The organism is Vibrio tetraodonis (assembly GCF_003350295.1).
GTDB classification, from domain to species: domain Bacteria; phylum Pseudomonadota; class Gammaproteobacteria; order Enterobacterales; family Vibrionaceae; genus Vibrio; species Vibrio tetraodonis.
In genome coordinates, this window is sequence record NZ_QLYY01000011.1 from 1 (window position 1) to 195,290 (window position 195,290).

181 protein-coding genes, 1 tRNA gene, 2 rRNA genes and 2 pseudogenes are annotated in these 195,290 nt (G+C 42.0%); 113 read left to right on the forward strand and 73 right to left on the reverse strand.

What is annotated here, in order from left to right:
• The 3 genes from DPF90_RS08135 to DPF90_RS08145 all read left to right on the forward strand — a co-directional run.
• Positions 1 to 92, forward strand: a 23S ribosomal RNA gene (locus DPF90_RS08135); the annotation flags it as partial.
• An 88-nt stretch (positions 93 to 180) separates the two neighbouring features.
• Positions 181 to 296, forward strand: a 5S ribosomal RNA gene (rrf, locus tag DPF90_RS08140).
• A gap of 59 nt (positions 297 to 355) precedes the next feature.
• Positions 356 to 446: transfer RNA gene (locus DPF90_RS08145), tRNA-Ser, on the forward strand.
• A 149-nt stretch (positions 447 to 595) separates the two neighbouring features.
• On the opposite strand, the gene DPF90_RS08150 is transcribed toward DPF90_RS08145, so the two are convergent.
• Positions 596 to 1,072, reverse strand: a complete 477-nt coding sequence (locus DPF90_RS08150) for a peptidase associated/transthyretin-like domain-containing protein (RefSeq protein WP_114785844.1) — start codon at positions 1,070 to 1,072, stop codon at positions 596 to 598.
• 290 nt (positions 1,073 to 1,362) lie between these two features.
• Here DPF90_RS08150 and DPF90_RS08155 point away from each other — a divergent pair, with 290 nt between their 5' ends.
• On the forward strand, positions 1,363 to 2,073 hold the full coding sequence (locus DPF90_RS08155) for an ester cyclase (RefSeq protein WP_114785845.1): 711 nt from the start codon (positions 1,363 to 1,365) through the stop codon (positions 2,071 to 2,073).
• Between the two features lie 20 nt (positions 2,074 to 2,093).
• Here the strand turns inward: DPF90_RS08155 and DPF90_RS08160 are convergent, their stop codons facing one another.
• From DPF90_RS08160 to glnA, 4 genes are all read right to left on the reverse strand, one after another.
• Entirely contained in the window at positions 2,094 to 2,843 is a 750-nt protein-coding gene (locus DPF90_RS08160) for a class I SAM-dependent methyltransferase (RefSeq protein WP_114785846.1), read from the reverse strand.
• 241 nt (positions 2,844 to 3,084) lie between these two features.
• Positions 3,085 to 4,488: a nitrogen regulation protein NR(I) gene (glnG, locus tag DPF90_RS08165; protein ID WP_114785847.1), complete on the reverse strand. Its 1,404-nt coding sequence runs from the start codon at positions 4,486 to 4,488 to the stop codon at positions 3,085 to 3,087.
• Positions 4,489 to 4,516: 28 nt separating this feature from the next.
• Positions 4,517 to 5,572 carry a nitrogen regulation protein NR(II) gene (gene glnL, locus DPF90_RS08170; protein WP_114785848.1) on the reverse strand — a complete coding sequence of 352 codons (1,056 nt, stop codon included), beginning with the start codon at positions 5,570 to 5,572 and terminating at the stop codon, positions 4,517 to 4,519.
• Between the two features lie 178 nt (positions 5,573 to 5,750).
• Positions 5,751 to 7,160 (reverse strand): glutamate--ammonia ligase, encoded by a 1,410-nt coding sequence (gene glnA / locus DPF90_RS08175; protein ID WP_114785849.1) that lies wholly within the window; start codon positions 7,158 to 7,160, stop codon positions 5,751 to 5,753.
• Between the two features lie 483 nt (positions 7,161 to 7,643).
• On the opposite strand from glnA, the gene typA reads away from it, so the two are divergent.
• From typA to DPF90_RS08220, 9 genes are all read left to right on the forward strand, one after another.
• Positions 7,644 to 9,473 (forward strand): translational GTPase TypA, encoded by a 1,830-nt coding sequence (typA, locus tag DPF90_RS08180; protein ID WP_114785850.1) that lies wholly within the window; start codon positions 7,644 to 7,646, stop codon positions 9,471 to 9,473.
• Positions 9,474 to 9,804: 331 nt separating this feature from the next.
• The gene (locus DPF90_RS08185; RefSeq protein WP_114785851.1) at positions 9,805 to 11,481 is read left to right on the forward strand and encodes a peptide ABC transporter substrate-binding protein; all 1,677 of its coding nucleotides are present in this window, start codon (positions 9,805 to 9,807) and stop codon (positions 11,479 to 11,481) included.
• Positions 11,482 to 11,496: 15 nt separating this feature from the next.
• Positions 11,497 to 12,426 carry an ABC transporter ATP-binding protein gene (locus tag DPF90_RS08190; RefSeq protein ID WP_114786015.1) on the forward strand — a complete coding sequence of 310 codons (930 nt, stop codon included), beginning with the start codon at positions 11,497 to 11,499 and terminating at the stop codon, positions 12,424 to 12,426.
• Entirely contained in the window at positions 12,426 to 13,253 is an 828-nt protein-coding gene (locus DPF90_RS08195; RefSeq protein WP_114785852.1) for an ATP-binding cassette domain-containing protein, read from the forward strand. The genes DPF90_RS08190 and DPF90_RS08195 overlap by 1 nt, the downstream gene beginning before the upstream one ends.
• A 34-nt stretch (positions 13,254 to 13,287) precedes the next feature.
• The gene (locus tag DPF90_RS08200; protein WP_114785853.1) at positions 13,288 to 14,256 is read left to right on the forward strand and encodes an ABC transporter permease; all 969 of its coding nucleotides are present in this window, start codon (positions 13,288 to 13,290) and stop codon (positions 14,254 to 14,256) included.
• A complete protein-coding gene (locus DPF90_RS08205) occupies positions 14,253 to 15,161 on the forward strand; it encodes an ABC transporter permease (RefSeq protein ID WP_114785854.1) in 909 nt (302 codons plus the stop codon). Before DPF90_RS08200 ends, DPF90_RS08205 begins: the two co-directional genes overlap by 4 nt.
• Before the next feature lie 81 nt (positions 15,162 to 15,242).
• Positions 15,243 to 16,160, forward strand: a complete 918-nt coding sequence (locus tag DPF90_RS08210) for a virulence factor BrkB family protein (protein WP_114785855.1) — start codon at positions 15,243 to 15,245, stop codon at positions 16,158 to 16,160.
• On the forward strand, positions 16,132 to 16,566 hold the full coding sequence (gene dtd, locus DPF90_RS08215) for a D-aminoacyl-tRNA deacylase (protein WP_114785856.1): 435 nt from the start codon (positions 16,132 to 16,134) through the stop codon (positions 16,564 to 16,566). The genes DPF90_RS08210 and dtd overlap by 29 nt, the downstream gene beginning before the upstream one ends.
• A 52-nt stretch (positions 16,567 to 16,618) precedes the next feature.
• Positions 16,619 to 17,557 carry a bifunctional GNAT family N-acetyltransferase/hotdog fold thioesterase gene (locus DPF90_RS08220; RefSeq protein WP_114785857.1) on the forward strand — a complete coding sequence of 313 codons (939 nt, stop codon included), beginning with the start codon at positions 16,619 to 16,621 and terminating at the stop codon, positions 17,555 to 17,557.
• On the opposite strand, the gene DPF90_RS08225 is transcribed toward DPF90_RS08220, so the two are convergent.
• The 4 genes from DPF90_RS08225 to hslR all read right to left on the reverse strand — a co-directional run bounded on the left by DPF90_RS08225 (position 17,512) and on the right by hslR (position 22,882).
• Positions 17,512 to 19,443: an AsmA family protein gene (locus tag DPF90_RS08225; RefSeq protein WP_162814002.1), complete on the reverse strand. Its 1,932-nt coding sequence runs from the start codon at positions 19,441 to 19,443 to the stop codon at positions 17,512 to 17,514. The genes DPF90_RS08220 and DPF90_RS08225 overlap by 46 nt on opposite strands.
• Before the next feature lie 156 nt (positions 19,444 to 19,599).
• Positions 19,600 to 21,228 carry a phosphoenolpyruvate carboxykinase (ATP) gene (gene pckA / locus DPF90_RS08230; protein ID WP_114785859.1) on the reverse strand — a complete coding sequence of 543 codons (1,629 nt, stop codon included), beginning with the start codon at positions 21,226 to 21,228 and terminating at the stop codon, positions 19,600 to 19,602.
• A 338-nt stretch (positions 21,229 to 21,566) separates the two neighbouring features.
• Positions 21,567 to 22,442 carry an Hsp33 family molecular chaperone HslO gene (gene hslO / locus DPF90_RS08235; protein WP_114785860.1) on the reverse strand — a complete coding sequence of 292 codons (876 nt, stop codon included), beginning with the start codon at positions 22,440 to 22,442 and terminating at the stop codon, positions 21,567 to 21,569.
• A gap of 53 nt (positions 22,443 to 22,495) precedes the next feature.
• Entirely contained in the window at positions 22,496 to 22,882 is a 387-nt protein-coding gene (gene hslR, locus DPF90_RS08240; RefSeq protein WP_114786016.1) for a ribosome-associated heat shock protein Hsp15, read from the reverse strand.
• 252 nt (positions 22,883 to 23,134) lie between these two features.
• On the opposite strand from hslR, the gene gspC reads away from it, so the two are divergent.
• From gspC to DPF90_RS08300, 12 genes are read left to right on the forward strand one after another with little or no spacing between them, the layout of a single operon-like run.
• The gene (gene gspC / locus DPF90_RS08245) at positions 23,135 to 24,001 is read left to right on the forward strand and encodes a type II secretion system protein GspC (protein WP_114785861.1); all 867 of its coding nucleotides are present in this window, start codon (positions 23,135 to 23,137) and stop codon (positions 23,999 to 24,001) included.
• A 39-nt stretch (positions 24,002 to 24,040) separates the two neighbouring features.
• Positions 24,041 to 26,074 (forward strand): type II secretion system secretin GspD, encoded by a 2,034-nt coding sequence (gene gspD, locus DPF90_RS08250; protein WP_114785862.1) that lies wholly within the window; start codon positions 24,041 to 24,043, stop codon positions 26,072 to 26,074.
• A complete protein-coding gene (gene gspE / locus DPF90_RS08255) occupies positions 26,074 to 27,558 on the forward strand; it encodes a type II secretion system ATPase GspE (RefSeq protein WP_114785863.1) in 1,485 nt (494 codons plus the stop codon). Before gspD ends, gspE begins: the two co-directional genes overlap by 1 nt.
• A complete protein-coding gene (gene gspF / locus DPF90_RS08260; protein ID WP_114785864.1) occupies positions 27,558 to 28,781 on the forward strand; it encodes a type II secretion system inner membrane protein GspF in 1,224 nt (407 codons plus the stop codon). The genes gspE and gspF overlap by 1 nt, the downstream gene beginning before the upstream one ends.
• Positions 28,782 to 28,835: 54 nt before the next feature.
• On the forward strand, positions 28,836 to 29,279 hold the full coding sequence (gspG, locus tag DPF90_RS08265; protein WP_114785865.1) for a type II secretion system major pseudopilin GspG: 444 nt from the start codon (positions 28,836 to 28,838) through the stop codon (positions 29,277 to 29,279).
• 36 nt (positions 29,280 to 29,315) lie between these two features.
• Complete coding sequence (gene gspH, locus DPF90_RS08270; RefSeq protein ID WP_114785866.1) at positions 29,316 to 29,915, forward strand: type II secretion system minor pseudopilin GspH; 600 nt, start codon at positions 29,316 to 29,318, stop codon at positions 29,913 to 29,915.
• On the forward strand, positions 29,905 to 30,258 hold the full coding sequence (gene gspI, locus DPF90_RS08275; RefSeq protein ID WP_114785867.1) for a type II secretion system minor pseudopilin GspI: 354 nt from the start codon (positions 29,905 to 29,907) through the stop codon (positions 30,256 to 30,258). The genes gspH and gspI overlap by 11 nt, the downstream gene beginning before the upstream one ends.
• On the forward strand, positions 30,245 to 30,892 hold the full coding sequence (gene gspJ / locus DPF90_RS08280) for a type II secretion system minor pseudopilin GspJ (protein ID WP_114785868.1): 648 nt from the start codon (positions 30,245 to 30,247) through the stop codon (positions 30,890 to 30,892). The genes gspI and gspJ overlap by 14 nt, the downstream gene beginning before the upstream one ends.
• Positions 30,892 to 31,911 carry a type II secretion system minor pseudopilin GspK gene (gspK, locus tag DPF90_RS08285; RefSeq protein WP_114786017.1) on the forward strand — a complete coding sequence of 340 codons (1,020 nt, stop codon included), beginning with the start codon at positions 30,892 to 30,894 and terminating at the stop codon, positions 31,909 to 31,911. The genes gspJ and gspK overlap by 1 nt, the downstream gene beginning before the upstream one ends.
• The gene (gene gspL, locus DPF90_RS08290; RefSeq protein ID WP_114785869.1) at positions 31,874 to 33,085 is read left to right on the forward strand and encodes a type II secretion system protein GspL; all 1,212 of its coding nucleotides are present in this window, start codon (positions 31,874 to 31,876) and stop codon (positions 33,083 to 33,085) included. The genes gspK and gspL overlap by 38 nt, the downstream gene beginning before the upstream one ends.
• 9 nt (positions 33,086 to 33,094) lie before the next feature.
• Positions 33,095 to 33,586 (forward strand): type II secretion system protein M, encoded by a 492-nt coding sequence (locus DPF90_RS08295; RefSeq protein ID WP_114785870.1) that lies wholly within the window; start codon positions 33,095 to 33,097, stop codon positions 33,584 to 33,586.
• 6 nt (positions 33,587 to 33,592) lie between these two features.
• Entirely contained in the window at positions 33,593 to 34,357 is a 765-nt protein-coding gene (locus tag DPF90_RS08300) for a type II secretion system protein N (RefSeq protein WP_114785871.1), read from the forward strand.
• A 69-nt stretch (positions 34,358 to 34,426) separates the two neighbouring features.
• Here DPF90_RS08300 and envZ read toward each other — a convergent pair whose 3' ends face one another.
• Entirely contained in the window at positions 34,427 to 35,740 is a 1,314-nt protein-coding gene (gene envZ, locus DPF90_RS08305; RefSeq protein ID WP_114785872.1) for a two-component system sensor histidine kinase EnvZ, read from the reverse strand.
• Between the two features lie 70 nt (positions 35,741 to 35,810).
• Positions 35,811 to 36,530, reverse strand: a complete 720-nt coding sequence (gene ompR, locus DPF90_RS08310) for an osmolarity response regulator transcription factor OmpR (RefSeq protein ID WP_114785873.1) — start codon at positions 36,528 to 36,530, stop codon at positions 35,811 to 35,813.
• A gap of 180 nt (positions 36,531 to 36,710) precedes the next feature.
• Between ompR and greB the strand changes: the two genes are divergently transcribed.
• Complete coding sequence (gene greB / locus DPF90_RS08315) at positions 36,711 to 37,205, forward strand: transcription elongation factor GreB (protein ID WP_114785874.1); 495 nt, start codon at positions 36,711 to 36,713, stop codon at positions 37,203 to 37,205.
• A gap of 37 nt (positions 37,206 to 37,242) precedes the next feature.
• On the opposite strand, the gene DPF90_RS08320 is transcribed toward greB, so the two are convergent.
• Positions 37,243 to 39,153 (reverse strand): putative ATP-dependent zinc protease, encoded by a 1,911-nt coding sequence (locus DPF90_RS08320; protein WP_205395178.1) that lies wholly within the window; start codon positions 39,151 to 39,153, stop codon positions 37,243 to 37,245.
• A gap of 209 nt (positions 39,154 to 39,362) precedes the next feature.
• On the opposite strand from DPF90_RS08320, the gene DPF90_RS08325 reads away from it, so the two are divergent.
• Positions 39,363 to 41,672 (forward strand): Tex family protein, encoded by a 2,310-nt coding sequence (locus tag DPF90_RS08325; RefSeq protein WP_114785876.1) that lies wholly within the window; start codon positions 39,363 to 39,365, stop codon positions 41,670 to 41,672.
• A gap of 59 nt (positions 41,673 to 41,731) precedes the next feature.
• Here the strand turns inward: DPF90_RS08325 and DPF90_RS08330 are convergent, their stop codons facing one another.
• Both DPF90_RS08330 and bioH read right to left on the reverse strand, forming a co-directional pair.
• Positions 41,732 to 42,199, reverse strand: coding sequence for an ATP-dependent Lon protease (locus DPF90_RS08330; RefSeq protein WP_114785877.1), 468 nt, complete (start codon positions 42,197 to 42,199; stop codon positions 41,732 to 41,734).
• 111 nt (positions 42,200 to 42,310) lie between these two features.
• Entirely contained in the window at positions 42,311 to 43,108 is a 798-nt protein-coding gene (gene bioH / locus DPF90_RS08335; RefSeq protein WP_114785878.1) for a pimeloyl-ACP methyl ester esterase BioH, read from the reverse strand.
• Between the two features lie 62 nt (positions 43,109 to 43,170).
• Between bioH and DPF90_RS08340 the strand changes: the two genes are divergently transcribed.
• From DPF90_RS08340 to cysQ, 4 genes are all read left to right on the forward strand, one after another.
• A complete protein-coding gene (locus DPF90_RS08340; protein WP_114785879.1) occupies positions 43,171 to 43,896 on the forward strand; it encodes a phosphoribosyltransferase family protein in 726 nt (241 codons plus the stop codon).
• Between the two features lie 72 nt (positions 43,897 to 43,968).
• A complete protein-coding gene (nfuA, locus tag DPF90_RS08345) occupies positions 43,969 to 44,556 on the forward strand; it encodes a Fe-S biogenesis protein NfuA (protein ID WP_114785880.1) in 588 nt (195 codons plus the stop codon).
• Positions 44,557 to 44,686: 130 nt separating this feature from the next.
• A complete protein-coding gene (gene nudE, locus DPF90_RS08350) occupies positions 44,687 to 45,235 on the forward strand; it encodes an ADP compounds hydrolase NudE (protein WP_114785881.1) in 549 nt (182 codons plus the stop codon).
• A 27-nt stretch (positions 45,236 to 45,262) separates the two neighbouring features.
• Positions 45,263 to 46,090 (forward strand): 3'(2'),5'-bisphosphate nucleotidase CysQ, encoded by an 828-nt coding sequence (cysQ, locus tag DPF90_RS08355; RefSeq protein WP_114785882.1) that lies wholly within the window; start codon positions 45,263 to 45,265, stop codon positions 46,088 to 46,090.
• Between the two features lie 25 nt (positions 46,091 to 46,115).
• Here the strand turns inward: cysQ and recG are convergent, their stop codons facing one another.
• From recG to gmk, 5 genes are all read right to left on the reverse strand, one after another.
• Entirely contained in the window at positions 46,116 to 48,194 is a 2,079-nt protein-coding gene (recG, locus tag DPF90_RS08360; protein ID WP_114785883.1) for an ATP-dependent DNA helicase RecG, read from the reverse strand.
• Between the two features lie 102 nt (positions 48,195 to 48,296).
• Positions 48,297 to 48,980: a tRNA (guanosine(18)-2'-O)-methyltransferase TrmH gene (gene trmH, locus DPF90_RS08365; RefSeq protein WP_114785884.1), complete on the reverse strand. Its 684-nt coding sequence runs from the start codon at positions 48,978 to 48,980 to the stop codon at positions 48,297 to 48,299.
• A 60-nt stretch (positions 48,981 to 49,040) separates the two neighbouring features.
• Entirely contained in the window at positions 49,041 to 51,164 is a 2,124-nt protein-coding gene (spoT, locus tag DPF90_RS08370; RefSeq protein WP_114785885.1) for a bifunctional GTP diphosphokinase/guanosine-3',5'-bis pyrophosphate 3'-pyrophosphohydrolase, read from the reverse strand.
• Positions 51,165 to 51,203: 39 nt separating this feature from the next.
• Entirely contained in the window at positions 51,204 to 51,476 is a 273-nt protein-coding gene (gene rpoZ / locus DPF90_RS08375; protein ID WP_006957184.1) for a DNA-directed RNA polymerase subunit omega, read from the reverse strand.
• Between the two features lie 116 nt (positions 51,477 to 51,592).
• On the reverse strand, positions 51,593 to 52,216 hold the full coding sequence (gene gmk, locus DPF90_RS08380) for a guanylate kinase (protein ID WP_114785886.1): 624 nt from the start codon (positions 52,214 to 52,216) through the stop codon (positions 51,593 to 51,595).
• A 314-nt stretch (positions 52,217 to 52,530) separates the two neighbouring features.
• Between gmk and DPF90_RS08385 the strand changes: the two genes are divergently transcribed.
• Entirely contained in the window at positions 52,531 to 54,198 is a 1,668-nt protein-coding gene (locus DPF90_RS08385) for a hypothetical protein (RefSeq protein ID WP_114785887.1), read from the forward strand.
• 318 nt (positions 54,199 to 54,516) lie between these two features.
• Here DPF90_RS08385 and DPF90_RS08390 read toward each other — a convergent pair.
• The 3 genes and pseudogenes from DPF90_RS08390 to DPF90_RS08410 form a co-directional block, all read right to left on the reverse strand.
• Positions 54,517 to 55,273 (reverse strand): annotated as a pseudogene (locus tag DPF90_RS08390) (IS3 family transposase).
• A gap of 395 nt (positions 55,274 to 55,668) precedes the next feature.
• Positions 55,669 to 58,665: a sulfatase-like hydrolase/transferase gene (locus tag DPF90_RS08400; protein ID WP_114785888.1), complete on the reverse strand. Its 2,997-nt coding sequence runs from the start codon at positions 58,663 to 58,665 to the stop codon at positions 55,669 to 55,671.
• A gap of 1,476 nt (positions 58,666 to 60,141) precedes the next feature.
• Positions 60,142 to 61,008, reverse strand: a complete 867-nt coding sequence (locus DPF90_RS08410; RefSeq protein WP_114785890.1) for a YicC/YloC family endoribonuclease — start codon at positions 61,006 to 61,008, stop codon at positions 60,142 to 60,144.
• 179 nt (positions 61,009 to 61,187) lie between these two features.
• Between DPF90_RS08410 and rph the strand changes: the two genes are divergently transcribed.
• Together rph and pyrE are read left to right on the forward strand one after the other, a co-directional pair.
• A complete protein-coding gene (gene rph, locus DPF90_RS08415) occupies positions 61,188 to 61,904 on the forward strand; it encodes a ribonuclease PH (RefSeq protein WP_114785891.1) in 717 nt (238 codons plus the stop codon).
• 84 nt (positions 61,905 to 61,988) lie between these two features.
• The gene (gene pyrE, locus DPF90_RS08420; RefSeq protein WP_114785892.1) at positions 61,989 to 62,630 is read left to right on the forward strand and encodes an orotate phosphoribosyltransferase; all 642 of its coding nucleotides are present in this window, start codon (positions 61,989 to 61,991) and stop codon (positions 62,628 to 62,630) included.
• Between the two features lie 72 nt (positions 62,631 to 62,702).
• Here pyrE and lpxM read toward each other — a convergent pair whose 3' ends face one another.
• The 4 genes from lpxM to coaBC all read right to left on the reverse strand — a co-directional run bounded on the left by lpxM (position 62,703) and on the right by coaBC (position 66,586).
• Positions 62,703 to 63,662 (reverse strand): lauroyl-Kdo(2)-lipid IV(A) myristoyltransferase, encoded by a 960-nt coding sequence (gene lpxM / locus DPF90_RS08425; RefSeq protein ID WP_114785893.1) that lies wholly within the window; start codon positions 63,660 to 63,662, stop codon positions 62,703 to 62,705.
• 6 nt (positions 63,663 to 63,668) lie between these two features.
• Positions 63,669 to 64,619, reverse strand: coding sequence for an LpxL/LpxP family Kdo(2)-lipid IV(A) lauroyl/palmitoleoyl acyltransferase (gene lpxL / locus DPF90_RS08430; protein WP_114785894.1), 951 nt, complete (start codon positions 64,617 to 64,619; stop codon positions 63,669 to 63,671).
• 8 nt (positions 64,620 to 64,627) lie between these two features.
• Positions 64,628 to 65,218, reverse strand: a complete 591-nt coding sequence (gene slmA / locus DPF90_RS08435; RefSeq protein ID WP_114785895.1) for a nucleoid occlusion factor SlmA — start codon at positions 65,216 to 65,218, stop codon at positions 64,628 to 64,630.
• 162 nt (positions 65,219 to 65,380) lie between these two features.
• Positions 65,381 to 66,586 (reverse strand): bifunctional phosphopantothenoylcysteine decarboxylase/phosphopantothenate--cysteine ligase CoaBC, encoded by a 1,206-nt coding sequence (gene coaBC, locus DPF90_RS08440; RefSeq protein ID WP_114785896.1) that lies wholly within the window; start codon positions 66,584 to 66,586, stop codon positions 65,381 to 65,383.
• A gap of 223 nt (positions 66,587 to 66,809) precedes the next feature.
• Between coaBC and radC the strand changes: the two genes are divergently transcribed.
• The 5 genes from radC (at position 66,810) to mutM (ending at position 69,675) form a co-directional block, all read left to right on the forward strand.
• On the forward strand, positions 66,810 to 67,475 hold the full coding sequence (gene radC, locus DPF90_RS08445; protein ID WP_114785897.1) for a RadC family protein: 666 nt from the start codon (positions 66,810 to 66,812) through the stop codon (positions 67,473 to 67,475).
• A 276-nt stretch (positions 67,476 to 67,751) separates the two neighbouring features.
• The gene (rpmB, locus tag DPF90_RS08450; RefSeq protein WP_006881432.1) at positions 67,752 to 67,988 is read left to right on the forward strand and encodes a 50S ribosomal protein L28; all 237 of its coding nucleotides are present in this window, start codon (positions 67,752 to 67,754) and stop codon (positions 67,986 to 67,988) included.
• Positions 67,989 to 68,001: 13 nt separating this feature from the next.
• On the forward strand, positions 68,002 to 68,172 hold the full coding sequence (rpmG, locus tag DPF90_RS08455) for a 50S ribosomal protein L33 (protein ID WP_004410866.1): 171 nt from the start codon (positions 68,002 to 68,004) through the stop codon (positions 68,170 to 68,172).
• Between the two features lie 178 nt (positions 68,173 to 68,350).
• Positions 68,351 to 68,836, forward strand: coding sequence for a hypothetical protein (locus DPF90_RS08460; RefSeq protein WP_114785898.1), 486 nt, complete (start codon positions 68,351 to 68,353; stop codon positions 68,834 to 68,836).
• Positions 68,837 to 68,868: 32 nt separating this feature from the next.
• On the forward strand, positions 68,869 to 69,675 hold the full coding sequence (gene mutM / locus DPF90_RS08465) for a bifunctional DNA-formamidopyrimidine glycosylase/DNA-(apurinic or apyrimidinic site) lyase (protein ID WP_114785899.1): 807 nt from the start codon (positions 68,869 to 68,871) through the stop codon (positions 69,673 to 69,675).
• A gap of 24 nt (positions 69,676 to 69,699) precedes the next feature.
• Here the strand turns inward: mutM and coaD are convergent, their stop codons facing one another.
• Complete coding sequence (coaD, locus tag DPF90_RS08470; RefSeq protein WP_114786019.1) at positions 69,700 to 70,194, reverse strand: pantetheine-phosphate adenylyltransferase; 495 nt, start codon at positions 70,192 to 70,194, stop codon at positions 69,700 to 69,702.
• A gap of 110 nt (positions 70,195 to 70,304) precedes the next feature.
• Between coaD and DPF90_RS08475 the strand changes: the two genes are divergently transcribed.
• A complete protein-coding gene (locus DPF90_RS08475; protein WP_114785900.1) occupies positions 70,305 to 71,339 on the forward strand; it encodes a glycosyltransferase family 9 protein in 1,035 nt (344 codons plus the stop codon).
• A 48-nt stretch (positions 71,340 to 71,387) separates the two neighbouring features.
• Here the strand turns inward: DPF90_RS08475 and DPF90_RS08480 are convergent, their stop codons facing one another.
• Both DPF90_RS08480 and DPF90_RS08485 read right to left on the reverse strand, forming a co-directional pair.
• Positions 71,388 to 72,173, reverse strand: coding sequence for a glycosyltransferase family 2 protein (locus DPF90_RS08480; protein WP_114785901.1), 786 nt, complete (start codon positions 72,171 to 72,173; stop codon positions 71,388 to 71,390).
• Between the two features lie 9 nt (positions 72,174 to 72,182).
• Entirely contained in the window at positions 72,183 to 73,265 is a 1,083-nt protein-coding gene (locus tag DPF90_RS08485; protein ID WP_114785902.1) for a glycosyltransferase family 9 protein, read from the reverse strand.
• 136 nt (positions 73,266 to 73,401) lie between these two features.
• Here DPF90_RS08485 and DPF90_RS08490 point away from each other — a divergent pair, with 136 nt between their 5' ends.
• The 3 genes from DPF90_RS08490 to DPF90_RS08500 all read left to right on the forward strand — a co-directional run bounded on the left by DPF90_RS08490 (position 73,402) and on the right by DPF90_RS08500 (position 75,853).
• Positions 73,402 to 74,145 (forward strand): glycosyltransferase family 25 protein, encoded by a 744-nt coding sequence (locus DPF90_RS08490; protein ID WP_114785903.1) that lies wholly within the window; start codon positions 73,402 to 73,404, stop codon positions 74,143 to 74,145.
• A gap of 30 nt (positions 74,146 to 74,175) precedes the next feature.
• Positions 74,176 to 74,886, forward strand: a complete 711-nt coding sequence (locus DPF90_RS08495) for a 3-deoxy-D-manno-octulosonic acid kinase (protein WP_275895326.1) — start codon at positions 74,176 to 74,178, stop codon at positions 74,884 to 74,886.
• A 91-nt stretch (positions 74,887 to 74,977) separates the two neighbouring features.
• The gene (locus tag DPF90_RS08500) at positions 74,978 to 75,853 is read left to right on the forward strand and encodes a hypothetical protein (RefSeq protein WP_114785904.1); all 876 of its coding nucleotides are present in this window, start codon (positions 74,978 to 74,980) and stop codon (positions 75,851 to 75,853) included.
• Between the two features lie 13 nt (positions 75,854 to 75,866).
• On the opposite strand, the gene waaA is transcribed toward DPF90_RS08500, so the two are convergent.
• The 8 genes from waaA to rfaD are packed head-to-tail and all read right to left on the reverse strand — an operon-like array spanning position 75,867 to position 83,860.
• Complete coding sequence (gene waaA / locus DPF90_RS08505) at positions 75,867 to 77,126, reverse strand: lipid IV(A) 3-deoxy-D-manno-octulosonic acid transferase (protein ID WP_114785905.1); 1,260 nt, start codon at positions 77,124 to 77,126, stop codon at positions 75,867 to 75,869.
• Positions 77,123 to 77,911, reverse strand: coding sequence for a glycosyltransferase family 32 protein (locus DPF90_RS08510; RefSeq protein WP_114785906.1), 789 nt, complete (start codon positions 77,909 to 77,911; stop codon positions 77,123 to 77,125). The genes waaA and DPF90_RS08510 overlap by 4 nt, the downstream gene beginning before the upstream one ends.
• Before the next feature lie 38 nt (positions 77,912 to 77,949).
• On the reverse strand, positions 77,950 to 78,966 hold the full coding sequence (locus DPF90_RS08515) for a glycosyltransferase family 9 protein (RefSeq protein WP_114785907.1): 1,017 nt from the start codon (positions 78,964 to 78,966) through the stop codon (positions 77,950 to 77,952).
• The gene (gene waaF / locus DPF90_RS08520; RefSeq protein ID WP_114785908.1) at positions 78,963 to 80,000 is read right to left on the reverse strand and encodes a lipopolysaccharide heptosyltransferase II; all 1,038 of its coding nucleotides are present in this window, start codon (positions 79,998 to 80,000) and stop codon (positions 78,963 to 78,965) included. The genes DPF90_RS08515 and waaF overlap by 4 nt, the downstream gene beginning before the upstream one ends.
• Before the next feature lie 18 nt (positions 80,001 to 80,018).
• Positions 80,019 to 80,546, reverse strand: coding sequence for an acyltransferase (locus DPF90_RS08525; RefSeq protein ID WP_114785909.1), 528 nt, complete (start codon positions 80,544 to 80,546; stop codon positions 80,019 to 80,021).
• Positions 80,521 to 81,777, reverse strand: coding sequence for an O-antigen ligase family protein (locus tag DPF90_RS08530; protein WP_114785910.1), 1,257 nt, complete (start codon positions 81,775 to 81,777; stop codon positions 80,521 to 80,523). Before DPF90_RS08530 ends, DPF90_RS08525 begins: the two co-directional genes overlap by 26 nt.
• Positions 81,746 to 82,891: a glycosyltransferase family 4 protein gene (locus DPF90_RS08535; protein ID WP_338062871.1), complete on the reverse strand. Its 1,146-nt coding sequence runs from the start codon at positions 82,889 to 82,891 to the stop codon at positions 81,746 to 81,748. Before DPF90_RS08535 ends, DPF90_RS08530 begins: the two co-directional genes overlap by 32 nt.
• A gap of 30 nt (positions 82,892 to 82,921) precedes the next feature.
• Positions 82,922 to 83,860 (reverse strand): ADP-glyceromanno-heptose 6-epimerase, encoded by a 939-nt coding sequence (gene rfaD / locus DPF90_RS08540; RefSeq protein WP_114785912.1) that lies wholly within the window; start codon positions 83,858 to 83,860, stop codon positions 82,922 to 82,924.
• 275 nt (positions 83,861 to 84,135) lie between these two features.
• Between rfaD and rfbB the strand changes: the two genes are divergently transcribed.
• Genes rfbB through DPF90_RS08590 form a run of 10 tightly spaced genes read left to right on the forward strand, consistent with a single transcriptional unit; the run spans position 84,136 to position 95,367 of the window.
• Positions 84,136 to 85,200, forward strand: a complete 1,065-nt coding sequence (gene rfbB, locus DPF90_RS08545) for a dTDP-glucose 4,6-dehydratase (RefSeq protein ID WP_114785913.1) — start codon at positions 84,136 to 84,138, stop codon at positions 85,198 to 85,200.
• A gap of 4 nt (positions 85,201 to 85,204) precedes the next feature.
• A complete protein-coding gene (gene rfbA / locus DPF90_RS08550; protein ID WP_114785914.1) occupies positions 85,205 to 86,074 on the forward strand; it encodes a glucose-1-phosphate thymidylyltransferase RfbA in 870 nt (289 codons plus the stop codon).
• Positions 86,074 to 86,640, forward strand: coding sequence for an acyltransferase (locus DPF90_RS08555; RefSeq protein WP_114785915.1), 567 nt, complete (start codon positions 86,074 to 86,076; stop codon positions 86,638 to 86,640). Before rfbA ends, DPF90_RS08555 begins: the two co-directional genes overlap by 1 nt.
• Entirely contained in the window at positions 86,633 to 87,796 is a 1,164-nt protein-coding gene (gene rffA, locus DPF90_RS08560; RefSeq protein WP_114785916.1) for a dTDP-4-amino-4,6-dideoxygalactose transaminase, read from the forward strand. The genes DPF90_RS08555 and rffA overlap by 8 nt, the downstream gene beginning before the upstream one ends.
• Before the next feature lie 3 nt (positions 87,797 to 87,799).
• A complete protein-coding gene (gene wecB / locus DPF90_RS08565; protein WP_114785917.1) occupies positions 87,800 to 88,924 on the forward strand; it encodes a non-hydrolyzing UDP-N-acetylglucosamine 2-epimerase in 1,125 nt (374 codons plus the stop codon).
• 37 nt (positions 88,925 to 88,961) lie between these two features.
• On the forward strand, positions 88,962 to 90,692 hold the full coding sequence (locus DPF90_RS08570) for a hypothetical protein (protein ID WP_114785918.1): 1,731 nt from the start codon (positions 88,962 to 88,964) through the stop codon (positions 90,690 to 90,692).
• A gap of 4 nt (positions 90,693 to 90,696) precedes the next feature.
• Complete coding sequence (locus DPF90_RS08575; protein ID WP_114785919.1) at positions 90,697 to 91,491, forward strand: hypothetical protein; 795 nt, start codon at positions 90,697 to 90,699, stop codon at positions 91,489 to 91,491.
• Positions 91,485 to 92,381, forward strand: a complete 897-nt coding sequence (locus DPF90_RS08580) for a glycosyltransferase family 2 protein (RefSeq protein ID WP_114785920.1) — start codon at positions 91,485 to 91,487, stop codon at positions 92,379 to 92,381. The genes DPF90_RS08575 and DPF90_RS08580 overlap by 7 nt, the downstream gene beginning before the upstream one ends.
• 11 nt (positions 92,382 to 92,392) lie before the next feature.
• Positions 92,393 to 93,652 (forward strand): glycosyltransferase family protein, encoded by a 1,260-nt coding sequence (locus DPF90_RS08585; protein ID WP_114785921.1) that lies wholly within the window; start codon positions 92,393 to 92,395, stop codon positions 93,650 to 93,652.
• A gap of 5 nt (positions 93,653 to 93,657) precedes the next feature.
• The gene (locus tag DPF90_RS08590; protein WP_114785922.1) at positions 93,658 to 95,367 is read left to right on the forward strand and encodes an ABC transporter ATP-binding protein; all 1,710 of its coding nucleotides are present in this window, start codon (positions 93,658 to 93,660) and stop codon (positions 95,365 to 95,367) included.
• A 157-nt stretch (positions 95,368 to 95,524) separates the two neighbouring features.
• On the opposite strand, the gene DPF90_RS08595 is transcribed toward DPF90_RS08590, so the two are convergent.
• The 7 genes from DPF90_RS08595 to DPF90_RS08625 are packed head-to-tail and all read right to left on the reverse strand — an operon-like array spanning position 95,525 to position 100,579.
• On the reverse strand, positions 95,525 to 96,277 hold the full coding sequence (locus DPF90_RS08595; protein ID WP_114785923.1) for a glycosyltransferase family 2 protein: 753 nt from the start codon (positions 96,275 to 96,277) through the stop codon (positions 95,525 to 95,527).
• On the reverse strand, positions 96,271 to 96,600 hold the full coding sequence (locus tag DPF90_RS08600; protein WP_114785924.1) for a cupin domain-containing protein: 330 nt from the start codon (positions 96,598 to 96,600) through the stop codon (positions 96,271 to 96,273). Before DPF90_RS08600 ends, DPF90_RS08595 begins: the two co-directional genes overlap by 7 nt.
• Positions 96,593 to 97,684: a nuclear transport factor 2 family protein gene (locus DPF90_RS08605; protein WP_114785925.1), complete on the reverse strand. Its 1,092-nt coding sequence runs from the start codon at positions 97,682 to 97,684 to the stop codon at positions 96,593 to 96,595. Before DPF90_RS08605 ends, DPF90_RS08600 begins: the two co-directional genes overlap by 8 nt.
• Entirely contained in the window at positions 97,677 to 98,312 is a 636-nt protein-coding gene (locus DPF90_RS08610; RefSeq protein ID WP_114785926.1) for an HAD family hydrolase, read from the reverse strand. The genes DPF90_RS08605 and DPF90_RS08610 overlap by 8 nt, the downstream gene beginning before the upstream one ends.
• A complete protein-coding gene (locus DPF90_RS08615) occupies positions 98,305 to 98,937 on the reverse strand; it encodes a PI-PLC domain-containing protein (protein ID WP_114785927.1) in 633 nt (210 codons plus the stop codon). Before DPF90_RS08615 ends, DPF90_RS08610 begins: the two co-directional genes overlap by 8 nt.
• 46 nt (positions 98,938 to 98,983) lie before the next feature.
• Complete coding sequence (locus DPF90_RS20600; RefSeq protein WP_114785928.1) at positions 98,984 to 100,006, reverse strand: EpsG family protein; 1,023 nt, start codon at positions 100,004 to 100,006, stop codon at positions 98,984 to 98,986.
• Positions 100,007 to 100,009: 3 nt separating this feature from the next.
• Positions 100,010 to 100,579: an FIG domain-containing protein gene (locus DPF90_RS08625; protein WP_114785929.1), complete on the reverse strand. Its 570-nt coding sequence runs from the start codon at positions 100,577 to 100,579 to the stop codon at positions 100,010 to 100,012.
• Positions 100,580 to 100,964: 385 nt separating this feature from the next.
• On the opposite strand from DPF90_RS08625, the gene DPF90_RS08630 reads away from it, so the two are divergent.
• From DPF90_RS08630 to DPF90_RS08660, 7 genes are all read left to right on the forward strand, one after another.
• The gene (locus tag DPF90_RS08630; RefSeq protein ID WP_114785930.1) at positions 100,965 to 101,711 is read left to right on the forward strand and encodes a class I SAM-dependent methyltransferase; all 747 of its coding nucleotides are present in this window, start codon (positions 100,965 to 100,967) and stop codon (positions 101,709 to 101,711) included.
• An 84-nt stretch (positions 101,712 to 101,795) separates the two neighbouring features.
• Positions 101,796 to 102,080, forward strand: coding sequence for a hypothetical protein (locus tag DPF90_RS08635; RefSeq protein WP_114785931.1), 285 nt, complete (start codon positions 101,796 to 101,798; stop codon positions 102,078 to 102,080).
• Between the two features lie 529 nt (positions 102,081 to 102,609).
• Positions 102,610 to 103,185 carry a glycosyltransferase gene (locus DPF90_RS20245; protein WP_162814003.1) on the forward strand — a complete coding sequence of 192 codons (576 nt, stop codon included), beginning with the start codon at positions 102,610 to 102,612 and terminating at the stop codon, positions 103,183 to 103,185.
• An 82-nt stretch (positions 103,186 to 103,267) separates the two neighbouring features.
• Complete coding sequence (locus DPF90_RS08645) at positions 103,268 to 104,305, forward strand: polysaccharide biosynthesis protein (RefSeq protein WP_114785933.1); 1,038 nt, start codon at positions 103,268 to 103,270, stop codon at positions 104,303 to 104,305.
• A 2-nt stretch (positions 104,306 to 104,307) separates the two neighbouring features.
• Positions 104,308 to 105,177 carry a dTDP-4-dehydrorhamnose reductase family protein gene (locus DPF90_RS08650; protein WP_114785934.1) on the forward strand — a complete coding sequence of 290 codons (870 nt, stop codon included), beginning with the start codon at positions 104,308 to 104,310 and terminating at the stop codon, positions 105,175 to 105,177.
• Positions 105,177 to 106,307 carry a non-hydrolyzing UDP-N-acetylglucosamine 2-epimerase gene (gene wecB / locus DPF90_RS08655; RefSeq protein ID WP_114785935.1) on the forward strand — a complete coding sequence of 377 codons (1,131 nt, stop codon included), beginning with the start codon at positions 105,177 to 105,179 and terminating at the stop codon, positions 106,305 to 106,307. The genes DPF90_RS08650 and wecB (DPF90_RS08655) overlap by 1 nt, the downstream gene beginning before the upstream one ends.
• Positions 106,307 to 107,506 (forward strand): glycosyltransferase family 4 protein, encoded by a 1,200-nt coding sequence (locus DPF90_RS08660; protein WP_114785936.1) that lies wholly within the window; start codon positions 106,307 to 106,309, stop codon positions 107,504 to 107,506. Before wecB (DPF90_RS08655) ends, DPF90_RS08660 begins: the two co-directional genes overlap by 1 nt.
• Before the next feature lie 87 nt (positions 107,507 to 107,593).
• Here the strand turns inward: DPF90_RS08660 and wecA are convergent, their stop codons facing one another.
• The 4 genes from wecA to murB all read right to left on the reverse strand — a co-directional run bounded on the left by wecA (position 107,594) and on the right by murB (position 112,187).
• Positions 107,594 to 108,691, reverse strand: a complete 1,098-nt coding sequence (gene wecA, locus DPF90_RS08665) for a UDP-N-acetylglucosamine--undecaprenyl-phosphate N-acetylglucosaminephosphotransferase (RefSeq protein ID WP_114785937.1) — start codon at positions 108,689 to 108,691, stop codon at positions 107,594 to 107,596.
• Positions 108,692 to 108,733: 42 nt separating this feature from the next.
• Complete coding sequence (gene pssA, locus DPF90_RS08670; protein WP_114785938.1) at positions 108,734 to 110,074, reverse strand: CDP-diacylglycerol--serine O-phosphatidyltransferase; 1,341 nt, start codon at positions 110,072 to 110,074, stop codon at positions 108,734 to 108,736.
• Between the two features lie 107 nt (positions 110,075 to 110,181).
• Positions 110,182 to 111,144 (reverse strand): bifunctional biotin--[acetyl-CoA-carboxylase] ligase/biotin operon repressor BirA, encoded by a 963-nt coding sequence (birA, locus tag DPF90_RS08675; RefSeq protein WP_114785939.1) that lies wholly within the window; start codon positions 111,142 to 111,144, stop codon positions 110,182 to 110,184.
• Complete coding sequence (murB, locus tag DPF90_RS08680) at positions 111,144 to 112,187, reverse strand: UDP-N-acetylmuramate dehydrogenase (protein WP_114785940.1); 1,044 nt, start codon at positions 112,185 to 112,187, stop codon at positions 111,144 to 111,146. The genes birA and murB overlap by 1 nt, the downstream gene beginning before the upstream one ends.
• Before the next feature lie 59 nt (positions 112,188 to 112,246).
• Between murB and DPF90_RS08685 the strand changes: the two genes are divergently transcribed.
• Entirely contained in the window at positions 112,247 to 112,666 is a 420-nt protein-coding gene (locus DPF90_RS08685) for a GNAT family N-acetyltransferase (protein ID WP_205395180.1), read from the forward strand.
• Between the two features lie 33 nt (positions 112,667 to 112,699).
• Here DPF90_RS08685 and DPF90_RS08690 read toward each other — a convergent pair whose 3' ends face one another.
• The 4 genes from DPF90_RS08690 to DPF90_RS08705 all read right to left on the reverse strand — a co-directional run bounded on the left by DPF90_RS08690 (position 112,700) and on the right by DPF90_RS08705 (position 116,655).
• Entirely contained in the window at positions 112,700 to 114,910 is a 2,211-nt protein-coding gene (locus DPF90_RS08690; protein ID WP_114785941.1) for a YjbH domain-containing protein, read from the reverse strand.
• Entirely contained in the window at positions 114,910 to 115,638 is a 729-nt protein-coding gene (locus DPF90_RS08695; RefSeq protein ID WP_114785942.1) for a capsule biosynthesis GfcC D2 domain-containing protein, read from the reverse strand. The genes DPF90_RS08690 and DPF90_RS08695 overlap by 1 nt, the downstream gene beginning before the upstream one ends.
• 6 nt (positions 115,639 to 115,644) lie before the next feature.
• Positions 115,645 to 116,301: a YjbF family lipoprotein gene (locus DPF90_RS08700; RefSeq protein ID WP_114785943.1), complete on the reverse strand. Its 657-nt coding sequence runs from the start codon at positions 116,299 to 116,301 to the stop codon at positions 115,645 to 115,647.
• A gap of 96 nt (positions 116,302 to 116,397) precedes the next feature.
• A complete protein-coding gene (locus DPF90_RS08705; RefSeq protein ID WP_114785944.1) occupies positions 116,398 to 116,655 on the reverse strand; it encodes a hypothetical protein in 258 nt (85 codons plus the stop codon).
• Positions 116,656 to 117,386: 731 nt separating this feature from the next.
• On the opposite strand from DPF90_RS08705, the gene DPF90_RS08715 reads away from it, so the two are divergent.
• From DPF90_RS08715 to groL, 17 genes and pseudogenes are all read left to right on the forward strand, one after another.
• On the forward strand, positions 117,387 to 118,523 hold the full coding sequence (locus DPF90_RS08715) for a polysaccharide export protein (protein WP_114785946.1): 1,137 nt from the start codon (positions 117,387 to 117,389) through the stop codon (positions 118,521 to 118,523).
• 62 nt (positions 118,524 to 118,585) lie between these two features.
• A complete protein-coding gene (locus DPF90_RS08720) occupies positions 118,586 to 119,026 on the forward strand; it encodes a low molecular weight protein-tyrosine-phosphatase (protein ID WP_114785947.1) in 441 nt (146 codons plus the stop codon).
• Between the two features lie 38 nt (positions 119,027 to 119,064).
• Positions 119,065 to 121,233, forward strand: coding sequence for a polysaccharide biosynthesis tyrosine autokinase (locus DPF90_RS08725; RefSeq protein WP_114785948.1), 2,169 nt, complete (start codon positions 119,065 to 119,067; stop codon positions 121,231 to 121,233).
• 205 nt (positions 121,234 to 121,438) lie between these two features.
• The gene (gene rfaH, locus DPF90_RS08730) at positions 121,439 to 121,957 is read left to right on the forward strand and encodes a transcription/translation regulatory transformer protein RfaH (RefSeq protein ID WP_240314489.1); all 519 of its coding nucleotides are present in this window, start codon (positions 121,439 to 121,441) and stop codon (positions 121,955 to 121,957) included.
• 483 nt (positions 121,958 to 122,440) lie between these two features.
• Positions 122,441 to 123,442, forward strand: a complete 1,002-nt coding sequence (locus tag DPF90_RS08735; protein WP_114785950.1) for a hypothetical protein — start codon at positions 122,441 to 122,443, stop codon at positions 123,440 to 123,442.
• Positions 123,443 to 123,495: 53 nt separating this feature from the next.
• Positions 123,496 to 124,719, forward strand: a complete 1,224-nt coding sequence (locus DPF90_RS08740) for a lipopolysaccharide biosynthesis protein (RefSeq protein ID WP_114785951.1) — start codon at positions 123,496 to 123,498, stop codon at positions 124,717 to 124,719.
• A gap of 16 nt (positions 124,720 to 124,735) precedes the next feature.
• Positions 124,736 to 125,833, forward strand: a complete 1,098-nt coding sequence (locus DPF90_RS08745) for an EpsG family protein (RefSeq protein WP_162814004.1) — start codon at positions 124,736 to 124,738, stop codon at positions 125,831 to 125,833.
• Positions 125,834 to 126,934, forward strand: a complete 1,101-nt coding sequence (locus DPF90_RS08750; protein WP_114785953.1) for a glycosyltransferase — start codon at positions 125,834 to 125,836, stop codon at positions 126,932 to 126,934.
• A 1-nt stretch (position 126,935) separates the two neighbouring features.
• Positions 126,936 to 127,709 (forward strand): glycosyltransferase family 2 protein, encoded by a 774-nt coding sequence (locus DPF90_RS08755; protein ID WP_114785954.1) that lies wholly within the window; start codon positions 126,936 to 126,938, stop codon positions 127,707 to 127,709.
• A gap of 695 nt (positions 127,710 to 128,404) precedes the next feature.
• Positions 128,405 to 129,571 carry a nucleotide sugar dehydrogenase gene (locus DPF90_RS08760; protein WP_114785955.1) on the forward strand — a complete coding sequence of 389 codons (1,167 nt, stop codon included), beginning with the start codon at positions 128,405 to 128,407 and terminating at the stop codon, positions 129,569 to 129,571.
• Positions 129,572 to 129,582: 11 nt separating this feature from the next.
• Positions 129,583 to 130,593 (forward strand): NAD-dependent epimerase, encoded by a 1,011-nt coding sequence (locus DPF90_RS08765; protein ID WP_114785956.1) that lies wholly within the window; start codon positions 129,583 to 129,585, stop codon positions 130,591 to 130,593.
• Positions 130,594 to 130,711: 118 nt separating this feature from the next.
• A pseudogene (locus DPF90_RS08770) lies at positions 130,712 to 130,984 on the forward strand (UDP binding domain-containing protein); the annotation flags it as partial.
• 2 nt (positions 130,985 to 130,986) lie between these two features.
• Complete coding sequence (locus DPF90_RS08775) at positions 130,987 to 131,730, forward strand: glycosyltransferase family 2 protein (RefSeq protein WP_114785957.1); 744 nt, start codon at positions 130,987 to 130,989, stop codon at positions 131,728 to 131,730.
• Between the two features lie 302 nt (positions 131,731 to 132,032).
• The gene (locus DPF90_RS08780) at positions 132,033 to 133,034 is read left to right on the forward strand and encodes a sugar transferase (RefSeq protein WP_114785958.1); all 1,002 of its coding nucleotides are present in this window, start codon (positions 132,033 to 132,035) and stop codon (positions 133,032 to 133,034) included.
• Positions 133,035 to 133,304: 270 nt separating this feature from the next.
• Positions 133,305 to 133,640, forward strand: a complete 336-nt coding sequence (locus DPF90_RS08785) for a DUF3135 domain-containing protein (RefSeq protein WP_114785959.1) — start codon at positions 133,305 to 133,307, stop codon at positions 133,638 to 133,640.
• A gap of 194 nt (positions 133,641 to 133,834) precedes the next feature.
• Positions 133,835 to 134,128 carry a co-chaperone GroES gene (locus DPF90_RS08790; protein WP_114785960.1) on the forward strand — a complete coding sequence of 98 codons (294 nt, stop codon included), beginning with the start codon at positions 133,835 to 133,837 and terminating at the stop codon, positions 134,126 to 134,128.
• 83 nt (positions 134,129 to 134,211) lie between these two features.
• On the forward strand, positions 134,212 to 135,858 hold the full coding sequence (groL, locus tag DPF90_RS08795; protein WP_114785961.1) for a chaperonin GroEL: 1,647 nt from the start codon (positions 134,212 to 134,214) through the stop codon (positions 135,856 to 135,858).
• Positions 135,859 to 135,932: 74 nt separating this feature from the next.
• Here groL and glpX read toward each other — a convergent pair whose 3' ends face one another.
• Positions 135,933 to 136,940: a class II fructose-bisphosphatase gene (glpX, locus tag DPF90_RS08800; protein WP_114785962.1), complete on the reverse strand. Its 1,008-nt coding sequence runs from the start codon at positions 136,938 to 136,940 to the stop codon at positions 135,933 to 135,935.
• Between the two features lie 252 nt (positions 136,941 to 137,192).
• Between glpX and DPF90_RS08805 the strand changes: the two genes are divergently transcribed.
• Both DPF90_RS08805 and zapB read left to right on the forward strand, forming a co-directional pair.
• Positions 137,193 to 137,603 (forward strand): hypothetical protein, encoded by a 411-nt coding sequence (locus DPF90_RS08805; protein ID WP_114785963.1) that lies wholly within the window; start codon positions 137,193 to 137,195, stop codon positions 137,601 to 137,603.
• 285 nt (positions 137,604 to 137,888) lie between these two features.
• Positions 137,889 to 138,131 carry a cell division protein ZapB gene (zapB, locus tag DPF90_RS08810; protein WP_114785964.1) on the forward strand — a complete coding sequence of 81 codons (243 nt, stop codon included), beginning with the start codon at positions 137,889 to 137,891 and terminating at the stop codon, positions 138,129 to 138,131.
• A 61-nt stretch (positions 138,132 to 138,192) separates the two neighbouring features.
• Here zapB and metF read toward each other — a convergent pair whose 3' ends face one another.
• The 3 genes from metF to DPF90_RS08825 all read right to left on the reverse strand — a co-directional run bounded on the left by metF (position 138,193) and on the right by DPF90_RS08825 (position 142,869).
• Complete coding sequence (gene metF, locus DPF90_RS08815) at positions 138,193 to 139,083, reverse strand: methylenetetrahydrofolate reductase (RefSeq protein WP_114785965.1); 891 nt, start codon at positions 139,081 to 139,083, stop codon at positions 138,193 to 138,195.
• A 208-nt stretch (positions 139,084 to 139,291) separates the two neighbouring features.
• Positions 139,292 to 141,703 (reverse strand): bifunctional aspartate kinase/homoserine dehydrogenase II, encoded by a 2,412-nt coding sequence (locus DPF90_RS08820; RefSeq protein ID WP_114785966.1) that lies wholly within the window; start codon positions 141,701 to 141,703, stop codon positions 139,292 to 139,294.
• Entirely contained in the window at positions 141,700 to 142,869 is a 1,170-nt protein-coding gene (locus DPF90_RS08825) for an O-succinylhomoserine (thiol)-lyase (protein WP_114785967.1), read from the reverse strand. The genes DPF90_RS08820 and DPF90_RS08825 overlap by 4 nt, the downstream gene beginning before the upstream one ends.
• Before the next feature lie 218 nt (positions 142,870 to 143,087).
• On the opposite strand from DPF90_RS08825, the gene metJ reads away from it, so the two are divergent.
• Entirely contained in the window at positions 143,088 to 143,408 is a 321-nt protein-coding gene (metJ, locus tag DPF90_RS08830; RefSeq protein WP_114785968.1) for a met regulon transcriptional regulator MetJ, read from the forward strand.
• 133 nt (positions 143,409 to 143,541) lie between these two features.
• Here the strand turns inward: metJ and DPF90_RS08835 are convergent, their stop codons facing one another.
• Positions 143,542 to 144,816: a malic enzyme-like NAD(P)-binding protein gene (locus tag DPF90_RS08835; protein ID WP_114785969.1), complete on the reverse strand. Its 1,275-nt coding sequence runs from the start codon at positions 144,814 to 144,816 to the stop codon at positions 143,542 to 143,544.
• 238 nt (positions 144,817 to 145,054) lie between these two features.
• Positions 145,055 to 145,273 carry a 50S ribosomal protein L31 gene (rpmE, locus tag DPF90_RS08840; RefSeq protein ID WP_114785970.1) on the reverse strand — a complete coding sequence of 73 codons (219 nt, stop codon included), beginning with the start codon at positions 145,271 to 145,273 and terminating at the stop codon, positions 145,055 to 145,057.
• A gap of 284 nt (positions 145,274 to 145,557) precedes the next feature.
• On the opposite strand from rpmE, the gene priA reads away from it, so the two are divergent.
• The 6 genes from priA (at position 145,558) to DPF90_RS08870 (ending at position 152,738) form a co-directional block, all read left to right on the forward strand.
• The gene (gene priA / locus DPF90_RS08845; protein ID WP_114785971.1) at positions 145,558 to 147,756 is read left to right on the forward strand and encodes a primosomal protein N'; all 2,199 of its coding nucleotides are present in this window, start codon (positions 145,558 to 145,560) and stop codon (positions 147,754 to 147,756) included.
• Positions 147,757 to 148,001: 245 nt separating this feature from the next.
• A complete protein-coding gene (cytR, locus tag DPF90_RS08850; protein WP_114785972.1) occupies positions 148,002 to 149,009 on the forward strand; it encodes a DNA-binding transcriptional regulator CytR in 1,008 nt (335 codons plus the stop codon).
• Positions 149,010 to 149,192: 183 nt separating this feature from the next.
• On the forward strand, positions 149,193 to 149,732 hold the full coding sequence (locus tag DPF90_RS08855; RefSeq protein WP_114785973.1) for an SPOR domain-containing protein: 540 nt from the start codon (positions 149,193 to 149,195) through the stop codon (positions 149,730 to 149,732).
• A gap of 231 nt (positions 149,733 to 149,963) precedes the next feature.
• Complete coding sequence (hslV, locus tag DPF90_RS08860) at positions 149,964 to 150,506, forward strand: ATP-dependent protease subunit HslV (RefSeq protein ID WP_114785974.1); 543 nt, start codon at positions 149,964 to 149,966, stop codon at positions 150,504 to 150,506.
• Positions 150,507 to 150,543: 37 nt separating this feature from the next.
• The gene (hslU, locus tag DPF90_RS08865) at positions 150,544 to 151,875 is read left to right on the forward strand and encodes an HslU--HslV peptidase ATPase subunit (protein ID WP_114785975.1); all 1,332 of its coding nucleotides are present in this window, start codon (positions 150,544 to 150,546) and stop codon (positions 151,873 to 151,875) included.
• 179 nt (positions 151,876 to 152,054) lie between these two features.
• A complete protein-coding gene (locus tag DPF90_RS08870; RefSeq protein WP_114785976.1) occupies positions 152,055 to 152,738 on the forward strand; it encodes a nitroreductase family protein in 684 nt (227 codons plus the stop codon).
• 66 nt (positions 152,739 to 152,804) lie between these two features.
• On the opposite strand, the gene frdD is transcribed toward DPF90_RS08870, so the two are convergent.
• The 4 genes from frdD to frdA are packed head-to-tail and all read right to left on the reverse strand — an operon-like array spanning position 152,805 to position 156,144.
• Complete coding sequence (frdD, locus tag DPF90_RS08875; protein WP_114785977.1) at positions 152,805 to 153,182, reverse strand: fumarate reductase subunit FrdD; 378 nt, start codon at positions 153,180 to 153,182, stop codon at positions 152,805 to 152,807.
• 12 nt (positions 153,183 to 153,194) lie between these two features.
• Positions 153,195 to 153,578, reverse strand: a complete 384-nt coding sequence (frdC, locus tag DPF90_RS08880; RefSeq protein ID WP_114785978.1) for a fumarate reductase subunit FrdC — start codon at positions 153,576 to 153,578, stop codon at positions 153,195 to 153,197.
• Between the two features lie 2 nt (positions 153,579 to 153,580).
• Positions 153,581 to 154,339 carry a succinate dehydrogenase/fumarate reductase iron-sulfur subunit gene (locus tag DPF90_RS08885; protein ID WP_114785979.1) on the reverse strand — a complete coding sequence of 253 codons (759 nt, stop codon included), beginning with the start codon at positions 154,337 to 154,339 and terminating at the stop codon, positions 153,581 to 153,583.
• The gene (gene frdA / locus DPF90_RS08890) at positions 154,339 to 156,144 is read right to left on the reverse strand and encodes a fumarate reductase (quinol) flavoprotein subunit (protein ID WP_114785980.1); all 1,806 of its coding nucleotides are present in this window, start codon (positions 156,142 to 156,144) and stop codon (positions 154,339 to 154,341) included. Before frdA ends, DPF90_RS08885 begins: the two co-directional genes overlap by 1 nt.
• A 386-nt stretch (positions 156,145 to 156,530) precedes the next feature.
• Here frdA and epmA point away from each other — a divergent pair, with 386 nt between their 5' ends.
• The 5 genes from epmA (at position 156,531) to cysE (ending at position 160,768) form a co-directional block, all read left to right on the forward strand.
• Positions 156,531 to 157,502 (forward strand): elongation factor P--(R)-beta-lysine ligase, encoded by a 972-nt coding sequence (gene epmA, locus DPF90_RS08895; protein ID WP_114785981.1) that lies wholly within the window; start codon positions 156,531 to 156,533, stop codon positions 157,500 to 157,502.
• Between the two features lie 111 nt (positions 157,503 to 157,613).
• Positions 157,614 to 158,048, forward strand: coding sequence for a rhodanese-like domain-containing protein (locus DPF90_RS08900; protein WP_114785982.1), 435 nt, complete (start codon positions 157,614 to 157,616; stop codon positions 158,046 to 158,048).
• 134 nt (positions 158,049 to 158,182) lie between these two features.
• Positions 158,183 to 158,650 (forward strand): protein-export chaperone SecB, encoded by a 468-nt coding sequence (gene secB / locus DPF90_RS08905; protein ID WP_114785983.1) that lies wholly within the window; start codon positions 158,183 to 158,185, stop codon positions 158,648 to 158,650.
• Positions 158,651 to 158,854: 204 nt separating this feature from the next.
• A complete protein-coding gene (gene gpsA / locus DPF90_RS08910; RefSeq protein WP_114785984.1) occupies positions 158,855 to 159,889 on the forward strand; it encodes an NAD(P)H-dependent glycerol-3-phosphate dehydrogenase in 1,035 nt (344 codons plus the stop codon).
• 57 nt (positions 159,890 to 159,946) lie between these two features.
• Positions 159,947 to 160,768 (forward strand): serine O-acetyltransferase, encoded by an 822-nt coding sequence (gene cysE / locus DPF90_RS08915; protein WP_114785985.1) that lies wholly within the window; start codon positions 159,947 to 159,949, stop codon positions 160,766 to 160,768.
• A gap of 58 nt (positions 160,769 to 160,826) precedes the next feature.
• On the opposite strand, the gene DPF90_RS08920 is transcribed toward cysE, so the two are convergent.
• From DPF90_RS08920 to argE, 3 genes are all read right to left on the reverse strand, one after another.
• Positions 160,827 to 161,366, reverse strand: a complete 540-nt coding sequence (locus DPF90_RS08920; protein WP_114785986.1) for a PadR family transcriptional regulator — start codon at positions 161,364 to 161,366, stop codon at positions 160,827 to 160,829.
• Between the two features lie 394 nt (positions 161,367 to 161,760).
• Positions 161,761 to 164,394: a phosphoenolpyruvate carboxylase gene (gene ppc / locus DPF90_RS08925; RefSeq protein WP_114785987.1), complete on the reverse strand. Its 2,634-nt coding sequence runs from the start codon at positions 164,392 to 164,394 to the stop codon at positions 161,761 to 161,763.
• Positions 164,395 to 164,598: 204 nt separating this feature from the next.
• Positions 164,599 to 165,735 (reverse strand): acetylornithine deacetylase, encoded by a 1,137-nt coding sequence (argE, locus tag DPF90_RS08930; RefSeq protein ID WP_114785988.1) that lies wholly within the window; start codon positions 165,733 to 165,735, stop codon positions 164,599 to 164,601.
• A 154-nt stretch (positions 165,736 to 165,889) separates the two neighbouring features.
• On the opposite strand from argE, the gene argC reads away from it, so the two are divergent.
• The 4 genes from argC to argH all read left to right on the forward strand — a co-directional run bounded on the left by argC (position 165,890) and on the right by argH (position 171,098).
• A complete protein-coding gene (gene argC / locus DPF90_RS08935) occupies positions 165,890 to 166,894 on the forward strand; it encodes an N-acetyl-gamma-glutamyl-phosphate reductase (RefSeq protein ID WP_114786022.1) in 1,005 nt (334 codons plus the stop codon).
• A gap of 23 nt (positions 166,895 to 166,917) precedes the next feature.
• On the forward strand, positions 166,918 to 167,712 hold the full coding sequence (gene argB, locus DPF90_RS08940) for an acetylglutamate kinase (RefSeq protein WP_114785989.1): 795 nt from the start codon (positions 166,918 to 166,920) through the stop codon (positions 167,710 to 167,712).
• Between the two features lie 59 nt (positions 167,713 to 167,771).
• Entirely contained in the window at positions 167,772 to 168,986 is a 1,215-nt protein-coding gene (locus DPF90_RS08945) for an argininosuccinate synthase (RefSeq protein WP_114785990.1), read from the forward strand.
• A gap of 237 nt (positions 168,987 to 169,223) precedes the next feature.
• Positions 169,224 to 171,098, forward strand: a complete 1,875-nt coding sequence (argH, locus tag DPF90_RS08950) for an argininosuccinate lyase (RefSeq protein ID WP_114785991.1) — start codon at positions 169,224 to 169,226, stop codon at positions 171,096 to 171,098.
• A gap of 171 nt (positions 171,099 to 171,269) precedes the next feature.
• Here argH and DPF90_RS08955 read toward each other — a convergent pair whose 3' ends face one another.
• From DPF90_RS08955 to DPF90_RS08965, 3 genes are all read right to left on the reverse strand, one after another.
• The gene (locus DPF90_RS08955) at positions 171,270 to 171,527 is read right to left on the reverse strand and encodes a DUF3624 domain-containing protein (RefSeq protein ID WP_114785992.1); all 258 of its coding nucleotides are present in this window, start codon (positions 171,525 to 171,527) and stop codon (positions 171,270 to 171,272) included.
• 137 nt (positions 171,528 to 171,664) lie between these two features.
• A complete protein-coding gene (locus tag DPF90_RS08960; protein ID WP_114785993.1) occupies positions 171,665 to 173,137 on the reverse strand; it encodes a dihydrolipoyl dehydrogenase in 1,473 nt (490 codons plus the stop codon).
• Between the two features lie 120 nt (positions 173,138 to 173,257).
• Positions 173,258 to 173,986, reverse strand: a complete 729-nt coding sequence (locus DPF90_RS08965; RefSeq protein ID WP_114785994.1) for a glutathione peroxidase — start codon at positions 173,984 to 173,986, stop codon at positions 173,258 to 173,260.
• A gap of 151 nt (positions 173,987 to 174,137) precedes the next feature.
• Here DPF90_RS08965 and oxyR point away from each other — a divergent pair, with 151 nt between their 5' ends.
• A complete protein-coding gene (oxyR, locus tag DPF90_RS08970; RefSeq protein WP_114786023.1) occupies positions 174,138 to 175,028 on the forward strand; it encodes a DNA-binding transcriptional regulator OxyR in 891 nt (296 codons plus the stop codon).
• A gap of 81 nt (positions 175,029 to 175,109) precedes the next feature.
• On the opposite strand, the gene DPF90_RS08975 is transcribed toward oxyR, so the two are convergent.
• Positions 175,110 to 177,635, reverse strand: coding sequence for a penicillin-binding protein 1A (locus tag DPF90_RS08975; protein WP_114785995.1), 2,526 nt, complete (start codon positions 177,633 to 177,635; stop codon positions 175,110 to 175,112).
• A gap of 141 nt (positions 177,636 to 177,776) precedes the next feature.
• On the opposite strand from DPF90_RS08975, the gene pilM reads away from it, so the two are divergent.
• The 12 genes from pilM (at position 177,777) to trpS (ending at position 188,615) form a co-directional block, all read left to right on the forward strand.
• The gene (pilM, locus tag DPF90_RS08980; RefSeq protein ID WP_114785996.1) at positions 177,777 to 178,700 is read left to right on the forward strand and encodes a pilus assembly protein PilM; all 924 of its coding nucleotides are present in this window, start codon (positions 177,777 to 177,779) and stop codon (positions 178,698 to 178,700) included.
• On the forward strand, positions 178,690 to 179,247 hold the full coding sequence (locus DPF90_RS08985) for a PilN domain-containing protein (RefSeq protein WP_114785997.1): 558 nt from the start codon (positions 178,690 to 178,692) through the stop codon (positions 179,245 to 179,247). The genes pilM and DPF90_RS08985 overlap by 11 nt, the downstream gene beginning before the upstream one ends.
• Complete coding sequence (gene pilO, locus DPF90_RS08990) at positions 179,240 to 179,824, forward strand: type 4a pilus biogenesis protein PilO (RefSeq protein ID WP_162814005.1); 585 nt, start codon at positions 179,240 to 179,242, stop codon at positions 179,822 to 179,824. Before DPF90_RS08985 ends, pilO begins: the two co-directional genes overlap by 8 nt.
• The gene (locus DPF90_RS08995) at positions 179,808 to 180,326 is read left to right on the forward strand and encodes a pilus assembly protein PilP (protein WP_162814006.1); all 519 of its coding nucleotides are present in this window, start codon (positions 179,808 to 179,810) and stop codon (positions 180,324 to 180,326) included. Before pilO ends, DPF90_RS08995 begins: the two co-directional genes overlap by 17 nt.
• A 10-nt stretch (positions 180,327 to 180,336) precedes the next feature.
• On the forward strand, positions 180,337 to 181,695 hold the full coding sequence (locus DPF90_RS09000; RefSeq protein WP_114786000.1) for a type IV pilus secretin PilQ: 1,359 nt from the start codon (positions 180,337 to 180,339) through the stop codon (positions 181,693 to 181,695).
• Positions 181,696 to 181,938: 243 nt separating this feature from the next.
• Positions 181,939 to 182,457, forward strand: coding sequence for a shikimate kinase AroK (gene aroK, locus DPF90_RS09005; RefSeq protein WP_114786001.1), 519 nt, complete (start codon positions 181,939 to 181,941; stop codon positions 182,455 to 182,457).
• 31 nt (positions 182,458 to 182,488) lie between these two features.
• Positions 182,489 to 183,577 carry a 3-dehydroquinate synthase gene (gene aroB / locus DPF90_RS09010; protein WP_114786002.1) on the forward strand — a complete coding sequence of 363 codons (1,089 nt, stop codon included), beginning with the start codon at positions 182,489 to 182,491 and terminating at the stop codon, positions 183,575 to 183,577.
• Between the two features lie 42 nt (positions 183,578 to 183,619).
• Positions 183,620 to 185,113, forward strand: a complete 1,494-nt coding sequence (locus DPF90_RS09015; RefSeq protein WP_114786003.1) for an SPOR domain-containing protein — start codon at positions 183,620 to 183,622, stop codon at positions 185,111 to 185,113.
• 71 nt (positions 185,114 to 185,184) lie between these two features.
• Positions 185,185 to 186,012 (forward strand): Dam family site-specific DNA-(adenine-N6)-methyltransferase, encoded by an 828-nt coding sequence (locus DPF90_RS09020; protein ID WP_114786004.1) that lies wholly within the window; start codon positions 185,185 to 185,187, stop codon positions 186,010 to 186,012.
• 114 nt (positions 186,013 to 186,126) lie between these two features.
• The gene (rpe, locus tag DPF90_RS09025; protein ID WP_114786005.1) at positions 186,127 to 186,798 is read left to right on the forward strand and encodes a ribulose-phosphate 3-epimerase; all 672 of its coding nucleotides are present in this window, start codon (positions 186,127 to 186,129) and stop codon (positions 186,796 to 186,798) included.
• A 4-nt stretch (positions 186,799 to 186,802) separates the two neighbouring features.
• Entirely contained in the window at positions 186,803 to 187,489 is a 687-nt protein-coding gene (locus DPF90_RS09030; protein WP_114786006.1) for a phosphoglycolate phosphatase, read from the forward strand.
• Positions 187,490 to 187,598: 109 nt separating this feature from the next.
• Positions 187,599 to 188,615, forward strand: a complete 1,017-nt coding sequence (gene trpS, locus DPF90_RS09035; RefSeq protein WP_114786007.1) for a tryptophan--tRNA ligase — start codon at positions 187,599 to 187,601, stop codon at positions 188,613 to 188,615.
• A gap of 70 nt (positions 188,616 to 188,685) precedes the next feature.
• Here the strand turns inward: trpS and trmL are convergent, their stop codons facing one another.
• From trmL to DPF90_RS09055, 4 genes are all read right to left on the reverse strand, one after another.
• Positions 188,686 to 189,162, reverse strand: coding sequence for a tRNA (uridine(34)/cytosine(34)/5-carboxymethylaminomethyluridine(34)-2'-O)-methyltransferase TrmL (gene trmL / locus DPF90_RS09040; RefSeq protein ID WP_114786008.1), 477 nt, complete (start codon positions 189,160 to 189,162; stop codon positions 188,686 to 188,688).
• A gap of 81 nt (positions 189,163 to 189,243) precedes the next feature.
• Positions 189,244 to 189,861: a superoxide dismutase gene (locus tag DPF90_RS09045; RefSeq protein ID WP_114786009.1), complete on the reverse strand. Its 618-nt coding sequence runs from the start codon at positions 189,859 to 189,861 to the stop codon at positions 189,244 to 189,246.
• Positions 189,862 to 189,935: 74 nt separating this feature from the next.
• On the reverse strand, positions 189,936 to 191,318 hold the full coding sequence (gene cpxA, locus DPF90_RS09050; protein ID WP_114786010.1) for an envelope stress sensor histidine kinase CpxA: 1,383 nt from the start codon (positions 191,316 to 191,318) through the stop codon (positions 189,936 to 189,938).
• Positions 191,318 to 192,004, reverse strand: coding sequence for a response regulator (locus DPF90_RS09055; protein ID WP_114786011.1), 687 nt, complete (start codon positions 192,002 to 192,004; stop codon positions 191,318 to 191,320). Before DPF90_RS09055 ends, cpxA begins: the two co-directional genes overlap by 1 nt.
• Before the next feature lie 182 nt (positions 192,005 to 192,186).
• Between DPF90_RS09055 and DPF90_RS09060 the strand changes: the two genes are divergently transcribed.
• From DPF90_RS09060 to DPF90_RS09075, 4 genes are all read left to right on the forward strand, one after another.
• Positions 192,187 to 192,684 (forward strand): CpxP family protein, encoded by a 498-nt coding sequence (locus tag DPF90_RS09060; RefSeq protein WP_114786012.1) that lies wholly within the window; start codon positions 192,187 to 192,189, stop codon positions 192,682 to 192,684.
• A 117-nt stretch (positions 192,685 to 192,801) separates the two neighbouring features.
• Entirely contained in the window at positions 192,802 to 193,710 is a 909-nt protein-coding gene (fieF, locus tag DPF90_RS09065; RefSeq protein WP_114786013.1) for a CDF family cation-efflux transporter FieF, read from the forward strand.
• Between the two features lie 281 nt (positions 193,711 to 193,991).
• Positions 193,992 to 194,954, forward strand: a complete 963-nt coding sequence (gene pfkA / locus DPF90_RS09070; protein WP_114786014.1) for a 6-phosphofructokinase — start codon at positions 193,992 to 193,994, stop codon at positions 194,952 to 194,954.
• A 120-nt stretch (positions 194,955 to 195,074) separates the two neighbouring features.
• On the forward strand, positions 195,075 to 195,290 hold a 216-nt coding region (locus DPF90_RS09075; RefSeq protein WP_205395164.1), incomplete at its 3' end, for a transposase domain-containing protein.

Below are 195,290 nucleotides of genomic sequence, written 5' to 3' on the forward strand. Positions count from 1 at the left end.
GTTGTTCGAGACTAGAACGTTGATAGGCAGGGTGTGTAAGCGTTGTGAGGCGTTGAGCTAACCTGTACTAATTGCCCGTGAGGCTTAACCATACAACACCCAAAGGGTTTTGTTGTGGACTCAACTAGAACATTGAATGTGTAAGAACGAAGAAACAGCTTTCCGAATTAACAAATTTTGCTTGGCGACCATAGCGTTGTGGACCCACCTGACTCCATGCCGAACTCAGTAGTGAAACGCAATAGCGCCGATGGTAGTGTGGGGCTTCCCCATGTGAGAGTAGGACATCGCCAGGCTTTGAACAATATCGAACTAAAGCAATTTAAAGTAAGACTTTAGTAAGATTAAAAATTGTGGAGAGATGGCTGAGTGGTTGAAAGCACCGGTCTTGAAAACCGGCATACGTTAATAGCGTATCTAGGGTTCAAATCCCTATCTCTCCGCCACATCTAAAAAGCCGCTGTATAAAACAGCGGCTTTTCTTTTTATTGAAACATAAACCTTCTTTAATGATATTTCATATGACCTCGAGTATTGGTCTGTTTATAAAGAAGAGGTTGACGATGGCAACCTCTTAACTATATCCAAAGGTAAATTAGATTCTTACTAGTTTACTCCGTTGCTGCTCTGTAAGTGTTTCAATGCTAATTACATCCAAAGAATCAGAGGCTGTGATTGATTCTGATAGTTCTATATGCACCTCATCAGGAAGACTGAACATTGCACCTGTTGCAGGATCTACAACTAGCATTCCAATAAATCCTCCAAAAAGAATATTACCGAAGTACCAACCATCTACCGTACTTTCCAATACATAAGTATTGTCAAAGTACCCTTCTTTCTTCAGTTTAAAGGTATAGGTTTCTCCATCAAAAAAGCCAGCGCCAGCGCTGAGAGTAATATTTGAGGGGGTAATACCTTCATACACTATCTGTCCATCTTCATTTGAGATAGTGAAACTCGCACCTTCAGGGTTAGTATGTATACTGACGGGATAATCTGACTCACTAACTATACTTGAGCATCCAGAAAGAGCCATCGATGCCAAAGCAGAAAGTACAACCTTATTCATTACTATTTCCTATCTGTTTTTGTGATTGAATTTGTTTTGGCTATATTATATTGCTATTAGATTTGTTTATGTGTATTTATTAATATTTATAACAAAATTATTTTATATGAGAATACGTTAACTCAAATAATGAATAATTGAGCATACTTAGGACATGAGTTTGAATACTTGATCACTTAAGGGTTACTATTTTTAGTACTATATGAAACAATGATGACTATTGATGAGGTATCAGCTTCTAGATATTATGTGGAGGCTTGTAATCGGGTCAACCCCGAATTTGGTAGAGTATGTATCACAGGGACCCTAAGAGTAAGCTGGCGCGAAGCTTTATGTCGCATGTGTGGCGAGAGCGTCAACATCAAGATTTAGAGGATTTTCTGACCCCTCAAATATTAGTTAAGTCACCCGTTAAGCAAAGTGTTGGTGGTCAGCATCTATCAGAAGCCTTTTCCATGTGGTTTAGAGGTTTCCCTAATCTTGATTACAAAGAGACAGCATTAGAGGTATTGAAAGATAGGGTCAGTATTGAGTGGCAAGTTAAGGGTGATCATTTGGGGGAGTTTTTGGGTGTAGCAGCGACTGGTAAGCCTGTTGTTTATTCGGGGACAACTACGCTAGTAATGTTTGATCAACGAATTCATGCATACTGTGCTGATGTACAAGTTGCATCTGTAATGGGGCAAATCTCCCCTGATCCATATGTGGCGAAAAAGGCAGTTGGGGATGATATGTACTTGACCGTGAATAGGCTACTTCAGTTGAATCTTACTCATCGACAGATTGATTGTTTAGCCTTACTATGTCTTAGATGCGATAGCAGAGTGGTATCATCAAAATTGAACATAAAATATAGCACTTTTAGAACTCATGTGGAGAGAACTCTCCCTTCAATAGGCCTTAGTTCGAGTAAAGATGTTTTTGATTGGGCTCTTTCTTCAAATGCTTTAGAAATTCTGATAAATATTGCTCTGGAAAGAATATGCGCAAAATGTGACTAGCTACTGGGGAGCTGGCTATATTATGAAGCGATAAAAAAGATAGTTTTGTATTCCATAATGACTTCTTTTTTGGTCATTTGATCTGTTAATTCCATATATTTATTAAGCCAAGGTTCAATAAAGCTCTGTCCGTAATGATGATAGTGAGGTAACCAACCCATTATATATCCTTTGAATTCTTCTTTGGTCTGAAAAGTAGCTTGTCTTTCTTCTTCCCACAGTTTTATATTTGTGAATCCAACGCGAGTAAGCAGCATTTCCATATCTAATCTAGTACGGAAATAATAAGGATTAACAAAAGACTTTGAGGATATCCTGTGCTCTGATAGATTTTCACACCAATCGGCAGCATCCCATAGGCCAACACACCTCGGGTATATAAGGCCAAGAAATATTCCATCTTTTTCTAGTTTTTCTTTAATGCCATGCAGTGCTTGTTCTATGTCCGAGACCCAGTGTAAGCAATTGAAACTAGTGATAATGTTGTAGTTGTTTTTGTGTTTGATTAGATCTTGAGCATCACCTTGAAAGAAGCGACATCTCGGGTACTTTTTTGTGGAAAAGTTGACCATATTTTCGGATATATCAATGCCAGTGACTTCTGCACCCATGTTGCTCATTAGAGCAGACAGTTTCCCATCTCCACTTCCGACATCGAGAAGCTTCTTGCTTACGAAGTTAATGTCTGCCTTGTCTATGAGGTAACCTGCCTCACTTTTTTGTACAGCAGAGTTTTCACTATAGTGCGTTGGATCACGGAATAGTGTCATTTATGGGGCCCTAGTGGTCATTTTCACCGACACGGTTTTGAAGAAGGAATGATAACATGTTGAAGAATAATGTTTATCTCTTCTTCTCTTTGGTTCGATCTGTAAGTAAGAGTTCATTTTCATTTTGATAAAATTTTTCCAAGAGATATTCTGTGCTTCCAATTATGTGAATATACAAGGTCCTTGTCTTTAATACCCGTGCCAATTGGTTTGCCTCATGAAATTGCTCATGAGGCTTTTTCTAATAAAGTTCTTTGAGTTTTCTTGTTAGGGTATTTCTCCCCCAACCCAATACTTTCGCCGCGTCTTGCTTGTGACCTCTGGTATGCTCAAGAGCCGCTTCCAGAAGAATTCGTTCAAATTCAGGTAACGCTTTGGTGAGGATTTCGGTACTTCCCTCTGAGAGTGAGCTTTTGGCCCAAACCGCCAATTGACTTTGCCAACTTGTCGAGGCTTTATCGCTTGAAATCTCGTCTGTGGTAAAGATTTCTGTAGGGAGATCTGAAGGTAAGACTTCTCCTCCGCTTGCCATAACAGTTAGCCAGCGACAGGTATTTTCGAGTTGTCTAACATTGCCCGGCCAATTGAGCTTACTGAGAGCCTGAATTGTGGATGAGTGAAGCGCTTTAGCATCCACTTCAAGCTCTTTAGCGGCTTCGGATAAAAAGTGTAAGGTAAGCTTCTCGATATCTTGTTTTCGCTCACGCAGTGCTGGAATGTGCACGCGTATCACGTTGAGTCGATGGAATAAATCTTCTCGAAAGTCACCTTCATTGACCAAATTTTCTAAATGTTGATGTGTCGCGGCAATTATGCGCACGTCGACTTGTATTGGTGAGTGGCCACCAACTCGGTAGAACTGTCCATCAGATAATACGCGCAATAAGCGAGTTTGAATATCAAGTGGCATGTCGCCAATCTCATCGAGAAATAACGTGCCACCGTTAGCTTGCTCAAAACGACCCTGACGCACGTTAGCAGCGCCAGTAAAGGCTCCTTTTTCATGGCCAAATAACTCAGACTCTATGAGATCTTTTGGTATGGCTGCCATATTAAGCGCGATAAAGGGTTTAGAGGCTCTGGGACTGTGTCTATGAAGCGCTTTAGCAACTAATTCTTTACCAGTACCAGACTCTCCATTGATCAGCACAGAAATTGACGAGCGTGAAAGCTTACCAATAGCACGAAAGACTTCTTGCATCGCTGGCGCTTCGCCTATGATTTCTGGCGTACTCTTGCCATTGATCTGGTTTAAGTTTTGAGCCTGTTTCTGCTCTTGATTGTGGACCAGTGCTCTTTCTACTAAGTTGAGTGTGTCGTCGACATCAAATGGCTTAGGTAAGTAATCGAAGGCTCCCTTTTTATAGGAATTAACCGCGGCATCTAGGTCTGAATGGGCGGTCATTATGATAACAGGTAAGTTTGGATAACTTTGGTTAACACGCTGTAATAAATCCATACCATCAATACCTGGCATACGAATATCTGATACTAAAACGTCTGGCGTTTCGCGCTCTAAAGCCACTAAAACACTTTCTGCTTCGGCAAACGTCTCGCACTTTATATTCGCAGCTGAGAGAGTCTTTTCTAACACCCAGCGAATAGAGCTATCATCATCGACAACCCAGACGTATCCTTTACTCATAGGGTATTCATCCTTTCAGTAATACTATTCATGTAATCGAAATTGGTAGATAGATGGTAAATTTTGTGTGACCTGGCCAGCTTTCTAAGTCAATTTTCCCTTGGTGTTGATCTATTAGGTTTTGGGCGATGGAGAGTCCAAGGCCAGTTCCATCCTCTCTGCCACTGACCATTGGATAGAACAGAGTATCTTGCAAATTTTCGGGCACTCCCGGTCCGTTATCTAGGATGTCGATTTTTGCTGCCAGCTTATAGTTTTGGCCATGTATATTGATTTGGTGCGCCGTTCGAGTACGTATCAGGATATTTCCATAAGCTTGGTTTTGTAAGATCTGACCTGCGTTACTGACAATGTTCAGCATTGCTTGCTCTATTTGGTCTGAATCAAGCATGAATTCAGGCAGACTAGGGTCATAGTCTCGTTCAATTATTATATGTGGCTCAGTATCTAGCTCGACTAACTGACGAACTTTTTCTAGGATAAGATGCAGGTTTTGGCATTTCTTTTCCCCTGGTCTTTGTGGCCCTAGCAGTCTGTCAACCAGCACTCTCAACCTATCTGCTTGCTCAATAATGATTTGGGTGTATTCGACCATTGAAGGTTCGGGGAGCATTCGCTCTAAAAGCTGCGCCGCGCCGCGAAGACCGCCAAGAGGGTTTTTTATCTCGTGAGCCAGTCCTCTAACTAAAAGCTTGGCAGCTTGCTGCTGTGCGTGCTGATGGATCTCTTGTGATAAGCGACGCTGCTCTTCTACTTTTCTTAGCTCAACTAGAAGCAGCAATTGTTTGTGCCATGAGATTGGACTGGTAGTAACTTCTAAAATCAACGGCCTGTCATCGATTATTAATGTGAAGTTACTGTCTGTCATGCTTTGACCTGTTTGAGCGGGTCGTAATAGCCAATCTAAATCAATTGATGGATTTTGCACTAGGCTGGTTAGCTTTTCCTCGGTGATACGCTTGGCATTATGGGCAAATAGCTGTTCGGCGGCAGCATTCACATATTGAATTTGAAAAAATTCGTCAATGATAATCACAGCCGTCGTTTGGTGACTGAGTATGATGCTATTTAGCTCACTATTCACATCTTATCCTCATCCATGATAACACTATCAATTTTTGCACCAAATTGGTGCGATAACTCAGTATGGATTAATTATGCCGCTAAGCGAAGCAAAAAGTTTGTTTTCCCACAGTCAAAGCGTGATAGAAAAAAGGCCCACGTTCCTGTGAGCCTATTTTAACTACTGATTCAATAATGAATCACACAGAGTAATACAGTTCAAACTCAAGTGGATGAGTGGTCATGTTGACCTGTGCAACATCTTGTGACTTAAGGTCGATATAAGAATCGATAAAGTCATCAGAGAACACACCACCAGTTGTTAAGAACTCACGATCTTGATCGAGTGAATCAAGCGCGTCTTTTAGCGAGTATGCAACGGTTGGGATCTCTGCAGCTTCTTCAGCAGGCAGGTCGTAGAGATCCTTATCCATAGCTTCGCCTGGGTGAATCTTATTCTTAATTCCATCAAGGCCAGCCATAAGCATTGCAGCAAAGCATAAGTATGGGTTTGCTGATGGATCACCGAAACGAACTTCAATACGTCTTGCTTTGGGGCTTGGAACGACTGGAATACGAATAGAAGCGCTTCGATTTCGAGCCGAATAAGCGAGCATTACCGGTGCTTCAAAACCAGGAACTAGGCGTTTGTACGAGTTGGTGGATGCATTAGCAAAGGCGTTAATAGCGCGAGCGTGTTTGATGATACCACCAATGTAGTAAAGCGCGGTCTCAGAAAGGCCGCCGTACTTGTCACCTGCAAACAGGTTGACGCCGTCTTTTGCTAGAGACTGGTGAACGTGCATACCACTGCCGTTATCACCCACCAATGGTTTAGGCATGAATGTCGCTGTTTTGCCAAAGGCGTGCGCAACATTGTGTACTACGTACTTATAGACTTGGATTTCATCGGCTTTCGATGTAAGTGTGTTAAAGCGAGTTGCGATCTCGTTTTGTCCTGCTGTGGCGACTTCGTGGTGATGAGCTTCTACCACAAGCCCCATTTCTTCCATGATAAGACACATAGCAGAGCGGATGTCTTGTGATGAGTCGACGGGAGCTACCGGGAAGTACCCACCTTTAACGCCAGGGCGGTGGCCTTTGTTGCCTTCTTCGTAATCAGAGCCTGTATTCCATGCAGCTTCAACATCATCAATCTTGAAGAATGAACCTGACATGTTGGTTGAAAATTTGACGTCGTCAAATAGGAAGAATTCTGGCTCAGGACCAATTAAAACAGTATCGGCAATACCGGTAGAGCGCATGAAGTCTTCTGCGCGTTTTGCAATTGAGCGAGGGTCTCTGTCGTAACCCTGCATGGTGGCTGGTTCAAGGATATCACAACGGATGTTGAGAGTGGCATCTTCAGTAAATGGGTCAAGGACGGCAGACGAAGCGTCTGGCATCATAACCATGTCTGATTCGTTGATACCTTTCCAGCCTGCAACGGAAGAACCATCGAACATTTTGCCTTCTTCGAAGAAGTCGGCATCGATTTGGTGGGCCGGGATGGAGATATGTTGCTCCTTCCCTTTCGTGTCGGTAAAACGTAGATCCACAAACTTAACTTCATTCTCTTGGATCAGCGACAGAACATTTTCAACTGACATCTTGGATAACCTCCAGTGTTATTAAAGCGGTAAAAGCTCGATTCAATAAACAAATCCAGCATTGATTAATTTCATTGGTATTAATCGATGCTGACTCTACCCAAGCTAGTACCATGCCATGTTTTTTATCTTTTAAAATCAATTAATTAAAATTAATCTCCTTATTTTGGTGCAAAACCTTGCACCTATATGGATTCTATTTGCACTATATTGGTGCGCTAAAATAATTTGTTAATTCTAGAAGTCCAAGATTATTTCATTGCGCTAATAAATACTACTCATGTCAACGAGTAATGGTGTATTGGTAGATATATAGGCATTTTTTTCGCATGGGTTGCGAAGAAAACTAATGTATCAGATCACATATTTCTGGGTTTTTCGCTAAAATCTGGTACATTACGGTCGTTTTTTTAATCAAATAAGCAGTGCTCGTTAAATGTACGATTTAAGAGGGTTGCTTCCTTTATAAGTGAATCAAGGTCCATGGCTACTCCACAGATTGATAATTTAAGAAATATCGCGATTATTGCGCACGTTGACCACGGTAAAACCACGCTGGTTGATAAACTATTGCAGCAATCCGGAACCCTAGAGTCTCGCGGTGAGGCAGAAGAGCGAGTCATGGACTCGAATGATATTGAGAAAGAGCGTGGTATTACCATTCTTGCGAAAAATACCGCGATTAACTGGAATGACTACCGCATCAATATCGTCGATACTCCGGGACACGCGGACTTCGGTGGTGAAGTAGAGCGCATTATGTCAATGGTAGACTCAGTGCTACTGATTGTTGATGCTGTTGATGGTCCTATGCCGCAGACTCGTTTTGTGACTCAAAAGGCGTTTGCACATGGCCTCAAGCCTATTGTCGTTATCAACAAGATTGACCGTCCAGGTGCTCGTCCTGACTGGGTAATGGACCAAGTCTTCGATCTGTTTGACAACTTAGGTGCCACCGATGAGCAGCTAGACTTTAAAGTGGTGTACGCCTCTGCACTAAATGGCTGGGCTTCACTAGAAGAAGGTGAAACTGGCGAGGATATGGAACCACTATTTCAAACTATCGTTGAAGAAGTGGCTGCGCCTCAAGTTGACTTAGATGGCCCGCTTCAAATGCAGGTGTCTCAGCTTGATTACAGCTCTTATGTTGGTGTAATTGGTGTGGCACGTGTTACACGTGGTAGCGTCAAACCAAATCAGCAAGTGACTGTAGTTAGTGCCGATGGTAAGACGCGTAATGGTAAAGTGGGTACTGTCATGGGCTACCTTGGTTTAGAACGCCATGAAGTCGAACAAGCCAATGCTGGTGATATCATCGCGATTACAGGCCTTGGTGAGCTTAAAATTTCAGACACTATTTGTGCGCAAAACGCGGTTGAAGCTTTGCCTGCACTATCGGTTGATGAACCAACGGTTACCATGACTTTCCAAGTCAATACCTCTCCATTTGCAGGTAAAGAAGGTAAGTTTGTTACCTCACGTAATATCCTTGAGCGCCTTGAAAAAGAGCTAGTACATAATGTGGCGCTGCGCGTTGAACAGACAGACGACCCAGACAAATTCCGCGTTTCTGGTCGTGGTGAGCTTCATCTCTCTATCTTGATTGAGAACATGCGTCGTGAAGGTTTTGAGCTCGCGGTATCTCGCCCTGAAGTTATTATCAAGGAAGAAGACGGTCAGCTAATGGAACCGTTTGAAACCGTAACCATCGATGTTATGGAAGAGCACCAAGGCGGCATCATGGAAAACATTGGCTTGCGTAAAGGTGAGCTGAAAGACATGTCACCTGACGGTAAAGGCCGAGTACGTATGGACTTTGTTATGCCATCGCGTGGCTTGATCGGTTTTCAAACCGAGTTTATGACCTTAACGTCTGGTTCTGGTCTCCTTTATCATACTTTTGATCACTATGGTCCACACAAAGGTGGCAACATAGGTCAGCGTATTAACGGTGTATTAATTGCCAATGCGGCGGGTAAAGCTCTGACTAACGCACTGTTTAACCTACAAGAACGTGGTCGTATGTTTATCGGTCATGGTGTGGAAGTATATGAGGGTATGGTGATTGGTATTCATAGCCGAGACAACGATTTGACGGTTAACGCGCTTAAGGGTAAGCAGCTAACCAACGTTCGTGCCTCTGGTACTGATGATGCTCAGGTTCTTACGCCGCCAATCATTATGACTCTAGAGCAAGCACTTGAGTTTATCGATGATGATGAGCTAGTTGAAGTGACGCCAGAAAGCATCCGTATTCGTAAGAAGTTCCTTACAGAAAGCGATCGTAAGCGAGAAGCTCGTAACGCGAAATAGTCTAGCGGACTCTTTTCTAAGCCCTACTGAAGTCTTTCAGTGGGGCTTTTTTATACCCCGATTCCACAAATAATCTTCACTCAATTATTTTTGCAATAAATATCATATGCTTGAGTTGATCGAGCAATTAATGCATATTGTTTGCTCGCATACATGGATCGTAGCGTACGTACAACGAGCAAATAATGGTTCTTACTGGACAAAACCTCTTTCGAGATGAATTTCCAACCCCTATTTGTTTACGGCACTGCGCATCATGGTTTATCTCAATCTCAGGGCATTAAACGATTAATAAATAAGACTCTGAGTGTGTTTTCGATATGGAGATCGTATGAAACTCAACAAGACCCTTTTAGCGATATGTTGCAGTACAGCACTACTGAGTACTTCTGCTATTTCAGCTGAAGATTCGTTAACCATTGGTGTCTCTCAGTATCCAGCAACCCTTCACCCAGCCATAGACAGTAGCGTAGCCAAAAAGTATATCCGCGGTTTTACTCAGCGTGAATCAATTGGTTTTGACCAAAATTGGCAATTAATCTGCTATTTGTGTGATCAAGTTCCTACCTTTGAAAATGGCTTGGCTAGCATTATTAACCGGCCAGACGCTAAACCAGGAGAAAGCCAGCAAGGGATAAAAATGACCATTCGGCTGAAAAAAGATTTGTTCTGGGGAGACGGTACACCTGTTACCAGTCAAGATCTTGCGTTTTGGCATCAAGTGGCGACATCGTCAGATGTTCAAGGCAACCCTGAGTTGTCACTGATTCGACAAATTGAAAAGATGGATGTGATTGATGACTACACGGTTGATATGTATATCGATAGAATCACATACGAGTACAACTCTAGCCTGAGTCCTAAGGTTCTTCCCCGTCATCTTGAAGAGCCTATTTTTAAAGCCAACCCTAAAGAGTATCACCTTAAAACCAAGTATGTGACTGAGCAAACTAATCCTGGTTTGTATAACGGACCATATATTATTGAGCAAGCCAAGCAAGGTCAGTTTGTAAAGCTTGCCAGCAATCCATACTGGAAAGGCAAAGTGCCGCACTTTGAAAATATTACTATAAAAACTATTACCGATACTCAGGCCCTGCAGGCTAACCTTCTCTCTGGCGATATTGACTATATTCCGGGTGAGCTTGGTTTGACGTTAGATCAGGCACTACAGTTTGATAAACGCTATGGCAGTAAATTTAATGTAGATATTCGACCAGCCGCTTTGTATGAGCACTTAGACATACAGCTAGATAACCCACATCTAAGTGATGTTAGGGTGCGTCAAGCTCTGCTTTACGGCCTTGATCGCGAACTGCTGACGCAAAAGCTATTTCAGGGCAAGCAACCTGTTGCTACTACAAGCGTCAACCCTCTGGATTCTACATTTGACCCGAATACACCTTTCTACAACTATGATCCAGAGAAGGCTAAGCAGCTACTGAAAGAAGCTGGTTATAAACTGGTCAACGGCGTACAGATGAAAGATGGTCAGCCATTAGAGCTAGAGTTTATGACCACGGCTGGCAATAAAACCCGTGAGTTAGTCCAGCAATTTGCTCAAGGTCAATGGAAGAAAGTTGGCATTAAAGTGGTGATTAATAACCAGCCTGCGCGAGTTTACTTTGGCACAACTCTTAATGAACGCAAACATAAAGGTTTAGCAATGTTTGCTTGGTCAAGCTCACCAGAAAGTTTGCCTAATACTGTATTACATTCTGAGCATATCCCTAGCAAAGAGAATGGCTGGTCAGGGCAAAATTATGCGGGCTACTCAAGTGCTAAAATGGATGGCTTGATTGACCAAATTGAAGCTGAAGTGGATGCAGAAAAACGCAAGGCGTTGTGGAAGAGCTTGCAGAACCTTTATGCTACTGACTTACCGGCCCTTCCCCTTTTCTACCGCTCTGAGAGCTATATCTATCCCAAGTGGCTTGTTGGCGTTGAACCAACCGGGCATCAATATTATTCGAGTTTCTGGGCTGAAAACTGGGCTCGGGCCAATTAAGCGGTTGGTATGTCTATGAGTGAAGTAGTATTAGACGTTCGTAATATGAGTGTGGCTCTGGGGCCACACCTTGCGGTGAAAGAGATCAGCTATCAAATTCATGCTGGTGAGATTTTAGGTGTAGTGGGTGAATCAGGTTGTGGAAAATCACTGACTTCACTTGCAGTAATGGGGCTTTTGGATAAAAAGCTGGCACTGTCGGGTGAGATTTTATTTGCGGGTGAAAACCTAGTAGGTATGAGTGAGAAACGCTATCAGCGCATCCGTGGTGAAGGCATAGGTATGATTTTCCAAGAGCCTATGACGGCGCTTAACCCTGTTGTTACCGTTGGTGAACAAGTGGCGGAAATGTTTTTGGTTCATGAAGGCGTATCTAAAGCTGAAGCCATGAACCGGGCAATAGAAATGCTAAGGCAAGTACATATACCCTACCCGGAAAAGAGAGCGAAAGCGTTTCCTCATGAGCTGTCTGGTGGTATGCGTCAGCGAGTCATGATTGCTATGGCGCTTGCCTGCAAACCTAAAGTATTGATTGCTGATGAGCCAACCACAGCGTTGGATGTGACAGTCCAAGCCCAAGTTCTTGATTTGCTCGAAGAGCTAAGAGAGACCACGGGTACTGCTATCCAATTTATCAGCCATTCACTTGGTGTGGTGTCGCAAATTTCTGATCGCGTTATGGTGATGTACGCAGGGCAAGTAGTAGAAATTGCTGATGTAAATGATATTTTTGATAATCCACAACATCCCTATACCCAGGCATTGCTCGACACCATACCGCGAGTGGGGGTTGATATTAAACGTTTGCCAGCAATACCGGGGAGTGTCCCACCTCTTGACCAGCGGGGTGACAATTATACATTCCGCGATCGATGCCCTGAGCTTTTCGACCATTATACCCAACTGGCGAAGCAGCGTAATGAGCAAATGGTGAGGGGGTATTGATGGCACTATTAAAAGTTAATAATTTGCATAAGTATTATGTGCTTGAGGCTGGCTCTGTGTTTGGGCAAAAACCTAAGTACTTGCATGTGACCAAAAACGTTTCGCTTAGCCTAGAAGCAGGAAAGACCTTGGCTGTGGTCGGAGAGTCTGGTTCTGGAAAGTCAACCTTAGGTAGGATGGTCAGCATGCTAGATAGACCTGCATCGGGCGAGATTTACATAGCCGGTCAAGAGGTGTCGCGCCTAAGTTCTAAGCAGCAAAGACCAATACGTCAACGGATAGGTTTAGTTTTTCAAGACCCTTACTCTGCGCTTAACCCAAGAATGCCGATCTTAGACTCTTTAATTGAGCCAATGAAAGTCAATAAAATTGGTCATCGACACTTTCAGCGAGAGCGTGCGCTGGAGGTGCTAGAGTGGGTTGGGATGCATGAAGATGTGCTCACTCGATACCCTCATGAGTTTTCAGGAGGTCAGAGGCAGCGTATTGCAATTGCACGAGCCCTGATGTTAAAGCCTGAACTTATTATTGCTGATGAACCACTCTCTGCTCTGGATGTATCGGTACAATCACAAATCTTGAACTTATTTAAAGATCTGCAAGAGGAACACGGAATCGCCTTTTTCTTCATTAGCCACGATATGGCAGTCGTGTACCACTTGGCTGACGAAGTGGTCGTGATGAAAAATGGCGAGATTGTCGAGCAAGCGGATAAAGCGAGCTTTTTCGCGCATCCTACGCACCCATATAGCCAAGAGCTACTTAAGGCAGTGCCTGATATCGGTAATGTTAGGCGTCGCAATCAGATCGAGAGAAAATCAGCATGAAAGTAACAAATAATCCACAGATAGGGGGACGAAGATGAAACGCTTTCTTATTTCTCGTTTCCTACAAATGGTGCTGGTACTCTTTTTAGCATCATTTGCTGCCTATAACTTGATGGGGCTTATGCCTGGCGACCCGATTGATTTGTTGGTGCAAAGTAATCCAAGCATGACTTCGGAAGATATTGCCCGGCTTAAAGCTGAGCAGGGTTTGGATAAACCCGTCTACGTGAGATATTTTATTTGGTTAAAAGATGCCATGCATGGCGATCTTGGTTACTCACGTATGTTTGCCCAACCTGCAATTGATGTGCTTTGGGACGCAATGAAAAATACCTTAATTTTGGTGGGCAGCGGCACCTTGTTGTCGATTTTAATTGCTTTACCGGTTGGAGTCTTGTGTGCGGTCAAGAAAAATAAAGCGACAGACTACATTATTAGCGGCTTGACCTATCTATTTTTGTCGACACCTGCAGCCTGGCTAGCTCTTATGCTGATCATGGTGTTTGCTGTGGTGTTGCCGGTATTTCCAGCAGGAGGTACTGGCGAGGCTGAAGGTGCAGCAGGGTTGGCAAAACTTGAATATATGATTTTGCCAATATTGAGTTTAACCTTGCTCAGCATTGCATCCATTTCACGTTTTATGCGCTCAAGTATGCTTGAGGTCTTTCGCCAAGACTTTGTTCGCACCGCGAAGGCAAAGGGCTTGTCGTCGACTCGTGTGCTACTAAAACACTGCATCAAAAATGGCATGCTTCCTATGATCACTGTGCTTGCAATGGATGTGGCCGGATTAATGAGCGGTGCAGTGTTGACGGAAACGATTTTTAGTTGGCCTGGTATCGGGAAATTAACCGTTGATTCAATAAATGGTAATGATTACAACGTCGCCATGCTTTGTTTTATGGTCGCGACGACAGCGATACTTGTGATGAATTTTATTGCTGACATTCTTTACTCAAAAGTTGATCCAAGAATTGATTTAACTAAGGGGGGCGTCCAATGAGTTATATAGTCAAACGCAGTCAAAACCCTTGGTTTCAGGTCGCTCAGCGCTTATCTAGACATAAGCTGGCCATGTTGTCATTGGTGTTTTTATGTCTATTAGCCCTGGTTTGCTTCGGAGCAAATCCTATTGCACTTTGGTTAGGTGTTGACCCCTATGCCGATGATTTGTTCTCTCGCTTCTCCACACCTAGTGATCTCAATCTGTTAGGAACCGATGAGCTTGGGCGTGATATTTTTACCCGCTTGCTACTTGGTGGCCAAGTCTCACTGACATTTGCTTTTATGGCCGCCTTAACCACATCTGTCATAGGTACGGTGCTCGGAGTGATAGCTGGCTACTATGGAGGTAGAGTTGACGCATTTATCATGCGCAGTGCCGACTTTATTATTAGCTTGCCAAGCATTATGTTGCTTATACTGATTCAAAGTGTCGACATGACCAAGCTTGGACTGTCTGAAGAACTGGTTCGCAGTGATAGTTTTAGTATCTACCGATTAGTGCTGGTGCTTTCCATTTTGGGGTGGCCTTTTGCCGCTCGTTTAGTGCGCTCGAATACTCTCTCTGTTAAACACAGGGAATATGTTCAGGCGGCAATTGGTTACGGCGCGAGTCATTGGTTTGTGATGGTAAGACATATTATTCCCAATGTGATAGCCCCTGTGATCACAGCTACAACATTGGGTGTCGGCGGTGCGATTTTAACTGAAAGCGCATTGAGCTTTTTGGGTTTTGGTATTAACCCACCGACACCATCTTGGGGTAATATGTTGCAAAACGCTCGCGAAGCTATGTGGCTTTATCCTATGGCCGCTGTCTATCCCGGTCTTATGGTTTTAATGACGGTGATTACAATTAATTTCTTGGGAGATGGGTTACAAGAAGCGATTGATCCCAAATCATAGGTAAACACTTTGGCCTGTTTTCTTGCAAGCAGGTTGGTATCAGGTAGACAGGCCTTAGTTTTATTCTGATTGGGGGATTTGATGTTAAACATTGAGCAGATTAGCAAATATGGAGTGAGGTTTGGACGATACCTACTCGCAAGAATGCATCATGATAGAGTCAATGTTAATGCTGGTTACCTAGCTTACATCACCTTACTTTCCATTGTTCCTATGCTGACTGTGCTTTTGTCGGTGTTATCTTCGTTTGCGGTTTTCGCCAATGCCGGAGATGTTATTCAAGACTTTGTGATTACTCACTTCGTCCCTGCTGCTGGGGATGCGGTCAAGCAAGCTCTGCTCGAATTTGTGGCTAATACAGGTAAGATGACGGCGGTTGGCGGTTTGTTTTTGTTTGTTGCGGCTTTGATGCTGATTTCTAACATTGACAAGAATCTTAACTATATTTGGCGAGTTGAGCACAAACGCCGCAAAGTGTTTTCCTTTTCTATGTATTGGATGGTGCTGACACTGGGACCAATTTTAGTTGGTGCAAGCATTGCAGCCACTTCCTATGTTACCTCTTTAAAGATACTCGATAGTGATGCTATCTCAGGGATTTATGAGCTGATATTACGCTGGCTGCCCTTTTTACTGTCATTTTTTGCCTTTATGGGGCTATATATTCTAGTTCCTAACAAAAAAGTTTATATATCACATGCATTTATAGGTGCTATCGTTGCTGCTTTATTGTTTGAGGCAAGTAAAAAAGGTTTCGCTGCATACATAACCCAGTTTCCTTCGTATCAACTTATATACGGTGCTTTAGCGGCCATCCCAATTTTGTTTGTCTGGGTGTATTTATGTTGGTTGATTGTCTTGATTGGCGCAGAGGTGACGGCTGCTTTGGGTGAGCGTGATCAGTGGAGCGAACCACAAGAAGTGGTACACTTGGCCTCAGATAATGGTCAGCAGGAAGAAGGAAAGCGTAGTGATAGCACTGATCCAGAGAGTGAGTGAGGCCGCTGTACGAGTCAATGGTGAAGTTATTGGTGAAATAAATCATGGATTATTGGTGCTGTTAGGTGTTGAGAAAGGTGATGATGAAGCAAAAGCAAAGCGTTTAGTGGAGCGGGTAACGACTTATCGTGTGTTCAGCGATGACGAAGGTAAGATGAACCTCAATGTTAAACAGGTTGACGGTCAAGTGCTGGTGGTTTCCCAATTTACCTTACCAGCAGATACCAATAAAGGCACGCGAGCTGGCTTTTCACGCGGTGCTCATCCAGTTGACGCTGAGCGCCTTTATGACTATTTTGCTAACCAGTGTGCTGAATTGATACCAACCGAGCGTGGGCAGTTTGCAGCAGATATGAAGATTTCATTGGTTAATGATGGGCCAGTGACTTTCTGGTTACAGGTATAAAATTAAGATGTAAAAGCTGGTGGCTGTACGTAGCCAAAATACAGGGATTTTTATGTTTAAGCTGATCACCCCGCAAACGGATAATCAACTCAACAAGTATTATCACTTTCGCTGGCAGATGTTGCGCGAGCCGTGGCGTATGCCAATTGGATCTGAGCGCGATGAATATGACCCCATGAGCCACCATCGTATGATTGTTGATGGTAGGGGAAGACCAATGGCTGTAGGGCGCCTTTACATTACGCCTGATAGTGAAGGGCAGATACGTTACATGGCGGTCAAAAATACTCGCCGTAGTAAAGGTGTCGGTTCTCTGGTATTGGTGGCCTTGGAGTCATTAGCTCGCCAAGAAGGTGCTAAGCGTTTGGTTTGCAATGCTCGCGAGGATGCGATTTCTTTTTATGAAAAGAATGGGTTTGAGCGACGTGGCGAGCTTACTGATGAGCGTGGTCCTATTCGCCATCAGCAAATGGTTAAACAATTAGATCCTATGGCCAATGTACTGCGCCGTCCTGATTGGTGTAAAGAGTTGCAAGAGCGCTGGGAGCATCAAATCCCCATCAGTGATAAAATGGGAATTAAGATCAACCAATATACGGGTTATCAATTTGAATGTGGTTCGCAGTTAAACCCTAACTTAAACCCACATAATACCATGTTTGCGGGCTCTGCTTTTACACTAGCGACGTTAACGGGTTGGGGTATGACCTGGCTGTTGATGAAAGAACGTGGCCTAAGTGGCGATATTGTTCTCGCTGACAGCCAAATTCGCTACAGGCATCCAGTGACCGAAAACCCTGTTGCATCGACTTCTCTTGATGGGATTAGTGGCGACTTGGATCGTCTAGCTTCTGGGCGTAAAGCTCGAATCATTATTTACGTTACTATCTATAGTGGTGAGGTGCCAGCAGTCGAGTTTGTGGGCACTTACATGCTTCTTCCAGATTATAAATCATTGCTTGGTGGTCCCTCTACTGACGATACGGCTTGACGATTACTTTCAGGTGAACAGACTTCTTGTACTATATTGGTCTGACTTAAAATATCAGACCAAAGCCTTTTACACTCAGCTTCGCTGGTAAAAATTAAGGTGCCGAATTGGTATTTAGCAAGATCGATGTTACCTGCGAGTTGCGCCTTTTCCCCTTTAGCTGTGATTTGTATTCGGCCTCTGTCTATAGCTATCTTTATGGTGTTGAGAGGCCATTCTCTCTGATACGTTGTTTTATCATCATTTTGCACTCTCAGAGCGGCTTGATGTAGGTGTAAGTTAGCTGAGCCTGTTAGGCTATGTGCAAAGATTGGATAGTCTCCAGATAGCCCTTCAAGGTTAATGTCTGCTTCAGCCATTCCTATGACTTGAAAGGGTAATTTTTCTTGAAGCAAGGGCAAGTCGACGGGAAAACCATCGATGTTTAATGACAGTTGCCAAGGGGCGCTTAGCTCTCGTTTTTGCCACTGGCCATTGGCTTTTATGTATCCTCTTGCTAATGGCAAGAAGGCTCGCTCAATACTGATGTTTTCATTTTGAGCGGTGAGTTTAACAATGGCTTGTATGGTCAATAAATTATCTAAACTGGCATTGTTGGCACTTGCCTCTACGCTACCAGAGTACAAGCTAGGTTTGCCGTTTTGGATTAACTGCAAATCCTTGCCTTCAATATTGATGCCTGAAATTTGCCAGTAAGGGCGCTGCTCAACTTGAATCAATTGAGAGTTTTTAACCTCCAGTGTTTTGATTGTAAGAGTATCGAGAAAGCTTGATGCCTCATCCAAAATCACAACTAATTGGGTTGTATCCTCTAACCACTTAACACCTGAGACTTTGAGCGAGTTGAGGTCGACTTGCTTTTGAGTCAAAGAGCCACTCATTTGAATTCGACCTTGCTTGAAGTCTGCATCGAACTCATCCAGAGAAATAGCCGAGTTCGACATATTTAGTCTAGCGGTCGGGCTAATAAGACGCAGCTGTTCATAATCTATGCTTTCAGCGTTAAACGACAGGCTTGCTTGTTCTTGCTGCTTTAGAGCTTGATTGATGAAAAAGTTTTCTAGCGAAGCATCAATTTGATTGAGATTCCAGTTTCCATAACTAATGTCACTGTTGAGAATATCCAAACTGTTGATGTGATAGACAGGCAATGCTAAGGCTTGAAAGCCATTAAACAATTTCTCGACGGGTAAAGCTTTGGAAAGCTTGAGTTTATTTACGGTAACGTTAATCAGTGACCAGCCTTGCGGGTATTGCTCTGCTTGACCTGAAACATCGGCACCACGCCACTTAAAGGAAGCTCCATAGATGGTGCTATCTTGCGCTTGATATTGCGCGTCAATTAGCAACTTATCCAGAGCTTCGCCATACACGTACAACTGTTGGGCTGATAATTGAACTTTGCCATAGGGAACCGTCTGCTTTGGCGAAAGCCACTCTGGCTTTTGTATTTGCAGATTAACGTCCCGCGCTGACCAATTAGGTGCTTGAATATCAACATTTTGAAGAGCCAGCTGTTGTGTATTAAATGACTGTAATAGCGGCGAATTGAGCGCGCTCAGTGTTAAATTTGCCTCTTCGATCAAAATCGAATCAAAAGACAGTTTATTATCTTTCCAAAGTGATGAGGATGCCCAAAGCGAGAGTTTGGGAATGTGCAAATCTTGGTTGTCATCAGTTATATCGACGTCTGTCAGAGTCAATTGGTAGGGTGGCGAGTATGCTGCCTGCTGCACTTTTATCGTATAAGGTGAAAATTGGTCCAGAATGACATTGACAATTTTCCCTGAATAAGGTGATTGGAGCAGAAAAAACATTGAGACTATCAACAAGCTGCTTACACAAACTATGATAACAGAGGTGATGACGAAGACTTTTTTTAACATTCCAACCTTCTCCCAGTACAGACTCCAGCTAGCTTGGAACATTTTTCTTTTTCAGGCAACAAAAAGCCCCTTTAACTAGGGGCTTAACATCTAAATTTACCGACCTGCTTGCTTTGTTACCTTGAAAATATCGAGTTAACTAAAGCTTAGGCTGCATTAGTCGAGCTGAGGGCCAGCCGCGACTAAAGATTTACCTTCATCATTGTCTGTATATTTGGCAAAGTTATTGATAAAGCGCTGAGCAAGATCTTTGGCTTTATTTTCCCATTCTTGAGGCTCTGCATACGTGTCACGAGGATCGAGTATGCCAGAATCGACATCGTGCAATGCGGTTGGAACCTCCAGGTTGAAAATAGGAATATGCTTAGTGTCTGCGTTTTCAATTGAGCCATCTAGAATAGCATCTATAATTCCGCGAGTATCCTGAATTGAGATTCGTTTACCACTGCCATTCCAACCCGTATTGACGAGATATGCTTCTGCGCCTGCCGCTTCCATACGTTTAACCAGTACTTCAGCATATTTGGTTGGATGTAGGGTTAGGAAAGCGGCGCCAAAACACGCTGAGAAAGTTGGTGTTGGCTCAGTAATTCCACGTTCGGTACCAGCAAGTTTTGCCGTAAAGCCTGAGAGGAAATGGTACTTTGTTTGTTCCGGTGTTAGCTTAGATACTGGTGGTAATACCCCAAATGCATCGGCTGACAGGAAGATCACTTTATTGGCATGTCCACCCTTTGATACAGGCTTGACGATATTCTCTATGTGCTCGATCGGGTAAGATACGCGAGTGTTTTCGGTTTTAGAACCATCATCAAAATCGATAGAACCATCGCTAAGCACAGTGACGTTTTCTAGCAATGCATCGCGTCGGATTGCATTGTATATATCAGGTTCAGCTTCTTTAGATAGCTTAATGGTTTTGGCATAGCAGCCACCTTCAAAGTTGAACACGCCGTCATCATCCCAGCCATGCTCATCATCACCAATAAGTGCGCGCTTAGGGTCGGTTGATAGGGTTGTCTTACCTGTTCCTGAAAGACCAAAGAATACTGCAACATCGCCATCTTTACCCATGTTGGCAGAGCAGTGCATGGAGGCAATATCCTGCAAAGGTAAGAAGTAGTTCATCATGGCGAACATGCCTTTTTTCATTTCGCCGCCGTACCATGTGCCACCGATAAGCTGCATACGCTCAGTTAGGTTAAACACAGTGAAGTTTTCTGAATTAAGACCGTGTTCTTGCCATTTTGTATTAGTACATTTAGCACCGTTCATTACCACAAAGTCGGGCTCAAATGTCTTTAATTCTTCTTCGCTAGGGCGAATGAACATATTTTTGACAAAGTGTGCTTGCCACGCGACTTCAGTAATCACGCGGATGCTCAGGCGAGTATCTGGATTGGCCCCGCAATAGCCATCAACTACAAAGACACGTTTACCAGAAAGTTGGCTGGTAACCTCGTCTTTGAGGTCATTCCAAACTTGCTGTGTGATTGGTTTGTTGTCATTTTTTACCGCGTCAGAAGTCCACCACATGTGCTCTTCTGTCGTTGCGTCTTTTACTATGTACTTATCTTTCGGTGAGCGCCCAGTAAAAATACCAGTGTCCACAGCCACGGCACCTAGTTCTGTTACCACGCCTTTTTCATAACCTTGTAGGTCGGCGCGAGTTTCTTCTTCGAACAGCATTTCGTAACTTGGGTTGCGAACAACCTCTTTTACGTTGTGAAGCCCATGTTTGGTAAGATCAATTGTTGCAGCCTGTGCATGCTCCATAACGGTCATAGGTGCTCCTTGTAGGAATATATCGTAGGGATGTTCTAATAATGTTTTAGTGGTTATCTGCTCACCATGCTAACAACGGGTGCTGGGCAAAACAGGGATGCAGTTCAAAAAGAATCCATGTTAGCCATTCGGTTTTCAGCGACTCATCACACAATAGCTGCGACAGTGTATCGCGTACGCAAAGGATTGCGCTAGAGATAAATTAATTATTAATATACAAAAATTAAGCGGTTGCTTTATTACGTAGTATAGTGGGTAAAAAGTGATGTTAGTCACAAAATACCAGGTTCCTCCTAGTCTTTTGATAAGAAAATTACAATCTTTTTGTGCTTTGTAAATTAATGCAGTGTGCTGTTGCCAGAATTGGCTTGAGCGAACAGCTCTTCTACTTGAGCTTGGTCAAAAGAATAGTTAGTTCCGCAGTAATCGCAATGCAAAGAAATTGAGCCTACTTCAGCCAAGATGTCGTTCACTTCCTTGCGTTCTAGAGTCACTATGGCCGCACCACTTTTCTCTCTCGAGCAGCCACAGTGGAAAACCACAGGTTGAGGTTCAAAGACGCGCACTTTCTCTTGGTTATACAAGCGATACAAGAGCTCATTCGCCTCAAGAGAGAATAACTCATCATCTTTTACTGTGTCTGTTAGCTGTTCAAGATGCTCAAAGTCTTCTGGACTTCCTTTGCCGTCAGGCATGATTTGTATCAGCATGCCAGCAGCTTGTGGTTTACCTTGGTGTTCGCCAGTTCGTATCCAAAGACGAGTTTTAAGCTGCTCTGAATTGGCAAAGTATCCCTCTAGAATTTCTGCTAAGCTGTCGCCTTCAAGAGCAACAATACCTTGATAGCGCTCAGCGTTTTTCGGCTCAATAGTGATAACCAAATAGCCTTTGCCCATCATATCGTGAATGCTTGCATCGTCTTTTATGTCGCCTTCCCAACGCGCTACGCCACGAACTTTTTGGTCATTGTCGCCATTAATTACGGCTAGGGACACAGGGCCATCACCCTGCAACTGCATGGTAATAGAACCTTCGAACTTTAGTGTGGCGGTTAACAATGTGGCAGAGACTAATAGCTCACCTAAGAGTATTTTCAGAGGTGTGGGGTATTCCTTACTGGAGATAATCCGTTGGTATTCATCACTCAATTGCACCAATTCGCCACGTACTGAAAGGTCTTCAAAGAGATAACGGTTTAAAACATTGTGTGCCATTAAGTATTTCCTCGTACGTATGGTACAGATATCAGCGGCATGCAGGCTGATATTTATTGGTGTTTAAATTTAATTATATCGCGTCGCTGCTTTTTGTCTGGGCGGCGATCGGGGCTGGGGTTGTGAGCATGAAGTCTTCTCTGCGTTGCATTCTCTTCACGTTTAGCAAGACTGCTTTCAGTTTCACTGTACAGAGTTTGTGCTTCTGGTGCTCCGCGCCTTTGGTCAGAAATCTTTTCTATCACCACGGTTTTTTCCTCATGACCTTGGCGAAGTGTAATGATGGCTCCTAACTCGACGGTTTTACTTGGTTTGCTGCGTTGACCATTGTAATGGACTTTCCCGCCATCGACCATATTACGAGCAATGGAGCGTGTTTTATAAAAGCGAGCAGCCCAGAGCCATTTATCGAGCCTCACTGCTTCAATTTCTGCAACCATAGTGGATACTAACCTCTGACTGATATCAATCTTGTGCCAAATTATCTGACTAACAATGGTGACACAGCGCTCATTTTTCAAGGTACATGACAAAATTATGTATCTTTGTGTGTTAATCAGTTCGATTACAGTGTTGGTGGTTGAATATTTTGGTAGAATGCTCAGTTCAAACGAAAACGTTAATTTAAAAATACTTGCTAAGTAACAAATACCTAGCATAGCTTTGTCAGCTGGTTATCGAAAGGATTGTGAGTGAATATTCGTGGTGTAATTCAACTGGACACTTTTGTGAAAAATCAGGATCGCTTAAGTGCAGTGACAACCGTCATATTGCTAGCAATGAGTGCATGGGTTGCTGGCGCTTTAATTTGGCAGCCGCTGGAATCTCAGTCAGTGACGGCTTGGAAGCCTTCTACTTTTTCGAATAATGTTGAGAAAGGAGCAGGCTTAAATATTGCTGATCTACAAAATAGCCATTTATTTGGTCGCTATCAGGCGAATGCTCCGGCAGTGAAGAAAAAAGTGGTCACTGAAGCACCTAAAAGTCGTTTGAGCGTTGTTCTCGTCGGTGTTGTAACCAGTAGTGAAGAGGGCAAAAACTTAGCGGTAGTGTCCAACAGAGGCCAACAAGCCACCTATGGTATTGGTGAAACACTTGAAGGTACAAGAGCGACAGTCGTTGAAGTACTCTATGACCGCATTATAGTGGATAACTCAGGCCGCAATGAAACAGTCATGTTGGAAGGGTTAAAATACACTAAAGATCCTCAACCTCAGCCGAAATCCAAATCAGTCAAGGCAGAGGTATCAGCTGATAAGTTAGATGAAATTCGTACGGCCATCCGTAAAGACCCCAAACAAATTTTCCAATATGTTCGCATGTCTCAAATGAAAAGGGATGGTGAAGTCATAGGGTATCGTCTGTCCCCAGGCAGAGATAAAGAGTTGTTTGAATCGGTTGGTCTAAAACCTGGAGATGTCGCAACGCAGATTAACGGCCAAAGTCTGAGTAACCCTGCTGCTATGGGTGAGATTTTTAAAAACATGTCTTCGCTTACAGAGCTCAATCTGACGGTAGAAAGGGATGGCCAATCTTTTGAAATTTATATTGAATTATAATAATGATGCAAACGCATACATCATTCCGAGGAGTAGAAGGTGAACCATTGGCTTAAAAAAAGCGCTTGGCTTTTAGCAGGAAGCTTATTGACGTTTCCCGCTGCGGTAGTGGCGAATGAATACAGTGCGAGCTTTAAAGGCACAGATATTCAGGAATTTATTAATATTGTTGGCCGAAATCTAGAAAAAACGATTATTGTTGACCCTTCAGTGCGGGGCAAAATAGATGTTCGCAGTTATGATATGCTGACGGAAAAGCAATATTACAGCTTCTTTCTTAATGTTCTGGAAGTCTATGGATACGCGGTCGTTGAAATGGATAACGGTGTTATTAAGGTTATCAAGTCAAAAGATGCGAAAACTTCTGCGATCCCAGTCGTTGGTGATGGCGCCATTGGCGGTGATGCTGTTGTGACCCGTGTGGTGGCTGTACGTAATGTGTCAGTTAGGGAGTTATCTCCTTTGTTGCGTCAGCTTAACGACAATGCTGGAGCTGGTAATGTGGTTCACTATGACCCTGCCAACATAATTCTTATCACAGGCCGCGCTGCTGTAGTTAACCGATTAGCCGATATCATTAAACGAGTAGACCAAGCCGGCGACAAAGAAATTGAAGTGGTTGAGCTTGATAACGCCTCGGCTGCGGAAATGGTTCGTATCGTTGAGGCTTTGAATAAGACCACAGATAACAAAAGCACCCCAGCTTTCCTTCAACCTAAACTGGTTGCAGATGATCGCACCAACTCTATTCTAATCTCTGGAGATCCTCAGGTTCGCCAGAGGTTGCGCAAGCTTATTAAGCAGCTTGATGTTGAAATGGCAACTAAGGGCAACAACCGTGTTGTCTATCTGAAGTATGCCAAAGCAGAAGATTTGGTCGATGTGTTGAAAGGGGTATCAGACAACCTTGAAGATGAGAAGTCAACGGGGACTAAAGGGGCAAAAACTTCCAAGCGAAGTGAGGTGATGATCTCAGCTCATGAAGGGACTAATGCTTTGGTTTTGACCGCGCCGCCAGATATTATGAACTCTTTGCTTGATGTGATATCTCAGATTGATATTCGCCGAGCACAAGTTTTAATTGAGGCCTTAATTGTAGAAATGTCAGAGGGTGATGGGATTAATCTAGGCGTGCAGTGGGGTTCGCTGGAAACCGGCGCAGTGGTTCAATATCCAAATTCGGGAGCGCAAATAGGTCAAGTTCTGGTTGGCTTGGAAGAGGCAAAAGACCAAACAACGATAGAGCAGAGATATAACGCAACCACGCAACAATACGATAGTGTGCCAATAACAGAATCTGGTAGCTACGATACTCTAGCCTCAGCGTTGGGCGGTGTGAATGGTGCTGCACTCAGCGTTGTTATGGGGGATTGGACGGCCTTGATCAGTGCCGTTTCAAGCGATACTCAGTCTAATATCCTATCTTCACCAAGTATTACTGTGGTTGACAATGAAGAGGCGAAATTTATCGTTGGCGAGGAGGTTCCGGTAATAACAGGTTCGCAGACGGGCTCAAACAACGACAACCCATTCCAAACGGTCGAACGTAAAGACGTAGGCGTTCAGCTGACGGTTACGCCGCAAATCAATGAAGGTACGTCAGTCCAATTGACTATTACCCAAGAAGTGTCCAATGTGCTGCCAGCAACGACTAATGCAGCGGTGGATGTGAGTTTTGCCAAGCGTCAGCTCAATACCACGGTTATGGTAGAAGATGGACAAATGATAGTACTCGGCGGTCTTATCGATGAGCAAACTACAGAAAGTGAGTCTAAGGTCCCGCTTTTGGGTGACATTCCTTACTTAGGCCGATTATTTAAATCCACCAGTTCGCAAAAGACGAAAAGGAATCTGATGGTATTTATTAAGCCGACTATCATGCGTGATGGCTTAACGGCTGATGGTATCACGCAGCGTAAATACAACTTTATCCGTGCAGAGCAGCTGTATAAAGCAGAGGAAGGTATCAAGCTGATGGGCGATGTGCCAGTACCAGTATTGCCAAAGTTTGGAGATGACATTCGACATCCTGCAGAAATACAGGCCTTCTTGGATCAGATGGAAGCCCAGTGATGGATGAAGTAATCACATTTCGCCGCTTACCTTTTAGCTTTGCTAATCGATTTAAAATGGTCTTGGAGCCGAGTGAGCAAGGGTTGGTCCTCTACTATGTAGCTCCTTTGGCTTTTGAAGCACTGCTTGAAGTTAAGCGAATTGTTGGTGAAGGTTTCGAAATCCAAGAAGTATCGAAAGAATCTTTTGATACCAAGCTCACAGAAGCTTATCAACGCGATTCATCGGAAGCTCGTCAGTTGATGGAAGATCTCGGTGCCGATAACGATGATTTTTTCTCTTTGGCAGAAGACTTGCCACAAGATGAAGACTTATTAGAGTCTGACGATGATGCGCCAATTATCAAGTTGATTAACGCCATGCTCGGCGAAGCGATCAAAGAAGGTGCTTCGGATATTCATATTGAAACCTTCGAGAAAGCGCTGTCTATTCGTTTTCGCATTGATGGTGTTTTACGTGATGTGTTGTCCCCAAGTAGAAAGCTTGCTCCTTTGTTAGTTTCTAGGGTCAAGGTTATGGCCAAACTGGATATAGCAGAAAAGCGCATTCCTCAAGATGGCCGTATTTCACTGCGTATTGGTGGTCGAGCAGTTGATGTTCGTGTGTCGACCATGCCATCTTCACATGGCGAACGTGTGGTAATGCGACTACTCGATAAAAATGCCACTCGTCTTGATTTGCACAGTCTAGGAATGACACCTGAGAACCACGCGAACTTTCGTACCATGATTGAACGCCCCCATGGCATTATTTTGGTTACTGGTCCTACAGGTTCAGGTAAATCGACCACTTTGTATGCTGGGCTTCAGGAGCTTAACAGTAATGAGCGTAACATTCTTACCGTTGAAGATCCGATTGAATTTGATATTGATGGGATAGGACAAACTCAGGTAAACCCTAAAGTTGATATGACTTTTGCTCGCGGCCTGAGAGCAATATTACGTCAAGATCCTGATGTGGTTATGGTGGGCGAAATACGTGACTTAGAAACTGCTCAAATCGCGGTTCAAGCCTCTTTGACCGGGCACTTGGTTATGTCGACCCTGCATACCAATACTGCTGTTGGTGCAATCACTCGCTTGCGAGATATGGGAATTGAGCCATTTCTGATTTCTTCTTCACTACTTGGTGTTTTGGCTCAGCGTCTGGTTCGGACTTTGTGCTCCGAATGTAAAGAGCCTTATCAAGCGGATAAAGAGACGAAAAAGCTGTTCGAACTTAATGAGCAAGATGAGCTAACTCTGTTCAAGCCCAAAGGGTGTGAACACTGCAATAACAAAGGTTATCGAGGTCGTACCGGTATTCATGAGCTTCTTGTTGTCGATGAGCAGGTACAAGAGAGTATTCATAGTGAAGCCGGTGAACAAGCGATTGAAAAAGTGATTCGCCAATATACGCCAAGTATTCGTCAAGATGGTCTAAGCAAGGTTCGTAATGGCATTACCTCTCTTGAAGAAGTAATGAGAGTGACGAAGGAAGGTTAATGGCAGCATTTGAATACAAAGCTCTAAATAAAAAGGGAAAAAACCAAAAGGGTGTTATTGAAGGTGATAACGCTCGCCAAGTTCGTGCTCGCCTTAAAGAGCAGGGTCTAATTCCGATTGAAGTGACAGAAACACGGCAAAAAGCCAAGAAGCAAAATGAGCAAGCGGCGTTTACCTTCAAACGTGGTATTAGTACCCCTGATTTAGCTTTGATTACCCGTCAGCTCGCTACCTTGGTGCAGTCGGGTATGCCGCTGGAGGAATGTCTTAAGGCCGTGTCTGAGCAATCAGAAAAGCCACGTATCCGAACCATGCTTTTGGCGGTTCGTTCGAAAGTGACGGAGGGTTATACCCTGTCTGACAGCCTGTCTGATTTTCCCCATATCTTCGATGATTTGTTTCGCTCTATGGTGTCTGCAGGAGAAAAGTCGGGTCATTTAGATGCTGTTTTGGAGCGCTTGGCTGATTATGCAGAAAATCGCCAAAAAATGCGCTCAAAGCTGCAACAAGCCATGATTTATCCAGTGGTACTGGTTGTTTTTGCGATTGGCATTGTGGCCTTTTTATTGGCGGCTGTGGTACCTAAAATTATTGGTCAATTTGTGCAAATGGGGCAGGAATTACCTCAATCGACTCAGATCCTTTTGGCATCGAGTGATTTTATTCAACATTGGGGAATCCAGATTTTCTTTGTTATCGTGGCTTTGGTTTATGCGTCTAAGTTTGCTTTGAGCAAACCCAATTTGCGCTTGAGCTGGGATCGTAAAGTTGTACATATGCCATTAATCGGCAAAATCTCACGTGGCTTAAATACGTCACGTTTTGCACGCACGTTATCCATTTGTACTTCAAGTGCTATCCCGATACTTGAAGGTATGAAGGTCGCGGTTGATGTGATGTCTAATCACTATGTAAAACAGCAAGTTCTAAGTGCTACAGATAATGTTCGTGAAGGTGCGAGCCTTAGAAAATCTCTTGAACAAACTAAGTTATTCCCGCCAATGATGCTGCATATGATAGCCAGTGGTGAGCAAAGTGGAGAGTTGGAAAGCATGCTCACCCGCGCAGCGGATACCCAAGATGCGAATTTTGAATCCACAGTCAATATTGCGTTAGGTATCTTTACCCCAGCTCTTATCGCCTTGATGGCCGGGCTGGTTCTGTTTATTGTGATGGCCACTATGATGCCAATTTTGGAAATGAATAACTTAATGAGTGGTTAGTCATAGTCAGGTGACTTTTCCCGTCTTGATACGAGTTTTTATTTGGAGAATCTAATGAAAGGAAATATGAGTAAGCAGTCTGGTTTCACTCTGCTAGAAGTAATGGTCGTTATTGTTATTCTGGGTATTCTAGCCAGTTTTGTTGTCCCTAACCTACTAGGTAATAAAGAAAAAGCTGACCAGCAGAAAGCCATTACGGATATTGTTGCGCTAGAAAATGCACTTGATATGTACAAACTGGATAACAGTGTTTATCCAACCACAGATCAAGGTTTAGAAGCATTGGTTAAAAAACCGTCCAGCCCTGAGCCTCGTAACTACCGCGAGGGAGGCTATGTTAAGCGCCTGCCGACAGACCCTTGGGGTAATGACTACCAGTACTTAAGCCCTGGCGATCACGGCAATGTGGATATCTTTACACTGGGAGCAGACGGCCAAGAAGGTGGTGAAGGTGTAAATGCCGATATAGGCAACTGGAACATTCAGGACTTTCAATAAGGTAGTGGCGGCATAATAAGCCGCCCTCTTTTTCCTATGCATCAAACACACTTAAATCGCTTTCGAGCAGGATTTACATTGCTCGAAATTTTGCTTGTTTTAGTATTAGTTTCATTGGCATCTGTCGCGGTAATTTCAACCCTACCGACTAATGCTAAAGATGAATCAAAGAAGCAAGCACAGTCACTCTATCAACGTCTCTTGCTGCTTAATGAAGAGGCAATGTTGAGTGGGCGCGATTATGGTTTAAGAGTGGATGAAAAAAAGTCTACTTATTATCTGATGACACTAGAAAGTGAAGGCTGGAAAAAACTCAACATTGAACAAATCCCCTATGAAACAAAGGTGGAAGAGTCAGCGACCATATCCTTAGCCTTGGGTGGCAGTTCTTGGAATGATGATAGGTTGTTTAAACCTGATGGTTTGTTTAATGATGAACTGTTTGACGATCTGTTTGAAAAGAAAAAACTTCCGCCTCCGCAAATCTTCATTGTTTCTAGCGGAGAGGTGACGCCATTTACAGTCTCTATCTATCCGCGACAAGGTGATGAAGAGCAAGATGCATGGAAAGTTACCGCTAAAGAGAATGGTCAGATAGTGCTTTTAGCTCCAGGAGAGAGTCTTGATGAAAGCTAAACGCGGAATGACGTTATTAGAGGTATTAATTGCTTTAGCTATTTTTGCCACCGCTGCTATTGCAACGATTCGTTCGGTCAGTCAGCATATTAATACGCTCAGTTATCTTGAAGAAAAAACCTTCGCTGCCTTGGTGGCGGATAACCAAATGGCGCAAGTCTTACTGTCACAAAGCAAGCCGAGCAAAAAGAAAGGTAAAGATGAATTAGCTGGTCGAGAGTGGTTTTGGTCGATAGAGCCAGTAGCAACCGAAGGTGATATTCTTCAAGCTTTTGATGTTAAGGTTGCGACCAGTGAAAAAGGCTCTCCTGTGGTAACGGTAAGAAGCTATGTACAAAAATAAAATGCCTCTCAAGCCGTCGGGTTTTACTCTTATTGAAGTACTGGTTGCTATTGCTATTTTTGCTAGCTTAAGTGTTGGTGCCTATCAAGTGCTGAATCAGGTGCAGCGCAGTAATGCTTTGTCACTTGAGCGTAGTGAAAGATTAAAAGTGCTGCAGCGAACTCTCGTTTATATGGATGGTGATTTTCGCCAGATGGCGACACGTCAAACCCGAACCAACGGCGCAGAATCCAATGGTATGTTGCTGCAATGGAAGGAGTATCTTTTGGACTCTGATGCAAAAGGGATCATGTTTACTCGTTTAGGTTGGCATAATCCACAGCAGCAATTCCCTCGAGGAGAGATCAGCAAAGTCGGTTATCGAATAAAAGATGATGTGCTTGAGAGAGTGTGGTGGCGTTATGCTGATACTCCAGCGGGCCAAGAGGGTATCTCTTTACCTCTTATCGATAAAGTAGAGTCTTTTGACGTTAAGTTTTTAGAAGGTGCAGACTGGAAAAAAGAATGGACCAAGAAAGACGCACTGCCAAAGGCAGTATCTGTCGAATTGCAATTGAAGGATTATGGCAAGATTGAGCGCATTTATTTAGTTGCTGGCAGTGAAGTAAGTACTGCAGAGGAGAAGACGCAATGATGAGGCGCTCTCAGAAGGGGGTTGCCCTTATCGTTATTTTGCTTCTTTTAGCTGTCATGGTGAGCGTTGCCGCGAGTATGGCTGATCGGCTTTTTACCCAATTTAAGCGCGCGCAAAATCAGATAAATTACCAGCAAGCTTATTGGTATAGTTTGAGTGTTGAAGCTTTGGCGAAATATGGCATCGAGCAAAGTTATCAAGATAACCCAGATAGTATTAACCTATCTCAGCCTTGGGCCAATGAATTTAATAGTTTACCACTCGATTATGGTACTGTTAGTGGCAAGTTAATTGATGCACAGGCATGCTTTAATATCAATGCATTGGCGGGTTTAGGGGCAAGTGCAGGTGCCTCTCAGGTGCCATTTTTGGTGGCTAGGTTTCAAAACCTACTTGAAGAGTTAGAAGTAGAGAACTATCAGGCGGAAACAATATCTCAGTCTCTTTGGGAGTATACCGATAGTAATGATTCGGTGAATTCACCTTCAGGCGCTGAAGATAGCTATTATGAGGGTTTGTCTCCAGCCTATCTAAGCGCTAATACTTTGCTCGCGGATAGCAGTGAGCTGCGAGCGGTCAAAGAAGTCAGTGGCGATGCCATGGAAAAAATTAATTCTATGATTTGCGCATTGCCCACCAGTGATTTACGCCTTAATGTGAATACTATACCGGCAGAGCATGCCGCTTTGCTGGTTGCTATGTTTTATCCTAACTTGAGCGCATCACAAGCAAAAGAAATTTTGGATGGTCGAGGCCCAGATGGATGGGCCTCGATAGACAACTTTATGAGTCAAGCTGCGTTGAGTAGTTTGAGTGATGAAGTCAAAAAGGAAGTAAAAAAGTATTTGAGTGTCGATAGCAAGTATTTTGAAATGGATGCTGAAGTATTGGTGGATAACTCTAGGGTGCGACTTCGCAGCCTGTTATTTAGTGATGACAAAAAAACTGCAACGGTAGTACGCCGTCGCTTTGGAGGGATCGGTGAACGAGTTTCTAATCGTTCGGCTGAGCAAAAATAAAACAGCGATAATTCAGTGGCTGGTTTGGTCTGAAATCCAAAAGGAAGTGATAGCGAGCGGTGAGCTGCAGGATCGTCAGGATATATCAGATCTTACCCACTATGCGCAAGGGCGTCAGTTAGTTTTGTTGGTGTCGACTGCCAACTTGGTATTAACTCAAGTCGATATTCCTGCTGGGGCAAATCGTCAGCTCGAGTCGATGCTGCCATTTCTGCTTGAGGATGATATTGCTCAAGATGTTGATGAGCTACATTTTACTGTGCTTGCTAAGCAAGATGGTAAAGCACATGTGTGCGGAATAGATCATTGTTGGTTGGAGGCCATTATTGCTGACTTTCGTGAGCTAGGCCTTGTGGTGCGCAAAGTGATACCAGATGCGCTTGCCTTACCAGTTTCAGAAGAGATAAGCCTCACAGCAGTAGAAGTGGATGGTCAGTGGTTGGTAAAAAAAGGCTCTTATCAAGCCATGAGTATTGAAGAATCTTGGCTTCATCTTCTGGCACAATCTGGATGGGTTAAGCAAGGTGATGATTATCTGCTGCTTAAGGCGTTTTCGCCTTTGCCCAATATAGAGTTAAGCCAAGATCAAGACTGGAAAAGTGAGTCACCTAAACTGGTGATGCAACTGCTGGCAGAAGGTGCAGTACAAAGTAAATTGAACCTTCTATCGGGTGAGTTTAAGCCCAAATCTTCACTTGGTCGCCACCTTAAAGTTTGGCGCAAAACGGGTATAGCGGCTGGTGTGCTGCTTTTTGTGGTCGGTGTAAATAACTGGCTGCACATCCAAAATGCTGAAGCGCAAGCCAATGCTTACCGCAGTGAGAGTGAACGTATATTTCGTCAAATAACCAACAAAAATAAAATTCCAACTATCACTTATATGAAGCGGGAGTTGCTGCGAGAGGAAAAAATGTTGTCTGGTGGCGGTGGCGATTCCGTACTTGATTGGATGATAAAAATGCCTCAAGTGATGAAGCAAGTTCCGGGACTGAAATTGACCAGCTTTAAATACGATGGCTCTAGAGGTGAGGTGCGATTGCAAGCACAGAGTAATGACTTTCAAACCTTTGAAAAAGCTCGAGAGCTGATGTCAGATAAATTCACTGTTGAGCAAGGACAATTGAGTAAGTCAGGTTCTTTAGTCAATGGTACTTTTGTGCTTAAGCGTCTGTAAGAGGTGGAGATGAAGCAGTTATTAACATCAATACAGCTTTGGTGGATGAAGGCCAGCCAACGTGAGCAACGTATGTTGATGGTTTGCGGTGCATTTTTGTTTTTGGGTATCCTCTATTGGGGCATTATACAGCCTGTGGTTCAAAGGGCAGATGCCGCGACGCAGCGCATTCAAAATGAAAAGCAGCTTTTGACTTGGGTGAAGGATAAAGCGGACACTATTAATCAACTTCGCGCAAAAGGCGGTATGTCCTCATCCGGTTTACCTTTAAACCAATCTATCTCTTCTACCGCTTCTCGTTTTGATGCGGAGCTTGTTAGGGTCCAGCCTCGTGGCGAGGAGCTGCAAGTGTGGGTGCAACCTATGCCATTTAATCGTTTGATTGATTGGATGACTTTCTTGAAAGAAAACTATGGTGTGTCTGCAACTTTTATGGATATTGATAAAGGCGATCAAGAAGGAACTGTTGAAATTAAGCGCCTCCAGTTTGTAAAAGGATAGTCTGCAGTGAAAAAAATAATTCTGCTGAGCTTGGCTCTGTTTATGGTGTTTTTAATAAGTGCTATTGCACATTTGCCCGCTCAGATAGCGCTGAATTATCTGCCTTTGCCCCAACAGCTTATGGTAAGCGGGGTCACAGGCTCTTTTTGGAATGGTCGAGCTGATGCTGTTCAGTGGCAAAATAGTAACTATGGTTCTCTGAACTGGCAGTTATCACCACTTAAGCTCCTGCTCGGTAAAGCAGAGGCGCAAGTACGCTTTGGTCAGGGTAGCGATATGCATATCTCCGGGCGAGGAACTGTCGGTTTAAGTATGTCTGGTCCTTATGCCCACAAGTTAGTTGCTTCTCTTCCTGTTGAGAAAGCCCTTGAGCTAGCTCCGCCGCTTCCCATTCCAATTGAACTTAGCGGTAAAGTGGAATTGAGTATTCAATCTATGGTTTATGCTGCGCCATATTGTCAATCGGCTACCGGCTCATTGGTGTGGAATACAGACAAAGTTGTTACTCCTCTTGACGAACTAAAGCTAGGTCCAGTTATTGCCAACTTTACTTGTGACAATAGTGACATAAAGGTGAAAGCGGAGCAAAGCAGTCAAGATGTGGTAAGTTCAGGCGATCTTGAACTTAGCTCAAATCACACTTATCAAGCATCGGCATGGTTTAAGCCTGGGGAAAGTTTCCCTCAAGCTTTCGCGGAGCAATTGAAGTGGCTACCCTCGCCAGATGGGCAAGGCCGCTATCAGCTTAGTTACCAAGGTAAGCTTAACTAAAGACCGCAACTTGAGTTAGATATTTGCCAGAAATAGGCGTTTATATTTGTGGCAAATATCGAGATTGGGCTAGCTAGCTTTGATGGTTGGAAAACTAATTTGCGCTCTAAGTCCGCCATTGCTGCGATTATTAATAGTGACGCTGCCTTGGTGCTGATTGGCGATGCGTTTAACTATCGCTAGACCGAGCCCTGTGCCTTCACTTCCACGAGCCGTGTCCCCTCGAGTAAAGGGCTCAAACAGCTTTCCTATCTGACCTTCCTCGATCCCTGGTCCATTATCTTCAATACAAACCCATGCAAGTGCATTATCTGCTGTGATACCCGTGCTGACTTTAACCCAGCCATTGCCGTAACGCATAGCATTGATCACAAGGTTAGTAATGGCGCGCTTGATAGCAATCGGGCTTCCATAGGCAAACTTGAGTGGCCTGTGATACTCAGTTTCGATTTTTACTTCATATCCACCTTCAGCAGAGCTCACTTCATTGGCGATGTCGTTTAGATTAACAGCAACAAACGTTTCTCTGTCGACGGGTTTTAGATAATCCATAAACTGATTGATGATCTGATTGCATTCTTCAGTGTCGCTGATGATACCTTCAGCAAGATAGCTGTCTTGTGGTGACATCATTTCGGTCGCGAGACGAATGCGTGTCAATGGTGTTCTTAAATCGTGACTAATACCAGCCATGAGTAAGGTTCTGTCTTCTTCAAGTGCTTGAATGCCTTTGGCCATTTGATTAAAAGCGCGGGTAACGGCGCGAATTTCTGATGCTCCTTTAACTGGTAAAGGAGGAGGGATTTCACCTTGTCCCACACCTTTGGCGGCTTTTTCTAGCGCAATAAGGGGCCGGTTTTGTAAACGGATAAAAAGCCAACCTCCTGCAACAATTAGTAAAGCCACTAATAAGCTATTGCGAAACAGTGGCGCAAAGTCTTCTTCATGTAATTCGGACAGTGGAATACGAAGAACGGAGCCGGGTAAGGAGTCGATTTTCATCCATAATATATAGCTGTCTGCTCCGAGCGTCATGCGCACATCGGTTTGAGTGCCTAGCTCTTTGCTCATCTCTTCACTCATAAGATCTATGCTCATTCCCTGATAATACTCGGCCGCAATTGGGCTATCCTCACTGTGAATAGTAACGCCGAGCTGCTCAAGCACTCTCCTTCGCAGTGGCGCATCCATTTGGAGTTGGTGCTCGGCATTTGCAGAATCATCGAGCATAAGGCTGATTTCATGGCCGAGAATCTTATTGAACTGTTGCATGCTGGGCATTAAAGCGTAGTTGAAAACAGCGTAATAAGAATAAATTTGGCTTGCGATAAGTAAGGTGAAAAAGATAAAAATTGATTGGGTAAATGAGCTAGTAATACGCATGCCAGTAACCTTAGTCACAATGAATAAAAGAAATGCGAGACATAAGCTCGCATGCTTACCGGATTAGCTATTATGCCTCTTTGCCATCTGGAACAAAAACATAACCTAGCCCCCAGACAGTTTGTATGTAGCGTGGCTTACTCGGGTCGAGTTCAAGCATGCGGCGTAAGCGTGATATTTGTACGTCAATCGAGCGCTCCATCGCAGAATACTCTCGGCCTCTGGCCATATTCATCAGCTTATCTCGAGACATGGGCTCTCTGGCGTTGGTGACCAGTGCCTTTAAAACGGCGAATTCCCCAGATGTCAGAGGCATGGATTCTTCGCCTTTAAACATCTCTCGCGTGCCTAGATTAAGGCTAAACTCACCAAACTCGACCACAGATTCTTCAGCGCTAGGAGCGCCGGGAAGTTCAACCGTTTGACGACGTAATACGGCCTTGATTCGAGCAAGCAGTTCGCGGGGATTAAATGGTTTAGGTAGATAGTCATCTGCGCCTACTTCTAAACCGACAATGCGATCGATCTCATCGCCTTTGGCGGTTAGCATTAAAATCGGAAGAGTGCTGTTTGCATTGCGTAGCCGTCGGCAGATAGATAAGCCATCCTCTCCTGGTAACATGAGATCCAGCACCATTAAATGGAAGTTTTCACGGGTCAATAGGCGGTCCATTTGTTCGCTGTTGGCAACACTACGTACTTGAAAGCCTTGCTCAGACAAGTAACGCTCTAACAGTGCACGTAAACGTGCATCGTCATCAACAACCAAAATTTTGTGCTTTTCTTGCATAGAATGCTTCCACCTATTTGTATATCCAGTGCTCAGAGTGAGGGGCTAGGACTTTTGCCTTGCGACTAAAATGTAACACCCTTTAGTAAAAAGTAGTCAAAAGAATTGTTAATGATTATTACCTTTTTGATCCTTTTTAGCTAATGTATATGCCAAGATCAACCAAGCAGTATTGAAGCAATGAAAACAAACTTGATCACCCGTGAAGGTTTCCAGCGATTAAAAGATGAACTTGATTTTTTGTGGAAAGAAGAGCGCCCAGAAGTGACCAAAAAAGTCACTTGGGCGGCTGGGTTAGGCGATCGCTCCGAAAATGCGGATTACCAATATAACAAAAAGCGCTTACGAGAAATTGATCGACGGGTTCGCTACCTTAGAAAGCGTTTAGAACAGGTTAAAGTCGTTGACTATTCGCCTCAGCAAGAGGGAAAGGTTTTTTTTGGAGCATGGGTGGAAGTAGAAAACCAAATGGGCGAAGTGAAAAAGTTTCGTATTGTTGGCCCGGATGAAATTTACGGCGATGCAAAGGACTATATTTCGATTGATTCACCCATGGCGAGAGCGCTACTCAAAAAAGAAATTGATGATGAAGTGATGGTAAGAACCCCTGAAGGGGAGAAAGAGTGGTTTGTAAACAGGATTGATTATAAGGCTGATGGCGTCACCCCTAGTTAGAATACCGCCGCGCAGCTGTGCGGCGGTAGAGCATTGATTATTTCTCGTAATCAGGCTTGTCTGTCACCATATAGTTGGTTTCACTAGAGACCATTACACCATGTTTTAGGAAGTTTTTGCCTAAAATCATGCTGTAATGAAAGCGGCTGCGATCTTGAAGGTTTACTCTCACTCTCTTTTCCAAGTTACCGAGTTTTACTTGCATTTCAACCACAGGTCTAACATTGGCTTTCTCCCCTTTTTTGGCCTTAATTCGCATCGTATCTACGACGGGCTTGGTAAAAGTTTTACTCATGCCTGCGTCGTTTTGATAGGTAAAGCTAACCATGTCTTGGCCATCTTTTCTAAATTGCTTGATATTTAAAGCGTTTATCGAGCTGACATCCGCGCCAGTATCAAGCTTGACCGGAAAAGATATACCTTCGACTTGCGCAACTTCAATATGGCCAGCTTTAAAAATTGGGTCATTCTCCAGTAGATTATCTGACCGTGTGTTTAAGAATACGCCACCTTTGGCGATGTTATGACCCAATACAAAAAAGGGCTGTTGATGCTTATCTTTATCTAGGATATCCAGAGCAATATTCATTGGTTGCGCTTTACTGCCAAGCTGGACATCTCCTTCAATCACTGGGCGTACGGAGTCACCTACTTTGAGCTTTTTAATCACAGGTTTTGTGATTCTTTCCGCTTTCCCTGTCTCTGTTGGTAGATAGAAAGTCACCACTTCTTTTTTATCCTTTTCAGTGATCTCGAAACTTTCTACGCGAAGTAAAGGGGTTTTAACCGCAAAAGTTGGGTAGGCAGGCAGACTAATATTATCCAGTTTGATGGATTCTTGCGGCGAAATCACCAGAGGGTCAGATTTTAAAGCGGCACTAAATGACTTGTTGCCTTGAAGTAAATTCTCTTTGTCAGTGTCGATAACAAAGTGCTGGCTTGCCAAATCCTTACCAATTCTAATTTGCGAGCTGAACTTACTCCGGTCGCGCAAATAGACCAACCAATTTTGGTTATGCGTCTTATCTATTGTGACGGGTAGGTAAACCAAAGGACGTTCACCACTGCTGGTTTTCAGCATCCGAACTAAAGGCAAGCTCATGGTTTGACGCTGTTTATTCTTTCCTTCCAGAACAAACGATACTTGCTTATTCTTCTTGTCTACTTGGATGTTTAGTGCATGGGCGCTGGTATAGCGAGCTGTGGTTGAAATGCTGGTTTTATAGTGAATGTCAGAGATGGTGACTATGTCCTTTTTGCCAATCATCTTTGCATTGAGCTGCTCTTGAAGGTAGTTATATCCGGCTAGCACCCAAGCATTGTTGTTAAGGTAGGTTTTGCCAATTAGGATTGGAGCTGAAAAGTGAGAACGGTCAGTTAAATTAACCAAAGTCTCTACTTTCTTGTTCGCTATCGTCAAAGGTAGTGTTATTGCAGGGCGTAAAATAGGTGCTTGGCTGGTGCGGCTGCGGATAACACTTAACTTCTCCAGCTTTTTATCGACGGGTATTGTCTTGCCTGTTATAGGGTTTGGTATCTCAAAAGTGACGTGGACTTGATAGGCATCAAAGCTGTCGTCATCCCAGCTTGCTGCGGCAAATTTTTCAGCATCCCAAGTTCCATCGGTACCAATTAAATCACCGAAAACTGCCCACATAAGTTGGTCATCTTGATACTTTTTAAACTTAGGGTTGTTGCTGTATAAGTGAACATTTTCTGCGTGAATGGAGGTGCTATCAGCACCAGTATCAATTTTGCCAGCAAAAGGTACCTGAGCAAGCTCAGAAATATCACTGAAGTAGACGTTTTCGACTCGGCCTAATACAGGTTTGTTATCGAGCTGGTAAATAGGGCTTTGTGTGGTGGCTGCAAGGACTTGCTGCCAGGTCAATGGGTTGGCAAGTAAAGCCACCATTAGCACTAAGGCCGAAGACAGTTTCTTCATCATAGTTTCCCGTAGATTATTAAGCGCAAAGGTATGTTCTAATACTCAGAGGTGATCTGCTTTCAGTTGTTCCAGTTTTGACATAAATCTGCTGGATGTCTATCAGGAGTTGGTAAATTTTACTCAACATAGTTAAAAACATTGCAAATTCTGTATAGAACCCCAATGTTCTACGGATAAATCCCATCACTAAGAATGAAGAGAATCACCGGATGAGCCAAGCTATCTGCCAAATGATTGCTCAAGAACTTAATGTTCGTCCTGAGCAAGTAACTGCTGCTGTTGACCTAATTGATGACGGCAATACCGTCCCTTTTATTGCCCGATATCGAAAGGAGGCGACAGGTGGTTTGGATGATACCCAATTACGTAATCTAGATAGCCGGCTCGCTTACTTAAGGGAACTAGAGGATCGCCGTCAGACCATTCTAAAGTCGATTGAGGAGCAAGGTAAACTCACCGACCAATTGGCTAAAGATATTCACCAAGCGGAGAGTAAAACCCGTTTGGAAGACTTGTATTTGCCTTTTAAACCTAAACGTCGAACTAAGGGACAAATTGCAATTGAGGCGGGCCTTGAGCCATTGGCAGACACACTGTGGAATCATCCTGAACATGATCCTGAGCAACAAGCCTCTGACTATATTGATTTGGAAAAGGGTATAGCAGATACCAAAGCGGCGCTTGATGGTGCAAGAGCCATCATCATGGAACAAATCGCAGAAGACGCCGACCTGCTGGAAAAAATACGTTCATATCTCAACCGTCACGCAGAACTCGAATCGAAAGTTGTTGAAGGAAAAGAGCGCGAAGGAGAGAAGTTTAAAGATTACTTCTCACACTCTGAGCCTTTAAATAAAGTGCCTTCTCATCGCGCGCTTGCCATGCTGCGTGGTCGTAATGAAGGCTTTCTTACACTGACCATGAATGCGGACCCTTCGCAAGAGCAAGGTGCTCGTCAGTCTTATTGTGAAACCATTATTGCCGATCATTATGGTATTACTCTAAGCGAGGCCCCAAGTGATGGCTGGCGTAAGCAAGTGATCAGCTGGGCGTGGCGCGTGAAAGTGTCAATGCACATGGAAACTGAGCTCATGGGTGCGATGAAAGAACGAGCAGAGGTTGAAGCAATAGAAGTTTTTGCTACTAACCTTAAAGACCTTTTAATGGCAGCGCCTGCTGGTCCTCGAGCCACCTTAGGATTGGATCCAGGCTTGAGAACCGGCTCAAAAATCGCTGTGGTAGATTCAACAGGTAAAGTGCTAGCGACGGATACCATTTATCCTCACCCTCCGCAAAAACAATACGATAAGTCGGCTCAGGTTGTCGCCAAATTAGTCGAAAAGCATCAAGTCGATTTGATTGCGATTGGCAATGGCACCGCATCGCGTGAAACCGATAGTTTCGTTGCAGATCTTGTGAAACGTCATAATCTTAAAGTGCAAAAAATTATGGTTAGTGAGGCTGGAGCGTCTGTGTATTCGGCTTCTGAGCTGGCAGCCAAAGAGTTTCCTGATTTGGATGTTTCACTTCGAGGGGCGGTTTCGATTGCTCGCCGCCTGCAAGACCCCTTAGCTGAGTTAGTAAAAATCGACCCTAAGTCTATTGGTGTGGGCCAATACCAGCATGATGTTAGTCAATCTATGTTGGCGAAACGCTTAGACGCTGTGGTTGAAGATTGTGTGAATGCTGTTGGTGTTGACGTCAACACAGCTTCGCCTGCGCTGTTGAGCCGAGTGGCAGGTTTGTCTAGTACGATTGCACAAAACATTGTCGACTTTCGCGATCAACATGGTCGATTTGAGGCGCGCACTGTGCTTAAAAAAGTCGCTCGCCTTGGGCCTAAAGCTTTTGAGCAGTGTGCGGGCTTTTTACGTATTATGGGAGGTAAAAATCCATTGGATGCCTCATCGGTTCACCCAGAAGCGTATCCTGTAGTCAAAGTCATTGCAGAAAAAAACGCCAAGAAAGTGGATGCGCTGATTGGCGACACTCACTTTTTACGGGGGTTGCATGCGATTGACTACACTGATGCGCACTTTGGCCTGCCTACGGTAACTGACATTATCAAAGAGCTTGATAAACCTGGCCGAGACCCTCGCCCAGAGTTTAAGACGGCAACTTTTGCCGATGGTGTTAATGCGGTGTCCGATCTTGAGCCGGGAATGGTATTGGAAGGTGTTGTGTCTAATGTGGCCAACTTTGGTGCTTTCGTTGACATCGGTGTGCATCAGGACGGTCTAGTGCATATTTCGGCATTAACCGATCGCTTTGTTTCTGATCCAAGGGAGGTGGTGAAAGCAGGCGATATCGTTAAAGTCAAAGTGATGGAAGTCGATGTTCAGCGCAAGCGTATCGGTCTATCCATGCGCCTTACCGATGAGCCTGGGCAAGATAACCGCTCACAACGTGCGGCACCAGCAAATAAAAAACAGGGCCGTACTCCGGCCCGCAGTAATGAATCATCAAATAATGCGATGGGCGGCGCTTTTGCTGCCGCTTTTGCCAAAGCGAAAAAATAACGCCGAGGCCGATACAAACCCCCGTACACGGGGGTTTTTTATTAGTATCAAGCGTTTTATTACAACACCGCTATGACATCCGAAGGAGTGTTTGGTGCAACCGCATCGCCATAATGAAATTTGATGATGGTTCTGCGTTTGGCCATTCTCCCTTCGGTGATCGCTGCATCAATAATGTACCTTGGTAACCGAAAGCGCATTGCGTAGCCTTTGCCTTGATCCTTGCTGTAGCTATCTAGAGCAATTAGCTTGAAAATCCTGTCGAGAGTATCGTTAGGGTTCTCATGATAAGTCGGCTTCACTTCTTCTTCACTGGCTTCATAGCTAGGATGCTCGGCTGGATCCCAAGAAGATTGTTTTCGCCTTTTATCGTCCGCTTTAACTTGGCGCTCTGCGTTACTTTTGGTTAATGCCACCGTAGGGTTGACGGGCTCGCGAACCTTGTTGTCTCGTGCAACCTGTTCGGTTTGCACATTAACCGATGGAGCGATCAGCGGTACGCTTACGTTCGTAGGTGATACGAGCATTGCTTAACCTCCTCACGCTCAGTCAACAACGCATAATAAAACAGCGTTTTCTTGACTTAGTTACTTATCGGCTTACTTGATTAAAATTTTAGCTTATTGATTGAATTATTTTTATTTTGCCTTGGCGAAGTGAATGACCTTTTGGCAAAACTGCTCATTTTCTGTGATAAAGGGGGCATGTGAGGAAGCGCTAAATACATGACTGTCACTTATCGGCATGAGTGCATCGACCTCTGTTGCCACTTGCTTGGGAACTAAGCCATCTAAGCGACCATACAAACGAAGGGTTGGAATATCTAACTGTTTGAGAAGGTGCCTGTGATCGATGCTTGAGAGCAGCTCTAGGCCAGCAATGAGTGACTCAGTATTGGGTAGTGGCCTAGATAATACCGCTTGTTTAAGGCTTTTGATATCTTGACGCGCAGAAGGACTGCCCATTGCCTGCAAGGCCATAAACCTCTCGATTGTGAGTTTGAAATCATCGACTAATTGCTCAGTGAAATTGTTGAGCACTTTGGGCTGTATTCCTTTCCATTGTTTGTGCGCAGAAAACTTTGGTGAGCTGGCAACCGTGATTAATTTAGCGATATGCTCGGGGTGTTGTAAGGCGATGTGTGTAGCAATTAAGCCGCCCAGAGACCAGCCGAGCCAGGTCGCGTTCTTCGGCGCCTCGGTCAGAATTTGCTGACTCAAGTCTTCTAAGGTGTTAAACGTGAGATGATTGCTGTGGCCAAAACCGGGCAGGTCAATAACATGAACTCGAAAATGTTCACTTAACTGCTCGGCAGTTTGATGCCAAACCGCCCCATTCATTCCCCAGCCGTGGATAAGAATCAAGTCACTGCCTTGACCGCTACGTTGCCAGTATGGCGCTGCGTGTTTGCTCTCAGTTTGTACCACGTTTTTCATCCTTAAGATTTCATTTAAACGGCTAAATTATCCTGACTACTGATTTGGCAGGCGCAGGGCATATGTTAACCGATTGGATTGGTAAATACACAGCTTACCTGTTACCTAAACATTGCGACTTATGTGGCTTACCTATTGAGAAGCCGTATTCACATCCCATTGTGTGTCGTATCTGTCTGGATAATATGACTCGTCAGTCTCGTTGTTTACGTTGTGGGCTTATCGTTCCGGTCAAAGTAGAGCAATGTGGGCGCTGTCTTGTCTCACCGCCTCCTTGGTCGCGCTTGTATTGTGTCGGTGACTATCAACACCCGCTGGCAAGCTATATCCATCGATTAAAATATTCTGGACAATGTTGGCATGCGAAAACGCTGGCTTTACTCCTTACTCCTCATCTTAGGGAAAAACCTGACTTGATTACTTTTGTGCCACTGCACTGGCAGCGATTTTTATATCGAGGCTATAACCAAAGCCAGCACTTGGCTTGGGAAATTAGTCAATCTATGCAGGTCAACTGTTGTGGCATTTTTCGCAAAGTTAGAGCAACAGTGCGCCAACAAGGTATGACTAAACAGCAAAGAAAACGCAATGTCAGGCAGGCTTTTAAGCTGCATCTCCCCATTAATGCTGAACATGTCGCCATTGTTGATGATGTTCTAACCACGGGAAGTACAGTTGAACCTTTGTGTGAACTTCTTACTCAGCATGGAGTGAAAAGGATTGATATATATTGCATTTGTCGAACCTCCGAACCAAGGGATAAGCTAAGTGGTGCGAATTTGATCTAAAGGGCTAGATCTTGCAGAAATCAGGAGTAAAATGAGAGGTAAATAGCCTACAAAATTACTCAGGTATTCGTCGTGTCAAATTCTATTACTATTACTGAAAATGCCCAGCAGCACTTTGCTAACCTATTAAGTCAGCAACCTGAAGGTACAAACATTCGCGTGTTTGTGGTAAACCCTGGTACTCAGAATGCCGAGTGTGGCGTTTCTTATTGCCCAGTGGAAGCCATTGAATCTTCGGACACAGAAATTAAATATCAAAGCTTCTCTGCGTATATTGATGAACTAAGCTTGCCTTTTCTTGAAGACGCCGAGATTGACTATGTGACCGATAAAATGGGCTCTCAACTGACCCTAAAAGCCCCCAATGCTAAAATGCGTAAGGTGGCAGATGATGCGCCATTGCTTGAGCGTGTTGAGTATGCGATTCAAACCCAAGTTAACCCTCAGTTAGCTGGGCATGGCGGACACGTCAATCTGGTTGAAATTACTGATGATGGCGTTGCTATTGTTGCCTTTGGGGGGGGGTGTAATGGCTGTTCTATGGTTGACGTAACTCTTAAAGAAGGCATTGAGAAAGAGCTGTTGCAGCAATTTGAAGGCGAATTGACAGCGGTTCGTGATGCGACAGAACATGATCGCGGAGAGCACTCTTACTACTAAATAAACTTGGCTCAGTAAGAAAAATCAATTGTCTTGATTTGAAAGGTTGGAGATAAAGTCAGCCTTTTTTGTTTTCAAAACTATTTGTTTTCTCATATATTAGTGGCTTAACCAGACTAAGGAGTAGTGAGTGGCTAAGCAAAACCTTCCCATCATCCTGAGTAAACAGACGGTAGCAAAGTCTAGGCTATTTACTGTTGAGACGCTTGATTTACGTTTTAGTAATGGCGTCGAGCGAACCTATGAGCGAATGAAACCCAGTGGTCGAACGGCGGTTATGATGGTGCCGGTGACAACAGAAGGGGACTTATTGCTAGTTAGGGAATATGCCGCAGGCACTGAGTCTTATGAACTGGGTTTTCCAAAAGGCCTAGTGGATCCCGGGGAACTACCCATTGATGCTGCAAACCGAGAGCTCAAAGAGGAGATTGGTTTAGGAGCTAATAAACTTACGCCGCTCAAAGATGTTGTCCTCGCTCCTTCTTATTTTTCGAGTAAAATGACCTTGTTTATTGCAGAAGATCTATACTCAGAACAATTGGAAGGTGATGAACCAGAGCCCTTGGAAGTGATTCGTTGGCCACTTTCTCAAGCAGAAGAGCTTCTTACTCACCTCGACTTTAGTGAAGCGCGCAGTATAACAGCGTTATTACTTGCTCTACGTACCCTAAAACCATAACCAATGTAGAGCCTTGAAGGATTAATTATGCCAATGACCGAAGACTTTTCTCAGCATTTGCCAGCCGTGATTGATATCGCTCGGGCGGCGGGCCAGTTAACACTTGATATCTATCAGAAAAAAGACTACCAAGCCTATACTAAAAATGATCAGACTCCAGTGACAAGTGCCGATATTGCTGCTCATAAACTGATACTGGAAAAGCTCACCGAGCTTACTCCAGAGACGCCTGTACTCTCTGAAGAGGATGCGGATGTTAGCTTAGAGAAAAGGTCGAATTGGCATCGCTACTGGTTAGTTGACCCCTTAGATGGGACTCAGGAGTTTATTGCTCGCAGTGGTGACTTTGCCACCATAATCGCGCTGGTGGAAGATCACAGGCCGGTTATGGGAGTGGTTTATAGTCCAGTATCAGGCGTCACTTATTATGCCTACAAGAATAAAGGCGCGTGGAAGATCCCTGATATGGATGAGAGCCTGCGTATTAATACGCTGCATCATGAAGGGCAAGCCGATTCAATTGCGATGGCAATAAGTCGCAGGCAAGACATTAGCCGTATTACCAGCCGAATGAACAGTCGATGGAATTACGACCTGGTTCCACTCGGATCTGCAGCCCTGAAAGCTTGTCTGGTTGCAGAAGGGGCTGTTGATTGTTATCTGCGCCTTGGGCCTACTGGTGAATGGGATACAGCTGCGACTCAGTGCATTGTTGAAGAAGCGGGAGGACGCATATTAAGTACCCAACTTGAACCGCTTTCCTATAATGAGCGAGAAACATTAGAAAACCCGAATTTTATTGTGCTTGGCGATCAGAGCCTGCCTTGGGATGAAATCTTACAAGTAAAAGACTGATCTACATTGCTTTAAGTACCCTAGATTAGGCCTTGGAGTAGATATCTCTCTCGCCAAGCCAGCGTTCAATAATTGCACTTGCGTTTTCTGGGTAGTTATCATGAATATGACGCGCGACGCGCTGAACTTCGGGAATTAAGTGCTGATCTCTCACTAAATCTGCGATTTTAAAATCGGCAATGCCAGTTTGTTTGGTGCCGAGTAACTCTCCTGGCCCGCGAATTTCTAAATCGCGCTGTGCAATCACAAATCCATCGTTACTTTCTCTAAGCACGCCCAAGCGCTTTTGTGCCGTTTTCGATAAAGGCGAGTGATATAACAAAACACAGTGACTGGCGACACTGCCTCGACCAACTCTTCCTCGCAGCTGATGAAGCTGAGCTAAACCTAAACGCTCTGGGTTTTCAATAATCATTAGGCTAGAGTTTGGTACGTCGACACCAACTTCTATTACCGTTGTCGCAACCAATAAGTGCAGTTTGTTATCCTTGAAATCCTGCATGACTGACTGTTTTTCTGCTGGTTTCATCCGGCCGTGGACCAAACCAATTTTTACCTCGGGTAATTTTGCTTGTAATTCTTGAGCGGTGTCTTCTGCTGCTTGTGCTTCGAGTACTTCTGATTCATCAATTAGGGTACAAACCCAATAAGCTTGTTTGCCTTCATTGAGACATGCATTGCGCACCCTTTCAACAATCTGGTCGCGTTTGGTGTCAGGGATGGCGACGGTTTGAATAGGGGTTCTGCCTGGGGGGAGTTCATCAATCACAGAAGTTTCCAGATCGGCATAGGCTGTCATCGCTAGAGTGCGGGGGATCGGGGTTGCGGTCATAATGAGCTGATGAGGGTATGCACCTTGCTTTTGCCCTTTTTCTCTCAGTTCAAGGCGCTGATGTACACCAAAGCGGTGTTGCTCATCAATAATCACCAGCGCTAAGTTATGAAAATTTACCTGCTCTTGAAACAAGGCGTGGGTGCCGACGACCATTCGAGCTTGGCCGCTGGCAATATTTGCCAGCTCCGCTTGTTTGACTTTACCTTTGAGTTTTCCGGCCAGCCAACCCACCTCAATGTCCATTGGCTCAAGCCATTGTTTAAAATTAATCGCATGTTGTTCTGCCAGAAGCTCAGTTGGAGCCATAAGAGCGACTTGATAATTATGCTCAAGCGCTCGCAGTGCAGCGAGTGCTGCAACCAAGGTTTTCCCAGATCCCACATCACCTTGAACCAGACGCATCATAGGGTGAGGCTTTTCTAAATCTTGTTCAATTTCCTTTACAACTCGTGACTGTGCGTGAGTGGGAGAAAAAGGTAGCTGCTGCAACAGCTTTTGTTTTAGTCCTGTTTTTTCAGACAGAGGGAAAGCGGTGTCTTTCTGACTTTTACTTCTTACTGATAGCATGGAGAGGTTTTGCGCCAATAATTCTTCCATGATAAGGCGAATTTGTGCTGGATGTTTACCTTGATCGAAGGATTCCAGATCTATATTTGGAGTGGGCCTATGTATGATATGCAGCGCTTGGTTTAAGGAGATTTGTTGATCGTATAGCCCAGCCGGTAAGAGCTCTTGTACCGCTGTCTTGTTAAGCAATTCCAGAGCCTGATCGGTTAAACTACGTAGCGTAAGCTGGCGCAGACCGTCAGTCGTTGGATAGACTGGGGTCAGCGTCTTTTCAAGCTTGGTGACTTGGTCAGATGCATAAAATTTGTAGTCTGGGTGAATGATTTCCAGACCCGTGCTCCCTCGCTTTACTTCGCCATAAGCGTGGACTTGCTTGCCTTCACTAAAGTTATTTTTCATTGCGGCAGTGAAATTGAAAAATCTTAGTGTAATCGTCCCATTACCATCACTGACCTTTACTGCCAGCATGCGGCGTTTCCCAAACAAAGTGTCGGCACTCATTACCTTGCCTTGAACACTAGCCCACAAACCAGGATGCAGTTTGATGATAGGGTAGATGCGTGTTCTATCCTCATAGCGATGGGGGAGGTGGAAGAGCAAGTCTTGAACTGAGTGAAGACCCACTTTTGATAACTTTTCTGCGACTTTCGCTCCAACACCAGTCAGAGAAGTTAAGGAAATGGCAGAGAGTAATTGAGACATGACACAGCTCGGTACATTATTTACTGGCTAATCGACTTTACTAGTTAACCACTGAGCTGTGTTTTTGTACAGGGAAACTTAGGTCCCGTGCTGTGTTTTGCTTTATTTTTGCTGCATCTCTCGCCACCATTCTTCACTTGCGATTGCCTCGCCCTGTTCATCGATAAGTGGATAAGGCAAGCCTTTGCGCTTGGCAACTTTGGCTAGCACAGGGTGGCCGCGTTCAAACAAAACTTTTTGCACAGTATTTTCAGTAATTGGATTGGCTGGGTTGTCATATAAACCCGCAGCTTGCCTCTGGCGCTGAGCTTCATACATGATAACGGCACTGGCAACTGACACATTGAGTGATTGCACCATGCCCAACATTGGAATAATGATATCTTGATCGGCGAGCTGTTTGGCTTGCTCTGATGCCCCCATTTTTTCGCCACCCAGAATGATGGCAGTCGGTTTGGTGTAATCAATATCGCGAAAATCGACCGCGGTTTCCGATAAATTGGTGACTAAAACCTGCATATTTTGCTGTTTAAGTACACTCACGGCGTCGTTAATCGTGTCGTGAGTTTCTACTTCTACCCAGTTGCGAGCTCCCGCTGATGTATGACTGAGTGTGCGCATTGCATTTGGCCAAACGGCATGTATTTTATGGATAGCGGTGGCATCGGCGCTGCGAATTACGGCTGAGACATTGTTAGGTTTATGGACTTCTTCGAGACAAAATGTCAGGTCAGTCTGGCGTGACTGAAGGACTTGTTGAATCCGTTGGTAACGTTCTAAGTTCATAGCGATATATGTGATTTAAGCCCTTGAGCCAGTAAGCTCAAGGGCATAGTTAAGACGAGGTTAGTTTTTGCGACGTCGCACCTTAAGGGCATGAGGCATGGCTTTAATTTTGCGCATTATGCCAGCAAGATGGACCCTATCCTTGGTAGTGAGCAGAACAGTGACTGTGTATAAACGACCGTCTTTCTCTTCCGTTGATAGTCCGTGAATATTCGACCCCGTTTTTGAGATAACATTAGTCAGCTCGGCAAGAACGCCTTGACGATTTTGCACATCCACGTATAACTCGGTTATAAACTCTTGCTCATAATCATCAGACCATTCTACCGCCATGTACTTATCAAGCTCTTTTTGATAGCCACGTACGTTTGGACAAGTTTCTCTGTGTACAACCAAGCCTCGCCCTGGTGATACATGGGCAATGATATGGTCATCCGGTATCGGATGGCAGCAGTTAGCAAAGGTGAGAAGTAATCCTTCCGCGCCGCGTATTGGCAACTTCTTCTTCGGTTTACCACCTTCTGAAGGCTGGGCTTCTGTGAGCTCATCGGTATCACCTAGTAGCCTGCGCGCAATCACTATGCTCATCAACTCACCCAGGCCAATGTCTGCCAATAGATCATCGACGTTATCGATTTTTAACTCAGACAATACATGCTGGATATTCTCTTCACGAATATCTGATAGAGACAAATCACCTAGAGCGTGATTGAGTAAACGGCGACCAAGGGTGATGGACTCTTCGCGGCGCATTGTTTTGAGTACTTGGCGTATTTTGGTTCGAGCCCGTGATGTAACCACATAGTTTAGCCAAGCTGCGTTGGGACGAGCTCCAGGTGCGCTGATGATTTCAATTGCTTGACCATTTTTGAGCGATTTACTCAAAGGATAAGGGTTGCGATCCACTCGTGCTCCGACACAGGTATTGCCCACGTCGGTGTGAACAGCGTAGGCAAAATCGACAGCGGTCGCACCCACAGGTAGCTCAACAATACGACCTTTGGGGGTAAACACATAAATTTCGTCTGGGAAGAGATCCGATTTTACGTTTTCGATAAATTCGAATGAGTTACCCGCGCTTTGCTGTAATTCCAGCAGGCTTTGCATCCAGCGCTGAGCTTTAATTTGTGCTGTGGTACCAGAGCGATCGCTGTTGCCTTTATAAGACCAGTGTGCTGCGACCCCTTTGTCTGCCATTTGGTCCATATCTTCAGTGCGGATCTGGACTTCAACAGGCACACCATGAGGGCCAACCATAGAGGTGTGAATGGACTGATAACCATTCGCCTTAGGCACGGCTATGTAATCTTTCATTCTCCCAGGACGCGGTTTATACAGGCTGTGAACTTGTCCTAGAACGCGATAACAGGTGTCGGCGTCAGAGACAACGACTCTGAATGCGTAGATATCCATGATGGTGTGAAAGCGTTGTTCTTTGGTCTTCATCTTGTTGTAGATGGAATAGAGGTTTTTCTCTCGACCAAACACTCGTGCTTTGAGACCAACTTCTTCGAGGCGGCCTTCAATTTCATCATGTATGCGCTGAATCATCTCTTTACGGTTACCGCGCGCCGATTTCACAACGGCTTTTAGCACGCGATAGCGATTTGGATACAAGGCTTCAAAGCCTAACTCTTCGAGTTCAGTTTTGATGTTATGGATACCCAAACGATGAGCAAGTGGTGAGTATATTTCTAGGGTTTCTCTGGCAATACGACGTTTCTTGTCTGCTCGAAGCGCCCCTAAAGTGCGCATGTTATGGGTTCTGTCGGCAAGCTTGATAAGGATGACACGGATATCTTGCACCATGGCAAGAACCATTTTACGAAAATTTTCTGCTTGCGCTTCTTTACGATCGCGAAACTTGAGCTTATCAAGTTTCGATACCCCGTCGACCAGCTCAGCAACGGTCGCACCAAATTGATTTTCTAAATCTTGTTTGGTTGCGGCAGTGTCTTCGATGACATCATGCAGTAGTGCGGCTTGTAGCGTTTCAATATCAAGGCGCATTTCAGCCAGAATTCGCGCCACGGCGACAGGGTGGATAATATAAGGTTCGCCACTTGAGCGAGTTTGCCCTTCATGGGCATCTTTCGCTACCACATAAGATTGACGCAGAGCCTCAATTTGAGGCTCTGGTAAGTATTCTTGGGCAACGTCTTTTAAGCTGTCGAATAAATACAAACTTTAGGCCCGGAAGATAGTTATTAGAAGAGTATCAGATTAGCGACTGTGTGCAATACTGCTTACAGCTGCTAGCTCTGCTGCTTCTTGTTCCTGTTGCTCCTGACGCTCTCTAGCATCAAGAATTTCTTTAGTGATTAGGCCTTCTTCAATTTCGCGTAGAGCGATAACCGTCGCCTTATCATTCTCCTCTGGCACTAGTGAATCTTTACCACCAGTTTGCATTTGACGAGCGCGGCGAGCCGCAATAAGAACTAGGTCGAAGCGGTTGCCAACTTTTTCAACAGCGTCTTGAACAGTTACGCGTGCCATGAGAACTCCAAATTAGTTAACTAAAAATTTTGTATGACGAGAAATTATACAGTCTCTATGTTCTCAGTGTCTAGTAGCCACTGAGAGTAATTAGTGATAAACCACCTATAGGCGGCTTAATCTGCTAAAAGTGCATCAAGCATCACCTTATATTTGGCGGCTTGTTTGTCTTGTTTTAATCTTTCTGCTCGAATGATTGCCTTAAAATCGATAAGTGCGTTATCGAAATCGTCGTTAACAATCACATAGTCATATTCGGTATAGTGAGAAATCTCAGACTTTGCTTCTGCCATACGCTTTGCAATCACAGCTTCACTGTCTTGCCCGCGAGCATTGAGTCGACGCTCCAACTCATCATCTGAAGGTGGTAAGATAAAGATACTCTGAGCACCAGGCATTTGTTTACGGATTTGCTGAGCACCTTGCCAATCGATATCCAGGAAGACATCAATACCTTTATCTAAATTTTCTTCAATCCACAGGCGTGATGTTCCATAGTAGTTGCCAAACACTTCAGCGTATTCAAGAAAAGCGCCTTGCTCGATCAGTTCTTCGAAGGATTCTTTTTGCACAAAGTGATAATGAACACCGTCTTGTTCACCTGGGCGCATGCCACGGGTCGTGTGTGATACTGACACCTTCATGGCATAGGTCGGATTGGTCTCTAGCATGGCAGAAATCAAGCTAGATTTTCCAGCCCCGCTTGGTGCAGATACGATGTAAAGAGTGCCTTTTCCCATGGGTACGTTCCAAATTTGTTTCTATTTTGTCTGCTTTACGCTGACATCTTAAAGATAGCACTGACCGTGAGAAATCACTGAAGTGATTAAGTTTCAGTCAGAAAAAGGGAGCCGAAGGTTAGCATAAGTTGTTTGTTTGGAACAAGCATTCGAGGTGGCCGATATTGCCTAGTGTATTTGAAGAGTCGATATTCTAGTGAAAAACTTCTCAGGTTTAAGGCAATATCAGAAAAAACACCTAGGATTATAAGGAAAAATTGTTGATTTTTTTGACAACAAATTTGAGTTAGATCTAATCATCCAAGGGAGAGTAAGTGTTGTTAAAGCGAATTTTTTTGGTAGTAATGCTTGGTTTTCCTGTAGGTGTCGGAGCAAATGGTGATTCTTCTACCGTCAATGTGGCCGATGCTAAGGCTTGTGAGAAAGAGGCACGTGCATGCCCTAGCAATCAAGGGTCTGATATAAAGAAGCCTGAACAAGGGTATTACCAATATCTACTCAATCAATTTAGACAGGTGATCCCGGGAGAAATGGATGGTTTTGCCGCTGTGGTTAAAGGAGCCAACCATAGCCGTTTTCCCTACTGGTATCTCAATGATAACTTTATCTTCAATCAATACACCTATGATTACATCAGCGCGCGCGTTCTGCCTGATAAAGCTTACGGAAGTGCTGAGCTGCTTGAAGGAAAAAGCTTTAATCATGCTTATTTACAGGTGATGTCTGCTATCTCCTATGGTTTGAATGAGCAAACAAAGCAGCAGTTAGCGGAGCATCAAAAAGAGCTAGAAACGCTTGCCAGTGAGCTAGTTGATGTTTACGAATACGCGTTTAATCCGATTGCCCCCGAATACATAGAGAAAGCGAATCAAGCGCTTGAGCCTTACAAAGGCACTGTTGAGACCAAACTCGACTATGTTGTCGATTATGCGGTTGCATTTAAATGGAGCGGGCATGCAGCAAAAGACAAGCCGCCAATAGCATTTTCCAAGCTTGCAGATGCGAACAACTTAAGCCAAGTTTTACCGGAGATGCCAGCCTCCGGTGCAGGGGTGTTGCAAAAGCTCGGCTTGTACTTGCATTCCTATCAGGTGATAAGCGCGATTAGTAATGGCTTTCAGCACAATTCTTCAATGCTTAAGGCTGCAATCAGCAACCTACAGTCACCTATTCATGACTCTGGTGGAATCAAAACCTTTAACCCAGTTGATGGTAGTGAGTCGAAAGATTATCAACCCAGATATGATATTGGTATTTCACTTGCCGATATTACAAACTCGTTGAATAGCCCCGATCGAACGCTCGGTTTAACACTGTATCTTGATCCAGAGAAGGCTAAATCAGCGCAGCAAGCCTTAGCTGGGAGTCTAGTTTTTGTTGATGATGTAGGGCGGTCGGTTGATCTAAATTCACTCGCTAAAGCAGAGCCGATAAAGATAGAGATTAGCTATCAAGGTTATGTTTATTTACCAATTAAAAAAGACAGCTTGAGCTCAGATGGGCAGTCTGGCTGGTATTTTAATGACCCTATCTGGCAGTCAATCCAGAATCAAGGCCAAGATGAAACTGGATATCAACTGATATACAAACCACCTTTTAACCTTGGTTGCCATAATCAAGGTGGTAATTTAGCTGAACTAACAGGCGTGCTAATTGCCAACTCTCCTAAAGTAATGATTACTTTTGAAGGTGCTGCTAAGGCATTACCAAGCCTTTTTGTTCAAGGCTCTGGCATCGGCAAGATTCAATTTGACTCTCAAGGCCCTAGCCTTGGAGTTGGACAGCGCAGCTATCGCTATCGTATTACCGATGGTAAAAATGGCCAGAAGAGCCTAACTTTCACATCCGATAATCAGAGAGAGCCTGACTCTCAGGCGAGTACTCTAAAAGCCAGCGTTCCGTTAGGGCTAAGAATGGCAGAGGTGCTATTGGTGACTTACAAGTACCCAGCCGAACAAGGGAATAGAGCTTGCCAAATATAGCGAATCAGCTCTAGGTTGCAATGGTTTGACCTAGAGCTGGTTTTTATCTTTATTCAATATTTTGGTTCTGCTCTCGCATCAATTTCTTACATATAATTAATATCAAAAAGATAGGTCACCAATAAAAATCCGAAAGAAAAAAGGTAACCAAATTGGTAACCACCTTTGAAAGGATTCCCATACCAAGTCACTAACCTCTAGCAACGCGCCGCTCACCGCAAGTAGACTATCACCCCAATATCAACAAGCAGAAGGCCAGTTTGGAGTAACATAATCTTGAGCTTTGTTTCACTATGCTCAGTGAATCGCCACCAGTTCTTAGACACTCAGCAGCCTTTTCTCATATCGGCTTTCATACTCTATCGGTAATAGCTGACCATTAAAATCATGACGTCATTTGCTGTTGTAAAACAGCTCTATGTATTCAAAGATATCACTGCGTGCATATTCTCGGGTTGCGTAAACCTTATGGTAGATCCTTTCCCTTTTCAGTAATTGGAAAAAACTCTCTGCAATTGTACTGTCGCGGCAGTTACCTCGTCGGCTCATACTTCCTTTTAGGCCATGAATCTCTTAAAAAGGATTACCAATCATGGCTTATATACTGACTTCCCTGAACGATATGTACGACAACCTCTGATTCAGGATTGTGCCCCCATATAGCCATGAGCAAGGCATTTAGCACCAGTTCCTTTGTAATACGAGACTGTATTGGTCATCCAACCACTCGCCTAGAGAACAGGTCAACAACAACGCCTAAATACAGCTAGCCTTCATGGATTTTGATATAGGTAATATCTGTTACCCATGCCTTCTTAGGCGCTGGTACGTTGAACTGCTGCTGAATTCGATTCGGTGTGACAATATAAACCCTCCCGCTTGCCTAGCGTGTATTCCTGTAGCCAACCTGAGCCTTTAACCCAGCTGAATCAGGGCCGTACTTCTTGATCCAGGCATAAAGACAGTGAGTTGTAACATCGAGCCGTTTAGCTACATCAGCAACGCTGTAGCCTCGGTCAGTGACCTGTTTAACCGTTTCGATTTTGAACTCTTCGGGATAACGTTTGTTGCTCATAAGCACCTCTTTAAAAGCCATTTTCTATGGCTGAAAGGTCTCTAGAAAAATGGTGGCGATTCAAACATCGACCCAAGTAAAGGTTCCGCTGTTGGCTACGTTGCTAAATACATTGCGAAGAGACGATCGTTCACTACAAAAATTACTATAACAACTTCTGTTTAGGCCTAGCCAAAAGCGGATATTGATACATTCCTGACTAGGTTCTAACTAATGACCCTTTCGATACAGGCTGTGTAAAAACAGCTAGTAGAGCAAGAACTTGATCAAGAGCACATAAAAAATGCGAACGAGAACTGCCTGGTTTGGATTAGTTCAATCTTGTTTGAGGCGAAGATCTAATGAAGTATAACGCTATTTAAGCAGAATAATATACATTCTCGAATCAACACATGTTATTCACAGGATATTTTTTTTAAGTCCAAATCATCAACATACAACCCATAAACAACATTTAGATAATCACAAATAATCCCCTCTTCACCTTTACTATTTTCAAAACCAATATTAAATAAATAACTTTTAACACCTATTTCCTCTAGAGCTAAAAGCTGACCAATATGATTTTTTAGATCACTCTTACTTAGCGCCACATGCTTAATACCACTATCCTTAATTTTATCGATATCTCCATGTATATTTCGAATAAAATTCCACGACGGCATGGCTGAAAACACTCCTAATTTATTTGCCTCAATGATGGCATCCCATGTAAACAGTTCCATAATAAGCCTTTCTTTAAACGGAAAGCTTTCAACAACTTTTTGAGGGCTATTGATTTTGTCTGTCACCAATATGGAATCATCATGAATTTCAAACCATTGTGAGATATCTTTCATCGAAAGCGGCTCATATTTCCCATACAATAGGTGCTTTTTGAATTCATCGAGAGTTGGAGGTAAAGCCCCTTTGTAATTGCTAATAGTCTTCCACTCATTCCAGTCATGAGCAGCTACAAGGTAGCCATCTGAAGTTTCCAGCAAATCAAGTTCAAACAGCTTAAATCCTTTTTTATAAAACAGATCCAAGGAATCTTTTGAATTTGTATACGTAATTCCATCTATAGCACCGCCCGCATGAGCTATATATCGTTCAGCGTCAAGAAACTTAGTCTTATAACCTGTAGCATAACGTTGCTGGCTTTTATCCTTAAGTGTATGATGAATAACGATGTCATACACTTTATATTTAAACTTATCAGAAAATAGTGCTAAGAATATTTCGCCATATCTTTTTAACGAAGATTTTAATGAAGTTCCATCAAAAAAATTACTCTTAGTTGCAACAATTCTACTATTATATAATTTCTCTAAAGATGAAATCATATAATTCGAACTAATAGAATAATAATCCAGAGAGTAACTAGGATGCTCTAAAATCTTGACCTTATAAAAGTCTTCAATTTTTTTCTTTGTTTGACTATATTTTTCGAATGGAAGATATATTTCTTTATCCAATAATACATATGAATCTTTATCAACTTTATTTAAAAGCCACCTCTGAGTGGATGATAGAACACCTGCCGCATTCATTTTATCAATATCATTCTGATAGGAGTTCCCAGATACTTTTACACTATATAACTCAGTGAACTTATCCTTGGTCAAACGTTTTCCAGAATTATATTCACCTATTTCAGGGTTCACACCTAGGCGCCCTAAAGCATAACAAGTACCATCTTCTCGGAATACATCATCAAATACATAATTTAATTCAAGACACTTATCTACAATAAGGTAAGCATCCTCTTCATCTAAAGATGCTATTCGTCTTAAAAGAGAACTTGGATCATCCTTATAATATGGATATACAATCGAATCTTTAGAAAATTTAAATAAAACAGGAATGCTGTATTTCTTCCCACCTATAACCACTTTTCCTTTATCAAAAACCACATCATTATCAGACTTTGGTAACTCCCAAAGTTTCAGAAACTCACCTCTATTTTCCCTCAATATATCCTCTACATTATCCTTCTTGGCAATTGATTCATTCTTACTTAGCAAATCAACACCCAGACCAATTCTTCCATCTATACCCATAATATGAAGAAGTGTTGTCCCAATATCTAATTGAGAACCAATAGCATCAATCCCTCTTCCCTTTCTTCCCTTGGTACTAGAAGGTAAGTTTACAAAGAACAAGTTTTGTCTTTGAACTTCATTAAAGAATGAAAGCGACTGCTTACCCATGCCAATATGATCAGAGGCTACAACAACAATTGCATCCTTCGTCTTCGAATTGGCCCTTATTTGATCAATAAAATTTGAAATCAGATAACTTGAGCATGAAATAGCTGCCAGTATCGAAGGACTAACATCAGTATCAATATTATCTTCACACTTTTTAGACACATACCCATCAGGAAAGTGAGTATCTATTGTTGATATGAAAAGAGCTGTTTTACCTAACCCCACATCATTTTTAAAAATACGATACGCTTCATCTAACAAGGTATCATCATAAACACCCCAGTGATGCATATCATAACCAGGATTTTTTTCCTCAAAATAACTCTTTCCTTTAACAGAGACAAATCCGTGCTGCTCAAAAAACTGCCTAATCCCAGAAAAATCCAAACTTGACCCCTGGATATATGACAAGTTGTATCCATAGTCTTTTAATATATCCCCAAGACAAATTGCAGCCGGATAAAATTCATCTACTTTACCAAGGGTGTTACCTCCGGATGGATGGGTCAATGGTATCCCACACAATGAAGAGACCATTCCAGCAATCGTCCAACTGGAATCTTCAAGCTGCTTTATGTTTTTAAAATATATACTATTCTTTTCCCAGTTATTGATTTCTTTCACATATGGATAATATTTATCGGAAGTCAAGTATGTGCGTTCAAAACTTTCCGCAAATATAAATATTAAGTCAGGAAGGTCTTCTTTATTAGTACCATCAATAATTTGATTAGTCTTATCTTTTTTTTGACTTATCCCAAAATTAAGCTGATCAGTTCCCCCTTCGCTATAAACAAAGAACTGATAAAACTCCTTGCCAACCGGGTTAGTTAAAATAGACAAAAAGACCAAAGATAACGAAAGATACTTAGCACCAAACACTACCTTTACAGTAGACTTGCACACTCTCTCAAATAAAAGCAATAAGAACAATAAGAACAATAAGAACACAAAAAAAGCCATCATCCCTAACGCAATAATATTACCACCTTCTATATCGCCAGCATAAAGAAAATGATAAACAAACGAGCTATTTACCCCCTCCCCTAATACATATATAACAGCCCCTTCTATAGCTAAAAGGAGACTGCTTATGAAAAACAAAAATCTAAAAAAACGCACTTCTTTCTTATTTGAAACAAACAAACGAAAAACAAGTGACATAAAAATAAAAAAAGCAGAAAATAATAAAAAAATCACCAATCCACCTTATAAATATTAGAAAAATAATTATTCCAACCTAAGTATTAAAGTATAGATTTAAAACCTAAAGACAGGAATTTTTACAAAATAAAAAACAAACTACACAATAATATGCAAACTAGCACTTTAATAGAAAAACTCCTCCCATTCTAGTTATTTTCATATACTTGTAAAGTGAATATATGAAATGCGGAATGATTGTATGGCTACCGGGGTTTTAGATTATAAGCACAACCCTTATGGTTGAGAGGCGATAGGTGGTTGACCGATATAATTGATGCGCTTTTCCCAAAGTCGAAACGGACCATCATGCTATATCAGTAGTTGATTAAAGTAAAAATAATAGAATCAGTCCCTCTTGCGCAAGAATTTACACCTTTCGCTATAGTCAAAACAATGAATGTTCATCACTACACAGCACCTCAAGAGTTGAGTAAAAATTATATTAGAAAGGCCAAAGATCCAGACCAAGCTCACCATCAGACATTGATACGAAGAAAGAGTGCTTTAAAGTACAGGATACCTGCCAATACTATCGAGTATGTTGAACTGAAGCTTTCTCTGGAGTGAAGTCCGGAACAGATCTGTGGTTTATGTGATCTTATGAGTATGTCTGTCAGCCATGAATGGACCTAGCGTTATGTTGCAACAGATAAAAGATGGCAGCAACTTGTATAAAGTACTGTGCCAAAGCCATAAGCGGAACCGCAGAGGAGTGACAGCGAATATTGCGCGATACCTAACCCTCGCTCCATAAATGAGCGTCCTTCTGAAGTTGAGATATGAGAGTGCTTTGGTGATCAGGAGATGGATACAATTTTAGGCAGTCAAGGGACCAGTGCTTTGGAGATCCTGACAGAGAGTAAGAGTCGGAGGTACTAGCTCGTAAGTTGGGGGCAAAACGCGCCGTAGATATCACGGATACGGTGATTCATATGCTTAATCCCTGTGCGGATTACGTCAATACGAACACAGCAGAGAATGGTTCTGAATTCGTCGAGCATAAGCCATTGCTAAAGCCCAGGATGCTGAGGCGTATTTTGCCCACCCATACTCATCATGGGAGCGAGGGTTGAATGAAAAGCGTTTAAACATACCAAGAAAGTGTCTTGGATTCAGATGGTCTGAAGTTGTCTTTCGAGAACACCTTCAGACTGCATAGGGGAGCGTTGCACTTCGGAATGAACTTTGCGCTAAGCTAAAGTTGACGAGTTTCATTGAAAGGCGTCGGGTCAAAAGAGACTCGAATACTTTCGTGCTGCTCTATGAGAGCTCGTGGCTCGTAGAATTTCTTACCATTCCTTTTTCGGCGGTATAAACCACCGCCGAACGACTCTCGGGTATTTGCGCGTATAAGCTTGTTCTCAAATTGGTAACCATTAATATAAAAGAAGCTGACATATTAGCAAAGGGCTAGAAACAATAAAGCCCCATAATACAGGGCCTTAGAAAGAGCATGCAATACAGAAAAAATCATTCAATATTTTGGATCTGCTCTCGCATCTGTTCGATAAGAACCTTTAGCTCAACGCCTGAGGCTGTGATATCTGTGCTTATCGATTTAGATGCCAAGGTGTTGGATTCGCGATTAAACTCTTGCATCATAAAATCTAAGCGTCGGCCGCAAGCGCCACCTTTTTTAAGGATATTGTTTGCTTCTTTTACGTGCGAATCGAGGCGATCTAGTTCTTCCGCTACATCAGACTTTTGCGCAAGAAGGATAAGTTCTTGTTCGACACGAGAAGGGTCAAGTTCGACCTTAGCTTCTTCAAACTTTGAGAACAAACGCTCGCGTTGCCACTCGATGATTTCTGGCATTCGAGCACGCACTTTGATGACTTCTTCTGTGATGGCCGACAAACGCTGCTCAATTAAGGCTTTCATGTTGTCGCCTTCACGACCACGAGCTTCAATGAACTCGCTTACAGCGTCGTCAAATGCAGCCAGTAAGTCTTTGTTAATCGCATCCATGTCCTGTTCAGAGGTTTCCATAACCCCTGGCCAATTCATGATTTGAAATGGGTTTAATCGGTTGTCATCGCCTGTCATTGTCATCACTTGCTTGGCGGCATTGATCACTTGGTTGGCGAGAGTTTCGTTGATGCTAAGCTCGCCTTTGGCGGCAGGGTTAGCTTCAAAACGTAGGGCACATTCTACTTTTCCGCGTGCTAGGCGCTTTCTAAAACGTTCGCGCAGAACAGGCTCTAGGCCACGAAATTGCTCAGGTAGTCGAAAGTAGGTTTCTAAATAACGTTGGTTGACGCTGCGGATTTCCCATACTGCGCTGCCCCATTCACCTTTTACCTCTTTACGAGCATAAGCGGTCATACTGTAGATCATCGAATTTTCCTGTCTTAATCATCTGTGAAAATAACGCGTGGCAATAGTAGCAGAATAAGCGAGATTTGGTATCGCTGAAAAATAGGGTGCTTTTCCAGCACTGAGCTTTCTGCTAGAATCTCGCCCTAATCTGATTCGTCTTCCCCCTATCTATAGATAGACAACTAAGGTAGATGCCAATGCGTCCAAACGATCGCAAGGCGGACCAAGTTCGCCCAATTAAAATCACTCGTAATTACACGGCTTATGCTGAAGGCTCAGTTCTGGTTGAGTTTGGCAATACGAAAGTATTATGTAATGCGACCGTTGAAGAAAATGTACCTCGCTGGCTAAAAGGTCAAGGCAAAGGCTGGGTGACGGCTGAATACGGTATGTTACCTCGCTCGACGCACTCCCGCATGCGCCGTGAAGCGGCGAGTGGAAAACAAGGTGGCCGTACCATGGAAATTCAGCGCCTGATTGCACGTAGCTTAAGGGCTGTGGTTGATCTTGAATCTATGGGCGAAATTATGGTGACTGTCGATTGTGACGTGATTCAAGCCGATGGTGGAACGCGCACGGCTGCTATTTCAGGTGCCAGTGTTGCTATGGCTGATGCATTCCAGCATTTAGTCGACGGTGGTAAGTTGAAAGCAAACCCGATGAAAGGGCATGTTGTTGCGGTTTCTGTCGGTATGCTTGGTCAAGATGTATTGTGTGACCTAGAGTACGTTGAAGACTCTGCTGCTGATACCGATATGAATGTGGTGATGACAGAAGATGGCCGCATGATTGAGGTGCAAGGCACCGCAGAAGGTGAACCTTTTAGCCATGATGACTTGATGAAATTACTCGAGTCAGCAAAAACGGGGATTTGCGATATTGTCGCCGCGCAAAAAGCGGCGTTAGAGCAGTGATTTTTTAATAGCTTCCAACCTAGGAAGCTATTTTTTTATCTTTTGGAAGATGGCCTTAGGCATTATTAACTTAGAGAGAGAGCAATGAAAGCATACCAGCGTGAATTTATTGAGTTTGCACTAGAGAAACAAGTACTAAAGTTTGGTGAGTTTACTTTAAAATCCGGTCGTAAGAGCCCTTATTTTTTTAACGCTGGTCTTTTTAATACAGGGCGAGATCTTGCTCGTCTAGGCCGCTTTTATGCTGCCGCGTTGGCAGATTCTGGGATTGAGTTTGATGTGCTGTTTGGCCCTGCCTATAAAGGTATACCAATTGCTACCACAACAGCAGTTGCCTTAGCCGATCATCATAGCCTAGACACACCCTATTGTTTTAATCGTAAAGAAGCAAAGGATCACGGCGAAGGTGGTAACTTAGTTGGCAGCGCACTCGAAGGGCGCATCATGTTGGTGGACGATGTGATCACTGCTGGCACAGCCATTCGCGAATCCATGCAGATTATCCAATCCAATGGCGCTGATTTAGCGGGCGTTTTAGTTGCTATTGACCGTCAGGAAAAAGGTAAGGGGGACTTGTCTGCGATTCAGGAAGTTGAGCGTGATTTTGGCTGTGCGGTGATTTCTATCGTTAGCTTGGGCGACCTGGTTAGCTATTTAGAAGAGCAAGGTGATGCAACAGAGCATCTAGCGGGGGTCAAAGCCTACCGTGCTGAATTCGGCATCTAGATGATAATCTAGCTCAGAAAAAGGTTGACCTATGAGTCAACCTTTTTTGCTTTCCAGTGTGCTTCTCTTGCTTTAGTTATCATAAATCGCGCGGCCATCTCGCTGAGTTTTGAGTAAAGAGAGATTCCACATATATTGTTCAGGGTGAGGTCTTAACAGATCTTCAATGGCTTGATTCATCGCGCGTGCGTCTGACTCTTCATCGCCAGTGGGGAAGTTTTCTAATGCTGGCAGAATATGCACTTCATATTTACCTGTTTTATCGTTATAAGCGGGTAAAACAGGCACGACTTTGGCTTTGGACAAACGAGCCATTTTGCCAAAGCCTTTGAGTGTGGCTTTTTCCGTACCAAAGAAGGGAACGAAAACGGAGTTTTCAGCGCCAAAGTCTTCATCTGGTAACCAGTAACCTAGGTAGCCATCTTTAATCGAGCGTACAAATGGCTTCACTCCTGCATCTCTTGCAAAAATACGCCCACCATATTGCATGCGCTGGACTTGCATTAACCAATCACCGATTGGGTTGCGTTGAGGCTTCATAATGGTAGTGACTTTATAGCCTTTAGCCGCGAGCATAACAGCAGGATAGTCAACCGCCCAGGCGTGGGGAGCCAGAATAATTACCTTTTCCCCGGCATCGAGCAAAGGGAGGATGTTTTCTTCGCCTATCATTATGCCGCGATTTTGGTTGTGCTTGGTTGAGCGAACCAAAAACTCCGAATAGCCTAAAAGATACTGAGCAGCTTTTACAAAGGTCTCTTCTAATATCTGCTGACGCTCTGATTCGGATTTTTCAGGAAAGCAATACGCCAAGTTCACGCGGGCGCGGCGCACAACTCGGCCATTTTTTCTTACAATAAACACTGACAACTTACGAGCCAAAGTGTCACGCCAACGAAATGGAATAAAGGCGACAAGAGCCGCAAAGGCTATACCTAACCATGTTCCCCAATGTTTAGGGTGCAAAAAAGCCCATTCAAACTTTGGGCTATGCAGATGTTTTTCGATGCTATTTTTATCTGGGTTGCTCATTGAAACTTATTGATATCTTGAATTAGTGAGTGAGTGATCTGGTAAAGATTTAAAGCGTTTATGTAACCACATCCATTGCTCTGGCGCGCGCATGATAATTTCTTCGACAAATTTATTCATATAGGCAGCGGCGGCATTTTCATCTTTGTGCGGAAAGTCTTGTTCAATCGACTTATCCGCAATGATCTCGTATTTGCCTTGCGAGTTGCGAAAGCCTGAACCGGGCACAATAGCGCTCTTACTGGTTGAGGCAAGAATCCGCGTTCCCGTTGTCGTACAGGCTTCTTTAACCGCAAAAAATGGTACAAATACGGATTTGTTGTGCCCATAGTCTTGGTCTGGTAGGTAGAAAAGCCTATGGCCTTGGCGTAGTACGCGTACCATTTGTTTTAAATCACGGCGATAAATCAACCGATTACCGTTGCGAGTACGGCCTCTGTATTGGATGAACTCATAGGCAGGGTTACTGTGTGGCCTGTAAGCACCGTACCCAGGAAGGCCCAATACCGCAAAGGCTCGGGCGGTGATTTCAAGGTTGAGCGCGTGCACGCAGCAAAGCAGCACACCTTTTCCTACGTCTTGGTGTTTTTGCAATTCATCAATATCTTTGGCAATCAGAATACGTTTAAAGCGCCATGTTGGCCAAAACCAAGTAATACCGGTTTCAATCAGAGCCATACCAGTATTTTTAAAGTTTTCCTCTACCATGTCGTCAATCTCTTGCGCTGACATGCTAGGGAAGGCTAGCTCAAGATTACGCTTAGCAATCTTTGCTCGTGACTTACCTACTTTGATGCCCAGAGAGCCAATCCCTCGTCCAACCTTGAGAAGTACAGCGTAGGGAAGTATGTTCACAATAAGGGCGAGAAAACCAAATCCTAGCCATACGCCCCAGTATTTGGGATGAAGTAAGCCTGCAGAAAACTCTGGTTTATCAAGGGTATTTTTTTTGCTCATGTTACAAACTACTTAATTTGTGCGCTCAGTAAAGCCCAATATTGTTCGAAATTGGCTGTTGGCTGATATTTAAAATCACTGCGGACAAAGCGATTTAAGCTACCTTCTACTTGGCCTAGCAATTGTGCCGCTAGGGTTAGTTCATCGACAGGAAACGCTTTCCCTTCTCTTAATTGACGCTCACGCAGAATTTGGCGAATTGAAGTTTCGATACGTTCAAATAGCTGATTAATGCGTTCACGCAGGCGCTCATTTTCAAACATCAGAGCATGACCGGATAAAATTCGCGTCAAGCCAGGGTTACGTTCGGCAAAGGCTAACACTAACTGAAGCACGAGGCGAATGCGCGTTAATGTGTCTTTTTCCTCATCGAGAATACGATTGATGCGTGACATCAGAGACTCTTCAATAAACTCGATTAGGCCCTCGAACATGCGTGCTTTGCTTGGAAAGTGGCGATATAAGGCTGCCTCAGAAACACCAACGTGCTTTGCAAGCTTAGCGGTTGTGATTCGGGAAGCTCCATCGTGAGATTCCAGCATCTGTGCCAGTGCTTGTAGTATTTCTTCCCGGCGGTTGCTTTTTTTTGTTCCGGCCATGAATGAGTTCCTTTTTTGTCTCCACTGTTAATGCCAATAAACACAGGCATTCGCCCAGACTAGCAAACTAGGGTGAGCGGAATAGACAACGTTCTGAATATAAGGTTAGGGTCTGCTTATTTTTCTGAGTAAGCGTATACGACTAGGTTGCAGTCCCGTGATTTAGCTACTTATTTTTTCTGCAATACACATGAGTATTTGCTGCGCAATTTTTTGCTTTGATGCAAGGGTAAGTGACTGCTCACCCTCTTTCCAGTATAGAGTAACTGCATTGTTGTTGCTGTTAAAGCCTTGCCCCTCTATTGAGACATCATTGGCACAAATCATATCTAAATTTTTATTAGTGAGCTTACTGCGTGCGTAGTGAGCGACTTCCTGCGTTTCTGCAGCAAAACCTACCGTGTATGGCCGAGCGTCGGTCATGTTGGCAACAGAAGCCACAATATCCGGATTTTTGACCATAGTGATGGTCATATGCTCGTTGCTGTCTTTTTTCTTAATTTTTTGCTCGGCGATCGATTCAGGGCGATAGTCAGCTACAGCAGCGCAACTGATAAAAATATCATGAGAAGGGGCATATTGCATAACGGTATTGTGCATTTCTAGGGCGCTTGCTACATCAATTCTGTTTGCGCCTACAGGTGTGTCTAGTGAAACTGGGCCTGAAACTAAGTTTGTTGAGGCGCCCAATTGCACGGCAGCTTGTGCCAGTGCAAACCCCATTTTGCCTGAGCTGTGATTAGAAATGTAACGGACAGGGTCAATCGATTCTCGAGTTGGTCCTGCGGTAATGAGTACAGACAACCCTTTAAGTGGCTTGTCTGCCCAAAATTGCTCACATTCCTCGACTAACTGCATCGGCTCGAGCATGCGGCCTGGGCCAATGTCACCGCAAGCTTGCTCACCAGAGGCGGGTCCCCAAATATGCATGCCTCGTCTTTGCAGTGTGGCGATGTTTTCTTGGGTTGCCTGATTGCGATACATTTGTTGATTCATGGCAGGGGAGACAGCAATAGGGGCGTCGCTTGCTAACACCAGCGTGGTAAGCAGGTCATTTCCCATACCTGATGCAACGCGAGCGATGAGATCTGCCGTGGCTGGTGCGAGCAGTATCAAGTCAGCCCATTTCGCCAATTCAATATGGCCCATTGACGCCTCTGCCGCAGGATCAAGAAGGCTATCGGAGACAGGTTTTCCTGACACGGCTTGCATGGTTAAGGGGGTAATAAATTCTTTTGCGGCTCTGGTCATTACAACTTGTACTTCTGCGCCTCTTTCGATTAAGCGTCGAGTCAAATCTGCACATTTATAAGCAGCTATACCACCACCGATACCAAGTAGGATCTTTTTGCCTGCGAGTGTTTGCATTATGTCATCCTTAAAAAATTCTGTGGCAAGATTACCATGCAGCAGTTTGAGACTCTAGAAATGGTGTCGTAAGTTTTACATCCCACCATGCTTTGGCTGCTTATTTATATACCTATTATTTACTCAAAATCTTTCACTTGCTCTAAGACAACGTTGATTTGTGTGATTCAGTGCATAGCTGTGATTATGCTAGTGTGGCGTTGTTCAAATTTAAGGTTTCGTTATGTTTTTGCCTTCTGAGTCCATGCCAAGGGAAAAGTTGATTGCGCGAGGAGCACAATCCCTGACTGACGCTGAGTTGTTGGCAATCTTTTTGCGTACAGGCACTAAAGATATGAATGTTTTGCAATTGGCGGACAAGCTACTCAAAGAGATGGGTTCGCTGCGCGGTTTGTTCTCGGCTGATAGAGTAGAACTATGCCAATACAAGGGCTTGGGAGAGGCAAAATACGTTCAATTACAGGCAGCATTAGAAATGACGCAACGTTACCTCCATGAGGCTTTGGTTCGCGGAGAAGCGTTAACCAGTCCAGAACAAACCAAGTTGTATTTAGTAAGCAGGCTGCGCGATAGAACCCGTGAAGCTTTCTATGTCTTGTTTTTGGATAATCAACACAGGGTGATTAAAGGAGAGGTTTTATTTGAAGGGACTATAGATAGCGCCTCAGTTTATCCAAGAGAAGTGGTTAAACGTGCGCTTGATCACAATGCTGCTGCATTGATACTGGCTCACAATCATCCTTCTGGTGTTGCAGAGCCAAGTCAGGCTGACCGTCGAATTACCCGTCGTATTGGAGATGCACTGGCTTTAGTTGATATTCGTGTGCTTGATCATTTTGTGGTTGGCGACGGAGAGGTGGTTTCCTTTGCAGAGCGTGGATGGATTTAAATCACATTACTGGTTGTGAGTTGCGTGAATTCTGCTACAATCCCCCGACATTTTTTGAACTATTATCAGCTCTGCCTAAAAAAGATCACGAAAACCTTGAAAAAGGATCTGTTCGGGTCTTGAGCAATGCTAGTCAAGTTAGTATAATGCGCGGCCTTTGATAGCCTTGTATGGGTTTCCATAACGGTATAAGACCTCTAAATTCTTCTATGAGAAATAGAGAGGTTCGGCCACCAAGGTTGATATCGAGCTGAAACGATTTTGGAGAAGACATTCATGTCACGAGTATGCCAAGTAACTGGTAAGCGTCCAGTAACGGGTAACAACCGTTCACACGCACGTAATGCTACTAAGCGTCGTTTTCTGCCGAACCTACAAACTCATCGTTTCTGGGTAGAGAGCGAAAAACGTTTTGTTAAACTACGTCTATCTGCTAAAGGTATGCGTATCATCGACAAGAAGGGCATTGATGCTGTTCTTGCTGACATTCGCGCAAACGGCGAAAACGTTTAAGAGGAAATAGGCAATGGCAAAGAAAGGCGTACGTGAGAAAATCCGTCTAGTATCTTCTGCAGGTACTGGTCACTTCTACACTACTGATAAGAACAAGCGTAATATGCCAGGCAAATTTGAGATCAAAAAGTTTGATCCAGTTGTTCGCCAGCACGTTATGTACAAAGAAGCGAAAATCAAGTAATTGATTTTTCTTCTCAGCTTCTTTAACGGAAGTTCATACTAGAAACCCAGCATATTTGCTGGGTTTTTTGTTTTTCTATCAATATACTCTGGCCTGCGCAGTGTGTTTGATCTTCGTTTCCCTCCATTCTGTTTTCTGCTACCTTTTATTACAGTCACTTAAATGGAAAACTCAACTCATGCGTGTTTCTACATCCAGGCGTCGCCGCTGGAATAACATCATGATTCTAGGCATTATTGCCTTTATTATGATCCTTAACCTGCCAACGGTTATTAAGACTTATCTTATAGAAGATGACTCGGCAGTGGTGAGTGGTGATTACCCCTATTTACTCAATCCATCATCTAAGTTGCGGGCCTTGCATTTCTCTAACTGGTCGTTAGAGTTCCAAGATGGCCAGTGGAGTATGACTAGGCAAGGTAGCGTATCTGCCGCTGAGTTAGCCAAGCGCTGGGGGAGTTTGGTGGGTACTAGAGTCGACGGTCAGACATTTGACAGCCTCAAACCTCAACTCAGCTCACCCAGCACTATAGAAGTTTGGTATCAAGATCAGGAAGAGCCACAAAGGATCACTTTCTATCAAGCCCCGAAATTTTGGCTGTTAAAAAACTGGCAAGATCAATGGATCGCGATTTCAGTTGAACCTGAATATTTGTTACCTTAACCAACCTTATCCAATCTGGAATAAAGAGCACAATGCCTGAGTTACCTGAAGTTGAAGTGAGTCGTCTGGGCATCACACCCCATCTCATCGGACAAACAGTAGCCAAACTGACCTTTCGCACACCCAAATTACGTTGGGATATTCCAAAGGCACTAAAAAATATCGAAGGCCAAGTAATACGTAATATTTCTCGCCGAGCTAAATATTTGCTGATTGAAACCAATGCGGGCAGTGCCATTGTCCATTTGGGGATGTCTGGATCGCTGCGTGTGTTAGACGCAGAAATCGCACCAAGTAAGCACGATCACGTAGATTTGAAGCTCACTAATGGCAAAGTGCTGCGCTATAACGACCCAAGACGCTTTGGTGCTTGGCTGTGGACAGAAAATGGAGAGCACCAAGTGCTGGATCGCATGGGGCCAGAGCCACTAACCAATGAGTTCGATGCAGCTTATATTGCAGCCAAAGCTGTCAATAAGCGAGTGGCCGTAAAACAGTTCATCATGGACAACAAGATAGTGGTCGGTGTGGGTAACATATACGCGAATGAATCCTTGTTTAGCGCTAAAATTCATCCAACTCGATCTGCCGGATCATTAACCGATAATGAATGGCTAAGTTTAGTCAAAGAAATTAAGCAAGTTCTTGATACCGCGATTAAACAAGGTGGGACCACGCTTAAGGATTTTGCTCAAGCCGATGGTAAGCCTGGATACTTTGCCCAAGAGTTGCAAGTATATGGCCGTGCGGGCGAGCACTGTCCGAGTTGCGCTGAGGCCATCCAAGAGCAGAAAATTGGTCAACGTAACACATTTTTCTGTGATGCCTGCCAGCACTGATCTCAGCGGCGATGGCCGCTGAATTTATACGTGCGCCTTACTTTTGAGGGCTTTTGCGACTATCTCAGGGACAAAGTTAGTCACATCACCACCGTGAATTGCGACTTCTCGGACTATGGTAGAGGAGATAAACGCATGCTCTTCTGCTGGTGTTAGAAAGACGCTTTCAAGTCCAGGCATTAATCTGCGATACATATTGGTTAAACCAAATTCGTACTCAAAGTCGACAGTGGTGCGCAACCCACGTATCAGCACGTTGGCATTTTCTTGCTTAGCAAAGTCGACCATCAAACCGGCAAAACCTTTTGAGCTGACATTATCCAAATGTTCGGTAACTTGCTGAGTAAAAGCAACGCGCTCTTCAAGTGTAAACATGGTGTTTTTACTTGGGCTGGCAGCGACGGCTATGGTGACTTGGTCAAACATATCCGCCGCCCTTTCTATCAAATCTAAGTGGCCGTTGGTTATAGGATCAAAGGTTCCTGGGTATATTACTCTTGAGAGACGCTTTTTACTCACTGTTAAGTACTCGATGGATTTATTTATCTTGCTTAATGGTAACAAAAAGGCTCACATTTACCCAACTTAGCCGTTATCATTGAGACAAAAGATCGAGCGCTGGAAATGTAATGAAAAAAATACTGGTTGTCCGAAACGATAAAATTGGCGACTTTATGCTGGCTTGGCCAAGTTTTGCCATGCTCAAAAACTCTCTACCTCATTGTCAGATCACGGCGCTAGTTCCCAACTATACAGTGGCTCTTGCCAAAATTTGCCCTTGGATTGATGAGGTTCTGGTTGATCCGACAAGCAAAGGCTCCAAGCAATCCCAGTCAGCTTTGGTCGAAATACTAAAGTCGGAACACTTTGATGCTTCGATCAATCTATTTTCTACAACCTACAATGCTAAATTAGTCTGGAAAGCAAAGATTCCGTATCGTTTGGCACCTGCTACCAAGCTAGCACAAATCTTTTATAACAAGCGTATAAAACAGAAACGCTCGCAATCGGCCAAACCTGAATATGAATACAATCTTGATTTAGTGAGGGCTTTTCTCACCGATCTTGGTAAAGACATAGTTGAACCTAAGGCGCCTTATTTATCTTTTTCATCCCAAGATATTGATAGTCAGAAGCGAAAACTCGCGCAGCAACTTGGTCTTAGTATACATAAACCTTGGTTTTTTGTTCATGCAGGCAGTGGCGGCTCTGCAAACAACCTTTCCCTTACGCAATACACCCAGTTCATTTGCAGCTTGTCAGGAGAGTTTGAGGTAGTGTTAACCGCAGGTCCTGGCGAAGAGCAAAAAGCGGCAGAGCTTAATAGCCTAGTGCAGCAGCAGGGCAGAAGCTGTGTGGTGTATGACAAGAATCAAGGCTTAATCGATTTTGCTCTTGCCATTGCGTGCGCTGACTTGTTTATCGCGGGTTCTACAGGGCCACTGCATATTGCCGCGGCTATTGATGTGCCAACGGTGGGTTTTTTCCCTAGCAAGCGCTCGGCGACGCCTTTGCGTTGGCAGCCTATTAATTCTGTCAATAATCACATTGCTTTTTGTCCGCCGCAAGCAGATGATAGAGCCAGTCAGGAAGATATGGCTAGAATTGATATCAGCGCGGTTGCTAAAGACCTACAGCCATGGTTAAACAGTAAGGTTAAATAAAGGGCCAAAGGCGCCTGTTATTGCCTTTGGCTGCCAAGCAAGATGCACTTAAAACGTGTTTGGCATCTTGTCTGTTTCGCTTCTAATCCAGAGATCGGCATATTTAACAAAGGTCGAGTGTGCTGATAGCAAAGAAAGCAGCAAGCCTTGTTTACCGTCAAGAAATCCTGCTTTTAGTACATACATTTTCAAAAAGCAGCCAAGAGCATGCAATATACCTTGTGAAATGCTGCTCTTTTTACCTTTTTTCTCTCTCTGCTCGGCCCATGCTTTGGCATAACCTGCCGATTTGACTAGGTAATGGTTCATATCATTGTATGTGAAGTGAATCAGGTCGCCTTTGAGTGTTTCCACCTTCATTGATTTGGATACTTCGACTTTTTCATGCACCAGCGCATCATTGTAGCGTGTGAGCTTGGTTGGGTATAAACGCAAAACCTTGTCTGGATACCAGCCACAGTGGCGAACATAACGGCCGAACACCCAACTGAGCCGTGCGGTTTGGTAGATGGTGTCTGGTTGGTTAGCACTTACTGCCGATATTATGCTGTTTTTGAGTTCTGGCGTGACGCGCTCATCGGCATCAAGCCACAGGACGTAATCAGATTCTATATGGGATTGTGCTAATTGGCGCTGCGGCCCAAAACCTGGCCAATCGGCATTAACAAAAAATTTATCGGTGAAGCTGCGGGCGATAGCTTCAGTATTATCTGTGCTACCAGAGTCTAGCACCACGATTTCGTCAACCCAGCTATGTACGGTTTCAAGGCAGGCTTTTAGGTGCTGGGCTTCATTTTTTACGATCAAGGCGACCGCAATACTTGGTTTATTCATACGGACACCTTATTGGTTTATGTGTTGGAGCGATTCGTTAGTCAGGTTGAGCTCGTTAGTGACATTATCAAACATGGCAATGACCTGTTGTGGCTTGATGCGTTGCATCGCTGTTTTATCTTTCACGCGAGCTCTCCAGCTTAGCTGGGTTGCAGATTTTCCTGTCTCAGCCAAGATGGCTTCTTCATAAGCTGAAACTACATACTGACGATATTGATAAGGCCCAGTTCGCTCTGGGTTATGGTGAGCATAGAGTCCTATAACTGGGGTATTCACGGCATTGGCCATATGCGCAGGCCCAGTGTCAGGAGCAATAACTAAATCAGCGTAGTCAATCAGAGCAAGCATTTGTTTGAGTGAGCTTTGGCCCACTTGATTATTGAGCTTAGACTTTGTTTTACTCTCAATTTCAGCGGCTAAATCCACTTCTATTCGGGCCGGGCTTCCTGCCAAGATGATTTGCCAGCCTTGCAGAACAACATGCTCGATTAAAGCTAAGTAGCCTTGTAGCGTCCAGTTTTTATATGCTTTGCTTGCTGCAGGAACCAGAACTAGGTTTCTTTTTTCAGTTGAAAGCTGGTCTCTTGCCCACTTTTTATCTTGGTCAGAATAATCGAGCGACCAAGAGGGTGTCATATCACGAATTCCCAGCGTATGACCAAATGCCAGCAAGCCATCGAGTACATGCATCGAATCTGGGGAAGGCACTTTGACGTTAGTAAACCAGGTTTGCAAATCTTGACTTCTTCGCCTGTCAAAGCCGAGTTTATACGTGGCGTTAATACCTAAAGTGGCAAGACTGGCTCTAAAGGCATATTGCATGTGCAAGAGGGCGTCAAACCTACGTCCTTGCAATGCTCGCCATAGTTTTTGATATCCTTGCCAACCGCCCTTTTTATCAAATACGATAACTTCTATATCTTTTATTCCTTCAAGTAGCTTGGCTTCAAGTTGACCTGTAATCCAAACAATGTGAGTGTTGGGCCACTGCCTCTGAATCGCCTGCACTGCGGATACGGTGTTACACACATCACCAATGGCAGATAAACGCAGAATGCAGAGAGAATCGGGCGGAGATAGAAAAAGAGCCATATCAGATGGTGTGTGGTGAAAGATGATCGAAATTATGCAGATGAGTAGATGAAATGTAAATTATTTCCGTGCTGCTTGGCAGCTTTTGTGGTATCTGAATTGCCTATCTAAAATAAATTAGAAATAAAGCATTGATATGAAAGTTTTTGTAATAAATCTACCGTCATCGTTAGAGCGTAGGGAAAAAATTTCTCAATCTTTAAATGAGATAGGAATAGAGTTTGAACTGTTTACAGCTATTGATGGGCATCAAGGGTTACCACCGGAACTCGTTAACTTACCAGATGACAAACACAGAATTTTTTTTAGAAGTAGGCCTTTATCTCCTGGTGAAAAAGGATGTTATGCTAGTCACTACAGACTTTGGCAAAAATGTCTTGAAATAGACGAACCTATTCTGATATTAGAAGATGATGGTATACCAACTGAAAACTTTAGTGAAGTATTGACCCGTCTTCCAGAGCTACACCAAAAAGGCTACGAGTACCTTAGAGTTGAAAAACAAGAACGAGGCTGTAAGCAAATTGATACCCATGGTGATTTCAATATTGTACTTTGGGCAGATAATCGTTCGGGTGCTCGTGGTTATAGCATAAGTCCTAGTGGTGCTAAAAGACTGCTTAAGTACAGTAATAGATGGGTATGTGCGGTGGATAACTACATAGGCGAGTCCTACCGGACAGGGCTAATATGTGCTGGTGTTCAACCCTATGCTATTCGAGATGATGGAGCAGATCAGGTAAGTACAATTCGACGATGCAATGATAAATCTCTAGTACCTCTATATTTTAAGTTGCTACGTGAGCTCTATCGTTTCTATCGATTTAGTAGAATGACGTTAAATTTTCTTCAATATAAGAGCAATGAAAAATTTCAATAAAGTAAAAATATTTGATGCCTGAGGTATAGTTTGTATAAAAAGCTATCAATTAACAATGAAATGATTTGGTATGACCCCGACCTCCTTGTTGAAGATCCTGCAGATGTTTTTGAGCATAACTTCTGGAAGGTCAACAATAATATTGTCGGTAAAGCGCATGGTCGAGGCACCACTTGGTTTGTGCAAACACGTTCGGTACAAGCAGCCTTAAGACACTACCGTCGAGGAGGCTTGGTTGGGAAATTAATTGCTGATAGTTACTGGTTTTCTGGTTGGGAAAAAACACGTAGTTATCAAGAATATGCTCTGCTCACTAGCTTGCGCAAAGAAGGTATAAATGTACCCAAACCTCTGGCTGCTAGAGCCATTCGTAAAGGATTAATATATAAAGCAGATCTTCTGACTGAGAAAATACCAAATGCCCGGGATTTGATTTCTATCTTGACTGAAGGCTCTTTAGCCACAACTATGTATCAAAAGATAGGCCAGGAAATAGGCAAGATGCATCATGCCCAAGTTAACCATACTGACCTCAATATTCACAATATCTTGATAGATGATAATGACAAAGTGTGGTTGATTGACTTTGATAAATGTTTTCAACAGACAGGCGATAGTTGGAAGCAGGGTAATCTTGATAGACTTAAGCGATCGTTTGAAAAGGAAGTGGCTCGCCATCAAATCCATTGGCATGATGCAGAGTTAAAAGTGTTATTGGAAGGGTACAAGAATGCGACTTAATGTTACCCAAAGAGGTTAGGTTAGAGTATCATTTCGACAAAAATATATTACTAGCGCCTTTTTTGTCCCCCCATTTTTAGACGAATAACTTATGAAAAAAACGCCCGTAGAGTTTATTTTTCTCGCATTTGGAGAAAAAACACAGTATCACAGCCAGCTAGTATACTCGATGACGAGTATAGCGGCACATATGCCTACTGATAGAGATTATAATTTTACCATTGTTACTGATAGAGCTGAATTTTATCAGTGGCTAGGTGATAGGTTTAATGTGGTTGGAGTTGACAGTAATACACTACAGCACTGGCGTGGTGATGTTGATTTCTTTTGGAGGATTAAAATCAAGGCAATATTATCCATTGCTGAGAGTAAACCTGAATGTCATTGTGTGTATCTGGATACTGATACCATTGCCGATAAGTCGCTTGATAAGATGATGGAAGCGCTCGATAGTGGCAATAACCTAATGCATATCCGAGAATTTGATTTTCATGCTCCGTTAGGGCGAACCGGAAAAAAAATGCAAAGCCATGGTATAGGTAAGAGCTATGGCGAATTTGATATGACGCTTGATAGTGCCATGTGGAATGCTGGTGTTGTTGCAATATCTAAGCTAAGGGAACCATCGAATGTATTATCATCAGCTTTGGTGGCGTGTGATGCCATGTGTAAAGATGGAATGGAGCGTAGGCTCGTTGAGCAGTTTTCCTTGTCGCTTGCGCTCCAATCAACCTCAATTTGTGAAGCAAAACATTGGATACGGCACTATTGGGGTAATAAGCCTCAGTGGGATGCATTGATCTCTTCTTTCTTCGCTAAAGTGCTACTTCAGGGGAAAAATTTCGATCAAGCTGTAGAGATGTTTAAAGCTCAGCAGCATGATGTAGCAGATGTCATAAAAGATACTAAGGTGCAGAAGTTCAGAAATAGTGTTGTAAAACGTTATAAACGATTGACTGGTGCTTAATGAACCCACCCAACTAACTTATGTACGCTAGGGTTCGCGCAACTGCGCCACTGTTTAACTCGACAAACTTCTTACTAGCTTCACCAGTTGCTTTTAAGTAGATTTGATCATTTAGTGCTTCATTAATTGCAGCTGCTATTTCTGCTGAGTTGCTGACCACTTTGCATCCACCCGTTTTGATAAGGGAGTTGGTCACATCTTGAAAATTATAATAACTTGGGCCTGTCAGGGTCGGAAGCCCAAGCGCTGCAGGCTCAAGTAGATTGTGACCTCCTACTTTCTTTCCTAAAAGGCTTCCACCCATAAAACAAATATCAGCAGCGCCCAAGAGTAGCATCATTTCACCCATAGAGTCACCCACATATACCTGAGTGCTCAAGGATACTTTTTCTCCGCTGCTGCGAGTAATTGTGGTGAATTTTTCAGCACAAAGTGTGGTTACATCGATAAACCGTTCGGGGTGTCTCGGTACCACTATTAGTAGTGCGTCTGAGTGGGATTCTAATATTGTAGAGTGGGCTGATAGTAGTAACTCGTCTTCACCAGCGTGGGTGCTTGCTGCTATCCAAATCGGCCTAGGCCCGCCTAAAGTATTCCGAAGTTTATTGCTAGCTAATATACTCTCATTAGTGATGGTGATATCAAACTTTATTGATCCGGTAATCAGTACGTTGGCAGTTGGAACTCCCAGTTTGATAAATCGCTCTGCGTCATCTTCAAATTGACATAAAACTCGAGATAGTTTTTGAGCCATTGAGCTAAAGATAGGAAGAACTCTCTTGTAACCAAGGTAGGACTTTTCTGAGAGCCTTGCATTAAGTACAGTAATTGGTATTCCTGCCTGGTGGGTATAGTGGATTAAGTTCGGCCACAGTTCTGTCTCGACAATTAAAAGCTTTTTGGGATTGAACGTCTTTAAAAAGCCTTTTATTGCAAAGGGAAAATCAACAGGAGCGTATCTGTGTTCTACCAACTCGGATAGGCTTTCAGCTTGTTTAGCACCGGTTGGGGTTGTAGTCGTGAGGAGTATAGTTTGTTTGGGATTTTGCCTCTTAAACTCGCGTATAAACTGTGTGACAGCGATTGTTTCACCAACTGAGGCTGCGTGAATCCACACAGGCTCATTACCATGACTTAATTTGGCAGAGTATCCAAAGTGTTCTTTCCACCTCTTTCCAACAGTTGGTTTTCCTGGCTTTGTTCGAAATAATCCATACAACAAAAAAGGGGCAGCTAAACTGAGTAAAACAGTGTATAGAATTCGAATGATCATTTCTTTTTAACAAGTTCGTTGATATTTATGTGGGTCCATTTACCGCGTGGCTTATCGATATATTGAAAGTGTTCGTTAGTAAAAGAGCCTTGGATGCAGACATACTTTCTGTCTTTTGAGTTAATATCTTCTCTGTCAATTAGTAGGCTGTGTAACACGGTTGGGCCTGTGCAATGATAAACGCCCATCGACGGTTCATAATGATTTACATTATAAACAACTTGCTCAATCGCTCGTGCTAGGTCTGGGTTGTTGGGTACAGAAGCAATAAAATAGTTAGTAAATCGGGTATTTTTATCGATCTTTACATACAAAGAGTCGTACTTATTGCCAAGAAGTTTATCCAAAGACCAAACAAGAGTTGCATCAATATCCATGTAAACACCTCCCTTATGGTTTAGGACAAACAAGCGCCATAAATCTGCTTGAGCTGCTCCATCAGTGAGTCTAGAGTATGCATCGTATACTTCTTCAGATGCATGCTTTTTTAAATACTCTCCACGAGCTTCGGTACTCACATAGTTGTAATTACAGTTCAAACTGAGCAAACGATTGAAAAGATAATTGAGGTAAACAGGGAGCGATACCTGATTAGTGAAATTGGTTTGCCAGATTTGACGAGGAATTTTTTTAGCCCTCGATAGCTTTACCTTTGCAGCAGAGTGTTCAGGGATAGTAAAGCGTTTATTTGGCATTAGATAATGAAACGTGTATGACAATATTTTAAAAATATTGCCAGTTAAGCGAATCAGACGATTCGCAATTAAGGTTGATAGGTTGCTCATTTTTATAATTCCCAATGTATCAACAGAGCAAGCTTGGATTAGTTTTGCAGTGATTGCTTAATCGCCAATGTAATCTGCTCGGTTGAAGGTATATCTCCATTAGAGTTCATAACGATAGTATGACGCTCATACAGAGGAGTGTACCTGAATGGCACGGTCACATAGAATATGCCGACAGTTGGAGTGTGAGTTGAGATAGCAACATTTCGTACTCCTGTGTCAGGTGCCACCATTAATGTTGCCTTTGCTGTTAACTCAATAAGCTCTTCAAGTGGTAAGCAAGCTTGAATTTTAAAGTTGGGATATTCGAGAAGCTTTTTGAAAAAATCTCCTTTTTCAAAGTCGTTTTTCCCTTCGAGATACACATGGATATGGTTGGGATTTTCATGAATTGCTCTCTCAAGTACAGCATACATCTGTTCTTTGGACAAAATTTTTCTTAGCTGAGATGCACCGTTAAAATAAAGAACAAATGGATTTTGAGTATCTTTGAGAGCTCGGTGTTCAGGGTAACCAAAATCTAGAGGGTGTTGCGGTGAATGACCAAGTAGTTTGAGCATATCTAGCATGCACTCAACTTCTGGTTGAAAATCGGAGCGAAATACGGCCATATTAAATAAGGTACCACATAAATAGGGCTTGTATGGGAAGCCCATTTTTATTTTTGCTTTACTAAGAGCCACCATCCAATGAGAGCGATTTGTACTGGCTAAATCAAAAATAATATCTTGCTCGCCTAACTGCCTAATGTTGTCAATCTTGTCTTTAAATGAGGTTTGCGATCTTTTGTCTCTTCCTGGCATAACCAGTGTTTTGTCTACCAAGTCGTTTGGCATGCCATAGGTATAGTTAGATACTCCTACCAGGGTTATTTCGGCATTGGGGAAAAACTTACGCGCTTCAATTAAAAAAGGACGAACAATGACCTGATCGCCAAGAGCAGCATGGCGGATAACCGCTATTTTGGTGATTTTTTCGGGAGAGAATGCGGTTTCGATATAATGGCGGGCTTTTTTGGAAGCGTATGCGCCTCGTTCAAACCAAAGATGCTTCATAGGGTGTTACTCAAAAATCGTTTTAGTTTAGAAATGACTTGCTCAGGTGTGAGCTTGTTTAGACAGTCTTGATGGCCCAGCGGACACTCGCGTTTGAAACACGGCCTACACTCGATATCAGTATGTACCATTTCTAATTCTGTTGTCAGAGGTGGTGTGTATTTCGGTGAACTGGAGCCATATATAGCTATAATGTTACAGCCTACAGCTGCAGATACGTGCATGAGTCCTGAATCATTAGAAACTACGGTATGACAAGCAGCAAGTAAATCAACGGCTTCTATTAGTGATGTTTCACCTGCTAAATCAAAGCAGTATTGCTGCTCTTCTGCTGTGAGAGCTGATCTGATTGCTTGTGTGACTAGCTTGTCCTTTTCAGAACCAAATAGCCAAATTTGCTGACCTTGACCAATAAGATATTTTGCCAGGGTAGCATAGTGTTTGTCCGGCCAGCGTTTCGCTGGTCCAAATTCGGCTCCAGGGCAGAGTCCTATAATTGGGCGAGACCTATCTAGACCTAATCTTAGTAAAGCAGAACGTTGGTTGTTACTGTCGACAAGTAGTTTCGGCTTGGGACTGCTGTGTAAAGATACTTGAGTTTGCATCTCGGCTTTGCTGTAAGCCAAGGCGACATACCTTTCTACCATGTACTGAAAAACACGTTTATCTGGGCGAAGGTCTGTCAAAAGACCATAGCGGAGCTCACCTTTCCAACCTATCCGGTTAGGGATCTTTGCAAACCAAGGAATTAAGGCAGATTTAGCTGAGTTCGGTAACACATAAGCATGAGTGTAGTTGTTTTTGCACAACAATCGTCCGAGTGCACGCCTACCTAAAATGTTTAACTCACCGTGTCCAATGGGCATTTCAATTGCTTGGTTGACTTCTGGCATGCGCTGCAAAATTGGTTTGCACCAAGCAGGGGCAAGGACATCAATCTCGCTTTCTGGGTAATTTGCTTTCAAAGTAGTATACAAGCTTTGCGACATAACCATATCGCCTACCCAAGATGGGCCAATGATGAGGGCTTTCATATAGGGAATACGAGTCAATCAGTAAGTAAGTTCATTTCGCCATGATACTTCATTGTGCACTACTTTGGCAGGGTTGCCGACAGCGATAACATCAGAGCCTATGGATTTAGTTACCGTTGAATTTATCCCAACAACAGAGTGCTCTCCAATATTAACGCCTTTTAATATGGTGACGTTGTCTGCAAGCCAGACACCACTAATTCTCTGGCCACCTCGAATTATATCATGGCCATCGCTTGTCATTATCTTCACATTTCGAGAGAGCATGCTTCCCTCTCCGATGATAAGTTCAGTATTGCTTTCTCGTGAAGATATATAAGAATTGTGGCCAATCACAGTGCTATCACCAATAAGCAAGGTGCAGCTGTTTCCATCAAGTTCAAGCTCACAGTTCCTTAATCTAACATTGGCTCCAATATGTAATTTATTATTTTTTCCTTTTATTACTATTTTACATCCTCTTAGCTTAGCTGTTGGGTCAATAGAGATGGAGTGAGTTCCTCTGATTTTGAATCTATTTCTAACCCTGAGAGCTAATCTGACCATTGCCCGCCTCTTTATGATTTTTAATTTCTTGTTGTGTTACAGCAAAGAATAAAGCTAGCATAAAGCCATAGAATGTGCTGATAAGGTTTTGTTGTAAGGGGACCTCAGTTAGGCAACATATAGAAATCGCCATTACGAAAAATACACCCACGTACGCAGCGTTGGATCGATTCCTGTGTCGGAAAAAATAAACAAATGGAATAAGAAGCATACAGGTTAGTGCAATAAGCCCGAGGATACCTCCTGATGCCAACTGTTCAAAGTATTGACTGTGGGCATGCCCCCTTTGAACGGTTGTAGTCCATGTATTGACTACCTGCTTTGCTTCTAACTCTTTATTGAGTTCATCACGTTGAGAATACGTTAGGCCAATCCAAGGGTTGGCTTTAAAAGCTTCAGTTGCTGCTTTCCAGAGCATTAACCGCCCCCCTGATGATTCAGCTGCTGTTATATTTCCTCTGATAATGTTTTCAGCCTCTTGTACTGAAAATTCGACTCTTTCTTTGAAAGAGTCGACATTATTATATATTGTCATAATGACACCTATTGATAATAATGCTATCGCTAGTACTGTTTTGATACCAACCCTCTTATATTCAAGAGCGATAAAGGTGAGCAGTGCTATAGGAATTATTATTATTGCCCCTCGCGTCAATGACATAAAAGTTGCTGAAGATGCAAGAGCAAAGCTTATTAGTAGGAAAAAGCGATGCATTCCAAACTTTATAAGGAAAAGAGATAGAACTGATAGAGCGCAAGCCAAGTATCCAAAATTTATGCTAAATAAAAAACCATCAACTCGTAACATTCCTTTTATACCAAACTGGTAATAGGCGATAATAAATGCACCTAGAGAACCAAAAATAGTGCCAAAAATTAATGGCTTATGATAAACCTTATGTGTGGCTACTAAATATTTAAGGTAAAAATATATAGGGATACATAATATAATTCGCGACGCGCCTTTGAAATATCTAAAATTCCACTCATCAATGATAAATAGTGGGATGTTTGATAAAAAATAAGCACTCAAACATATAATGACAAGTACATCTCCTCTATCCCATGTTATAGAGTTTTTTGCTTTTATAGTAGAATATAATGATACTAATAATAATATGCTAACAACAGCAACAGAGAAGTTTTTAGTTATTAGTAGTAAACTTAAAACTAAGAATACAGACAAAGCTGCTAGTTTTTCATTGTTTACTTTGAAATTTTGTAAGTTCATATGCTTCGGTGTAATGAGTTTCTAAGTTGGTAATGTGTTTATCCATAGAAAACAGCTCGAGAGCTCTTTGATATGCGAGAGTGGATTTTGTTTGTATTAACTCTGATGATGTCAGGTATTGTTCAATTTTTTGTGAGATATTATTGGGGTCAAAAGGATCACAAAGTAATGCTGCGTTACCTAAGACCTCTGGTAGAGAACCTGTGTTTGCACCGACAATGGCCTTTTTTGCCGCCATAGCTTCAATGGCAGTAAGGCCAAAAGCTTCGTTATGGTTCGGTAAGCATACGATATCCATAACACTAAGCATACGCACAGCATCTGTTCTAAATCCAGCTAGGTGGACACGGTTATTGAGATTAAGTTCTTTAATTCTCTTTTTGATAGATGCAACAAAGTCGTTTTCAGAGCCTTCAGATACATTCATTCCACCAACGAGCAAAAGGTGGCTATTGGAAAAAAGAGTGCTGATCTTAGAAAACGCCTCAAGCAGTTCAGCTTGCCCTTTACCTGCGCAAATTCTACCCACATTACCAATTACAACACTATCCTCGGGAATGTTAAGTTCATTCTTTATCTCGGAAATATCAAATGTGGATAGTAATGACTGCAACGGTACATCGGTGCCTAACCACAGTTGGTTTATCTTATTAGCCTCAACAGGCAGAGCTTTTAGGTTGCGACGATACGTTTCGTTACTGATTGAGAAAACTCGGTATAAGTGAGAATAAACCCACTGATGAAAGATGTCTTTTTTCGGTTTGGTCACTCCCATGTGTTCAGTGAAAAAAGAGTATCGTTTGGAGAGCAAATCTAGTAATGCAGAGATAAGTACATCTCCAGATTTATGACTATGTATTATACGAACGTCCCGCTCTTTGAGCCAACGGCTCAAGAGAAGGAATTGATTTGAAAATAGAGACTTTTTGCTATTAATCTCAAAGGTTTCAATGCCACTCTCCTGCATGCCTTTGGCTACTCTGGTCCCTTTGATACACAAACCATATACTCGATAACCACGTTTTAAAAACTCTGAGCCTATCCTTATTGGATACATCTCAAGCCCCCCCCAACCTTGGGAAAGGCAAATATGTAGAATTGAAGATTTGCTCACAATTAAGTTACCGTCCTTAATAAAAGGATATCAGTTTATCAGGGACATGTACTCAGCAACACCTTCTGCCACTGTTTTGAAAGTATGTTTACAGCCAGCTAAACGGAGTTTAGTCAAATTGGCTTCAGTATATTCTTGATATGCACCTTTTAAGTGCTCGGGAAACGGGATAGTTTCAATAGTGCCTTGTCCGTGGTACTTGATTACTGCTTTGGCGACTTCCTCAAAAGACTCAGCGTTACCAGAGCCTAAATTGAAAATGCCTGAAACACCACTTGTCATAAACCAAAGGTTAACTGCTGCAACGTCACCTACATAAACGAAATCACGTTTGAATTTTTCGCTACCTGCAAACAATTTCGGATTTTCACCAGCGTTCATTTGATTATTTAAGTGGAAGGCCACTGAAGCCATGGAGCCTTTATGTTGTTCACGAGGGCCATAAACGTTGAAGTAGCGAAAGCCTGTGACTTGGGATAGCTTCTCTCCGTGCTTTTCCGCATCTCGCCAAATGCGACGAACATAATTATCAAATAGCTGTTTAGAATAGCCATAGACGTTAAGCGCCCCTTCATATTCTTTTTCTTCAATGAATTTATCGGTTTCACCGTAGGTGGCCGCAGAAGAAGCGTATAGAAAGGGGATTTCACGCTCAAGGCAATAGTGGAGCAGCTCTTTTGAATATTCATAGTTGTTGAGCATCATGTATTTGCCATCCCACTCTGTAGTTGCAGAGCATGCGCCTTCGTGGAAAATAGCTTCGATGGTGTCGAAGTCATCACCAGCCATGACTTGAGCTAGGAAATCATCACGGTCCATGTAATCGGCGATATCAAGGTCGACTATGTTTTGAAACTTTTTTCCGTCTTTTAAGTTGTCGACAACTAAGATATCGTTAATACCTTTGCCATTAAGTGCTTTTACTATGTTGCTGCCAATCATGCCAGCTCCGCCGGTTACAATTATCATTGATAATCCCTTTTAACAAAAACCGTCGGGAGTATAACACGCTTCGACTCATGTTTAATAGAAAGTCATTTATCTTGCTATGGAAAACTAGTGTAGACATAAATTGTGTACGGAAGTGCGTGTGTGGGGGGGGATAACAAAGATCGCTTCTAAATAGCCTTTCATGTATTATTCGCTTTAAAATTTTATGCAAAATAATACCAACCAGAAAGTAAATGGTGCTTTCGGTGTGACGAGATTAGTTTGATAGGCTAGAAAATCTGGGGATAAGACAAATGAAAATCTTGGTAACAGGAGGTGCGGGGTTTATTGGTTCAGCTGTTATTCGCTACATCATTGAAGATACTAATGACGAAGTAGTTAATTTAGACAAATTAACATATGCGGGCAACTTGGAGTCCCTTTCTAAAGTCTCCGATCATTCGCGTTATAGGTTCGAACATGCGGATATATGTGATAAGAAAGAGGTTCTACGAATATTTGAGAAACATCAGCCCGACGCAGTCATGCATTTAGCTGCCGAATCGCATGTAGACAGATCTATTGATGGTCCTGCTGTTTTTATAGAGACAAATATCCTTGGTACATACACTTTGCTAGAGGCTGCCCGTAAATATTGGAGTGGCTTAGAATCAAAACGAAAGTCGTCTTTTCGTTTTCATCATATCTCGACCGACGAAGTATACGGGGACCTCGATCATAGCAGTGAATGTTTTACGGAAGAAACGTGCTACGAACCTTCTAGTCCTTACTCTGCATCCAAAGCTTCGAGCGATCATTTGGTGCGGGCGTGGATGCGAACTTTTGATCTACCAACGCTAGTCACTAACTGTTCGAACAATTATGGTCCTTACCACTTCCCAGAGAAGCTAATTCCTCTTGTGATTCTTAATTCTCTGGCTGGTAAGCCCTTACCTCTATATGGAGATGGGATGCAAGTTCGAGATTGGCTATTTGTTGAAGACCATGCCCGAGCATTATACAAGGTTATAACAGAAGGTATTGTTGGAGAAACCTACAATATTGGTGGGCACAATGAGAAAACCAACTTAGAGGTGGTTAAAACAATTTGTGCAATCCTCGAAGATCTGGTCCCTAATAAGCCTAAAGGTATACATTCCTATAACGAATTAATTACCTTTGTAAGGGATCGTCCAGGCCATGATTCTAGGTATGCTATTGATGCCAGTAAAATAGAACGTGAACTTGGGTGGCGTCCCCAAGAGACTTTTGAGTCAGGTATCAGAAAAACAATAGAGTGGTACCTCAACAATAAGATATGGTGGACGAAAGTTCTCGATGAAACCTACAACCTTGAACGTTTAGGATATGGAGAATAGATTAATGAAGGGAATTGTGCTTGCGGGTGGATCCGGAAGTCGGCTTTATCCTCTTACTCAGGGCGTATCCAAGCAGCTACTCCCCGTTTATGATAAGCCAATGATTTTTTTTCCTATTTCAACACTAATGCTGGCTGGTATTAGGGATATCCTCATAATTACAACGCCTCAGGATAATGAGAGTTTCAGGCGTTTGCTTGGTGATGGAAGTAACTATGGAATAAATATTAGTTACGAAGTTCAGCCCAAACCAGAAGGTCTAGCGCAGGCTTTTGTAATTGGCGAACACTTTATTGGTGATAGCCGTGTCTGTTTGGTATTAGGTGATAATATTTTTTGGGGACAAGGTTTTTCACCCAAACTGGTTAATGCTGTGAGTAAACAAAATGGTGCTACTGTGTTTGGCTATAAAGTCAAAGACCCCGAACGTTTCGGTGTGGTTGAGTTTGATTCTAAAATGCGGGTAAGGTCAATTGAAGAAAAACCAAGTAAACCCAAATCTGATTTTGCAGTCACTGGATTATATTTTTACGACAATGATGTTGTTAACATCGCGAAATCAGTAGTGCCTTCTTCTCGTGGTGAGCTAGAAATTACATGTATAAACAATGAATATTTGCGTAACGGCAAACTATCGGTAGAGTTACTAGGCCGAGGGTTTGCTTGGCTTGATACAGGTACGCATGATAGCTTATTAGAAGCTTCGACGTTCGTAGAGACTATTGAAAAACGTCAAGGTTTTAAGATTGCGTGTTTGGAAGAAATATCCTGGAGGAATGGCTGGCTCGATCAAGAGAAGTTACTGAAAAGGGCGAATGAGTTGTCCAAAACTCACTATGGTGCCTATTTATCTACACTTTTGAAGGTTGATTAATGTCTTATTATTCGAGGAAAGAACTTGTCGGCATGGGCTTCAAGTATCTTGGTCGAGATGTCAAGGTAAGTCGGTTGGCTGCCATTTATGATCATCAGGAGATTGAAATTGGAGATTTTTCTAGGATAGATGACTTCTGTATTCTATCAGGAAAAGTCAGTATCGGAAGGTTTTGCCATATTACTCCTATGTGCTTGTTAGCTGGTGGTCACCCTGGAATTCAATTAAAGGATTTCGTGACTCTTGCGTATGGAGTCAAAGCTTTTGCACAGTCTGACGACTACAGCGGCCAATCTATGACAAATTCTCTCATTCCCAAAGAGTACAAGCAGGAAAAGTTTGCAGCGTTGCTGTTTGAAAAACATGTTATAGTTGGGGCAAATTCGACAGTTCTTCCCGGTGTTGTATTAGCGGAAGGCTGTGCCATAGGCGCTATGACTTTGATTAGTAAAAGTACCAAAGCGTGGGGGATATACACAGGTATACCCGGCAAGAGAGTGAAAGAAAGGTATCGCAATATACAACTTTTGGAAAAGCAGTTCTTACAGAGTAGAGCAGATGATTGACTTTTTTAAGCCTACATATACTGGTGATGAAGATCAGTATGTTCTTGATTCGATGAAAAGTCAGAGGATGTCTGGCGATGGAAAGTATTCCCAAATGTGCCATGAATGGTTCGAAGATCACATTGGTTGTGAAAAGGTATTACTGACGCCATCGTGTACACATGCTCTTGAGATGACTGCGATCTTGATCAATGTTCAGCCAGGTGACGAGGTAATCATGCCTAGTTACACATTTGTCAGTACAGCTAATGCTTTTGTTCTAAGAGGAGCAAAAATAGTCTTTGTGGATATCAAAGCTGATGACATGAATATCGATGAGTCACTGATAGAAGAAGCGATTACTGATAAAACAGTAGCGATTGTCCCTGTACACTATGCTGGAGTAGCTTGTGAAATGGACACTATTATGGACATTGCAGAGCGACATCAACTTTACGTCATAGAGGATGCTGCTCAGGGTGTTATGTCTACATATAAGGGGCGTCCATTGGGTAGTATTGGCCATTTGGGAGCTTATAGTTTTCACGAAACAAAAAACTATACAAGTGGTGGCGAAGGGGGAATGTTGATTATAAATTCCCCGAATCTTGTTGAAAGATCTGAAATAATCAGGGAAAAAGGGACAAATCGTAATTTATTTTTTCGTGGTATGGTGGATAAGTATAGTTGGGTCGATATTGGGAGTAGCTACCTCATGTCTGATATTCAAGCTGCCTACTTATGGGGACAGCTTGATAATATAGCTCTAATTAATGATGCTAGGCTAGCTGCTTGGGATTACTACTATAAAGGGTTATTCTCACTAGAAAGGTTAGGCTTGATTAGCCTCGCTAAACATAAGGATAAGCATAAACATAATGCCCATATGTTTTATATCAAGGTTCGAGATGTTGCTGAAAGAGAGCATCTAATCTCATTCCTCAAAGATAAGGGAATTACTGCTGTATTTCATTATGTGCCTTTACATTCATCGAAAGCAGGCCAAGCATTCAGTCAATTTCATGGAATCGACAGATTTACAACTAGAGAAAGCGAAAGGTTAATTAGACTGCCTATTTTTCATGGGATAACAGTGTCAGAGCAAGAATACGTCGTAGAATCAGTGAGGGATTTTTATGGGATTCATTTTAACGATAGGATCAAGAGTAGGGGCTGATACATGAAAAAGGTTCTTTCTGTTTTTGGAACTAGGCCAGAAGCAATTAAGATGGCTCCTTTGATTCATGCGTTATCAGATGAATCACAGTTTGAGTCAAGAGTTTGCGTTACCGCTCAACACCGTCAAATGCTAGACCAAGTGCTTGAACTTTTTGAAATAAAACCAGATTACGATTTGGATATCATGAATCCTGGTCAAGATCTCTATGATATAACAACGCAAATATTATTGGCTCTAAAACCCATATTGAGTGAGTTTAAACCTGATATTGTTTTAGTACACGGTGATACCTCAACGACACTTTCTGCATCTCTCGCTGCTTACTACCAAACAATTCCAATAGGCCATATTGAGGCTGGTTTGAGGACGGGTAATATTTTATCTCCTTGGCCAGAAGAGGGTAACCGAAAGGTCACGGGTTCTCTTGCTGAATTGCACTTCGCCCCGACTCAGTCAGCAAAAGATAATTTGATCAGTGAGAGTGTCGATGAGGCAAAGATTGAAGTCACAGGAAATACCGTCATAGATGCTTTGCTTTGGGTAAAGAACAAAATTGAATGCGATCTAAATTTATCAAGTAACATGAGAAAAAGGTTTCCATTTTTAAGTGATGAAAAGAAGACCATTCTTGTCACTGGGCACCGCAGAGAAAGTTTTGGCGGTGGGTTTGATCGGATTTGTAATGCTATCATTGAGATTGCGAAGCTGTACCCAACTGATGTGCAAATAGTATATCCAGTGCATTTAAACCCCAATGTTAAAGTTGTTGTAGAGAAAACATTGTCTGGAGTAGACAACATACACTTGATCTCACCCCAGGATTATTTACCATTTGTTTACTTGATGACCCAATCACATATTATCTTGACTGACTCTGGTGGAATACAAGAGGAAGCGCCATCCTTAGGCAAGCCCGTTCTTGTTATGCGAGAGACGACAGAACGGCCAGAAGCTGTTTCTGCTGGCACTGTAGCTTTAGTTGGAACTGACACTAAAACTATAGTCGATAGTGTCTCCGGGTTGCTTGACGATATCTCTTTATACACCAGTATGACTCAAGCTCACAACCCGTATGGTGATGGCAACGCATGTAAAATGATCTTACAAAGACTAAAACACTTGTAGTGTTCTCCACATACTAAACGACTCAATGATGGCTTAAATGGAAAAAATCAATATCTGCATATCGGGGCATGTTTGCCGAGATAATTCCTCAAACTTATACTCTTTTTGGCAGGGTTTTATTAACCTACAAAGAAGCTTACCCAAAGTAAAAGAGGTGCGAGTATTCGCGCATTCGTGGAACCCAGAGTTTACGGAATTGATCAAAAAGGTTTATGGTTCACCTCACATTGTATCCGAAAAACAACCTTGCTTTATTGGTGCCTATGGACCTCTAATCCGCCCTGCGAATAAATTTGAAAAGGGGTTAGTTAGGTACCGTTCTACGTGGGCGAGAAACTCACCTCAGCAGCTTATAGGCAATACAACGTCGAGAAGTAAGGCTATTGAACTACTGAGTGAAGAGAAAGTTTCAGATGATGAATGGGTATTAGCAACTCGATGGGATCAAGGATGTACAGGGAGTAAAGAAGTTAATATTGTAAACATAGATAAAGCTTTGCCCAAAAATTACTTCTATCTGTCGTACTTCAGTGAGGTTGATGAAGGTTATGCAGATATGTGGTTTTTAACTAACAAGAAACTAGCAAGTGAGTTTGAGGGATATAGCTCTTTTATTGTTGACTGTTTGGCAGGTCGCAATGATTATTTTAAGAGTTTTACTTGTGAGGGATGGCCTATATCGTTACCAAGAAAATCTAAGCCAGCGATGGTTGGTAGATTAAATGGTTATCTAAATAAAACAGCTGATATAGTTTTAAATGGACTTGTAAAGTTGTCTCAGGGCACAAAGTTATATAATAAAACCTTTGGCCTTCGAGGGAAATTCATTGCTTATAAAGAGAGACCTATAGTTTCAGGTGAAAATAGCATACTCCCAACTGAGCCTTCTAATGTCATATTTCCTAACTATGTGGGATTGAATATCCATGCAATGTTAAAATACTTTTGTCTATCAAAAGGGCTGAGAGAGAGTATACGTTTTCTAGATATTAAGGATTTCCAATCAGAGAAAAAAGGACATGTGATTAATCCTGTAGATTTTTGCTATGTTATCTATTCCCACTCGTCATTTTCTGACTGTTGGGAGATGGCAATAGGGCAGGCTATTGAAAACTTGCCTGAAACCTGTAAGAAAATATACTTAGTTACTGATAAAAGTGATGTTTCTTATCAGGCATTAGACTCTATAGAGATATGTCAAAGCGTTACCCCGTTATTTTATAATAATGATGATAAATATACAAAAAGGCTATCTGATGTATTTTCTCTTATAGATGACAAATTCGAAACCATATATTTTGTACATGAAGATATGCCTCTGATTGGTAAGTTAGATGAAATTTTCCTTAACACAATGCTGCACTATATTTCCCATTCCAATGAGTTTTATATAAAACTTGTTGATACTAGTTATGTAGACAAAAAAGAAAATCATGTAAGTTTCCCAAACTTAGTTAAAAACTATGGTGGTTACTCATTCTCTATTCAACCATCGCTAATGAAAAAGAAAGAAATTATTGAATTTTTAAGTGGTTTTGAATGCGATATTTATGCTTTAGAGCAAACTGCAACGGAATGTAATTTTGTATTCTCTGCAGTGAAAGGAAATATAAAGGTAGGTAAGTACCTTACTACTAATGTGCATTTTCCCCATATTGCGACAGCTATTTCCAAAGGCAAATGGTGTACTAATGAATGGCCTAAAGAAATAGATATTTTACAGAAAAAGTATAACATAGATTTATCAGATAGAGGGACATTGGGTTAATTCTATGAATACTCCTAAAGCCAGCGAAAAGCTAGAACATATAGCTGAACTTCTAAAGAAACATAAGCCCTTTACCTTTATTAGGTTTAGTGATGGAGAAATAGAAATTTTAAGAAATAGGTACTTAGAAATTAATAATGGAAAGACAGTATTTAGAGGTCGTATATTTGACAATGTATTTCCAGATTTTGATAAGAAACTATTTGATCCGAAAATTCATACTCACATCAGAAAAGATCTTTTGGAATCTGCAATGTATAGAGCTGAGAACTTCATAAAAGGTATTCCAACCTCCCATAACAATGCATTGATTGATAGAGAGTTTATGTTGCGTCTTAACGGTGGGTATACTGAAGAGATGAGTTTTTCAGATCTATTTTTGAATTCGAACTACCTAAAGTATCGTGACACGGTGGTACCGCTCTTCTCTAATTATTCTTCCATATATGTAGTAGCAAACTATCGATCGAGACTTACAGGCTGTCTGAGTGATGCTGAACTTATCGACATACCTGATAACTTTTTCAACTCTTATCGAGCGGTAAAGGAGAGCCTTATCTCTCGACTTGAGATGATTGAAGAAGGATCCCTCGTCCTCTCGTCTGCATCTTCACTCAGTAATGTAGTGGGGTTAGAGTTGTCAAAGATTCGTCAAGATATTACTTTCTTAGATGTGGGGACATCTATAAACGATTTGTTCTCATTGGATAACAATACCCGCCAATATCATTCTATGAATGGTAATCTAGCATCAAAAACTAAGAACATTTTTTCTAAAGGACACAAAATCAAATGGTAGAAAACAATTCTCCCAGAATTGCTGTTGTGCTAAATGCATTTAAGAGAACTCAATACCTACCACTTCAAGTAGAAGCGATTGAAGGCCAGACAATCAAGCCAGATAAAATATACCTTTGGCATAACTTTGGTGAAAGTCTTCCAGATGAAATAAAACACCAATGTATTATTGCTGAATGTTCTGAAAATTTGGGCGTGTGGGCTCGGTTTGCTTATGCGCTAAATATAGATGCGGATTATATTTGTGTATTTGATGATGACACAATTCCGGGTAATAGATGGTTTGAGAATTGCCTACAAACTATGGAAACACATGAAGGCCTTCTCGGCACTAGGGGATTGAGATTTTTAAGTTCCAAGCGTTATCATCCCTTTGAATCATATGGATGGGGTAAGGGTGATTCTAATGAGGAAACTCAACAAGTGGACATTGTAGGCCATGCATGGTTTTTCAAGCGAGAGTGGCTTGCAGCATTTTGGAGCGAGTTGCCGCCGAGCAATGCAAGTAAGATCGCAGGGGAAGATATACATTTCTCCTACGCTTTACAAAAATATCTAGGCATATCTACTTATGTACCACCTCACCCTATAAATGACAAGTCTTTATGGGGAAGTCTTCCAGAATATGGCGAGAAGCTTGGAACAGATAACGCTGCTATTTCTTCTAGTCAAACTGCTTTAAATCGTTTTGATATTGCGTTGCAATATTATGTAAGAAATGGATTTCAGCTGTGCTTAAGTTTCAGTGATAGGCTACAAAAGGGTGTTGTTTTGGGCTCTGGGATCCGAACTAATACTTTTGTAAGGTCTATAACCAACAAATCCCCTTTTTTAAAAAACTCAGGAAAGAAGTTGTTAACGCTTCTATCAAAGCTTGGAATACATATTTAAGTGCTATACCTATGAAGAAAGACACCAAGAATAATAAATCCCCTATACTTTTTATTTCATATTTTCAGGGAGTAAAGGGGTGCTGTCCAGCTGAGTGGGCCGATGATAAGATAGATGCCATGAACAAGTTGGATAGAGAGGTTATACTCATATCCTCTATAATTTCTAAAAAATATGACTCCCAGGGGGTCAAGCACTATAGAGTCCCATCATTGTCATGGACCGACCTTAAAACTGAATATTATCAGTTGAAAGCAGATAAACAAAAGATACCTTATGTAAAATTATTAGTTGCACTACCCTTTGTTTTTACAGTTGGCATCTTCCTTGATATTTTACAAAAAATGCTTACATCTGGTCTAGGTGGGAGTAAATTGTCTTGGGTTCTGAGTTCACTCTTTGTTAGTACACCTCTTAAGTTATTTTACCGCTGTAAAACAACGTTTACTACTGGTGGCCCGGTTTCAGCACATATAACCGGTTTACTTGTAAAAATCTTACTTAGGGGACGACTAATATGTGAATTGCAAGATCCGCTTTGTGGAGAGGAAATTGGTAGAACTCCTAATTCAGCAAGAATGTTAGGTTTATTGGAGAAATATATAGTTAAAATATCCGATAAAGTAGTATTTGTGACTAAGCAAGCAGCAGCGGAATCTCAAAATCGATATCCCAGCCACATGGAAAAAATTGTGGCGATCTACCCGGGCTCTAAGAAGTTTAAATTAGAACCAAGGCACCGGGATAATGGTGATAAAATTGAGTTAATACATCTTGGCACTTTATATTCATCGCGCAATCTATATAGTTTGATTCAAGCGATTGATGAGCTCATAGAAGAAGCTAAAATTGATAAAAACTTAATTAAAATCACCAATCTTGGTGATATCTATGGCGAAATGAAAGAGCACCATCTCTCAAGAAACTACATTGAACAGCTTCCCATTTTGCCAAGAGAGGAGGCTGTTGCTTTTGCAGCAACTAAAGATATTTCTCTTTTGGTACAACACAATGATGAGAGAAGCCAAGCTACTATTCCCTACAAAACATACGATTACATCAATATCAAAAACCCTATATTAGGATTGACTAATAGTTTAGAGCTTTCTTCTTTATTGAGAGATAATGGTCATGTATCTGCTGATATTGAAAATGTAAAGGAAATAAAAGCTATTATAATTTCTTTAGCGAATGGTTATGAATATTCTTTTAAAGAATCAAAGAATGTATCTATCGATATTATCACACAGACTGATGAAATGCTGCGATAAAATTTATGAGAAGTTATATAAATCTAGTCAGGCTTCTTCCAAAAGAGCAATTAAATAAACTGTTTTTAATTATACCTCTTTTGGGTATTGCTGGTGTTTTAGAGGTTGCGTCAATAGCATCTCTAATTCCTCTTTTGGGGTCCGTGCTTGACCCAGATAGAGTCAAAGATTGGAATGCTTTGGTTGGCCTATCAATGTTGTCCTATAAACAAACCATATGTTACCTTGTTTTTCTTGTTATTTTTCTATTCATAGTTAAAGGGTTCTTTGGATTATTTGTATACAACCTTTCATATAAATTTGTAGCTGATGCAAAGGCCCAATATCAGGCTATATTATTCAAAGGTTATTTGGAAAAAGACTTCATATACCATCTTAACAATAACTCAGGCGATTATTTACGCAACCTGACGACTGAATGTAATGCAATAGAAGCACGATTTATTATGCCTTGTTTAGTACTATTGGCTGAAGTAATTCCACTATCATTCTTGGTAGTGTTCCTTCTATATCTTAATCCGTACGGATTTGTACTATCGGCAAGTTTATTTCTGATTATCGGTTTTTTAATCGCTACCTTCAATGCAAAAAGATTAAAGACTTTAGCTAAACTACAGATATCATCAGATGGAAGTATAGTAAAGAATATCCAGCAAACTTTTTCTTGTATTAGAGAAGTGTTAATCTACGATCGAACTTCATACATTGAAGAACGTTTTAAAACACACTGTGATGTGAGTGCTAAATCTATTGCCAAAGGTCTGACATATAATACAGTGCCTAAATTCGTATTGGAGGTAGTTGCGGTATTGTGTGTGTTTTTGATCGCTTTTATATCATACGCCTCGGGAAATGCTGTACAAGATATCTTGGTTGAGTTGGGAGTGTTTTTAGCAACTATGATAAAAGTTTTACCTTCAACAAATAAAATTATTTCTCATATTCAGGCACTTGCATATTCTAGGCCATCAATTTTCAATTATCTTACAGCTCTATCTAATCAGAAAACAGAGAAATACCAAGATACGACCAATATTGGAAGTTTTGAGTCTATCGAATTTAAGAATGTTTGTTTTGAGTATGATGGCGGCCATAGAATATTAGATAATGTAAATTTTGAAATAAAGCAAGGTGCTATTATTGGTATAGTTGGAGAAACTGGCTCGGGTAAAAGTACTTTGATAAATTTGCTACTCGGCTTGGTGAGGCCTTCTTCTGGTGAGGTACTAATTAATGGTGTACCTATTGTGTCAGCAAAAAACAGTTATTGGCGCCAGATAGGTTACGTACCCCAAGAAATCTATCTTGTAGATGAAAATATTAATAGTAATATTACATTTTATCGTAAAAATTTGGATGATCAGGTTCAGAAGATACTGAAATCCGCGTCACTAGAGTCGACGATCCACACTTTAGACAGAGGACTAATGACTAACGTTGGAGAAGGGGGGAGCAACTTATCAGGAGGGCAAAGACAGCGTATTGGTTTCGCTCGCGCTTTAATTGGTAATCCTGAGCTCTTAATTCTGGATGAAGCCACTAGCGCTCTTGATAGAGTCACGGAACAAAATCTTATAAAGAATCTCTCTTCAATAAAAGCTGACAAGACCATAATAATGATAGCTCATAGAGAATCATCCCTGTCTATTTGCGATTATATACTACGAGTTCAAAATGGTAATGTATCACGAGAATCTAACCACTATAAGTTCTAGTCTAAGAATCATTCGAATAGTGCAATAGGTAACATCAGTTTCTAAACAAGGCGGTAATATTGAATTTTGTGTTATAGAAGAAGATAGATATTTCAAGCAGCCTTTGATTAGGCTGCCATTTCAGGTTGGGATGTTAAATCTAACATAGTACGACCAGCTAAAAGTTCGTTGCTTTAGCCAGAACAGGGCTCGATAAAAACAAGTTCAGATCGCTTGGAATGCCAAGACCATACATCCCATTTGCCTCCTCACCTATATTGAATATTCCAACTTGTGCACCATCATTGGCCATCAATGTATACACAGGAGCAACGTAGAATTCACCGTTACTTCTCAAATTATTCTTAACCATAGAATCAGCGTACTTGCAAAAATCAGAGCCTTTTGTAAAGTTGTAGATACCAACTGTTGCCTCATCAGAAACAACAACTTTCTCAACGACTTCCGTCACGATTCCACTATTATCCAGCTTAGCATATGACCATTTTGGGTCACTTGCTTTCATAGTCATTATGCTTCCATCAAGTTGTCGTCTATCTATATCTGCTAAATACTTATTTATATCCACGTCGATCCATTGATCTGAGTTTGCAATCATTAGCTGATCATCGCCTTCAAAAAGCTCTCTGGCTTTTAGTACGGTGATTGCTGCTCCTTCAGTAATACCGTCTATACCGACTATTTCATAACTTTCACAGGCGTTAGCAAACACACTCTCAAGATTAAACTCTCTGATATGCGAGTTTTGACATACAAATATGAATTTGTGTGGTTTAGTAGGTTTTAGGTTGTTTATAACCAGCTGAATCATATGTTTGCCATTTATATTTATCAATGGCTTAGGATCTGTAAATCCAGCATCTAGAAAACGACTTCCTCTTCCCGCCATGGGTACAACAATATTTAACATTTCTCCTCCAAATACTTATCATTGAGAGCTCCTGGCAGCTTAACTACTGTTGTTATAGTATCTTCCAGTGCTTCAAAGTCTGTAACCTCTCCTGGTGAAATACGAAGAATATCTCCAGAAGTCAGAATATGACCATTCATTCTAGCTTTCCCTGAAACTATGACAGTAATTTCAGTTGCAATCTTGTGAAAATGTGCGCGTTCCTTATCGCCTTTGCTGAAATGCTGAACCGCTACCTCTACATCGGTTGTTCTGTAAAGTGATGGCTCGAATCCTCCTACGAACCAACCTCTTAAGAAATCGTCTAATTTATGTTTATCCATCTGTTTTCTCATATAGGTAAGCATTCATACTTATCATATTTAGATCATTGTCCCATCGAATTACGTCTGTACCTACTAGTGTTTTATCACCAAGGGTCAGTTTGAATTCAATAATACTTTCGAGGTTGTCAGTGATAAATATGTTCAAGGCACAGAAGGATAAAGTGTCATGAGAATTAAATATAGCTTCGATATAATCTATGACGTTATCTCTTCCTTCGCAGCGTATAGCGGGATCTTCTAAAACAAAGTTTAGAGAAAAAAACTCTCCAACTTCACTGATTTTTTTGTTGTTGAAAGCTTCAACATAATTCTTTGTTCTTTCAACTAGGCGTGCTTTAAGGTTATCCCTCTCCTCAGATATTCGCACTTCAAATGATTCAAGTGCGTGTTCATCGCTAATGTGGAAATATTTATTTTTATCAATAGATAAGGACTTAACTATACCTTTGTTGAGTATAATTTCGTTTAAAGTAGGGGATATATAGAAGCTTCCATTTGTTTTTACGTCTTTTTGAATCATGGACTTTGCGGCTTCGACAAACGAATGGGCTGTTTTGTAGTAATAAAGACCTGCAATCGCTTGCTTACTTATTGGCATTTTTTCGGCTGCTTGGGTAACGTAGCCCTGTTTATTTGTTTTGACATAAGACCACTTTGGATGAATAGCTTCAAATGTTAGCACGCCAGCATCAACGCCTTCATCAATAAAGTCTTGAATTAAACTTGATATGTCAAAGTCCATTACTTGCTCGAAGCTAGCAATAATAAGTGGTTCATCCAGTTCAAATGTTTCAATTGCGAGTAACGCAGAGCATGCAGCACCTTGAGTATTTCCATTGATGATGCAAGTTTGAAAGTCACTACCTAGTAGTGTAACTACTTTTTCAAGTTGATATTTTTCAGCTTCTTGTTTGGGGACCGCGACAGTAATGCTTTTATCCATACTTAGTTGCTTAAAGGGCTGTGCCGCCCGTTCAATAAGCAGTTTGCCTTCTACTTCAGTAAGTATACGAGGGAAAGAGTTAAGATTACTAACTTCAAAGGAATTTTTACCTGAAAGAGGAATGAGTACGTTAAGCATTACATTCTGCCTCCATTATAAATGATTTGATGTTGTCATATGTGACGTCATGAATAGTTTCTACTTTTAGTACATGTGCCCCCGAGGCATTTGCTGCCCTTAAGCCATTTTCATTGTCTTCGATAATTACACATTCTTGGGGCTTGAGACCTAGTTTAGAAATAGCTAGGTTATAGATTTCAGGGTCTGGCTTTCCTTGTTTAACATCTTGGTTTGAAAGATAGAAATCAAGGTACTCAATGAGGCAAGATTTCTCCATCATGGTCTTAACTGTATTTCTGATAGAGTTAGAAGCGACAGCAAGTCCATACCCCTCTTCTTTGAATTTTGATAGGGCATACTGATGATGGAATACTGGTTTACATAACTGGTGTGTAATATCCATCGTATACTGTTGTTTCATTTTATTGATAAAACCATGAAGAGAGTCTGGCAAGACATAAGTTTTTGATAACATGTTTAATTTTTGCCCAGTAGAAAGACCATCAAATGTTACCAAGTGTTCATGTCTACTAATTGTTAGGCCAAAAATAGCAAGAGATTTATTTAAAGCTTCGTAGTGCCAATCTTTAGCATCAATTAGTACACCGTCCATATCAAAAATGATTGCTTTTATACGACTACTCATTAAAAAACTCCTGTGCTTGTTGAGGGTAGTCTGTACACAGAGAGATTTTATCTGTGTATTTGTCATTGCAAAGAATAAACTCTTTAAGCGCAACCCAATATCTTTCGTAGTCATAGCCATGCAACTCGGGTGATACTAATGCGATATTCTTATCGATGCTCAAGAATTTATTCATGGTTGCTGTATCGAGAGTGTTAGAAGAAAAATTGTCCATCCATACTCCAGCGGACTGAGATAACAGGTTCGGAGCCGGCTCTATATCGGAGTGACGGGTATAGAAGTTTAATGAATGTCTAGAATAAATGAGTGCGTCTGGTATAGACATGTCAAAGTAAAAATGTTGAAACTTGTTGATTTCTGTTCCGATAAATTCATTCTGCAAACCATCTGCTTTTACATTTATTGCGAGAGGGGCATCCCTAAAGTGAGTTTTAACGATAGAGAGGAAATCTGAAAACCCGATTGACCCTTTGTTTGCAATATCATGGCTAATGACAAGCTCACCTAAGTAATCTCGGACATCAGTTTCTATTCCAAACCCGTGCTTCAACGCCTCAACGAATGCTTCCCGCGTGTTTTTCTGTTCAGGCTTTGTCCACAGCCCTCTGTGTGCTAGTATTTTCAAACTTTCCTCCGTTATTTACAAAGGTATTTACAGGATGACAGTAACTTTAGGTCATGGGGGGAGTGTTCTTGTACAAGAACACAAGGCTTATGCCAAAGGTAGCAAGGCTCCTAAATCTCTTGTTCGATATGGTACACCTGAGGATTAATGGTATCATAAAAACTTCAAGAAACATAAAACCTTGAGATAATCTGATTGATAAGATATAAAAATCAGAAAATAAATAACTAATTGCAACTCCTATAATATAAGATTTGCAAAAAAGTGATGAAGTATTATCTAAGTTAAGTTCTTTCCAATAAAGAAAAATGAATAAACAAATTAGTAAAGACTTTATGTTCCTTAGTTCTATTATACTTATATCTAAGCTATAGACACTTTTTTGGTAGCTACTAATTTTTTCTGGTACTTCAAAAAAATTAGAAGAAAAATTAATTATTATATCAGAGCCAATAAAAAAACCAAATATTAATGACACCAATACTCCATATATATATATATATCTATTGTCAATTGCTTTCAAGGGGATTGCGATAATTCCTGTAATAGATGAAATATGAAAAAATGAACCCAATGGAAATAAATAAAAAAACATATTTGATTTAGAATAAAAATATAAGGAAGCAATTATCAAACAAGCCCCTATTCCTTGTCTGATTTGAACCATTTCATTAAATATAAAGTAGCTTGATATATATAACATTAAAAATTGAAGAAATAATTCCCTATCGCAATGAAAGATGTAAAAATAAACAAATAAGACTGAGGATGTAACAATAAGCATTGCTAATTCTGGAGAAGGTAAAAAGCTAGCAAGAAAGCTGATAAGAGCAACAAAGCCTAGTTCAAAATCTCTTGCTTTTGATAGTTCGAAGACATCCTCGATGCTGCTTGACTGTACTAAGTTGTAAAATTCTAGATATGCCAAATAATCACTATTATGATCTCTGAAAAACCAAGTTATTACAATGATAATAATAAAAATAAATATGTAAGATCGAGTGTTGCTTATATGTAATAAATCATAAGCAAATATAATAACTAGAACTGATAATAATGGTAGATACATGAACTATTTTCCAGTTTTTTTATGAAAAACTAATGGAATTAAAAGGAAGATTAAAAGGCCGGAGATAATAGATTTTAAAAAATCAAACATAGTATAAGAATAAAATTTATGCTTTATGATTATGATATCTAAGTCTTGATTTTTGTATTTTGCATGGTTTTTTTTGCAGAAATCGTTACTTGGATTTTTTCTACATAGATTTAGATATCTATCAAAATAATTGTACAAGATTTCATTTATATTTTTTACAACTTCTAAAAACTGTTCACTTGTTAGTTTTCTTATTTCTAATAAATATGACATTTCATAATCTGGATATCGATAAAATTGATAGCTAGGGGTAATACCACTACCAGAAAAAAGTTGGCTGCTGAGCTGATTTGGAGATGTCAATATCCTATCTATGTTTAAGTCGGCATATATATTAGAAGTATCTACGTTATCCTTATCTCCCACATCAAATCTTATATATATCCGACCTTCTTGTTTGTAGCCTTTATATAAACATAAAACAAGAACTATAACCAAGCAAAGAGCTAGTTTTAATGTATGTTTTGAATAAGAAATATTCATATTAAAATTCATTGTGAACAATATAGGCGTTTGTCTACCTTATCAGAGTGTTGTTAATAATAAATAGATCCATATCACCTTATTTAATTAATTGAATTTAACATACTACCTAATTGAATTTATGACATTTCAGTCATGTTGTCTACGTGTCTATTTTTTGTGATGAATATTTTGTTTTTATGTAAGTGACAAAAATGATTTTCATCTAAGTGATAATGTTTATGATACTAAGTTATTGGTATTTGAGTTTCTTAAAAAATAAGATAGAGTCTATATGTTATTTTATAGGCAATCTAAAGATTTATCTTTTTACAGATAATATAATTTTTATTTGTCAATATGAAAATAATTATTTAATTATCAATTTTGAGCGAAGGCAGAAAATATGCTTAATTATATGAGAAAAACCACACTAGCTTTAAAAATCTTACATAATCAATGGAAGTATGGCGTAAATCGTTACACAGCAATGCAGAAAGCTGCCTATGCCAGAGGAACATCAGATCACCCGGAGCACAATGAGAACCCCGACTACTGGGAGATTTTACTTAGAAATGTTGCAGATAACACGGCGTACTGGGATGGAAAAAAGGCGTTGGACTTTGCGTGTGGTAAAGGTCGGAACATCCATAACTTGAAAAAAGTCTCAGGATGGAGTGAGGTTGATGGTGTTGATATATCTGAGGCGAATATCGAGCACTGTAAATCTCGGTTTGATGAATCCGGCAGTAATTTTTACTGTTGCAGTGGTATCAACATTGAGGAGGTGCCTTCAGAGTACTATGACTTCGTTCTATCAACTATTGCCCTGCAACATATTCCAGTTCACGACATACGGTCAAGTATCTTTAAAGACATATATCGAGTTATGAAAGAGGGAGCGTTATTCAGCTTTCAAATGGGCGCTGGGGACAGTTTGTTTGACAGTAACGGCAATAAGCTCAGTTCCTATTATGAGAATTCATACAATGCTAGTGGTACGAATTCCGACCATGATGTTCAAATTACAGACCCACAAGAATTAGTTAGAGATCTACTTGAGATAGGGTTTAAGGATATTGAATACGAAATCAGACCATCTTTCTCAGATTCAAAACATGAAAAATGGATCTATGTTCAGTGCTACAAGTAATTAATTATGAAGTCAATGGTAGTAGTGAGTAAATAACAATTACAAAACTTTAGCCCCATTAGCTCACATATGGAATGCACTCGTGTGAAAGTAGACGGTCAGAACCAGCGTATAAATGGGTATTGTTCACGCTCTTTTATTCATTGGGACGAAGCAAGTCGAGAAGAAGAAGTGCGTCTTCACTATTGCCTGTATCAAGGGGAAAGAAATGGTAAGCCCACTACATCAAAGAGAATGAGGAAAATAGGGTTCGCTGTCGATAAAATAGTAAACTGTAGCGGAGGGGTGCAAAACCTGTTTGAAAGATTCCTTCGTGGTTACATAGGAGGCTTTGAAGAGGTATACTTCAAGCTAAAAGCCGTAAAGTGATCTTATCTTTAGCACCACACATGGGATAACAAGCGCTACTTACTCAACCATGTTGGTGCTATTGATTTTCACTGCCAGTGTAAGCAGCTAAGAGTCTATGATGAAAATTATTATTTATGCGCCAAACATCCACACGGGTGGGGGGGCCGTACTACTTAAAGAAATAGTTAAAAGTAGTCCTCATAATATGAGAATATTATTCATCCTTAATGAGCAGCTTGAATCCGATGACATTTTTGACGAAGTAAATGCTGTTTACTTTTCTGGATCACTAATAGGGCGTATACAAGCGGAATGTTATCTTAAAAGTTTATCTGTTAGTTATAATCATATCGTTTGCTTACACAATATACCGCCTATTTTTAATTACAAAGGTCGCACATCTGTCCTCCTTCAAAACCGTTTGATTATTGATAAAAGTGCTAGACATAAATTTGGGTTTAAGAGTAAGTTTAAGCTCTGTATCGAGTCACTGCTTGTGAGAATGGGTGCGAGGCGGAACGTCTCATATATAGTTCAAACAGAGTCGATGAAGCAAGCACTTCAAACTCTTGTTACACCATATGATGTTAACATTAATATACTCCCTTTTGCCAAACTTGAAAGGTGTGGGATAACTAACGCACTCGAGTTAAATTCGAGTTACATTTATATTGCTAGCGCTGAGCCTCATAAAAATCACGTCAATTTGTTTTTAGCTTGGGAAATTCTTGCGAAAGTGTATGGGAAAACGCCGCAGCTACTGCTCACGCTACCCAATGGATTTGCGGAGCTTGAAGAACGAGTAAAGCAAAATGGATTGAACATAATTAACCTTGGTTCCTTAGAGCATTCGAAAGTACTCGAGTATTTGAAATCATGCAAAGCATTGATTTACCCATCGAAAACCGAGTCTTTTGGGTTGCCATTAGTCGAGGCAATGTCTTTCAATGTGCCAATCATTGCTTCTGAACTCGACTATGTTAGAGATGTTTGTGAGCCCATAGAGACTTTTGATCCAGACTCCGCTTTATCAATAGCTAGGGCGATCGCTCGTTTTGAAGGATTTGAAACAGCCCCGCGTAATATCTGTGAAGCCTCTTCTTTTTGGGATACGATTCTTTAGCGTCAGTTTCATTGAGTGGAAAAAGTCGGTAGAATCTTACTCCTACTACTAGCTATGTCGAAGGAAAACCATAGGTACAACAATGTTTAAAAATAAAATACTCCTTATCACTGGAGGAACTGGATCTTTTGGTAATGCTGTTCTTCGGCGCTTTTTAAATACAGACATCAAGGAAATTCGAATTTTTTCTCGTGATGAGAAAAAGCAAGATGATATGCGTAAGCACTTTCAGTCGAATAAAATAAAGTTTTATTTGGGAGACGTCAGAGATCCACAAAGTGTATCTAATGCGATGCGAGGGGTAGACTACGTCTATCATGCAGCGGCTTTGAAGCAGGTTCCTTCGTGTGAATTTTATCCGTTGGAGGCGGTTAAAACCAATGTATTAGGGACAGAAAATGTATTGGATGCCGCTATTTTTCATGGTGTTGAACGTGTTGTATGCCTTAGCACCGATAAGGCTGTTTATCCTATTAATGCAATGGGCATTTCAAAGGCGATGATGGAAAAAGTGATAGTTGCCAAAAGCCGTAACCTCGAAAGCACAAATACTACTATTTGCTGCACGCGTTACGGAAATGTTATGGCCTCCAGAGGCTCTGTTATACCACTATTTGTTAGACAGGTTGTGAGTGGCAATCCGATAACTATAACTGATCCCGAAATGACTCGGTTCATGATGACGCTAGATGATGCGGTAAATCTTGTTCTGCATGCGTTTGAGCACGGCTCGAACGGAGATATTTTTGTACAAAAAGCACCAGCAGCAACAATTAATGTTCTTGTATCTGCGATTTTGGACATTATGGGTAAGCCTGATCATCAAGTTGATATTATTGGTACGCGACATGGTGAAAAACAATATGAAGCATTGTGTAGTCGAGAAGAAATGTTTGTCGCTCAGGATCAGAGCAATTACTATCGAATTCAGGCAGATAACCGCGATCTCAATTACTCAAAATATTTTGAAGTGGGTGAAAAAGACCTTAATCTAGTAGAAGACTATAACTCCCATAACACTGAACGTCTTGATGTTGATGGTATGAAGCAATTATTGCGAAAGCTTGAATTTGTTAGAGACATCGAAGCCGGAAATATCGTCATTCCAGAGGGAGTGTAACTATGAAGATTTTAATTCTTGGCGCCACCGGAATGCTGGGCTTTAGCTTATTTTCCAATCTACGTGAGTATGAACATCTAACCGTCTTTGGCTCCGTGAGGTCTCTTGACGGAAGCCGTAAATTTTTCAAAGGTCATGAGAATAATATAATTGAAGGTATTGATGTTGGTGATATTTCGAGTATTGAAAGCATTATCGCCAATATCAAGCCAGACTTTGTGATTAATTGCATTGGACTAATTAAACAACATGAAGTTTCAAAAAATCATATTTCTGCAATCGAAATAAATGCATTGCTACCTCACAGGATTGCAAATATTTGCAGTGACAATAATTCCAGGCTTATACATTTTTCTACTGATTGCGTGTTTGATGGTGTAGTTGGTGGTTATAAAGAACAAGATAAACCAACTGCTTCGGATTTGTATGGTAAATCTAAATGCTTAGGTGAGGTTGAATATAGTAGCCATATCACTCTTAGAACTTCCATTATCGGTCATGAGCTGGCGTCATCTGTCAGTCTAATTGATTGGTTTTTGTCTCAGAATAGTGAAGTATATGGTTATGCTAACGCTGTTTTTTCTGGTTTACCGACCTGCTATATTGCCAAGATTTTAGTTGATTTTATTTTTAATGCTCGCGACTTGAAAGGACTTTATCACCTATCAGTTGAGCCGATAGACAAGTTTAGACTCTTGTCTTTAGTTGCTGAAATATATAATAAAGATATAAAAATCCATAAGAACACAGACTTCGTAATTGATCGTTCCCTTGACTCTGCATCTTTCCAAAGTATCACGGGCTTCGTGCCTCCTTCGTGGTCTGAATTAGTTGAATACATGCATTTAGATTACAAAAAAAGGTATATTTGATGAAAAAGTTAAAAGTCGCAACAGTAGTTGGAACAAGACCTGAAATCATTAGATTATCACGTATAATTGCCAATTTAGATGCATATTGTCAACATGTGCTAGTACATACGGGCCAAAACTATGACTATGAACTGAATCAAATTTTTTTTGATGATTTAGGTATTCGTTCTCCTGACTATTTCCTTGAATGTGCTGGGATAACAGCGGCAGAAACTATGGCGCAAGTTATCAGTAAATCCGATAAGTTATTTGATGAATTAGAATTGGATGCAGTGTTAATACTCGGAGATACGAATAGTGCTCTTTCTGCTATTGCGGCAAAGCGTAAGAAGATTCCTATCTTTCACATGGAAGCAGGCAATCGCTGTTTTGATCTACGGGTCCCAGAAGAAATCAATCGGAAAATTGTTGATCACATATCTGATGTCAATATGCCATATAGCACAATAGCTCGTGATTATTTATTGCGAGAGGGAGTATCACCGGATTTAATTGTAAAAACGGGAAGTCCGATGGATGAAGTTCTGGCGTTTTATGAAGACAAGATAGGAAAATCGGATGTTTTGTCTAGGCTTTCTGTGAGTTCTGGTAAATATTTTTTGGTCAGTGTACACAGGGAGGAAAATGTCGAATCTGAAAAACATATTTATGCATATGTTGAAGTGCTAAATACTATTTCTGTTAAGTATAAATTGCCTGTTATTGTGTCTACTCATCCACGAACCCGAAAAAAAATCGATGCTTTGAATTTACAGTTTGATGCTGGCGTTCATTTACTGAAGCCACTTGGCTTTACAGACTATGTTAGATTACAGAAAGAAGCCAAGGTCGTGTTGAGTGATAGTGGTACCATTACAGAGGAGTCTTCTATTCTTAACTTCCCCGCAGTAAACATTCGAGAATCTCAGGAGAGGCCAGAAGGTCTTGAAGAGGGGGCAGTTATGTTTACTGGTATGAATGTTTCCCGTATTCTTCAAGCTATTGAAATTTTAGAAGTGCAGCCTCGTGGCAAGGATAGGCTGATTAATAAAGTATCTGATTATCACGCACCCAATGTATCCGATAAAGTCTTGAGGACTATCTTAAGCTACACAGATTACGTCAATCGAGTTGTTTGGAAGAAATACTAATGCATTTGGTGTTAGTAATCGATGACTATCTACCATATAGTACACGCGTGGCAGCAAAAATGTTTCACGAGCTGGCGACAACTTTGGTTTCTTATGGGTATTATGTAACTGTCATTACTCCGATAGAGGAGCAGAAAGAGAAATTAACAAAAATCAGACTAGATGGAGTGAATGTTTGGCGTTTCTCTAGTGGTGCTATTAAGAACACAAGCAAGGTACGAAGAGCAATTAATGAATCAATGCTTTCTCTTAGAGCTTGGAATGCTATATCTAACGAAATAGACAGAGAAACCTTTGATGGGATAGTCTATTACTCACCTTCGATATTTTTCGGTTACTTAATTGGAAAAATTAAGTCCCGTTGCAAATGTAATTCCTATCTAATTCTTCGAGATCTTTTTCCTCAATGGATTGTAGATGCAGGATTAATAAAAAAAGGCTCGTTAGTTGAAAAGTATTTTCGTATATTTGAAGCTAAATCATATCAACAGGCTGATATTATTGGTTTGATGTCTGAGAATAATTTGTCTATATTTAATGAATTAACTGATAATAAATATCCTACAGAGGTTTTAAGAAATTGGGCCGAACTTCGCTCTCATAATGTACCAGCCTCGGACAATAGCATTCGAGCAAAGCTTAGTCTACAAAATAAGGTTATTTTTTTCTATGGTGGAAATATAGGCCATGCTCAAGATATGGGTAATCTTATGCGTCTGACAAGGAAGATGAGCCACCATAGTTCGGCTCATTTCTTGTATATTGGGCAGGGAGATGAAGTGACGTTGATAAATGAATTAGCCGAGAAATGGCAACTGACTAATTTCACCTATCTGCCATCGGTAAGCCAAAGTGAGTTTAAGGACATTCTTGCCGAGGTAAATGTAGGGCTATTTTCGCTGTCAGCTATGCATACAGCTCATAATTTCCCCGGAAAACTATTAGGTTATATGGTACAGTCGTTGCCTATTCTAGGTAGTGTAAATACCGGTAATGACCTCCAGGGTCTAATTAATTCTCATCACGCCGGTTTAATTGCGGTTAATGGTGAAGATGATATCCTTTATGAAAATGCAGTATCATTTTTAGACGCATCTAAACGAAAAAAATTTGGAGAAAATGCATATCAACTATTGAAAGAGCAATTTTCTGTAGAAAGTGCAGCACAGGCTATAATCTCTAGAATACGAAAAAGCTGATTATATAGTCACAACCTATGAGTTAGTAGGAGCTAATGTAGCAGATGGTTTGGGAACTATCTTATATACGTATCCTATATTATAGATTTATTCACGATACTTGGTTGATCTATTTGACTGATATATTTTAAACTTTAATTTTTTGAGATATGAAGTTATCCTCCATATATTACTCAAAATGAATAAATAGAATAAGAAACAGGCAATAAAAGAGTATAGCATTATATATTCTGGAATACCTATCATCTCGCTATATATACCAATACCAGCGTAAACTGTTGAAATTGAGCAGATAATGATTAGTGTTTGTATAGAACTAAAACCTAATCTCTGAAAAATATGGTGCAAATGTTCTCTATCTGGTTTGAATGGAGAGTTCCCTCTTTTTATTCTTCTTATCATTATTGCTGCCATATCCATTAGTGGCACGGCGATTAGCCAAAGAGCTGTAACAGGTCTTAAAGGAGAGCTGGTCCCATTCTGACTAGATAATAATAAAAGCCATATGACGGTGAAGCCTATAAGCATGCTACCAGCATCCCCCATGAACACTTTCCGTTTTCTACCGAAAGCCCCAAGATTCAAGAGTATATATGGTGTAATTGTCACCACTAATACAATACACACGTAAGCTAAATTATATTGACCGTCTTGAACTAGCATAATACCTAAACTGCCAATAGTAACAATAGAAAGCCCACCAAGGAGGCCATCGATACCATCCACCATATTGAAAGCATTAATTGCGCCCACAATAGCAAGAACTGTAATGAGATATCCAAGCCATCCTAGAGTTACAATTTGTCCAGTTCCTATAACGTCTCCGATCGTATTTAGTTCTATATCTCCAAGGAGCATCATTGCGACAGATAAAGCAGCTTGTACTACGAACCTTAGTTTGAAGCTCAAATCATATTTGTCATCAAGAGCTCCTATCCCAACTAATATCGATATGCATGTTGCGTATAGTGGTGTGCATGGAAGTACATTTGGATTGTTAAATAGGAAATAGAGAATTGAAATACATATGGATATTCCACCAACAAGAGGTATAGATCCGCTATGTAACTTTCGATCTGTTGGTTTATCCACAAGGCCTATCTTTTGAGCTACCTTCCTCATTGTAAAAGTAGTAACGAGAGAAAAGAAGAATAAGAATGACAGGTCAACGAATGAAATTAGCACGTTATAATCCAGTATTTTTTGAATGATTTATATGTTTGATTTCTAAAGTATTTGCCTTAAAACCCTATCTGCCTTAACTCGAGTAATTTGGCGGATCAGCTTTTGCGCTGCTTCTGGGTAATCTTCAGCTTTCTCTAACTGCCTGTAGGTACAAATGAGTTGAGTGTGCTGCAGGATGTTTTCTACTTCTTTTTCAAATTGTGTTTCTAGATGGTGGTGCTTATCTTGGATGAGAATGGCATTTTCTAAGTCCAAACTCCAAGCTCTAGGGTTTAAGTTACTGCCAGTGATAAGCATATAGCGTTTATCAACCCAAACTCCTTTCAGGTGAAAGCTGTTATTGTCGTGCTTCCACAAATGGATAGAAAGTTTACGACTTGCAATGTGCGCTTCATTAGCTTTGGCAAATAGGCGCAAATTTCGTTCATACAGGTAAGGTAATCCACCTATTGTTTTGAACTCTTGTTCGGGAGAGATATAAAAGTCATTCGCTGTCTTATCACCTACCACTATGGTTACTTTTACTCCGCGTCTAATCGCTTTTTTTACTTCTCTGGCAACGCTGCGAGGAAAATTAAAATAGGGAGTACAGATGAAGATCTCTTCTTTTGCTTGCGCGAGTAGCTGATTAACCGTTTGGTTAAGTTTGTTGCGCTTTTTACCCACGCCCACAAGAGGTGTGAGTGCAACTTGGTCTTGAGAAATAGTTTGTGGTTCGTATTGATAGCTGGCTTTTGCCAATGAAGCTCTTAACTGCCGGATCTGAGTTCTGATTTGTTTGGTGTTAGGTTGGTTTGGAGAAGAAAGGTCATGAACCGCAGGATGTTCGATCATTTCTGTTTCAATAAAGCGGACCATGCTATCGGCAAGAGATTTATTATTCAGTACCTGATAGCGGTCAAAGCGGTAGCGTTCATTATAATTAAGGTAGATGTTATTTAGACTTGCGCCGCTATAGATCACTTGATCGTCAATAACAAAACCTTTTAGATGCAATACACCAAAGACTTCTCGACCTCTGACTGGAACGCCAAAGATAGGGATCTGATGAGTGTATTGCGTGGCGAAACTTTTATACATAGAAGCATTGGTTTCACCAGGCTCTGCGCCAATCAAGCCTCTTTGCGCTCTGTGCCAGTCAACACACACCTTGATGTCGAGTCCCGGATTGTTTTGTTTTGCTTTGTAAAGCTCGGTTAAGATCTCTCTTCCCGCTTCATCATCCTCTAGGTAAAGGGCGACAAGGTATATTCTTTTACTTGCCTGACGAATCGCTTCAATTAAGCGAATTCGAAAGTCTTTGGCTGTAAACAGTGTTTCTAACTGTGTTGGGTCTTGGGCCAAAGTAGGAAGTTGGTCGAATAAGTTCCTGCGAGTCATCATGTTGGACTAAATGCCTTTACTGAAAATGGACAAGGATAGTAGCAAAATGTGTTAGTGGTTCCTAGCGGTCAGCTCTTAGTTCTCGCTGCACAATTGTAAAACTTGTTCTACCGGTGAGGACGTAAGCTAATTTCACCACCAATGAAGGTTTCAATCCCACATTCGGTTTCAAGAAGCACTGCGCCTTGTTCATTTATACCGCGTGATGTACCAGTGATTTCCCTTTGACCCATGATAAGCTTTACTGGGCGATGAATAAAATTGTCTAAGCGATTCCATCTATCAACGAAGCCTTGCATGCCTTGTTGCTCGTAGTCTGATAACGCCCGATTTAACGTTTGAATCATGGTTATTGCAAGTTGATTGCGGTCAATACCCTTATGACCTGCGACCTCAGATAAACTTGCCCAAGGTTGGGTGATTCCCTCTGTTTGCTCTGTCATCATAAGATTAAGACCCATGCCTATAACAAGATTGGCAGCGCCTCCTGCCTGTCCAGACATTTCGACCAGAATACCTGCCAATTTGCGATCCTGGTAGTACAGATCGTTTGGCCACTTTAGCTTCACCTCTTTGAGATTAAGCTGTTCTAAAGCTTCAACTATCGCAACGCCAACCACCAAGCTTAATCCCATCGCCGCCGCCATACCTGCATCGAGTCGCCAGTACATAGAAAGATATAAGTTAGCCCCAAAAGGAGAAATCCATTCTCTGCCTCTTCGGCCGCGGCCTTTTAGTTGATACTCAGATAAACACACGGAACCTGAGTCCAAACGATTGATATTATCGAGTAAGTACTGGTTGGTAGAGTCAATAATGGGTATAAGCTCTACATGATTGTTTGTTTGGGCTTGTATGATATCTTGATTAAGCAGTTGCATGGGTTTTGCAAGTTGATAACCTTTACCTTGGACTCGGAAAATATCGACTCCCCATGCCTGTATGCCTTTGATATGCTTACTGATAGCGGCTCTTGATATGCCAAATTTCTCGCCAAGGTCTTCACCGGAATGAAATCCTCCTTGAGATAATGAGTGTAATATCGAAAGTTTAATAGAATGCTCTTTCATTATAATGTCTCTATCAAGTTAGCTAAGTTTGTTTCTGAGTGAGAGCCAATAAAGCGCACTTCATGCTCAAGCTGAACTTGGAATTTTTTAAACACTTCGCTATAAACCTTAGCGGCAAGTTTTACCACATCATCACTGCTAGCTTTGCCTTTATTAACCAGAACAAGCGCTTGTTTTTTATGGACCTCAGCACCTCCAACAGCAACACCTTTGAGTTGGCATTGATCTATTAACCACCCAGCTGCAATTTTTACCCCTTGTGGAGTGGAGTAGGCGACTATATTTGGGTATGTTTGTTGAAGCTTTAAAAAGTGTTGCTGAGAAATAATGGGATTTTTAAAAAAGCTTCCAGCGTTGCCAAGCTTTGCAGGGTCGGGAAGCTTTTCACTGCGAACTTGGCATACTCGCTCAAAGACTTGTTTCGCGGTGAGTTCATTATTACCTAGGGTTTGAAGAGGGCCGTATCCAGTATTGGGCTGCCAATTTTTAGCGAGCTTAATGCCTATCGCAACTATTACAACTTGCTGGTGGAGATCATGTTTAAACACTGAATCTCTATAACCAAACTGGCACTGCTTTGCGCTAAGCCTTTTAACCTCGAAATTTTTCAAGCACAAAACATCGACGTATTCACATAAATCTTTAAATTCAACACCATAAGCGCCGATGTTTTGAATGGGCGCAGTGCCAGCACAGCCAGGAATGAGTGCAAGATTTTCTAATCCCAAGTAGCCTTGTTCGATACTCCATTTGACCAAGTCTGGCCAGTTTTCGCCACCTGCTATGTGTAAATGCCACGAGTCAGCAGTTTCGGTAACCGTTTTCCCAAGTAATTGGTTGATTATAACGACGCCTTGATATGGCTGAGTAAAAAGCACATTACTGCCTTTGCCAAGCATTAATTTGGGTAAGTTTAACCATTTCGGGTTCTGGTAGACGTCTTTAATATGGTCAACGGTTTTCACTTCCACTAAGTATTGACAGCTTTGTTCTATCGAGAATGTATGAAAGCGACTAAGGTCTGCATTGGCTAAAATTTGCATTGGATTTATCGAGTAATCTAAACTGGCTTCATTCTACCCCAATTTGCAGTTTGGTGATAATGAGTCCTATCCAGATAGAAGTGTTAGATCCTGTAAAGCTCCCACTCGTATCTCGCTTGTATAAATCCCATTACCGTTCAGGTAAAGCGAAAAAAGACGAATTGACTATTGTCGGAAGCGTTGGCGAGCAGATGATAGCTGTGGTGCGTTTCAAAAGTGTTGAAGAGAATCGATTATTGACAGGTATGCTTGTTGTGCCTGAGTTTAGGAACCAAGGCCTAGCCCATCAATTGATGTCATATTGTGAGCAGCATGTACTTAAAAGGGGGGACTTTTGTTTTGCCTATTCAGAGCTGGAAAGCTTTTATCAGCAGCATGGGTTTGACACGCTTGGTTCCGATTCTTTGCCAAATACTCTCAGGGGACTGTTTGAGCGCTACAGTCAGAAAAAATCACTAGTTGCAATGAAATACGGCTGATGTGTGAGCATCAGCCGTAGTTTATGCATTTTCCTAGTTAACTGAACTTGGTCTTTGGAACCAAGGTGAACGGGCGTCAGTTTCGTCAAATAGGCTATGCTTCTTGCGTAGCATCTGACCGCCATCTCTGGTGAGAGGCTCCCAGCTTATTACCGCGCGATTGGTACTTGGCTTAACCGTGAGTATGTCGAATGGAATAGAGAGGTAGAAACCTTTGTTGTAACTACCTTCACCATATTCTTCGGCGGTTAGATCTGTTTTTGTTGCATAAACACCAACTATGATCCCAGTATCGAATTGCTTAGACACATCGACTCTCGCACCTACGTCACCTCCCAAGAATTTGCCTGCGCTGACTTTAATCAAAGTACTATCGAGGAATGACCAGGTTGGCATATAGTAGCCTGTTACATGCCCTGTAGTACCACGGCTCAAGACATAAGCTTGGCAAGAAGGAATTCGAGCGTCACATTTTGCCTCATCATAAAAGAAATAGTCATCTTGATATACGCCGAACCAAGAATCGGGATCTCTTTGACTAATGACATTAAAGTCCACGCCAAGTGCCCAGTTGGTATTGAGTGGGCGGTAGAGAACTTCGCTACCAACACCAGCAAACATCATTTCTAGATAGCCGCCATACATCTGGGTGTAGACTTCTTCCATTGGTTGTTCAAACCAAGTTAGCTGTAGGTTTTGTAGTCTTACTGGGTTGTCATCGACATAGGCACGGAACATGGTTCTAACCCTAGGCGTCGAGTAGTTTCGAACGTGAGGAGAGTTTTCAACGTAGTTAAACTTATCGTAGTTATCGACAAGATTGAAATACAAGGAGCCGCCTAATTCTAAGTTGTCAGTTAGCCAGTAGTTGGACTTAGCGCTTAATCCTATGCTGTATAGATAAAACGACTCAGGTCCGCCAATACTTTGCTGCAATACTGGGTCGATACCGTAATCCCAATTGTTTTTACTGGTTGCGACTCTTATTTTTGAAGACTGCTTAGGCTCTGAATACGTCAGGCTGTCTGCTATCTTGGCATCTGGGGATTGGTAGTTGGATGCATCAACAAAGGCTTTCCTATCAACGTTTGTTTGAGTTAGGTCCATGCCGTTCTTTTGTTCAACAATCTGGATGACTTGAATCGATTCATTAGCATTGTGAGTCAGTATGGTTGCCGCTCTATCAACTGCTTGCTCTCTATCTCTGTATTTGACCTGTTCGCCTTTAAGTGTCAGCACGTCTTTATCTACTGAAATGGAGTTATTGCTATAGCCAGCATTTCTCTCGATCTGCTCAGCTACTTGCTGCCAATCTGTGTTGTTTACTGTTGGTCGCAATTGGCCTTGAGAGTAGAGCTTGTCTTCATCTCGCCAGTTTGGCTTAAGCTCATTGAAATTAGTGTATAAATTAAAACCAAAAACAACCGTGTTTCCGCGCTGATAGCTTATCTTTGCATCTCCCCAATCTCCAAGTCGATAGTTCACGCCAAAGTTCCACGGCGTGCTTTGCACCATGGGTTTAGATGCATTGCGTGTATTGGGAAAATCTTCAGAGTAGTCGTTACCTTCATATTCGACTTTAAGACGCAGTGGCTCATAAGGTGTTTGATATTCAATGCCGCCAAATAGAGCAGACGGCCCTTTAAACCAACGCTGAGTATCAAACTCACCGCCACTGCCGTTAAAATCGTTTGGCCTTGTGCAATAGCTATCGCTCAGTTTACAGGCTGGGTTTGAAATATTTCCGCTTTGTCCTAGGTAACCCCAGCCTAAACCCAACGTGAAATCTAAACTGCCAAAGCGCTTAGTCGCAGCAATATACTCGCCATCAAACAGGCCCGTGCCGGCAAAATCTCTCACACCAATCGAGGTTTCAGGGAGATAATAACTCTCTTCCAATAGCCTAATTTTAAAATCAACGCCTCTGTCTGTGTAGAGGTTATCGCCACTATAACTAGTGTCGTTACTGTAAGGTACGTCTGGCACGCGGGTGTATCGAAGCGTGGTTTCTAACCATTCCATCAGTTGTAGAGAGACCATATAGTGCTGGTAATCATTACTCATGGTGACGCCGACATTAAATTCCCCTTCCTTTGCCATTCGCCCTGTTGGAGTTTGCATCAGGCCTGTACCACCAAAATCGGATTGGGAGACTTTCCAATCTGCAGAGGTATCAGACCATGCTGCTCCTGATAACAATAGGCATAGTGGGGTAACAAAACTCAGAGTACTACGTGTGTTCATTAGATACTTCTTCTCATGCTGATGAGTTTGATAATGTCTTTTTCAAGGGAACGGATGAATTGAGACCCAGAGTCAAAACCGACAAAGATAACTGTGCTTGGTGGTAAATATGTCTGATTATTATTCCAATAGGCATAACCACTTTTTGTTGTGTGCCCGTCAGGATAGATTAGCCATACGAAGCTCTTGTCTGCGCCAGCTAATGGCAGAGCAATATTGATTGCATCAGAAAGTGATGGAGAGTTAGAAATATCGATCTCTGAAGGTTTCTCAACCAAGCCTTCTATATAGGAGAAGTGGTTGCGCTTTGGAAAGACTAACTCATACTCTCCTGATAATCTCGGGTTTAAATTGTTTTTGATACGGATTTGATCGTAATCCAAGGGAATGAATAATCGATAGCCAACTTGCCAGCTTTCAATTTGTTTGATTAACGCACTCGCGAGCACGGCATTTTTGCCCTCTAACTGGCTAAGCCGTTTTATGACACTTTCTTTTAACTCAATAGCTTTATCTAATTGAGCTTTATCAAAGAGTTGGTTGGCGATAAAGTAGGAATCACTGTAGCTATTGGTATTCTCTTTGACATCTTGAATAACTTGGCTGAGCCGTGCGGGATTGTTGTATTCAAACAGCACGCCTTGTTGCGGAATTTGAACCACAAGATTACCTGATAAGGCGTTGAAAGATAATAGTAAAGCTAGCGAGGCTAGGATACGTGAGAGCATAGAATTTTAGCCTATGTAGGGTTTGAGAATTTCGAGTTCAATCATGAGATGTTCAGGGATGGCCCACTGAATGCTCTTTACGACCTTGCCTTGTTCATCTACCCAGAATGTATTTTGATAACTCTGGCTGTTTTCATATGGAGTTATAATTTCGGTAACTTTCTTAGTATTTTTTTGCCAGATGAGGGAAGTGAGAAACTCTTTACCTACCACAGACGATTGAACACTTGCTTCTTGCTGTAAGTGATACCCTGGTTGCCAATCATAGGAGACTTGCCAAGAGCCTGATTCAGCTTTGGGTTGGTAATGAGGCACTGAGGTGGTGACATTGAGCAGGTTATAGTTTGGCAAATGGAGTGTTTTCACTACACGACCATTTTCTGTGACTATCATCGCGCCATCAGATGAGAGCCATTTTAATCTTGTGTTACCAGTGTCTGTATTAGTTTCAGCAAACGCTAAGACCATGAAAACTCGAGGCCCATCGTTTACTCGTGCATAAATACTGGCATAAGGTAGCGCTTCCACCTCATCTTTAGTCATATGAGTATCGGGTAAGCCTGAATATGCTTCTTTAATGGTTGCGCCAGTATCTTTTATATACTGGCTACAGCCTGCTGTGACAGCAAAAAACAGAACTATCAGAATTCGAAAATGATTCATGGTAACAACATTAATTTTATTCGGGTGTTCCGAGGAGTTTTAATCGGGATATGAAAACACCCTGAAAAGGTTTCTTCAGGGTGTAAGGTTGCAAAACTATCTTGAGGTTCCGTCTGTACCGTTTGTTCCGCTTGTACCATCATTGTCGCTAGCGGCAGCAATAGCTACTGCTGTGATAGCAACAGCACCTACAGTTACTGCAGTTGCGGTTACAGTGCCAGTAGCAGCGGTTGTGGCTGTTGAAGCACCAGCTGCACCACCTGATGTAGTAGCTGGAGTGGTTTCTTCTCCTGCGGCTAGAGCGTTTGCAGACATACCAAGAGCGCAAAGAATTGCAAGAGCGGTATTTCTCATTGTGAATTTCCTCCAAAAGTAAATATAAAAGCGCTTGTGGAGCGTATAAAGAAACACGCTCAATATAATTCTATGAGATACTTACTAAGATGTAAAAAGAATTACGCTTATAAAATAACTATTCTCAAATAAAGATCACTAATAATTATTCTGATACAGATAAATTGTCAAACCTTATTTTTAAATTTCACCCCGGCGAGATGTAAAAGACATATAATCTTTTGCTAAATGAAGACCTAACAAAACATGTTAAAGTTCGCTTGTTTTTTGCACCCTTACTTTTGTCGCTGAGCCGCTCGTGATTTTCTTCCTTGTAGAGCCCAATATCGATTAAATTCATTTTTTTCAGATACATAATGGTATGACTAGTGCCGACTAAAGACAATCGCCAGCCTATATCATCTGTTCGTTTCTTTTTTTTGAGAAACCTATTCAAATTTAATTTTTTTATTGACATTTTTGTATTATATAAAATTCAATATCTTACCTCATTAAAGTATTCCTTATAAATAAATATTTTTAATATACATAGATATATCATTTGAGATTTAAGAAAAACAAGGATATTATGCGCGGTTCAAAATTACACTAAGGTCAATAGTATTTAGTATTCATATGAATGTAATTGATATCATTTGCCTTGGTTTTTGTCTTTTGTTAATGAAGTGTGGCGTGTGGCATTGCCCCTATACCCATAAGATTTGATATTTGCTTATACGATTTGGCTCACAATGAAGATTAAGATAAACCGTTGTTTAATTACTTTGCTGCCTATATTTCTGGTCGGCTGTGCTGTGCCTGGTTCTCATTTGTCGACCGGCGACAAAAATTTAGTTTCTCACACTGCCGATAGTGATATCGACAATCTTTCTGATGTTGTAAACCTATATCCGCTCACAGCTCAATCTGTGTCCCGCTATCAGGTAAAAGAGCATTTGGCTCCTCAATCTAACCCAGAGCTTGATTTAGAAATCGCCAAATATCAGTACAAAGTGGGTATTGGCGACATATTAAATATTACTATTTGGGATCACCCGGAGCTAACTATACCCGCAGGTTCTTATCGCAGTGCTTCCGAAGCAGGAAATTGGGTTCATGCTGACGGGACGATTTTCTATCCATACATAGGTGTTGTTGAAGTGGCCGGTAAAACGGTTGGTGAGATACGCTTAGATGTTGCGAAACGTTTGGCGAAATATATTGAGAGCCCACAAGTTGATGTCAATGTCGCTGCATTTCGCTCGAAAAAAACTTACATAACGGGTGAGGTTTCAAAACCCGGCCAGCAAGCTATTACTAATATCCCACTGACTTTACTTGATGCCATAAACCGCTCTGGCGGTCTTGCTGAGAATGCCGACTGGCGAAATGTCACCCTTACCAGAAACGGTCTTGAAGAGCATGTTTCTCTTTACGGGCTTATGCAAAGAGGGGACCTGACGCAAAACAAGTTGTTACAAGCTGGTGATATTATTCATGTTCCCCGTAACGATGGTCAAAAGGTTTTTGTTATGGGAGAAGTCAATGAGCCAAAACTTCTTAAGATAGATCGTGCTGGTATGACACTCACGGAAGCACTAAGTAGTTCTGGTGGTATCAATGAGTTGTCTGCTGATGCAACTGGCGTCTTTGTTATTAGAGCATCTGATAATAAGTCAGAAAGAATGGCTGACGTATATCAACTTAATGTGAAAGACGCATCTGCGTTAGTTGTTGGCACTGAGTTTGAACTTAACCCTTACGATATTGTGTATGTCACTGCTGCACCAGTGAGTCGTTGGAATCGTGTAATAAAGCAGATCTTACCGACCATCAATAGCTTTAATGAGTTAACCGAAAGTCTACTGCGTATCCGCAATTGGCCTTAAATTTTATTGGTAATGTTTAAGAGGCTCATAATAGCCTCTTAAAGCTTAGATGAGATCTGGTAATGTTTAATAACATTCTTGTTGTTTGTGTAGGGAATATATGTCGCTCACCACTGGGTGAGGCAATGTTGCAAAATTTATTGCCTCATAAGAAAGTTGCATCGGCAGGGTTGGCGGCCGAAAGAAGTCGTTTAGTGGGCAAGCCAGCTGATGAAAAAGCTATTTTGGTTGCAAATGAGCATGACATTGATTTATCAAATCACCGCTCACAACAAGTCAGTTCAGCATTATGTGCTGAATTTGACTTGATACTAGTGATGGAAAAAGGACACATTGAGGCGATAACAGCGATTGCACCAGAAGTTCGTGGTAAGACTATGCTATTTGGTCAGTGGATAGGTCAGAAAGATGTCCCAGATCCATACAAACAAAGTAAAGAAGCATTTGATTACGCTTACCAGCTTATTGAACAAGCTGCGCAAGCTTGGACAAAAAAATTATAGTAACTCTCTTTAATTAGGTATTTAGGACTTTATAGATAATGACCACACAGCAGGCTAAGCAGCGTTTGAATGTTGCTTCTGATGAGATTGACTTAGGAAAGCTATTTGCCCTTCTTATTGACGGCAAGTGGATAATTCTTTTTGCCACGGTAATTTTTGCGATTGCTGGTATCGCCTTTTCACTCTTGTCTACACCTATTTATAAAGCAGATGCGCTGATTCAAATTGAAGAGAAAAGCTCGGGTGGCATGTCGGCTATTGTCGGTGATATGGGAAGCCTGTTTGCGCAAGAGTCTTCAGCTACGACTGAGATCGAAATCATTAAATCACGAATGATATTGACTGATACGGTAGATAAGTTCAACTTAACCACTATTGTTGAACCTGACTATTTTCCAATTGTAGGCAAAGGGATTTCCCGCCTTTTGGGTTCTCAGCAAACAATAGAAGTAAGTCAATTTGAGGAACCTAATCACAACTTAGGACTAGGACTTTCTTATCAAATTATAATCACCGACGCTGATAAGCAGGCATATCAGCTCCTTGATCAAGACGAGAACGTGATTCTGTCAGGTAGTGTTGGCAAGTTAGCAAAATCAGATGGATACAAGTTGTTTGTGTCTCAGTTTGATGCTGATGTTGGTGCTCGTTTTAATATAAGCAAGCGTAGTTCGTTAGAAGCTATTCAGTGGTTGAAGGACAACTTATCGATAAGCGAACGGGGTAAGCAAACCGGTATTGTTGAACTGTCTTTTGTTGGTAAGGACAGAGCGAAAATCCAAGCAATATTAAACGATATTAGCCAAAACTACTTTTTACAAAATGTAAAACGGAACTCGGCAGAAGCTGAGAAAAGTTTAGCCTTTTTAAAAGGGCACTTGCCGTCTGTAAAAACCGAGCTAAATAGCGCAGAAAATCAGCTAAATACTTATCGTCAAGACAATGAATCTATAGATTTAAGCTTGGAAGCTAAATCAACATTGGAAGTGATGGTAAAACTTGAAGCTCAACTTAATGAGCTGACCTTTAAAGAAAGTGAAATTAGCCAGCGTTTTACAACGGATCACCCAGCATACAAATCTCTGCTGGACAAGCGACAAGTGTTACTAGAAGAAAAAGAGCGCTTAAATAACCAAGTACAAAAACTACCAAAAACTCAACGTGAAATTCTTCGTATGACTCGTGACGTTGAGGTTAACCAACAGATTTATATTCAGCTTTTAAACAAGGTTCAAGAACTTAGCATTATTAAAGCAAGTACTGTGGGTAACGTTCGAATACTAGATTCAGCGCAAACCTTTGACCGAGCAGTTAAGCCTAAAAAAGCCTTAATCGTAGTCCTTACGACTCTGCTGGGTGGAATGTTAAGCGTAGCTTATGTATTACTCAGAGCCGCTTTTCATAAAGGTGTTGAGAACCCGCAAGAGATTGAAGAGCTTGGGCTACCAGTCTATGCCAGTGTGCCAAAATCTATTTTGCAGTCTGAATTTATCTCTAAGCAAAAACGTAAGCTTAAAAATACCCAGACAAAAATGCTCTTGGCTGAAAGTAATCCTCTTGATTTGTCAATTGAAGCGTTAAGAGGACTTCGCACCAGTTTACATTTTGCAATGCTTGAAGCGAAAAATAATGTTCTGATGATTTCGGGGCCTGCGCCAAACATTGGTAAAACCTTTGTGTCGATTAACTTTTCAGCGGTCGTCGCTAAGTCTGGACAAAAAGTTTTGCTGATTGATGCGGATCTGCGTAAGGGGTATTTACATCAGCCATTTGGTCTGGAAAACCAAAAAGGTTTGTCAGATTACCTAATTGGTTCAGCAGACATTGATGTGGCAGTAAAAAACACCGATGTCGAAAATATGCATATCATTACTCGAGGAAAAACGCCGCCTAATCCTTCGGAGCTTCTTATGCATCAAAGGTTTACAGAGCTAGTTGAGTGGGCATCTCAAAACTACGATTTAGTGATTATTGACACACCACCTGTTCTTGCGGTTACCGATCCAAGTATTGTCGGTAGGCATGCAGGGACGACTCTAATGGTGGCACGCTTTGGTGTGAATTCAGCTAAAGAGATTGATGCGGCCAGAAGTCGCTTCGAGCATTCGGGGATAGATGTGAAAGGCGTTATTTTTAATGCTGTTGAGAAGAAGGCCTCTTCCGACTATGGCTATTACAGCTATGAGTATAAGAGTGAAGAAGTATAGTCTCTTTTTATTTTAATTCAGATAACAGACTGATATTAAGTTAGACATAGCAATAAGATTTTATTAAATATGTAATGAGTAAAAATTATCAAGGATATAAGCCTTTGGGGGCTGTAACCCAAGGGCGGTAGCGTGCCTTTTTATTGTGCGATATCTTTTTCACGGATAGTTATAAATATATTAAATATTATAGATGGTCCTTATTATGATGAAGAATATTCAGAACGATAACCAAAACAATCAATGGTTTCTAGTTAGGTGCAAAACCAAACATGAGCGACGTGCTAGTCTCAATCTTGCTAATCAATCAATCGCCTCATATTATCCACTTATTGATGTAGTTAAAGTGCGTCGTGGTAAGAAGCAAGTTGTTCGCGAGGCACTTTTTCCAGGCTATATTTTTGTTTATTTAGATCCATCATCTGTTCTGGCTTCCAAAGTGAAAAATACTTTAGGAGTGTACGATTACGTTAGGTTTGCCGGAAAGCCACAAGTGGTTTCAGATATCTTAATCGCAGACTTAGAACAAAGGAATGGCCAAGTGGTTTTGGACGAGTCCGTTCAAGCAGGAACCGAAGTATTGGTCTGTGATGGTATATACACAAACACTAAAGGAATTTTTTTAGAGCCTGATGGTGATAAGCGCAGTATACTACTGGTAAATATTTTGAATAAGTCAACTAAACTTACAGTAGATAATGAAATCATATTTCCTATAGTGTAATAATAACTATCAAAATTTATCTCATAATGAATTTTTAAAACTATAAGTTTTTACATTTAAATTCAGTATTTTTAAAAATATGTAGAATTAATAAATGAAAGTGAATTCTATTGAGATTGTAGATATGAAAGTTAGACATAAAAATAAGACAATTTAAATACATATGGCACTATTTGGTTAAATTTCGTATAATTATTAAATTATTAAATTATTAAATTATTAAATTATTAAATTATTAAATTATTAAGCATCGAATATAAGGTTAAAAAAATTTTCTTTAACGGTGGTATTTCTTAGAGCCTTCCTTTTTATTAGTAGTATTAACTGATTCTATAGTTTATATTATTCAGTGGCTTTTAATAAGGAAGATATGTTCTCTAATAAAAAAGAAAATATTGAATATATTTTAATCTACTCAAATTAAATATTTCTTAGGTAAGTATAGACTAACTTAAAAATTACATCTGTTACATAGGTTTAGAGATGACAATTCATATAATTCATTTTAACAATTATTTTGGGCAAAGCTTACCAACAGAAAATTCACTTGATATTGATTTAATCAAGAATAAATTAGAGGGTTATGGTTTTAATGTTAAACTTATTGATATAATAGATATTGCAAATAAAAAGATTACAATCGATCCTGATGATTATTATATTATCGGAAGTCATCAAAATCCTTCTGTTAAAAAAATAGTTGATGGAGTTGTGTCAATTAAATTAAGAGATATAAATCTAATACCCAAGTTTTATCATGTTTTAGCACATGAAAATAAGGCAATACAAGCAATGTTAAATAGTGAGTTAAATCTTGGCTTACTAGAGCAATTGGTTTCTATCTGTTCAAAAGGTGACATGATTTCTGATTATGATGCTAGTAAAGTTAATAAGTTTGTTTCTGGTTCTGGGAGTTCGGGAGTCTTTGTGCCCAATTTAGGAGAAACTTATACAAAATATATAAATAAAGTTTTTTGGAGAGCAACTAATATTTCAGACCTTATTGAGTTTATAAAGTTTAGAGTTTTAGGTGTTTTTTTTAAAAGAACCAAAGAGAATATTGATTATAATAAATCCTATTATACATTAGTCCAACAAGAAAAGATTAAAAGCCCAGGATTCGATTACAAGGCATTAGTTTACTTCGATAGAATCTACCTACTAAAAAGATATGTTAGAAATAATGATTTTCGATCAAGCGGAAGCGGTAATTTTGAATTTGTAGAGTCAATAAATAAGGAATTGCTAGACTTCATTCTAGATTTAAGGGAAAAATTAGATGTGCCTTATGTATCGTTAGATATTATAGATAATGAAGGTATGCTTAATTGTATTGAATACCAATGTGTACATTTTGGTCCGTATACTCAGATGTTTGCAAACGTTCTTTTTCATAAAGAAGGAGAGTCCTGGCGTAAACTAGAAAGAAAGGCATCTGTAGAAGAGGAAATGGCTTACGCTATTGATAGGTACATACGTAATTGAATTAATAAAATTGACCTTCAAAAAAAATTTGTAAGATAAGATAGCGAATATAAGTGAAAATTCTTAATAAAAAATTCATTAATAATCTCTTTAATTTTGGCTTCATTGAAATAATAGGCATGCTGATACCTATTGTCACTATGCCTATACTAACGCGAAGTTTGGGTGAGGGGCTATATGGGATATACCTTTACCTACTTGCGTTTGTGATGTTTGGTAATACAGTTATTGATTTTGGTACTAGATTTGTTTCAGTCAGATTTGCTGTTGAGTTTGCGGATGATAAAACATATCTTTCAAAGTTATATCAGGAAACACAATCTCTCAGATTGTTCTTGGCATCTTTGTATGTAATTTTTATTTATGTGTTTTTTTATATTACTGGGCAAGAAAAAAATCTTATATATATAAATTACTTGATTTTACCATATTGCCTTGGCTATGCACTTCTGCCAATCTGGTTTTACCATGCTAAAAATGATTTAAAGCTTATATCTGGTATTCAGTTAATAATTAAGTTAATCAATTTACTAGTAATATTTTTTTTACTTGATGGAAAAAATAGCTTTGAAATATTACTTTTTTCATATGGCGCCCCATTACTGTTTTTTGGTTGTTTAGTAACTTTTTATACCGCAAGAAAATATGGTGTGAAAGTTGGCGTTACATTCAGTTTTAGAAATGTAATGATGAGTAACCTCTCCGTCTTTTTGGGTATTTTGGCTCCAAACTTATATAATTCACTACCTACAATTGCTTTAGGGACCATATACCCACCTGAAGATTTTTCTTTGTTAGCCATTGCATTACGTTTAAGCTCTATTATTGTTATATTTCAGAATGTTATATCGAAATCGCTGTTTCCAATATTAATAACTGAAAGAACGATAAAGGTGAGTTATCAAATCAAAATTTACAGCTTTGTTTCTGTACCATTGATATTATTTGTATCTCTATGTGGTGAAGATGCCTTATCAATTTTTCTCGGTGCTAACTATAGTGGTGTATCAGATTATCTCTTAGTTTTGATGCTAGGAGTGCTATTTCTCGGCTGGACAAATGCTTTGTCTCAAGGTTTCTTCTTAGTTAATAGTCTCGATAGTATTTATAGGAATGTTTCTATCCGTACATCCATAGTATCTTGCTTTTTGTCTTCCTTATTAATATATTCCTACGGAATTTTAGGGGGGGCTTTATCCGTTACTCTGGCAAGGTTTATATTATTTATTGATTATTATATAGTATATAAGAAATATAGCTCTATTACTTTTAAGTAGATTAAAGGTCTTAATATTGTTTGCTTTAGTTTTATTTTACACAACGTTAATTATTTACCTAGTTGAAAAGATTAGTGTAAAGAGAAATGTCTTTCTTTATTTCACAGCCACTTTTCCAGCTATTGTTTTTTATATTTTCGTATCATCCACTCAGTATTATGTAGGATCTGACTACCCTTCATATATATATATATACGAAAACCCATGGGTTTGGGGAAGATACTTTGACCAAGGGGAATATTTTTTTTATTATTCACTTGAATTTCTTAATCATCTGAAGCTAGAGCCTCAGGCACTGTTTTTTGTTTTTACTCTTGCACAAACTCTGCCTATATTTTATTTCTTCTTTAAATTAAAGCAAAGATATAACGATGTAAGGTTATGGCTTTTATTTTTTATCTTTCTATCTGTTACCAACATATACAACAATCAGCTCAATGGTATTAGGCAATATGCTGCTGTTGTATTAGTCCCTTTATTTGCTTATTTAATTTGTGACAGAAAGTATGTGAAATCTTTTTTTTATTTGTTTTTAATGAAGATGATGCATGCTTCATCTTTAATCAATGTCGTCATTTACCCTCTAAAATTGTTTGAAAAACTTAAGCCTAACTATCTTTTTCTTATTTTTTTACTCTCTACGGTAATTTATTTAATTCTACCAAGCTTGGTGCCAGTTGCCTTAGAGGTAATTGGCAGTTATAGTCACTATATTGATGGCCAGTATTTTGAATCATCAGACTTGTCTGTAGTCATAACTAAAATTTATTATTTGCCAGTATATTTAGTTTTTTATTATCTTTACTCTAAAAATACTGGCAATAGTAAAGAAGGTTCATTTATAAACTCTGATCTATTCCGATTTTTTATTGTTATTTTTTCATTTACATATTGGGCATTTTTAATGAGTTTGAAAATCGGAATATTATCTAGGTTACAATCATATTTTGTTTTTTTTAATATATTCCCAATTTACTATGTATTAAACTTTTACTATCATAAGAACTTTAAGTTTTTTATTATTATATTAGGCTTTATTGTTCTTCCATATTTAGCAAAAATAACCTTTCTTGCAAAGAATGAGTTTTTTTATCAAAGTGTGATATTTAATTAAATGAAAATTTTATTTTTTTTGCCAAACTTAGAGTGTGGTGGCGCAGAGAGCGTAACTGTACGGGTAGCTAACCATTTTTTTGATATTGGCCATGATGTATATTTCATCACTTCATTGTCTGGTGGGAAATTAGAAAAAAAACTTAGAGATGGAATTAATTATTCTTGTCTTAATAGCCATTTACAATGGCTATCAATATTGCCTCTTAAGAATAAAATTAACGAGATTGAGCCCGATGTTTGCTTTTCAACAATGAAAGAGTCTAATTTTATATTGATAGTTAGTAAAGCTTTGAGTAAGTGTAAACCTAATGTTGTTATTAGAGAGGCAAATACAGTTTCCCAACAAATAACTGCAGAAAGCAGATTACATCAAAAAGTTAAAAACTATATAATCTCGAAGTCCTATGCAAGGGCAAGTGGTATTATCTGCTTGTCAGAGGCAATGAAGAGTGACCTCCAAAGATGTTGGAATATTGATTCGAATAAAATAGCTATTATTAATAACCCAATTGACTTTGACTTGATAGAATCCCATAGAATAAAGCAAAACTCTATCCAAGATGAAAGAGGAGAAACTAATGACATTCCTATATTTTGTATAGTTGCAAGGTTATTTAGACAAAAAAATCATCATTTTTTATTTTTGGCTCTCAAAAGCTTTAAAGAAAAATATGGTGAGTTCAAGGTATATATTGTCGGAGATGGGCCTTTAAGAAATGATCTGGAAGTTTATGTTTCAGAAATAGGAGTTAGTGAAAATGTAATTTTTACTGGTCATACTGACAATCCTTATCAATTCTTATTTAAATCTTCAGTTTTTATATTGCCTTCACATTTTGAGGGTTTTTCAAATGCTTTGTTGGAAGCAAGTGCCTGTGGATTGAAAGTTCTAGTATCAGATTCGCAGCCTACATCTGTTGAGTTTGTAAATAATTACGATATTGGGTGTGCATATAAATATAATGATATTGATGATTTTACCACAAAGCTATCTGAACTGATTCTGTCAAGATCGTCACAGACAGCTGATTTGTCGAGCTTTTCAACCAACGATATTCTAGATTCTTATGAACGATATATTATAGAAGGTGGGATCTGACTTGAAACTACAAATTTTGATTTCAACGATGGATGATCGTATATTCAATATAGAATTTAATAAAGTTTATGAATATGTAATTATTCATCAATTGAGAGATTTAAGTAGGTTAGAAGAATACGATAACTTTATTGACAATATAAGCAAAGAAGTATCTATCAGTTACCATAAAATGACTGATTTAGGGTTGTCCAAAAGTAGAAATAAAGCGTTAGAATTTTCTGATGCGGATATAGTTTGGATTATGGATGATGATACTAAAATACTTGATAATGCCTATTCTGAGATTGTTAGTTTCTTTATTGATTCGGATAATGATTTTATTTCTGTACTCCACTATATGGGTGAAAAACTAATTGCTAAGCAAAAAAATAATACTAAAATAAATGCTATCAATAGTGCAAAAATATCTTCTATTAATATGGTCTTGTCTAAATCTTGCGTAGACTCTGGTGTTAGATTTGATGAAAACTTCGGTTTAGGTACATCTTTACCTTCTGGTGAAGAATACATTTTTATTACAGACTTAATACATAGAAACTTTAAAGGCTGTTTCACAGATATTCATGGTTGTATTCATACTGAAGAACTGTCAAGTGGAAAAGATTTTTATTCGAGTAAAAAGTTGGTTCTTGCAAAGTTATATATGTTTAAGAGAATTTTTCCAAAAACTTACTGGTTTTGGATATTATTATTTTTTATTAAAAAGCTTAATAAGTTTTCAAAACATAAACCTATATTTAAATCAGCACTACGTGAATTTATAAGTAAATAAACGAAGTGCATTAATGTCTTTTACTCTAATCTTAAAAATAGCATACCTAATTATTTTTAGTTTTTTAAAATTGATCGTAGTGCTTTTAATGGATAAATATATTCAATAAATTTTCATAATAGCATGTTTTTTTAAAGTTACGACGAGCTATAATGATAAGATAGAGATAATAAAATAGGTTAAAAGATAACTATATTTCTTGTTTTATTATTTATTTTTAAGCAATATAAAACACGTAAAGCTAGCAAAACAAGAAGTCTGAATAGATAGTAATAATAAGGTCGATTTAAGCTCAAGCTTTATTGTACGAAAAGTGTTTCTAACTGGGATAGAATTGCCGTTATGAGACTACTTTTTATCTCTGGTAGAAGCTTTAGGAAAGGTAGTGGAGTTAAGTAAGTAGGGTTATATCCCTCTTCGTCACTGCTCTATTTTTGCTCGGTTGAATATGAGTCCTGCGGAATGACCTAAGTTTTCAGAAAGCTTTGAGACAAAATTCATTTGGCAATGCACTACACCAAAAAACTTAAAAGCTACGCGCGGTCACGTAAACAGTATGTAATCAAATAAATGCATAATGGTATCTTATACGTACCTCGATACACAACACCTCAATAGCCTCGTGACATATTGCTCATAAGGTTTACTCAAACACTCTATAAAACTAATTATTACATAAATACAAAGGTTTATTTATGAAAATTGCAATTGCTGGTACCGGCTATGTAGGCTTATCAAATGCGATGCTATTGGCCCAGCATCATGACGTTGTCGCGGTCGATATTATCGAAGAAAAAGTAAAATTACTGAATAATAAAATATCTCCAATCATCGATTTAGAAATCGAAGACTTTTTAAAAAATAAGTCATTAAAGTTTACTGCCACTCTAGATAAAGAGCTGGCGTATACCGATGCAGAGTTCGTTATTATCGCCACCCCGACAGACTACGATATTGAAACCAATTACTTCAACACTGCTTCTGTTGAAGCGGTGATTAAAGACGTAATGGCGATTAACTCAAATGCGGTGATGGTGATTAAATCTACCGTTCCTGTGGGTTATACCGATCGTATTAAACAAGAGTTAGGATGTGAAAATCTGATATTCTCTCCAGAGTTTTTGCGTGAAGGTAAAGCGCTATACGATAACCTGCATCCATCTCGTATTGTGGTGGGCGAACGTTCTGAACGTGCATCAGTATTCGCGAACCTTCTGTTAAAAGGGGCGGTGAAGAAAGACGTTGAAATCCTATTTACAGACTCGACGGAAGCAGAAGCGGTAAAACTATTCTCAAACACTTATTTGGCCTTGCGCGTTGCTTATTTTAACGAGCTCGACACCTATGCTGAATCTCATGGCTTAGACACGCGCCAAATTATTGATGGTGTATGTTTAGATCCACGTATTGGCTCACACTATAACAACCCTTCGTTTGGTTATGGTGGTTACTGTTTACCAAAAGATACCAAACAACTGCGCGCGAACTATGCAGACGTGCCTAACAACATTATTGGTGCAATTGTTGATTCAAACACTACACGTAAAGATTTTATCGCAGATTCAATCATTAAACGTAATCCTATACGCGTGGGTATTTACCGTTTAGTGATGAAATCGGGCTCTGATAACTTCCGCGCTTCTAGTATTCAAGGCATCATGAAACGCCTCAAAGCGAAAGGCATTGAAGTTGTGGTGTTTGAGCCAGAGCTAAAGGAAAAAGAGTTTTTCCGCTCATTGGTGCTAACAGATTTCGAACAGTTCAAATCAAGCTGTGATGTGATTGTATCTAACCGGATGGCGCAAGAGCTGGCGGATGTACAAGACAAAGTCTATACACGTGATCTATTTGGTTCAGATTAAGGATTAAAACAATGAAATATTTGGTAACAGGCGCTGCGGGTTTTATCGGCAGTGCGGTAGTAAAGCAGCTCACGGCGAAAGGTTATCAAGTTGTTGGTGCCGATAACCTTAACGAATACTATGATGTGGCTTTAAAAGAAGCTCGACTAGCGCGTATTCAGCATGCCAATTTCAAACTGGTACAGTTAGACATTGCCGATCGCGATGATGTGGCTAACCTGTTTAAAGCGGAACAGTTTGATCAAGTGATCCATTTAGCTGCACAAGCAGGAGTGCGTTATTCAATTGAAAATCCACATGCGTATGCCGATTCAAATCTAGTGGGTCACTTAAACATTCTAGAAGGGTGTCGCCACAATAAAGTGCAGCATTTGGTATATGCCTCTTCAAGCTCGGTATACGGCTTAAATGCGAAAACGCCGTTTGCAACGTCCGATTCGGTTGTTCACCCCGTTTCACTGTACGCAGCGACCAAGAAGTCGAATGAGCTTATGGCCCATAGCTATTCTCATCTGTATGACATTCCGACTACAGGCTTGCGTTTCTTTACGGTTTATGGTCCATGGGGCCGCCCAGATATGGCGCCGTTTCTCTTCACTAAGAAGATTCTGGATGGTGACACGATTGATATCAATAACAATGGTGACATGTGGCGTGATTTTACTTACATCGATGATATCGTAGAGGGTGTAGTTCGAATTTCCGATGTTATTCCACAGCCCAATAAGAGCTGGACTGTCGAAGAGGGGACTCTTGCCAGCAGCTCCGCTCCTTATGCGGTATACAATATTGGCCATGGTAGTCCGATCAATCTTATGGATTTTATTAAAGCTATAGAAGATGAGCTAGGTATAGAGGCATCGAAGAATTTGAGAGATATGCAACCCGGTGATGTTTATCAAACTTATGCAGATACCGAGGATTTATTTTCTGCTACGGGTTATAAACCTAAGATTGGTGTAAAAGAAGGCGTTAAAAAGTTTATTGATTGGTACAAAGAATATTATAACAAATCAAACTAAATTATTTATTGGTTAGATTTAATGAAAATAGCGGTTACTGGAACAGGTTCTGTCAGCCTGTCTAACGCTATGTTGTTGGCACAACATCATGAGGTTATCGCTATTAAAATTACTAGAGGTAGGGATTTATCGTTTAGTAATGAAGCCGGGATCCGATAACTTTAGAGCATCTTCAATACAGGGAGTAATGAAGAAGGTCAAAGCTAAAGGCATAGAGGTGGTTGTTTATGAACCAGCTTTATAGGAAAAAGAATTCTTCCACTCCCTTGTTATGACTTACCTTAAAAAGTTTAAGTCTGTATGTGATGTTATTGTATCCAACCGTATGGTTAAGTATATACAAGACGTTACTTTCAAGGTCTATACACGCGATTTATTTAGTAGCGATTAAAAATGTTAGTATCGATCATTACCCCTTGCTTTAACCCTAGTTTGGAATTAATAGAAACGATAAAAAGCGTTCAACAACAGACTTACTCAAATTATGAACATATTATTATTGATGATTGTTCTACATCAGAAGTTCCTGATGAGTTGTTGAGAGCTATCGAATCTGATCCAAAAATTAAATTTATTTCTAGATCTTGGAATGCAGGTCCCGCAGTGACTCGTAATCGCGGTATATCTGAAGCCAAAGGCAACTTTGTCGCATTTCTTGATGCCGATGATCTCTGGCATCCTAGTAAATTAGAATTGCAGCTTAACTTTATGCGGGAGAATGATGTGAGTATATCCTACACATCATATGAGGTTTTCGATACAAAAGGAAAAGTTGTTGGAGTAAGAACGCCGCCTAGTAGGCTAGGTTATAACGATATTTTAAAATCTAACCAAATTGGCTGTCTCACTGCTATGTATAACGTAGATATGTTAGGAAAGGTCTATATGCCTAATATATCTAAGAGGCAGGACATGGGGCTGTGGTTACAGATACTTAAAACTGGAACAGTAGCTGAAAGATGTTCGGACAATCCACTAGCCCGGTATAGAGTAGGAGGCAACTCGGTATCATCGAATAAGCTGGGTGTTCTCAAGTATCAGTGGCGAATTTACAGAGAGATTGAACGCTTATCTTTACCAGCGTCAATTAAGTATTTTGGTCACTATGCCTTGAGAGGGTTAACAAGAAAAGTTTAATAAAATAATTTGACTGGACTACTTGTTATAAAACTAACACATTTACCCTAAATTATAACCATAAATTCATTTGTACTAATGGATTATTAATTGTTTTTCTATTGGAATGAAAAGCGTTCGATAATTTCTCGATAACACTTATGACTTTCTTATTTTTGAGACAGGCTAGTTGTTAATATGAAATTTATTTAGTGATATCATTAAAATTAATGATTTTACTAAATTACAACAAAATATATCATATAACAGCGAAGTAAATACAGCGTATAAATTTTTCCTTACAGATATTAAATATTCAAAGTATGAAAAACTCAGTATTAAAAAATCAAGTTACTGGCTCAGAAGTATTTGAAGCAGTATTTGACACCAATCCAAATGATCAGGTTTTACAACAAGCACCGCAAAACAGCAAAGCCCTCATTCATATATATGCACCAGAGAAATATTTAGAAAAATTGAAATTTGTATTGTCAAAACACGACATTAAATACGATGTAAACAATTATTCTATTCAAGATTTTAAAGGTAAGACTTTATGTCACTTTGAAAGTGCCAGCTTGTCGGAGGAGCATCGCAATTTTCTCATTGAAGCAACAGAACTTGGCGCGTGGGTCGAGCCTTTGGTGAGCTATTTTGATAGAACACTTGGGTATACAGAAACAGAGCTGCTTCATAGTGGATACTTTCTACATCAAAAAGCCTTTTCAATTCTTTCAAATAAAAGAAATGTAAGTGAAAAGCGACTGATAGATCTGATGTTCGTTTTTATGCTTGGAATAATAGCGATCCCCGTAGGCCTTATAACTGCTGCCTTAATTAAACTTGAGTCGCCAGGACCTATTTTCTTTAAACAAAGAAGAACTGGTCAGTATAACCAAGAGTTTGAGGTAATAAAATTCCGTTCAATGCGGAATGATGCAGAGAAAAATGGAGCCCAATGGGCAACCAAAAACGATGCACGAGTGACCAAGGTTGGGAACTTTATCCGAAAAACACGAATCGATGAGCTACCTCAGTTAATTAACGTTTACAAGGGTGAAATGTCGATGGTAGGCCCTCGACCTGAGCGAGAAGTGTTTATCGAAGATTTGGAAAAAGAAATACCATACTATCGTTTCCGTCACGCTGTAAAACCAGGCGTCACTGGTTTAGCACAAGTAAAATATCCATATGGTGCATCAGTTGACGATGCAATTTGGAAGCATAAATTTGATATTTACTATATCAAACATCAGAATTGGCGCATGGAGTTGAAAATTTTATTTTTAACCGTAAAAACTGTAATTTTTGGGATGGGCCGTTAGTGAAACTTTGTTTTTCCGCTGTAATGTGCATGAGTGAAGAACACAAGATGGGAGCTTTCGAATATAGGTTTTTGACAATACACAAGTCCTATGTCAATACTTGGCGTTCCCACTTCTTATTCTGGTCGCTTTGCCGTTTAAGCAGCGGTAAAATCGGTTCTCAAAGCTCTCTTACCCAAAACTCAGAGTTAAAAGATTTGTAGTTCGCACAACCCCAGCAAACCGTCTATATTTTAATTGATAGATTTGTTACTTTGTTTTGGGGGCTTTATGAACTCACCGTTAATCAATCAGACTCTTCCTTCGTTTGACGAGCTAATCGACCTTGCAGAAAACAACCCTGAAGGATTTGCTCAATTCAAACATGAAATGTGTAAAGAGATGATTATGTCGGCATCTGAAGAGATGCAAGGTAGACTCTGGGCCCAGCAAAGTCATATAGATAGAGTGGTTGACAACTGCAAAAACCCTAATCATGCTAACGTTGTTCTCATGCGTGAGCTTGTTTCTCAAATGGTTAAATTTCAAGATGTACTCGAAGGTGATTCGGCCGAGACTGAAGAATGCGGCAGTGCACAAATCATCCCTCTTGCTGACTGGCGCTAACACATCGAGTTAGCGCTAAGCTTTCCACAGCCGCATTTCAAAGTTCTTCTCTGAACTCGATCACAAAAATCTTTCATATCCCCCTTGGGTTTCAGCAAAACGTCCCACATATAGATAGCACAAGACTTTAACGCCTTGTGCTATTGCGCTAGGTAATTATCCAACAACATGGAAATTTTCAGGAGAGACGACCGATGAACATTCGTCCATTACACGACCGAGTTATCGTAGAACGCCAAGAAGTTGAGTCAAAATCAGCGGGTGGTATTGTTTTGACTGGTTCTGCTGCCGAGAAGTCAACTCGCGGTGTAGTTTTGGCTATTGGTAAAGGCCGCATTCTAGAGAATGGCACTGTGATGCCTCTAGATGTCAATGTTGGCGACACAGTGATTTTTGCTGAAGGCTACGGTACGAAAACTGAAAAAATCGACGGTAAAGAAGTTCTAGTGATGTCTGAAAGTGACATCATGGCTATCGTTGAGCAATAAGCTAGCAATCATTGAGTAATTTTTTGCTCAGATTCATTTGTTAATTAAGTAAAACTAAAGAATTTTAGAAAAGGAAACTAAAGATGGCTGCTAAAGACGTTAAATTTGGTAATGACGCACGTATTAAAATGCTAGAAGGTGTAAATGTTCTAGCAGATGCAGTAAAAGTAACGCTAGGTCCTAAAGGCCGTAACGTTGTTCTCGACAAATCTTTTGGTGCACCAACTATTACTAAAGATGGTGTATCTGTTGCGCGTGAAATTGAACTAGAAGATAAGTTCCAAAACATGGGCGCACAAATGGTTAAAGAAGTCGCCTCTCAAGCAAACGACGCTGCGGGTGACGGTACAACAACTGCGACAGTTCTTGCACAGTCTATCGTTAACGAAGGCCTTAAAGCGGTTGCTGCGGGTATGAACCCAATGGATCTTAAACGTGGTATAGATAAAGCTGTTGCAGCAGCAGTGAGAGAGTTAGGTGAGCTTTCTGTTGACTGTAAAGGTAGCAAAGAGATCGAGCAAGTTGGTACTATCTCTGCAAACTCTGATTCTAGCGTAGGTAAGATTATTGCTGAAGCAATGGAACGTGTAGGCCTAGACGGTGTCATTACTGTTGAAGAAGGTCAAGCACTTCAAGATGAGCTGGATGTTGTAGAAGGTATGCAGTTTGACCGTGGTTACCTATCTCCATACTTCATCAACAACCAAGAATCTGGTTCTGTTGAGCTTGATAATCCATTTATCCTACTGATTGACAAGAAAGTATCTAATATTCGTGAGTTGCTTCCAACTCTTGAAGCAGTAGCAAAAGCTTCTCGTCCTCTGCTTATCATTGCTGAAGATGTTGAAGGTGAAGCGCTAGCGACACTAGTGGTTAACAACATGCGTGGTATCGTTAAAGTTGCCGCTGTGAAAGCACCTGGTTTTGGTGATCGTCGTAAAGCTATGCTTCAAGACATTGCTATCCTAACAGGTGGTACCGTAATTTCTGAAGAAGTAGGTCTTGAACTAGAGAAAGTTGTTCTAGAAGATCTTGGCCAAGCGAAGCGCGTTGCTATCACCAAAGAAAACACCACTATTATCGATGGTCTAGGTGAAGAGTCTATGATTCAAGGCCGTGTTGCTCAAATTCGCCAGCAGGTCGAAGAAGCAACTTCTGACTACGATAAAGAGAAGCTTCAAGAGCGTGTTGCTAAGCTAGCAGGCGGCGTTGCGGTTATTAAAGTTGGCGCAGCAACTGAAGTTGAGATGAAAGAGAAGAAAGACCGTGTTGAAGACGCACTTCACGCAACTCGCGCAGCAGTTGAAGAAGGCGTTGTTGCTGGTGGTGGTGTTGCACTTATCCGTGCAGCCTCTAAGATTGTTGATCTTCAAGGTGATAATGAAGAGCAAAACGTTGGTATTCGCGTGGCACTGCGTGCTATGGAAGCGCCAATTCGTCAGATCACACAAAACGCGGGAGACGAAGAGTCTGTAGTTGCTAACAACGTTAAAGGCGGTGAAGGTAGCTATGGTTACAACGCTGCAACTGGCGAATACGGTGACATGCTAGAAATGGGTATCCTAGATCCAACTAAAGTGACTCGTTCTGCACTTCAATTCGCTGCATCAGTTGCAGGTCTAATGATCACAACTGAAGCTATGGTTACTGACCAACCACAAAAAGATGCGCCAGCAATGCCTGATATGGGCGGTATGGGCGGCATGGGTGGTATGGGCGGCATGATGTAAGCCATACAGCTTTGCTGAACAAGAAACGGAGACCTAGGTCTCCGTTTTTTATATCCGGATTAATAGTCTAAAAGCTATAACACAAGCTCTCTGACTTGAGGATCTTTACGCTCTAGGTAGTGGGTTGACTTTATACGTCTGATTGTTCGGCAGCGACCCCTAATTAGAAGAGTCTCTGTGGTTGCAATGTGTCCTTGACGTGTCACACCGTCGAGCAAATCGCCCTTTGTGATGCCAGTTGCGGAGAAGATAACATTATCACTCTTTGCCATTTCTTCTATGGTTAACACCCGATTCGCTTCCACGCCCATTTCTTTGCAGCGATTGAGTTCATCAGCGCCGTGAATACGATTTTCTTCGCTATCGCCTTTGACATGATGGCGGGGCAGTAAACGCCCATGCATGTCGCCATCGAGCGAGCGAATTACAGCAGCAGAAATCACCCCCTCTGGAGCGCCTCCAATACCATACATGACATCGACCTCACTTTCTGGCATACAGGTTAAAATTGACGCTGCTACATCACCATCGGGTATAGCAAAAACCCGCACACCCATTGCTTGCATCTGTGCTATCACTTCATCATGGCGCGGTTTGGCAAGGGTAATAACGACTAATGTATCGAGTGTTTTATTCAGTGCTTTGGCTATGTTTTCCAGATTTTTTTTAAGAGGTTTATTGAGATCAATACAGCCTTTGGCCCCTGGACCTACAACCAATTTTTCCATATACATATCTGGTGCTTTGAGAAAGCTGCCTTTCTCTCCTGCTGCCAGTACAGCTAGAGCGTTTGATTGCCCCATTGCGGTCATTCGAGTGCCTTCAATGGGATCAACAGCAATGTCGACTTCCTCTCCCCCGATTCCGACCGTTTCGCCAATATACAGCATAGGAGCATCATCGATTTCTCCCTCACCAATCACCACTTGGCCATCAATCTCTGTCTGATTTAATAAAATACGCATTGCTTCAACGGCAGCTCCGTCGGCGGCATTTTTATCGCCGCGACCTAGCCATTTATAACCGGCCAAGGCTCCGCCTTCTGTCACTCTGGAAAATGCCATTGCTAAATCACGCTTCATAAATGCTCCAAATGAAAATTAAGCTGAGAAAAAGGGATGCTGCGCGAATTTTAGCATAGCTGGATCTGGCAAAAAACATGACTGAATCCCGATTAAGCATAGGTTTACTAAACTATCTTGAAATCACAAGTCTGGTTATGCGCTAAACTATCGGTTTTAAGGAAGCTGCCCCTTAATCCGCTTGACGGCTGAGCCATAGCTTAAATATGGTGTGTTTGTGAAAACGCTTGGGATATCAAATCAGGTAACTGGATGAAAAAATTTAACTTTCGACAAGTCTTTATTGCTACTGCTGTGCTTTTTATTATTTTGTTCTGCTCAGCTTATTTGCTTGATGTCTATTTGGTTTTTCCATTTTTTGCTTTTTTTGCCTATAGCAGCTTAATTTGTGGATTACTTTGGGCTCTGACTTTGGCCAAAAAGAGGAGGCAGTTTATTGTCACAGCAATAGGACTGATTTTTCTTGGTACCTTTGCCTCGGTTGATATCTTGCTTGCTAGTGACGAAGCGATTGAAGCCTTTATGAGATTGCCCAATCATGATATTTCACGTGATACGTTGCGCAATTTGACACAAGTATTATTGGTTTTGGTGAATATTTTTACTGGTAGCTTAGCGGCTAATGTGTTGTTTCAAGGGTTATGTAAGACTAGTAGACAATAGATAGACGATCGTTTAGGAAATAAGCGTTAAGGCTCTATGTTGACACCTGCATGTTTTTTAATAGGTTATTTAGATCTAAATTCATAAAAATCCGATCAAAACTAATAAAAAATGTGCTTTGAGTCCTTCTCCGTCAGTGCATTGTCAGGGTATGCTGTTTTTTTAATCGAATGATACCAAATATACAATATAGAGCGTGTTTCTCTCTCTCTGCCTGAGTAGAATGAGGACATAAGGTGAAGTGAAGCGCTTTACGGTAAATCGGATAATACAAGGTAGGCCAAGATGTCTTTTGAAGTACTAGAAAAATTAGAAGCAAAAATACAAACTGCAGTTGACACTATTGCTCTTTTACAAATGGAAGTGGAAGAGCTGAAAGAAGAAAAAGAAAAGCTTTCTACTGAAGCCAGTGAGTTGCGTTCAAGTCGAGAAGAAATGGAGCAAAAGGCTGAACAAATGCAACAAGAGCATTCAGCATGGCAAGACCGTATCCGTAACTTGCTCGGTAAGATGGATGAAGTCGAATAATGACGAGCATTAAGTAAAAAGGGTTGACCATGGTCAACCCTTTTTGGTTGTTTTTGTTCATTTAGTTTTGAGGTCTTACGCCTAAGGTATGGCAAAGAGCGTAAGTCATTTCAGCACGATTGAGAGTGTAAAAGTGAAAATCTTTCACACCTTCACGGCTTAAAACTCGAATCATATCTATGGCTTGGCTTGCACCCACGAGTTGTCTGGTGGTTGGGTCATCATCCAATCCTTCAAATTGCTTCGCCATCCAACTTGGCACCTTGACGTTGTTCTGCGCCGCGAAGCGTGAGGCTTGTTTGAAGTTGGAAACAGGTAAGATGCCAGGCACGATTTCTACGTCTATTCCCGCAGCAACGCAACGGTCTCGAAAGCGCAGATAACTTTCTACATCAAAGAAAAACTGGGTGATCGCACGGTTTGCTCCTGCTTCCACTTTGCGTTTAAGGTTGAGCAAATCCGCCTGAGCACTTTTGGCTTCAGGATGAACTTCAGGAAATGCGGCTACCGAGATATCAAAGTCATGGCGCTGCTTGAGCAAAGTAACCAGATCGGAGGCATACATTTCAGGTTTACCACCACCAGGAGGAATATCACCGCGAAGGGCCACAATACTTTGAATGCCGTTGGCCCAGTAGTCTTCAGCAATACGAATAAGCTCTTCTCTGGATGCATCGATACAAGTTAAATGAGGAGCTGCCACTAAGCCAGTTTGTGCTTTGATTTCTTTAATAATGGAATGAGTACGGTCTCGCTCGCCAGAATTAGCACCATAGGTGACGGACACAAACTTGGGTTTTAAGGTCTTTAACCGATGAACTGAATTCCACAGTGTTTCTTCCATTTTTTCGCTGCTGGGCGGAAAAAACTCAAACGACACATTGATATTGTCGGCAAGTTCAGCAATGTTCTGATTAAGGGCGTCAATGTGGCCAGCGTGTGTATATCCCATCTTACTTTCTCCATGTGGTGTCGCATGACCACAAAAATACAAATTCTTCAAATTTACGTTTAGACGTCTATATGTCTAAATCATGTAATGAATAGGGCTTAAAGTCAACTGTGCCATCATGAATTTTTCTCAAGTTTAATATTAGTCCTTTTCAACATGAGGGCTTTACGTTGCGCAATAAAAACGCAGCCAATGGCTGCGTGATAATTTAGAGTAAACTGGCCAGTAAATTGAGGTCAGACTGTATGGCTCCGGCGGTAACCTCTCGACCTGCTCCTGGGCCTCTTATCACCAGAGGGTTATCTTTGTACCATTTACTCTCTATGACAAAAACGTTGTCGCATGGCAATAAACTGGCCAGCGCATGGTTTTTATCAAGCGCTTCAATACCAACAGTAGCTGAGCCATTTTTTCCTAGCCGAGCAACATAGCGCAGCACTTTATCTTCACTTTGAGCGTGGTTTAGCCGTTCTGCCATCCGTTCGCTGAGTATTTGCCCTTGTTCGAGGAATGCATCGAGTGACAAATTGGCGAGCTCTGGTGGAACTAAGCTTTCTACTTTGACTGATTCAGGTTCAAGGTCGAGCTCTGCTTCTCGAGCAAGAATGACCAGTTTTCGCATCACATCTGAGCCATCGAGGTCACAGCGAGGGTCCGGTTCTGTGAGTCCTTGCTGCCAAGCAAGGTCAACCAATTCTGCAAAAGGTACACTGCCATCATACTGTTGAAATAGCCAAGAGAGTGTGCCGGAAAATATGCCTGATAATGCGTGAATATCATCGCCGCTTTGGCATAGGTCTCTTACGGTATGGTTAATTGGTAGTCCAGCTCCCACAGTGGCGTTATAGAACCAGTGTCGATTAATCTTGGCAAATGCACTTTGCACTTGGTGGTAGTATTGACTAGACGCTGAGCCAGCCACCTTATTGGCTGAGATTAGGTGCATGCCTTGTTCCGCAATGTCCACATAGCGATTGGCAAGTTGTTGACTGGCGGTGACATCCAGCACTATGACCTCATCATAACCTTGAATAGAGCCGAGTTTTTGAACCCACTCATCTCCCTGGTATTCTATTGCCTCTTCTTCGTAGTGATCATTCACACTAGTTGGATCAATGCCTTTAGGGCAGAACCAGTAGTTCTGGCTATCCACTATGGCGACTAACTCAAAGCTTATTCCGTGACGCTTTTCAAGCTTGCTTTTTTGTTTGGCGAATAGCTCAAGCCAACTTGAACCTATGTTCCCTTTTCCACATAGAGCGATACCTACCCGTTTTTGTGCCTGAAAGAGCTGGCTATGAATAGATTTGACTAAGTCTGAGGTCTGAGTGCTGCGCAATATAGCCACCAAGCTCAAACCTGATTGAGATTCGGCGATGAACTCAACAGGGGCCAACTTTAGCTTCTGATAAAAACCGTAGCAATGGTTGGCATTTTTGGTCACACCAGCCCCAACTGCAGCAACTAGAGAAAAGCCTTCTTTGAGTTTGATTTCTGCTTCGATAGCGGCATCTTGCAGATACTCTAATGCGCCACCGGCAATTTCGGACGTGTAGGCTAAACGAAGAGTTTGTTGGTCTTCTTGGACTTCATAGGTGAGAGGCTCAAGCTGAGCGCGTTTTAAACCACTCAATGCTTCTTGTTTGAGCCTTTCAAAGTCATGCCCGGTCGAAAAATGAAGCTGAATGAGTAGCACTTCATCCAGAGAAGATATGATTTTAGCGCTTCGTCCAGAAGCTAGCACTCGTTCGATACGAGTTGAACCAGCTTCCGGGTCATAACTACAGCGAAGGTGAAGATCCATCGAGCTTTGGGCGACAGGTTGTAGGGTGCGGCTATGCAGCACTGGGGCAGCTAAGCGTGCGAGCTCGTTGGCTTCATCAAGGCGAAGCAAAGGCAGCAGACAGGCATCGGAAACTAAACGAGGGTCTGCGCTATAGACACCGGCTACATCGCTCCATATGGTGACCTTCGACGCTTCTGCTAAAGCGCCGATGACGGTTGCTGAGTAATCGGAACCATTTCGACCGAGCAACACAGTATGGCCTTGCTCATCTTGAGCCATAAAACCAGTAATAATAATACGATGATTGATGTGTTGGGCGAGTATCTCTTTGAGCAAAGGGTAGGAGTCGCCTCTGTACACCTCTGGTTGAGTTCCAGCTTGTGCGCGAAGAAATGCTCGAGAGTCTTGAGCAACTGAGGGCATTCCATTTTGATTGAGTAAGCTTGCAAGCAAGCGTGCCGACCATGTTTCTCCATGACCAAGCACTGAAGCTCTTTGAGCGGCGCTTAAAGGCGCTATTAGCTCTCCTAGGGTGCTAAATTCATCATTTAGAGCTGAGATAAGCTCGTTTTGTAACTCGCCTTGCAATAGATCTGTGACCAACTGGGTTTGGAACTGCCTCAGGGATTGCAGGATTTCGTGAGCGATACGGCCATCTTTGTTTAGAGCATCCAAGAACTCAATCAAGCGATTGGTTGTCTTTCCTGCTGCTGAGACGACGATGAGATCATCGGGGTTGGAGTACTCTTTTAGTATCTTGGCGACTCGGTGATAGCACTCTGGATTTGCGAGACTGCTTCCGCCAAATTTATGTAATTGTCGCGATGGATTCATTGATGCGACTCCTTGGCTTTATTAAATGCTTGCTCCAAATCGTTAATGAGGTCATCTGCATCTTCCAACCCAACTGATAAGCGCAATAGTTGCTGTGATACCCCTGCTTTTTCTAGTGCTTCTTCTCCCATGGCTCTGTGAGTCATAGAGGCTGGGTGACAAATAAGGCTCTCTACACCTCCGAGAGATTCAGCCAAAGAGAATAATTGTAGCTCGCCAACGAAATACTTGAGCTGCTCAAAACTTCCTGAAAATTCAAAGCTGAGCATAGAACCAAACCCTGATTGCTGTTTCTTAGCAATCTCATGGCCTGGGTGCTCTGGCAAGCTAGGATGATAGATTTTTCCAACTAGAGATTGCGATCTCAGATAGGCCAAAATGTGCTTAGCACTGTCTTCATGGACTCTCATTCGAGCTGCAAGAGTTCTGATTCCGCGTAAGGTCATATAGCTATCAAAAGGTGTACCTGTCGCGCCAATACAATTGCCCCACCAAGCTAAATCTTCACTATCCTTTTCATTTTTTGTAATAATGACACCACCAATCACATCGGAATGACCATTGATATATTTTGTGGTGGAGTGAATCACGAAATCTGCGCCCAGTTCCAACGGCTTTTGGAATATGGGGGTTAAAAAGGTGTTATCTACGGCTACCTTTGCGCCTGCTTGATGCGCTTTCTCACACACCTGTGCAATATCTACGACGCGCACCAGTGGATTTGATGGTGTTTCTAAAAGGATGAGCTTGGGTTTTTGTTCAAGGGCCAAATCTAGGGCTTGAGTATCTGATTGATCAACAAAAAGAACCTTGAAATCTCCTTTTTGAGCGCGGGTGTTGAACAATCGATAGGTTCCACCATAACAATCATGTGGAGCAATAATAAGATCATCCGGCCCAAGAAATGTGCAAACCCATAAATTAAGCGCTGAAGTGCCGCAATTGGTGACTACGGCGCCAGCGCCAGATTCTAATTCAGAGAGAGCCTGCTCTAATAGTCCACGATTAGGGTTGCCTGAACGTGTATAGTCATATTTGGGCACCTCGCCAAAGGCGGGAAAACCAAAGTTTGTCGAGAGATAGATAGGCGGCACGACAGCATGATGCTGAGTATCTGACTCTATACCTGTACGCACTGCAATTGTGGCTGTTTTACGGCGGCTCATAAGTGTTTCCTTTCGAACAGTAGTGACCTCTTTGGAGATAACACTATACCTTTTCGTGGATGTTAGAGATATGTTATTCCAATCAACTCTTTTTACTTTACCTTGAGTTGTTTTGGACGTCAATATATCTAGACGTCTATATGTCTTTGCTTGTGGCCATAAATCCCGCTAAAATTACCTTTTGTAATTTTATACATAATCAAACATAAAGGTGCGCAATGGCAGATTGGAACGGTGAATACATAAGCCCGTATGCTGAACATGGGAAGAAAAGTGAGCAAGTAAAAAAGATAACAGTTTCTATCCCACTGAAAGTACTAAAGGTATTAACGGATGAACGTACCCGTCGTCAAATTAATAACCTGCGCCATGCGACCAATAGTGAGCTGCTTTGTGAGGCTTTTTTGCATGCCTATACTGGTCAGCCGCTACCAACGGATGAAGACTTAAGAAAAGATCGCCCCGATGATATTCCAGCTGAAGTGAAAAAATTGATGACTGAGATGGGCATCGCTTTTGAATCTTATGATGACGACTAGCCAGAACAAGATATTTGCGTTGCCAATGTTTAGATCAATCACACGATAGGCTAATCGTCATTTCATTATATCTAGAATAGAAAAAGCCGCTGACTGGGAAGTCAGCGGCTTTTTTTCAAAGCAGCATCATCTATTACTGCATATAGTTGTCTGGCATATCGATACGAGCAACGCCTGATTCTACAGCGGCATTTGCGACTGCTTTGGCGACTCTTGGCAACAGGCGAGGATCCATAGGCTTAGGGATAATATACTCTGGTCCAAACTCTAGTTTATCGACTCCAGCCGCCTTTAACACCTCAGCTGGCACGGCTTCTTTAGCTAGATCTCGAATAGCCTCTACCGCGGCCAGCTTCATCGCGTCATTAATTTCGCTCGCTCTTACATCTAGAGCGCCACGGAATATAAATGGGAAACACAATACATTGTTGACTTGGTTAGGGTAGTCGCTGCGTCCGGTTCCCATGATGAGATCGTTGCGCACTTGATGAGCAAGCTCTGGTTTGATTTCAGGATCTGGATTAGAACAAGCAAATACAATCGGCTTGTCTGCCATTAACTTAAGCGCTTCAGGTTCAAGCAGGTTTGGCCCAGAAACCCCAAGGAAGAGATCCGCACCTTCAATCACATCTTCTAAAGTGCGTTTATCTGTGTTGTTGGCAAACAACTGTTTGTATTGGTTAAGGTCATCACGACGAGTATGAATTACTCCTTTGCGATCAAGCATGTAAATCTTTTCTCGCATAGCTCCACATTTTATCAAGAGCTCCATACAGGCAACCGCCGCTGCACCTGCACCTAAACACACAATAGTGGCGTCTTCGAGTTTCTTCCCTTGTAACTCAATGGCGTTAAGCATGCCTGCAGCAGTGACAATGGCTGTTCCATGCTGGTCATCATGGAAAACAGGCACATCACAGCGTTCAATAAGCTGTTTTTCGATTTCAAAGCAGTCGGGAGCTTTGATGTCTTCTAGGTTTATGCCGCCAAAGGTATCAGCGATGTTGGCAACAGTATCAACGAACTCTTCAATGGTGCGGTGTTTCACTTCGATATCAATTGAATCTAAACCTGCAAAGCGTTTGAATAATAGCGCTTTCCCTTCCATTACAGGTTTTGAAGCAAGAGGCCCTAAGTTACCAAGGCCTAAAATGGCAGTGCCGTTTGAGATAACAGCAACCATATTGCCTTTTGCTGTGTATTTGTAGACATTCTCAGCATTTTGAGCAATTTCACGCACAGGCTCAGCAACACCTGGGCTGTATGCTAGCGATAGGTCACCGGCGGTTTCTGCAGGTTTTGATAGCTCTACAGAAATTTTGCCTGCCGTTGGGTAGGCATGGTAATCCAAGGCTTGCTGGCGAAATTGCTCTTCAGGAGAAAGTACTTGGTTGTTGTCATCGGACATGGGGGTAGACACTCATTTTAATAATAATTTAGATAGGGAAAGTCATTCTAGATTAAGTCAGTCAAGCTGCAAAGGCGAGAGAGCAAGCTAAATTAACAAATCTGGTTAAATGATAGGAGATAAGACCAGATAGTGAGAGATAGCTCAACTGAATGATTGTATGTAACTGCTATTGAGCTGGGCTGTGACAGCAAACAAAAAAGGACGCCACAGCGTCCTTTTTACCTCTAAGACAAAATTACTTCTTAGAAGCAAGAGCACCAAAGCGCTTGTTGAAGCGATCAACACGGCCACCAGTATCAACGATACGTTGCTTACCAGTGTAGAATGGGTGACATTTGTCACATACATCTAGGTGGATTGACTCTTTAGTTAGAGTTGAGTTGAACTCAAAAGAGTTACCGCAAGAACAAGTTGCTTTAACTGCTTTGTATTCTGGATGGATACCAACTTTCATGGAAAACCTCTAAATATAGGCCGTGTCGCTATCCGATTCTATGCCGGACACCACACGTAAGTTAATAAAATTTTACCTTGGACACCGCTTGACCATGCAAGCCATATCACTAAGGCGCGACATTCTAATCAATAGCTGATCTATGATCAACCGATTTACGTGTGAAAATGCTACTTTTTTAACCGCAGACTAGAACCAATTTAATCAAGTAGACGGTGTTTCTTTCCCGTCGGGCGGTTTTCACATAGACTAGACTGGTTTTTTTGAGTTGGTGTTAATTCGATATGCGCCCGACGATTGTCCGAGTAGCCTTGCCTGTCCCTATAGATAAGCAGTTTGACTATCAGATCCCTCCTGGTGTAAATCCAGTTGTTGGTGGCAGGGTGTCGGTGCCGTTTGGGCCGAAGACAATGATTGGCTTGGTCACCGAATTGGACGACAGGTCTGATTTCGATTTTGACAAGCTTAAAACGATCAAACAGGTATTGGATACTGAGCCTGTGTGGCAAGGTAACCTGTACGAACTGCTTGTTTGGTGCAGTCAGTTTTATCAGTATCCACTGGGTGAGACCTTATTTAACGCTTTACCTGCTCAGTTACGTAAAGGAAAACCAGCCGCTTTTACCCCATCAATTGAGTGGCATTTAACGTTGCAAGGTCGTGAACAACTCACGCGTGGATTTGGGCGTGCCATTCGACATGCTCAGGTGATGGAAACCCTTTCTTGTGGTCCTACTTTTCATCAAGATTTCATTGATCAGAACATTACTTCCAGCGTTTTACAAAAGTTAGAGCTGAAGGGATGGATTGAATCAGTCGAATGTATACCAAAGTTTAATTTGCCCGATAATGTTGAAGCGCAAGTTGACAAGCCAAAACTCAACCAAGAGCAAGCCATTGCTATTGCTACCGTAAATAATCACCAAGGCTTTGGCTGCTTTTTACTCGAGGGAGTGACGGGCTCTGGTAAAACAGAAGTTTACCTTAACCTTATAAAGCAAGTGCTTGAGGCTGGTAAGCAGGCTTTAGTTTTGGTGCCAGAAATTGGGTTGACGCCACAAACCATCAAGCGTTTTAGGAAACGTTTCAGCCTTCCTGTTGAGGTGATTCACTCAGGCTTAAACGATAGTGAAAAGCTAAACGCATGGTTAAGTGCGAGAGATAAAATTGCGGGAATTGTTATCGGTACTCGCTCTGCTTTGATGACTCCTTTTGCTGATCTTGGCATTATCATCGTTGATGAAGAGCATGATGTTTCCTACAAGCAGCAGGACAGCCTGCGCTACCATGCGCGTGATGTTGCTGTTATGCGAGCAAGTAAAGAGAATATTCCCATTGTGTTAGGTTCAGCGACCCCAGCTTTGGAAACGTTGCACAATGCATTGTCTGGCAAATACCATCATTTGATACTGTCGACGCGTGCTGGAAAAGCTTTGCCTACGGTCAATAAAGTCATTGATGTTAAAGGTCAATATTTAGATAGCGGACTTTCTGCAGCTTTGATTGCTGACATGCGAAGACATCTTGAATCAGGCAATCAGGTGATGCTATTTCTCAATCGCCGAGGCTATTCTCCTGCCTTGATGTGTCATGATTGTGGTTGGATAGCAGAGTGTAAGCGTTGCGATGCTTATTATACCTATCATCAATCGACTGATGAAGTTCGTTGCCACCATTGTGGTTCTCAGCAAGCAACTATCAGGCAATGCCCCAATTGCTGCTCTTCCCAGTTAGTAACAGTTGGCGTTGGGACTGAGCAGCTGGAAAAGCAGTTATTGGCGCTTTTTCCTGACTTTAAAACTATACGTATTGATCGCGATAGCACTCGACGAAAAGGGAGCTTAGAAGCCGCCTTAAACTCAATCAGCAAAAAGGAGTTTCAGATTCTTATTGGAACTCAAATGCTGGCCAAGGGACATCACTTCCCTGATGTGACTCTTGTCGCTTTACTGGACGTTGATGGTTCTCTTTACAGCAGTGATTTCAGGGCACCCGAGAGATTGGCTCAATTATTTATTCAAGTCGCGGGTCGGGCAGGGCGTGCCAGTAAACAAGGGGAGGTGATACTTCAGACTCATCACCCTGAGCATAGCCTACTGCAAACCTTGCTTACCAAAGGCTATCGGTATTTTGCTGAGTTGGCATTGCAAGAACGAAAAGGCTCACATTTGCCACCCTATTCGTTTTTAACTTTATTCCGTGCGGAGGCGAATCAAGTCCAGTTGGTTGAAGATTTTTTACGTCAGGTGCGTTTCACTCTCGAAGTACACCCTCTTTTTAAGGAACATTGCCAGATTCTTGGGCCTACTCCAGCGCCGCAAGCTAAAAGGGCAGGTAAGCATCGCTGGCAACTCATGCTACAGACGACAAGTCGTCCCATCATGCAAAAACTACTTTTCAGTGCAAAGCCAGCGATCAATTTGTTACCGAATTCGAAAAAAGTGCGTTGGTCGATTGATATTGAGCCGCAAGATTTAAGCTGATTTCAGCTTTTTCATTTAATTGTGATTCACATCTCGAAGCTAGTCTGATTTTTGTTAATCACCCCGTAATATTCTGCGCTGAAATGAATAAACTATGAATTGATTTTAATAATTTATTTTAATGATACGCGGTAGATAAACGATTTGTCTGGAAGATAGTCGTTTTGATGGAGGGCAGTCCATCACTATCGATTAAGGTAGCGAGGCCGCTACCATGTTTGGAAAATAAAGAGGGTAATAAATTTATGGCGACAATGAAGGATGTTGCTCAGCTGGCTGGCGTTTCAACTGCGACTGTATCGCGTGCGCTAATGAATCCGGAAAAAGTATCTTCAGCCACAAGGAAGCGAGTCGAGGATGCGGTGTTAGAGGCAGGATATTCACCTAATTCTCTGGCACGGAATTTACGTAGAAATGAATCTAAAACCATCATCGCGATTATTCCTGATATCTGCGATCCCTATTATACCGAGATTATTCGAGGTATTGAGGATGCGGCTGTGGAGCATGGTTATATCGTGTTACTTGGTGACAGTGGACAACAGAAAAAACGCGAAAGTTCTTTTGTTAATTTAGTCTTTACCAAGCAAGCCGATGGCATGTTACTGCTTGGTACCGACTTGCCTTTTGATGTGAGTAAACCAGAGCAAAAAAACTTGCCTCCTATGGTAATGGCATGCGAGTTTGCCCCTGAACTTGAGCTACCAACCGTACATATCGACAATCTTACTTCTGCTTTTGAAGCGGTAAACTATTTGACTCAAATGGGTCATAAACGTATTGCTCAGGTTTCTGGTCCAGAATCGGCTGTCTTATGTCAGTTCCGCCATCAAGGTTACCAACAAGCACTCCGCCGGGCTGGGATCACAATGAATCCGAACTATTGCATTCAAGGCCGTTTTTCTTTTGAAGATGGTTCTAAGGCCGTCAGACAGCTACTCTCTCTTCCTGAGCCGCCGACTGCTATTTTTTGCCATAATGACGCAATGGCAATAGGGGCGATCCAAGAGGCGAAAAAATTAGGTTTGCGTGTTCCTCAAGATTTGTCTGTGGTGGGTTTTGATGATATTCACTTCGCTCAATATTGCGATCCACCATTAACGACGATTTCTCAGCCACGTTATGAGATAGGCCGTCAAGCTATGTTGATGATGTTGGATCTATTGCGTGGTCACGATGTTCGTGCGGGCTCACGACTACTTGAAACTCAACTAATCGTGAGAGACAGTGTTGCACCGCCAAGAAGTTGCTAGAGAGTAATGGTTACATACACCGCTAGCATAGGTGCTTATTCTAACGGTGTATTCACATTGTCTAAATGATTTATCTTATCAATGGGCGATGCATTTTGATGTGTCGCTTCCATTTCCTCCCTGTCATCGCAGGACAATCTGGATTACCATAGCGATAGAGGTAATAGACATTGACTTATAGCAGTGGCAAATAGAGATTACGTAAAACGCGGTCGCGGTAATGGCGGCAAAAAAACAACGTCCAAAAAATCCCCATCAAGAAAACCATGGCGAAGTGGTCTCCTTGCTGTGCTCTTGGTCGGTATCTTCGGCTATGGGCTTTATACATTGAGTAATGACCCAGAACCGCCCCAGCCTGTCGTTAAGCAGACTAAGCCAAAACCTAAACCTAAGAAGATTTTACCAGCTCCTCCTGAGGAGAAGTGGGATTACGTTGAATCCCTACCTAATCGGGAAATTGAAGTAACGGCAAAAGAGCAAGTAGTGTCTGAAATCCCCTACATAATGCAGTGTGGGGCTTATACCAATGCAGCGCAGGCTGAAGCCCGTAAGCTCGATATCGCGTTCCAAGGCCTAAATAGCAAAATACGTAAGAAAGAGGGCAGTAAATGGTATCGAGTTGTTCTTGGCCCATATAAATTAAAAAGAGATGCTGAAAGAGATAAACACAAGCTACAACGAGCGAAAATTGAACCTTGTGCCATTTGGAAAGACTCTCAGTAAATTATTCTTTTATCATCTATGGCTGTTATTTGTTTTAAAAATATAATTATATGTTTTAAAACGGATAATAGTGAGAAGACCACACATATCGTGCCCAGCAAACTGCTGGTATCGATGTGGTTCAAATTAGACTGGGATTATTTGAGGATACACACTCTTCCCTTGAATTTGTCATTTAATAACCTCATATACTGTCTAACATTGGAATTAAAATAATGATGAGGTCCACTCGTGACTACTATTGTATCTGTACGCCGAAATAATAAAGTCGTTATCGCAGGTGATGGACAGGTATCGCTGGGTAACACTGTAATGAAAGGAAACGCACGTAAAGTTCGTCGCCTATACAATAATAAAGTGTTGGCTGGTTTTGCTGGTGGTACGGCCGATGCGTTTACTCTCTTTGAGCGTTTTGAGAGCAAACTACAAATGCATCAAGGTCACTTGACCAAAGCCGCAGTTGAGCTTGCCAAAGATTGGCGCAGCGATCGAGCGCTAAGAAAATTGGAAGCTCTATTGGCAGTGGCAGACGAAACCGCTTCGCTTATTATCACAGGTAACGGTGATGTTGTTCAGCCAGAAAACGATTTGATTGCGATTGGTTCAGGCGGCAATTTCGCTCAAGCCGCTGCGACAGCATTATTGGAGAATACTGAGTTGGACGCACGTGAAATTGCAGAGAAGTCCTTGAAAATTGCAGGCGACATCTGTGTATTTACTAACCAGTATCACACTATCGAAGAACTAGAAACTCCAGAAGCTAACGCTGAATAAACAAAGATAGTGGTTATAGAATTTAAGGAATTGGATTATGTCTGAAATGACCCCGCGCGAAATTGTTCACGAACTTAATCGCCATATCATTGGCCAAGACAAGGCTAAACGTTCAGTTGCCATCGCTTTGCGTAATCGCTGGAGAAGAATGCAACTAGAAGAGAGTCTGCGCGTTGAGGTTACTCCCAAGAATATTCTTATGATTGGCCCAACAGGTGTAGGCAAAACGGAAATTGCGCGTCGCCTTGCCAAACTGGCTAACGCGCCTTTCATCAAAGTTGAGGCGACCAAGTTCACAGAGGTTGGTTATGTTGGTAAAGAAGTCGAAACCATCATTCGAGACCTGACTGATGTAGCAATAAAAATGACTCACCAACAAGCGATGGAAAAGGTTAAATTCCGCGCTGAAGAGCAAGCGGAAGAGCGAATTCTTGATGCTCTTTTACCACCAGCACGTGATGCTTGGGGACAAAATGAGCAAACGGAGGAAAGCTCCAACACTCGTCAGACTTTTCGTAAGAAATTGCGTGAAGGTAAGTTAGATGACAAAGAAATTGAAGTTGATGTTGCAGCCCCGCAAATGGGGGTGGAAATTATGGCTCCTCCTGGCATGGAAGAAATGACAAACCAGCTTCAAGGTATGTTCCAAAATTTGGCTGGTGATACTAAGAAAAAGCGCAAGCTAAAAATTAAAGACGCCTTTAAGACGCTGACTGAAGAAGAAGCGGCCAAATTGGTGAATCAGGAAGAGCTAAAAGAGCAGGCCATTTTTAACGTTGAGAATAATGGCATAGTATTTATTGATGAGATCGACAAAATCTGTAAACGCGGTGAAAGCTCTGGTCCGGATGTATCTCGTGAGGGTGTTCAAAGAGACTTGCTACCATTAATTGAAGGCAGTACTGTTTCCACTAAGCATGGTATGGTGAAGACGGATCATATTTTGTTTGTTGCCTCAGGTGCATTCCAAGTGGCTAAGCCTTCAGATTTAATCCCAGAGCTACAAGGTCGCTTACCCATCCGTGTTGAGCTTGAAGCGCTTTCTAGCGATGATTTTAAACGTATTCTCACTGAGCCAAAAGCGTCACTAACGGAGCAGTACGTGGCCTTGATGAAAACCGAGCAAGTGGACATTGAGTTTACTCAAGATGGCATCGCTCAAATAGCTGAAGCTGCTTGGACAGTGAATGAAACGACGGAAAATATTGGTGCTCGCCGTTTGCATACCGTGATGGAGCGCTTAATGGATGAAATTTCTTTTGAAGCAACGGACAAAGCTGGTTCAAAGATGAACATCGATGCGCAATACGTAAAAGAAAAGCTAGGCGATACCATAGAAGATGAAGATCTGAGTCGTTTTATCCTCTAGCCTATTTACGCAGCCTTTATTCGCGAGTAAAGCCGATCACAAGATCGGCTTTTTCCTTTCCTGTATCTATTGATAAAAGTTGCTCTGACTCTCAGTGTCTCTCTCTGACACTTCTTTGTCTATGCAGCAAAAAAGTGAATCGCTATAGTGGATTGACATTCATAGTGTAAGGAAACCGTATGTCGCCTCTAGAATCTCACTACCCACTTGATGACTTTATCGAATTTCCGGCTGAGGAAATGTCTGCTCGCGCTAAGAAAAATTATCAGCAGCTAAAACGTCGCCACTCAATTCGTAAATTTTCAGACCGACCTGTTGCTAAAGACATTATCGAAAACTGTATACGCGCCGCAGGGACGGCTCCAAGTGGTGCGAATCACCAGCCATGGCATTTTGTTGCGATTTACAGCGGTCAAGTGAAAGGGCAGATTAGACAAGCCGCAGAAGAGTTAGAGCGAACGTTTTATCAAGGACGAGCGGGTCAAGAGTGGCTAGATGCGTTAAAACCATTAGGTACCGATGCAGATAAGCCATATTTGGAGAAGGCGCCTTGGCTAATCGCTGTATTTTCGAAGAAAAAGGGTGGGTTGGCTAATGATGGTGAGCAGGCGAACTACTATGTGCATGAATCGGTAGGGATTGCGACTGGCTTCCTGATCCAAGCGTTACATAATGCAGGGCTGGCAACGCTAACCCATACACCTAAGCCCATGAGCTTTTTGACTGGTATATGCGGTCGCGATCCAGATGTTGATAGACCCTATATGTTAATAGTGACGGGTTATCCAGACAAAGACGCCACCATACCAGAGCACGCATTAAACAAAAAAGCGCTCGAAGACATCGCCACTTTTATTGAGTAAGAGTGGCGAGATTAAGTTCCTTTATCTCTGCACCCCTTATGCATGGGGTGCAAGTCTATACGCTGGCTACAGCATTATGATAAATATCACCGCCAAGGCTGAGATTAACCCTGCAAAGGCGTAACAGGCTATTTTACCAGTCAATCCTGCATGGATCTTGAGATCGTGCATACCATGATGAATGCGATGCATCGCGTGCCACATGGGTAGAGCCAAAGTAGCGATGATAAATAACCTGCCTATCAAGCTGCTACTAAAGTCTTTGGCGCGTTGATAATCTAATGCCTCTGAATCAATGACACCCATGGGAATCAAGACTCCCAACACAAGAATGGTTACTGGAGTCACCATTGCAAACCATGTTCCTCCAGCACCAAACAAGCTCCACCAGATTGGTTCATCGGAGCGTTTAGGAGCGGTATTTACTGAAAAATTCGGCTTCATAGTCATGGCTCCTTAAATTACAACAAGTACAATTAGGGAAATAAATATCACGGCTGTCCATTGAGCCATTATGATAAGCTTTTTGTCGATGAGCTTATCTTTGAGCCGAATAGGCACCACTTGAGGCATCATGCTAAAGAAGGTTTGTGCATGAAAAAGGCTGCCGATTAACGCAACGATATTAATCAAAATAACAATAGGATTTGCCATAAACTCAAGCCACGCTTGCCATGCTTCAGGACCTTTGACTAGCGAGCCTAAGCCAATCAGCAGAAAAATAGTAAATAAAACTAAGGGCAAAACGGTTGCTTCTCTCAACATATAGAAGCGGTAGAAGGGATGACTTTTCCACCAACTTGGGGTCATTTCTCGGACATAAGGTTTTCGATTACTCATCCTCAGGCCTCCTTCGCTGTTAATTTGCCGTCGGGCTTAAGTATTGCAATAACAAAATCCATCGATGATTCGACCTTGCCTTGGTTGACTGCGGCCGCAGGATCGACGTTTTTGGGGCATACTTCAGAACAATAACCGACAAAAGTGCATCCCCAAGCTCCGTTAGCACCATTAATCATCGCCATACGCTGCTCTTTACCATTGTCCCGGCTATCTAGGTTATAGCGATGGGCTAAAGTGAGTGCAGCAGGCCCGATAAACTCTGGGTTGAGGCCAAATTGAGGGCAGGCCGCATAACATAATCCGCAGTTAATGCATCCGGCAAACTGTTTATATTTGGCCATTTGTTCTGGGGTTTGTTTATTGGTTCCGTCTTCAGGTTTACGGTCATTACCAATGATATACGGCTTTATTGCTTCGAGTCGTTCGATAAAAGGCGTCATATCGACGATCAAATCTTTTTCAATTGGGAAGTTAGCCAATGGTTCAATTTTGATGCCGTCTGGGTAATCACGCAAAAAGCTTTTACATGCCAGCTTTGGCACTCCGTTAACCATGATGCCACAAGAGCCGCATATCGCCATTCGGCATGACCATCGATAGGAGAGGTTTTTGTCCAAATTATCTTTGATGTAACCGAGCGCATCTAAGGTAGACATGGTGTTATCAAAGGGAACATCAAACCTTTGCCAATGTGGTTTTGTGTCTTGCTCAGGATCGTATCGCAAAATCTCTACTTTTTGGATTCGATTTTCAGACATTAGACGCCCTCCTGTACTGATTTTTCATTTTCTTGTGTTGCTACTTTTTCGGCTGCTTCGCCATATAGACGAGCTTTGGGCTGTGATTTGGTAATAGTGACGTCACTGTAATCAATGTGAGGCTCTGAGTCTTGGCGGTAAAAAGCGAGTGAGTGCTTTAAAAAATGGATGTCATCTCTTTCAGTGCATCCATCATCGAGGCGCTGGTGGGCGCCTCGCGACTCTTTGCGTAGAAAGGCCGAATGCACCATGGCCTCAGCCACCTCTAAGCCATAGCCAACTTCAATTGCATACAGCAGGTCGGTGTTAAATACTTTCCCTTTATCTTTTATACTCACACGTTTGAAGCGCTCCTTAAGCTCAGCAATCTTATCTATGGTTGCTTGCATCAAATCATATTGACGGTAAATGCCGCAGCCTGCTTCCATCGCATGGCCCATGTCATTGCGTATTTCAGCCCAGTTCTCATCACCTTCTTGGTTGATTAAGTCGGTGAGGCGCTTTTCGATAGATTGAACTTGTTGAGATATGGATGCTTGGTTCCAACCTTTGAAATTGGTCGCATGTTTGGCTGCTTGCTCACCAGCAACTCGGCCAAATACAACGAACTCAGCCAATGAGTTAGAGCCGAGACGATTTGCGCCATGAAGCCCTACTGATGCACATTCACCAACAGCAAATAAGCCTTTAATCCGAGTTTCGCAGTTTGGGTTTGTCTCGATTCCACCCATGGTGTAATGGACGGTTGGACGGATAGGTATTGGCTCTTTTGCTGGGTCAACATTGACATAAGCTTTAGCGAGCTCACAGATAAAAGGTAATCGTTCTTGAAGGTAATCTTCGCCCAAGTGACGCAGATCTAAGTGGACGACGTCTCCAAGAGAATGCTTGATGGTGTTGCCTTTTTGCTGCTCATGCCAAAAGGCTTGTGAAACCTTGTCGCGAGGACCCAGTTCCATGTATTTATTTTTTGGCTGGCCAACAGGTGTTTCAGGCCCCATGCCATAATCTTGTAAATATCGATAACCATTTTTATTGACTATGATCCCCCCTTCACCACGGCAACCTTCAGTCATTAAAATACCTGTACCAGGTAAGCCAGTTGGATGATATTGAACAAACTCCATATCTCGCAATGGAACACCGTGGCGGTAAGCCATCGCCATACCATCCCCAGTCACAATACCGCCGTTAGTATTGCAGTGGTAAACACGGCCAGCTCCGCCTGTGGCTAACACAACAGATTTGGCTTTGATGGTGATGAGTTCACCCTCTGACATCCGAATCGCAACCAGTCCTTGTATTTCACCTTGGTCAACAAGCAGGTCGACAACAAAGTACTCATCTAACCTTCTAATATTTTTATACTTAATTGAGGTTTGAAATAGGGTGTGCAGCATATGAAAGCCAGTTTTATCGGCCGCGAACCAAGTTCGTTCGACTTTCATGCCGCCAAAGCGTCTCACGTTGACTTCACCGTCTGCTTTACGACTCCAAGGACAGCCCCATTGCTCCATTTGGATCATTTCACGAGTTGCGTTTTCTACAAAATATTCAACGACATCCTGTTCACATAACCAATCTCCTCCTCCTACGGTATCGTTGAAGTGATTGTCTAAGCTGTCTTCATCCTTGATAACTGCTGCTGAGCCACCCTCTGCCGCCACTGTATGTGAGCGCATAGGGTAAACCTTAGAGATCAGTGCAATGTCTAAGTCTGGGTTTGCTTCAGCGGCTGCAATGGCAGTACGAAGACCGGCGCCGCCTGCACCAATGACTGCGATATCTGTGGTGATGGTTTTCACAGTTACCCTCCGGTAGGAATCGGCGGAGTGAACCGCCTGTTATTGTCAATAGAGAAAACCTTAAAAAGGCTAGGGTTAGTGTAAAAGACAGGCATAAAGCAAATATTGATGCATTTAGGTTTTTGCTCAGGTAGTCAGGAGGTTTGAGTGAAAAATGCGCGTAATGTGAGGGCTGTCACGGCATACTTTTACTTCACTTGTCCATCCCCAAGATACGCTAAGGTTGAATAAAAAAAGCTAAGGCCAACCTTTTTCTTGTCGGCGAGATAAATCACGTGTTGATTAGTTAGTCATTAAAACTCACTTACAAGTGGTCTAAACTTGCAAATTCAAGTAAAGATGATAGTTTCCCATCTCACTTTATTTATACACATGAGTAGTCAGACATGCACACACCTTGGCAACCTGCGGCGTCGCTTGAGTTGCTTAAATTGAGGGCCAAATTATTTGGTCAGATACGTCAGTTTTTTGCTGATCGTGCAGTATTGGAAGTGGATACCCCAGCCTTAAGTCATGCCACAGTAACAGATAGGCATTTGCATACTTTCAAAACTAAATTTGTTGGTCCCAATTATGCCAATGGGCAAGCTTTGTATTTGATGACTAGTCCAGAATTTCACATGAAGCGCCTATTGGTCTCTGGAAGCGGATGTATCTATCAGATTTGTAAAGCGTTTAGGAATGAAGAAAGCGGGCGTTACCATAACCCTGAGTTTACTATGTTGGAGTGGTATCGGGTTGGCTTTGACCATCATCAGTTAATGGATGAAATGGATGAGCTACTTAAAGTGACTCTCAAAGTAAAATCAACCTACCGCATGACATACCAACAGGCATTTTTAAGTCAATTAGGTATATGTCCTTTAGAAGCTCCGATGACTGAGTTAAAAGAAAGTGCGTGTGCTCTAGGACTTGGTGATATTGCAAAGGAGGAGACAAATCGAGACACGCTACTTCAGTTGCTATTTAATCTTGGTGTTGAATCTCAGATTGGTCAGGATCAGCCAGTGTTTATCTATAACTTTCCTGCATCGCAAGCGGCATTGGCTAAAATTAGCCCGCAAGACCCTAGAGTTGCTGAGCGATTTGAGGTCTATTTTAAAGGGGTAGAACTGGCGAATGGCTTTCATGAGTTAGATAGTGCGGCTGAACAGCTAAAGCGCTTTGAAGATGATAATCGCATGCGACAATCTTTAGGCCTGCCCGAACAGCCGATTGACTATCGATTACTTGAAGCATTAGAGGCTGGTTTGCCTCAGTGCGCAGGTATTGCTTTGGGCATAGACCGATTAATGATGTTGGCAAATCAGGCCGATCACATCGAGCAAGTATTGGCTTTTCCTTTCGATAGAGCGTGATTCTCTAGCTTATGTCTCGCTAAGCGAGGACATCCTCGTTATACTGCCAGTCTAAATTTACATTTCAGAGCCGCTGTCGATTAGCGGCTCTAGTATCGAAGAGCGCAGGACATGCAAGAGTACATCGCATTTTTTCAAGAAAATATGATCCTTTCTTTGGTTTGGGTAGGCATATTGATTGCCCTTATCATGAACATAGTGAAATCAAGCACAGCAGCTTACAGAGAAATTACCGCCTCACAGACCACATATTTGATGAATCGAGAGCAAGGCGTTGTGGTTGATATTCGCAGTAAAGAAGACTTCCGAAAGGGTCATATTACGGACGCAGTTCACATTTTACCTTCTGATATTAAAGCTGGTAACTTGGGTAAACTTGAAAATCAGAAATCTAACCCAATTATCGTGGTATGCCAGACAGGCCAATCATCGCAAGAAAGTGCGAATCTTCTTGCAAAAGGTGGATTTGAAAATGTCAGTCTACTTAAGAATGGCCTTATTGCTTGGAATGAAGCAAACCTACCCTTGGTGAAAGGCAAAAAATAATTTTCAATGGTTTTAGACGTTGCTTGATATCGTAGCGTTTGTTTGAGAGGCGTGAGCTCATAATTATCACTGAGTTCGTGAGTAAACCTCTCTTTAAGTCTAAAGTAGACAACTCGATTACAAAGGATTTTAAAATGGCTGAAGCAGCACCACAACAAGAAGCTCAAAACTTCGCAATTCAACGTATCTTTCTAAAAGATGTGTCTTTTGAAGCGCCTAACTCTCCAGGTATGTTTCAAAAAGATTGGCAGCCAGATGTAAAGCTTGACCTAGATACTCAAAGCCGTGAGCTTGGTGAGGGAGTGTACGAAGTTGTACTTCGCTTGACTGTGACAGTTAAAAATGCTGAAGAAACGGCATTTTTGTGTGAAGTTCAGCAGGGCGGCATCTTCACAGCAGAAAAAATGGAGTCAGGTCAGCTTGCTCACTGTTTAGGTGCGTTCTGCCCGAATATCCTTTTCCCATATGCGCGCGAAACTATTTCAAGCCTAGTGGTTAAAGGTACTTTCCCGCAGCTAAACCTTGCGCCTGTTAACTTTGACGCCTTGTTCATGAACTACTTGCAGCAGCAAGCTCAAGAAGAAGGTAAAGCGGAAGCTTAATCATCAAAAACGATGACAGGGACAAAAAGCCCTAACGTTAAATAAAATGCACAGAGCAATCATATCGATATGCACTGTGCATTTTTCATTTGCGACGTACAATATTGCTTAGCTTCTGATAACCTATTTACTATCAGGATAAATATTTAATTTAACGACCCAAGTCTATGGCGTCATAGTCTTTAATAGGACTCAGGTACACTCATGACAGACACACACAGCATGAATAACGACAGTAAAAATATAGCCATGGCGGTACTTGGTGCGGGCTCTTATGGAACATCACTCGCGATATCATTGGCACGAAATGGTGCGCATGTGATGCTGTGGGGGCATGATCCTGAGCATATGGCACGCTTGCAATCTGATCGAGCCAATCATGCCTTTTTGCCAGGAATAGAATTCCCTTCGTCTCTGATAATAGAGCCTGATTTGGCAAAGGTGGTAAAAGCTAGTCGGGACTTGCTTGTTGTCGTACCAAGCCACGTATTTTCTGATGTACTAGCTAAAGTTCACCCTCACCTTCGCTCTGATTCTAGATTGTGCTGGGCAACCAAAGGACTTGAACCTGAGACAGGGCGTTTGCTTCAAGATGTTGCTAAAGAAATTATTGGCGATACCTATCCTTTAGCCGTTCTATCTGGGCCGACGTTTGCCAAAGAGTTAGCAATGGGTATGCCTACAGCAATATCCGTTGCTTCACCCGATCAAGACTTTGTTACAGATCTTCAAGACCAGATACATTGCAGTAAGACCTTTCGAGTGTATGCCAATAGCGATTTTATCGGCATGCAGCTTGGGGGCGCGGTTAAGAATGTGATTGCAATTGGTGCTGGCATGTCTGATGGGATAGGCTTTGGTGCCAATGCTCGCACCGCGCTGATCACCCGAGGACTTGCTGAGATGACTCGACTTGGCACAGCGCTTGGAGCTCAAGCTGAGACGTTTATGGGCATGGCTGGACTTGGTGATCTGGTTTTGACTTGTACCGACAACCAGTCTCGTAACCGCCGTTTTGGGCTGGCATTAGGAGAAGGTAAAGGGGTGCAAGTGGCACAGGATGAGATTGGTCAGGTAGTTGAAGGATATCGTAACACTAAAGAAGTATGGTTACTGTCAAAAAGGGTAGGGGTTGAACTGCCAATCGTTGACCAAATATACCAAGTGTTGTATCAAGGTAAAGATGCGCACCTTGCTGCAAGAGATTTGCTTGCTCGTGATAAAAAAGCAGAAGCCTAAAGCTGTGCAATATTAGGCTTCAAGGCGCCTTGTAGTAGTCAAATGTAAGGTTTAGAAATGAAACATTGTGAGAAACAGAAAGTTTGGCAAGCGGTGGTAAGGGAGGCTCGTGACTTATCCGAGCAGGAGCCCATGCTAGCCAGCTTTTATCATGCGACTATCATTAAGCATGACAGTTTGGCTTCGGCGTTAAGTTACATCTTAGCCAATAAACTTAATACGACTTCGATGCCTGCAATGGCTGTCCGTGAAGTGATTGAAGAAGCCTTCAGTACTGATCACTCAATTATTGAAGCTGCCGCTTGTGATATTTGTGCGACGGTCAACCGTGATCCTGCTGTTTCCATGTATTCAATGCCTTTGCTTTATTTGAAAGGCTACCATGCACTGCAAGGGTATCGCGTGGCGAATTGGCTATGGAAACAAGGGCGAGTTGCTCTTGCGACTTATTTGCAGAATCAAATTTCGGTGGCTTGTCAGGTGGATATTCATCCAGCGGCGCGCATAGGTCAGGGCATCATGCTCGATCACGCAACAGGCATTGTGATTGGCGAAACTGCTGTTGTCGAGAATGACGTATCAATCCTTCAAGATGTTACATTAGGTGGTACTGGTAAAGCTTGTGGTGATCGACACCCGAAAATACGTGAAGGCGTCATGATTGGTGCAGGGGCCAAAATTCTTGGCAATATTGAAGTTGGGGAAGGGGCTAAGATTGGTTCTTGCTCTGTGGTGCTACAACCTGTGCCGCCACATACAACTGCTGCTGGTGTGCCCGCTAAGATTGTGGGTAGGCCCAAAACCGATAAACCATCGCTTGATATGGACCAGCAATTTAATGGACGTTCACAAAGCTTTGTGGGTGGTGATGGTATCTAAACGACCATATTTATTCGATAAAAAAGGTTGGTGCTATGCCAACCTTTTTTGATCTTGCTTATGCCAGAGCTGTCAGCTCTGCAAGTACTTCTTCTGCCCACTCTACCCAAGCTTGGCGCACGAGTAGGTTGCGACGAAGTGTTAAGCGCTCAAGACGCTGCTGTTTGTCGAGAGTTGCAGGTTTAGAATAGTAAGCGCTTTCAATCTCTTTGTAATGCGAGACAAGCTTACGAGATTCCTCGACCAGCTCAGCAAGTTGTTGATGGTAAGGTGCAGAGGGCTGCACAGCGCATGCCATCAATTTAGCACAGAACTCATCGCGAACGGTTGGATGAGCTGTTGGTTGATCGAACCATTCTCCGAGTGCGACTCGTCCCGCATCTGTGATTGAATATACTTTGCGGTCGGGTTTGCCTTCTTGGGGCTCAAGTACGCAAGTAACGAGTTTGTTCTGAGCCATTTTGTTGAGCTCACGATAAACCTGTTGATGACTTGCTTTCCAAAAGTAGCCAATGGTGGCTGAAAATTCTTTGGTGATATCATATCCAGTGGCATCGCGTGTGCTTAGAACTGTTAGGATAACGTGTGGTAATGACATGTCTTTAATCCAAATGGTCAAATAAATACTAATAACTGCTTTGCTACTGTTGTGCTTCTTTGGCACTTATCATCAGTAGAGACACAAGCAGCGCCAACAATGTTGGCCATGTCACCTTAAAAGCCGTTTTATCACCTAGAGCGATCTGTAATTTTATTATTCATCGCAAAGGAGAAGTATTATATCTAAATAATAAGCATAAAGTAGAATAGAAGGGCCGATAATGGTAAAAAACTGATAATTAACTCAATAAATCATTTTATCAGCATAATATTCTAAACTTTTACTTTTTTAGTTTTTCTTTTGGTTTTTTGTTTTTATGTATTTGGTGTTTTTAGCATCAGATGCATTGGGGCTGTCGATTAAATCAGCCCCAAATCATAGTTCACTGCGACTATCCAGTGTTGCGCATTCCGGCTGCTATGCCCGCAATGGTTACCATTAAAGCCTCCTCTAGTTCAGGAGAAGCCGAGCTATTTTGGCGATTGCGGTACAGTAACTCCGCTTGGAGCATATTGAGAGGCTCAACATAGATGTTGCGTAAGCGGATGGACTCTTGCCCCCAAGGATCGCTTTGCATTAAATTTTCATTGTTTTCAACATTTAATACCGCTTTAATGTCCTTACTCAGCTGCTGGCGTAATTGTTCACCTAAAGGTTGCAATTTTTCTTCAACCAATCGTTCATCGTAATAGCGAGCGATCTCTAAATTACATTTGGCGTAGACCATTTCCAGCATACCAAGGCGAGTAGAAAAAAATGGCCACTCGCGACACATTTCTTCCAATAGAGTTTGATGTCCTTTGTCGACAGAATGTTGAATCGCTTCACCAGCACCTAGCCAAGCAGGCAGGACTAAGCGGTTCTGACTCCAAGAAAATATCCAAGGTATTGCACGTAGGCTCTCGACACCTCCGTTTGGGTTGCGTTTTGCCGGGCGAGATCCAAGCGGTAATTTGCCTAACTCAAGTTCTGGTGTTGCTTGACGAAAATATGGCACGAAGTCAGGCTTACCTCGAACGATATTTCTATACGCCTCACAACTGACTTTAGACAGAAGATTCATCTGATCACGCCATGCTTTCTTCGGCTCAGGTGGCGGCAGTAAGTTAGCCTCTAAAATTGCGCTTGCATAAAGATTAAAGCTATTTACTGCAACCTCTGGAAGTCCGAGTTTAAAGCGGATCATTTCACCTTGCTCAGTGACTCTTAATCCTCCTTTTAAGCTTTTAGGAGGCTGTGATAGCAGAGCTGCATGGGCTGGAGCACCGCCACGTCCAATAGTTCCCCCTCGGCCATGGAATAAGGTCAGTTCAACGCCTTCTTCTTCTGCAACTTTGACCAATGATTCCATGGCGTGATATTGGGCCCAACCAGCAGACATGACGCCAGCATCTTTTGCTGAGTCCGAATAGCCTATCATGACCATTTGATGGTTTTGGATAAAACCTCGGTATAAATCAATTCCCATGAGCTGTTTGACAACCGACTCAGCATTATTGAGGTCATCAAGTGTTTCAAACAGCGGGCATACATCCATACGGTAGGGGCAACCTGCTTCTTGAAGTAATAAATGCACCGCGAGCACATCTGATGCCGTGCGAGCCATGGAAATCACATAGGCGCCAAATGCTTCACGTGGCTGAGTAGCGATGATTTTGCACGTATCAAGTACTTCTTGTACCGCTTCAGAAGGTTGCCAATCTCTTGGTAGCAAAGGTCTTTTAGAAGATAGCTCATTGGTTAGAAAAGCGATTTTATCTTGCTCGTTCCAATGATTGTAATCTCCAATCCCCAGATAGCGGGTTAATTCTGATAATGCATCTGAGTGGCGTGTACTTTCTTGGCGAATATCCAAACGAACCAAATGAACCCCAAAGGCTTTGATGCGGCGCAGTGTATCCAGTAGAGAACCTTCGGCGATAATTCCCATACCGCATTGATGTAATGACTGATAGCAGGCATACAGAGGATCCCAAAGCTGCTCCACTTTTTGCAGCGGCGCTTTAATAGCAATTTTTTGGCCTTTGATTTTTCCATCAAGGATGGCCTTGGTGTCGGTGAGTAGCGAACGAAGCTGTTTAAGAATGGCGCGATAAGGTTCATGTTCATCTTCACCAGCCAGTGAGCGCACAGCCTCATTGCAGCGCGTCATTGAAAGCTCACTGATTAATTCATTGATGTCATTGAGGTAGAGATCGGCTGCTTTCCAGCGAGATAGCAGCATGACTTCACGAGTAATGGTGTGTGTGACAAACGGATTACCGTCTCGGTCTCCCCCCATCCATGATGAAAAGTGAACGGGTCTCGCATCAATCGGCAAGCCCTCTTGCAAATATTCACGTACTTTCCCGTCTAATTCACGCAGAAAGTCTGGCACGGCCTCCCATAGTGAGTTCTCGACCACGGCGAAACCCCATTTGGCTTCATCAAGGGGAGTAGGGCGCTGCTGACGTATCGTATCTGAGTGCCACCCCTGCGCGATTAATTGCTCAAGCCGGCGTTCGGTTTTTAACCGCTCTTTACTGGAAAGTTCATTGAGATCGAGCTTTGATAAACACTTATTAATTTTGACCAGCTTGTTGATCATGGTGCGACGTGTGATTTCTGTTGGATGCGCTGTGAGCACCAGTTCTATATTGAGATCACGAATAGCTTGTGCGGTATCTAGTTGACTAATACCATTTTGGTTGAGTTTTGAAAACAAAGCTTTAATAGCATCGGGTTCACTGACGTCTGTGTCACAGTGGCGAGAAATGGTGTGATATTGCTCTGCCATGTTGGTGAGGTTAAGAAATTGATTAAAGGCGTGAGCAACAGGGGTAAGTTGGTCGTCAGGTAGGTTTTTTATTTCTTCTATTAAGCTTTCTCTATCTGATTTATTGCCGGAGAGAGCAGATTTTGAAAGCTTACGAATGGTTTCTACTTTTTCCAGAAGGGCATCACCATGAGCATCTTTGATGGTATTACCCAATAAATGCCCCAGCATGCTCACATTGCTTCTGAGAGCAGAGTATTTTTCGTTCATTATTATCCTACCTTGTAAAAAAATTACATCCATTGTTCTTTGTTGAATAGACAATCTAGCGAAAAATATCAATGAGAGTCAAATACTCTTGCATAGTAGTGCAAAGGTTAGCCTCAGCTAGCTAACTTCAGCATTAGGCCGCTTTTGCCCAATACTGAAATTTTATTACAAACTATGGCCAGTGAAACTACTGCCCAAATTAAACTAGAAACAATATTTATGCATTGCTTTGGAGAGCACGTCTATGGTTGGTTCGATAAACTCAAAGCCAAGATACTCATCGGGTTGGTGCGCTTGTTCTATTGAACCTGGGCCGAGGACAAGTGTTGGGCAAAGCTGCTGCAAGAAAGGCGCTTCAGTGCAATAGTTAACGGTTTCGCTGTCTGTTCCAGATATCTCTTCCATACCCTTGATAAATGGATGGTTGTGCTGACATTCATAACCTGGGATAGGCTCATGAAGTGCGGTGATTTCAATTTTTCCGGGCCATTTTAATTCAACTTCCTTTAACGCACTGCGTAGCATGTTATCCAAGCTGTCTAGGCTAATTCCAGGTAAAGGGCGTACGTCGTAGTGCAGCTCACAACAGCCACAGATACGATTAGCACTATCCCCTCCATGTATATGACCAAGGTTGAGCGTGGGGCTCGGGATCGCAAATCCTGGGTGGTGATAATCCTTAATCAGTCTGTCGCGCAGTTGCATCATGGCAAATAAAATTTCATGCATAATCTCAATCGCATTAACACCAAGAGCCGGATCAGATGAATGGCCTGATTTGCCCGTTACCCGGATAGAGTTAGCCATATGTCCTTTGTGGCCACGGATTGGCACTAGGCTGGTAGGCTCACCAATAATACAGTAATCAGGTTCAATAGGACTGTTATCAGTAAAATGCCGTGCACCGAGCATGGTTGTTTCTTCATCACATGTTGCCAGCACATATAAGGGCTTGGTTTGCTTGCTCCAGTCAACTTTTTTTACCGCTTCATAAATGAATGCGAAAAAGCCTTTCATGTCAGCAGTGCCGAGCCCATAAAAGCGATTGTCAGCTTGGGTCAGTTTATGTGGGTCGAAATTCCAACGCCCTTGGTCAAAAGGAACCGTATCGCTATGACCAGCAAGTAGCAGTCCACCCTCGCCCGTTCCCTTTTTAGCCAGTAGGTTGAATTTTCCTGCCGAGACTTTGATTACGTCAGTTTCAAAGCCGAGTGATTGCATCCACGAGTCTAGTTTTTCAATCACATGTGCGTTTCCCTGATCCCAACTTGGATCAGTCGAACTGATTGATGAGGTGGATATCAGGCCTTGATAGACCTCGATAAAACTGGGTAGTTGCATAATTTAGTTTCGCTTTGCCTGTTGACATAAATGATTAATGAAGGTAAAAACATAATAAATCAATTTAAATGAATAAAAAACCGATATTGTTGGTTATTTTAAGATTTATAATCATTAGTAACTGTAATTTTTAAAGGTAAGTCGGATGTTCGATATACTCAAAACCACAATTATTGGTGCCAGCGGTTATACAGGGGCTGAGCTCGCCCTAATGGTGCATAAACACCCTCAGCTTACATTATCGGGTTTGTATGTTTCAGCCAAGAGTGTAGACGCAGGTAAATGTATTTCCCAATTGCATGGCAAGCTATCAGGTGTGGTGAATCACACAGTAGAAGCTTTGCACGATCCTGAGCTCGTGGCTGCTCAAAGTGATGTGGTATTTCTGGCAACCGATCACCAAGTCAGTCATGATTTAGCACCTATTTTCCTTGCCAAAGGTTGCCAAGTTTTTGATTTGTCAGGTGCATTTAGAGTTAAGCAAGAAGGTTTTTATGAGCAATTTTATGGCTTTGAGCATCAGCATCAAAATTGGTTAGAGACTGCGGCTTACGGTCTGGCGGAGTGGAACAGCAATAGCATTAAGCGAGCTCAGTTGATTGCTGTGCCAGGGTGCTATCCCACAGCTTCACAGCTTGCGATAAAGCCGTTGGTTGAGGCGAATCTTTTAGATGTTAGGCAGTGGCCAGTAATTAACGCAACCAGCGGTGTGTCAGGAGCTGGTCGTAAAGCATCCATGGCCAATAGCTATTGTGAAGTTAGTTTGAAGCCTTACGGCGTATTTTCTCATCGTCACCAACCTGAGATTGCGACCCACCTTTGTACCGACGTTATATTTACTCCTCATCTTGGTAACTTTAAACGCGGTATTTTAGCAACAATCACCATGAAGCTAGCTCAAGGTGTGACTCAAGAATGCGTCGAAAAGGCGTTTCAAATCGCCTACCAAGATAAACCTGCGATGCGCTTACTATCTGCAGAATTACCCAGTATTCAGAATGTGGAGAATTCGCCATTTTGCGATATCGGCTGGAAGGTTCAGGGCGAACACATCATTGTCGTTTCTGCGATAGATAACTTACTTAAGGGTGCTTCGAGCCAAGCGATGCAATGCCTCAATATCCACTATGGATTTGCAGAATTAACTGCCCTTGTATAAACAAGCAGGCAAAAGGAAAAGTAATGACAGAGAACAAACAAACTCCATTAGTGATAAAGCTCGGCGGTGCTGCCTTGTCGTGTTCTAAGACATTGAGTCAGGTTTTTGGTGCGATTGCAGATTATCAAAGTTCGGTTCAGCGACCGATCGTCATTGTCCACGGAGGCGGCTACTTGGTGGATGAACTTATGGACAAGTTACAGCTGGAAACAGTCAAAAAAAATGGCTTGCGGGTAACGCCCTATGAACAAATCCCTTTGATTACAGGCGCTTTGGCTGGGACCGCGAACAAGATGTTGCAAGGCCAAGCGATTAAAGATGGCTTGAATGCGATTGGTTTAAGTCTTGCCGATGGTGGTTTGTGTCAGGTTGAAGAGTTGGATCCCGAGCTTGGCGCAGTTGGGGCAGCGACACCGGGAAGCTCAACCCTATTGCAAGCGGTTCTCGATAGTGGCGCTTTACCCATTATTAGCTCGATTGGCATCACGGCGAATGGACAAATGATGAATGTCAATGCTGATCAGGCAGCCGTCGCGGTTGCTGGAGCCTTGGACGCTGATCTTGTATTGCTATCGGATGTGAGCGGTGTGCTTGATGGTAAAGGGCATCTTATAAATAGCCTTGATGATAAAGAAGCTCAAAGCCTTATCAATGGCCATGTGATCACCGATGGCATGATTGTCAAAGTTCAGGCTGCATTGGAAGCTGCCAATACGCTCGGACGCTCTATTGAGGTAGCCACTTGGCGCTATCCAGAGAAGCTCGCGCAGCTATTTGCTGGGGAAAGTATTGGCACCCAGTTTTTACCGAATAATTAAAGAATGATCGACAGCACTGACCGCCATGTGCAGGGCTGAAATTTTGGAGAGAAGCAGAAATGAGTAAAGTAAAAGTCAGTAAAGTTGTTGTCGCATACTCTGGCGGTCTTGATACCTCGGTAATTATCCCGTGGCTTAAAGAAAACTATGATTGTGAAGTGGTCGCTTTTGTTGCTGATGTGGGACAAGGCGCTGAAGAGTTAGAGGGTATTGAAGCAAAAGCCAAAGCATCTGGGGCATCTGAATGTTATGTTGCTGATCTTAAAGAAGCCATGGTTGCGGATTACATCTATCCAACCTTAAAAACAGGGGCTTGTTATGAAGGCAAATATTTACTTGGCACTTCAATGGCTCGTCCTATCATTGCAAAAGCGCAGGTAGAGGTTGCACGCAAAGTGGGTGCGGATGCTTTGTGTCATGGATGTACTGGCAAGGGTAACGATCAAGTGCGTTTTGAAGGTGCATTTGCAGCCTTAGCTCCCGATCTGCATGTTATTGCTCCGTGGCGAGAATGGGATCTTGTTAGTCGTGAAGAGTGTCTTGATTACCTTGCTGAGCGTAATATCCCATGTACCGCTTCTCTAACTAAAATCTATTCAAGAGATGCGAATGCTTGGCATATCTCAACGGAAGGTGGCGTACTTGAAGATACTTGGAATCAGCCCAATGAGGATTGCTGGGTCTGGACTGTTGCCCCTGAACAAGCGCCAAACGAAGCCGAGTATGTCACCTTAAAAGTTGAGAAAGGTGAAGTTGTATGCGTCGATGGTGAAAATATGACGCCATACAATACGCTTGTTTACTTGAATCAAAAAGGGGCCAAGCATGGTATTGGCCGCATTGATATTGTCGAAAACCGTTTGGTTGGCATGAAGTCTCGCGGCTGTTATGAGACCCCTGGGGGCACCATAATGATGGAAGCTCTGCGTGCGGTGGAGCAATTGGTGCTTGATAAAACCGCGTTTGAATTCCGCGAAGAGCTCGGGGTAAAAGCTTCACATCTAGTATATGACGGCCGTTGGTTTACGCCTTTATGCAAATCAATTTTGGCAGCATCAGAAGAATTGGCTCAGGATGTCAATGGAGAAGTGGTGATCAAACTGTATAAAGGCCAAGCCACTGTAACGCAGAAACGTTCTCAAAACAGCTTATACTGTGAAGAGTTTGCAACTTTTGGTGAGGATGAAGTGTATGATCAGAGTCATGCTGAGGGCTTTATTCGCCTTTATTCTTTGTCCAGTCGGATTCGCACACTTAAACATCAGAATAAGTAATAGCAGATAATTAAAACGAGCCCATTTGCTTTGCGAATGGGCTTTTTTGTTTACTTTATCTCAGCTCAAAATAAATTGACTTGAATAAATATGTATAAATAATGAATTTATACTTTATTTTTTGCTCGAATTGCCGTAACTTTGCAGAATATGATTAAAACTGGGTAGAACCCAGATTGATGTAGAAAACGAAGCTGTTCATCGAGCAAATGAGCACTGGTAATCAGGAGAGACGCAATGGCATTATGGGGCGGAAGATTTACCCAAGCAGCAGACACAAGATTCAAGGAATTTAACGATTCATTGCGCTTTGACTACCGATTGGCAGAGCAAGATATTGTTGGCTCTATTGCTTGGTCTAAAGCATTGTTATCTGTCGGTGTTTTATCTGACCAAGAGCAACAAAAGCTAGAGTTAGCCTTGAATGAGCTAAAACTGGCGGTTATGGAAGATCCGCATCAGATCCTAAGTTCTGATGCAGAAGATATCCACTCTTGGGTTGAGCAGCAGTTAATTGGCAAGGTCGGAGACCTAGGCAAAAAGCTTCATACCGGCCGTTCTCGTAATGATCAGGTGGCGACTGACCTCAAATTATGGTGTCGTCAACAAGGCCAGCAGCTACTTATGGCTTTGGATCGTCTGCAATCACAAATGGTTTCTGTGGCTAAGGTGCACCAAGCGACCGTGTTGCCTGGTTACACGCATCTGCAACGTGCTCAGCCTGTCACTTTTGCACACTGGTGCCTGACTTATGTGGAAATGTTTGAAAGAGACTATTCACGCCTGCAGGATGCGATTAAACGCTTAGATACCTGCCCTCTAGGTTCTGGCGCGTTAGCTGGAACTGCGTATCCGATTGACAGGGAAAAACTGGCTCACAACTTAGGTTTTCATCGTGCAACTCGTAATTCACTTGATTCAGTATCTGATCGTGATCACGTGATGGAGCTGATGTCAGTGGCTTCTATTTCTATGCTGCACTTGTCTCGCCTAGCCGAGGATATGATCTTTTATAATTCTGGTGAGTCCAACTTTATTGAGCTTGCAGATACAGTAACCTCAGGCTCATCTTTGATGCCACAAAAGAAGAACCCAGATGCATTGGAGTTGATCCGTGGTAAGACTGGCCGCGTTTACGGTTCACTCGCTGGCATGATGATGACAGTGAAAGCGCTTCCGCTTGCTTACAACAAGGACATGCAAGAAGATAAGGAAGGGCTGTTTGACGCTTTAGATACTTGGAACGATTGCATGGAGATGGCTGCTATGTGTTTTGATGGGATAAAAGTTAACGAGCAGCGCACGTTAGAAGCGGCTAAACAAGGGTATGCGAATGCGACTGAGTTGGCGGATTATCTCGTAGCTAAAGGTATTCCGTTTCGCGAGGCTCACCATATTGTTGGTGTTGCTGTCGTTGGCGCAATTGCTAAAGGATGTGCACTTGAAGAGTTATCAATCTCAGAGCTGAAGGAATTTTCCCCTGTCATCGAAGATGACGTCTATGAGATCTTAACCATCGATTCATGTTTGGAAAAACGCAGTGCGTTAGGCGGAGTATCACCAAAGCAGGTTGCTCATGCCGTTGAACAAGCTGAAGGTCGTTTGATTGCCCGTGATGCCTACGCTGTGAATGTTCGTCCGGCGCGTTTGACGGATATAGAATCTTTGGAAGGTATGGTGGCGTATTGGGCAAACATGGGAGAGAACCTGCCACGTTCTCGCAGCGAGTTGATTCGTGATATTGGGTCATTTGCGGTAGCCGAGCATCACGGTGAAGTGACAGGATGTGCTTCTCTTTATGTGTATGACTCAGGATTGGCAGAAATACGTTCATTAGGTGTTGAGGCTGGCTGGCAGGGCCAAGGCCAAGGAAGTGCGATTGTGCATTACTTGGTTGAGAAAGCGCGCCAGATGGCGATTAAGAAAGTATTTGTCCTGACCCGAACCCCAGAGTTCTTTATGAAGATACAATTTTTGCCAACCTCTAAATCTTTGTTACCTGAAAAAGTCCTGAAAGACTGCGAGCAGTGTCCTCGTCAGCATGCATGTGATGAAGTCGCGCTGGAGATTAACCTAGTTGAGAACTCGATAGCGCGAGCGAATGTTGCATAATAAGTCGCGTAGTTTTTAAAAAGATCAAAAAAGATCGTATTTTTGTGGAACCTTATCGAAAAAGCAGGGTCTATTAAAATACCACTGCTTTTTCTTAGAATTATCTAAGAGAGCCCCAAGGCCGAAATTGGTTTTGGGGCTTTTTTTCGCTTATTGCTTTAAAAAATGAGCTCAAGTTTTGATGTTAAATTTGCTTCTTCGCCAAGGAAGAATAACAAAGCGCATCCAGAGATGAAGAAAAAGTAGGGAGTGAAAAGCAAACCCTGCCACAAGTATTGAGATGGATTCGATGGATGTAGGGCTGTGCTGTCCTAGATACCACCAGAGTATCCAAGTTATTGTCGAAAGACAGGCAAGCTGGATCATGCAGCGCTGACATCGCCCCACCTTTTTCCAAAACCAAGGTTTCTCGCAGTATTTGCACGCCATAGAGTAGATTGCTTACCAGTTTCACTTAAATCATGTGTTAGCTTAGTTGAAAGCGATCTTTGAGTAAATTCTTACCGGTATAAGATAAAAATAAAGCGAGCCATGTGGCTCGCTAAAAAGTACTTACTATGTGAGTTTTAACAACCGGGTCCACAGTCAAGGCAGTGCTTAATCATTTCTGGCCCTAGGTGCAGTTTCGCATTGAGATCACGTAACGCAGTTCTAACACCTTCTTCTATTACTGGGTGGTAAAAGGGCATATCCAGCATTTCGGATATTGTCATTTTGTTTTGGTGTGCCCAAGCGAGTAGATGGGCTAAATGTTCTGCGTTTGGCCCAATCATCTCTGCTCCAAGGAAGCGTCCCGTCCCTTGTTCACCATAAACATGCAATAGACCTTTATTCCGCAGCATGACTCGCGATCGGCCTTGATTTTCAAAAGATACCGCACCGGTTGCAAAGCAGCCGCAGTTTCCTAGCCGAGTTTCAAGCTGCTTGAAACTTTCTCCTACCATAGCGATTTGTGGGTCGGAGAACACAGCCGAAATGGATGAGCGGCGAAGTCCTGCGCGGATGTCTGGGTAGCGTCCGGCGTTATCGCCTGCTATGCGTCCTTGATCGGCGGCTTCGTGTAACAAAGGGATTTGGTTACTTGCATCACCTGCAATAAATATATTGTCTGCCGAGGTTTGCAGTGTGTAGTGGTCAGCCGTAGGCACTCCACGTTCATCTAACTCAACGGATGTACTTTTGAGTCCAAGCTTATCTACATTAGGTCGACGACCTGTTGCGGCAAGAACGTAATCGACGATAAAGGTCTCAAGTTCACCATCATGGTTGATAAATTGGATTTCAACTTTATCTTCGTTCGAACCATCGGAAGCTGAAATACGCTTCATTTGTTCGACTTTGACGTTGGCATCCAAATAAAACTCTTGTTTAAATGCTTTATCAGCATAGCTCATCACTTCTGGGTCAGTCAGTGGACCAACTTGGCCGCCGAGACCAAACAACTTAATCTCAACACCGAGGCGGTGTAAAGCTTGGCCAAGCTCCAATCCAATAACACCAGGACCAAATACAGCAACAGACTTAGGTAAGTCATCCCAGTCAAAAACATCATCGTTAATGACTAGGCGATCTCCCAGCTCATTCCAAACATTTGGATAAGCAGGTCGAGAACCCGTTGCAATTACAATACGCTTGGCGGTTACTTGAGTGTGTCCATCTATATTTAGCGTGTTGTTATCAACAAACTGAGCGTAACCGACAATTTTGTCTTGGGCGGGTATTTCATCGACCCCTTCCAGGACAAAGCCAACGAAACGATCGCGTTCTCTTTTGACCCTGTCCATCACTTCACGGCCATTGATAGTAATATTGCCTTGTGGATGGATGCCAAACTGCGGTGCTTTCTCAATTTGGTGCACGCTTTCGGCAGCTGCTATCAGTAGTTTTGATGGCATGCAGCCGACTCTGGCGCAAGTGGTGCCGTATGGACCACCTTCAATCATAACCACGCTTGAGGTATGCGCTTTAGCAGCACGATAGGCACCTAAACCAGCAGTTCCACCTCCAATCACTGCAACATCGACATTGAGCTGTTTCATTTTAAATTCCTGTCAGATAAACCACCGAAGCAACTTATTGCTTCGGTGATGATATTGAGTACCGCGCTTGGCACTGGAGCTCAGAGCGCAACAGTAGTGAGGTATAACCCCAATAAATTGTTAGCCTAGGTAAGATTCGAGCTCTTCACTGCCACCTATATGTTTTCCACCAATGAACACTTGTGGTACGGTTGCGCGACCTGAGATAGCACGTAAGCTGACCGTAGTAGCATCTTTGCCCAAGATAACTTCTTCGTATTGAAGATTATGGTCGATCAAACTCTGTTTTGCTTTAGCGCAGAAAGGACAGCCAGGTTTACTGAAAACAGTAATAGATTCTTGAGTCTTGTGATCAGGGGCAATGTAGCCAAGCATGGTATCTGCGTCAGAGACTTTGAATGGGTCGCCAGCCTCATTCGGTTCAATGAACATTTTTTCAACCACGCCATTTTTGACTAGCATACTATAGCGCCATGAGCGTTTGCCAAAGCCGAGGTCATTTTTCTCAACAAGCATTCCCATGCCATCAGTAAATTCGCCGTTACCATCAGGCAAGAAGGTGATATTGGTTGCTTCTTGATCGGCTTTCCAAGCATTCATTACAAAGGTGTCATTGACAGAAACACACAAAGTTTCATCTACACCATGCTCTTTGAACACTGAGAATAGCTCATTGTAGCGAGGCAGATGGCTAGAAGAACAAGTTGGAGTGAAGGCTCCTGGCAGACTAAATACAATCACAGTCTTGTCTTTAAAAATATCATCACTAGTGACGTTTACCCAAGCATCGCCTTGACGAGTTGGGAATGTGACTTGTGGTACTTCATGGCCTTCTTTCGATGTAAACATTACTGATTCCTTTGAAAAGATTAAAAATTGTATTAGCAGCTGACGTGCATGATGTCGATGGAGCTATTATTTGAAATTTACTTTGATAGCTCCAATCGTTAGATGCTATGGTATCGATAGGTTTTTTCTATTTTTGTGGGTAAATGAAAAAATGAATATCCGTGATTTCGAGTATTTGGTGGCTCTGGCAGAACATAATCATTTCCGTAAAGCCGCAGAAGCGTGCTTTGTCAGTCAACCGACCTTGAGTGGCCAAATTCGTAAATTGGAGGATGAGATAGGCACGGCCTTATTAGAGCGAAGCAGTCGGCGCGTTTTATTCACTGACGCTGGTCTTCAGTTGGTTGGGCAAGCAAAGCGAATTTTATCTGAGGTGAAAACCTTCCGTGATATGGCGAGCGGCCAAGGAAAAGCCATGACAGGCCCTATGCATATCGGTTTTATCCCAACCGTTGGCCCGTACTTACTGCCTAAAATCGTCCCTGTACTAAAAGAGCAATTTCCTGAGCTTGAATTGTTTTTACATGAGGCTCAGACCAATCAACTGGTTAAGCAGCTAGAAGATGGTAAGTTAGATTGTTTAGTTTTGGCTTCTGTAGCTGAAACCGAACCATTTAAGGAAATTGAAGTTTATGAAGAGCCACTAAGTATTGCTGTTCCTTGTGATCATCCGTGGGCAAAGCTAGATAAAGTCGATATGTTGGAGTTGAATGGTAAAACGGTATTAGCATTAGGAGATGGTCATTGCCTAAGAGATCAGGCTTTAGGCTTTTGTTTTGCTGCTGGAGCAAAAGATGATGAGCGTTTTAAAGCGACGAGCCTTGAAACATTGCGTAACATGGTAGCTGCAGGTGCGGGTATTACCTTGTTACCTGAATTATCTTTACCCAAAGAAAAATATAAAGATGGCGTTTGCTATGTAAAAGCGACAAACCCAGTGCCTTCTCGAAGCATTGTTGTCGCTTATCGCCCTGGCTCTCCACTACGAGCTCGTTTTGAACAATTAGCCGAAGCTATAAGACAGCAGTTAGAGAAGAAATAATCTCTTAGGCGTGAAAAGGTACAATCTTTTTAACGCGGCTTGTTGGAATACTCCCGATAGTGTTATATCGGGAGATATCACTTAGAAGAGTTCTTCGTTTTCTGCTGAGGTATAGATACTGTCTGTCACCTCATCGCTGACAAAGTCTTTTGGCTCTGTATCTTCCAGAAAATACTCAAACATCGAACTTGCATCAAACTTATTAGTCAATAAGCCCGAGTTACGATCGATTCTCACCCTGACAATATTGGCGGGAATTTCTTTTTCCTGAGATGGAACGCCAGCCAAAGCGACTTTCATAAAGTCGACCCAAGCGGGCTGGGCTGTTCTAGCGCCCGCTTCTACGCCCGAATTTTGATCTTTACCAAGATTGCTATTGGGTACAGTGCGGCCTAGCTTACGAGTATGATCGTCAAAGCCTACCCAAGAGATTGCCACCATACCGGGACCATAGCCATTATACCAAGTGTCCTTGGAATCGTTGGTTGTACCGGTTTTACCACCAATATCTCGGCGTTTGAGTGCTTGCGCTCTCCATCCAGTTCCGTTCCAGCCCGTACCTTCACTCCAGTTGCCTCCCCCCCAAATGTTGCTGTACATCATTTCTCGGACCAAAAATGCGGTTTGCTCTGAAATGACTTGAGGGGCATATTGGGCACTCTGCTCAACATCAATGGGATCAATATCCTGCTCTAAAAACTCATTGCTTTGCTCATCTGAGCCTTCAGAAAGGCATGAATCACGACAAATTATTTTAGGCTTCGCCTCAAACTCTAAATCACCAAAAGGGCCTTCGACTTTACTGATGTAATAGGGCTCGACATAGTAGCCACCGTTGGCAAATACCGAGTATCCTTGCGCCATCTTCATCGGAGTTAAACTGCCTGCGCCCAGCGCTATAGTCTCAGAGCGAGGTAACTGATCAATGTCAAAGCCAAAGCGAGTCAAATATTGGCGTGTTTCATCGAGTCCAACCTCTCGTAGCACTCGAACGGCCATGACATTTTTGGATTGAGCGAGGCCAATTCGTAAGCGGGTCGGTCCTATATATGTTGGCGGGGAGTTTTTCGGACGCCACGCTGTCCCTTGGCTTTTATCCCACTGGTTAATCGGGGCGTCGTTCACTAAGGTTGCGAGAGTTAACCCTTTATCTATAGCTGCGGAGTAAATAAAAGGTTTAATACTTGAGCCAACTTGTCTTACTGATTGAGTGGCACGATTAAACTTATTGTGGACAAAGTTGAATCCACCAATAAGAGAAAGAACAGCACCATTTTCAGGGTTCATTGCGACAAAGGCAGTATTCGCATTGGGTACTTGGCCCAGATGCCAGGTTGTACTTTGCTCGTGGTTATCAGTAAGTGTCTCTATTGGGCGCACCCAAATTTGTTCTCCTGCCGTAAGCACTTCAGTGGCTGAGCTTGGGGCAGGCCCTTGTCGCTCATCAGTCAAAAACTTACGAGCCCACTTGATACCGTCCCAATCTAGGGTTTGAGCGCCTTGATTTTTTACCCAAACTTTAGCTTGCTGAGTTGTGACACTGGTTACTACCGCAGGAGTAAGCTCACCGTATGTGGGAACTTTGGATAGTATCTTATCTATTTCTTGAGTGTTTAGTGGTGTCTGACCTTCTTGCCAAAGAACTTTTTCTGCACCTCGGTAGCCGTGTCTTTCATCGTAGGCAATTAAGTTGTTGATACTGGCCTCATTCGCGGCTGACTGCAGCTTAGAATCGACTGTAGTATAAACATTCATGCCTGAAGTATATGCTTCTTCTCCATATTGAGACACCATCCAAGCACGCGCGAGTTCGGCAACATAAGGTGCATTAAGCTCTATTTCTGCGCCGTGATAACGTGAAATAATGACCTCATTTCGTGCTTGGTCGTATTCGGCTTGAGTGATGTATTCTTCATTCAACATGCGCTGGAGAACGACATTTCTGCGGTTGGTTGCGCGCTCAATGGAGTAGATCGGGTTCATGGTCGAAGGTGCTTTTGGCATGCCTGCAAGAGTTGCAACTTCGCTCAGGGTGAGATCCTTTATATCTTTGCCAAAGTACGTTTGTGCTGCTGCGCCAAAACCATAAGAACGGTAACCCAAGAAAATCTTATTGACATACAACTCCATAATTTCTTGCTTACTGAGTAGTTGTTCAATGTGAATGGCAATAAAAATCTCTTTAATTTTACGCATAATCTTCTTCTCGTTTGAGAGGAAAAAATTACGTGCCAGCTGCTGAGTAATAGTACTTGCGCCCTGTTTTGCTGAGCCTGAAACGGCGACGACCAGTGCAGCACGGGTAATACCAATTGGATCAATGCCCGGGTGCTCGTAGAAGCGACTGTCTTCAGTTGCTATCAGTGCTTCGATTAGGTGAGGTGGAATTTCGTCATAAGTGACAGGTATACGTCGCTTTTCCCCAAACTGAGAGATGAGTTTGCCGTCTTGACTAAATATCTGCATAGGCGTTTGCAGTTTTACATCTCTTAATGTTGCAACATCGGGCAACTCAGGTTTGACATAAAGATAGAAACCAAAAATGGTTCCAATCCCAAGCAGTGTGCAAACCAATACGAAAATAAACAATCGCTTTATGAACTTCACCGGAGAATCCCTGATTAATTACGCTTACGTTATGCAAACTCTTACAGTTTAAGCTAAAAACGTAGCTCATATGTGTTTATGTTCCCACAAAATCAATGATTTAAATTAGTGGGTGACGCTAACCTGACGGAGCTGAGCTGCATGAGTCAATCATTCATTACAGGCGTTGATATTGGCCACAAGTCTATTAAAGCTGTGGTTTTAAAGCCCGGAAAAAACACTTGTAAACTTGTTGGTTGCTATCAAGTGTCGGTTGACGCGGACATTCTTACTGATAATGACAGGTCAAATTATCAAGAAATTGTAAAGAAACTCAAAGAACTAAGAAAGGCTTTACCATTATTTAGTCGTAAAGTTTGTCTTAGCATTCCAGATAATCTGGTAATAACTAAGCAATTACAGTTAGATAGTCGATTAAATCAAGATGAATCTCAATTAGCCATTAAGCAGGCATTCTCTGAGCATGCAGTGATAGAACCAAACCAACTCTACTTTGATTTTGTAGCTTTGCCCAGTCATAGCAACACTCATAACAGGGCTTATCAAGTATACGCAGCTCATAAACATAATATTGACGACTTGATGTCCGTTTGTGCTCAAGCAAGATTGAAACCTTTGTTCATTAACCCATGTTCATTCAATCTGATGCAAATTTGGCGAAGTGCGGTTGCTCACTATCAACAAGATAGCTGGTTACTTATTGAGTTAAATAGTTCCCAGTTGGCACTTTACTTTGAATCTGAGCTGCAAGGTTGTGTGTATCATGTGTTTGAGGCTGGCAGCACGAAAGTCACTCTGAGCAATGGGCTTAGAAGCTTATATCTGCATATACAGCTATTGAACATCAAGCCTGAAGGCGTATGGCTGACAGGTGAGTCTCGCTTGAATCCTGAGTTAGTACTTGAGTCAATTCCTGAGTGGAAGCTTACTTATATTGTTCTGCCTTTGTTGAAATTGGTGGAATCTAATATCAACAACCAACCCCTGTTCTCCGGTGAGTTTTCTCGAGCTTTAGGAGTGGCTTTTAGCGGTAAGCAATGGTTGGAGAGCCGTGATGACACATAACATCAACCTTGTCCCCTGGAGAGAGAGGCATCATAGAGAACAATTGCGCCGGCTGATCCTTAGTTTGTGTTTGGTTACTGCGTTGGGCATTTTTATCAGTCGTGAACTGACATATTACCTTGCATCACAAGTCGCCATTCAGCAGTTAAGGGTGTTGAAGCTGAATGAGCGAATTCAATGGCTTGAGCAAAGAAAAAAGCAAGTACATGCGCTGCGTCAGGATATAGACACAATTAAAGCTAACATTAGTCACTTGGCGAGATTAGATGCTAAGCGCTCTTATCCTCTTATTACGATGCAGACTCTAGCTGCGTTGATACCAGAAGACGTTTATTTCAATCATATTAGTTTGAGTGGTGCACGAGTTGACGTTCAAGGGGTTGCTACAACCGCGAAGGGGATTGACACGCTTCTTACTAATCTAAGTGAATCTTCTCAAACGCATTCGGTACTGATGTCAGAGCTGCGTTCTTATCAGCAAGATGCTCAGCTCGGCTATCAATCATTTTCGCTGCAATTTTCATTGGTTGAAGATGCTTATGATTGAGTCTGATTACTTTGCCTCTCTTTCGATTACTAAGCTTAGCCGAGTAGTCCAAGTCCGTTTGCTTGGTGGCTACCTAGCCTTTGTCTTAATGGTTGGTTTTTTGCTTTATATACGACCGCACATGGTTTTGCTCGACTCTTTGCTAAGTAAAGAGCGTCTATTAAAGCAAACGCTAGACTCAACCAGTAGCACTGTGTTGCCCTATAAAAAACTACAGAGTGAGCTAAGAGCACTGCAAAAAATGGACAATCGATTGAAGGAGCAATTATCGTCTCCTGCAAGGCTGCCAAAAGTGGTTAAAGATTTAAGCGCGTTAGCAGAACAAAATTCTTTGCAGATATCGAGCATTATTCAAATCGGTACAGTAAAAGCCAATCATAGGTTTAAACCAGAACTTGAAATTGAGCTTTATGGTGAGTATCGAGAACTCGTCGCCTTTTTTCATTTTGTCTCTAATGCCCCTTCTTTTATTCAGTTTAAAAGTGTTGATTGGACTAGACGTAAGGGTGATGGCCTGCGTATGAAGGGGACACTTACTCTTGGTATGGGGAGTTTTGAACTTGATAACAAGAGCTAAAATTGTTGCGTTGTTGTGTGGTTTTTTATGTGGCTGCAAAGCGAATCAAGAACCTTTGTTATTAGAAGTCAGTGATACACAGAGAGATGTATCTGAACCTATTAGTGACTTTGCGCAGCTGCATAGTGGCTTTTCCAAATATAGTTTGGATGCATCCTTTGAACTAAAACGCGATCCTTTTTCTATTCCAGAGTCGATTAATAAAGCCACCCGCTCAAGCAATCAATGCCCGCAGTCAGATAATTTTTCAAATCACAATTCGATCAACCTGCCATTGGATGATTTGAGATTAGCTGGGGTTGTCGGGCGGAAAACAGACTATATCGCTTTAATTGAGCTTCCTAGCGGGGAGGTAATAAGAGGAGTTATTGGACAGAGGATTGGTCTTGAACAGAACATAATAACCGACATTAGTTCAAAGGTACTCACGATAAGCCGATGGACTCTGGAGGATGGGCAATGTCAATTGGTAGCAGACACTAGATTGAAAATCTCACGTTAGGATTAACTAAATGGAGAAAAACAGAATTGGTAAAAGTTTGCCCTTATTAATTGGCTTATTTTTCTATTGTCAGTTTATCCACGCTGAGGAGCATTTTCCTTCTTATCAAGATAATATTCAAAAAGTGGATATCAGTGATCGCAGGCTATCGGTTAACTTTGAAGATATTCCTGTACGGAGCGCGTTGCAGCAAATAGCCGATTACAGCGACTTTAATATTGTGGTGTCTGATTCTGTATCTGGGTCTGTGACGTTGAGGATCAACGATGTTTACTGGTCGCAACTGCTCGATATGATTTTGTTGGTTAAGGGACTTGATAAGCGCCAGATTGGTAACGGTTTGTTGGTATTTAAAAAAACAGATGCAAACTTCATTGATGATGCTTTAGTGCCTGAACCGCAATCATTGCAGTCTGCAATTATTGCCATGCGTTTTGCCAATGCCACAGATATCGCAGCAATATTAGGAGATGATGCGGCAACCTCCATGCTGTCAGAGCACGGTGCTATTTCTGTAGATACAAGAACCAATGCGCTTTTGATTCGCGATAAAACCACTCATATTGAGGCGATGAAAGTCATTATCTCGGCACTTGATGTACCTGTAAAACAAGTACAAATAGAAGCGCGTATTGTGAGTTTGAGTGAAGGTGATGTTCAAGAACTGGGTGTTCGTTGGGGACTCAATACGATTAAGGGCAATTATACTCTTGGCGGTTCGATAGAAAATAATTTATCAAACATAAGCTTATATTCAGAGGGTGAATCCAGCATTGATGACTTCCTTAATGTTGATCTTTCAGTTGCATCTAACACTGCCTCGACAATTGCTTTTCAAGTCGCTAAATTGGGTGGTGGAGTCTTGCTTGATCTTGAGTTATCGGCGCTGCAAAGAGAATCAAGAGCTGAGGTTATTTCTAGCCCACGTTTGATTACTACCAACAAGCAAGCTGCGTACATAGAACAAGGTACAGAAATTCCTTATTTGGAAGCAGCTTCGAGCGGCGCTACCAGCGTTAACTTTAAAAAGGCGGTATTAAGCCTCAAGGTAACGCCTCAGATAACCGCCGATAATCGCTTAATCCTTGACCTGAAGGTTACGCAAGATAGGCCTGGTCAAGTTGTGAAAACAGGCACGGGTGAAGCTGTCGCTATAGATACTCAACGCATTGGTACTCAGGTGCTAGTTAATGATGGCGAGACGATAGTGTTGGGCGGCATTTATCAGCACAGTGTGTCAGATGCCGTTGATAAAGTGCCACTTTTGGGCGACATACCGTTATTGGGAGGGTTTTTTCGTCGGAGTTATCAGCAAATGGGTAAAAGTGAACTGCTTATTTTTGTCACACCGACTTTGATTATTCCGTAAGGCAATAGAGCAAATTAATAGGGTGTTAATTGCATGAAACTTAAGCACAAAAAATAATTATCCCCTAGCAAATCGAAAATGAGATGAAAATAAATTTGCAATAGTGTCACCTTACCTAGATAATTTCGGGTCTTATCACGAATTATCTGTGAGGAATTGGTGCCACAGGCATATCTCGGGCTGGATTTATCTGGCTTTCTTGTGGCGATGTCATTGAATTAACGTTGTAAATTACTGCTTAACATGGCTGAAAAACGCAATATTTTTCTTGTTGGACCTATGGGTGCTGGCAAAAGTACAATTGGTAGACATCTCGCTCAACAGCTTCATATGGAGTTTGTGGATTCGGATACCGTAATTGAAGAACGCACAGGTGCTGATATCGCTTGGGTATTTGACGTAGAAGGTGAAGACGGCTTTCGTGTGCGTGAAGAAAGGGTGATCAACGATCTGACCGAAGAGCAAGGTATTGTTCTGGCGACAGGTGGTGGTTCAATCAATAGCAGAGAAAACCGCAATCGTCTTTCTGCGCGCGGAATTGTTGTTTATCTGGAAACAACAATAGAGAAGCAACTTGCACGTACTAATCGTGACAAAAAACGTCCTTTATTACAGACGGATAACCCGCGAGATGTGCTAGAGTCGCTAGCTGGTGAACGTAACCCTCTTTATGAGGAAATTGCGGACTACACAGTGCGAACTGACGAGCAAAGTGCAAAAGTGGTAGCCAACCAGATTGTAAAAATGCTAGAAGAACGTTAATACGTTAAATATTAGCAACTGGAGAATACCCATGGGAAGGATTACGGTCAGCTTAGGTGAGCGTAGCTATCCAATTTCAATTGGTGCCGGATTATTTAGTGATCCGGCCCACCTTTCATTTTTATCTGCCAAACAAAAAGTGGTTGTGATCACTAACGTCACGGTTGCTCCATTATATGCACATAAAATACTAACTCTTCTTGAACACATTGGCTGTGAGGCATCAGTGCTTGAATTGCCTGATGGTGAGCAATATAAATCACTGGATACCTTCAATACTGTCATGAGCTATTTGCTCGAAGGTAATTATGCTCGTGACGTGGTGGTAATTGCTCTTGGTGGTGGGGTTATTGGTGATCTTGTTGGATTTTCGGCAGCCTGTTATCAACGTGGCGTTGATTTTATCCAGATCCCGACGACTCTGTTATCTCAAGTCGATTCATCTGTTGGCGGCAAAACCGCAGTCAATCATAAGCTAGGCAAAAATATGATAGGGGCTTTCTATCAGCCTAAATCCGTTATTATTGACACTGATTGTCTGAAAACCTTACCAGCGAGAGAGTTTGCTGCAGGTATCGCTGAAGTGATTAAATACGGGATTATCTACGACGAGGCCTTTTTTGTCTGGTTGGAAGATAACCTTGACGACTTATATGCGTTAGATGAGCAAGCTCTGACCTACGCGATTTCACGTTGTTGCCAAATCAAAGCTGAGGTGGTTGCAAAGGATGAAAAAGAGTCTGGTATTCGCGCCTTGCTTAATCTTGGCCATACATTTGGCCATGCGATTGAGGCTGAGTTAGGTTATGGCAAGTGGCTCCATGGTGAGGCGGTGTCTTCTGGTACCTTGATGGCGGCGAAAACAGCTGAGCTGCAAGGGCTTATTACGCCACAGCAAGTGGAGCGAATTCTCTCTATACTAAAAAAAGCACAATTGCCTGTGCATACACCAGACACCATGACTTTTGACGACTTCATGAAACACATGATGCGTGACAAGAAAGTACTTTCTGGTGAGCTGCGTTTAGTGTTACCTACTGGAATTGGTAGCGCCGAAGTTGTGAAAGGTGTGCCTGAATCGATTATTCGACAAGCGATCGATTTTTGTCGCGATATTTGAGTTGTTTGCTTTAGACAGTAGGCTGTCATTAGGATGGTTTGAATGAGTTTGACGCATGAATCCCGTGTGTTGGAGTTAGATACTCAAGTAGAACTGCTTGAGCGCATGCAATTGCTAACCAATTTTGGTTCTAATTTAGTCACGGTTGGTGGTGCGCCTGGAGCAGGTAAATCATGGTTAGCCCAACGTTATTTGGAAGCTTGGGCGTCGGATAAAAACCAATCTTTGTTGATGTGTCATCCTAATCAGGATGATCAGCAACGCAGAACCATGGTTTTGACTCAGCTTTTTTCTGAGCCGATGTTTGATCCTACTGACCCTTTAACTGACAGCTTTTCTCGCCAAATAGGCGAAGAGGGCTGTGATGTTGTTATCGTTATCGATGACGCTCAGCAGTTGAAGGAGTCGTTTGTTTCAGAGTTATGGATGTTGGTTCTTGAGGCACAGGACAAACCCAGTTGGACAATCAATGTGGTATTGTTTGCTCAATCTAATTCGCTTGACGTACTGTTGACGCGTTTGAGTTATGGCCAAGATCACAAGCCTATAGATTTAGAAATAGATCCATTGACTCAGGATGAAGCCGACCGCTTTTTTGAACACCTTGTGATTCGTTTTGTCGAAGATGAAAGAGAAAAGCGTGTACGTAACGCATATCGGACTGTTGCCCTTCGGCCGGGCGACATTATGGCTTTAGGGGACCATAAAGTGGAAAAAAGGATTATTATCCGTTCAATCATTGGCTCACCAATGAATATCGCTCTGTTAGTCATCACTCTACTTCTTCTTATTGGAGGAGGATATTGGTGGCTTATGGTACAGCCTTCGCCCGAAGATAAGATGCATCAAGTTGAGGACACTCAGGATAAGACAGTACTTCCAGCCTCGCCTGTTAATACTGAAGCCGATACATCATTGTCTAATCTTGATACCGATAAGAGCAGTGACATGGACAGCGCAGTAATTGCTGCTGAGGATGACTCTCAGGCGCTACCGCCTAAAGTGACAGAGCAAACCTCTAGTGTTGGTAGTGGTCAAGATGGGCAACAGCGTGTTGTGATCACATCAGATGTGGTTGATGCTCTGATAGAAGGTAAACCTGAAAAGGCCAGCATAGCTGAAAATCAAAATGTGGTGAGTAAATCCGGTATTCGTATTTTGCCAGCCAAAACAGAAAATGCTGCTGTTGCTATTGTATCTGAACCAGAAAAGCCCGTTAAACCTGTTGTTTCCTTTTCATTTACTAAGGATGAGCTAAAGAATTTTTCTGTGCGCAGCTATACACTGCAACTAGCCGCTGTTCAGTCTTTAGAAGAAGCACAAGAGTTTCTGGACAAACATAAGCTGGCAGGTAGCGTATATATCTATCCCACATTGCGAAACGGCGCGGATTGGTACATCATCACTTACCAAAACTACCCAACAATTCAAGTTGCTAGAGATGCCGTGGAGTCCTTGCCTGCCGATATACAGCAGTTAGATCCTTGGGCTAAGTCACTTAGTCAGGTACATAGAGAAATCGATCGAGTGAAATAACGCTGAGCCGAGATGGAAAATATGTTACATTTCGCAGCCTTAATTTTTGTTTGATTGATTTAGAGCATTAGATGAAGAAGCAGCGCGCCTTTCTCAAATGGGCTGGTGGAAAATACGGTTTAGTTGAAGATATCCAGCGGTACTTACCAGAAGGTCGTAAGCTAGTGGAACCTTTTGTTGGAGCAGGGTCAGTGTTTCTTAACACTGACTATGACCACTATTTTCTTGCCGATATCAATCCAGACCTGATTAACCTTTACAATTTGTTGAAAGAGAGGCCACAAGAGTATATCTCTGAAGCTAAGCGCTGGTTCGTGGCTGAAAACAATCGCAAAGATGCTTATCTGTCGATACGAGCTGAGTTTAATGGTACAGATGATGTTATGTATCGTTCTTTGGCTTTTTTATACATGAATCGATTTGGCTTTAATGGTTTGTGCCGCTACAACAAAAAAGGCGGTTTTAATGTCCCGTTTGGCTCGTACAAAAAACCATATTTTCCCGAAGCGGAATTGGAGTTTTTTGCTAGTAAATCGAAAAAAGCCACCTTCGTTTGTGAAAGCTATCCAGAGACATTTAGGCGCGCCCGTAAGGGAAGTGTGGTTTATTGTGACCCTCCTTATGCGCCGTTATCGACTACAGCAAACTTCACTTCTTATGCTGGAAATGGATTCACTCTAGATGATCAAGCTGCTTTGGCTGATGTTGCCGAAAAAGCAGCCAAAGAGCGCCATATTCCGGTGTTAATCTCCAATCACGATACAACCCTAACTCGTCGTCTCTATCATGGGGCAGAGCTCAATGTCGTCAAAGTAAAGCGCACCATTAGCCGCAATGGCGCAGGACGCAATAAAGTCGATGAGCTACTGGCTTTGTTCAATCCCAGTCATGATGACTAAGCCCACTTACTCTGGCGATATTTCTCTCATCTAAGCTATCTTATCTGTCTTTGCTTGGGTAGAATGTGCTCAAATGGTCTTTTGGGTTTACCTACATTCAAACAGAGGTCTGGTATGAAAGATTTCCTTATTGCTCCATCCATTTTATCTGCTGACATGGCACGTCTTGGTGAGGACGTTGACAAAGTCCTCGCAGCAGGGGCAGATGTGGTTCACTTTGATGTGATGGATAATCATTACGTACCTAACCTAACTTTTGGTGCCCCTATTTGCCAAGCATTGCGTGATTACGGTATTACTGCGCCCATCGATGTCCATTTGATGGTAAAGCCTGTTGACCGCATTATTCCAGATTTTGCCAAAGCTGGAGCTTCTATGATTACCTTTCATGTCGAAGCTTCTGAGCATGTTGACCGCACCTTACAGCTTATCAAAGAGCATGGATGTAAAGCAGGGGTCGTGCTAAACCCAGCCACACCACTTTCTCATCTGGAATATATTATGGATAAACTGGATATGATTTTGCTTATGTCAGTTAATCCTGGTTTTGGTGGGCAATCATTTATCCCTAAAACGCTTGATAAACTCAAAGCGGTGCGTCGCCTAATCGATCAGTCTGGACGCGATATTCGGTTAGAAATTGATGGTGGGGTTAAGGTCGAAAATATCAAAAAAATTGCTCAAGCAGGCGCGGACATGTTTGTTGCAGGTTCGGCGATTTTTAATCAACCAGATTATAAGCAAGTGATTGATCGAATGCGTGAAGAGTTAGCAAAGGTAAGATAGTTAGATGAGTAATATAAAATTGATCGCGTTTGATCTCGATGGCACTTTACTTGATAGTGTGCCAGATCTTGCTTTAGCAGCTGATCAGACACTGCAAGCTCTTGGTTTTCCTCGTGTTACCGAAGAACAAGTGCGTGACTACGTTGGTAATGGTGCTGATGTGCTTATCGCGAGAGCCTTGAGTGCTAGCATTGAAGTTAACCCCGATTTAGATCCTGGTCTCCAAGCTAAGGCTCGTCAGCTATTTGATGATTATTATGAGAAAACTGGACATCAACTGAGTCACTTGTACGCAAAAGTTAGCCAAACACTCGAGCAGCTTCATCAAGCAGGGTTTGCAATGGCTTTGGTGACTAATAAGCCGTCTAAGTTTGTTCCTGAGGTGCTTAAGAAGCATCAAATTGATATGTTTTTTGCTGAGATTATTGGCGGTGACACTTTCCCAGATAAGAAGCCCAATCCCATAGCTCTTAATTGGTTACTTGAGAAGTATGAGTTACAGCCAGAGCAGATGTTAATGGTTGGAGATTCAAAAAATGATATTTTAGCTGCAAAAAATGCTGGCTGCTTATCATTTGGACTTACCTATGGTTACAATCATGGTGAGCCAATCTCGGATTCAAAGCCCGACTTTGTATCTGATTGTATTGCTGATTTGCTCGATGTTGCTCAGGTTTGTCCGCAGTTGTAACAAAAGATCTTCCAAAATACTCGTTAATGAGTACACTGAGTACGCCGCGTGGTAGACAAGCTATGCGGTTTTTTCATTTTTTAGATTAAGAAGTCAAGGAATCATTCTCATGAGCAAGCCCATTGTATTGAGTGGTGTGCAACCCTCAGGTGAACTAAGTATCGGTAACTACTTGGGTGCTCTACGTCAGTGGCAACAGATGCAAGACGATTATGATTGCCAATACTGTGTGGTTGACCTTCATGCGATTACGGTTCGCCAGGACCCTAAAGCACTGCATGAAGCGACGCTAGATGCATTGGCGATTTGTTTGGCCGTTGGTGTTGACCCACAAAAGAGCACGCTATTTGTTCAATCTCATGTACCAGAGCATGCGCAATTGGGCTGGCTTCTTAATTGTTACACCCAGATGGGAGAGCTGAGCCGAATGACTCAGTTTAAAGACAAATCTGCTCGATATGCCAATGATGTTAATGCGGGTTTGTTTGGTTATCCTGTTTTGATGGCGGCAGACATTTTGCTGTATGGAGCTCAACAAGTACCTGTGGGTAACGATCAGAAGCAGCACCTAGAGTTGGCTCGTGATATCGCGACTCGCTTTAATAACATTTATGCGCCAGATGCGCCGATTTTCACTGTACCTGAGCCTTATATTCCCACAGTGAATGCACGTGTTATGAGTTTGCAAGATGCCACCAAGAAAATGTCTAAATCAGACGATAATCGTAAAAATGTCATCACTCTTTTAGAAGAGCCTAAATCGATCCTCAAAAAGATAAATAAGGCTCAAACTGATACTGAAACACCGCCACGCATTGTGCATGACTGGGATAACAAAGCGGGTATCTCTAACCTAATGGGGCTTTACTCAGCGGCAACGGGTATGAGCTTTGAGGAAATTGAAGCGCAATATAAAGGCGTTGAAATGTATGGTCCGTTCAAGAAAGATGTTGGTGAAGCTATTGTCGCTATGCTTGAGCCTATTCAGGCTGAATACCGACGTATTCGTGAAGACCGCGCTTATATGGACAGTGTGATGAAGCAAGGAGCAGAAAAGGCTTCGGCTCGTGCGGCGCAAACTTTAAGTAAGGTCTATCAAGCCGTCGGTTTTGTTGCTCGTCCATAATAGGATGAGTTAACACTCAATTTGCAAACGGACTCTTATGAGTCCGTTTTTTATTCTGGTGATGTGAAGCTTACTGGGCGCCTGCAAAGTCCATTTGACGCCAAGCTTCAAAGGCTATGATAGCAACCGCGTTAGATAAGTTTAAGCTACGAGCATCTGGCATCATGGGAATGCGGATCCTTTGTTCCATTGGCATGCTCTCGATGAGTTGTGCAGGTAATCCCCGAGTCTCAGGGCCAAACAACAGCACATCGCCTTTGGTAAATTGCGCATCGACATGGTGACCCGTTGTTTTTGTTGTGCAGGCAAAAATACGGTAGGTGTCACGTGTTGTTTCAAGATAATCAACGAATGCTTGATAATCTTTATGCCGAGTCACACGTGCAAGGTCGTGGTAGTCTAAGCCGGCGCGACGTACTTTTTTTTCGTCCAAATCAAAACCAAGCGGCTCAATAAGATGAAGGTTAGCACCACAATTGGCACATAAGCGGATGATGTTACCAGTATTTGGAGCAATTTCTGGTTCATAGAGAGCGATGTCAAACATGTTCTTGGTTGTGTTCTTGGTGATTGAGGAGAGAAATTATAAGGCGGCTTATCATCGCCGCCAAGTGCGCAGAGAGTTTTGCTATTTATTCTCGGCAAGAGCTAGGACGTAATTTTCGCTAACAGCATTCCAATTGACGACGTTCCACCATGCATCAATGTACTCTGGTCGGCGGTTTTGGTAACTGATGTAGTAGGCATGCTCCCACACATCGAGGGCTAAAATAGGCTCACCTTGTTCAACGGCTACATCCATTAGAGGATTATCTTGATTGCTCGTTGACGTGATCTTCAGTTTTCCATCTTTTACGATCAACCAAGCAAACCCTGACCCAAAAGTATTGATAGCGGTTTGTGAAAACAATTGCTGGAAGTTTTCAAAGCTATCAAAGGTTGAATTGATATCATCGGCCAGTTTACCGCTAGGCTTTCCACCGCCGTTTGGCGCCATACAATTCCAATATAAGATGTGATTGTAGTAGCCGCCGCCATTATTACGAACTGCTGGAGAATGCTGAGAGATATTAGCAAAGATATCATCCAATCTTGTTGACTCCAATTCAGTCCCTGATACTGCGGTAACAAACTTGTCGAAATATGTTCTGTGATGCTTGCTGTAATGCACTTCCATGGTTTTGGCGTCTATGTAAGGTTCGAGTGAATCATAAGCGTAGGGAAGTTCTGGAAAAGTGTGGGACATAGTCAATTCTCCTTAATTGGGAGTATATAGACTAAATGATAATGAGATCTATTATCAACTGTAGTTTTGTAAGGTTATTTCCCCTCGAGCGGCAGAATGATTTCCATACACAACCCGCCAAGACTGCTGCGTTTCGCCGTTATACTGCCACTGTGCTGGCGAATAGCACTCTCTGTAATGGCAAGACCAAGTCCGGTGCCGCCACTGTGGCGATCTCGAGCAGTAGAAACACGATAAAAGGGGCGGAATATCGCTTCTAACTCATGTTCAGCAACGCCTTCTCCATTGTCATCAACAATAATCGTCAGCCGGTCATTGTCGAGTTTGAAGGTCACTTGTATCAGATCCTGACTGTAGTGAATGGCATTTCGCACTATGTTATCGAGCGCACTCATCAAAAGTTTAGGGTTGCCTGAGATATGTCTTTCAGGAATGTGAGTGTAAGTAAGAGACTTGTTCATTTGCTCTGCTTCAAACTGAGCATCTGATAGGATAGCCTCCCATAAACTGCTAAGAGGTTGAACTTCTCGCGCCACATGACTGTCTAGCTGCATGCGTGATAGATCCAATAGTTCGCCTATCATTTGTTCGAGCCGCTGAGCTTCCGTATCAATGCGATTAAGCTCAGGACTATCCCCTTGTTTTCGTGACACTAAAGCGCTTGCCATTCTCAGACGTGTGAGCGGAGAGCGTAATTCATGAGAGATATCAGACAGCAGCCTCTGTTGCCCCGAAACCATTTGATTCACCGCTTCAACCATTTGGTTGAAGCTTTTGCCCGCTTGCCGAAACTCAGTTGTACCTTTCTCAAGCTCTGGGTCGACCCAAAACTCACCTTTTGCAACGCGTTTTGCCGCGCGTTCAAGCTTTCGGGCAGGTTGACTGAGTGCCCATGCTAACCAAAGTAGCAAAGGCGTACTGACGAGCATGACGGCAAACAATAATTGGAAGGGTTTGTCGAATAGCCGCAGCATAAAGGGTGGCGGTTGATTCCATTTGACGCCGACATAAAGTAGGAGATCATTTTGAGCCAGTGTAATGGGCAAAGGCCCTGCGACCATATAATGGCCATATAGCCGTTGCTTGGGCTTTGCGGGATCTTCAATACTGGTAATGAAATTTTGTACTGCTTTGAGCTTAAAATCTTTACGATTTTGAGTGGTTAAAATATTGCCATCGAGATCGGTGAGCATGAAACGCGGCCTAGGTTCTCGATTAGAGCGGTGCGGTCTTTCTAGTTGAAAAATAATTTGCCTAAGATCTCTCTCATTAGCAAAGCGCTGTTCAATTTTTTGTTTCGCTTCGATGAGCTTTGCATAATGCGCCGCTGGGATATCTCTTGAACGCCTAGGATCTAAGTGAGGCAGAGAGAGCACCGCCACGAGCACCAAAAACATGGTGAACCAGAAGATAGCGAAAATACGTCCGTAAAGGCTAGTAATACTAGGTAAACGCATCAGTCTTCCTCAACAAAAAGATAACCACGTCCTCGCAGCGTTTTGATGCGTGGTTTCCCATTTGGCTTTTCGGGAAGTTTTTTACGTAGGTTGGATACATGCATATCGATAGCACGATCAAAAGCTGCGAGACGTTTTCCAAGTACATCTAAACTCAGCGTTTCTTTGGTGAGTGTTTCACCCGGGTGCTGAACAAAATGGCTGAGAAGAGCAAACTCAGTGGTGGTGAGCTCAAGGTAGGCTTCCTGACAGTAAGCTTCCTGTTTTCCGGGAAATACTTTGATATCTTGATACTCAATGCAGTCAATATTTTTGCTACTGGATTTTGATTGGGTGCGACGCAAAATAGCGCGTATGCGCGCGAGAAGTTCGCGATCACTAAACGGTTTTGGTAGATAGTCGTCGGCGCCAAGTTCAAGACCTATCACTCTGTCTATCTCGTCTCCTTTAGCGGTTAGCATTAACACTGGCGTTTCCCAGTGTTCACGCAGACGCTTGAGTGTCTCGACGCCATTGAGCTTGGGCATCATCACATCCAAAAGCACCAAATCCACACCTTTGTCGATGGCCTCTAGCCCTGCTTCACCATCATTAGCTTCAGATACGTGATAGCCTTCTAGTGTTAAGACCTCTTTTAGTAAGCCAGTAAGCTCAGTGTCATCATCAATCAACAAAATATGTGCCATGCAACCAGCCTCAGTTATCCCCTTTCCTTAATAGTACTGATTAATTGAGCTGAGATTTAGTTTAATCTTACCTCTTTACGATTTTTTACTTTATCTAGACGCCACTTTACGTTGTGTTTTCTATGCTAGATTTAGCGCTGTCAGACAGCAGAGTTTACTTCTTTAGTCGAAAAGGTTTGAATATGAAAAAAGTAACAAAGATAGTTTTAGCCACGATTGTGCTGCCATTAACCCTAAGCTCGGCCAGTGTTTTTGCCAGCGGCGGTAAAGAGCATGGTAAACAAGAGCACAAAGCGTCGCTACTTGACCGAAGCTTGATACGTAAGCTGGATTTAACCCAAGAACAGCAAGCTCAGCTTAAGCAATTGCGCGAAACCATGAAAAAGGACTTAAAAGGCCAATATCAAGAAAGTTTTGCTGAGCACCAAGCTGAAAGACAAGCTAATAGAGAAAAAATGCAAGCTTTGGTACTGGCAGAATCATTTGATAAAGCCGCTGCCAATGAATTGGCCAGAGCCATGATTGAGCAGCAGACCGAGCATAGAGTGAACATGCTGGAAAAACAGCATCAAATGTTGAGTGTTTTGACGCCAGAGCAAAAAGCCAAATACGCAGAGCTGTTAAAAGAGCGTGATGACACGCGTGCTCAAAAGCGTCAGGAGCGCTTAACGAAAAATTGATCCTGATTTTTGTATTGAGTACTCATATCGGCGGCCATTGGCCGTCTTTTTTGTTTCATTTTTATTCAACTCATGACGCGTTATACTTAAGGCAATGTTTTTTCGAGCCTTTACTTTATGAAACACGAATACGCACGTTTAGTAACCCTGGCTGCTTGGACGGCAACAATCGTTGCGACTCTGTTACTTATTGTCAAGCTGGCGGCATGGTGGGTAACGGGGTCGGTAAGTTTATTGGCTTCTTTGATTGATTCCATGCTTGATATAGCGGCTTCTTTAGTTAATTTGGTGGTGGTGAGGTATTCACTTCAACCCGCGGACCGAGAGCATACTTTTGGTCATGGTAAGGCCGAGTCCCTGGCCGCGCTTGCCCAATCCATGTTTATTTCAGGATCTGCAGTGTTTCTCATCCTTAATGGTGTCGAACGCTTTTTCAGGCCTCATGCTCTCCAGTCCCCAGAGTATGGCGTTTATGTGAGCTTATTTGCAATTGTGGTGACGTTCGCATTAGTTCTTTTCCAGAAACATGTGGTTAAGAAAACGGGCAGTCAAGCGATAGCAGCAGACTCGCTCCATTATCAATCTGATTTATATATGAATGCGGCGATCATGTTAGCTTTAACCTTGAGTTGGTTTGGTGTCACTCAGGCAGACGCTGTGTTTGCAATTGGAATTGGTTTATACATTTTATACAGCGCAGTGCAGATGGTGCGAGAAGCGATTCAAACCTTATTAGATCGCAAACTACCGGATGACGAGCTTGAAAAGATAAAGCATCATTGCCTCTCTGTGGAGGGCGTTTTAGGTGTGCATCAATTGCGAACTCGTATGTCTGGTCCTACGAGATTTATCCAGCTTCACCTTGAACTTGAGGACCAAATCCCCCTGATTGAAGCGCATAGAATCTCAGATATGGTGGAGCAAAAGTTGTTGGAGTGTTTTCCTCATGCCGATGTGTTGATCCACCAAGATCCATATTCTGTGGTACTTGGGCCTGAGAAAGAGCAAAAAGTTCGCGACTGGTAACAATCGCTTCTTGAATAGATGTGGTTAATTTTGCATGCTGATTATCTTTTCAGCACAGAGACAATTTGCAGCTATCCTGATATGTATCAAATCTTTGTTCGAGTCAAACTGTAATACTTTTACATAAGTAGAAAACTTACATATTTTAGTGCAAATAAAAGTAGTATTCCTTGGGCTTCAAGGTAACATATTGCGCATATAAACGGGTCTTGTCAGTAATGACTAATGAAATTTGCTGACGTAAAAGTTGAAATAAGATTCCCAAAAAATTGAGGGTGAGCATGATTAAAAAGATCGGTGTTTTGACAAGCGGCGGTGATGCACCGGGCATGAACGCAGCAGTTCGTGGTGTGGTGCGCACAGCGCTATCGGAAGGTTTAGAGGTCTATGGTGTTCAAGACGGTTATCTTGGTCTGTATGAGAACAGAATTGAGAAGCTTGATCGCTCTAGTGTCTCTGATGTGATCAATAAAGGCGGAACTTTCCTCGGCTCTGCACGTTTCCCTGAGTTTAAAGAAGTAGCTGTTCGAGAGAAAGCCATAGAAAACCTGCAAAAACACGGCATAGAAGCTCTAGTAGTGGTTGGTGGTGATGGCTCTTATATGGGCGCTAAAAAGCTTACCGAAATGGGATACCCATGTGTCGGCTTACCAGGAACAATCGATAATGATATTGCAGGAACGGATTACACTATCGGTTATCTAACCGCACTCAATACCGTTATTGATGCTATTGATCGTCTTCGTGATACATCTTCATCACACCAACGCATTTCCATTGTTGAAATCATGGGACGCCACTGTGGTGATCTGACTCTAATGTCTGCTATTGCTGGTGGGTGCGAATACATTATTACACCAGAAACGGGCTTGGACAAAGAAAAGCTCATCAACAACATTCAAGATGGCATTAAGAAGGGCAAGAAGCATGCAATTATTGCCTTGACCGAGCTTATGATGGACGCGAATGAGTTAGCTAAAGAGATTGAGCAAGCCACGGGTAGAGAGACTAGAGCGACTGTTCTTGGTCACATTCAGCGTGGTGGTCGCCCAACAGCCTTTGATCGCGTTTTAGCATCACGTATGGGTAACTATGCTGTGCATTTATTGATGGAAGGGAAGGGCGGACGTTGTGTTGGTATCCAAAAAGAGCAGCTTGTTCATCATGATATCATTGACGCAATTGAAAATATGAAGCGCCCAGTTCGTGAAGACCTTTATCAGGTTGCTGAAGAGTTATTCTAAGTTTTCATAAGTGTTTATAAGGGCCAGTGCTTAGTCACTTAATGCCGATCGGTTTAGAGACTTGAACGATCCTGGGATCGTATGATAATCCCCACTAACTTTGTTAGTGGGGATTTTTCTATGTTGGCTGAAGAGTTAGTTCTAGCTCATGATACTATTGAAGATGGCAAAAATTATGAGTCTGTAATTAATGCCATTCAACTTGAATGGATAGAGCAAGCTCTCTATGAAACATCTAAAGCGAGTATCAGAAGGCGTCGGCTACCAGCCCAACAAGCCGTATGGCTCGTCATTTGGATGGGATTGCAGAGAAATAAATCCATTAAAGAGGTTTGC

Coding starts and splice junctions, on each gene's coding strand:
- DPF90_RS08150 (WP_114785844.1), bottom strand. CDS start 1,072: ATGAATAAGGTTGTACTTTCTGCTTTGGCATCGATGGCTCTTTCTGGA.
- DPF90_RS08155 (WP_114785845.1), top strand. CDS start 1,363: ATGTATCACAGGGACCCTAAGAGTAAGCTGGCGCGAAGCTTTATGTCG.
- DPF90_RS08160 (WP_114785846.1), bottom strand. CDS start 2,843: ATGACACTATTCCGTGATCCAACGCACTATAGTGAAAACTCTGCTGTA.
- glnG (WP_114785847.1), bottom strand. CDS start 4,488: ATGAGTAAAGGATACGTCTGGGTTGTCGATGATGATAGCTCTATTCGC.
- glnA (WP_114785849.1), bottom strand. CDS start 7,160: ATGTCAGTTGAAAATGTTCTGTCGCTGATCCAAGAGAATGAAGTTAAG.
- typA (WP_114785850.1), top strand. CDS start 7,644: ATGGCTACTCCACAGATTGATAATTTAAGAAATATCGCGATTATTGCG.
- DPF90_RS08185 (WP_114785851.1), top strand. CDS start 9,805: ATGAAACTCAACAAGACCCTTTTAGCGATATGTTGCAGTACAGCACTA.
- DPF90_RS08190 (WP_114786015.1), top strand. CDS start 11,497: ATGAGTGAAGTAGTATTAGACGTTCGTAATATGAGTGTGGCTCTGGGG.
- DPF90_RS08195 (WP_114785852.1), top strand. CDS start 12,426: ATGGCACTATTAAAAGTTAATAATTTGCATAAGTATTATGTGCTTGAG.
- DPF90_RS08200 (WP_114785853.1), top strand. CDS start 13,288: ATGAAACGCTTTCTTATTTCTCGTTTCCTACAAATGGTGCTGGTACTC.
- DPF90_RS08205 (WP_114785854.1), top strand. CDS start 14,253: ATGAGTTATATAGTCAAACGCAGTCAAAACCCTTGGTTTCAGGTCGCT.
- DPF90_RS08210 (WP_114785855.1), top strand. CDS start 15,243: ATGTTAAACATTGAGCAGATTAGCAAATATGGAGTGAGGTTTGGACGA.
- DPF90_RS08220 (WP_114785857.1), top strand. CDS start 16,619: ATGTTTAAGCTGATCACCCCGCAAACGGATAATCAACTCAACAAGTAT.
- DPF90_RS08225 (WP_162814002.1), bottom strand. CDS start 19,443: ATGTTAAAAAAAGTCTTCGTCATCACCTCTGTTATCATAGTTTGTGTA.
- pckA (WP_114785859.1), bottom strand. CDS start 21,228: ATGACCGTTATGGAGCATGCACAGGCTGCAACAATTGATCTTACCAAA.
- hslO (WP_114785860.1), bottom strand. CDS start 22,442: ATGGCACACAATGTTTTAAACCGTTATCTCTTTGAAGACCTTTCAGTA.
- hslR (WP_114786016.1), bottom strand. CDS start 22,882: ATGGTTGCAGAAATTGAAGCAGTGAGGCTCGATAAATGGCTCTGGGCT.
- gspE (WP_114785863.1), top strand. CDS start 26,074: ATGGATGAAGTAATCACATTTCGCCGCTTACCTTTTAGCTTTGCTAAT.
- gspF (WP_114785864.1), top strand. CDS start 27,558: ATGGCAGCATTTGAATACAAAGCTCTAAATAAAAAGGGAAAAAACCAA.
- gspG (WP_114785865.1), top strand. CDS start 28,836: ATGAAAGGAAATATGAGTAAGCAGTCTGGTTTCACTCTGCTAGAAGTA.
- gspH (WP_114785866.1), top strand. CDS start 29,316: ATGCATCAAACACACTTAAATCGCTTTCGAGCAGGATTTACATTGCTC.
- gspI (WP_114785867.1), top strand. CDS start 29,905: ATGAAAGCTAAACGCGGAATGACGTTATTAGAGGTATTAATTGCTTTA.
- gspJ (WP_114785868.1), top strand. CDS start 30,245: ATGTACAAAAATAAAATGCCTCTCAAGCCGTCGGGTTTTACTCTTATT.
- gspK (WP_114786017.1), top strand. CDS start 30,892: ATGAGGCGCTCTCAGAAGGGGGTTGCCCTTATCGTTATTTTGCTTCTT.
- DPF90_RS08295 (WP_114785870.1), top strand. CDS start 33,095: ATGAAGCAGTTATTAACATCAATACAGCTTTGGTGGATGAAGGCCAGC.
- envZ (WP_114785872.1), bottom strand. CDS start 35,740: ATGCGTATTACTAGCTCATTTACCCAATCAATTTTTATCTTTTTCACC.
- ompR (WP_114785873.1), bottom strand. CDS start 36,530: ATGCAAGAAAAGCACAAAATTTTGGTTGTTGATGACGATGCACGTTTA.
- greB (WP_114785874.1), top strand. CDS start 36,711: ATGAAAACAAACTTGATCACCCGTGAAGGTTTCCAGCGATTAAAAGAT.
- DPF90_RS08320 (WP_205395178.1), bottom strand. CDS start 39,153: ATGATGAAGAAACTGTCTTCGGCCTTAGTGCTAATGGTGGCTTTACTT.
- DPF90_RS08325 (WP_114785876.1), top strand. CDS start 39,363: ATGAGCCAAGCTATCTGCCAAATGATTGCTCAAGAACTTAATGTTCGT.
- DPF90_RS08330 (WP_114785877.1), bottom strand. CDS start 42,199: ATGCTCGTATCACCTACGAACGTAAGCGTACCGCTGATCGCTCCATCG.
- bioH (WP_114785878.1), bottom strand. CDS start 43,108: ATGAAAAACGTGGTACAAACTGAGAGCAAACACGCAGCGCCATACTGG.
- DPF90_RS08340 (WP_114785879.1), top strand. CDS start 43,171: ATGTTAACCGATTGGATTGGTAAATACACAGCTTACCTGTTACCTAAA.
- cysQ (WP_114785882.1), top strand. CDS start 45,263: ATGCCAATGACCGAAGACTTTTCTCAGCATTTGCCAGCCGTGATTGAT.
- recG (WP_114785883.1), bottom strand. CDS start 48,194: ATGTCTCAATTACTCTCTGCCATTTCCTTAACTTCTCTGACTGGTGTT.
- trmH (WP_114785884.1), bottom strand. CDS start 48,980: ATGAACTTAGAACGTTACCAACGGATTCAACAAGTCCTTCAGTCACGC.
- rpoZ (WP_006957184.1), bottom strand. CDS start 51,476: ATGGCACGCGTAACTGTTCAAGACGCTGTTGAAAAAGTTGGCAACCGC.
- gmk (WP_114785886.1), bottom strand. CDS start 52,216: ATGGGAAAAGGCACTCTTTACATCGTATCTGCACCAAGCGGGGCTGGA.
- DPF90_RS08410 (WP_114785890.1), bottom strand. CDS start 61,008: ATGATCTACAGTATGACCGCTTATGCTCGTAAAGAGGTAAAAGGTGAA.
- rph (WP_114785891.1), top strand. CDS start 61,188: ATGCGTCCAAACGATCGCAAGGCGGACCAAGTTCGCCCAATTAAAATC.
- pyrE (WP_114785892.1), top strand. CDS start 61,989: ATGAAAGCATACCAGCGTGAATTTATTGAGTTTGCACTAGAGAAACAA.
- lpxM (WP_114785893.1), bottom strand. CDS start 63,662: ATGAGCAACCCAGATAAAAATAGCATCGAAAAACATCTGCATAGCCCA.
- lpxL (WP_114785894.1), bottom strand. CDS start 64,619: ATGAGCAAAAAAAATACCCTTGATAAACCAGAGTTTTCTGCAGGCTTA.
- slmA (WP_114785895.1), bottom strand. CDS start 65,218: ATGGCCGGAACAAAAAAAAGCAACCGCCGGGAAGAAATACTACAAGCA.
- coaBC (WP_114785896.1), bottom strand. CDS start 66,586: ATGCAAACACTCGCAGGCAAAAAGATCCTACTTGGTATCGGTGGTGGT.
- radC (WP_114785897.1), top strand. CDS start 66,810: ATGTTTTTGCCTTCTGAGTCCATGCCAAGGGAAAAGTTGATTGCGCGA.
- rpmB (WP_006881432.1), top strand. CDS start 67,752: ATGTCACGAGTATGCCAAGTAACTGGTAAGCGTCCAGTAACGGGTAAC.
- rpmG (WP_004410866.1), top strand. CDS start 68,002: ATGGCAAAGAAAGGCGTACGTGAGAAAATCCGTCTAGTATCTTCTGCA.
- DPF90_RS08460 (WP_114785898.1), top strand. CDS start 68,351: ATGCGTGTTTCTACATCCAGGCGTCGCCGCTGGAATAACATCATGATT.
- mutM (WP_114785899.1), top strand. CDS start 68,869: ATGCCTGAGTTACCTGAAGTTGAAGTGAGTCGTCTGGGCATCACACCC.
- DPF90_RS08475 (WP_114785900.1), top strand. CDS start 70,305: ATGAAAAAAATACTGGTTGTCCGAAACGATAAAATTGGCGACTTTATG.
- DPF90_RS08480 (WP_114785901.1), bottom strand. CDS start 72,173: ATGAATAAACCAAGTATTGCGGTCGCCTTGATCGTAAAAAATGAAGCC.
- DPF90_RS08485 (WP_114785902.1), bottom strand. CDS start 73,265: ATGGCTCTTTTTCTATCTCCGCCCGATTCTCTCTGCATTCTGCGTTTA.
- DPF90_RS08490 (WP_114785903.1), top strand. CDS start 73,402: ATGAAAGTTTTTGTAATAAATCTACCGTCATCGTTAGAGCGTAGGGAA.
- DPF90_RS08500 (WP_114785904.1), top strand. CDS start 74,978: ATGAAAAAAACGCCCGTAGAGTTTATTTTTCTCGCATTTGGAGAAAAA.
- waaA (WP_114785905.1), bottom strand. CDS start 77,126: ATGATCATTCGAATTCTATACACTGTTTTACTCAGTTTAGCTGCCCCT.
- DPF90_RS08510 (WP_114785906.1), bottom strand. CDS start 77,911: ATGAGCAACCTATCAACCTTAATTGCGAATCGTCTGATTCGCTTAACT.
- DPF90_RS08515 (WP_114785907.1), bottom strand. CDS start 78,966: ATGAAGCATCTTTGGTTTGAACGAGGCGCATACGCTTCCAAAAAAGCC.
- waaF (WP_114785908.1), bottom strand. CDS start 80,000: ATGAAAGCCCTCATCATTGGCCCATCTTGGGTAGGCGATATGGTTATG.
- DPF90_RS08525 (WP_114785909.1), bottom strand. CDS start 80,546: ATGGTCAGATTAGCTCTCAGGGTTAGAAATAGATTCAAAATCAGAGGA.
- DPF90_RS08530 (WP_114785910.1), bottom strand. CDS start 81,777: ATGAACTTACAAAATTTCAAAGTAAACAATGAAAAACTAGCAGCTTTG.
- rfaD (WP_114785912.1), bottom strand. CDS start 83,860: ATGATAATTGTAACCGGCGGAGCTGGCATGATTGGCAGCAACATAGTA.
- rfbB (WP_114785913.1), top strand. CDS start 84,136: ATGAAAATCTTGGTAACAGGAGGTGCGGGGTTTATTGGTTCAGCTGTT.
- rfbA (WP_114785914.1), top strand. CDS start 85,205: ATGAAGGGAATTGTGCTTGCGGGTGGATCCGGAAGTCGGCTTTATCCT.
- DPF90_RS08555 (WP_114785915.1), top strand. CDS start 86,074: ATGTCTTATTATTCGAGGAAAGAACTTGTCGGCATGGGCTTCAAGTAT.
- rffA (WP_114785916.1), top strand. CDS start 86,633: ATGATTGACTTTTTTAAGCCTACATATACTGGTGATGAAGATCAGTAT.
- wecB (WP_114785917.1), top strand. CDS start 87,800: ATGAAAAAGGTTCTTTCTGTTTTTGGAACTAGGCCAGAAGCAATTAAG.
- DPF90_RS08570 (WP_114785918.1), top strand. CDS start 88,962: ATGGAAAAAATCAATATCTGCATATCGGGGCATGTTTGCCGAGATAAT.
- DPF90_RS08575 (WP_114785919.1), top strand. CDS start 90,697: ATGAATACTCCTAAAGCCAGCGAAAAGCTAGAACATATAGCTGAACTT.
- DPF90_RS08580 (WP_114785920.1), top strand. CDS start 91,485: ATGGTAGAAAACAATTCTCCCAGAATTGCTGTTGTGCTAAATGCATTT.
- DPF90_RS08585 (WP_114785921.1), top strand. CDS start 92,393: ATGAAGAAAGACACCAAGAATAATAAATCCCCTATACTTTTTATTTCA.
- DPF90_RS08590 (WP_114785922.1), top strand. CDS start 93,658: ATGAGAAGTTATATAAATCTAGTCAGGCTTCTTCCAAAAGAGCAATTA.
- DPF90_RS08595 (WP_114785923.1), bottom strand. CDS start 96,277: ATGTTAAATATTGTTGTACCCATGGCGGGAAGAGGAAGTCGTTTTCTA.
- DPF90_RS08600 (WP_114785924.1), bottom strand. CDS start 96,600: ATGGATAAACATAAATTAGACGATTTCTTAAGAGGTTGGTTCGTAGGA.
- DPF90_RS08605 (WP_114785925.1), bottom strand. CDS start 97,684: ATGCTTAACGTACTCATTCCTCTTTCAGGTAAAAATTCCTTTGAAGTT.
- DPF90_RS08610 (WP_114785926.1), bottom strand. CDS start 98,312: ATGAGTAGTCGTATAAAAGCAATCATTTTTGATATGGACGGTGTACTA.
- DPF90_RS20600 (WP_114785928.1), bottom strand. CDS start 100,006: ATGTATCTACCATTATTATCAGTTCTAGTTATTATATTTGCTTATGAT.
- DPF90_RS08625 (WP_114785929.1), bottom strand. CDS start 100,579: ATGAATATTTCTTATTCAAAACATACATTAAAACTAGCTCTTTGCTTG.
- DPF90_RS08630 (WP_114785930.1), top strand. CDS start 100,965: ATGCTTAATTATATGAGAAAAACCACACTAGCTTTAAAAATCTTACAT.
- DPF90_RS20245 (WP_162814003.1), top strand. CDS start 102,610: ATGAAGCAAGCACTTCAAACTCTTGTTACACCATATGATGTTAACATT.
- DPF90_RS08645 (WP_114785933.1), top strand. CDS start 103,268: ATGTTTAAAAATAAAATACTCCTTATCACTGGAGGAACTGGATCTTTT.
- DPF90_RS08650 (WP_114785934.1), top strand. CDS start 104,308: ATGAAGATTTTAATTCTTGGCGCCACCGGAATGCTGGGCTTTAGCTTA.
- wecB (WP_114785935.1), top strand. CDS start 105,177: ATGAAAAAGTTAAAAGTCGCAACAGTAGTTGGAACAAGACCTGAAATC.
- DPF90_RS08660 (WP_114785936.1), top strand. CDS start 106,307: ATGCATTTGGTGTTAGTAATCGATGACTATCTACCATATAGTACACGC.
- pssA (WP_114785938.1), bottom strand. CDS start 110,074: ATGATGACTCGCAGGAACTTATTCGACCAACTTCCTACTTTGGCCCAA.
- birA (WP_114785939.1), bottom strand. CDS start 111,144: ATGAAAGAGCATTCTATTAAACTTTCGATATTACACTCATTATCTCAA.
- murB (WP_114785940.1), bottom strand. CDS start 112,187: ATGCAAATTTTAGCCAATGCAGACCTTAGTCGCTTTCATACATTCTCG.
- DPF90_RS08685 (WP_205395180.1), top strand. CDS start 112,247: ATGAGTCCTATCCAGATAGAAGTGTTAGATCCTGTAAAGCTCCCACTC.
- DPF90_RS08690 (WP_114785941.1), bottom strand. CDS start 114,910: ATGAACACACGTAGTACTCTGAGTTTTGTTACCCCACTATGCCTATTG.
- DPF90_RS08695 (WP_114785942.1), bottom strand. CDS start 115,638: ATGCTCTCACGTATCCTAGCCTCGCTAGCTTTACTATTATCTTTCAAC.
- DPF90_RS08700 (WP_114785943.1), bottom strand. CDS start 116,301: ATGAATCATTTTCGAATTCTGATAGTTCTGTTTTTTGCTGTCACAGCA.
- DPF90_RS08705 (WP_114785944.1), bottom strand. CDS start 116,655: ATGAGAAATACCGCTCTTGCAATTCTTTGCGCTCTTGGTATGTCTGCA.
- DPF90_RS08715 (WP_114785946.1), top strand. CDS start 117,387: ATGAAGATTAAGATAAACCGTTGTTTAATTACTTTGCTGCCTATATTT.
- DPF90_RS08720 (WP_114785947.1), top strand. CDS start 118,586: ATGTTTAATAACATTCTTGTTGTTTGTGTAGGGAATATATGTCGCTCA.
- DPF90_RS08725 (WP_114785948.1), top strand. CDS start 119,065: ATGACCACACAGCAGGCTAAGCAGCGTTTGAATGTTGCTTCTGATGAG.
- rfaH (WP_240314489.1), top strand. CDS start 121,439: ATGATGAAGAATATTCAGAACGATAACCAAAACAATCAATGGTTTCTA.
- DPF90_RS08735 (WP_114785950.1), top strand. CDS start 122,441: ATGACAATTCATATAATTCATTTTAACAATTATTTTGGGCAAAGCTTA.
- DPF90_RS08750 (WP_114785953.1), top strand. CDS start 125,834: ATGAAAATTTTATTTTTTTTGCCAAACTTAGAGTGTGGTGGCGCAGAG.
- DPF90_RS08760 (WP_114785955.1), top strand. CDS start 128,405: ATGAAAATTGCAATTGCTGGTACCGGCTATGTAGGCTTATCAAATGCG.
- DPF90_RS08765 (WP_114785956.1), top strand. CDS start 129,583: ATGAAATATTTGGTAACAGGCGCTGCGGGTTTTATCGGCAGTGCGGTA.
- DPF90_RS08775 (WP_114785957.1), top strand. CDS start 130,987: ATGTTAGTATCGATCATTACCCCTTGCTTTAACCCTAGTTTGGAATTA.
- DPF90_RS08780 (WP_114785958.1), top strand. CDS start 132,033: ATGAAAAACTCAGTATTAAAAAATCAAGTTACTGGCTCAGAAGTATTT.
- DPF90_RS08785 (WP_114785959.1), top strand. CDS start 133,305: ATGAACTCACCGTTAATCAATCAGACTCTTCCTTCGTTTGACGAGCTA.
- DPF90_RS08790 (WP_114785960.1), top strand. CDS start 133,835: ATGAACATTCGTCCATTACACGACCGAGTTATCGTAGAACGCCAAGAA.
- groL (WP_114785961.1), top strand. CDS start 134,212: ATGGCTGCTAAAGACGTTAAATTTGGTAATGACGCACGTATTAAAATG.
- glpX (WP_114785962.1), bottom strand. CDS start 136,940: ATGAAGCGTGATTTAGCAATGGCATTTTCCAGAGTGACAGAAGGCGGA.
- DPF90_RS08805 (WP_114785963.1), top strand. CDS start 137,193: ATGAAAAAATTTAACTTTCGACAAGTCTTTATTGCTACTGCTGTGCTT.
- zapB (WP_114785964.1), top strand. CDS start 137,889: ATGTCTTTTGAAGTACTAGAAAAATTAGAAGCAAAAATACAAACTGCA.
- metF (WP_114785965.1), bottom strand. CDS start 139,083: ATGGGATATACACACGCTGGCCACATTGACGCCCTTAATCAGAACATT.
- DPF90_RS08820 (WP_114785966.1), bottom strand. CDS start 141,703: ATGAATCCATCGCGACAATTACATAAATTTGGCGGAAGCAGTCTCGCA.
- DPF90_RS08825 (WP_114785967.1), bottom strand. CDS start 142,869: ATGAGCCGCCGTAAAACAGCCACAATTGCAGTGCGTACAGGTATAGAG.
- metJ (WP_114785968.1), top strand. CDS start 143,088: ATGGCAGATTGGAACGGTGAATACATAAGCCCGTATGCTGAACATGGG.
- DPF90_RS08835 (WP_114785969.1), bottom strand. CDS start 144,816: ATGTCCGATGACAACAACCAAGTACTTTCTCCTGAAGAGCAATTTCGC.
- rpmE (WP_114785970.1), bottom strand. CDS start 145,273: ATGAAAGTTGGTATCCATCCAGAATACAAAGCAGTTAAAGCAACTTGT.
- priA (WP_114785971.1), top strand. CDS start 145,558: ATGCGCCCGACGATTGTCCGAGTAGCCTTGCCTGTCCCTATAGATAAG.
- cytR (WP_114785972.1), top strand. CDS start 148,002: ATGGCGACAATGAAGGATGTTGCTCAGCTGGCTGGCGTTTCAACTGCG.
- hslU (WP_114785975.1), top strand. CDS start 150,544: ATGTCTGAAATGACCCCGCGCGAAATTGTTCACGAACTTAATCGCCAT.
- DPF90_RS08870 (WP_114785976.1), top strand. CDS start 152,055: ATGTCGCCTCTAGAATCTCACTACCCACTTGATGACTTTATCGAATTT.
- frdD (WP_114785977.1), bottom strand. CDS start 153,182: ATGAAGCCGAATTTTTCAGTAAATACCGCTCCTAAACGCTCCGATGAA.
- frdC (WP_114785978.1), bottom strand. CDS start 153,578: ATGAGTAATCGAAAACCTTATGTCCGAGAAATGACCCCAAGTTGGTGG.
- DPF90_RS08885 (WP_114785979.1), bottom strand. CDS start 154,339: ATGTCTGAAAATCGAATCCAAAAAGTAGAGATTTTGCGATACGATCCT.
- epmA (WP_114785981.1), top strand. CDS start 156,531: ATGCACACACCTTGGCAACCTGCGGCGTCGCTTGAGTTGCTTAAATTG.
- DPF90_RS08900 (WP_114785982.1), top strand. CDS start 157,614: ATGCAAGAGTACATCGCATTTTTTCAAGAAAATATGATCCTTTCTTTG.
- secB (WP_114785983.1), top strand. CDS start 158,183: ATGGCTGAAGCAGCACCACAACAAGAAGCTCAAAACTTCGCAATTCAA.
- gpsA (WP_114785984.1), top strand. CDS start 158,855: ATGACAGACACACACAGCATGAATAACGACAGTAAAAATATAGCCATG.
- cysE (WP_114785985.1), top strand. CDS start 159,947: ATGAAACATTGTGAGAAACAGAAAGTTTGGCAAGCGGTGGTAAGGGAG.
- DPF90_RS08920 (WP_114785986.1), bottom strand. CDS start 161,366: ATGTCATTACCACACGTTATCCTAACAGTTCTAAGCACACGCGATGCC.
- ppc (WP_114785987.1), bottom strand. CDS start 164,394: ATGAACGAAAAATACTCTGCTCTCAGAAGCAATGTGAGCATGCTGGGG.
- argE (WP_114785988.1), bottom strand. CDS start 165,735: ATGCAACTACCCAGTTTTATCGAGGTCTATCAAGGCCTGATATCCACC.
- argB (WP_114785989.1), top strand. CDS start 166,918: ATGACAGAGAACAAACAAACTCCATTAGTGATAAAGCTCGGCGGTGCT.
- DPF90_RS08945 (WP_114785990.1), top strand. CDS start 167,772: ATGAGTAAAGTAAAAGTCAGTAAAGTTGTTGTCGCATACTCTGGCGGT.
- argH (WP_114785991.1), top strand. CDS start 169,224: ATGGCATTATGGGGCGGAAGATTTACCCAAGCAGCAGACACAAGATTC.
- DPF90_RS08955 (WP_114785992.1), bottom strand. CDS start 171,527: ATGGCGTGCAAATACTGCGAGAAACCTTGGTTTTGGAAAAAGGTGGGG.
- DPF90_RS08960 (WP_114785993.1), bottom strand. CDS start 173,137: ATGAAACAGCTCAATGTCGATGTTGCAGTGATTGGAGGTGGAACTGCT.
- DPF90_RS08965 (WP_114785994.1), bottom strand. CDS start 173,986: ATGTTTACATCGAAAGAAGGCCATGAAGTACCACAAGTCACATTCCCA.
- oxyR (WP_114786023.1), top strand. CDS start 174,138: ATGAATATCCGTGATTTCGAGTATTTGGTGGCTCTGGCAGAACATAAT.
- pilM (WP_114785996.1), top strand. CDS start 177,777: ATGAGTCAATCATTCATTACAGGCGTTGATATTGGCCACAAGTCTATT.
- DPF90_RS08985 (WP_114785997.1), top strand. CDS start 178,690: ATGACACATAACATCAACCTTGTCCCCTGGAGAGAGAGGCATCATAGA.
- pilO (WP_162814005.1), top strand. CDS start 179,240: ATGATTGAGTCTGATTACTTTGCCTCTCTTTCGATTACTAAGCTTAGC.
- DPF90_RS09000 (WP_114786000.1), top strand. CDS start 180,337: ATGGAGAAAAACAGAATTGGTAAAAGTTTGCCCTTATTAATTGGCTTA.
- aroK (WP_114786001.1), top strand. CDS start 181,939: ATGGCTGAAAAACGCAATATTTTTCTTGTTGGACCTATGGGTGCTGGC.
- aroB (WP_114786002.1), top strand. CDS start 182,489: ATGGGAAGGATTACGGTCAGCTTAGGTGAGCGTAGCTATCCAATTTCA.
- DPF90_RS09015 (WP_114786003.1), top strand. CDS start 183,620: ATGAGTTTGACGCATGAATCCCGTGTGTTGGAGTTAGATACTCAAGTA.
- DPF90_RS09020 (WP_114786004.1), top strand. CDS start 185,185: ATGAAGAAGCAGCGCGCCTTTCTCAAATGGGCTGGTGGAAAATACGGT.
- rpe (WP_114786005.1), top strand. CDS start 186,127: ATGAAAGATTTCCTTATTGCTCCATCCATTTTATCTGCTGACATGGCA.
- DPF90_RS09030 (WP_114786006.1), top strand. CDS start 186,803: ATGAGTAATATAAAATTGATCGCGTTTGATCTCGATGGCACTTTACTT.
- trpS (WP_114786007.1), top strand. CDS start 187,599: ATGAGCAAGCCCATTGTATTGAGTGGTGTGCAACCCTCAGGTGAACTA.
- trmL (WP_114786008.1), bottom strand. CDS start 189,162: ATGTTTGACATCGCTCTCTATGAACCAGAAATTGCTCCAAATACTGGT.
- DPF90_RS09045 (WP_114786009.1), bottom strand. CDS start 189,861: ATGTCCCACACTTTTCCAGAACTTCCCTACGCTTATGATTCACTCGAA.
- cpxA (WP_114786010.1), bottom strand. CDS start 191,318: ATGCGTTTACCTAGTATTACTAGCCTTTACGGACGTATTTTCGCTATC.
- DPF90_RS09055 (WP_114786011.1), bottom strand. CDS start 192,004: ATGGCACATATTTTGTTGATTGATGATGACACTGAGCTTACTGGCTTA.
- DPF90_RS09060 (WP_114786012.1), top strand. CDS start 192,187: ATGAAAAAAGTAACAAAGATAGTTTTAGCCACGATTGTGCTGCCATTA.
- fieF (WP_114786013.1), top strand. CDS start 192,802: ATGAAACACGAATACGCACGTTTAGTAACCCTGGCTGCTTGGACGGCA.
- pfkA (WP_114786014.1), top strand. CDS start 193,992: ATGATTAAAAAGATCGGTGTTTTGACAAGCGGCGGTGATGCACCGGGC.